At 74.4% G+C, this 226,763-nt stretch carries 221 protein-coding genes (1 of these 221 running past the window's edge); 77 read left to right on the plus strand and 144 right to left on the minus strand.

Annotated features, from left to right (window positions below):
- Positions 1–311: 311 nt before the first annotated feature.
- From KPF22_RS21555 to KPF22_RS21565, 3 genes are read right to left on the minus strand one after another with little or no spacing between them, the layout of a single operon-like run.
- The gene (locus tag KPF22_RS21555; RefSeq protein WP_224403132.1) at positions 312–743 is read right to left on the minus strand and encodes a hypothetical protein; all 432 of its coding nucleotides are present in this window, start codon (positions 741–743) and stop codon (positions 312–314) included.
- Between the two features lie 47 nt (positions 744–790).
- The gene (locus KPF22_RS21560) at positions 791–1,972 is read right to left on the minus strand and encodes an acyl-CoA desaturase (protein WP_224403115.1); all 1,182 of its coding nucleotides are present in this window, start codon (positions 1,970–1,972) and stop codon (positions 791–793) included.
- A 29-nt stretch (positions 1,973–2,001) separates the two neighbouring features.
- Positions 2,002–3,060, minus strand: coding sequence for a ferredoxin reductase (locus KPF22_RS21565; protein WP_224403114.1), 1,059 nt, complete (start codon positions 3,058–3,060; stop codon positions 2,002–2,004).
- Between the two features lie 87 nt (positions 3,061–3,147).
- Between KPF22_RS21565 and KPF22_RS21570 the strand changes: the two genes are divergently transcribed.
- On the plus strand, positions 3,148–3,957 hold the full coding sequence (locus KPF22_RS21570) for a MerR family transcriptional regulator (protein ID WP_208819397.1): 810 nt from the start codon (positions 3,148–3,150) through the stop codon (positions 3,955–3,957).
- A gap of 13 nt (positions 3,958–3,970) precedes the next feature.
- On the opposite strand, the gene KPF22_RS21575 is transcribed toward KPF22_RS21570, so the two are convergent.
- The 10 genes from KPF22_RS21575 to KPF22_RS21620 all read right to left on the minus strand — a co-directional run bounded on the left by KPF22_RS21575 (position 3,971) and on the right by KPF22_RS21620 (position 15,632).
- Positions 3,971–7,186, minus strand: a complete 3,216-nt coding sequence (locus KPF22_RS21575; RefSeq protein WP_224403135.1) for a carboxyl transferase domain-containing protein — start codon at positions 7,184–7,186, stop codon at positions 3,971–3,973.
- Positions 7,183–8,061, minus strand: a complete 879-nt coding sequence (gene dapA, locus KPF22_RS21580; protein ID WP_062401273.1) for a 4-hydroxy-tetrahydrodipicolinate synthase — start codon at positions 8,059–8,061, stop codon at positions 7,183–7,185. Before dapA (KPF22_RS21580) ends, KPF22_RS21575 begins: the two co-directional genes overlap by 4 nt.
- A 90-nt stretch (positions 8,062–8,151) precedes the next feature.
- On the minus strand, positions 8,152–8,928 hold the full coding sequence (locus tag KPF22_RS21585) for a hypothetical protein (protein WP_224403133.1): 777 nt from the start codon (positions 8,926–8,928) through the stop codon (positions 8,152–8,154).
- 77 nt (positions 8,929–9,005) lie between these two features.
- Positions 9,006–9,530 (minus strand): GNAT family N-acetyltransferase, encoded by a 525-nt coding sequence (locus tag KPF22_RS21590; RefSeq protein WP_224403134.1) that lies wholly within the window; start codon positions 9,528–9,530, stop codon positions 9,006–9,008.
- Positions 9,527–9,937, minus strand: coding sequence for a nucleoside-diphosphate kinase (ndk, locus tag KPF22_RS21595; protein WP_062404405.1), 411 nt, complete (start codon positions 9,935–9,937; stop codon positions 9,527–9,529). The genes KPF22_RS21590 and ndk overlap by 4 nt, the downstream gene beginning before the upstream one ends.
- 72 nt (positions 9,938–10,009) lie before the next feature.
- Positions 10,010–10,420, minus strand: a complete 411-nt coding sequence (locus tag KPF22_RS21600; protein WP_307799092.1) for a DUF4233 domain-containing protein — start codon at positions 10,418–10,420, stop codon at positions 10,010–10,012.
- Positions 10,417–12,054, minus strand: coding sequence for a folylpolyglutamate synthase/dihydrofolate synthase family protein (locus tag KPF22_RS21605; protein WP_374107516.1), 1,638 nt, complete (start codon positions 12,052–12,054; stop codon positions 10,417–10,419). The genes KPF22_RS21600 and KPF22_RS21605 overlap by 4 nt, the downstream gene beginning before the upstream one ends.
- Before the next feature lie 7 nt (positions 12,055–12,061).
- Entirely contained in the window at positions 12,062–14,698 is a 2,637-nt protein-coding gene (locus tag KPF22_RS21610; protein ID WP_224403136.1) for a valine--tRNA ligase, read from the minus strand.
- A 55-nt stretch (positions 14,699–14,753) separates the two neighbouring features.
- Positions 14,754–14,903 carry a hypothetical protein gene (locus tag KPF22_RS21615; RefSeq protein ID WP_224403137.1) on the minus strand — a complete coding sequence of 50 codons (150 nt, stop codon included), beginning with the start codon at positions 14,901–14,903 and terminating at the stop codon, positions 14,754–14,756.
- Positions 14,904–15,110: 207 nt separating this feature from the next.
- A complete protein-coding gene (locus tag KPF22_RS21620) occupies positions 15,111–15,632 on the minus strand; it encodes a hypothetical protein (RefSeq protein WP_208819407.1) in 522 nt (173 codons plus the stop codon).
- A 190-nt stretch (positions 15,633–15,822) separates the two neighbouring features.
- On the opposite strand from KPF22_RS21620, the gene KPF22_RS21625 reads away from it, so the two are divergent.
- Together KPF22_RS21625 and KPF22_RS21630 are read left to right on the plus strand one after the other, a co-directional pair.
- The gene (locus KPF22_RS21625; protein WP_224403138.1) at positions 15,823–16,245 is read left to right on the plus strand and encodes a PPOX class F420-dependent oxidoreductase; all 423 of its coding nucleotides are present in this window, start codon (positions 15,823–15,825) and stop codon (positions 16,243–16,245) included.
- Positions 16,246–16,341: 96 nt separating this feature from the next.
- Positions 16,342–17,802 carry an MFS transporter gene (locus KPF22_RS21630; RefSeq protein ID WP_224403139.1) on the plus strand — a complete coding sequence of 487 codons (1,461 nt, stop codon included), beginning with the start codon at positions 16,342–16,344 and terminating at the stop codon, positions 17,800–17,802.
- Positions 17,803–18,035: 233 nt separating this feature from the next.
- Here the strand turns inward: KPF22_RS21630 and KPF22_RS21635 are convergent, their stop codons facing one another.
- The 9 genes from KPF22_RS21635 to KPF22_RS21675 all read right to left on the minus strand — a co-directional run bounded on the left by KPF22_RS21635 (position 18,036) and on the right by KPF22_RS21675 (position 26,566).
- Entirely contained in the window at positions 18,036–19,580 is a 1,545-nt protein-coding gene (locus KPF22_RS21635; RefSeq protein WP_224403140.1) for an alkaline phosphatase, read from the minus strand.
- 66 nt (positions 19,581–19,646) lie between these two features.
- Entirely contained in the window at positions 19,647–19,793 is a 147-nt protein-coding gene (locus KPF22_RS21640; protein ID WP_157818505.1) for a hypothetical protein, read from the minus strand.
- A complete protein-coding gene (locus KPF22_RS21645; RefSeq protein WP_224403141.1) occupies positions 19,790–21,178 on the minus strand; it encodes an OFA family MFS transporter in 1,389 nt (462 codons plus the stop codon). The genes KPF22_RS21640 and KPF22_RS21645 overlap by 4 nt, the downstream gene beginning before the upstream one ends.
- 134 nt (positions 21,179–21,312) lie before the next feature.
- Positions 21,313–22,602 carry an ATP-dependent Clp protease ATP-binding subunit ClpX gene (gene clpX, locus KPF22_RS21650; protein ID WP_020625701.1) on the minus strand — a complete coding sequence of 430 codons (1,290 nt, stop codon included), beginning with the start codon at positions 22,600–22,602 and terminating at the stop codon, positions 21,313–21,315.
- Between the two features lie 170 nt (positions 22,603–22,772).
- On the minus strand, positions 22,773–23,435 hold the full coding sequence (locus KPF22_RS21655; RefSeq protein ID WP_062404399.1) for an ATP-dependent Clp protease proteolytic subunit: 663 nt from the start codon (positions 23,433–23,435) through the stop codon (positions 22,773–22,775).
- A gap of 29 nt (positions 23,436–23,464) precedes the next feature.
- Positions 23,465–24,061 carry an ATP-dependent Clp protease proteolytic subunit gene (locus KPF22_RS21660; RefSeq protein WP_062404398.1) on the minus strand — a complete coding sequence of 199 codons (597 nt, stop codon included), beginning with the start codon at positions 24,059–24,061 and terminating at the stop codon, positions 23,465–23,467.
- Positions 24,062–24,356: 295 nt separating this feature from the next.
- Complete coding sequence (gene tig / locus KPF22_RS21665) at positions 24,357–25,802, minus strand: trigger factor (RefSeq protein ID WP_224403142.1); 1,446 nt, start codon at positions 25,800–25,802, stop codon at positions 24,357–24,359.
- A 211-nt stretch (positions 25,803–26,013) separates the two neighbouring features.
- Positions 26,014–26,319, minus strand: coding sequence for a hypothetical protein (locus KPF22_RS21670; protein WP_224403143.1), 306 nt, complete (start codon positions 26,317–26,319; stop codon positions 26,014–26,016).
- 73 nt (positions 26,320–26,392) lie between these two features.
- Positions 26,393–26,566 carry a CsbD family protein gene (locus KPF22_RS21675; RefSeq protein WP_062401261.1) on the minus strand — a complete coding sequence of 58 codons (174 nt, stop codon included), beginning with the start codon at positions 26,564–26,566 and terminating at the stop codon, positions 26,393–26,395.
- Between the two features lie 118 nt (positions 26,567–26,684).
- Here KPF22_RS21675 and KPF22_RS21680 point away from each other — a divergent pair, with 118 nt between their 5' ends.
- Genes KPF22_RS21680 through KPF22_RS21690 form a run of 3 tightly spaced genes read left to right on the plus strand, consistent with a single transcriptional unit; the run spans position 26,685 to position 28,245 of the window.
- Complete coding sequence (locus tag KPF22_RS21680) at positions 26,685–27,323, plus strand: RNA polymerase sigma factor (RefSeq protein WP_208819421.1); 639 nt, start codon at positions 26,685–26,687, stop codon at positions 27,321–27,323.
- On the plus strand, positions 27,314–27,886 hold the full coding sequence (locus KPF22_RS21685) for an Asp23/Gls24 family envelope stress response protein (RefSeq protein ID WP_208819423.1): 573 nt from the start codon (positions 27,314–27,316) through the stop codon (positions 27,884–27,886). Before KPF22_RS21680 ends, KPF22_RS21685 begins: the two co-directional genes overlap by 10 nt.
- Positions 27,883–28,245 carry an Asp23/Gls24 family envelope stress response protein gene (locus KPF22_RS21690; RefSeq protein WP_062401256.1) on the plus strand — a complete coding sequence of 121 codons (363 nt, stop codon included), beginning with the start codon at positions 27,883–27,885 and terminating at the stop codon, positions 28,243–28,245. Before KPF22_RS21685 ends, KPF22_RS21690 begins: the two co-directional genes overlap by 4 nt.
- 35 nt (positions 28,246–28,280) lie before the next feature.
- On the opposite strand, the gene KPF22_RS21695 is transcribed toward KPF22_RS21690, so the two are convergent.
- Positions 28,281–29,102, minus strand: a complete 822-nt coding sequence (locus tag KPF22_RS21695; protein WP_208819425.1) for a (2Fe-2S)-binding protein — start codon at positions 29,100–29,102, stop codon at positions 28,281–28,283.
- A 587-nt stretch (positions 29,103–29,689) separates the two neighbouring features.
- Between KPF22_RS21695 and gltB the strand changes: the two genes are divergently transcribed.
- Positions 29,690–34,174 (plus strand): glutamate synthase large subunit, encoded by a 4,485-nt coding sequence (gltB, locus tag KPF22_RS21700; protein WP_374107525.1) that lies wholly within the window; start codon positions 29,690–29,692, stop codon positions 34,172–34,174.
- Entirely contained in the window at positions 34,167–35,618 is a 1,452-nt protein-coding gene (locus KPF22_RS21705) for a glutamate synthase subunit beta (protein WP_208819429.1), read from the plus strand. Before gltB ends, KPF22_RS21705 begins: the two co-directional genes overlap by 8 nt.
- A 60-nt stretch (positions 35,619–35,678) precedes the next feature.
- On the opposite strand, the gene KPF22_RS21710 is transcribed toward KPF22_RS21705, so the two are convergent.
- Positions 35,679–35,933, minus strand: coding sequence for a hypothetical protein (locus KPF22_RS21710; protein WP_208819431.1), 255 nt, complete (start codon positions 35,931–35,933; stop codon positions 35,679–35,681).
- 392 nt (positions 35,934–36,325) lie between these two features.
- On the opposite strand from KPF22_RS21710, the gene KPF22_RS21715 reads away from it, so the two are divergent.
- Both KPF22_RS21715 and KPF22_RS21720 read left to right on the plus strand, forming a co-directional pair.
- Positions 36,326–36,724: a DoxX family protein gene (locus tag KPF22_RS21715; RefSeq protein WP_224403145.1), complete on the plus strand. Its 399-nt coding sequence runs from the start codon at positions 36,326–36,328 to the stop codon at positions 36,722–36,724.
- Positions 36,725–36,827: 103 nt separating this feature from the next.
- A complete protein-coding gene (locus KPF22_RS21720) occupies positions 36,828–37,724 on the plus strand; it encodes a DUF2188 domain-containing protein (protein WP_208819436.1) in 897 nt (298 codons plus the stop codon).
- Between the two features lie 64 nt (positions 37,725–37,788).
- Here KPF22_RS21720 and KPF22_RS21725 read toward each other — a convergent pair whose 3' ends face one another.
- Positions 37,789–38,943 carry a PIN domain-containing protein gene (locus tag KPF22_RS21725; RefSeq protein WP_208819438.1) on the minus strand — a complete coding sequence of 385 codons (1,155 nt, stop codon included), beginning with the start codon at positions 38,941–38,943 and terminating at the stop codon, positions 37,789–37,791.
- A 54-nt stretch (positions 38,944–38,997) separates the two neighbouring features.
- On the opposite strand from KPF22_RS21725, the gene KPF22_RS21730 reads away from it, so the two are divergent.
- Positions 38,998–39,570 carry a maleylpyruvate isomerase N-terminal domain-containing protein gene (locus KPF22_RS21730; protein ID WP_208819439.1) on the plus strand — a complete coding sequence of 191 codons (573 nt, stop codon included), beginning with the start codon at positions 38,998–39,000 and terminating at the stop codon, positions 39,568–39,570.
- Between the two features lie 277 nt (positions 39,571–39,847).
- Positions 39,848–40,972 carry an alpha/beta hydrolase family protein gene (locus KPF22_RS21735; RefSeq protein WP_208819440.1) on the plus strand — a complete coding sequence of 375 codons (1,125 nt, stop codon included), beginning with the start codon at positions 39,848–39,850 and terminating at the stop codon, positions 40,970–40,972.
- Positions 40,973–40,979: 7 nt separating this feature from the next.
- Here the strand turns inward: KPF22_RS21735 and modA are convergent, their stop codons facing one another.
- Complete coding sequence (gene modA / locus KPF22_RS21740) at positions 40,980–41,768, minus strand: molybdate ABC transporter substrate-binding protein (RefSeq protein ID WP_224403146.1); 789 nt, start codon at positions 41,766–41,768, stop codon at positions 40,980–40,982.
- 355 nt (positions 41,769–42,123) lie between these two features.
- On the opposite strand from modA, the gene KPF22_RS21745 reads away from it, so the two are divergent.
- On the plus strand, positions 42,124–43,275 hold the full coding sequence (locus KPF22_RS21745; protein ID WP_224403147.1) for a hypothetical protein: 1,152 nt from the start codon (positions 42,124–42,126) through the stop codon (positions 43,273–43,275).
- Between the two features lie 28 nt (positions 43,276–43,303).
- On the opposite strand, the gene KPF22_RS33260 is transcribed toward KPF22_RS21745, so the two are convergent.
- The 3 genes from KPF22_RS33260 to KPF22_RS21760 all read right to left on the minus strand — a co-directional run bounded on the left by KPF22_RS33260 (position 43,304) and on the right by KPF22_RS21760 (position 46,015).
- Positions 43,304–44,506 (minus strand): RecX family transcriptional regulator, encoded by a 1,203-nt coding sequence (locus KPF22_RS33260; RefSeq protein WP_308010449.1) that lies wholly within the window; start codon positions 44,504–44,506, stop codon positions 43,304–43,306.
- A gap of 2 nt (positions 44,507–44,508) precedes the next feature.
- On the minus strand, positions 44,509–45,561 hold the full coding sequence (gene recA, locus KPF22_RS21755; protein WP_062401229.1) for a recombinase RecA: 1,053 nt from the start codon (positions 45,559–45,561) through the stop codon (positions 44,509–44,511).
- A gap of 259 nt (positions 45,562–45,820) precedes the next feature.
- The gene (locus tag KPF22_RS21760; protein ID WP_062401227.1) at positions 45,821–46,015 is read right to left on the minus strand and encodes a DUF3046 domain-containing protein; all 195 of its coding nucleotides are present in this window, start codon (positions 46,013–46,015) and stop codon (positions 45,821–45,823) included.
- 77 nt (positions 46,016–46,092) lie between these two features.
- Here KPF22_RS21760 and KPF22_RS21765 point away from each other — a divergent pair, with 77 nt between their 5' ends.
- Positions 46,093–46,254, plus strand: coding sequence for a hypothetical protein (locus KPF22_RS21765; RefSeq protein ID WP_208819443.1), 162 nt, complete (start codon positions 46,093–46,095; stop codon positions 46,252–46,254).
- Positions 46,255–46,263: 9 nt separating this feature from the next.
- Here the strand turns inward: KPF22_RS21765 and KPF22_RS21770 are convergent, their stop codons facing one another.
- Positions 46,264–47,526 carry an MFS transporter gene (locus KPF22_RS21770; protein ID WP_224403148.1) on the minus strand — a complete coding sequence of 421 codons (1,263 nt, stop codon included), beginning with the start codon at positions 47,524–47,526 and terminating at the stop codon, positions 46,264–46,266.
- A gap of 81 nt (positions 47,527–47,607) precedes the next feature.
- Here KPF22_RS21770 and KPF22_RS21775 point away from each other — a divergent pair, with 81 nt between their 5' ends.
- Together KPF22_RS21775 and KPF22_RS21780 are read left to right on the plus strand one after the other, a co-directional pair.
- Positions 47,608–48,129, plus strand: a complete 522-nt coding sequence (locus KPF22_RS21775) for a hypothetical protein (RefSeq protein ID WP_073578093.1) — start codon at positions 47,608–47,610, stop codon at positions 48,127–48,129.
- 60 nt (positions 48,130–48,189) lie between these two features.
- Positions 48,190–53,256 (plus strand): ATP-dependent helicase, encoded by a 5,067-nt coding sequence (locus tag KPF22_RS21780; RefSeq protein WP_224403149.1) that lies wholly within the window; start codon positions 48,190–48,192, stop codon positions 53,254–53,256.
- 238 nt (positions 53,257–53,494) lie between these two features.
- Here KPF22_RS21780 and KPF22_RS21785 read toward each other — a convergent pair whose 3' ends face one another.
- A complete protein-coding gene (locus tag KPF22_RS21785) occupies positions 53,495–54,286 on the minus strand; it encodes a carbon-nitrogen hydrolase family protein (RefSeq protein ID WP_224403150.1) in 792 nt (263 codons plus the stop codon).
- A 36-nt stretch (positions 54,287–54,322) separates the two neighbouring features.
- On the opposite strand from KPF22_RS21785, the gene KPF22_RS21790 reads away from it, so the two are divergent.
- On the plus strand, positions 54,323–54,964 hold the full coding sequence (locus KPF22_RS21790) for a GntR family transcriptional regulator (protein ID WP_224403151.1): 642 nt from the start codon (positions 54,323–54,325) through the stop codon (positions 54,962–54,964).
- Here the strand turns inward: KPF22_RS21790 and KPF22_RS21795 are convergent.
- Entirely contained in the window at positions 54,954–56,279 is a 1,326-nt protein-coding gene (locus KPF22_RS21795; protein ID WP_224403152.1) for an MFS transporter, read from the minus strand. The genes KPF22_RS21790 and KPF22_RS21795 overlap by 11 nt on opposite strands.
- 121 nt (positions 56,280–56,400) lie before the next feature.
- On the opposite strand from KPF22_RS21795, the gene KPF22_RS21800 reads away from it, so the two are divergent.
- The 4 genes from KPF22_RS21800 to KPF22_RS21815 all read left to right on the plus strand — a co-directional run bounded on the left by KPF22_RS21800 (position 56,401) and on the right by KPF22_RS21815 (position 60,140).
- The gene (locus KPF22_RS21800) at positions 56,401–57,087 is read left to right on the plus strand and encodes a DUF2848 domain-containing protein (RefSeq protein WP_208819447.1); all 687 of its coding nucleotides are present in this window, start codon (positions 56,401–56,403) and stop codon (positions 57,085–57,087) included.
- Positions 57,088–57,225: 138 nt separating this feature from the next.
- Positions 57,226–57,627, plus strand: coding sequence for a MauE/DoxX family redox-associated membrane protein (locus KPF22_RS21805; RefSeq protein WP_208819449.1), 402 nt, complete (start codon positions 57,226–57,228; stop codon positions 57,625–57,627).
- 134 nt (positions 57,628–57,761) lie between these two features.
- A complete protein-coding gene (locus KPF22_RS21810) occupies positions 57,762–59,225 on the plus strand; it encodes a glycosyltransferase family 39 protein (RefSeq protein WP_224403153.1) in 1,464 nt (487 codons plus the stop codon).
- Between the two features lie 39 nt (positions 59,226–59,264).
- Complete coding sequence (locus tag KPF22_RS21815) at positions 59,265–60,140, plus strand: DNA-formamidopyrimidine glycosylase family protein (protein ID WP_208819454.1); 876 nt, start codon at positions 59,265–59,267, stop codon at positions 60,138–60,140.
- Between the two features lie 119 nt (positions 60,141–60,259).
- Here the strand turns inward: KPF22_RS21815 and KPF22_RS21820 are convergent, their stop codons facing one another.
- From KPF22_RS21820 to rimO, 4 genes are all read right to left on the minus strand, one after another.
- Entirely contained in the window at positions 60,260–61,108 is an 849-nt protein-coding gene (locus tag KPF22_RS21820) for a PspA/IM30 family protein (protein WP_208819455.1), read from the minus strand.
- Between the two features lie 189 nt (positions 61,109–61,297).
- On the minus strand, positions 61,298–61,663 hold the full coding sequence (locus tag KPF22_RS21825) for a helix-turn-helix domain-containing protein (RefSeq protein ID WP_208819457.1): 366 nt from the start codon (positions 61,661–61,663) through the stop codon (positions 61,298–61,300).
- Between the two features lie 135 nt (positions 61,664–61,798).
- Positions 61,799–62,416 carry a CDP-diacylglycerol--glycerol-3-phosphate 3-phosphatidyltransferase gene (pgsA, locus tag KPF22_RS21830; protein ID WP_208819459.1) on the minus strand — a complete coding sequence of 206 codons (618 nt, stop codon included), beginning with the start codon at positions 62,414–62,416 and terminating at the stop codon, positions 61,799–61,801.
- Positions 62,413–63,909, minus strand: coding sequence for a 30S ribosomal protein S12 methylthiotransferase RimO (gene rimO / locus KPF22_RS21835; RefSeq protein ID WP_208819461.1), 1,497 nt, complete (start codon positions 63,907–63,909; stop codon positions 62,413–62,415). Before rimO ends, pgsA begins: the two co-directional genes overlap by 4 nt.
- Positions 63,910–63,961: 52 nt before the next feature.
- On the opposite strand from rimO, the gene KPF22_RS21840 reads away from it, so the two are divergent.
- On the plus strand, positions 63,962–64,483 hold the full coding sequence (locus KPF22_RS21840) for an amino-acid N-acetyltransferase (protein WP_208819463.1): 522 nt from the start codon (positions 63,962–63,964) through the stop codon (positions 64,481–64,483).
- Positions 64,484–64,485: 2 nt separating this feature from the next.
- Here KPF22_RS21840 and KPF22_RS21845 read toward each other — a convergent pair whose 3' ends face one another.
- Positions 64,486–64,923, minus strand: a complete 438-nt coding sequence (locus KPF22_RS21845) for a hypothetical protein (protein WP_224403154.1) — start codon at positions 64,921–64,923, stop codon at positions 64,486–64,488.
- 120 nt (positions 64,924–65,043) lie between these two features.
- On the opposite strand from KPF22_RS21845, the gene KPF22_RS21850 reads away from it, so the two are divergent.
- Positions 65,044–65,430, plus strand: coding sequence for a PadR family transcriptional regulator (locus KPF22_RS21850; protein ID WP_224403155.1), 387 nt, complete (start codon positions 65,044–65,046; stop codon positions 65,428–65,430).
- Here KPF22_RS21850 and KPF22_RS21855 read toward each other — a convergent pair.
- The 10 genes from KPF22_RS21855 to KPF22_RS21900 all read right to left on the minus strand — a co-directional run bounded on the left by KPF22_RS21855 (position 65,345) and on the right by KPF22_RS21900 (position 71,977).
- The gene (locus tag KPF22_RS21855) at positions 65,345–65,644 is read right to left on the minus strand and encodes a gas vesicle protein K (protein WP_062401193.1); all 300 of its coding nucleotides are present in this window, start codon (positions 65,642–65,644) and stop codon (positions 65,345–65,347) included. The two genes, KPF22_RS21850 and KPF22_RS21855, sit on opposite strands and share 86 nt — an antisense overlap.
- Positions 65,634–65,843, minus strand: coding sequence for a gas vesicle protein (locus tag KPF22_RS21860; protein WP_062401191.1), 210 nt, complete (start codon positions 65,841–65,843; stop codon positions 65,634–65,636). Before KPF22_RS21860 ends, KPF22_RS21855 begins: the two co-directional genes overlap by 11 nt.
- Positions 65,840–66,583 (minus strand): GvpL/GvpF family gas vesicle protein, encoded by a 744-nt coding sequence (locus KPF22_RS21865; RefSeq protein WP_208819469.1) that lies wholly within the window; start codon positions 66,581–66,583, stop codon positions 65,840–65,842. The genes KPF22_RS21860 and KPF22_RS21865 overlap by 4 nt, the downstream gene beginning before the upstream one ends.
- 3 nt (positions 66,584–66,586) lie before the next feature.
- Positions 66,587–67,207 carry a gas vesicle protein gene (locus KPF22_RS33725; RefSeq protein ID WP_374107517.1) on the minus strand — a complete coding sequence of 207 codons (621 nt, stop codon included), beginning with the start codon at positions 67,205–67,207 and terminating at the stop codon, positions 66,587–66,589.
- Positions 67,208–67,216: 9 nt separating this feature from the next.
- Complete coding sequence (gene gvpO, locus KPF22_RS21875; RefSeq protein WP_224403156.1) at positions 67,217–68,068, minus strand: gas vesicle protein GvpO; 852 nt, start codon at positions 68,066–68,068, stop codon at positions 67,217–67,219.
- 352 nt (positions 68,069–68,420) lie between these two features.
- Complete coding sequence (locus tag KPF22_RS21880) at positions 68,421–68,663, minus strand: gas vesicle protein GvpG (RefSeq protein ID WP_073578106.1); 243 nt, start codon at positions 68,661–68,663, stop codon at positions 68,421–68,423.
- Positions 68,663–69,415, minus strand: a complete 753-nt coding sequence (locus KPF22_RS21885) for a GvpL/GvpF family gas vesicle protein (RefSeq protein ID WP_208819470.1) — start codon at positions 69,413–69,415, stop codon at positions 68,663–68,665. The genes KPF22_RS21880 and KPF22_RS21885 overlap by 1 nt, the downstream gene beginning before the upstream one ends.
- On the minus strand, positions 69,412–69,801 hold the full coding sequence (gvpJ, locus tag KPF22_RS21890; protein ID WP_062401185.1) for a gas vesicle protein GvpJ: 390 nt from the start codon (positions 69,799–69,801) through the stop codon (positions 69,412–69,414). The genes KPF22_RS21885 and gvpJ overlap by 4 nt, the downstream gene beginning before the upstream one ends.
- Positions 69,802–69,837: 36 nt before the next feature.
- The gene (locus KPF22_RS21895; RefSeq protein WP_224403157.1) at positions 69,838–71,085 is read right to left on the minus strand and encodes an SRPBCC family protein; all 1,248 of its coding nucleotides are present in this window, start codon (positions 71,083–71,085) and stop codon (positions 69,838–69,840) included.
- On the minus strand, positions 71,078–71,977 hold the full coding sequence (locus KPF22_RS21900; protein WP_224403158.1) for a hypothetical protein: 900 nt from the start codon (positions 71,975–71,977) through the stop codon (positions 71,078–71,080). The genes KPF22_RS21895 and KPF22_RS21900 overlap by 8 nt, the downstream gene beginning before the upstream one ends.
- A gap of 483 nt (positions 71,978–72,460) precedes the next feature.
- Here KPF22_RS21900 and KPF22_RS21905 point away from each other — a divergent pair, with 483 nt between their 5' ends.
- Genes KPF22_RS21905 through KPF22_RS21915 form a run of 3 tightly spaced genes read left to right on the plus strand, consistent with a single transcriptional unit; the run spans position 72,461 to position 74,169 of the window.
- A complete protein-coding gene (locus tag KPF22_RS21905; RefSeq protein ID WP_224403159.1) occupies positions 72,461–73,321 on the plus strand; it encodes an AraC family transcriptional regulator in 861 nt (286 codons plus the stop codon).
- Entirely contained in the window at positions 73,318–73,704 is a 387-nt protein-coding gene (locus KPF22_RS21910) for a VOC family protein (RefSeq protein ID WP_178376783.1), read from the plus strand. Before KPF22_RS21905 ends, KPF22_RS21910 begins: the two co-directional genes overlap by 4 nt.
- A 3-nt stretch (positions 73,705–73,707) precedes the next feature.
- Positions 73,708–74,169 carry a tRNA (cytidine(34)-2'-O)-methyltransferase gene (locus tag KPF22_RS21915; protein ID WP_208819473.1) on the plus strand — a complete coding sequence of 154 codons (462 nt, stop codon included), beginning with the start codon at positions 73,708–73,710 and terminating at the stop codon, positions 74,167–74,169.
- On the opposite strand, the gene KPF22_RS33265 is transcribed toward KPF22_RS21915, so the two are convergent.
- Positions 74,162–75,022 (minus strand): winged helix-turn-helix domain-containing protein, encoded by an 861-nt coding sequence (locus tag KPF22_RS33265; protein ID WP_208819474.1) that lies wholly within the window; start codon positions 75,020–75,022, stop codon positions 74,162–74,164. The genes KPF22_RS21915 and KPF22_RS33265 overlap by 8 nt on opposite strands.
- 95 nt (positions 75,023–75,117) lie before the next feature.
- Here KPF22_RS33265 and KPF22_RS21925 point away from each other — a divergent pair, with 95 nt between their 5' ends.
- On the plus strand, positions 75,118–76,269 hold the full coding sequence (locus KPF22_RS21925) for an FAD-dependent monooxygenase (protein WP_208819475.1): 1,152 nt from the start codon (positions 75,118–75,120) through the stop codon (positions 76,267–76,269).
- A gap of 10 nt (positions 76,270–76,279) precedes the next feature.
- Here the strand turns inward: KPF22_RS21925 and KPF22_RS21930 are convergent, their stop codons facing one another.
- The 5 genes from KPF22_RS21930 to KPF22_RS21950 form a co-directional block, all read right to left on the minus strand.
- A complete protein-coding gene (locus KPF22_RS21930) occupies positions 76,280–77,155 on the minus strand; it encodes a YceI family protein (protein ID WP_224403160.1) in 876 nt (291 codons plus the stop codon).
- Positions 77,156–77,327: 172 nt separating this feature from the next.
- A complete protein-coding gene (locus KPF22_RS21935; RefSeq protein WP_224403161.1) occupies positions 77,328–79,919 on the minus strand; it encodes a DNA translocase FtsK in 2,592 nt (863 codons plus the stop codon).
- Positions 79,920–79,998: 79 nt separating this feature from the next.
- Positions 79,999–81,687, minus strand: coding sequence for a ribonuclease J (locus tag KPF22_RS21940; RefSeq protein ID WP_224403358.1), 1,689 nt, complete (start codon positions 81,685–81,687; stop codon positions 79,999–80,001).
- Positions 81,688–81,865: 178 nt separating this feature from the next.
- Positions 81,866–82,897: a 4-hydroxy-tetrahydrodipicolinate synthase gene (gene dapA, locus KPF22_RS21945; RefSeq protein WP_208819481.1), complete on the minus strand. Its 1,032-nt coding sequence runs from the start codon at positions 82,895–82,897 to the stop codon at positions 81,866–81,868.
- 40 nt (positions 82,898–82,937) lie between these two features.
- Positions 82,938–83,564 carry a TIGR03085 family metal-binding protein gene (locus KPF22_RS21950; protein WP_208819483.1) on the minus strand — a complete coding sequence of 209 codons (627 nt, stop codon included), beginning with the start codon at positions 83,562–83,564 and terminating at the stop codon, positions 82,938–82,940.
- Between the two features lie 166 nt (positions 83,565–83,730).
- Between KPF22_RS21950 and KPF22_RS21955 the strand changes: the two genes are divergently transcribed.
- Positions 83,731–85,044: an MFS transporter gene (locus tag KPF22_RS21955; RefSeq protein WP_224403162.1), complete on the plus strand. Its 1,314-nt coding sequence runs from the start codon at positions 83,731–83,733 to the stop codon at positions 85,042–85,044.
- A gap of 189 nt (positions 85,045–85,233) precedes the next feature.
- A complete protein-coding gene (locus KPF22_RS21960) occupies positions 85,234–85,977 on the plus strand; it encodes a Crp/Fnr family transcriptional regulator (RefSeq protein WP_224403163.1) in 744 nt (247 codons plus the stop codon).
- Between the two features lie 39 nt (positions 85,978–86,016).
- On the opposite strand, the gene thyX is transcribed toward KPF22_RS21960, so the two are convergent.
- A complete protein-coding gene (gene thyX / locus KPF22_RS21965; RefSeq protein ID WP_208819489.1) occupies positions 86,017–86,781 on the minus strand; it encodes an FAD-dependent thymidylate synthase in 765 nt (254 codons plus the stop codon).
- 151 nt (positions 86,782–86,932) lie between these two features.
- Here thyX and KPF22_RS21970 point away from each other — a divergent pair, with 151 nt between their 5' ends.
- The 3 genes from KPF22_RS21970 (at position 86,933) to KPF22_RS21980 (ending at position 89,232) form a co-directional block, all read left to right on the plus strand.
- On the plus strand, positions 86,933–87,502 hold the full coding sequence (locus tag KPF22_RS21970) for a toxin-antitoxin system HicB family antitoxin (protein ID WP_224403164.1): 570 nt from the start codon (positions 86,933–86,935) through the stop codon (positions 87,500–87,502).
- Positions 87,499–88,722 (plus strand): DUF4097 domain-containing protein, encoded by a 1,224-nt coding sequence (locus KPF22_RS21975; RefSeq protein WP_224403165.1) that lies wholly within the window; start codon positions 87,499–87,501, stop codon positions 88,720–88,722. The genes KPF22_RS21970 and KPF22_RS21975 overlap by 4 nt, the downstream gene beginning before the upstream one ends.
- Positions 88,723–88,788: 66 nt before the next feature.
- Positions 88,789–89,232, plus strand: coding sequence for a nitroreductase family deazaflavin-dependent oxidoreductase (locus KPF22_RS21980; RefSeq protein WP_224403166.1), 444 nt, complete (start codon positions 88,789–88,791; stop codon positions 89,230–89,232).
- Positions 89,233–89,236: 4 nt separating this feature from the next.
- Here the strand turns inward: KPF22_RS21980 and KPF22_RS21985 are convergent, their stop codons facing one another.
- Positions 89,237–90,478 (minus strand): winged helix-turn-helix domain-containing protein, encoded by a 1,242-nt coding sequence (locus KPF22_RS21985; protein ID WP_224403167.1) that lies wholly within the window; start codon positions 90,476–90,478, stop codon positions 89,237–89,239.
- 320 nt (positions 90,479–90,798) lie between these two features.
- Between KPF22_RS21985 and KPF22_RS21990 the strand changes: the two genes are divergently transcribed.
- A complete protein-coding gene (locus tag KPF22_RS21990) occupies positions 90,799–91,329 on the plus strand; it encodes a GNAT family N-acetyltransferase (protein WP_224403168.1) in 531 nt (176 codons plus the stop codon).
- A gap of 4 nt (positions 91,330–91,333) precedes the next feature.
- Here the strand turns inward: KPF22_RS21990 and dapB are convergent, their stop codons facing one another.
- Positions 91,334–92,083, minus strand: coding sequence for a 4-hydroxy-tetrahydrodipicolinate reductase (dapB, locus tag KPF22_RS21995; RefSeq protein WP_083474620.1), 750 nt, complete (start codon positions 92,081–92,083; stop codon positions 91,334–91,336).
- A gap of 146 nt (positions 92,084–92,229) precedes the next feature.
- On the minus strand, positions 92,230–92,709 hold the full coding sequence (locus KPF22_RS22000) for a DUF456 domain-containing protein (protein ID WP_020627871.1): 480 nt from the start codon (positions 92,707–92,709) through the stop codon (positions 92,230–92,232).
- A 232-nt stretch (positions 92,710–92,941) separates the two neighbouring features.
- Here KPF22_RS22000 and KPF22_RS22005 point away from each other — a divergent pair, with 232 nt between their 5' ends.
- Genes KPF22_RS22005 through KPF22_RS22020 form a run of 4 tightly spaced genes read left to right on the plus strand, consistent with a single transcriptional unit; the run spans position 92,942 to position 98,685 of the window.
- A complete protein-coding gene (locus tag KPF22_RS22005; RefSeq protein WP_224403169.1) occupies positions 92,942–93,925 on the plus strand; it encodes an ABC transporter permease in 984 nt (327 codons plus the stop codon).
- A 1-nt stretch (position 93,926) separates the two neighbouring features.
- Positions 93,927–94,883: an ABC transporter permease gene (locus KPF22_RS22010; protein WP_224403170.1), complete on the plus strand. Its 957-nt coding sequence runs from the start codon at positions 93,927–93,929 to the stop codon at positions 94,881–94,883.
- A complete protein-coding gene (locus KPF22_RS22015; RefSeq protein ID WP_224403171.1) occupies positions 94,880–96,952 on the plus strand; it encodes an ABC transporter ATP-binding protein in 2,073 nt (690 codons plus the stop codon). The genes KPF22_RS22010 and KPF22_RS22015 overlap by 4 nt, the downstream gene beginning before the upstream one ends.
- 44 nt (positions 96,953–96,996) lie before the next feature.
- Complete coding sequence (locus tag KPF22_RS22020) at positions 96,997–98,685, plus strand: ABC transporter family substrate-binding protein (protein WP_224403172.1); 1,689 nt, start codon at positions 96,997–96,999, stop codon at positions 98,683–98,685.
- A gap of 151 nt (positions 98,686–98,836) precedes the next feature.
- Here KPF22_RS22020 and KPF22_RS22025 read toward each other — a convergent pair whose 3' ends face one another.
- The 7 genes from KPF22_RS22025 to KPF22_RS22055 all read right to left on the minus strand — a co-directional run bounded on the left by KPF22_RS22025 (position 98,837) and on the right by KPF22_RS22055 (position 106,393).
- The gene (locus tag KPF22_RS22025; RefSeq protein WP_224403359.1) at positions 98,837–100,147 is read right to left on the minus strand and encodes a pitrilysin family protein; all 1,311 of its coding nucleotides are present in this window, start codon (positions 100,145–100,147) and stop codon (positions 98,837–98,839) included.
- A gap of 79 nt (positions 100,148–100,226) precedes the next feature.
- Positions 100,227–102,512, minus strand: coding sequence for a polyribonucleotide nucleotidyltransferase (locus tag KPF22_RS22030; RefSeq protein WP_208826609.1), 2,286 nt, complete (start codon positions 102,510–102,512; stop codon positions 100,227–100,229).
- A gap of 242 nt (positions 102,513–102,754) precedes the next feature.
- Positions 102,755–103,024 (minus strand): 30S ribosomal protein S15, encoded by a 270-nt coding sequence (gene rpsO, locus KPF22_RS22035; RefSeq protein WP_020621572.1) that lies wholly within the window; start codon positions 103,022–103,024, stop codon positions 102,755–102,757.
- 171 nt (positions 103,025–103,195) lie between these two features.
- Positions 103,196–103,735, minus strand: coding sequence for a helix-turn-helix domain-containing protein (locus KPF22_RS22040; RefSeq protein WP_224403173.1), 540 nt, complete (start codon positions 103,733–103,735; stop codon positions 103,196–103,198).
- 65 nt (positions 103,736–103,800) lie between these two features.
- Positions 103,801–104,763: a bifunctional riboflavin kinase/FAD synthetase gene (locus tag KPF22_RS22045; protein WP_208826613.1), complete on the minus strand. Its 963-nt coding sequence runs from the start codon at positions 104,761–104,763 to the stop codon at positions 103,801–103,803.
- A 64-nt stretch (positions 104,764–104,827) separates the two neighbouring features.
- Positions 104,828–105,724, minus strand: a complete 897-nt coding sequence (gene truB / locus KPF22_RS22050) for a tRNA pseudouridine(55) synthase TruB (RefSeq protein WP_208826615.1) — start codon at positions 105,722–105,724, stop codon at positions 104,828–104,830.
- 9 nt (positions 105,725–105,733) lie between these two features.
- Positions 105,734–106,393 carry a response regulator transcription factor gene (locus KPF22_RS22055; protein WP_208826617.1) on the minus strand — a complete coding sequence of 220 codons (660 nt, stop codon included), beginning with the start codon at positions 106,391–106,393 and terminating at the stop codon, positions 105,734–105,736.
- A 116-nt stretch (positions 106,394–106,509) separates the two neighbouring features.
- On the opposite strand from KPF22_RS22055, the gene KPF22_RS22060 reads away from it, so the two are divergent.
- Positions 106,510–107,982 (plus strand): cation:dicarboxylate symporter family transporter, encoded by a 1,473-nt coding sequence (locus tag KPF22_RS22060; RefSeq protein ID WP_208826619.1) that lies wholly within the window; start codon positions 106,510–106,512, stop codon positions 107,980–107,982.
- 125 nt (positions 107,983–108,107) lie between these two features.
- Positions 108,108–109,886 (plus strand): ATP-binding protein, encoded by a 1,779-nt coding sequence (locus tag KPF22_RS22065; protein WP_224403174.1) that lies wholly within the window; start codon positions 108,108–108,110, stop codon positions 109,884–109,886.
- A gap of 159 nt (positions 109,887–110,045) precedes the next feature.
- Here the strand turns inward: KPF22_RS22065 and KPF22_RS22070 are convergent, their stop codons facing one another.
- The 9 genes from KPF22_RS22070 to rimP all read right to left on the minus strand — a co-directional run bounded on the left by KPF22_RS22070 (position 110,046) and on the right by rimP (position 119,418).
- Positions 110,046–111,467, minus strand: coding sequence for an MATE family efflux transporter (locus KPF22_RS22070; RefSeq protein ID WP_224403175.1), 1,422 nt, complete (start codon positions 111,465–111,467; stop codon positions 110,046–110,048).
- Positions 111,464–112,105 carry a class I SAM-dependent methyltransferase gene (locus KPF22_RS22075; RefSeq protein ID WP_374107518.1) on the minus strand — a complete coding sequence of 214 codons (642 nt, stop codon included), beginning with the start codon at positions 112,103–112,105 and terminating at the stop codon, positions 111,464–111,466. The genes KPF22_RS22070 and KPF22_RS22075 overlap by 4 nt, the downstream gene beginning before the upstream one ends.
- A 129-nt stretch (positions 112,106–112,234) precedes the next feature.
- Positions 112,235–113,233, minus strand: coding sequence for a bifunctional oligoribonuclease/PAP phosphatase NrnA (locus KPF22_RS22080; protein WP_208826705.1), 999 nt, complete (start codon positions 113,231–113,233; stop codon positions 112,235–112,237).
- Positions 113,230–113,676, minus strand: coding sequence for a 30S ribosome-binding factor RbfA (gene rbfA / locus KPF22_RS22085; RefSeq protein ID WP_062401126.1), 447 nt, complete (start codon positions 113,674–113,676; stop codon positions 113,230–113,232). Before rbfA ends, KPF22_RS22080 begins: the two co-directional genes overlap by 4 nt.
- A 178-nt stretch (positions 113,677–113,854) precedes the next feature.
- On the minus strand, positions 113,855–114,148 hold the full coding sequence (locus KPF22_RS22090) for a DUF503 domain-containing protein (RefSeq protein WP_062401124.1): 294 nt from the start codon (positions 114,146–114,148) through the stop codon (positions 113,855–113,857).
- A 69-nt stretch (positions 114,149–114,217) separates the two neighbouring features.
- Complete coding sequence (gene infB, locus KPF22_RS22095; protein WP_224403176.1) at positions 114,218–117,238, minus strand: translation initiation factor IF-2; 3,021 nt, start codon at positions 117,236–117,238, stop codon at positions 114,218–114,220.
- Between the two features lie 97 nt (positions 117,239–117,335).
- Complete coding sequence (locus KPF22_RS22100; protein WP_083474617.1) at positions 117,336–117,722, minus strand: YlxR family protein; 387 nt, start codon at positions 117,720–117,722, stop codon at positions 117,336–117,338.
- A gap of 35 nt (positions 117,723–117,757) precedes the next feature.
- Entirely contained in the window at positions 117,758–118,801 is a 1,044-nt protein-coding gene (gene nusA, locus KPF22_RS22105; RefSeq protein ID WP_208826701.1) for a transcription termination factor NusA, read from the minus strand.
- Positions 118,798–119,418 carry a ribosome maturation factor RimP gene (gene rimP, locus KPF22_RS22110; protein WP_208826699.1) on the minus strand — a complete coding sequence of 207 codons (621 nt, stop codon included), beginning with the start codon at positions 119,416–119,418 and terminating at the stop codon, positions 118,798–118,800. The genes nusA and rimP overlap by 4 nt, the downstream gene beginning before the upstream one ends.
- Before the next feature lie 322 nt (positions 119,419–119,740).
- On the opposite strand from rimP, the gene KPF22_RS22115 reads away from it, so the two are divergent.
- Positions 119,741–120,286: a hypothetical protein gene (locus KPF22_RS22115; RefSeq protein WP_224403177.1), complete on the plus strand. Its 546-nt coding sequence runs from the start codon at positions 119,741–119,743 to the stop codon at positions 120,284–120,286.
- Positions 120,283–120,765: a ferritin-like domain-containing protein gene (locus KPF22_RS22120; protein WP_062401114.1), complete on the plus strand. Its 483-nt coding sequence runs from the start codon at positions 120,283–120,285 to the stop codon at positions 120,763–120,765. Before KPF22_RS22115 ends, KPF22_RS22120 begins: the two co-directional genes overlap by 4 nt.
- Positions 120,766–120,778: 13 nt before the next feature.
- Here KPF22_RS22120 and KPF22_RS22125 read toward each other — a convergent pair whose 3' ends face one another.
- The gene (locus KPF22_RS22125; protein WP_224403178.1) at positions 120,779–121,846 is read right to left on the minus strand and encodes an aminotransferase class V-fold PLP-dependent enzyme; all 1,068 of its coding nucleotides are present in this window, start codon (positions 121,844–121,846) and stop codon (positions 120,779–120,781) included.
- Between the two features lie 38 nt (positions 121,847–121,884).
- Between KPF22_RS22125 and KPF22_RS22130 the strand changes: the two genes are divergently transcribed.
- Both KPF22_RS22130 and KPF22_RS22135 read left to right on the plus strand, forming a co-directional pair.
- Complete coding sequence (locus tag KPF22_RS22130) at positions 121,885–122,295, plus strand: secondary thiamine-phosphate synthase enzyme YjbQ (RefSeq protein ID WP_208826695.1); 411 nt, start codon at positions 121,885–121,887, stop codon at positions 122,293–122,295.
- Between the two features lie 95 nt (positions 122,296–122,390).
- Positions 122,391–123,161: a hypothetical protein gene (locus KPF22_RS22135; RefSeq protein WP_224403179.1), complete on the plus strand. Its 771-nt coding sequence runs from the start codon at positions 122,391–122,393 to the stop codon at positions 123,159–123,161.
- Positions 123,162–123,287: 126 nt separating this feature from the next.
- On the opposite strand, the gene KPF22_RS22140 is transcribed toward KPF22_RS22135, so the two are convergent.
- Positions 123,288–125,033 carry a proline--tRNA ligase gene (locus KPF22_RS22140; protein ID WP_224403180.1) on the minus strand — a complete coding sequence of 582 codons (1,746 nt, stop codon included), beginning with the start codon at positions 125,031–125,033 and terminating at the stop codon, positions 123,288–123,290.
- A gap of 66 nt (positions 125,034–125,099) precedes the next feature.
- On the opposite strand from KPF22_RS22140, the gene KPF22_RS22145 reads away from it, so the two are divergent.
- Positions 125,100–125,522, plus strand: coding sequence for a PPOX class F420-dependent oxidoreductase (locus tag KPF22_RS22145; protein WP_224403181.1), 423 nt, complete (start codon positions 125,100–125,102; stop codon positions 125,520–125,522).
- A gap of 53 nt (positions 125,523–125,575) precedes the next feature.
- Here the strand turns inward: KPF22_RS22145 and KPF22_RS22150 are convergent, their stop codons facing one another.
- The 3 genes from KPF22_RS22150 to KPF22_RS22160 all read right to left on the minus strand — a co-directional run bounded on the left by KPF22_RS22150 (position 125,576) and on the right by KPF22_RS22160 (position 128,585).
- Complete coding sequence (locus KPF22_RS22150; protein ID WP_208822488.1) at positions 125,576–127,015, minus strand: MFS transporter; 1,440 nt, start codon at positions 127,013–127,015, stop codon at positions 125,576–125,578.
- 11 nt (positions 127,016–127,026) lie between these two features.
- On the minus strand, positions 127,027–127,566 hold the full coding sequence (locus KPF22_RS22155; RefSeq protein ID WP_062401103.1) for a 2,4'-dihydroxyacetophenone dioxygenase family protein: 540 nt from the start codon (positions 127,564–127,566) through the stop codon (positions 127,027–127,029).
- Positions 127,567–127,640: 74 nt separating this feature from the next.
- Positions 127,641–128,585, minus strand: a complete 945-nt coding sequence (locus KPF22_RS22160; protein WP_208822486.1) for a helix-turn-helix domain-containing protein — start codon at positions 128,583–128,585, stop codon at positions 127,641–127,643.
- A 136-nt stretch (positions 128,586–128,721) separates the two neighbouring features.
- Between KPF22_RS22160 and KPF22_RS22165 the strand changes: the two genes are divergently transcribed.
- Entirely contained in the window at positions 128,722–129,744 is a 1,023-nt protein-coding gene (locus tag KPF22_RS22165; RefSeq protein ID WP_224403182.1) for a zinc-binding dehydrogenase, read from the plus strand.
- 31 nt (positions 129,745–129,775) lie between these two features.
- Positions 129,776–130,585, plus strand: a complete 810-nt coding sequence (locus KPF22_RS22170; protein ID WP_224403183.1) for an SDR family NAD(P)-dependent oxidoreductase — start codon at positions 129,776–129,778, stop codon at positions 130,583–130,585.
- A 7-nt stretch (positions 130,586–130,592) separates the two neighbouring features.
- Here the strand turns inward: KPF22_RS22170 and KPF22_RS22175 are convergent, their stop codons facing one another.
- Positions 130,593–131,729, minus strand: coding sequence for a homoserine O-acetyltransferase (locus tag KPF22_RS22175; RefSeq protein WP_224403360.1), 1,137 nt, complete (start codon positions 131,727–131,729; stop codon positions 130,593–130,595).
- A 25-nt stretch (positions 131,730–131,754) separates the two neighbouring features.
- Positions 131,755–133,065: a bifunctional o-acetylhomoserine/o-acetylserine sulfhydrylase gene (locus KPF22_RS22180; RefSeq protein WP_224403184.1), complete on the minus strand. Its 1,311-nt coding sequence runs from the start codon at positions 133,063–133,065 to the stop codon at positions 131,755–131,757.
- 276 nt (positions 133,066–133,341) lie between these two features.
- Between KPF22_RS22180 and yaaA the strand changes: the two genes are divergently transcribed.
- The 4 genes from yaaA (at position 133,342) to KPF22_RS22200 (ending at position 137,812) form a co-directional block, all read left to right on the plus strand.
- On the plus strand, positions 133,342–134,091 hold the full coding sequence (yaaA, locus tag KPF22_RS22185) for a peroxide stress protein YaaA (protein ID WP_224403185.1): 750 nt from the start codon (positions 133,342–133,344) through the stop codon (positions 134,089–134,091).
- Between the two features lie 38 nt (positions 134,092–134,129).
- Positions 134,130–134,600, plus strand: coding sequence for a hypothetical protein (locus KPF22_RS22190; RefSeq protein ID WP_224403186.1), 471 nt, complete (start codon positions 134,130–134,132; stop codon positions 134,598–134,600).
- Between the two features lie 247 nt (positions 134,601–134,847).
- On the plus strand, positions 134,848–135,774 hold the full coding sequence (locus tag KPF22_RS22195) for an RIO1 family regulatory kinase/ATPase (RefSeq protein ID WP_224403187.1): 927 nt from the start codon (positions 134,848–134,850) through the stop codon (positions 135,772–135,774).
- 247 nt (positions 135,775–136,021) lie between these two features.
- The gene (locus tag KPF22_RS22200) at positions 136,022–137,812 is read left to right on the plus strand and encodes a DEAD/DEAH box helicase (RefSeq protein WP_374107519.1); all 1,791 of its coding nucleotides are present in this window, start codon (positions 136,022–136,024) and stop codon (positions 137,810–137,812) included.
- Between the two features lie 45 nt (positions 137,813–137,857).
- Here KPF22_RS22200 and KPF22_RS22205 read toward each other — a convergent pair whose 3' ends face one another.
- Positions 137,858–138,286 carry a lipopolysaccharide assembly LapA domain-containing protein gene (locus tag KPF22_RS22205; RefSeq protein ID WP_178376818.1) on the minus strand — a complete coding sequence of 143 codons (429 nt, stop codon included), beginning with the start codon at positions 138,284–138,286 and terminating at the stop codon, positions 137,858–137,860.
- A 188-nt stretch (positions 138,287–138,474) separates the two neighbouring features.
- On the opposite strand from KPF22_RS22205, the gene KPF22_RS22210 reads away from it, so the two are divergent.
- Positions 138,475–139,407 (plus strand): hypothetical protein, encoded by a 933-nt coding sequence (locus KPF22_RS22210; RefSeq protein ID WP_224403188.1) that lies wholly within the window; start codon positions 138,475–138,477, stop codon positions 139,405–139,407.
- A gap of 7 nt (positions 139,408–139,414) precedes the next feature.
- Here KPF22_RS22210 and KPF22_RS22215 read toward each other — a convergent pair whose 3' ends face one another.
- A complete protein-coding gene (locus KPF22_RS22215) occupies positions 139,415–139,879 on the minus strand; it encodes a GNAT family N-acetyltransferase (protein ID WP_178376820.1) in 465 nt (154 codons plus the stop codon).
- 54 nt (positions 139,880–139,933) lie between these two features.
- Between KPF22_RS22215 and KPF22_RS22220 the strand changes: the two genes are divergently transcribed.
- Positions 139,934–141,325, plus strand: coding sequence for a mycothione reductase (locus tag KPF22_RS22220; RefSeq protein ID WP_224403189.1), 1,392 nt, complete (start codon positions 139,934–139,936; stop codon positions 141,323–141,325).
- A 3-nt stretch (positions 141,326–141,328) separates the two neighbouring features.
- Here KPF22_RS22220 and KPF22_RS22225 read toward each other — a convergent pair whose 3' ends face one another.
- Positions 141,329–142,138 carry a 1-acyl-sn-glycerol-3-phosphate acyltransferase gene (locus tag KPF22_RS22225; protein WP_208822472.1) on the minus strand — a complete coding sequence of 270 codons (810 nt, stop codon included), beginning with the start codon at positions 142,136–142,138 and terminating at the stop codon, positions 141,329–141,331.
- A 352-nt stretch (positions 142,139–142,490) separates the two neighbouring features.
- Here KPF22_RS22225 and KPF22_RS22230 point away from each other — a divergent pair, with 352 nt between their 5' ends.
- From KPF22_RS22230 to KPF22_RS22260, 7 genes are read left to right on the plus strand one after another with little or no spacing between them, the layout of a single operon-like run.
- A complete protein-coding gene (locus KPF22_RS22230) occupies positions 142,491–143,219 on the plus strand; it encodes an alpha/beta hydrolase (protein WP_224403190.1) in 729 nt (242 codons plus the stop codon).
- Positions 143,216–144,523 carry an NAD(P)/FAD-dependent oxidoreductase gene (locus KPF22_RS22235; protein ID WP_208822471.1) on the plus strand — a complete coding sequence of 436 codons (1,308 nt, stop codon included), beginning with the start codon at positions 143,216–143,218 and terminating at the stop codon, positions 144,521–144,523. Before KPF22_RS22230 ends, KPF22_RS22235 begins: the two co-directional genes overlap by 4 nt.
- Positions 144,520–145,296, plus strand: coding sequence for a DUF1365 domain-containing protein (locus KPF22_RS22240; RefSeq protein WP_208822470.1), 777 nt, complete (start codon positions 144,520–144,522; stop codon positions 145,294–145,296). The genes KPF22_RS22235 and KPF22_RS22240 overlap by 4 nt, the downstream gene beginning before the upstream one ends.
- On the plus strand, positions 145,293–146,600 hold the full coding sequence (locus KPF22_RS22245; RefSeq protein WP_224403191.1) for a cyclopropane-fatty-acyl-phospholipid synthase family protein: 1,308 nt from the start codon (positions 145,293–145,295) through the stop codon (positions 146,598–146,600). Before KPF22_RS22240 ends, KPF22_RS22245 begins: the two co-directional genes overlap by 4 nt.
- Positions 146,601–146,611: 11 nt before the next feature.
- A complete protein-coding gene (locus KPF22_RS22250) occupies positions 146,612–147,976 on the plus strand; it encodes a cyclopropane-fatty-acyl-phospholipid synthase family protein (protein WP_208822468.1) in 1,365 nt (454 codons plus the stop codon).
- Entirely contained in the window at positions 147,973–148,782 is an 810-nt protein-coding gene (locus KPF22_RS22255) for a DUF1295 domain-containing protein (RefSeq protein ID WP_224403192.1), read from the plus strand. The genes KPF22_RS22250 and KPF22_RS22255 overlap by 4 nt, the downstream gene beginning before the upstream one ends.
- A gap of 32 nt (positions 148,783–148,814) precedes the next feature.
- On the plus strand, positions 148,815–149,279 hold the full coding sequence (locus tag KPF22_RS22260; protein ID WP_224403193.1) for a peroxiredoxin: 465 nt from the start codon (positions 148,815–148,817) through the stop codon (positions 149,277–149,279).
- A 24-nt stretch (positions 149,280–149,303) separates the two neighbouring features.
- Here KPF22_RS22260 and map read toward each other — a convergent pair whose 3' ends face one another.
- From map to dxr, 10 genes are read right to left on the minus strand one after another with little or no spacing between them, the layout of a single operon-like run.
- The gene (map, locus tag KPF22_RS22265) at positions 149,304–150,161 is read right to left on the minus strand and encodes a type I methionyl aminopeptidase (RefSeq protein ID WP_208822462.1); all 858 of its coding nucleotides are present in this window, start codon (positions 150,159–150,161) and stop codon (positions 149,304–149,306) included.
- Between the two features lie 25 nt (positions 150,162–150,186).
- Positions 150,187–150,570 carry a DUF3054 domain-containing protein gene (locus KPF22_RS22270; protein WP_224403194.1) on the minus strand — a complete coding sequence of 128 codons (384 nt, stop codon included), beginning with the start codon at positions 150,568–150,570 and terminating at the stop codon, positions 150,187–150,189.
- 57 nt (positions 150,571–150,627) lie between these two features.
- Positions 150,628–152,460 carry a penicillin-binding transpeptidase domain-containing protein gene (locus KPF22_RS22275; protein ID WP_208822460.1) on the minus strand — a complete coding sequence of 611 codons (1,833 nt, stop codon included), beginning with the start codon at positions 152,458–152,460 and terminating at the stop codon, positions 150,628–150,630.
- Positions 152,461–152,512: 52 nt separating this feature from the next.
- Positions 152,513–152,959 (minus strand): MarR family winged helix-turn-helix transcriptional regulator, encoded by a 447-nt coding sequence (locus KPF22_RS22280; RefSeq protein ID WP_208822458.1) that lies wholly within the window; start codon positions 152,957–152,959, stop codon positions 152,513–152,515.
- Between the two features lie 39 nt (positions 152,960–152,998).
- Positions 152,999–153,784, minus strand: coding sequence for a CPBP family intramembrane glutamic endopeptidase (locus KPF22_RS22285; RefSeq protein ID WP_208822456.1), 786 nt, complete (start codon positions 153,782–153,784; stop codon positions 152,999–153,001).
- Between the two features lie 26 nt (positions 153,785–153,810).
- Complete coding sequence (locus KPF22_RS22290; RefSeq protein WP_208822455.1) at positions 153,811–154,644, minus strand: GNAT family N-acetyltransferase; 834 nt, start codon at positions 154,642–154,644, stop codon at positions 153,811–153,813.
- 45 nt (positions 154,645–154,689) lie between these two features.
- On the minus strand, positions 154,690–155,847 hold the full coding sequence (ispG, locus tag KPF22_RS22295; RefSeq protein WP_174565920.1) for a flavodoxin-dependent (E)-4-hydroxy-3-methylbut-2-enyl-diphosphate synthase: 1,158 nt from the start codon (positions 155,845–155,847) through the stop codon (positions 154,690–154,692).
- A gap of 55 nt (positions 155,848–155,902) precedes the next feature.
- Positions 155,903–156,394 (minus strand): hypothetical protein, encoded by a 492-nt coding sequence (locus KPF22_RS22300; protein ID WP_208822453.1) that lies wholly within the window; start codon positions 156,392–156,394, stop codon positions 155,903–155,905.
- The gene (locus KPF22_RS22305; RefSeq protein ID WP_224403195.1) at positions 156,391–157,710 is read right to left on the minus strand and encodes an RIP metalloprotease; all 1,320 of its coding nucleotides are present in this window, start codon (positions 157,708–157,710) and stop codon (positions 156,391–156,393) included. Before KPF22_RS22305 ends, KPF22_RS22300 begins: the two co-directional genes overlap by 4 nt.
- Positions 157,707–158,852: a 1-deoxy-D-xylulose-5-phosphate reductoisomerase gene (gene dxr, locus KPF22_RS22310; protein WP_224403196.1), complete on the minus strand. Its 1,146-nt coding sequence runs from the start codon at positions 158,850–158,852 to the stop codon at positions 157,707–157,709. Before dxr ends, KPF22_RS22305 begins: the two co-directional genes overlap by 4 nt.
- A 73-nt stretch (positions 158,853–158,925) precedes the next feature.
- Between dxr and KPF22_RS22315 the strand changes: the two genes are divergently transcribed.
- Genes KPF22_RS22315 through KPF22_RS22325 form a run of 3 tightly spaced genes read left to right on the plus strand, consistent with a single transcriptional unit; the run spans position 158,926 to position 160,389 of the window.
- A complete protein-coding gene (locus KPF22_RS22315; RefSeq protein WP_168172194.1) occupies positions 158,926–159,213 on the plus strand; it encodes a DUF2631 domain-containing protein in 288 nt (95 codons plus the stop codon).
- Between the two features lie 7 nt (positions 159,214–159,220).
- Positions 159,221–160,201 (plus strand): non-homologous end-joining DNA ligase, encoded by a 981-nt coding sequence (gene ligD / locus KPF22_RS22320; protein ID WP_208822451.1) that lies wholly within the window; start codon positions 159,221–159,223, stop codon positions 160,199–160,201.
- A gap of 11 nt (positions 160,202–160,212) precedes the next feature.
- Positions 160,213–160,389 (plus strand): hypothetical protein, encoded by a 177-nt coding sequence (locus tag KPF22_RS22325; RefSeq protein ID WP_208822450.1) that lies wholly within the window; start codon positions 160,213–160,215, stop codon positions 160,387–160,389.
- Here the strand turns inward: KPF22_RS22325 and mug are convergent.
- The gene (gene mug, locus KPF22_RS22330) at positions 160,386–160,958 is read right to left on the minus strand and encodes a G/U mismatch-specific DNA glycosylase (RefSeq protein WP_208822449.1); all 573 of its coding nucleotides are present in this window, start codon (positions 160,956–160,958) and stop codon (positions 160,386–160,388) included. The two genes, KPF22_RS22325 and mug, sit on opposite strands and share 4 nt — an antisense overlap.
- An 89-nt stretch (positions 160,959–161,047) precedes the next feature.
- Here mug and KPF22_RS22335 point away from each other — a divergent pair, with 89 nt between their 5' ends.
- Both KPF22_RS22335 and KPF22_RS22340 read left to right on the plus strand, forming a co-directional pair.
- Complete coding sequence (locus tag KPF22_RS22335) at positions 161,048–162,112, plus strand: ATP-dependent DNA ligase (protein ID WP_224403197.1); 1,065 nt, start codon at positions 161,048–161,050, stop codon at positions 162,110–162,112.
- Between the two features lie 125 nt (positions 162,113–162,237).
- Positions 162,238–163,101, plus strand: a complete 864-nt coding sequence (locus KPF22_RS22340) for a type IV toxin-antitoxin system AbiEi family antitoxin domain-containing protein (protein ID WP_224403198.1) — start codon at positions 162,238–162,240, stop codon at positions 163,099–163,101.
- Between the two features lie 58 nt (positions 163,102–163,159).
- Here KPF22_RS22340 and KPF22_RS22345 read toward each other — a convergent pair whose 3' ends face one another.
- Positions 163,160–164,152, minus strand: a complete 993-nt coding sequence (locus KPF22_RS22345; RefSeq protein WP_224403199.1) for a LacI family DNA-binding transcriptional regulator — start codon at positions 164,150–164,152, stop codon at positions 163,160–163,162.
- 159 nt (positions 164,153–164,311) lie between these two features.
- On the opposite strand from KPF22_RS22345, the gene KPF22_RS22350 reads away from it, so the two are divergent.
- The 4 genes from KPF22_RS22350 to KPF22_RS22365 are packed head-to-tail and all read left to right on the plus strand — an operon-like array spanning position 164,312 to position 168,662.
- Positions 164,312–165,709, plus strand: coding sequence for a sugar ABC transporter substrate-binding protein (locus KPF22_RS22350; RefSeq protein ID WP_224403200.1), 1,398 nt, complete (start codon positions 164,312–164,314; stop codon positions 165,707–165,709).
- Positions 165,706–166,644, plus strand: coding sequence for a carbohydrate ABC transporter permease (locus tag KPF22_RS22355; RefSeq protein ID WP_374107520.1), 939 nt, complete (start codon positions 165,706–165,708; stop codon positions 166,642–166,644). Before KPF22_RS22350 ends, KPF22_RS22355 begins: the two co-directional genes overlap by 4 nt.
- Positions 166,644–167,507, plus strand: coding sequence for a carbohydrate ABC transporter permease (locus tag KPF22_RS22360; protein WP_224403201.1), 864 nt, complete (start codon positions 166,644–166,646; stop codon positions 167,505–167,507). The genes KPF22_RS22355 and KPF22_RS22360 overlap by 1 nt, the downstream gene beginning before the upstream one ends.
- A gap of 30 nt (positions 167,508–167,537) precedes the next feature.
- Positions 167,538–168,662, plus strand: a complete 1,125-nt coding sequence (locus tag KPF22_RS22365; protein ID WP_224403202.1) for an ABC transporter ATP-binding protein — start codon at positions 167,538–167,540, stop codon at positions 168,660–168,662.
- Positions 168,663–168,749: 87 nt separating this feature from the next.
- Here KPF22_RS22365 and rlmN read toward each other — a convergent pair whose 3' ends face one another.
- Positions 168,750–169,859, minus strand: coding sequence for a 23S rRNA (adenine(2503)-C(2))-methyltransferase RlmN (gene rlmN, locus KPF22_RS22370; RefSeq protein ID WP_161152318.1), 1,110 nt, complete (start codon positions 169,857–169,859; stop codon positions 168,750–168,752).
- Positions 169,860–169,890: 31 nt separating this feature from the next.
- Positions 169,891–170,469, minus strand: a complete 579-nt coding sequence (locus tag KPF22_RS22375; RefSeq protein ID WP_208822437.1) for a hypothetical protein — start codon at positions 170,467–170,469, stop codon at positions 169,891–169,893.
- A gap of 172 nt (positions 170,470–170,641) precedes the next feature.
- On the opposite strand from KPF22_RS22375, the gene KPF22_RS22380 reads away from it, so the two are divergent.
- A complete protein-coding gene (locus KPF22_RS22380; RefSeq protein WP_208822435.1) occupies positions 170,642–171,121 on the plus strand; it encodes a Rieske (2Fe-2S) protein in 480 nt (159 codons plus the stop codon).
- Positions 171,122–171,143: 22 nt separating this feature from the next.
- Here the strand turns inward: KPF22_RS22380 and KPF22_RS22385 are convergent, their stop codons facing one another.
- The 5 genes from KPF22_RS22385 to rpsB all read right to left on the minus strand — a co-directional run bounded on the left by KPF22_RS22385 (position 171,144) and on the right by rpsB (position 175,265).
- Complete coding sequence (locus KPF22_RS22385; RefSeq protein ID WP_208822433.1) at positions 171,144–171,896, minus strand: class I SAM-dependent methyltransferase; 753 nt, start codon at positions 171,894–171,896, stop codon at positions 171,144–171,146.
- Entirely contained in the window at positions 171,893–172,828 is a 936-nt protein-coding gene (locus KPF22_RS22390) for a phosphatidate cytidylyltransferase (RefSeq protein ID WP_208822431.1), read from the minus strand. The genes KPF22_RS22385 and KPF22_RS22390 overlap by 4 nt, the downstream gene beginning before the upstream one ends.
- A 5-nt stretch (positions 172,829–172,833) precedes the next feature.
- Positions 172,834–173,391 (minus strand): ribosome recycling factor, encoded by a 558-nt coding sequence (gene frr, locus KPF22_RS22395; protein WP_208822429.1) that lies wholly within the window; start codon positions 173,389–173,391, stop codon positions 172,834–172,836.
- A 101-nt stretch (positions 173,392–173,492) separates the two neighbouring features.
- Positions 173,493–174,308, minus strand: a complete 816-nt coding sequence (gene tsf / locus KPF22_RS22400) for a translation elongation factor Ts (protein ID WP_208822427.1) — start codon at positions 174,306–174,308, stop codon at positions 173,493–173,495.
- Between the two features lie 93 nt (positions 174,309–174,401).
- Complete coding sequence (gene rpsB / locus KPF22_RS22405; RefSeq protein WP_062401033.1) at positions 174,402–175,265, minus strand: 30S ribosomal protein S2; 864 nt, start codon at positions 175,263–175,265, stop codon at positions 174,402–174,404.
- 803 nt (positions 175,266–176,068) lie between these two features.
- On the opposite strand from rpsB, the gene KPF22_RS22410 reads away from it, so the two are divergent.
- On the plus strand, positions 176,069–176,515 hold the full coding sequence (locus KPF22_RS22410) for a M23 family metallopeptidase (RefSeq protein ID WP_224403203.1): 447 nt from the start codon (positions 176,069–176,071) through the stop codon (positions 176,513–176,515).
- On the opposite strand, the gene KPF22_RS22415 is transcribed toward KPF22_RS22410, so the two are convergent.
- The 10 genes from KPF22_RS22415 to trmD form a co-directional block, all read right to left on the minus strand.
- On the minus strand, positions 176,472–177,515 hold the full coding sequence (locus tag KPF22_RS22415) for a FliA/WhiG family RNA polymerase sigma factor (RefSeq protein ID WP_208822425.1): 1,044 nt from the start codon (positions 177,513–177,515) through the stop codon (positions 176,472–176,474). The genes KPF22_RS22410 and KPF22_RS22415 overlap by 44 nt on opposite strands.
- A complete protein-coding gene (locus KPF22_RS22420) occupies positions 177,490–178,581 on the minus strand; it encodes a tyrosine-type recombinase/integrase (RefSeq protein ID WP_208822423.1) in 1,092 nt (363 codons plus the stop codon). The genes KPF22_RS22415 and KPF22_RS22420 overlap by 26 nt, the downstream gene beginning before the upstream one ends.
- A 31-nt stretch (positions 178,582–178,612) precedes the next feature.
- Positions 178,613–179,794, minus strand: coding sequence for a DNA-processing protein DprA (locus KPF22_RS22425; protein WP_224403204.1), 1,182 nt, complete (start codon positions 179,792–179,794; stop codon positions 178,613–178,615).
- Positions 179,791–181,305, minus strand: coding sequence for a YifB family Mg chelatase-like AAA ATPase (locus KPF22_RS22430; RefSeq protein ID WP_224403205.1), 1,515 nt, complete (start codon positions 181,303–181,305; stop codon positions 179,791–179,793). Before KPF22_RS22430 ends, KPF22_RS22425 begins: the two co-directional genes overlap by 4 nt.
- On the minus strand, positions 181,305–181,667 hold the full coding sequence (locus tag KPF22_RS22435; RefSeq protein WP_208822419.1) for a YraN family protein: 363 nt from the start codon (positions 181,665–181,667) through the stop codon (positions 181,305–181,307). The genes KPF22_RS22430 and KPF22_RS22435 overlap by 1 nt, the downstream gene beginning before the upstream one ends.
- Before the next feature lie 134 nt (positions 181,668–181,801).
- Positions 181,802–182,125 (minus strand): DUF2469 domain-containing protein, encoded by a 324-nt coding sequence (locus tag KPF22_RS22440; protein WP_020627284.1) that lies wholly within the window; start codon positions 182,123–182,125, stop codon positions 181,802–181,804.
- Positions 182,122–182,892, minus strand: coding sequence for a ribonuclease HII (locus KPF22_RS22445; RefSeq protein WP_224403362.1), 771 nt, complete (start codon positions 182,890–182,892; stop codon positions 182,122–182,124). Before KPF22_RS22445 ends, KPF22_RS22440 begins: the two co-directional genes overlap by 4 nt.
- A 92-nt stretch (positions 182,893–182,984) precedes the next feature.
- Positions 182,985–185,261 carry a signal peptidase I gene (gene lepB / locus KPF22_RS33270; protein ID WP_224403206.1) on the minus strand — a complete coding sequence of 759 codons (2,277 nt, stop codon included), beginning with the start codon at positions 185,259–185,261 and terminating at the stop codon, positions 182,985–182,987.
- 42 nt (positions 185,262–185,303) lie between these two features.
- Positions 185,304–185,660 carry a 50S ribosomal protein L19 gene (rplS, locus tag KPF22_RS22455; protein ID WP_060714490.1) on the minus strand — a complete coding sequence of 119 codons (357 nt, stop codon included), beginning with the start codon at positions 185,658–185,660 and terminating at the stop codon, positions 185,304–185,306.
- A gap of 398 nt (positions 185,661–186,058) precedes the next feature.
- Positions 186,059–186,835: a tRNA (guanosine(37)-N1)-methyltransferase TrmD gene (gene trmD, locus KPF22_RS22460; RefSeq protein ID WP_208826799.1), complete on the minus strand. Its 777-nt coding sequence runs from the start codon at positions 186,833–186,835 to the stop codon at positions 186,059–186,061.
- Between the two features lie 51 nt (positions 186,836–186,886).
- Here trmD and KPF22_RS22465 point away from each other — a divergent pair, with 51 nt between their 5' ends.
- On the plus strand, positions 186,887–187,645 hold the full coding sequence (locus tag KPF22_RS22465) for an MgtC/SapB family protein (protein ID WP_208826802.1): 759 nt from the start codon (positions 186,887–186,889) through the stop codon (positions 187,643–187,645).
- 31 nt (positions 187,646–187,676) lie between these two features.
- Here KPF22_RS22465 and KPF22_RS22470 read toward each other — a convergent pair whose 3' ends face one another.
- From KPF22_RS22470 to KPF22_RS22555, 18 genes are all read right to left on the minus strand, one after another.
- Positions 187,677–188,222 (minus strand): Clp protease N-terminal domain-containing protein, encoded by a 546-nt coding sequence (locus tag KPF22_RS22470; protein ID WP_208826804.1) that lies wholly within the window; start codon positions 188,220–188,222, stop codon positions 187,677–187,679.
- 13 nt (positions 188,223–188,235) lie between these two features.
- Positions 188,236–188,451, minus strand: coding sequence for a helix-turn-helix domain-containing protein (locus KPF22_RS22475; RefSeq protein WP_062401017.1), 216 nt, complete (start codon positions 188,449–188,451; stop codon positions 188,236–188,238).
- Between the two features lie 94 nt (positions 188,452–188,545).
- Positions 188,546–189,097, minus strand: a complete 552-nt coding sequence (rimM, locus tag KPF22_RS22480) for a ribosome maturation factor RimM (protein WP_062401014.1) — start codon at positions 189,095–189,097, stop codon at positions 188,546–188,548.
- Positions 189,094–189,324 carry an RNA-binding protein gene (locus tag KPF22_RS22485; RefSeq protein ID WP_149663515.1) on the minus strand — a complete coding sequence of 77 codons (231 nt, stop codon included), beginning with the start codon at positions 189,322–189,324 and terminating at the stop codon, positions 189,094–189,096. The genes rimM and KPF22_RS22485 overlap by 4 nt, the downstream gene beginning before the upstream one ends.
- A 5-nt stretch (positions 189,325–189,329) precedes the next feature.
- Positions 189,330–189,833 carry a 30S ribosomal protein S16 gene (rpsP, locus tag KPF22_RS22490; protein WP_062401012.1) on the minus strand — a complete coding sequence of 168 codons (504 nt, stop codon included), beginning with the start codon at positions 189,831–189,833 and terminating at the stop codon, positions 189,330–189,332.
- A gap of 147 nt (positions 189,834–189,980) precedes the next feature.
- Positions 189,981–190,922 carry a CPBP family intramembrane glutamic endopeptidase gene (locus KPF22_RS22495; RefSeq protein WP_224403207.1) on the minus strand — a complete coding sequence of 314 codons (942 nt, stop codon included), beginning with the start codon at positions 190,920–190,922 and terminating at the stop codon, positions 189,981–189,983.
- Positions 190,919–192,037 carry an amidohydrolase family protein gene (locus tag KPF22_RS22500; RefSeq protein ID WP_208826808.1) on the minus strand — a complete coding sequence of 373 codons (1,119 nt, stop codon included), beginning with the start codon at positions 192,035–192,037 and terminating at the stop codon, positions 190,919–190,921. The genes KPF22_RS22495 and KPF22_RS22500 overlap by 4 nt, the downstream gene beginning before the upstream one ends.
- A gap of 15 nt (positions 192,038–192,052) precedes the next feature.
- A complete protein-coding gene (gene ffh / locus KPF22_RS22505; RefSeq protein ID WP_208826810.1) occupies positions 192,053–193,621 on the minus strand; it encodes a signal recognition particle protein in 1,569 nt (522 codons plus the stop codon).
- Positions 193,622–193,631: 10 nt separating this feature from the next.
- Positions 193,632–194,315, minus strand: coding sequence for an AAA family ATPase (locus KPF22_RS22510; RefSeq protein WP_208826812.1), 684 nt, complete (start codon positions 194,313–194,315; stop codon positions 193,632–193,634).
- 217 nt (positions 194,316–194,532) lie between these two features.
- Entirely contained in the window at positions 194,533–194,871 is a 339-nt protein-coding gene (locus KPF22_RS22515; RefSeq protein WP_208821147.1) for a P-II family nitrogen regulator, read from the minus strand.
- Positions 194,868–196,160: an ammonium transporter gene (locus tag KPF22_RS22520; protein WP_208821145.1), complete on the minus strand. Its 1,293-nt coding sequence runs from the start codon at positions 196,158–196,160 to the stop codon at positions 194,868–194,870. Before KPF22_RS22520 ends, KPF22_RS22515 begins: the two co-directional genes overlap by 4 nt.
- 99 nt (positions 196,161–196,259) lie before the next feature.
- Entirely contained in the window at positions 196,260–198,659 is a 2,400-nt protein-coding gene (locus KPF22_RS22525; RefSeq protein WP_224403208.1) for a [protein-PII] uridylyltransferase, read from the minus strand.
- A gap of 138 nt (positions 198,660–198,797) precedes the next feature.
- Positions 198,798–199,136, minus strand: coding sequence for a P-II family nitrogen regulator (locus KPF22_RS22530; RefSeq protein WP_062401001.1), 339 nt, complete (start codon positions 199,134–199,136; stop codon positions 198,798–198,800).
- A gap of 3 nt (positions 199,137–199,139) precedes the next feature.
- Positions 199,140–200,399 carry an ammonium transporter gene (locus tag KPF22_RS22535; RefSeq protein WP_244326477.1) on the minus strand — a complete coding sequence of 420 codons (1,260 nt, stop codon included), beginning with the start codon at positions 200,397–200,399 and terminating at the stop codon, positions 199,140–199,142.
- Positions 200,400–200,688: 289 nt separating this feature from the next.
- The gene (ftsY, locus tag KPF22_RS22540; protein WP_224403210.1) at positions 200,689–202,392 is read right to left on the minus strand and encodes a signal recognition particle-docking protein FtsY; all 1,704 of its coding nucleotides are present in this window, start codon (positions 202,390–202,392) and stop codon (positions 200,689–200,691) included.
- 56 nt (positions 202,393–202,448) lie between these two features.
- Complete coding sequence (gene smc, locus KPF22_RS22545; RefSeq protein ID WP_224403211.1) at positions 202,449–206,066, minus strand: chromosome segregation protein SMC; 3,618 nt, start codon at positions 206,064–206,066, stop codon at positions 202,449–202,451.
- A 79-nt stretch (positions 206,067–206,145) separates the two neighbouring features.
- Positions 206,146–206,562, minus strand: coding sequence for a VOC family protein (locus KPF22_RS22550; protein ID WP_208821140.1), 417 nt, complete (start codon positions 206,560–206,562; stop codon positions 206,146–206,148).
- A gap of 62 nt (positions 206,563–206,624) precedes the next feature.
- Entirely contained in the window at positions 206,625–206,915 is a 291-nt protein-coding gene (locus KPF22_RS22555) for an acylphosphatase (RefSeq protein WP_208821139.1), read from the minus strand.
- A 22-nt stretch (positions 206,916–206,937) separates the two neighbouring features.
- On the opposite strand from KPF22_RS22555, the gene KPF22_RS22560 reads away from it, so the two are divergent.
- Positions 206,938–207,735, plus strand: a complete 798-nt coding sequence (locus tag KPF22_RS22560) for a CAP domain-containing protein (RefSeq protein WP_224403212.1) — start codon at positions 206,938–206,940, stop codon at positions 207,733–207,735.
- Positions 207,736–207,742: 7 nt separating this feature from the next.
- Here the strand turns inward: KPF22_RS22560 and KPF22_RS22565 are convergent, their stop codons facing one another.
- The 6 genes from KPF22_RS22565 to kdpF all read right to left on the minus strand — a co-directional run bounded on the left by KPF22_RS22565 (position 207,743) and on the right by kdpF (position 215,594).
- Positions 207,743–208,444 carry a response regulator gene (locus KPF22_RS22565; protein WP_307799298.1) on the minus strand — a complete coding sequence of 234 codons (702 nt, stop codon included), beginning with the start codon at positions 208,442–208,444 and terminating at the stop codon, positions 207,743–207,745.
- Positions 208,441–210,942, minus strand: coding sequence for a DUF4118 domain-containing protein (locus KPF22_RS22570; RefSeq protein ID WP_224403213.1), 2,502 nt, complete (start codon positions 210,940–210,942; stop codon positions 208,441–208,443). The genes KPF22_RS22565 and KPF22_RS22570 overlap by 4 nt, the downstream gene beginning before the upstream one ends.
- Before the next feature lie 23 nt (positions 210,943–210,965).
- Positions 210,966–211,574, minus strand: a complete 609-nt coding sequence (locus KPF22_RS22575) for a potassium-transporting ATPase subunit C (protein WP_208821135.1) — start codon at positions 211,572–211,574, stop codon at positions 210,966–210,968.
- Positions 211,574–213,676 (minus strand): potassium-transporting ATPase subunit KdpB, encoded by a 2,103-nt coding sequence (gene kdpB / locus KPF22_RS22580; RefSeq protein ID WP_374107521.1) that lies wholly within the window; start codon positions 213,674–213,676, stop codon positions 211,574–211,576. The genes KPF22_RS22575 and kdpB overlap by 1 nt, the downstream gene beginning before the upstream one ends.
- 149 nt (positions 213,677–213,825) lie before the next feature.
- Positions 213,826–215,508: a potassium-transporting ATPase subunit KdpA gene (kdpA, locus tag KPF22_RS22585; protein ID WP_224403214.1), complete on the minus strand. Its 1,683-nt coding sequence runs from the start codon at positions 215,506–215,508 to the stop codon at positions 213,826–213,828.
- Positions 215,508–215,594 (minus strand): K(+)-transporting ATPase subunit F, encoded by an 87-nt coding sequence (kdpF, locus tag KPF22_RS22590; protein WP_062400985.1) that lies wholly within the window; start codon positions 215,592–215,594, stop codon positions 215,508–215,510. The genes kdpA and kdpF overlap by 1 nt, the downstream gene beginning before the upstream one ends.
- A gap of 346 nt (positions 215,595–215,940) precedes the next feature.
- On the opposite strand from kdpF, the gene KPF22_RS22595 reads away from it, so the two are divergent.
- On the plus strand, positions 215,941–216,333 hold the full coding sequence (locus tag KPF22_RS22595; protein WP_224403215.1) for a hypothetical protein: 393 nt from the start codon (positions 215,941–215,943) through the stop codon (positions 216,331–216,333).
- 44 nt (positions 216,334–216,377) lie between these two features.
- The gene (locus KPF22_RS22600) at positions 216,378–217,424 is read left to right on the plus strand and encodes a magnesium and cobalt transport protein CorA (RefSeq protein ID WP_062400981.1); all 1,047 of its coding nucleotides are present in this window, start codon (positions 216,378–216,380) and stop codon (positions 217,422–217,424) included.
- A gap of 42 nt (positions 217,425–217,466) precedes the next feature.
- Here the strand turns inward: KPF22_RS22600 and KPF22_RS22605 are convergent, their stop codons facing one another.
- On the minus strand, positions 217,467–218,654 hold the full coding sequence (locus tag KPF22_RS22605) for a hypothetical protein (RefSeq protein WP_208821130.1): 1,188 nt from the start codon (positions 218,652–218,654) through the stop codon (positions 217,467–217,469).
- The gene (locus KPF22_RS22610) at positions 218,651–218,968 is read right to left on the minus strand and encodes a PadR family transcriptional regulator (RefSeq protein WP_208821129.1); all 318 of its coding nucleotides are present in this window, start codon (positions 218,966–218,968) and stop codon (positions 218,651–218,653) included. The genes KPF22_RS22605 and KPF22_RS22610 overlap by 4 nt, the downstream gene beginning before the upstream one ends.
- A 203-nt stretch (positions 218,969–219,171) precedes the next feature.
- Between KPF22_RS22610 and lysA the strand changes: the two genes are divergently transcribed.
- Positions 219,172–220,506, plus strand: a complete 1,335-nt coding sequence (lysA, locus tag KPF22_RS22615; protein WP_208821128.1) for a diaminopimelate decarboxylase — start codon at positions 219,172–219,174, stop codon at positions 220,504–220,506.
- 12 nt (positions 220,507–220,518) lie between these two features.
- Here lysA and mutM read toward each other — a convergent pair whose 3' ends face one another.
- From mutM to KPF22_RS22645, 6 genes are all read right to left on the minus strand, one after another.
- Positions 220,519–221,397, minus strand: coding sequence for a bifunctional DNA-formamidopyrimidine glycosylase/DNA-(apurinic or apyrimidinic site) lyase (mutM, locus tag KPF22_RS22620; protein ID WP_208821127.1), 879 nt, complete (start codon positions 221,395–221,397; stop codon positions 220,519–220,521).
- 6 nt (positions 221,398–221,403) lie between these two features.
- Positions 221,404–222,153, minus strand: a complete 750-nt coding sequence (gene rnc / locus KPF22_RS22625; RefSeq protein WP_208821126.1) for a ribonuclease III — start codon at positions 222,151–222,153, stop codon at positions 221,404–221,406.
- A gap of 8 nt (positions 222,154–222,161) precedes the next feature.
- Positions 222,162–222,344, minus strand: coding sequence for a 50S ribosomal protein L32 (rpmF, locus tag KPF22_RS22630; RefSeq protein ID WP_020626225.1), 183 nt, complete (start codon positions 222,342–222,344; stop codon positions 222,162–222,164).
- A 70-nt stretch (positions 222,345–222,414) separates the two neighbouring features.
- Positions 222,415–222,990, minus strand: a complete 576-nt coding sequence (locus KPF22_RS22635) for a DUF177 domain-containing protein (RefSeq protein ID WP_062400972.1) — start codon at positions 222,988–222,990, stop codon at positions 222,415–222,417.
- 26 nt (positions 222,991–223,016) lie between these two features.
- A complete protein-coding gene (locus KPF22_RS22640; protein WP_224403216.1) occupies positions 223,017–224,036 on the minus strand; it encodes a MinD/ParA family protein in 1,020 nt (339 codons plus the stop codon).
- Positions 224,037–224,212: 176 nt separating this feature from the next.
- Positions 224,213–224,980, minus strand: a complete 768-nt coding sequence (locus tag KPF22_RS22645; protein ID WP_208821124.1) for a helix-turn-helix domain-containing protein — start codon at positions 224,978–224,980, stop codon at positions 224,213–224,215.
- A 61-nt stretch (positions 224,981–225,041) separates the two neighbouring features.
- On the opposite strand from KPF22_RS22645, the gene KPF22_RS22650 reads away from it, so the two are divergent.
- Entirely contained in the window at positions 225,042–225,539 is a 498-nt protein-coding gene (locus tag KPF22_RS22650) for a glyoxalase/bleomycin resistance/extradiol dioxygenase family protein (protein ID WP_062400968.1), read from the plus strand.
- A gap of 138 nt (positions 225,540–225,677) precedes the next feature.
- Positions 225,678–226,763: the 5' portion of an MFS transporter gene (locus KPF22_RS22655; protein WP_224403217.1), read on the plus strand. 114 nt of this gene lie beyond the right edge of the window; 1,086 of the gene's 1,200 nt are visible here — the first part of the coding sequence; its start codon is at positions 225,678–225,680; its stop codon lies beyond the right edge, outside the window.

Here is a 226,763-nt window from a genome sequence, read left to right on the forward strand (position 1 = left end):
GGTGAGGGCGGCGCGTGTGGCGTCGTCGGGGCAGGAAGGTCTTCCAGTGCCGGCTCGGCGGGGGTGACGTCGTGCGGTGCGCCGAAGGTCGAGACCACCGAGTGGAACCTCAGCGTGCCGTCGTCGGTGTCGAGGACCAGCGGCGGCAGCACGTCCGAGCCCGGCGGGGTGCAGGCAGACCCGGTGCACGTTCGGCGGCGGCCCGAGCACGGCCGGGTCGAGGCCGCTCAGCAGCGACCGACGGCGACGGCCGGATCGCGCAGGTGCACGGCTTCCTCGACGTCGTCCCCGCCCTGTAACGGCCGGGCCGGTCAGTGGACGACCGGCCCCGACGACGGGCCGTGCGCCCAGGACGGCGGCGGGCCGGGTTCGGCCCGCCGCCGCGGGACGACGAACGCGGCCACGGCCAGCAGCCCGGCCAGGAGCATCCCGTACTGCAGGCCCAGGAGGTAGCCGAGTCCCCGACCCAGCGCGAACGGCGCCTGCGGGTCGACCAGCGTCCACGCCGAGCCGGCCAGGAGCAGTACGGCCCCGGTCAGCGGTGCGCCCGGGGACAGGCGCGCGGCGAGCACCACCGCGCCCAGGAGCAGCCCGCCGACGAGCAGCAGGCCCGAGCCGGCGGGGACCCGGTCGAGGTCCATCCGCATCATCGACTCGTAGGCGGTGCCCATCCCCGCACCGGCGACGACCAGCGCCACCGCCGTCCCGACGAGCCCGACCAGGATCCCCACCAGGTGCCGCACGACCGCCCCCTCCGCCGACCCGGACGGATCGGACGGAACGGAAGCTATCAGCGCTTCCCGTTCGGCAGGGCCAGTCGGTTGATCGTGCCCAGGACCTGCATGTACTGCTTCCACAGCGGCCCGGTCGTGTACTCCAGCCCGTACTCCCGGCACAGCTCCCGCACCTCGGGCGCGATCTCGGCGTAGCGGTTGCTGGGCAGATCGGGGAACAGGTGGTGCTCGATCTGGAAGGACAGCTGGCCGGTCATCAGATGGAAGAACCGGCCGCCCTCGAGGTTGGCCGAGCCCAGCAGCTGACGGACGTACCACTCGCCGCGGCTCTCGTCCTCCAACTGCTCCTCGGTGAACTGCACCGCGCCGGTCGGGAAGTGCCCGCAGAAGATGACCGCGTGCGACCAGACGTTGCGCACCAGGTTCGCGGTGAGGTTGCCCGCGAGCACCGGCAGGAAGAACGGCCCGGCCAGCGCGGGGAACGCGACGTAGTCCTTCAGGATCTGGCGCCCGGTCTTGCGGCCGATCGACTTGACCTGCTGCCACACCCGGCTCAGCGGCTTCTCCCCCGCCACGACCTTCTCGACCTCGAGGTCGTGCAGCGCGACGCCGTACTCGAAGAACAGGCTGAGCAGGAGGTTGTACAGCGGGTTGCCGAGGTAGTACGGCGTCCACCGCTGCTCCTCGGACAGCCGCAGGATCCCGTAGCCCACGTCCCGGTCCTTGCCGACGACGTTGGTGTAGGTGTGGTGCATGTAGTTGTGCGAGTGCTTCCACTCCGCCGAGGACGAGACGTTGTCCCACTCCCAGGTCGACGAGTGGATCTTCGGGTCACGCATCCAGTCCCACTGGCCGTGCATGACGTTGTGCCCGATCTCCATGTTCTCGAGGATCTTGGCGATCGAGAGCATGGCGGTCCCGGCGATCCAGGCCGGGGGCAGGACACCGGCGAACAGCAGCGCGCGGCCGCCGATCTCCAGCGCCCGCTGCTTGCGGATGACGCCGCGGATGTACTCGGCGTCCGAGGCGCCGCGCTCGGCGAGGACCCGGTCACGGATCGCGTCGAGGCGACGGCCGAGCTCCTCGATCTGCTCGGCGGTCAGGTCGGTGGTCGCGGCCACGTCCTCGCGGCGCGACGACGGCACGAGCTCCAGCACCGGGCGCTGCGGGTGCTGCTCGCGGCCGGTCTCCTCGGGGCCGGGCTCGGCGTGCGTGGGGTTCTCCAGGACGGCGGTCATGAGGACCTCCTTCGGTCGGAGCGGGTGTGTCAGGGAAGGTCGATGCGGGCGGGCCCGCACGCGGAGTTGATGCAGGTCTGGATCAGGTCGCCGGGCTCGCCGTGCGCCTCGCCGGTGCGCAGGTCGCGCACCCGGCCCTCGCGCAGCGGCAGCACGCAGCCGAAGCAGATGCCCATCCGGCAGCCGCTGGGCATGAGCTTCCCGGCGGCCTCCCCCGCCTCGAGGAGGCTCTGGCCGGACTCGACGACGACGTCGTCGCCGCCGAGGTCGACGGTGCCGCCGGTGCCCTCGGTGGCGCGGGCCGGCGGGGTGAAGCGCTCGGCGGTGACGCCGTCCCAGGCATCCTCCAGGGCGTCGAGCAGGCCGTCGGGGCCGCAGGCGTACACGGCCCGGTCGGCCCGGTCGGCGACGGCGGCGTCGAGGGTCGCGGGGTCGAGCCGCCCGGAGACGGCGCTGTGGCGCAGCACGACCCGCAGCGACGGGTGCCGCGCGGCGAGGCCGGCCAGCTCGGCGCGGAAGATCGTGTCCTCCGGCGTGCGGGCGCCGTGCACGAGCACGACGTCGGGCATCGTCCCGGCGCGGTCGAGCGTGCGCAGCATGCCCATCACCGGGGTGATGCCGCTGCCCGCGGTGACGAACAGCAGCTTCCCCGGGAGCGGGTCGGGCAGGACGAAACCGCCCGCCGCCTGGTCGAGCTCGACGATCGTGCCGATCGGCAGGTCGCGGACCAGGGTCGGCGACACGGCACCGCCCTCGACCTCCTGCACGGTCACGGTGAGGTGCTCGGCGTCCTCGGGGGAGGTCAGCGAGTAGCTCCGGGTGAGCCGGACGCCGTCGACCTCGACGCCGATGCCGACGTACTGGCCGGCGCGGTGCCCGGCCCAGGCGCGCCCGGGCTCGATGGTCACCGAGACCGCACGGCCGGTCTCGCGGCGACGGGCGACGACCCGGCCGCGCAGCGACGTGGTCGACCAGAGCGGGTCGACCAGCGTCAGGAAGTCCTCGGGCAGCAGCGGGGTCGTGAGGGCGCTCGCGGCGGCCAGCAGGCCCCGGCGGCGCGAGGTCGTGCCAGGAGCGGATCGGAACATGACATCAACTGTGCACGGTCTGATGTCACATAGCAACCGGGGTCTCCTGGATCCTGTGTCACATGTCCGCCTGTTATTCTCCGTGTCATGGTCGAGGACCCGGAGTCGGCGGACTGGCGCACCATCGACGAGCTGGCGCGGTCCAGCGGTGTCACGGTGCGCAACATCCGCGCCTACCAGTCCCGGGGACTGCTGCCCCCGCCGCAGGTCAAGGCCCGGACGGGCTACTACGGCCCCGGTCACGCGGCGCGTCTGGAGCTGATCCAGGACCTGCAGGACGAGGGCGTCAAGCTCGACACGATCAAGAAGCTGCTCGACACCACCGGTGGCTCCACCGAGCAGGTCGTGCAGTTCATCCGGACCGTCCGCGCGCTGTTCGCGCCCGAGGACCGGCAGATCGTGCACCTCGCCGAGCTCGCCGAACGGTACGAGAGCACCGACGTCGGCGTCGCCAAGCGCGGGGTCAAGATGGGCCTGCTGCGCGAGCTGGGCGACGACACCTACGAGGAGATCAGCCCGCGGCTGATGAACGCCGCCGCCGAGCTGACCGGTCTCGGCATCCCGATCACCCGCTCGCTCGACGTCGTGGAGCAGCTGCGCAAGCACGCCGACGCCGTCGCCCGGCTCTACGTCGACCTGTTCCTCGGCGAGATCTGGCAGCCCTTCGACGCCGAGGGCCGTCCCGACGACCAGTGGCCGCGCGTCTACGAGACCATCGAGCGGATGCGCCGCATCTCCGGCGAGGTCATGATCGCCGTGCTGGAGCTGGCCGTGGCCGAGCGGGTCGACGTCACCTTCGGCCGCGACATCGTGCGCAACGTGAAGACCACGAGCGCGGGCCCCACGGTCGCACCCGACGCCGCGGGGCCGTCCGCGGACGGGGCGGAGCCGTCCTGACCACCGGCGCCGGTCAGCGCCCGCGCAGCGCGCGGGAGACGACGGCCCGGGTGTCGGCGGGGTCGATGACGTCGTCGATCTCGAACACGGTCGCCACGCCGAGCGCCTTGCCGCGCTCGTAGTACCCGGCGACGAGTTCGTCGTAGCGGGCCCGCCGCGCGGTCTCGTCGGTGATCGCGGCCAGCTCGTCGCGGAAGCCGAGGCGGACAGCGCCCTCCAGCCCCATCCCGCCGAACTCACCGGTCGGCCAGGCCACGGTCAGCACCGGTGCGTGCAGGTCACCGCCGGCCATCGCCATCGCGCCGAGGCCGTAGCCCTTGCGCAGCACGACCGTCACCAGCGGCACCGTCAGCCGTGCGCCGGCGACGAACATCGTCCCGAACCGGCGGACGGTCGCGGTGCGCTCGGCGTCCGGGCCGACCATGAACCCCGGGGTGTCGCACAGCGACACGACCGGCAACCCGCGGGCCTGGCACAGCGTCAGGAACGCGGTGGCCTTGTCCGCGGCGTCGCCGTCGATCGCGCCACCGAGGTGCTCGGGGTCGTTGGCGATCACGCCGACGGCGCGGCCGTCGAGCCGGGCCAGTGCGGTGACCATCCCCGCGCCGAACCCGCCGCGCAGCTCGACGACGGAGCCGGTGTCGCACAGGGTGTCGACGACGCGGCGGACGTCGTAGGCGCGCAGCCGGTTCTCCGGGACGAGGTGGCGCAGCAGCCGCTGGTCGGCGTGCCCGCCGGCCACCGGGTCCCCGGCGACGTGGCGCAGGTACCGACGGGCCGCGGCGGCCGCGGCCCGGTCATCGGGCACGAGCAGGTCGACCACGCCGTTCGCCCACTGCACCGGCATCGGTCCGACGTCACCGGGTGCGACGACGCCGAGCCCGCCGCCCTCGATCATCGCCGGGCCGCCCATGCCCAGGCTGCTGCCCTCGGTCGCGACGATCAGCTCGCAGGCCCCGGCCAGGGCCGCGTTGCCGGCGAAGCAGTAGCCGGCGACGACCGCGACGGTCGGGACCCGGTCGCGCAGGCGGGCGAACAGCCGGAAGGTCGGCACGTCGAGCTGGGTGACGGCGGAGGTGTCGGTGTCCCCCGGCCTTCCGCCGCCGCCCTCGGCGAACACGACGACCGGCAGCCGGTCGCGCTCGGCGAGCTCGAGGAGCCGGTCGGTCTTGCGGTGGTTGAGCACGCCCTGGGTGCCGGCGAGCACGGTGTAGTCGTAGGCCAGCACGGCGACCGGGCGTCCGCCGACGGTCCCGGTGCCGGTGACGATCCCGTCGGCGGGGGTGCGGGCGACGAGCTCGGCGGTGCTGCGACGGGCCCGCTGCGCCGCCAGGGTCAGCGCGCCGTACTCGACGAGGCTGTCGGGGTCGAGCAGGTCGGCGACGTTCTCCCGGGCGGTGCGCCGCCCCGCGGACCGCCGGCGTGCGATGGCGGCGGGCCGGCCGGCGTCGAGCCCGCCGTGGCGGCGGTCGCGGACCTCGGCCAGGTCGGGCCGGATCCGGTCGGGGTCGAGGTCCTCGGTACGGCCGGGGGCGTCCGCGGCGTCGGCGTCGGCGAGGACGGCGAGCAGCTCCCCCGCCTCGACCGCGTCCCCGACGGCGACGACGACCGTCTCCACCCGGGCCGGCCGCTCCGCGGTGACCGGGTGCTCCATCTTCATCGACTCGAGGACGACGACCTCGCCGCCCGCGGCGACGACCTGCCCGGCCGGGGTGGGCAGCGCCACGACGACGCCGGGCCGGGACGCGCGCACGGCGGTCCGGTCCGCGGGGACCTCGACCGCCGGGCCCGGCGCCGATCCGTTCCCGGCGGCGTCACCGGCCGCAGGCGCACCGGGCGCCGGCGCACCGGGCGCGGGCAGCACGGTCTCGCGGGGCGCCGCGGCCAGCTCGGCCAGGTGCCGGTCGACGAAGGTGGTGTCCAGGGTCCCGTCGACCAGCTCGGGGCGGGCGAGGACGGCCTGCAGCAGCCCCAGGGTGACCGCGACGCCCGCCACGTCGAACCCGGCGAGGGCACGCCGGGTGGCGGCGGCCGCGGCGTCCGGCGTCGCCCCGCGGGCGACGACCTTGGCCAGCAGCGGGTCGTAGCGCGGCCCGACCCGGTACCCGGCGTAGCCGTGGGTGTCGACGCGGACCCCGCGCCCGGCGGGCGGCTGGAAGCGGGTCAGGGTCCCGGCGGCCGGGACGAGGGTCCCGTCCTGTCCGACGGTCTCGGTCGTCACCCGGGCCTGCACCGCGGCCCCGCGCGGCGCGGGCGGGGTGACGAGGCCGAGGTCGGCGAGCCGGGCGCCGTAGGCGACCCGCAGCCCCAGCTCGACGAGGTCGAGGCCGGTGGTCTCCTCGGTGACGGTGTGCTCGACCTGGATCCGCGGGTTGACCTCCAGGAACGCGATGTCCTGCCCGGCGAGCAGGAACTCGACGGTGGCGAGGCCGCGGTAACCGTCGCACAGGCGCAGCGCGGCCTCGTGCAGCCGCGCGCGCACCGGGGCGGGCACGGCGGGGGCGGGCGCGATCTCGACGAGCTTCTGCCGGCGGCGCTGCGCGGAACAGTCCCGGTCCCCCAGCACGACGGCGCCGGTGCCGTCACCGAGGACCTGCACCTCGACGTGCCGGGCGGCCGGCAGGAGGCGTTCGACCTGCACCGCACCGTCGCCGAACGCGGCGAGCGCCTCGGACGAGCAGCGGCGGACGGCGTCGTCGAGGTCGGCCGGGTCGGTGACCGGGCGCATCCCGCGCCCGCCGCCGCCGGAGCGGGCCTTGACCATGACGGCGCCGCCGGGGCCGAGGCGGGACAGCAGCGCGGCGCCGTCGGCGGGTTCGACGGCCTCCAGCACCGGTACGCCGAGCGCGCCCGCGTGGTCGCGGGCGGCGGCCTTGTCCCCGAACAGCTCCAGCGTCCGCGGCGACGGCCCGACGAACACCACCCCGGCGTCCGCGCAGGCCCGGGCCAGCGCCGGGTTCTCGGAAACGAACCCGTAGCCGGGGTGCAGCGCGCCGGCCCCGCCGTCGACGGCGGCCCGCACCAGCGCGTCGACGTCGAGGTAGGCGGCGGCGCCGGTGCCGGGCAGCGCGACGGCGGCGTCGGCGCGGGCGACGTGCGCGCAGGCGGCGTCGTCGGCCGCGTGCACGGCGACCGTGCGCACGCCCAGCGCCGACGCCGTCTCCATGATCCGGACCGCGATCTCGGCGCGGTTGGCGACGAGCAGCGCCCCGGGGAGCGTAGGACTCAGGACAGCAGGCCCGCGGCCCGCAGCGCGGCGCGGACATCCTCGTGGTGCCACTCGTCCAGCGGCACCAGCGGCAGCCGGATCCCGCCGGGCATGAGCCCCAGCTCGGCCAGCGCCCACTTCACCGGGATCGGGTTCGGCTCGGAGAACAGCGCCGCGTGCAGGCCCGCGAGGTCGGCGTCGAGCGCGGAGGCGGTCTCGGCGTCACCGGCGACGGCGGCCTTGCACATCCGGGCCATCGTCTCGGGGGCGACGTTCGCGGTCACCGAGATGTCGCCGTGGAAGCCGGCGAGCATCGACGCGCGGGCGGTGCCGTCGTCACCGGAGTACAGCGCGAAGTCGTCCAGGCCCAGCGCGACGAGCTCGCGGACCCGGTCCAGGTCGCCCTTGGCCTCCTTGAGACCGACGATGTTCGGGATCTCCGCCAGCCGGGCCACCGTCGACGGCAGCATGTCGCAGGCCGTGCGGCCCGGGACGTTGTAGAGGTACTGCGGGATGTCGACGGTCTCGGCGATCCGCTTGAAGTGCTGGTAGAGGCCCTCCTGCGGGGGCTTGTTGTAGTACGGCGTCACGAGCAGCGCGCCGTCGGCACCGGCCGCCCGCGCGGCGCGGGTCAGGTGGATCGCCTCGTCGGTGGAGTTCGCCCCGGTGCCGGCGATGACCGGGACCCGGCCGTTCGCGACCTCGATGGTGCGCCGCATGACCTCGGTGTGCTCGAGCACCGACAGCGTGGACGACTCGCCGGTCGTGCCGACCGAGACGATCGCCGCGGTGCCCGCGTCGACCTGCCGCTCGACGAGCTCGCCGAGGGCCGTGTGGTCGACCTCGCCGCTGTCGTGCATCGGGGTCACGATCGCGACGATGCTTCCGGTGATCATGCCGGGCCTCCCTGGTACCGCTGCTCCTGCCGGTGCGACCGTAGCAAGCGGGACCGACGTCCCGGTGCGGGTTTCCTCTCAGCCGCCGGCTCAGCCCAGGGCCAGCCGGGCGGGCTGGACCGACCGCGTGATCCGGCGCACCGCCTGCACCGCGATCACACCGGCCGCGACCGTCGCGACGAGGGTGACGGCGATCGGCCGGTCGCCCGCCACGATGCCGAGCAGCGCCCAGCACAGCGCTCCGGCGAAGCCCGCGAACCCGGCGGTGGAGCCGACGACCGACAGCACGACCGCGGTGAGGATCACGAGCAGCAGAATGGCCGCGACCTGCGGGAGCACCCCGTCGGACGGCAGCCCGACCGCGACGCCGGCCGCCATCAGACCCAGCACCAGCGCGGCCGAGGACCAGCCGAGGTAGATGGCCAGCGGCAGCCGCATCGCCAGCCGTTCCGCCCAGCCGTCGGCGACGCCGCGGGACAGCCGTCCGTAGACGACACCGAGCGCGACGACGAGCAGGACCAGCAGCACCTCGGCGGTGACCACCCAGCGGTTCGAGAAGGCCGCGATCCACAGCGGGTTGAGCACCGCGGTCGCCGCGACCCACCAGCCGACGCGGCGGTGCACCTCGCGGCCGCGCTGGCCGGGCAGCAGGGCGTAGCCGGCGTAGACCAGCACGCCCAGGTAGATCAGCCCCCAGATCGAGAACGCCCAGCCCGCGGCCAGCAGCGGGGTGTCGTAGTCGCGCGCGACGGCGCCGATCCCCGACCCCCCGAACGCCGACACGAGCACCTGCAGGATCGCCAGGACCGCCACGACGACTCCACGGACCAGGTCCGCGGTCGTCGGGCGCGGGGTGAGCACGGTCATGGCCCACATGGTGGACCGCGGGGACGCCCTCTGCCATCCGGCCGTCGGGGGGAATCGATCTTCCCGCGGGCCGGGGGTCAGCTGAGCGGCAGGAAGAACAGGTGGACGTCGCGCGCGTCCTCCGGGGAGAGCAGCACCCCGCCGGGCAGCCTGCCGTACTCGACGAAGCCGCGGGCGGCGTAGAACGCGGGCAGCGGGGTGCCGCCGCGGGCGCCGAGGGTCAGCATCGCCAGGCCCGTCTCCCGGGCGTGGGCGACGGCGGCGTCGAGCAGGACCGTGCCGAGACCACGTCCCTGCAGGTCCGGGTGCACCATGAGGCGCTGCACGTCGGCGCGGTGCGCGGCGATGCCGGTGCCCGGGACCAGGAAGACCGTGCCCAGCGGGGCGGTGTCCTCCCCCAGCACGAACATCCGGGACGCGCCGGACCGGGCGGCGTCGACGGTCTCGACCGCCAGCGCGCGGACCTCGTCCGGGTCGGCGCCGGGCACGAAGTCCACGGCGCCGCCGGCCTCGGTCACGGCGATCCAGAGGTCGCCGAGCGCGGCGGCGGCGCCGGGGCGGGGGTCGACGACCCGGCGGACGGCCGGGACGCCTGGGGTCACAGGTTCGGGAACCAGAGCTTGATCTCCCGGTCGGCCGACTCCGGGGAGTCCGAGCCGTGCACCAGGTTGGAACCGGTCTCCAGGGCGAGGTCGCCACGGATGCTGCCGGGGGTGGCCTTCTCCACCGGGTCGGTGCCGCCGGCGATCTGCCGCCAGGCGGCGATGGCGCGGGGGCCCTCGACGACCGCGGCCAGGACCGGGCCGGAGGTGATGAACGACAGCAGCTCCTCGAAGAAGGGCTTGCCGTCGTGCTCGGCGTAGTGCTGGGCGGCCAGCTCACGGTCCACCGTGCGCAGGTCGAGGGCCACCAGGCCGAGGCCCTTGCGCTCGATGCGCGAGACGACCTCACCGACGAGCTTGCGCGCGACGCCGTCGGGCTTGACCAGGACGAGAGTGCGTTCAGTCACGCGCGACAGGGTAGCGACGACCCACCGGGGGTCCGGCACCCACCGTCACGAGTGCGCCCGGACCGCCGTGTGTCAGTCCTGCTGCTGCGACGGCAGTGTCCCCGCCGCCATCCGGCGGGCCACCTCGCGCCGCATCCAGACCAGGACCGCCCACACGAGGATGAACACCACCGCGACCACGACCAGCGAGGACAGGAACACCAGCGCCGCGACGAGCAGCGCCCCCTGCAGCACCAGCGCCGCGGTGAGCCCCCACGGCCGCCGCTGCACCCCGGACGCCAGGATCATGGCGACGGCGATGCCCGCCACCACCCCGAAGCCGAGCGCGGTCGACCCGGTGCCGAAGCGCGGGAGCACCAGCAGCGCCAGGAGGACGACGATCGCCTCCAGGATCAGCGTCGCGGCGAACACGCCGCGGGCACCCTTCATGGGGTCGGTGGGCGGCGGCCGCACACCCTCCGGCACACCCGGCACGTCGCTCACTCCGGTTCCTTTCCGAACAGCGCCCGCGCCTCGCCGACGGTGACGACCGACCCGGTGACGACGACGCCGACCCCGGACCCGCCCGCCTCCTCGGCGATCTCACGGGCCTGCTCGACGGCCTCGGCCAGCGACGGCTCGACACTGACCCGCTCGGAGCCGAACACCTCGGCGGCGAGCGCGCCGAGCTCGTCGGGGTCCATCGCGCGGGGCGAGGAGTTGGTGGTGACGACGACCTCGTGCAGCGCCGGCTGCAGCCCCTCCAGGATGCCGCGGGCGTCCTTGCCCTGCAGCACCCCGATCACGCCGACGAGCCGGGTGAAGCGGAACTCCGAGCCCAGCGCGCCCGCGAGCGCGGTGGCGCCGGCCGGGTTGTGCGCGGCGTCGAGCAGCACGGTCGGCCGGTCCGGCCCGCCCTGGACGGGCTCGAGCCGCCCGGGTGAGCGGACCGAGGCGAACGCGGCACGGACCGCGTCGGGGTCGAGGGGCTGCGCGGTGCCGGCGCCGACGAGTGCCTCGGCCGCGGCCAGTGCGACCGCCGCGTTCGACGCCTGGTGCTCGCCGTGCAGCGGCAGGAAGATCTCGTCGTAGCGGCCGGACAGGCCCTGCAGCTCCAGGCGCTGCCCGCCGACGGCGAGCTCCCGCTCCACGACGCCGAACTCGGCGCCCTCCCGGGCGACCTGTGCGCCGACCTCGGCGCAGCGCTCCAGGAGGACCTCGGCGACCCGCTTGTCCTGGGCCGCGAGGACGGCGACCGAGCCCTCCTTGATGATCCCGGCCTTCTCGCGGGCGATGTCGGTGATGTCGTCACCGAGGTACTCGGCGTGGTCGAGCCCGACCGGCAGGACCACCGCCACGTTCCCGTCGGCGACGTTCGTGGCGTCCCAGCGCCCGCCGAGCCCGACCTCGACGACCGCGGCCTCGACCGGGGCGTCGGAGAACGCCGCGAAGGCCATCGCGGTGAGCACCTCGAACTTGCTCAGCGCGGGCGCGTCGCCGCGCGCGGCGTCGACGAGCTCGACCAGCGGCTCGACCTCGCGGTAGGCCGCGACGTAGCGCTCGGGGGTGACCGGGCGGTTGTCCAGGTTGATCCGCTCGGTGGCGCGCTGCAGGTGCGGGCTGGTGTAGCGCCCGGTCCGCAGCCCGATCTCGGTGAGCAGCGCGTCGATCATCCGGGAGGTGGAGGTCTTGCCGTTGGTGCCGGTCAGGTGCACGACCGGGTAGCCGCGCTGCGGGTCGCCCAGCGCGTCGCACAGCGCCTGCATGCGCTCCAGCGACGGCTCCATCACCGACTCCGGCCAGCGCCGGTCCAGCGCCGCGTCGACGGCGAGGAACTCGGCGTAGCCGGTCACCGTGGACTGGGCCGGGACGACGTCGGGGTCTCCCCCGCCGCGGATCTCGTCCAGGACGGCCGCGATCAGGGCCTCCTGGGTGTCCTCCGGTGCCGCGGCGGACGCCTCGGGGTCCTCGGAGCGGTCCTCGCCACCGGGCTCGTCGTCCTGCTGCTGTTCGGCGTCGCCGCCGGCCGGCTCACCGTCGGGCGAGTCGCCGAACCCGCCCTCGGCCCACCGGTCGCCGCCGTAGGTCGGCGAGTCGGCCTCGGTGAAGTCGTCGAACTCGTCGTACTCCTTCGCCACGGCGGGATCAGGCCTCCGGGAGCGCGGCGAGCCGCGCGGTGATGCGGTCGATGTCGGCGACGGCGGTCGCGTGCCGGGCACGGATCCCGTCGACGACCTCGGCCGGTGCCTTCTCGGTGAACTTGGGGTTGGTCAGCTTCTTGTCCGCCTGGTCGCGCTCCTTCTCGGCGGCGGCGAGGTCCTTGCCGAGCCGGGCCCGCTCGGCGGCGACGTCGATCGCCCCCGAGGTGTCCAGCTCGACGGTGACCGGACCGCCGGAGGTGGCGACCTCGAAGCTCGCGGTGGCGGCGAAGTCGTCACCGGCCGGGTCGAGCCGGTTGAGGAAGCGCAGCGCGCGCTCGTGCGCGGCCAGCCCGGCGGCGTCGAGGCCGGTGAGGCGGGCGGCGACGGCCTTGCGGTCGGGCAGCCCCTGCTCGGTGCGGAACCGGCGGACCTCGGTGATGACCTTCTGCGCGTCGGTGACCCGGGCCGTGGCGGCCGCGTCGACCGGCGCACCGGTGCCCTCGGCCGTCGGCCAGGCCGCGGTCACGACGGTCTCGCCGCCGGTCAGCGCGGTCCACAGCGCCTCGGTGACGAACGGCGCGATCGGGTGCAGCATCCGCAGCAGCGCGTCGAGGACGTGCCCGAGGACGGCCCGGGTGCCCGGCTCGGTGGCCGGGTCGTCGAGCTGGGTCTTGCAGAGCTCGACGTACCAGTCGGCCAGCTCGTCCCACGCGAAGTGGTAGAGCCCCTCGGTCGCCTTGGCGAACTGGTAGCCGTCGAGCAGCTCGTCGGTCTGCGCGCGGACCTCCGCGAGCCGGCCCAGGATCCAGCGGTCGGCGTCGGTCCGGTCGGCGTCCGCGGGCAGCGGCAGGCTCGCGTCCGCGCCCTTGGCCAGGGCGAACCGGGTGATGTTCCAGAGCTTCGTGGTGAAGTTCCGGGACCCGGCGACCCACTCCTCCGACAGCGACATGTCGGTGCCGGGGTTGGAGCCGCGGGCGATGGTGAACCGCAGTGCGTCCGCGCCGTAGGAGTCGATCAGCGCCAGCGGGTCGATGACGTTGCCCTTGGACTTCGACATCTTCTTGCCGTGCTCGTCGCGGATGAGCCCGTGCAGGTAGACGTCGCGGAACGGGGCCTTCCCCATCACGTAGGTCCCGAACATCATCATCCGGACGACCCAGAAGAACAGGATGTCGTAGCCGGTGACCAGGACCGAGTTCGGGTAGTAGCGCTCCAGGTCCGGGGTCTCGTCCGGCCAGCCGAGCGTGGAGAACGGCCACAGCCCGGAGGAGAACCAGGTGTCGAGGACGTCGGGGTCCTGGCTCCAGCCCTCGCCCGACGGCGGCTGCTCGTCCGGTCCGACACAGACGACCTCGCCGTCCGGGCCGTACCAGACCGGGATGCGGTGCCCCCACCACAGCTGACGGCTGATGGTCCAGTCGTGCATGTTGTCGACCCAGTCGAAGTACCGCTTGGCCTGCTCCTTCGGGTGCAGGACGGTCTCGCCGGAGCGGACGGCGTCGCCCGCGGACCGGGCGAGCGGCTCGACCTTGACGAACCACTGCAGGCTCAGCCGCGGCTCGATCGGGACGCCGGTGCGCGAGTCGTGCCCGACCGAGTGCAGGTAGGGACGCTTCTCGGCGACGATACGGCCCTGCGCGCGCAGCTCCTCGCGGATCGCGACGCGCGCCTCGAAGCGGTCCATGCCGTCGAAGCGGGTGCCGGTCCCGGCGATGGTGCCGGCCTCGTCCATGATCGTCGGCATCGGCAGGTCGTGGCGGCGGCCCAGCTCGAAGTCGTTCGGGTCGTGCGCCGGGGTGATCTTGACGGCGCCCGAGCCGAACTCGGGGTCGACGTAGTCGTCGGCGACGACCGGGATCCGCCGGCCGGTGATCGGCATCTCGATCTCGGTGCCGACCAGGTGCGCGTAGCGCTCGTCGTCGGGGTGGACGGCGACCGCGGTGTCGCCCAGCATCGTCTCGACCCGGGTGGTCGCGACGACGAGCGAGGCGTCCCCGTCGCCGTAGCACATCGAGACCAGCTCGCCCTCGGTCTCGATGTGGTCGACCTCGATGTCGGAGATCGCCGAGCGCAGCGCCGGGGACCAGTTGACCAGGCGCTCGGCCCGGTAGATCAGTCCGTCGTCGAACATCTTCTTGAAGACGGTGGCGACGGCGCGGGACAGTCCCTCGTCGAGGGTGAAGCGCTCGCGGGACCAGTCGACGCCGTCGCCCAGGCGCTCCATCTGCCCGAGGATCGAGCCGCCGGACTCGGCCTTCCACTCCCAGACCTTCTCCACGAACGCTGCGCGGCCGATCGCGTGCCGGTCGGGCTCGCCCGCGGCGGCCATCCGCCGCTCGACGACCGACTGGGTCGCGATCCCGGCGTGGTCCATGCCGGGCAGCCACAGCGCGTCGCGCCCCTGCATGCGGGCGCGCCGGGTCAGCACGTCGATGAGCGTGTGGTCCATCGCGTGGCCCAGGTGCAGGCTGCCGGTGACGTTCGGCGGCGGGATGACGATGCAGAACGGGTCGGCGTCCGACGACGGGTCGGCCCGGAAGTACCCGGCGTCGACCCAGCGGCGGTACATGTCGCCCTCTACCTCGCCCGGGGTCCACTTGGCGGGCAGGTCGGCGGTACGCGCTGGCAGGGTCTCGGTCACATGTCAAGTCTACGAGTCGACACCGACACGATTCCCGGCCCCCGGACCCGCGCGCTCAGGACCGGAAGTGCGCCTCGGGGATGACCCCGTGCATCCCGACGGTCCGGTCCACCACCCGGGAGACCGCGAAGTCCCCCGCCGCGGAGAGGTGGGCGCAGGCCGTCGCCCCTCGCCAGGTGCGGGTCGCCGGGGATGTCGCCCGCACCGGGCTGCGGCGGACCGTCCGGCACCGCCGCAGCGACGGACCCGGGGGCGGCGGACGTGCCGCAGCCGGCCGGCCCACCGGCCGCGGTGACGGCGGCGGTCGCGCGGAGGAGTCGCGCCGGCCGAGCGCGGCGAGCAGCGGGCGGGGATCCGGGTGAGCCAGGTCCCCACCCTCACCCGCGTCCGTCGTGCCCGGACCACCGCCCGTTCACGCCCGGCCCACGGGCAGCAGCAGGCACCACGGCCGCGGCCACCCCAGCAGCCCGCCGACGGCCGCCGGGTCGCCCCGCCGGAGCAACGCCGGGTCGAACGCCCGCACCCGGCCGCAGCCGGGCTCGTAGACGCGCCACCGGCCGTCGTCGTCGGCGCCCAGGACCAGTACCCAGTGCCGCGGCAGCCACCGGGACCCGACCAGGAGCGGAACCGGGCCGACGGCGGCGGGCACCGCGGCGAGCGCGTCGCGGGTCGCCGGGCGGATCCGGAACGGTCCCGCGGCGGGTGCGTGCCGGCGCAGCCACGCCCGCATCCCCCACGGCGTCGTCCCCAGGGCGCGCGGCCAGAGCCGGTTGGCCTGGCGGTGCGCGGTCCGCTGGGCGGCGGCGAACCGGTCCGCCACCACACCGGGCCACCCCGAGCCGGCCAGCACCGCGGTCACCACCAGCACCGAGGGTCCGCACGTGACGCCGTCGACCTGGCGGCCGAGCAGGGTGCCGGGTGTGAGCTCGTCCATGCCGGACACCCTCCCCCGACGGCGGGCGGCGCGGCACCCCCGGGTGGGTCTGCGGGACCGCTACGCGGCGGCTACGGCTGCCTGCCGGCACGGCCCCGGCGGTGAGCTCGTGTGGTCACGGCCGGTCCGGGCGGGTCCGACCCGGTGTCGCACGGGTGGTCGGGCGGGTTCCCGGCCTAGGCTCGGCGACATGCCCGTTCTCACACCCGAGGTCGTCGAGTTCCTCAACCACGGCACCCGTACCGGAATGCTCGGCTGGACGGCGAAGGACGGGCGCCCGCTCGTCGCGCCGGTCTGGTTCCTCGTCGAGGACGACACGATCGTCTTCGACACCGGGGCGGACACCGCGAAGGGACGCGCGATCGTCCGCGATCCGCGGGTCGTGCTCACCGCCGACCTGCCCGCACCGCCGTACGCCTTCGTGCAGGTGCAGGGCGTCGCCGAGATCAGCACGGACCCCGACGAGCTCCTGCGCACCGCGACCGCGCTCGGAGGCCGCTACATGGGCGCCGACCGGGCCGAGGAGTTCGGCCGGCGCAACGGCGTGCCCGGCGAGCTCGTCGTCCGGATCCGCCCGACGAAGGTGGTCGCCCACCTCGACATGACGGCGTGATCGGTTGACCTGAAGTCCGGTTCATCGTCCACCGTCGCGGCGGGCGATGAGTTCGGCCGTCGGCGTCGGTCCATCATCCCGAGAGGACGGTGGACCATGACGCAGCTCGACCTCCGGCACGGCACGCAACGGGTCTTCGCGCACCTTCTGGTGAGCACCCTGGTGGTGTCGGTCGTGAACTTCACGGTGTGGTTCGCCGTGACGTTCTGGGTGTTCCTGGAGACGGGGTCGGTCGCGGCGACCGGCATCATCGCCGGGATCTTCCTGGTGGCGACGGCGCTGACCGGGATCCCGTTCGGCGGGGTCGTGGACCGGTTCGGCAAGCGCGCGGTCATGCAGGTGTCGGCGGCGGTGTCCGCCGTGGTCTACGCGCTGTGTCTGGCCCTGCTGCTGCTCGCCCCCGACGGGGCGTTCCGCGACCCCACGGGCCCGTTGCTGTGGACGCTGGTCGTCGCGCTGATGCTGGGTGTCATCGCCGGGAACCTGCGCACGATCGCGCTGCCGACGCTGGTCACCCTGCTCGTCCCGGCCGCGGTCCGGGACCGGGCGAACGGGCTGGTCGGGACCGCGACCGGGGTGAGCTTCCTGGTCACCTCGGTCGCGTCCGGGCTGCTCGTCGCGGTGGACGGGATGCGGTCGGTGCTCGTCGCCGCCCTCGTCGTTCTGGTCGTGTCGCTGGTGCACCTGTCACGGGTCCGGATCCCGGCCGTGCCCGCACCGGCCGGCCCGGCCGTTCCCGTGACCGTCGACGAGCGGGGCGGCCTCGACCTGCGCGGCACCGTCCGGCTCGTCGCGGGGGTGCCGGGGCTGCCCGCACTGATCGTGTTCTCCTGTGTGAACAACCTGCTCGGCGGGGCGTTCATGGCGCTGATGGACCCCTACGGCCTGTCGATGATGTCGGTGGCGGCCTGGGGGCTGCTGTGGGGCGTGCTGTCCGCCGGGGTGATCGTCGGCGGGCTCCTCGTCGCCCGGATCGGGCTGGGCAGCCGCCCGGTCCGGTCGTTGCTGCTGGTCAACGCCGTGCTCTGGGCCTCGACGATGCTGTTCCCGCTGCAGGCCTCGATCCTGCTGCTCACGCTCGGCATGGCGGTGTTCATGCTGCTCATGCCGTTCGCCGAGGCCGCCGAGCAGACCGTGCTGCAGCGGGTCGTGCCCTACGGGCGGCAGGGCCGGGTCTTCGGGTTCGCGCAGAGCGTGGAGCAGGCCGCGTCGCCGCTGACCGCGTTCCTGCTGGCCCCGTTCACCGAGCTGGTGGTGGTTCCCTACATGAGCGACGGCGGCGCCGGTGCGGCCGCGATCGGCTCCTGGTTCGGCACCGGCACCGCCCGCGCGATCGCCCTGGTGTTCGTGGTCTGCGGCGCCCTGGGCGTGGTGCTGACCCTCGCCGCCCTGGCGAGCCGCCCCTACCGTCGCCTGTCCGCCGCCTACGCGACCGCGCCCACCGGGCACGTCACCCCCGCCGCGGAGGCCGCCGTGGCCGTGACCACCACCCCCGTCCCCGGGCCGGCCGCCGCCGTCCGGCTCCCCGCGGAGCCGGACACCGCACCCCGGCGCTGACCCGGGCGTGGACACCCGGCCGTCCCCTGGATCCGCACCCCTGGTGGGCTCCCCCGCCCGTCGCGACAGGTGTGGGTGCCCGCCGGAGGGTGTGGGCGCGGCCGGAGGAGTTGTCGCACCCCGGCCGGGGTCGTCGCACCCGCCGCGGAGGGTGCGACGACCCCCGCAGGGGTGCGGCGGGCCACCGGTGACCGCCACGGGGGCTCCGGGCGCGGGGGCCGCGGACGCGGTCGTCAGGTCCGGCGCAGGGTGGTGGTCCAGAGGGAGGCGCCGGCCTGGTCGCGCAGGTGGACCTCCAGGGTCGTCCCGTCGGGGGCGACGTCGAGCTCGCCGAAGTGCTGGAAGCCCTCCAGCGGGCTCGCGCCCTGCCGGGACGGGCCGCGCACGAACTCCGCGCGCGGACCGAACGTCGGGTCGAGCTCGTTCGGACCGAAGGCACCGGCGTGCAGCGGGCCGGACACGAACTCCCAGAACGGGTCGAAGTCGGTGAACGCGGCGCGCTCCGGGGCGTAGTGGTGGGCGGCGGTGTAGTGCACGTCGGCGGTCACCCAGACGACGTTGCGGACCCTCCGTCGGCGAATCCCGGCGAGCACCCCGGCGATCTCGGACTCGCGCCCGCTCGGCGGCCCCGGCACCCCGTTGGCCACGGCCTCCCAGGCGGTGTCGCCGTCGGGCACCAGCACGCCGATCGGCATGTCCGAGGCGACGATCTTCCAGGTCGCCCGCGACGACGCGAGCGCGTCGACGAGCCAGCGGGCCTGGGCCTCCCCCAGGATCCGCTCGCCGCGGCCGGTGTTGGCGGAGTTCGGGCTGCGGTAGGTGCGCATGTCCAGCACGAACACCTCGACGTGCGGGCCGAACGGCACCCGCCGGTACACCCGTCCGTCGACGGCGGTGCGTGGGTCGACCGGCTGCCACTCGTGGAACGCGCGGAACCCGCGGGCCGCGAGCACGTCCACCCGCTTCTCGGTGTAGCGCTCCCCCACCTCACCGGTGAGGATCTCCCCCGGGTACCAGTTGTTGGTGACCTCGTGGTCGTCCCACTGCACGATCTGCCCGACCGAGGCGGCGAACCGGCGCAGGTTGTCGTCGCGCAGGTTGTAGGCGAACTGGCCGCGGAACTCGGTCAGGGTCTCGGCGACCTTCGCCTTCTCGGGCGTCATCTCGTTGCGCCACACCCGGCCGTCGGGGAGCGTGACGGTCTCGGTGAGCGGGCCGTCGGCGTAGACGGTGTCGCCGGAGTGCAGGAACAGGTCGGGGTCGCGGTCGGCCATCGCGGAGAAGATCCGCATGCCGCCGGTGGCGCGGTCGATGCCCCAACCCTGCCCGACGACGTCGCCGGACCACTGGATGCGCACCGGCTCGCCGCGCCCGGGGGCCGCCCGGAAGGAGCCGGTCAGCGGTGCGCTCGCGGGACCGCCGTCGAGCGGCTCGGCGACGACGCGGTAGTGCACCCGCCCCCGCGCCGCCGGGACCCGCAGCGTCCCGGTGAGGTCGGTGTCCGGGGTCAGCACCGGGCCGGGGACCCGCAGCGCCCGCCGGAAGTCCGGCGATTCCGCGACCTCCACGACCATCCGCGACGGCCGGTCGGCGCGTGTCCACACCAGTCCCGACCCCGGCCGGACGTCCCCGGCCTGCACCCCGTGGGTGAGGACGGGCCGCCCCGAGCGGACGAGTGCGGGCGCGGCGAGTGCGGTGCCGGGCAGGGCCAGTGCCGCGGCGCCGGCGAGACCGCCGGCGGCCGCGGTGCGGAACAGGGAGCGTCGGGAGAGAGCCACGTCCGCCGTTCTAACCCGGACGAGTGACCACGAACCGGACCGTACGGGTGAACGGCGGGCGAAGACTCAGCCGAACAGGGCGGGGATCTTCAGGACGAGCTCGTACAGCCCGTACGCGAACGGGACGCCGACCCACACCCAGGCCAGGACGGCCCCGATCCACTGCACCGGCCCCCAGGTCGACGACCCGCCGGTCTCGGCAACGCTGCTCACGCGGTCTCCTTCTGCTGTGTCGAGCCCGGCGCGGCCGCCGCAGCGGTGGGCTCGTGGAACTTCCCGTCGACCGGGCGGATCAGCTCGTTGCAGACGAACGCGATGACCAGCAACACGATCATGATGATGAACGCGGTCGTGTAGCGGGCCGGTCCCTCGACACCGGCGTCGATCCGCGCGTCGGCGATCGCGTTGACGATCAGCGGACCGAGGACGCCCGCGGTGGACCACGCCGTCAGCAGGCGTCCGTGGATCGCGCCGACCTGGTAGGTGCCGAACAGGTCTCGCAGGTACGCCGGGACGGTGGCGAACCCGGCGCCGTAGAACGACAGGATCAGCACCGCGGCGACGATGAACAGCGCCCGTGACTGGTTCGGGATCAGCGTGATCAGCAGGTACAGCAGCGCGCCGACGCCCAGGTAGATGCGGTACATGTTCTTGCGACCCAGCACGTCCGACAGCGACGACCAGGCGATGCGCCCGGCCGAGTTCGCCAGCGACAGGATCGCGACGAACCCGCCCGCCGCCGCGGCGAGGGTGGCCGTGGCCCCGTTCTCCGCGAAGAAGTCCTGGAAGATCGGTGAGGCCCGTTCCAGGATGCCGATGCCCGCGGTGACGTTGAAGCACAGCACGACCCACAGCAGCCAGAACTGGGGCGTGCGGATCGCGTTGTTCGCCGAGACGTTGCCGGTCGAGATCATCCCGCTCTTCTTGGCCGTCGACGGGTCCCAGCCCGGCGGGGTCCAGCCCTCGGCGGGCACCCGGATGAGGATCCAGCCGACCGACATGAAGACGAGGTAGATCAGGCCCATCGTGAGGAACGTGGACCCGATGCCGGCCGAGGTGGCCCCGTCACCGGACCCGCCGAACGCCGACAGCAGCGAGTTCGTGAGGGGGGTCGCGATGAGCGCGCCGCCTCCGAAACCCATGATCGCCAGGCCGGTGGACAGGCCCGGTCGGTCCGGGAACCACTTGATCAGTGTGGAGACCGGCGAGATGTAGCCGATGCCCAGGCCGATGCCGCCGACGAAGCCGTAGCCCAGCACGACCAGCCAGTACTGCTCGGCGTAGAGGCCGAGACCCGAGATCAGGAACCCGGCGACGAAACAGCTCGACGCGACGACCATCGCCCAGCGCGGGCCGTTGCTGTCGACCTTCGTGCCGAACAGCGCCGAGGACAGGCCCAGCATGATGATGCCGAGCGTGAAGGGCAGCGCCGTGGCGACGCCCGACAGGTCGAGCGCGTTCGCCAGCGGGGTCTTGAAGACGCTCCAGGCGTAGACCTGGCCGATCGCCAGGTGGATGGACAGCGCGGCCGGTGGGACGAGCCAACGGCTCCATCCGGGTGGAGCGACGATGCGCTCCCGCGTGAGAAATCCGGACATGTCGCCCTCCGTCGTAGTTGACGGAGCAACGCTAAGTAGTGCGGAAGGGTGCAGCAACCCGAGCGGGTCTCGAAACGACAACGCCGGTCCCACCTGCAGGTGGGACCGGCGTCGGGTCGGATCTCGCGACGGGCTCAGGCCGAGCGGTCGCGCCGCTCCCGGCGCTGCGGCTGGCGCGGGACGATCGTCGGGTTGACGTTGTCCTTCACCGTCTGTGCCGTCACCACGACCTTCGCCACGTCGTCGCGGCTGGGGATGTCGTACATGACCGGGAGGAGCACCTCCTCCATGATCGCCCGCAGGCCACGGGCGCCGGTGCCGCGCAGGATCGCCTGGTCGGCGACGGCGTCGAGGGCGTCCTCGGCGAACTCCAGCTCCACGCCGTCCATCTCGAACAGCTTGCGGTACTGCTTCACCAGGGCGTTCCGCGGCTCGGTCAGGATCTTGACCAGGGCGTCCTTGTCGAGCGAGGTCACCGAGGCGACGATCGGCAGCCGGCCGATGAACTCGGGGATCAGGCCGAACTTGATCAGGTCCTCGGGCAGGGTCTCGGCGAAGCGCTCCGCGGAGTCCAGGTCCTTCTTCGAGCGGATGTCGGCGCCGAATCCGATACCGGACTGGCCGACCCGCTCGCCGATGATCCGCTCCAGCCCGGCGAAGGCGCCGGCCACGATGAACAGGACGTTCGTCGTGTCGATCTGGATGAACTCCTGGTGCGGGTGCTTGCGGCCGCCCTGCGGCGGGACGCTCGCGGTGGTGCCCTCGAGGATCTTCAGCAGCGCCTGCTGCACACCCTCGCCGGACACGTCGCGGGTGATCGACGGGTTCTCCGACTTCCGCGCGATCTTGTCGACCTCGTCGATGTAGATGATGCCGGTCTCGGCGCGCTTCACGTCGTAGTCGGCGGCCTGGATGAGCTTGAGCAGGATGTTCTCGACGTCCTCGCCCACGTAGCCGGCCTCGGTGAGGGCGGTCGCGTCGGCGATGGCGAACGGGACGTTGAGCATCTTGGCCAGCGTCTGCGCCAGGTAGGTCTTGCCGCACCCGGTGGGGCCGAGCATCAGGATGTTCGACTTGGCGATCTCGATGCCGTCGGAGGCGTCGCCGCCCGCGGCACGGCTGCGCTCGCCCGCCTGGATGCGCTTGTAGTGGTTGTAGACCGCCACCGACAGCGTGCGCTTGGTGGTGGCCTGACCGACGACGTACTGGTCGAGGAACTCGTGGATCTCGGTGGGCTTGGGCAGCTCGTCGAGCTTGACCTCACCGGCCTCGGCCAGCTCCTCCTCGATGATCTCGTTGCAGAGATCGATGCACTCGTCGCAGATGTAGACGCCGGGGCCGGCGATGAGCTTCTTGACCTGCTTCTGGCTCTTCCCGCAGAACGAGCACTTGAGCAGGTCCCCGCCGTCGCCGATGCGTGCCATAGGTGTCGATCCCCAGTCCTGGTCCGGCGTTCTCGCGTCGCGCCCGTCGCCCCGTGCGGGTTGACGGTACCTGCCCGCGGCCCGCACGGGGACCGGAAGCGGTGTCCGGTTCCCCGGCGGGTCGCCGGGCGGTCACCGGCGGCCGGAACCGGCCGCCGGTGACCCGGGTGTCACTTGCCGCCGGCGGTACCGGACAGCTTGCGGCTCTGCACGATCTCGTCGACCAGGCCGTACTCCTTGGCCTCCTCGGCCGTCAGGATCTTGTCCCGGTCGATGTCCTCGCGCACCTGGTCCGCGGAACGGTTCGAGTGCCGCGCGATGACCTCCTCCATCCGCTTGCGGATGCGGGAGATCTCCGCCGCCTGGATCTCGAGGTCCGACACCTGGCCGTACACGCCCTGCGTGGCCGGCTGGTGGATCAGGATGCGGGCGTTCTCGACCGCCATGCGGCGGCCCGGGGTGCCCGCGCACAGCAGCACCGCCGCGGCCGACGCCGCCTGCCCGAGGCAGACGGTCTGGATGTCGGGACGGATGAACTGCATGGTGTCGTAGATCGCCATCAGGGACGTGAACGACCCGCCCGGCGAGTTGATGTACAGCGAGATCTCGCGGTCCGGGTCGAGCGACTCGAGCACCAGCAGCTGCGCCATGGTGTCGTTCGCCGAGGTGTCGTTGATCTGCTCACCGAGGAAGATGATGCGCTCCTCGAAGAGCTTGTTGTACGGGTTCGACTCCTTGACCCCGTAGCTGGTGCGCTCCACGTAGGACGGGAGCACGTACCGGGAGCGGGCCGGGTCCGGCGCCCAGCCGCCGGGGCCGCGCAGGTCGGTCATCGACTCCGGGTGGCGAGGGTCGAAGGTGCTCACTTGTCGCTCCCGTTCTGCTCGCCGATCCGCCCGGCGTGCGTCACGACGTGGTCGACGAAGCCGTAGTCCTTGGCCTCCGGCGCGGAGAACCAGCGGTCACGGTCGGAGTCCCGCTCGATGGTCTCCACCGACTGACCGGTGTGCTGGGCGATCAGCTCCGCCATCTCCCGCTTGGTGCGGCGGAACTGCTCGGCCTGGATGGTGATGTCGGCTTCGGTGCCACCGACGCCCGCGGACGGCTGGTGCATCATGATCCGTGCGTGCGGCAGCGCCGAGCGCTTGCCCGGGGTGCCCGCCGACAGCAGGAACTGCCCCATCGACGCGGCCATGCCCATCGCCGTGGTCGCCACGTCGCACGGGATCAGGTTCATCGTGTCGAAGATGGCCATGCCGTCGGTGACCGAGCCACCGGGCGAGTTGATGTAGAGCTCGATGTCCTTGTCCGGGTCCTCGGCCGCGAGCAGCAGCATCTGCGCCGCGATGCGGTTCGAGATCTCCGCGTCCACCTGCTGACCGAGCACGATGATGCGCTGCTGGAGCAGGCGGTCGTACACGGAGTCGGACAGCGACATCGCGCTGATGCCGGACCGCATCTGCGGCCCGGTGCCGCGGCCCGCGGACGGGCCGGTGTCCTGCTGGCTCACTTCACCCTGCTTTCCGAAGTCGGGCCCGCCCCCGTGGCGCGGACGCCGCGGGAGAGGGTCCCGGAGTCTTCCTCTGGATCGCTCTCGGTTCTCCGGTGTCGGGTCTTGCGAACCCGTTCACGGTCCGGTTGGGGACCGGTTCGGAGCCGACCCTACGCGGAGCGGATGCCCCGCGTAGGGAACGACGCCCGATGTTCGCCGACAGCGCACGACGAGTCGTGCGGGACCGCGCGACGACCGCCGATCAGGCCTTCGCGTCGGCCTTGTCGGAGGCCACGTCGGCGGTGGTGTCCGCGGCGTCGTCGGCGGTGTCGTCGGCACCGTCCACGTCGGTCGCGGGGATCTCCTCGACGGTGGTCTCGTCCTCGTCCGGCCCGAGCAGGTCGGACAGGTCGACGGCCTCGCCACCCGGCAGGGTGACGGTGGCGGCGCGCACCGCGGTGATCAGCGCCTTGGACCGGCGGACGTCCTGGTAGATCACGCCGAGCTGGCCGGCCTGCTGGATCTGCTGGACGAACTGCTCCGGGGCCATGCCGTACTGCTGCGCCTGGTAGACGATCCGCTCGGTGAGCTCCTGGTCCCCGACCGAGATCTCCTCGCGGTCGGCCAGGGTGTCGAGGACGAGGCGGTAGCGGACGGCCTTCTCGGCCTCCTCGCGCGTCTCGGTGTCGAACTGCTCGCGGGTCTTGTCCTGCGAGGAGAGGAACTCGCCGAACTTGTCCTCGTCGTGGTCGAAGGCGTGCACCGCGTCGTGGGTGCGGGTCTCGACCTCGGCGGCGACGACCGACTCCGGCAGCGGCACCTCGGTGTCCTCGACGAGCTTGTCCAGGAGGCGGTCACGGGCCTGCGCGGCCTGCTCCATCCGCTTGGACCGGCCCAGACGCTCACGCAGGTTCTCGGTCAGCTCGTCGAGCGTGTCGAACTCCGAGGCCAGCTGGGCGAACTCGTCGTCGGCGTCGGGGAGGTGACGCTCCTTCACGGTGGTCACCTTGACGGTGATCTCCGCGTCGGAGTCGGCGTGCTCACCGGCGACCAGCTTCGAGGTGAAGGTCTTCTCCTCGCCGGCCGACATGCCCTCGAGGGCCTCGTCGATGCCGTCGATGAGACCGCCCTGGCCGACCTCGTAGGAGAAGCCGGTGGTGGTGGCCTCCTCGATCTCCGTGCCGTCGACGGCGGCGGAGAGGTCGATCTGGACGTAGTCACCGGTCTGCGCGGGACGCTCGACACCGGCCAGGGTGCCGAACCGGGCGCGCAGCTGGTCGAGCTGCTCGATGACCTCGTCCTCGGTCACCTCGGTCTCGTCGACCTCGACGGTCAGGCCGTCCAGGTCGGGGAGGGTGATCTCGGGGCGGATGTCGACCTCGGCGGTGAACGCGATGCGCTCGCCGTCGGCGATCTCGGTGACCTCGATGTCGGGCCGGCCGATCGGCTTGACGTCCTCGGACGTCACCACGGCCTCCTGGTACTTCACCGGGATCGCGGCGTTCACGACCTCGTCCAGGACGGGGCCACGGCCGATCCGGGCCTCCAGGATGCGGGCCGGCGCCTTGCCCGGGCGGAAGCCGGGGATGCGGACCTGCTGGGCGATCTTCTTGTACGCGCGGTCGAAGTCGGGCTTGAGCTCGTCGAACGGCACCTCGACGTTGATCCGGACGCGCGTCGGGCTGAGGTGCTCGACGGTGCTCTTCACGGTGGAACTCCTTGGGCGGTACGAGTGCTGCAACGGGCCGCGGCTCGCGCGGCCCCCGGTCGGTGGCCCCGCCCGCCGGCGCCGGACGATCCCGGCTCTGCGCCGGGCGTCCCGTGCCACCGGCCGCCGGGTACGTGGGACGCGCCCGGTGACGGCGGGGCTCGCGCGAGTCTAGGCGAGCCCGGTCACCGTGCGACGGCCCGGGCGCGGGTCAGGGTGCGACGGCCCCGCCCGCACCGACGTCGGCGACGGTCACGTCGACGGCCAGGGTGTCGTCACCGAGGACGGCACGGACCCGGTCGGCGACCTCGTCGGCGACCACGGCGAACGGCCTGCCCAGCCGGAGGACGACGGCGATCTCCACCGGGTCGGCCAGCCGCACACCCTGGACCCGGTGCCCGGGCAGGTACGACGCGATCGAGCCGAACGGGCCGCCGTCGAGACGCAGCACCGACGGGTGGGCGAGCACGGCGTCCGCGACGGCCTGCGGGCCGGGTCCTGCGGCGGGGTCGGTCACGGGTCGGACCCTAGCCACACACGACGGCGGCGGCACCCCGCCGTGGGGTGCCGCCGCCGTCGTCGTGCGCGGGTCAGCTCTTGAAGGTGTCCTTGAGCTTCTCGCCGGCCTGCTTCAGGTTGCCGGTGGCCTGGTCCGCCTTGCCCTCGGCCTGCAGGTCCTTGTCGTCGGTGGCCTTGCCGGTGGCCTCCTTGGCCTTGCCACCCAGCTCCTCGGCCTTGTTGCTGATCTTGTCTCCGAGACCCATGGGGCTCACCTGCTTCCTGATCGCGTGTCCGGCGGGCGGGGGTGCGAGCCGGTCGCTACCGTCGCTGACGGGGTGGACTACCCCCACCCTCCACTTCCCACACCCCGACGGGGCGTCCATGGCGAACGCACAGGTCAGCGGCCCACCGGCCGCCGGTCCACCGGGCCCCGGCGTGCCGTCGGCACGGCCGGTGCGGGTGCCGTCGAGGGCCGCGCTGGACGAGACCACGCTGGTCGTCCGGGCCCAGGACGGCGACGTCGGCGCCTTCGAGGAGCTGGCCCGCCGCCACCAGAACGCCCTGTTCCGGGTCGCGGTCCGGGTGCTCGGCGACGCCACCGACGCCGAGGACGCCCTGCAGGAGGCGCTCATCGACGCCTGGCGGCGGATCGACAGCTTCCGCGGCGAGGCGGCCTTCTCCACGTGGATGTACCGCATCGTCACCCACCGCTGCACCGCGCTGGTCCGGCGGCGGCGACGGACCGACCCGCTCCCGACCGACGACGGGCCGGGCGCCCCGGCCGACGACCGCTCCCCCACCCCGGAGCGGGCGGCCGAGGTCGACGCGGAGATGGCGGCCCTGTCGCGGGCCGTCGCGTCGCTGCCGGAGGACCAGCGCACGGCCTGGGTGCTGCGGGAGCTGGAGGGGCTGGGCTACAGCGAGATCTCGCAGATCACCGGGGCGGGTGAGACCGCCGTCCGCGGCCGGATCCACCGGGCACGCGGGGCACTGGCGGAGAGGATGCGGGCATGGCGGTAGAGAGGAGCGGGGCGGAGCGCGTCGAGCCACTGGCCTGCGGCCGGGACGCCGCCGACGTCTGGGACCACGCGGAGGCGGGTGTGCTCGACGAGCACGAGCTGACCTGTCCGCACTGCGTGCGCGCGCACGCGGACCACGACCGGCTCGGCGGGCTGGTGGCGCGGATGGCGGCCGAGCCGCTGCGGCCGCCGCCGTCGGTGCTGGAGCAGGTGATGGGCGCGGTCGTCGCGGACCTGCGCCCGCACGAGCTGCTCGCCCTAGGGCCGGACGCCTGGCTGGGCAGGCCGACCGCGGAGGCGGCGCTGCGGCACGTCGTGGACACGATGGACGGGCTGCGGGCCCGCCGGTGCCGGATCGAGCAGCTGCGCACCCCGGACGGTTCCGGGGACGGCCCGGCCGCGGTGTGGGTGCGGGTGACCGTCGCGGCCCGGTTCGGGGTCGACCTCGCCTCGGTCACCGCGCGCGTCCGGCAGATGATGATCTCGGCAGGGGACCGCACGCTCGGCGTGCCGATCGCCGGGGTCGACATCCTGGTCGAGGACCTGTGGGAGGAACCGGCATGAGCGGGCGCACGACGGTCACCGTCTCCGACCTGGCCGTCGCACGGGTGGCGGCGCGGCGGGTCCGGCGGGTGCCGGGGGTGGCGGCGCTGATGGGCGACGTCACGCAGACCCTGCTGGGGCTGGCCGCGGACTGGCTGCCCCGCGATCCGGTCCCCGAGGAGCTGCGGGTGCAGGGCCTGGTCGCGTCGGTGCACGGGCACGAGGCCGAGATCCGGGTGACGGTCGGGGTGCGGTTCGGCACGAACTGCGCCGAGCTGGCCGAGCGGGTGCGCCGGGAGGTGACCGAGGAGGTCGCGACGGTGTGCGGCCTCGACGCCCGGGTGCGGGTGACCGTCGCCGACATCGCGCTGCCGGCCTGAGCCGCGGCCCCTTCTCTCCGCGCGCGGAGAGCGGGTCAGGCCCGGCCGGCGAGCACGCAGTCGCCGCAGGTCCCGCCGCCGGGGGCGCGGACGTAGAGGCAGCAGGAGCGGCGCCGGAACGCCCACTCGGTGTCCGGGTCGGTGTCGTCGAGGCGGAGCAGCCGGCCGGTGGCACCCGACGGCAGCGGCCCGCGCAGCACCGGGTGGTCGGCGAGCGCGTCGAGCAGGGCCAGACAGCGGCGCCGGTCCGGGCGTCGCACGGTCTCCATGACCCGTGCCGCCCCGCCGATCGAGGACACGACGTTGCCGCGCAGCACCCGCGGCGACACCACGGCCCGGGCCGCGACGGCGGCGTACAGCGGATCGAGGTGGGTGGCGGCGAGCTCGCGGGCGAGCAGGTCCGCGGCGCCGGCCGGGTCGTCGGCCACGTCCGGGGTGGCGACGCCGGTGGACCCGGCGGGCAGGCTCGGCGCCCACGGGTCGTCGGCGCCGGGGTCGCGGCGCAGCTCCCCGAGCGACGGGAGCACACCGTGCAGGGCCACGGCCGCGAAGGGCATCGACACGATCCGCGCCGCGAGCCCCATCACCGCCACCGAGGCACCGATCCGCCGGTCCCCGCCGAGCGCGGTGGTGACCTCGTCGATCCGCCGGCCGAGCGGGTCCGGGCCGCCGGGGACCGGCGCGGCGTGGAGGTCGTCCCACCGGACGGTCCCGGAGGCGGCGGGGGTCGCCACCGCGAACCAGGGACCGATGGTCGCGACGTCGGCGAGGACCTCCGCCACCCGGCCGTCGGTCACCCGCCCGGGTGAACCAGGCAGCCGCCCGGGTGTGGCGACGCGGATCGGGGGCACGTTCACGGGGGAGCAGTCTGCCCGACCCGGAGACGCGTTGCGTAACGGTCCGGACGCCCCCGGCGATCCCATGCAGTAGAAGGCCGGTCCCGACGGATGGTCACGCCTCGCTCACCGTCCGGACACGGGACGGCAACGTTGACCTGCTCGCATGGTCAGCGATCCACATCACGGGACCGGTGGGCCGCTCTCAGTAGCGCACCCCGGTGGCGACGTGCGACTCTGTGCACTCGCCAGACCGCACTCGCCGGGGTGTGCGGTCGAACCGTGCCGCAGGAATGGCCGGGTACTGGAAGTCAGCGCCCGGCCGCTCGGCGTGCCCGGAGGAAGATTCCGTCCGCCGGTCACCCACCCGGCGGCACGGTGCACCTGAACGGCCCTCGTCGCACGTCCCACTCGGGCTGCGCGCTGTATCCTGAGATCTTTCTTCGGACCGCAGCGAGCTGCCCGGTCCGGGTCGTCCGATGCGGGTGACTCCAGGTGCACCGAGACGACAGGAGGAGCAGTTGGCCGCGATCAGTGACCAGACGCGTCGCCCCTCGCCCGGTGGGCTGTACGCCGCCGATCACGAGCACGACGCCTGCGGTGTGGCCATGTTGGCCGACGTCACCGGCAAGCGCAGCCATGCCATCGTGCAGAAGGCCATCGAGGCCCTGCTGCGACTGGAGCACCGCGGTGCGCGTGGCGCCGAGTACAACACCGGTGACGGTGCCGGGATCCTGATCCAGGTCCCGGACGCGTTCTACCGCGAGGTCACCGACTTCGACCTGCCCGCGGAGGGCGCCTACGCCACCGGCATCGCGATGCTGCCGCGTGACGAGGCCGAGGCCGCCGCGGCGATCGAGCGGATCGGCGAACTCGCCGCCGAGGAGGACCTCACCGTCCTGGGGTGGCGCGAGCTGCCCACCGACCCCGACGCCGCGGACCTGGGCTCGATCGCCCGGGACGCGATGCCCGGGTTCCGCCAGCTGTTCGTCGGCGGCGTGGAGCTGGCCGGGGACTCCCCCGGGACCGCCCCGGCCGGCATCGACCTGGAGCGTCGGGCGTTCTGCTTCCGCAAGCGGGTGGAGCACGACACCGAGACCTACTTCCCGTCGCTCTCGCCGCGCACCGTCATCTACAAGGGCATGCTCGCCGAGCCCCAGGTCGCGGCGTTCTACCCGGACCTGAACGACGAGCGCGTCACCTCGGCGCTCGCGATCGTGCACTCGCGCTTCTCCACGAACACGTTCCCGGCGTGGCCGCTGGCGCACCCGTTCCGCTACGTGGCGCACAACGGTGAGATCAACACGCTGCGCGGCAACCGGAACTGGATGGCGGCCCGCGAGTCGCTGCTGGAGTCCGCGAACCTGCCCGGCGACCTGTCGCGGCTGACCCCGATCGTCACCCCGGACGCGTCGGACTCGGCCACCTTCGACGAGGTCCTGGAGCTGCTGCACCTGTCCGGGCGCAGCCTGCCGCACGCGGTGCTGATGATGATCCCGGAGGCCTGGGAGCACAACACCGAGATGGACCCCGCCCGGCGGGCGTTCTACGAGTACCACTCCACGCTGATGGAGCCGTGGGACGGACCGGCCCTGGTGGCGTTCACCGACGGCACCCGGATCGGCGCGGTGCTGGACCGCAACGGTCTGCGCCCGGCCCGCTACTGGGTCACCGAGGACGGCCTGGTCGTGCTCGCCTCCGAGGTCGGCGTGCTGGACGTCGCGCCCGACAAGGTCGTCCGCAAGGGCCGCCTCGAGCCGGGCCGCATGTTCCTCATCGACACCGAGCGCGGCAAGATCGTCGACGACGACGAGGTCAAGGGCGCGCTGGCCGCCGAGCAGCCGTACGCCGACTGGCTGCACGCCGGACTGATCCGGCTCGACGACCTGCCCGCGCGTACCCGCGAGACCCCGACCCACGAGACGCTCAACCTGCGTCAGCAGGCCCTCGGCTACACCGAGGAGGAGCTCAACGTCCTGCTCCGCCCGATGGCGGTCACCGGGGCCGAGCCGATCGGCTCGATGGGCAACGACGCGCCGATCGCCGCGATCGCGGAGCGCCCGCGCCAGCTCTACGACTACTTCATCCAGTTGTTCGCCCAGGTCACCAACCCGCCGCTGGACGCGATCCGCGAGGAGCTCGTCACCTCGCTGTTCAGCCAGCTCGGGCCGGAGCAGAACCTGCTCGACGCGACGCCGGCGCACTGCCGGACGATCGTCGTGCCGTTCCCGGTGCTGACCAACGACGACCTGGCGAAGATCGTCCACATCAACGACGACGGGGAGTTCCCCGGCTTCGCCTCGCACGTCGTCCGCGGCACGTTCACCGCCCGCGACGGCGGCAAGGGCATGCTCTCGCGGCTGGCCGAGATCAAGCAGGAGGTGTCCCGCGCGATCGAGAACGGGGCCCGCCTGATCGTGCTGTCCCAGCGCGGGGTGGACGCCGAGCACGCGCCGATCCCGTCGCTGCTGCTCACCGGCACCGTGCATCACCACCTCGTCCGGGAGCGCTCGCGCACCCGCGTCGGGCTGGTCGTGGAGTCCGCGGACGCCCGCGAGGTGCACCACATCGCGCTGCTGCTCGGCTACGGCGCCTCCGCGGTGAACCCGTACCTGGCGATGGCCACGGTGGAGGACCTCGCCGAGCGCGGTGACGTCCCGGGCGTCGACGGCCGGACCGCGGCGAAGAACCTGGTCAAGGCGCTCGGCAAGGGCGTCCGCAAGACCATGTCGAAGATGGGTGTCTCGACGGTCGCGTCCTACACCGGCGCGCAGATCTTCGAGGCCGTCGGGCTGGGCTCCGAGGTCATCGACGCGGCCTTTCGGGGCACCGCGTCGCGGATCGGCGGCGTCGGCTTCGACGTCCTCGCCGAGGAGGTCCTGGCCCACCACCGCCGCGCCTACCCCGCCGACGACGTCCGTGCCTCGCACCGGGCGCTGCCGGTCGGCGGCGAGTACCAGTGGCGCCGCGAGGGCGAGCTGCACCTGTTCAACCCGCAGACCGTCTTCAAGCTGCAGCACTCCACGCGGGCCGGGAAGTACGAGGTCTTCAAGGAGTACACGAAGGCCGTCGACGAGCAGGCGAAGCGGCTGATGACGCTGCGCGGCCTGTTCCTGTTCAAGGACGGCCTGCGCGAGCCGGTCTCGATCGACGAGGTCGAGTCCGTCGAGTCGATCATGACCCGGTTCGCGACCGGCGCGATCTCCTACGGCTCCATCTCCCAGGAGATGCACGAGACCCTGGCGATCGCGATGAACCGCATCGGTGGCCGCTCGAACACCGGTGAGGGCGGCGAGGACCCGGACCGCTTCACCCCGGACCCGAACGGGGACTCGCGCCGCAGCGCGGTCAAGCAGGCGGCGTCCGGCCGGTTCGGCGTCACCAGCGAGTACCTGGTCAACGCCGACGACATCCAGATCAAGATCGCCCAGGGTGCCAAGCCGGGCGAGGGTGGTCAGCTGCCCGGCGGCAAGGTCTACCCGTGGATCGCGACCACCCGGTACTCGACGCCGGGGGTCGGCCTCATCTCGCCGCCGCCGCACCACGACATCTATTCGATCGAGGACATCAAGCAGCTCATCCACGACCTGAAGAACGCCAACCCGCGGGCCCGCATCCACGTGAAGCTGGTGTCCCAGGTCGGCGTCGGGACCGTGGCGGCCGGTGTGTCCAAGGCGCACTCCGATGTCGTGCTCATCTCGGGCCACGACGGCGGCACCGGCGCCTCGCCGCTGTCCTCGATCAAGCACGCGGGTGGTCCCTGGGAGCTCGGCCTGGCCGAGACCCAGCAGACGCTGATGGCCAACGGGCTGCGCGACCGGATCACGGTCCAGGCCGACGGCCAGCTCAAGACCGGTCGTGACGTCGTCATCGCGGCGCTGCTCGGCGCCGAGGAGTACGGCTTCGCCACCGCCCCGCTGGTGGTCTCGGGCTGCATCATGATGCGCGTCTGCCACCTGGACACCTGTCCGGTGGGCGTCGCGACGCAGAACCCGGAGCTCCGCAAGAAGTTCAACGGCAAGGCCGAGTACGTCGTGAACTTCATGAGGTTCGTGGCGCAGGAGGTCCGCGAGATCCTCGCCGAGCTGGGCTTCCGCTCGCTCGACGAGGCGATCGGCCGGGCCGACGTGCTCGATGTCGACTCCGCCGCCCAGCACTGGAAGTCCAAGCACCTGGACCTCTCGCCGATCTTCCGGATCGCCGACGTGCCGGACGACGCGCCGCGCAAGCGGACCCGCGAGCAGGACCACGGCCTGGACAAGGCGCTGGACAACACCATGATCCAGCTGGCCGAGGGCGCGCTGCGCAACGGCGACCGGGTCCGCCTGGACCTGCCGGTGCGCAACGTCAACCGCACGGTCGGGACCATGCTCGGGTCCGAGCTGACCCGGGCGCACGGTGGCAAGGGCCTGCCCGACGACACGATCGACATCACGTTCACCGGCGCGGCCGGGCAGAGCTTCGGTGCGTTCGTGCCCAAGGGCATCACGCTGCGGCTGGTCGGCGACACCAACGACTACTTCGGCAAGGGCCTGTCCGGTGGCCGGCTGACCCTGCGGCCGGACCCGTCGTCGCCGTTCGCCGCCGAGGAGAACGTCATCGCCGGCAACGTGATCGGCTACGGCGCGACCTCGGGCGAGATGTTCATCCGCGGTGTCGTCGGCGAGCGGTTCTGCGTCCGGAACTCGGGCGCGGTGGCCGTCGTCGAGGGCGTCGGTGACCACGGTTGCGAGTACATGACCGGTGGCCGGGTCGTCGTCCTCGGGCGGACCGGGCGCAACTTCGCGGCCGGCATGTCCGGTGGCGTCGCCTACCTGCTCGACATCGACAAGAACCGGGTCAACCCGGAGATGGTCGACCTCGACCCGCTGTCGGACGAGGACCGCTCGATCGTGCACGACCTCGTCGAGCGGCACCACGCCGAGACCGGCTCCGCGGTGGCGCACGCGCTGCTCACCGACTGGGACAACGCGGTCGAGCGGTTCGGCAAGGTCATGCCCAAGGACTACAAGCGCGTGCTGCTCGCGACGGAGAACGCCGAGCGCGAGGGCCGCGATGTCAACCAGGCGATCATGGAGGCTGCTCATGGGTGACCCCAAGGGCTTCATGACCACTCCTCGGCAGACGCCCACCCGGCGGCCGGTGGACCTGCGGCTGATGGACTGGCGCGAGGTCTACGAGGACTTCCCGACCACGACCCTGGAGTCCCAGGCCGGGCGCTGCATGAACTGCGGCATCCCGTTCTGCCACCAGGGCTGTCCGCTCGGGAACCTCATCCCCGAGTGGAACGACCTGGTCTACCGCCACGACTGGCGGGAGGCGATCGAGCGGCTGCACGCCACGAACAACTTCCCGGAGTTCACCGGGACGCTGTGCCCCGCCCCGTGCGAGGCGGCGTGCGTGCTGGCCATCAACGACGACGCGGTCACGATCAAGCAGGTCGAGATCGAGATCATCGACAAGGCCTGGGACGAGGGCTGGGTCGGCCCGCAGGTGCCCGAGGTGAAGACCGGCAAGAAGGTCGCCGTCGTCGGGTCGGGTCCGGCCGGGCTGGCCGCCGCCCAGCAGCTGACCCGGGTCGGGCACGACGTCGTCGTGTTCGAGCGGGCCGACCGCATCGGTGGGCTGCTGCGCTACGGCATCCCCGAGTTCAAGATGGAGAAGGCGCGCCTGGACCGGCGCCTGGAGCAGATGGTCGCCGAGGGCACCCACTTCCGGGCCTCGGTCGACGTCGGCACCGACATCACCGTCGAGCAGCTGCGGGCCGACTTCGACGCGGTCGTCCTCGCCGGTGGCGCGACGGCGTGGCGCGACCTGCCCGCCGACGGCCGCGACGCCGAGGGCGTCTACCAGGCGATGGAGTTCCTGCCGTGGGCCAACCACGTGCAGCAGGGCGACATGGACGCGCCGCCCATCTCCGCCGAGGGCAAGGACGTCGTGATCATCGGCGGCGGTGACACCGGCGCCGACTGCCTGGGCACCTCGCACCGTCAGGGCGCGAGGTCGGTGACCCAGCTGGAGATCATGCCGACCCCGCCGGAGCACCGCACCGAGGGCATGCCCTGGCCGACATACCCGATGGTCTACCGCGTCTCCTCGGCCCACGAGGAGGGCGGCGAACGCCTGTTCTCGGTCAACACGACCGAGTTCGTGAAGGACGCCGACGGCAAGCTCGCCGGCATCCGGATCGTCGAGGTCACGCGCGGCGAGAAGGGCTTCGAGCCGGTCGAGGGCACCGAGAAGGAGCTCCCGGCCCAGCTGGTGCTCCTCGCGATGGGCTTCGTCGGCCCGGAGAAGGGCGCCCTGCTGAACGACCTCGAGGTCGACCTCGATGAGCGCGGCAACGTCGCCCGCGACGACCGCTACATGTCCTCGGTCGACGGTGTGTTCGTCGCCGGTGACATCGGCCGCGGCCAGTCGCTGATCGTGTGGGCCATCGCCGAAGGCCGCTCCGCGGCCGCCGGTGTGGACGAGTGGCTCACCGGCCGCTCGGTGCTGCCCCGCCCGATCGACCCGGGCGACCGCCAGATCGCCTGACGTCGTACACACGCACGAGGGGCCCGGCCGCACAGGCCGGGCCCCTCTCGTGTGTCGGGGTCAGTCCACGCGTTCCAGCTCGTACGCGTCGTCGCCGATCCAGATCCGCACGCCCTCGGCGTCGTCGGAGATGTAGCCGTCCTCCTCCTCGCCGAGCTCGCGGATCGCGCCGAGGGCGAGGCGGTCGAACTCCACGACGCCGTCACCCACGTCGACCGGCCGGTACTCCCGGGCCAGCATGGCGGTGCGGCACTGCGTCGCCAGCCACGTCGCGTTCTCCGTACCGACCTCGACCCGCCACCGCTCACCGCGCATGCGACGAGTATGGCCCGGATCTCTCCGTCCGTCGCCGGTCTCCTACCGGCGATCGTGACGGAATGCTCCCCATCGGATGCACACCGCGATCCGCTCCCGCCCGTCGCGGGGGCGGCGCCGCTCACGGTGGCGGGCGAGACACGGGCCACTGCACCCACAACCCGACGGCGGGTCGGGCGTTGAACCCCGTGACCGGCATCTGCAGAACCGGGAGCCCCTGTCGATGCCGGGCACCATCGGGTCATCGGGTACCGCGGCCACGCGCCGCGGGCCCGATGCCCGGTGGTGTATTCCGCCCCGGTCGCCGCGCGAGGCGATGAGTTCTGCGGGGCCCGCCGGTCGTAGGCGGTGAGTGTCCCGGAACCGCCGGGGCCGTGCCCGCGGAGGCCACCATGACCGCCCCCTCCCCCACCCGGCATATGCCGGTCGCCGCACACCGTGCACTGTGGGTGCTGCAGATCCTGCTCGGCCTGTTCTTCGTCCTGGCCTCGGCGCTGCCGAAGTTCTGGGGCGACCCGTTCGCCGTCGCGATCTTCGACGGGATCGGCCTCGGACAGTGGCTGCGCTATGTCGTCGGGTTCCTCGAGCTTGCCGGCGGGATCGGCCTGTGCACCCGGCGCCTCGCCGCCCCGGCCGCCACCGGGCTCGTCCTGCTGATGATCGGTGCGGCGCTCACCCAGGCATTCGTGCTGCACGGCGGGGCCCTGGTCGTCACGCCGCTGGTGCTGGGCGCCCTGGCCGCCGTGATCGCGGTCGCGCGACGGAACGAGACGCTCGCCACGCCTCGCTGACCTGCGTTTACGCAGAGCGATCATCGGGCATCTCCAGGGAGAGAAGACCGATCCGGATACCCCGGTTCGCCCGAGTCAGTCCCGCAAGGGGGAGGAACCCGCCATGGCCGACCGCCACGTCAAGCCGGTCGACGACGGCTGGACCGTCGAGAAGGAAGACGCCCAGCGCCCGAGTGCCCGTACGAGCACCCAGGCCGAGGCCATCACCCGGGCGGTGGAGATCATCGCCAACGACGGCGGCGGCAACCTCGTCGTGTACGGCACCGACGGGTCGGTGCGCGAACGCCGCTCCATCGACTCCGACGCCGACGGCGGCACCGCCACGAAGGCCGTCGCGAGCGCCACCGCCACCGGGGCCGGCGACACCGCGTCGAAGGCCGCCGAGACCACCGGCAAGGCCGCCGACAAGATCGGTGCCGACACCAGGACCACCGCCAAGAAGGTCGCCGGCGAGACCGGTGACAGCGCGGCGAAGGCCGGCGAGACCGTCAAGAAGGGCGCCGACAAGGTCGCCGCCGAGGCCCGCAAGGTGAACGACCAGGGCAAGGACCCGAAGAAGGCCGGCAAGGCCGCCGCCGAGGCCGCGAAGGCCACCGGCGAGCAGCTGGCCGGGAACGCCCAGCGCACCGGCAAGCAGGTCGCCGGCGAGGTGTCGGCGTCCGCGGAGCGGTCCGCCGCCACCGTCAAGGCCGTCGCCGAGCAGGGTGCCGATTCCGCGGTGCGCACCGCGGACCGGGCCGCGCGCGTGAGCGCCCGCGTCGAGGACGACCTCGACGACACCGGGGCCCGCCTGGCCCGCCGGCTCTACGAGAACGGCGAGCGTGCCGCCTCGCAGCTGGACGACTTCGCCCTGCGCGTCTACAAGCCGCTGAACCCGATCCGGTTCACCAGCCGCGTCGCCGCCGGGGCGGTCGCCACCGCGTTCGGGGTGACCGGCGCGGTCACCTCGCGCGCGGGCAAGCTGTTCCAGCGCGGGACCCGCAAGGCCGCAGGCCGCTGAGTCCCCGTCGTACCGCGACCGCGCCCCCGCCGACCCCGTCGGCGGGGGCGCGGTCGTTCTGCGGTCAGGACGTCGGACGCAGCACGTAGTCGCCGGTGTCGTCGCTCCACTCCATCGCGATGAGGTCCCGGGCGCGGGCCGCCTTCGCGAAGGACAGGAAGCTGCCGAAGCCGTAGCGCTTCTCGGAGAAGTCCGGCACCCGCTTGCGGAGCTGGTTCTTCAGCCCGGACAGCTGCGGCGGGTCCCCGGCCGCGGCGATCCCGCGCACCACGTCGACCAGCAGCGCGAACGCGTCGTGGTCGGCGTCCGGGTCGTCGGGCAGCGCCACCTCGGGGTCGCCCTGCGCCGCACCGGTGGTCAGCGTGACCGCACCGCGGTCCTGCAGGTGGCGCAGCAGCTCGCCGAAACCGCGGAAGCCGTGGTCGGCCTCGTCGAACGTGGGGTCCTTGCGCAGGATCGCGCGCTTGAGCCGCGACGCCAGGACCGGACCGTCGGCCTGGCGGGTCAGTCCGACGAGTGTGCTGACGACGAGGCCCGCGACGTCGCGCTCCTCGGCCCCGGTGGTGGCGGTGTCGTCGCGCCCGTCGGAGAACGTGACGTCGAACGGGTCCGGCGGAACGACCGGCTCCGGCTCCGGGATCGCGATCGGGGCGGGGGTCGCGACCGGTCCCGCGGCCGGGGCCGGGGCGGGGCGCGGGCTCCCCCGGCGACGACGCGGCGGTGCGGGCGCCTGGGTCGGCTCGACACCGGGGAGCCGGTCGTAGAACAGGAACTCGTCGCAGGAGGGTGGCAGCAGCGCCGAGGTCGAGGACTGCACCCCGATCCCGATCACGCGTTTGTCCAGCTCGCGCAGCTTGTGCATGAGCGGTGTGAAGTCGGAGTCGCCGGTGCCGATGGCGAAGGTGGTGATGAACTCCCGCTCGTAGGCGAGCTCGATCGCGTCGACGGCGAGCTTGATGTCGGCCGCGTTCTTGCGGGAGCCGCCGATCCGCTGCGGGATCTCGATGAGCTCCACCTGGGCGCGGGCCATCAGGCGGCGGTCCTCGTCGAAGGAGGACCAGTCGGCGTAGGCGCGGCGGACCACGACCCGCCCGCGTTCGGCGAGCGCGTCGGCCACCGGGCCGAAGTCGAAGGGGACGACCCCGAGCCCGTCGCGGGCGCCGATCGCGAGATTCTCGTAGTCGAGCAGCAGTGCGATGCGTTCGTCCTCGTGGGCCACCGCGGAAGCCTAATGCGCCGGCCCGGGCGCCCGCCCGCAGGGCACGGTGCACCGATGCGCGCGGAGGACGTCGAGAACGCGGTGACGATGATCGTCGGAGCCCTGGGGACGGTGCCCGACGACGGCTGGTCCGCCCCGGCCGGACCGCTCGACTGGTCGTGCCGCGACACCGTGGTGCACGTCGCGGACGACCTGTTCGGCTACGCCGCCCAGGTGGCGCTCGCCCCGCCCGACGACTATCCGCCGTTCGAGATCGTGGTGCCCGGCGGCATCGGCACCGCCGGTCTGCTGCAGGTCGTCGCGACCGGCGGGGCGATGCTCGCCGCCGCCGTCCGGACCGCACCCGCGGGGGTGCGCGGCTGGCACCCCTACGGCGACGCCGACGCCGCCGGGTTCGCCGCGATGGGCGTCACCGAGGTCCTGGTGCACACCCACGACATCACCCGGGCCACCGACCCGGCGTGGACGCTGCCGGCGGCGCCGTGCCGGGGCGTGCTCGCCCGGCTGTGGCCGGACGTCGACGCGGGCGACGACCCGGCCGGGGTGCTGCTGCACCACACCGGCCGGGCGTCGTGGCGCGGTGTGCCCGCGCCGGTCCGGTGGCGCTGGCACGGCGCGCCGCGCTGAGGGCGGGGCCGGGGCGTCGGTGGGCGCGGGCGGTCGGCCGCGGTCCGTCTCCCCCTGCGACCCGCTCAGCGGCTGTTCGGCGACCTGACCGGTCCACGCGGCACGCGGCCCGGACCGCCACGACGTGGCGCACCGCGACCACGACGGCGACCACGGCCACGCCAGGACCGGCGTCACCCCTCCGGACAGTGAACTCAGCAGATCCTCACCGGGTTCTCACCCGGGTCTCACGGCGGCAGGCGATGATCTCGCGGGCACGACACGAGGAGAACGGTCCATGGACGCCGGCACCACCGGGATCGACGCGGTCCCGATCACCACGTGGCAGTTCGTGACGGGATTCGTCCTCGCCGGTGTGGCGGTCCTCGTGCTCGTCGTCCTGGGGGTGCGGCGGGCCGGGCGGTCCCGGCACCGGTCGCTGCGGATCCTCGCCCGGCTGGGTGCGACGGGTGTCGTCGCGGTGGTGCTGGCGGCGAACGTCCTGGTGGGGGTGAACGCCGGGCTGGACTACCTGCGGACCGTCGGCGACGTGGCCGGGACCGGGCCGGTGGAGGGGATCGGGGTCGCCCAGCTGCTGCTGAGCCGGAAGGTCCCGGCCACCGGTCAGGTCGTGCAGATCCCGATCCCGGGCACGGCGTCGCACTTCGCGGCCCGGCCCGCGGTCGTGTGGGTGCCGCCCGCCTGGTACGAGCGGCCCCGGCCGCAGCTGCCGGTGATCGTGCTGCTGCACGGGACCCCCGGCCGTCCGGTGGACTGGGTGGACTCCGGGGGCGCCGCCGACGTCGCGAACGCCTGGGCCGCCCAGCACCACGGGGTGGCACCGATCCTGGTGATGCCCGACGTCAACGGGACCTACACCGCGGACTCCGAGTGCGTCGACACCCCGACCGCGAAGGTCGAGACCTACCTGACCCGCGACGTGCCCCGGGTGGTGAGCAGGCTGCTGGGGACGCGGCCGCCGGGGCCGTCGTGGGCGGTGGCGGGGTTGTCCGAGGGCGGCAGCTGCGCGGCGATGCTGGCGCTGCGCCACCCCACGGTGTTCGCCACGTTCGGTGACTACGCCGGACTGCTCGGCCCGCGGGTCGGGGACTCCAACGGCGGGGTCCCGGACACCGTCGCCGGGCTGTTCGGCGGGTCGCAGACCGCGTTCGCCGCACACGACCCGGCGACGCTGCTGGCCGCGAACCGGGTCCCCGGGATCGCCGGCTGGTTCGAGGCGGGTGACGCCGACACCGACCCGGCCGCCGCCGCGCGCACACTCTCGGCGGTGGCGACCCGGGCCGGTGTCGAGAACCGGCTGGTGATCGTGCCCGGGGGCGGGCACGACTTCGACCTGTTCTCCCAGGCGCTGTCGGACTCCTACCCCTGGCTCGTGGGACGGGTGTCGGACCCCGCGCCCTGACCCGGGGTCAGGGGGCGCCGAAGCCGGCCGCCCCGAGGACCTGACGGCCCTCGTCGCCGTTCACGAACTGCACCCACTTCTGCGCCAGCTCGGCGTTCCTCGTGTTCGTCAGGACGACGATCGGGTACTGGTTGACCGCCTCCGACGCCTGCGGGATGTCGACGCCCTGCGCCTGCCCCTTCGACGCGGTGACGTCGGTCCGGTAGACGAGCCCGGCGTCGGCGTTGCCGGTGGTGACCTTCTGCAGCACCGACTTGACGTCCTGCTCCTCGGAGACGGGCGTGATGTCCACGCCGGCGGCCTTCTCCACCTTCTCCGTCGCCGAGCCGCACGGCACCTGCGGGGCGCAGACCACGGTCCGCAGGCCGGGCCTGCCCAGGTCCTGCAGCGACGCGATCTGCTTCGGGTTCTGCGGCGCGACCGCGATCTGCAGGGTGTTGGTGGCGAAGACCTCGGGCTGCCCCTGGGCGTTGCCCGCGTCGGTCACCTTGGTCATGTTGTTCTGGTCGGCCGAGGCGAACACGTCGGCCGGGGCGCCCTGGTTGATCTGCTGGGCCAGGGCCGAGGACCCGGCGAAGTTGAACACCACGTCCGTGCCCGGGTTGGCGGCCTCGAACTTCTTCTCCAGGTCACCGAACGTGCCGGTCAGCGACGCCGCGGCGAACACCGTCAGCGTGCCGCCCTGCGCCTCGCCGCTCGGCTGCGCGGCGGTCCCGGCTCCCCCGCCGCAGCCCGCCAGCGCGAACAGCGCCGTCACCGCCAGCGCGGCGCCGGCCACTCGTCCTCGGATCCTCACGAACACCCTCCCGGGATCGACTCCCCGCGCCGTTCTTCGATCACGAACTGCGGCTCGGCGGGCATCCTATGCACGCAATCACCGCTTACGCACCCTCGATCGACACGCAGGACCGGATCTCCGGTGTGCGGCTCGACTGTGGACTCTCAGTGATCGCTCAGCGTCCTCTGGGCTTGCTCTGCGCAACGACCGGAAGGGTCACCCGCGGCGGCGGATCGTGCCGCCACGACGCAGGAGGACGACGGCGCATGGTGTTGGAGACGCTGGTCCCGCCGGGGGCCCCGACCCCGGGGACGACGGCGGTGGGGGCGACCCGCGGGCGGGACGGGTCCACACCGGGTCCGGCGGTGCGGCGATGAGCGCGGTCGACACCACCGTCGGGATCGCACCGGGACCGGAGCCGTCGCGGCGTCGCCGCCGCAGGCGTCGGGCGGGTGCCGTGCTGGGGGTGCTCGTGGTGCTGCTCGGCGGCGCGGGCGCCGGGGTGGGCGCGGTGACGCCGGCCGCGCCCCCCGGTACCGGGCCGGTCGGGGCGACTGCCGAGTGGGCCCGCGACCACGGGCTGAACTGGCTGGTCACCGGCCTGGAGAAGCTCCAGTACGCCGTGGATGCGCCGTCCGAGGGCGGTACCCCGGCCGGCGGGATCCCGCGGGCGCCGGGTGCGCAGTCCGACCCGGCGACGACGCCGCCGCTCGCCCCGGTCGCGGCGGGAGCCCCGCTGCCAGGGGAGGGCGTGTGGCAGACCGTCGTCGCCGACCACGGGCGGCCCGCGGTGCAGGTGACGACGCTGCGGGTCGACGACACCCACACCTCCTACCTCGCCGGGGTGCTGCGGATGGACCCCGCGCTGGTGCGGGGCACCCTGCACCCGGGCGTCGGCGAGCCCGCCGGGCGCTGGCACGCGTCGACGTCGCTGGCCGGGAGGGCGGGTGACGGCGTGGCGGTGGCGTTCAACGGCGGGTTCAAGCTGTCCGACCCCAGTCACAACGGCTACTACGCCGAGGGCCGCACGGTCGCGCCGCTGCTGCCCGGCAAGGCCAGCCTGGTCCTGCACACCGACGGCCGGGCCGACGTCGGGGCCTGGGGCACCGAGGTCGGGATGGGGCCGGACGTCGCGAGCGTGCGGCAGAACCTGCTCCCGCTCGTCGACGACGGCGCGGTGAACCCGACGTGCGCCACCGGCGGCACCGCGGAGTGGGGCAGCACGGTCGGGCAGAACGCGTTCGTCCACCGGTCCGGGTTCGGCGTGACCGCCGACGGCACCGAGGTGTACGTCGCCGGACCGGCGCTGTCGGTGTGCACGCTGGGCAGGCTGCTCGCCGACGCCGGCGTGGTCCGCGGCATGGAGCTGGACATCAACCCGGCCTGGGTGAGCGGGACCTACTTCCACGACCGGCCCGGGCACACCCCGCAGGGGTTCGCGCTGTTCCCGGCCGAGCAGGTGCCGCCCACCCACTACCTCGCGCCGACGATGCGGGACTGGTTCGCCTGGTACCTGCGGTCGTGACCGGGCGGCGGGTCCGGCCCGGGGCGGGTCAGTCCTCGGGCGGGGCCTCGCCCAGCTCGTCGGCCTCCGCACCGGCGGCGGCGATCTCCTCCTTGACCACCCCGTAGGCGACCCCGGGCCCGTAGCCCTTGCGCGCGAGCATGCCGACCAGCTTGCGGGCGCTGGACTGCCGCTCCTCGCGGCTCCCGACGGGCAGGCTCCGCAGCCGCCGTACGACGAGCTCGCGGGCCCGGTCGCGTTCGGAGTCGTCGTCGATGCCGGTGAGCGCCTCGTCGGCGATCTCGCGGTCGACGCCCTTGCGGTGCAGCTCCATCGCGATCGCCCGCTTGCCGAGGCCGCGGTGGCGGTGGCGGGACCGGACCCACTGCTCGGCGAAGGCCTGGTCGTCGACGAGTCCGACCTCGTCGAACCGGTCGAGGACGCGGTGCGCGACCTCGTCGGGGATCTCCTTGCGACGCAGCGCGTCGCCGAGCTCCTTGACCGTGCGGGCGCGGTCGGTGAGCAGGCGCAGGCAGATGTCGCGGGCGCGGGTCTCCTGCTCCTGCGGTGTCTCGACGCGGGGGGTGGCGTCCTCGCCCCGACGTCTCCCCCGGCCACGGCCCTCTCCGCGGCGCCGGCCACGGGGGGTGGTGCTCTCCTCGACCGGGTCCGGCCCGGTGACCTCGGGCGCGGCGGCCCGGTCGGTCGCGCCTGCCGCGGCGGCCGGACGCCGACGCGCGGTCGCGCCGTCGCGACGGGGTCCGCTGCGGCGAACGCCCCGTCCGGACAGCTCCTCGAAGGAGACCACACGGGGTGAGCCGGGCTCCGCACCGCCGACGCCGCCGTCGGCGCTCTCCCCGGAAGCCGGGTCGAGCCCGGGGCCGTCGAGGGTCAGCCTGCGGACCGGGGCGGGGGCCGCCGTCCCGTCCGTCGCGCCGTCCGTCGCCGGTCCCGTGGACCAGGCAGCCGGCGGGCCGGTCGCCGTCGTGGGGGCCTCGTCGGCGCCGCTCAGCGCGGCGAACGAGACCTGGTGGGGGCTCGTGTCCCAGCCGGGGACCGCCGGGGGCTCGGCGACGGACTCGTCCGGCTCGCCGCCGGTCGGGTCGGCGGTCCGGATCGCGGGCGACTCCTGCTCGTCGGTGACCGACGGGGTCACCCCGAACAGGTCGTCGAGCGGGACGGTGCGGGGCCTGGTCGGCTCCGCACCGTCCCGTCCGGACGTGCCTCCGGACCCGTCGCGCTCGCCGGTCACGCTCAGAAGTCGACCGGGGCCGGGAGGGGCTCGACCGGGCTGGTCTCCTCGGCGTCGACGACGGCGCCGATCCCCAGCTTCTCCTTGATGCGCTTCTCGACCTCGGCGGCGACGTCCGGGTTCTCCTTGAGGAACTTGCGGGCGTTCTCCTTGCCCTGCCCCATCTGGTCGCCCTCGTAGGTGTACCAGGCACCGGACTTGCGGATGATCCCCTGCTCGACGCCCACGTCGATCAGCGAACCCTCCTTGGAGATGCCGACGCCGTAGAGCACGTCGAACTCCGCCTGCTTGAACGGCGGGGCCACCTTGTTCTTCACGACCTTGACCCGGGTCCGGCTGCCGACCATGTCGGTGCCGTCCTTCAGGGTCTCGATGCGGCGGATGTCCATGCGGACCGACGCGTAGAACTTCAGCGCCTTACCACCGGTCGTGGTCTCCGGGGACCCGAACATCACGCCGATCTTCTCGCGCAGCTGGTTGATGAAGATCGCGGTGGTGCCGGAGTTGCTGAGCGCACCGGTGATCTTCCGCAGCGCCTGGCTCATCAGCCGGGCCTGCAGACCGACGTGGCTGTCGCCCATCTCGCCCTCGATCTCGGCGCGCGGCACGAGCGCGGCCACCGAGTCGATGACGATGATGTCGAGCGCGCCGGAGCGGATCAGCATGTCCGCGATCTCCAGCGCCTGCTCACCGGTGTCCGGCTGGGAGACCAGCAGGTCGTCGGTGTCGACACCCAGCGCCTTGGCGTACTCCGGGTCGAGCGCGTGCTCGGCGTCGATGAACGCCGCGACGCCTCCGGCCGCCTGCGCGCTCGCGACGGCGTGCAGCGCGACGGTCGTCTTACCGCTGGACTCCGGGCCGTAGATCTCGACGACGCGGCCGCGCGGGATGCCCCCGACGCCGAGCGCGACGTCGAGCGCGATGGAGCCCGTGGAGATGGCACTGATCGGGACGCGGGCCTGGTCGCCCAGGCGCATCACCGATCCCTTGCCGTGGTTCTTCTCGATCTGGGCGAGGGCGAGTTCGAGCGCCTTGCCGCGGTCCGGAGCGGACATCTCTTGACTCCTCGCTGGTGGTCGACGATCGGGTCCTGCTGGTGTCTTTCGGGGAGGCACACCACAACGGTATGGGGTACCCCTGACAGTTACGGGCCCGGATCGGCGCCTGTGGACAACTCGCCCGCCACCGCGCCGCAGGACCGGTACCGCGAGCCCTGGCGGAACCGTAGACGAACACGCGTTCGATCCGACACCGCGACACGCCGACCGGACACCCACGGGAGCCGAGCGGTCACCACGACCGCCCGGGGCGCCGCTACCGCCGTGCGGGTGGGACCTCGTAGGCCGCGCAGACCGCGCGCCAGACCCGGCGCAGGTCGAGACCCGCCTCGATCGCCTGCTCGACGGTCCGGCCGCCGAGGTCGGCGAAGACGTGGTCGCGGGACAGCGACGCCGCCCGCACCGGCCCGAACTCGCCCTCCATCAGTTCCCGGAAGTGGCTCAGTCGCACGCCCGCGAGGGTAGACGGGTCACCCGCTCCGTGCGGTGTCCGCCCGATGACGGCCCGGAGCCGGTAGCCTGGGTGATATGTCCGAACTGCTCACGACCGTCCCGGTCGACGTCGCCGACGAGGTCCTCGCGACGACCGGCATCGGGTCACCCCTGGCGTGGCAGGTCGTGTCGCTGCTCGCGCTGCTGTCCGCGCTGGTCGTGCTGGTGCGCTGGTGGCTCCACCAGCGCCGTCGCTGAGGGTCCCGCTCAGCCTGCCGCCGGGCGTCCCGTGCGGGCCGGGCGCACGACCACCAGCAGGAACGGCACCGTCGCCACGACCACCAGCGCGCCGAGCAGCGCGTAGGACGACACCGTCACGAGCACCCCGGCCACGATCCCGGCGGCGGCGCCGGCCAGGTTCATCGCCACGTCCACCGAGCCCTGCACCCGCGGCCGGTCGGCCACCGCCAGCGACGACGTGAGCTGCGCCGACCCGCCCACCACCGCTGCCGACCAGCCCAGACCGAGCAGCACCAGGCCCACCGACAGCAGGCCGGTCGCGGTCGGCGCGGCGAGGGCGCAGACCACCCCCGCCAGCGGCAGCAGCACCCCGGCACCGGCCAGCACCCGGGCCGGTCCCAGCCGGTCGGCGAGCCACCCGAACAGCGGGCTGAGCGCGTACATCCCCGCGATGTGCAGGCTGATCACCAGCCCGACGACCGACAGCGCCGCGCCGCCGTGGTCCATGTGCACCGGGGTCATCGACATCAGCCCGACCATCACCGCGTGCCCGAGCACGATGCCGACCGCGCCGAGCAGCGCGGGGCGCGAGGCCCGCAGCACCGCCCACGGCCGCACCGCCGCGGCCCCGGGCGCGGTGGCCGGCGTCCCCGCGTGCTCCCGGGCCCGCAGCAGCGGGTCGGGCCGCAGACCCAGCCACCCGGTCAGGGCCGCCAGGGCGAAGGCGACCGCGCAGAGCAGGTACGGACCGGCGACACCGGGCAGCCCGGCCGACACGGCCACGGCGGCCGGCGGACCGAGCAGGTTCGGCCCGGCGACCGCACCGACCGTCGTCGCCCACACCACCAGCGCGAGCGCACGGCCGGCCCGCGCCGGCGCGGCCAGGTCGGTGGCGGCGTAGCGCGCGGCGAGCCCGACCGCCGTCCCCGAGCCGACCAGCAGCAACGACACCAGCAGCAGCGCCACCGAGCCGGTCGTGGCCGCGACGACCGCACCGACCGCGCCGAGCAGCCCCACCAGGTGGCCCCCGACCAGCGCGGGACGCCGTCCCCGGGCCTGGGCCACGCGTGCGACGACGGCGGCCGCACCCGCCGCGCCCAGCACGCTCGCCGTCGACGCGACGCCACCGACCGCGGGCGAGCCGGACAACCGGGACGCGACCAGCGAGCTCGCGGCGATCGAGGTCGCCACGGCCGTCCCGCCGAGCACCTGCCCGATCGCGAGCACCGCCAGCAGGCGGGGCTGGGCGGGGTCCTGCGGCGGGGAGGTGGCGTCGGGTGCGGCGGTCACGGACGGATGCTGCCGTGCCACGGCCGCCGCGCGCCAGGGCGTTACGCTCCGGCCCGGCCACACGAGCGGAGGACGGTGGACATGGCGGGCACGACCCCGAACACACGCAGGTCGGCGGGCACGGACGACGCGGAGCTGCAGAACGCCTACCGCATGGTCTCCGACGTGCTGGCCGGAGCGGTGCGCGAGACCCTCGCCGCGCCGGGGCCCGACCCGGCCCGGTTCGCCGTGCGCAGGCTGACCGCGGTCGACCGGGACATGCCGCCGGACGCCACCCCGCCCGGCTGGTCGCTGGCCTTCCTGGTGCTGGCCGACTGGTACGACGCCGCCCGCACCGCGCTCGCCGACCACGACGACCGCTCCGAGCGGGCACTGGGCTGGATCGGGAGCAACCTGGGCCCGCGCTACGCGGCCCGGGCCCGCTACACGGTCGCCCCGCTCGTCGACCCGGCCGACGCCCGCGAGACCTCGCACTACGTCGACGCGCTGGGCGTGGACTTCCTGGCGTCGATGGTCTGGACGGTCGCGGCGGTCGTCGCCGAGTTCCCGGCCGAGGACACCGCGGAGGTCTGGCCCCGCACGAGGGCCGACGCCGCCCGCTGACGTCGCAGGTCACGCCCGGTCCGACGGGCGCTCGACGGGTGACTGTCGGACCCCACCCGCATGATGGTCGGCGTGACCGCACTCGAGGGCTTCTCCCCCGCCACCCGCCAGTGGTTCGAGGGGGCCTTCGCGGCGCCCACGGCGGCCCAGGAGGGCGCCTGGTCCGCGGCGCAGGCCGGGCGCAACGCGCTCGTCGTCGCGCCGACCGGGTCGGGCAAGACCCTCGCCGCGTTCCTCTGGGCGCTGGACCGGCTCGCCGCCACCCCGCCGCCCGCCGAGCCGAAGCACCGCTGCCGGGTCCTCTACGTCTCACCGCTCAAGGCCCTCGCCGTCGACGTGCAGCGCAACCTGCGCTCGCCGCTGACGGGCATCCGCCAGGCCGCACAGCGGCTCGACGAGCCGGTCCCCGACATCACCGTCGGGATGCGCACCGGCGACACCCCGGCCGACGAGCGACGCCAGTTCCAGCGCACCCCGCCGGACGTGCTGGTGACCACCCCGGAGTCGCTGTTCCTGCTGCTCACCTCGGCCGCGCGGGAGTCGCTGCGCGGGGTGACGACGGTGATCCTCGACGAGGTGCACGCCGTCGCCGGGACGAAGCGGGGGGCGCACCTGGCGGTGTCGCTGGAACGCCTCGAGGAGATCACCGAGGCCACCCCGCAGCGGATCGGGCTCTCGGCGACCGTGCGCCCGGTGGACGAGGTCTCGACGTTCCTGTCCGGCACCCGCCCGGTCGAGGTCGTGCAGCCCGCGATCCCCAAGACGATCCGGGTCGAGGTGCAGGTCCCGGTGCCCGACCTGGCCGCGCTCGACGAGCGGCCCGCCCCGGGCAGCACCGACGAGGAGGTCGTCGGGTCCGCCGCGGGCACGGCGCGCAAGCCCTCGATCTGGCCCGCGGTGGAGGAGCGGCTGCTCGGCCTGGTGCGCGAGCACCGTTCGACCATCGTGTTCTCCAACTCCCGCCGGCTCGCCGAGCGGCTCACCTCCCGGCTGAACGAACTCGCCGCCGAGCAGGAGGCCGCGGCCCTGGAGGAGGCCGCCGACCTCGACGCCGACGCCCCGGGTGCGTTCCCGGCCGAGGCGGTCGGGCAGTCCGGGGTGGGCGGCGGGGCCGCGCCGACGGTCGCCAAGGCCCACCACGGCTCGATGTCGCGCGACCAGCGGACCCTGGTCGAGGAGGAGCTGAAGTCCGGCGTGCTGCCGTGCGTCGTCGCGACCTCCAGCCTGGAGCTGGGCATCGACATGGGGGCGGTCGACCTGGTCGTGCAGGTCGAGGCGCCGCCGTCGGTCGCGTCCGGGCTGCAGCGGGTCGGGCGCGCCGGGCACCAGGTGGGCGCGGTGTCCGAGGGCGTCGTGTTCCCGAAGTACCGCGGGGACCTCGTGTCCTGCGCCGTCGTCGCCGAACGGATGACGACCGGGTCGATCGAGTCCACGCGCTACCCGCGCAACCCGCTCGACGTGCTGGCCCAGCAGATCGTCGCGATGGTCGCGATGGAGTCGTGGCAGCTGTCCGACCTCGCCGCGACGATCCGCCGGGCGGCCCCGTTCGCGGCGCTGCCGGACTCCGCGCTGCACTCGGTGCTGGACATGCTGGCCGGGCGCTACCCGTCCGAGGAGTTCGGCGAGCTGCGCGCCCGCATCACCTGGGACCGGGTCACCGACGAGCTGCGCGGCCGCCCGGGCGCGCAGCGCCTGGCCGTCACCTCCGGCGGCACCATCCCCGACCGCGGCCTGTTCACCGTGATGACCCCGGGCGGCGCGGACGGCGCCGGGTCGCGGGTCGGCGAGCTCGACGAGGAGATGGTCTACGAGTCCCGCGTCGGGGACACGTTCCTGCTGGGGACCTCGTCGTGGCGGGTCGAGGACATCACCCACGACCGCGTGATCGTCACCCCGGCGCCGGGGGTGCCCGCCCGGATGCCGTTCTGGAAGGGCGAGTCGATCGGGCGGCCGCTGGAGCTGGGCCGGGCCGTCGGCGCGTTCGTGCGCGAGATGTCCGGGCTGGCCGACGCCGACGCCCGCGAGCGCGCCGGCGCGGCCGGGCTCGACGAGTGGGCCTGCGACAACCTGCTGTCCTACCTGCGCGAGCAGCGCGAGGCGACCCGGCACGTGCCGAGCGACCGCACGATCCTCGTCGAGCGGTTCCGCGACGAGCTGGGCGACTGGCGCCTCGTCGTGCACTCGCCGTTCGGGGCGCAGGTGAACGGGCCGTGGGCACTGGCGATCGCCGCCCGGATGCGGGAGCGCCGCGGGGTCGAGGTCAGCGCGTCGGGCGCCGACGACGGGATCGTGCTGCGCCTACCGGACGCCGTCGACGACAACGGCACCGAGGTCGTCCCGAGCGCGGAGGACGTGTTGCTGGAGCCGGGCGAGATCGAGCAGATCGTCGTCGCGGAGCTGGGGAACTCGGCGCTGTACGCGTCGCGGTTCCGGGAGTGCGCCGCGCGGGCGCTGCTGCTGCCCCGGCGCGACCCGCGCCGCCGCAGCCCGCTGTGGCAGCAGCGGCAGAAGTCGGCGCAGCTGCTGAGCGTCGCGGGCAAGTTCGAGCAGTTCCCGATCACCCTGGAGGCGATGCGGGAGTGCGTGCAGGACGTCTACGACCTCCCCGGCCTGCGCGAGCTGATGGGCGACGTCGCCGCGCGGAAGGTGAAGGTCGCCGAGGTCGAGTCGTCGCAGCCGTCGCCGTTCGCGCGCAGCCTGCTGTTCGGCTACGTCGGGATGTTCCTCTACGAGGCCGACGCGCCGCTGGCCGAGCGCCGCGCGGCCGCGCTGTCGCTGGACTCGACGCTGCTGGCGGAACTGCTCGGCTCCGAGGCGATCCGGGAGCTGCTCGATCCGGAGATGCTGGCCGAGATCGAGGGCCAGCTGCAGCGCACCGACCCGGACCGGCACGCCCGCGACATGGAGGGCGCCGCGGACCTGCTCCGCTTCGTCGGCGACCTGTCCGAGGCCGACGGGCGGGCCCGCGGTGTCGACCCGGCGTGGCTGGCGCAGCTGGAGCGCGACCGCCGGGCGCTGCGGGTGCGGATCGCCGGCGAGGAACGCTTCATCGCGATCGAGGACGCCGGCCGGATCCGGGACGCGCTGGGCACGGCGCTGCCGGTCGGGGTGCCGGAGGCGTTCACCGAGCCGGTGCCCGACCCGCTCGGGGATCTCGTGCTGCGCTGGGCGCGCACGCACGGGCCGTTCACCGCCGCCGAGCTCGCCGGCCGCTTCGGGCTGGGCGTGGCCGTGGTCGCCGGGGTGCTGGAGCGGCTCACCGGCACCGGTCGGCTGATGAAGGGCGAGCTGCGCCCGCAGGCGTCGGTGCCCGCCGGTTCCGGCGGCGAGCTGGAGTACTGCGACGCCGAGGTGCTGCGACGGCTGCGGCGCGCGTCGCTGGCGAAGCTGCGGCACGAGGTCGAGCCCGTCGAACAGCGGGCGCTGGGCCGGTTCCTGCCGCAGTGGCAGGGCGTCCAGGTGCGGTCGGGCTCCGAGCGTCGAGGCCGGGTGCGCCGCGCACCGGGTGCCGAGGACGTGCTCGGTGTGGTCGAGCAGCTCGCGGGGGCGCCGCTGCCGGCGAGCGCGGTCGAGTCGCTGGTGCTGCCGGCCCGGCTGCCGGGCTACACCCCCGCGCTGCTCGACGAGCTGACCGCCGCCGGTGAGGTGACCTGGGTCGGGTGCGGCGCACTGTCCGGGCAGGACGGCTGGCTGGCACTGGCCCCGGCCGACGTGGCGGACCTGCTGCTGCCCGCCCCCGACCTGGACACCGCGGGCACTCCGCTGCACACCGCGGTGCTGGCCGCGCTCGGGCTGACCGACCCGGCCGCGCTGACCGACCCGGAGGCCGCACCGGACTCCGGGGGCGGCGCGCTGTTCTTCCGCGAGCTCGCGACCCGGGCCGGGGTGCTGCTGACCGAGCAGGACGAACCGGCCCCCTCCGACGACGACGTCGTCGCCGCGGTCTGGGACCTGGTCTGGGCGGGCGCGCTCACCAACGACACGCTCGGCCCGCTGCGGGCCCGGCTGTCCGGGGGCGGCGGGCGGCGTGGCGCGTCCGGGCGGCAGGGCGGGGCGCACCGTACGGCACGCCGGCCGGCCCGCGGGCGCTACGCGCAGCTGCGTGCGGGGCGGCCGTCGATGCCCAGCCGGACCGGGCCGCCGTCGGTCGGCGGGCGCTGGTCGGTGGCCGTGCCGCGCGAGCCCGACCCGACCCGCCGTGCGCACGCCACCGCGGAGGCGTTCCTGGAACGCCACGGCGTGCTGACCCGGGGCGCGTTGGGCACCGAGCGGGTCACCGGCGGGTTCGCCGCGGTCTACAAGGTGCTCCGGGCGATGGAGGAGTCCGGCCGGTGCCGGCGCGGCTACATCGTCGAGGGGCTCGGCGCGGCGCAGTTCGCGGTACCGGGCGCGATCGACCGGGTCCGTGCCCTCGCCGGGACCGACGGCGGCCCGTCCCCCGCCCCGCCGACCGGTCCGCGCCGCCTCGGTGCCGGGCCGGGCGCGGTCGTCGCCGACCCGACCGACCGCGCCGGTTCCGCCGACCCGGCCGGGGACGGCGAGCCACTGCCCGACGACCTCTCCGGCGAGGCGGCCGGGTCCCCGGGCTCCGACGACCTCCCCGGCGACGTTGCGGGGCTCCCGCGGGGCGACGATCCGTACGCGGGGGTGCCCGACGACCTGCGCGGCGGCCTGGGCGGGCTCGGCGGCGCCGGCCGCCACGGCGAGTTCGACGGCGCCGGTCGCCGCCCGCAGGCGCCGCGGGAGGCGTGGCGCGAGCTGTCCCGGGTGGTGCTCGCCGCCACCGACCCCGCCCAGCCCTACGGCGCGGCCCTGCCCTGGCCGGACACGACCGGCGAGACCCGGCACCGCCCCGGTCGCAAGGCCGGCGCCCTGGTCACCCTCGTCGACGGGGCGCCCGCGCTGTACGTCGAACGGGGCGGGAAGTCGCTGCTGTCGTTCACCGAGGACCGCGACGAGCTGCGCGCCGGCGCCGAGTCGCTCGCCGGGGCGGTGCACGAGGGCTGGCTCGGGTCGCTCGCCGTGGAGCGCGCCGACGGGCAGGACTCGCTGGTCTCGGCGCTGTCCGAGGTGCTCACCGAGGCCGGGTTCCGGGTGACGCCGAAGGGGCTGCGGCTGCGGGCCTGACCGGGCGCCTCCCCGACGGACGCCCGCAGCCGGACCGTGGGGGTGCCGCCGGGACGGGCGCGCGGGCGGCCGGAGTCGGTCAGCCGGGCAGGTCGGCCGCCGGGCCGCCGGACGGGGCCGGGCCGCCGGACTGTCGGACGGGGTCTGGTCGCCGGGCTGCCGGACGGGCTCGGGCCGCCGGACGGGGCCGGGCCGGGCCGCCGGGCCGTCGGACGGGACGACCGGCCGGCCGGGCGGGTCAGTACCGGCGGTTGGCCAGGACCGGGACCGCCCGGCGGGCCGCGGTCACCGCGTCGAGGTCGAGGTCCACGACCAGGGTCCCCGGCGCGGCGTCGAGCGCCGCGACGAGCGAGCCGGTCGGACCGGCGACCGCGCTGATCCCGATCCCGGTCGGGGCGTCACCGGCCACCGGACGCCCCGTCGCCTCCGGGTCCGCCTGGTCGCAGGCCGCCACGAAGGCCGTCGTGTCGAGGGCCCTCGCGCGCACCAGCAGCTCCCACTGCTCGCGCTTGCCCGGCCCCGCGCCCCAGGACGCGGGCACCACGACGACCTGCGCCCCGGCGTCACCGAGGGTCTGGAACAGGCCCGCGAACCGCAGGTCGTAGCAGGTCGCGAGGCCGACCGTCACACCGTCGACGGTGACCGTGACCGGCCGGGCCCCCGGGGCGACCGTGTCGGACTCGGCGAACCCGAACGCGTCGAACAAGTGGATCTTGTCGTAGTGCTCCTCCACACCGGGTCCGGTGGCGAGCAGGGTGTTGCGGACGCGGCCGTCGTCGGCGGGGGTGAACATCCCGGCGACGACGGTGACGCCCGCGTCGGCGGCGAGCTCGCGGACCCGGGACGCCCAGGCGCCGTCGAGGGGCTCGGCGACCGGGCCGAGCGGCACCCCGAACCGGCACTGGGTGGCCTCGGGGAACACGACCAGCCGCGCGCCCCGGGCGGCCGCATCGGCGACGCCGTCGGCGACGAGGTCGAGGTTCTCCGCCGGGTCGGTGGTGGCGGCGATCTGGACGAGGGCGATCCGCATGCGTTCTCCTGGGGTGGTTCGGTGTATACGTGTCGTATGCCGACGTCACGGGAGTCCGGTCGCGAGCGCGCGTTGCACTACCTGCGCGAGACCGTCCTGGTCGATCCGGGGGTGCAGGGCACGTTCCTCAACGAGAACGAGCTCGCCGGCCGGATCGGGGTGTCGCGCACGCCCGTCCGTGAGGCGTTGCTGCTGCTCGTGGCCGACGGCCTGGTCGAGATGCTGCCCGGTCGCGGCGCCTACGTGCCACCGCTGACCGGCCGGCAGATCTCCGAGCTGATGGAGCTGCGCGGGGTCCTGGAGCAGCACGCCGCCCGCGCGGCGATGGACGCCCACGGCGTCCCGTTCGAGGCGATGGACGCGGCCCTGGGCCGGCAGCGTGAGCTCGCCGGCGCCGGCGGGGACCCGGCGGAGTTCATCGAGCTCGACATGGTGTTCCACCAGGCACTCGTCGACGCCACCGGCAACACCCTGCTCTCGCGGACCTACGCCGGACTGCGGGTGCGCCAGCGCCGGGTCGGGGTGACCGCCCTGTTCCGGACCGCGGACCGGCGTCAGGCGGTCTGCGCCGAGCACGGCCGGATCATGGAGGCGCTGGCCGGGGACGATCCGGACGCGGCGGCGAAGGCGATCGACGAGCACCTGCAGCTGACCCTGCGCGTACTGCTCAGGGCGTGACGGACAGGTAGGCCTCGTCCTCGGCGTGGTCGGGGTCGCGCCCCAGGACCAGCCCGGCGACGGTCAGGGCGCAGGCGACGGCCAGGTAGACCGCGACCGGGACCCAGTTGCCCGTCCCGCCGGACAGCGCGGTGAACGCCAGCGGCGCGATCGCCCCGCCGACGACACCGGCGATCGTGTAGGCGAGCGAGCTGCCGGTGTAGCGCAGCCGCGGCGAGAACTGCTCGGTCACGAACGCGGCCTGGGGCCCGTACATGAACGAGTGCAGCGCGAGCCCGACGACCACGCCGAGCACGAGCAGCCCGAACGAGCCACCGGAGATCATCGGGAAGAACACGAACGGCCACACCCCGGCGATCGCGGCGGCGACGCCGTAGACCACGCGCCGGTTGACCCGGTCGGTCAGCGCGCCCGCCAGCGGGATGGCGGGGAGCTGGAGGGCCGAGCCGATGAGGATCGCGCCGAGCACCTCCGAGCGGGAGAACCCGAGCTGGCTGGTGGCGAAGGTGAGCACGAAGACGGTGAACAACGCGTAGCTGACGTCCGGGCCGATCCGGCTGAGGATCCCGGCGAGCAGCGGGCGCCGCTCCGCGGTGAACACCTCGCGCACCGGCGCGGACGGCCGGTCACCGGACTCGGCGATCGCCTTGAAGACCGGGGTGTCCTCCAGCTTCAGCCGGATCCACAGACCGAACGCGACCAGCACCGCCGAGAGCAGGAACGCCAGCCGCCAGCCCCAGTCGAGGAACTGCTGGTCGGTGAGCAGCACGGTGAGCAGCGCGAGCACGCCGTTGGAGAGCAGGTTGCCGGCGGGCGGACCGACCTGGGCGGCCGAGGCCCAGAACCCGCGCCGGCGCGGGTCGCCGAACTCGCTGGAGAGCAGCACCGCACCGCCCCACTCGCCGCCGACGCCGACGCCCTGGGCGAAGCGCAGCAGCACCAGCAGGATCGGCGCCGCGACGCCGATGGTGCCGTAGGACGGCAGCAGGCCGATCAGGAACGTCGCGACGCCGATCAGCACGAGCGTGATGACCAGGACCTGCTTGCGGCCGATGACGTCGCCGAGGCGGCCGAACACCACCCCACCGAGCGGGCGCGAGACGTAGCCGACGGCGTAGGTCGAGAACGCCAGCAGCAGACCGGTCAGCGGGTCCGAGGCCGGGAAGAACAGCACGGGGAACACCAGCGCCGCCGCCGCGGAGTAGACGGCGAAGTCGTACCACTCGAGCGAGGTGCCGGTGAGGCTCGCGACGAACGCCTTGCGCAGGTCACGGCGGTCGACCGGTGGTGACGAGGAGACGGACGGCGAGGTCATCGCGGGCTCCCGGGGTCGGAGGTGGTCGGTGGGACGGGCCTCATACTTGCTGTATACACAGTGTGTGCGCAACCCTCGTGCACATCGGTTACGCGACGTACACATCTGACGGAGGTCCCCCGTGACGCTCGAACTGGCCCTGCCCGACGGCAGCACCCGCTCGGTGGAGGTCCACCGGGTCTTCAACGCCGGGTACGCCGGACGCGCCCAGGAGGAGGTCGCCGCGCACGTCGCCGAGCTGGCCGAGCTGGGCGTGCCGGCCCCGGACACGGTGCCGGCGCTCTACCCGGTCTCGCCGTACCTGGCGTCGCAGACCGACCGGGTCCCCGCCCAGCACGGCCGGACCTCCGGCGAGGCGGAGTGGGCGCTGGTCGTCGGTGACGACGTGACCGACCCGCTGCTGACCGTCGCCTGTGACCACACCGACCGCGCCCTGGAGGTGCACGGCGTGGCGTGGAGCAAGAACGCGGGTCCCGACGTCCTGGGCCGGAAGGCCTGGCGGCTGTCGGAGGTCGCCGACCGGCTCGACGACATCACCCTGCGCGCGTGGGTCCGTCACGGCGGCACCGAGGAGCTCGTGCAGGACGCGACGCTGGCCGCCCTGCTCCCGCCCGGGTACTGGGTCGACCTGCTGCGCGAGCGCGGCTGGCTGGTGCCCGGCACCGTCCTGCTGTCGGGGACCGTCGCGATGAGGTCGGGGGTCGACCAGTTCGCCGACGCCTGGCGGGTGGAGCTGCACGACCCGGCCACCGGCGACACGATCGGCCTGGCCTACGAGGTCGACCGGCTCCCGGAGCCGATCGGCTGACCGGCCGTCCGGGGGGGGACCGGTCAGCAGGTCCGGTGGACGTGGCCGGGATCGCCTGCGGGCACCCGGCGCCGACCGTGACGCCCGCCGCGTCGGCGGGCGCGGCCGCCGCCCGTACCGGGTGGCACCATCGCTGTCATGATCCGTCGCTCCCCCGGCACCCCGTCCCGCGACCGGCGTCTCGCTCTCGGGCTCGCGGGGCTGCTCGGCACCGCCGCCGTCCTGCACGTGGTGCGCCCCGAGCCGTTCGACTCGATCGTGCCGCGCAGCCTGCCCGGGGAGCCCCGGTTCTGGACCTACGCCTCCGGGGCCGCCGAGGGCGCCGTCGCCGCGGCGATCGCGCATCCGCGGACCCGGCGCGCGGGCGGCTGGGCCGCGGCAGCGCTGTTCGCGGCGGTGTTCCCGGCGAACGTGTCGATGGCGCTGCACTGGAACCGCAAGGACCCGCTGTACCGGGTGATCGGCTGGGGACGGCTGCCGCTGCAGGTCCCGCTGGTGCTGTGGGCGGTGCGGATCGCCCGCAGCGCCCCGCGCGGCTGACCGGAGGGTGGACCGCCGGTAGACCGAAGTCGATCGTCCACCGCCCGATGCCCGCTGCACCGGACGGACCCGCCGGGGTCTGATGGCGCCGGACCCGGGACCGCCGGCGTCCACGTCGTCGCTCGGGGGGACACATGACAGCGTCGACCACGGTCCGGGACTCCGCCGCTGCACCCACGGCGGTTCCGCGGCTTGCGCGGCTGCCCGTCGGGATCGTCGCCGGGGTGGTGGCCGTCGTCCACCTCGTCATGGGGTCGCTGGGGCGCGGGTACTGGTTCGACGAGGCGCTGATGCTGGCGATCGGACGGCACCACCTCGACTGGGGGTCGGCCGACCAGCCCCCGGTCGCACCGGCGCTGGCCGGGCTCGCCGACGTCCTCGCACCCGGGGTGAACGGGGTGCTGCGGATCGCGCCGTCGCTGGCGACGGCGGGTGCGGTCGTCGTCGCCGCACTGATCGCCCGTGAGCTGGGCGGCGACCGCCGCGCCCAGGTCCTCACCGCGCTCGCCCAGGCCACCGGGCTGTGGGTGACGCTGTTCGGGCACTTCCTCACGCCGTACTCGCTGGAACCGCTGCAGTGGACGCTGCTGCTGTGGCTGCTGGTGCGCTGGACCCGCGTGCGCGACGACCGGCTGCTCCTCGCCGTCGGCCCGCTCCTCGGCCTGGCCGCGCTGACGAAGTTCCAGGTGATCCTGCTGGGCGCGGTGCTGGTCCTCGCGATCGGCCTGGCCGGGCCGCGGGCGATGCTGCGGCGGCCCGCGTTCTGGTGGGCCGCCCTGCTCGGTGCACTGATCGCGTCACCGACACTGGTGTGGCAGGCCGTGCACGGCTGGCCACAGCTGCGCATGACGTCGGTCGTCGCGCAGGAATCGGTGCTGTTCGGCGGGCCGGGCCCCAACGCGGTGGCGATGCTGCTGCTGGCCGGGCTGCTCGGCACCGTGCTCGTCGTGGTCGGGGCGGTCGCGGCGTTCACGACGCCGCGGCTGCGGCCGTTCCGCTTCGTCGCGGTGACCTTCCTCGTGCTGTGGATCGTGTTCGCGGTGACCGTGGGGCGTGCCTACTACCTGTGCGGTCTGCACGGTGCCGTCGCCGCGCTCGGGGCGGTGTGGTTCCAGGAGCGGCGCGCGACCGGGCGACGGCGGTGGTCCTGGGCGGCGTGGCCGGCCGGGGTGCTGTCGGTCGCCCTCGCCGCGGCGATGCTGTCCGCGAGCGCCGGGGCGGCCGACCCCGCCGTGCCGGAGCGGATCGTCGGCGAGGTCGCCCGCGTCCGCGACGGGCTGCCCCCGGACCAGCGGGACCGCTCCGTCGTGGTGGGCGGCTCGTACATCTTCGCCGCCTACGTCGACACCGCCGACCCCGCGCTCGGCCTGCCGCCCGGGTACAGCGGCAACCGCAGCTACGGCTACTTCGACCCGCCCCCGGACGACCACGACGTCGTGATCTTCCTCGGCAGGGACCCCGGCCTGCTGGCGCCCACCGGGGTGGTACTGCGACCGGTCACCGACCTCGGCGACGGCAACCGCATCTGGCTGGGCGAGGGCATGACGCACCCGTGGTCGCAGGTGTGGCCGCAGCTGCGGACGCTCGTCGTGGACTGAGCCCGGCCGGTCCGGGCCCGCCCGGGTAGCGTCGCGGTCGTGCCCGAGGGAGACACCGTGTACCTGGCCGGCAAGCGGCTGCACACCGCGCTGTCCGGGCACGAGCTGCTGCGCGGCGAGCTGCGCCATCCGCGCCTGGCCGAGCACGACCTGGCCGGGCTGACCGTGACCGGCGTCGTCTCCGTCGGCAAGCACCTGTTCACCCGCTTCGACGACGGCCGCAGCCTGCACAGCCACTTCCGGATGGACGGCTCCTGGCACCTGTACCGGCCCGGCATGCGGTGGCGCCGGGTCGCGCACGAGGCGCGCGCGGTGCTGGAGACCGCCGACCGGGTCGCCGTCGGGTTCGCCCTGCACGACCTGGAGCTGCTCCCCACCGACGACGAGGACACCCTCGTCGGGCATCTCGGGCCCGACCTGCTCGACCCGGGGTGGGGCCCCGGCCACGACGCCGAGGCGCTGCGCCGGATGACCGCCCGGGCCGACCACCCGCTCGGGCTGGTACTGCTCGAACAGCGGGTCATGGCCGGTCTCGGCAACCTCTACCGCAACGACATCTGCTTCCTGCTCGGGCTCACGCCCTGGGTGCCGATCCGCGACGTGCCCGACCTGCCCGGGGTCATCGACCTGTCGCGGCGGCTGCTGTCGTCGAACAAGGACCGCCCGGAGCAGACGACGACCGGCTCGCTGGCCGCCGGCGAGGCGCACTGGGTGTTCGAGCGGCCCGGACGCCCGTGCCGCCGGTGCGGGACCCGCATCCGGACCGCCGACCAGGGCGACGACCACCGGGCCCGGGTCACCTACTGGTGCCCGCGCTGCCAGACGGGACCGTCCCCGCGCCCGGTGCGCCGGGCCACCGGCCCGCGCCGCGGCGCCCCCGGGCGACCGCCACCCGGCGCCGCCCGCACCCGCTGACCCCTGCTGCGACGGGCGCCACCGGCGGCCGGGACCCGCGGAGCCGCCCGGGCCCGGACACACGTCCGCCGCGGTCCCTGGGCGGGGCCGCGGCGGACGGTGCGGAACGGGCGAGCGGCTCAGGCGGTGCCGGGCTGCTGCTGGTTCTGGGTGTTCTGCTGCTGGGCCGGCGCCGGCGAGGACGGCAGCTGCTGCTGCGGCTCCCCCTGGCCCACCTGCGGGGCCTGCTGGCCCCCGGCGATCGGCGCCCCCGACATCGACGCCCGGATCTGCTCCAGCCGCGACATGCCGGCCATGTCGGTGGTCGACTGCTGGACCTCCAGCATCCGGCCCTGCACCGAGTTCTGGGCCAGCTCCGCGGACCCGAGCGCGGTGGCGTACCGCTTCTCGATCTTGTCGCGGACCTCGTCGAGCGAGGGGGCGTTGCGCGGCGCGGACAGCTCGCTCATCTGCTGCAGCGACTTCGCGGCCTGCTCCTGCATCTTGGCCTGCTCGAGCTGGCTGAGCAGCTTGGTGCGCTCGGCGATCTTCTGCTGCAGCATCATCGAGTTCCGCTCGACGGCCTGCTTGGCCTGTGCGGCGGCACCGATCGACTGGTCGTGCAGCGTCTTGAGGTCCTCGACGCCCTGCTCCGCGGTCACCAGCTGGGTCGCGAAGGTCTGCGCCGACTGCTCGTACTGCTGGGCCTTCTGCTCGTCACCCTGGGAGCGGGCCTGGTCGGCCAGCACGAGCGCCTGCCGCGCCGACGACTGCAGCTTCTCGATCTCACCCAGCTGCCGGTTCAGCTTCATCTCCAGCTGGCGCTGGTTGCCGATCACCGCGGCCGCCTGCTGCGACAGCTGCTGGTGCTGGCGCTGGGCGTCCTCGATGGCCTGCTGGATCTGCACCTTCGGGTCGGCGTGCTCGTCGACCTTCGACGAGAACAGGGCCGACAGATAGCTGAAGAACTTGGTGAATCCGTTGGCCATCTCTGCGCGTCCTCCGCCTGCGTTCGCTCGCGACCGTGCCCGCCACCACGGCGGGCGTGCGGACCCCGGACCGACCCCGCGTTCCCCCCGTGGTCGGCACCGGACCTCCGGCCCTGTCCATCCTGGCATCGCTGCCGGTCTGTCCGCACCCTACCGCGCAGGAGCGGTCGGCCGGGGCGGGCCGTGCGATCAGGCGGCCGAGGCCACCGGCCCGCCCGAGGACGCCGGTGCGGCGACCACGGAACCCGGCCGCCCGGCGAGCCGCAGCTCGGCGTGCCGCTGCCCGATCGGGACGAGCACGTCGTCGCGACGGCCCGCGGCCGCGGCGGACGTCGCCATCTCGGCGGCGACGGTGGTCAACAGGTCCGGCACGGAGACCCCGAGCGCCTCGCAGATCGCCGCGAGCAGCTCGCTGGAGGGCTCCTTGCGCCCGCGCTCGACCTCGGAGAGGTACCCGAGGCTCACCCGCGCGGCCCGCGAGATGTCGCGCAGCGTGCGCCGGCGCGCGGTGCGCACCTCACGCAGCCCACTGCCGATCGCTTCCCGCAGCAGCATGTGCCCTCCTCGACTGCTCCCCGGACACCCGGTGATGTCTCACCGTACCGACTTCCCCGGTTCCCACGCGCCGTGACGCTGTCCGCCCACGGCGAACACCTCAACGCCGCGCGGGCCCCGGATCGTCCCCGCAGGTCAGGCGGGCGGGGGGCGGACGGCCTTGCGGACGTAGTCGGCGCCGGTCACCACGGTGAGCACCAGCGCGACGGCCATCACCGCCCACTGGAGGACGAGCACGGCGGTCGCGGCGGCGGTGCCGGGGCCCAGCAGCTCCGGCAGCGGCAGCAGGAACAGCCCGATCGCGACGGTCTGGGCGACGGTCTTGGCCTTGCCACCGCGGCTGGCCGGGATGACCCCGCGACGGCGGATCACGACGAAGCGCAGTGCGGTGATGCCGAGCTCGCGGACGACGATCACGATCGTCACCCACCAGGGCAGCACCCCGAGGATCGACAGCCCGATCAGGGCGGCGCCCATCAGGGCCTTGTCCGCGATCGGGTCGACCAGCGCACCGAACCAGGTGACCAGCCCGCGGCTGCGGGCCAGCTGGCCGTCGAGCCGGTCGGTGGCCGCCGCGATCACGAACACGGCGAACGCGACCAGCCGCCACACCACGTCCTCGCCGCCGTCGACGAACAGCGCGACGACGAACACCGGGACGAGCAGCAGCCGCAGGACGGTCAGCGCGTTCGCGATGTTCAGCAGCGGCGGATCACCGACTCCGGCGGTGCCCCCGGCCGGGTGCGAGCTCATCCGGCTGCGGAGGCCGCCGGGACGGCCGCGGCCGGCACACGCGGGTCGAGCAGTTCCAGGGCCTCCACCAGCAGGTCGACACCCTCGGTGTCCACGACGCGGCAGCGGACCAGGTCACCGGGTCGCAGCGAGTCCGGCTCCGGGCCGTCCTGCGCCGCCCCGACGACGGTGGACTCGCCGTCGGCGTCGGGGCCCTGGTGCGCGGCGCGGCCGGTGCAGTCGTCCTCGTCGCTCTCCCCGGACTCGACGAGCACGACGACCTCGGTGCCGATGCGTTCCTCGGCGCGCTGTTCCATCAGCTCGTCGACCAGCGCGGAGATCCGCGCGACGCGGGCCTGCACCTCGGCCGGGTCGACATGGCCGTCGTAGCCCTCGGCCTCGGTGCCGTCCTCGTCGGAGTAGCCGAACACACCGACGGCGTCGAGCCGGGCGCCGGTGAGGAAGGCCTCCAGCTCGGCGAGGTCCTCCTCGGTCTCGCCGGGGAACCCGACGATGACGTTGGAGCGGATCCCCGCCTCCGGGGCGAGCGCGCGGATGCGCTCGCAGAGGTCGAGGAAGTCGGTGCGCGACCCGAAGCGGCGCATCCGGCGCAGCACCCGCGCCGACGCGTGCTGGAACGACAGGTCGAAGTAGGGCGCGACGCCCGGCGTGGTCGCGATGACCCGGAGCAGGTCGGGCCGCAGCTCGGCCGGCTGCAGGTAGGCGACCCGGATCCGCTCGATCCCGTCGATCCCGGCGAGCTGCGGGAGCAGGTCGACCAGCGCGCGGGTGCCGCCGGGGAGGTCCTTGCCGTAGCTGGTGGAGTTCTCGCTGACCAGCACGATCTCGCGCACGTCCTGCCGGGCGAGCCAGGCGGCCTCGCCGAGCACGTCGGCCGGCGGGCGGGACACGAAGCTGCCGCGGAAGCTCGGGATGGCGCAGAAGGCGCAGCGGCGGTCGCAGCCCGACGCCAGCTTCAGCGACGCGACCGGTCCGCCGGACAGGCGGGTGCGCGCGATGTCGGGCACCCAGTCGTGGCCGGGGACCGAGACGTCCGCCGTCGCGGCCGGGCGCTCGACCGGGGAGATCGGCAGCAGCGTGCGGCGGTCGGTGGGGACGTGCGGGGCCGGGGCGTGCCCGCCCAGGACGTCGCCGAGGCGCTCGGCGAGCTCGGGGTAGGCGTCGAAGCCGAGTACCGCGTCCGCCTCGGGCAGGTCGGCGGCCAGCTCGGCGCCGTAGCGCTCGGCGAGACAGCCCACGGCGACGACCTTCGCCCCCGCCGGGCGGGCCACGTCCGAGGCGGCCAGCACGGTGTCGATCGAGTCCTTCTTCGCCTGCTCGACGAATCCGCAGGTGTTGACGACGATGACGTCGGGGCTGCCGTCCTCGGCGTCGACCAGCTCCCAGCCGGACCCGGCCAGGCGGCCCGCGAGTTCCTCGGAGTCGACCTCGTTGCGCGCGCAGCCCAGCGTCAGCAGGGCGGCGCGGCGGGGTGCGTTCTCGGGGGAAACCACGGGTACCAGGGTAGACGCCGGGTCCGACGGCCCCGGTCTAGGCTCTCCTGCCGTGCCCGAGCCCGTCCCCGCCCCGGTTCCCGACGTGATCGTCCGCCGTGCCCGCACCCGCGACGTCCGCCGGATCCGCGAGCTCGTCGACGAGTACGCGGGCACGGTGCTGCTGGCCAAGGAGACCGTGACCCTCTACGAGGCGGTCCCGGAGTTCCTCGTCGCCGAGGTCGACGGCGCGGTCGTCGGCTGCGGCGCCCTGCACGTGCTCTGGGAGGACCTGGGCGAGATCCGCACGGTCGCGGTGTCGCCGTCGGTGCTGGGCCGCGGGGTCGGGCACCGCATCGTCGCCGCCCTGATCGACGGCGCGCGCGAGCTCGGGCTGGAGCGGCTGTTCGTGCTCACGTTCGAGAAGCAGTTCTTCGCCCGGCACGGCTTCGCCGAGATCGACGGGACGCCGGTGTCGGCCGAGGTGTTCGCGGCGATGCTGCGCAGCTACGACGCCGGCGTCGCCGAGTTCCTCGACCTCGCCCACGTGAAGCCGAACACCCTGGGCAACGTGCGGATGCTGCTCACCCTCTGACCTCAGCCGGTGGCGGCCCTCACCGCCGCGACCACGGCCCACACCAGCGCGGCGACGATCGCGACGACCAGTGCCACCACCAGCAGCACCGGCGCCAGCGCCACGACGACGCCGATCAGCACCTTCGCCGCGGTCCCGAGCGCGGCGAACCCGCCCTTGACCGCGCCCCACACCGGGTTGTCACCGCGGGCGAGGGCCTTGCCCGCCCCGAGCGCGGCGCCGAGACCGGGCCCGCCGTCGGCCGCCATCCGCTCCAGCGAGTCGGCCAGGCGGTCGACCTGGTCGCAGGCGAGCGCGGCGAGCCGGTCGACGAGTGCGGCCAGGAGCCGCTCCCCGGCGTCGCGCAGCTGCGTCGTCGGGGCGGGCGGCGCCGGCGGGGTCGCCGTGCGCGGCTCCCGGGTCTGCCGGACCGCGGGGGCCTCCTGTGTCGCGATGCTCATCGGGTCCTCGCGGGTACGGCCATGACGATCGGTCCTCTCGGTTCCGGGTGTGTGTCGGTTTCCGCCCGCCCGGGCGGGGGAACGCTGCAGTTCGAGCCGACGAGCGGAGGGAGCGCGCCCATGCGGCCACCGGACCGGTCGACGCTGGACCTGCTGCTCCTCGGCGCGATCCACGACGCCCCCGGCGACGGGGCCGCGGTCCGCGACGCCGTGCTCGACCGCTCCGGTGGCGCGCTGGCCCTGTCGGCGGGCCCGGTGTACCGGGCGCTGCACCGGCTCGAACGGAACCGGCTGGTGCGACGCCCGGCCGGCAGCCGCGGGTACCGGCTGACCCCGGGCGGGGAGCGGGTGCTGAGGTCGCGGACCCGCGAGTTCGAGGCGCACGTGCGCGCGGTGCGCGCGGTGCTGCCCGGCGGGGGCGTCACGAGCGGTGCCGGGGCAGCAGCGGACCGAGCGGGCCGAGCTCGAGGTTCAGGTCCGCCGCGGTCAGACCGAACTCCGCGGTGAGCTCGTCCATCGCCTCCTCGAGGTGCATGAGGGCGGTACCGAGGTCCTCGACCTCGTCGTCGGTGAGGTCGCCCTGCTCGACACGGCGCAGCGCCTGGCGCTCCATGAGCTGACGCAGCAGCTCGACGATCGTCAGCACCAGCTTCATGAGGTCGCGGCGGACGGCGTCGCGGTCGATGTCGATCCGGCCGCCGGGACGCGGGTCAGGCGTCATCGGGCGGTTCCTCCCCCGCCTGCCGCCCGGCCGGGGCGATCGACACGATCAGCGCGCGCAGCGAGATGCGGATCAGGTCCACCCCGGCCAGCGAGACGGTGACGTCACCGGCCAGCACGACCCCGCCGGCGAGCAGCCGGTCCAGCAGGTCGACCAGCGCGACCTCGCGGTGGGCGAGGCCGGTCTCCCCCGTGCTCACCGCTCCTCCTCGACGAACGAGTACGGCACCCACGGCCCGGTGACCTCGACGGTGAGCCCGGCGCCGTCCGCGGCCCCCGTGACGGCGGCGCGCCAGGTGTCGCGGTCGGCGTCGTCGACCAGGTAGGCGCCGTTGAGGACCATCGGCTCGGTGCGTCCGGTCAGCGCGGGGGCGTGCAGCCGGTGCCGTCGCGTCGTCACCGCGGCCCGCGCCGCCGCCTCGTGCAGCCGTTGCGCCGCGGCGTGGGCGGCGTCGTCGTCACCCGCGACGCGGTCGAGCTCCCGGCGACGGCGGCGCAGGTACTCGGCCCCGGACGACGCCCGCCCGGCGTCACGGCCCTCCGGCCGCGGCGTGGCGTAGGCCTTCACGCCCCACTCGGTGCGGCCCCGGAGCCGGTCCAGGACCTCGGCGAACGCGGTGTGCCGTTCGGTCAGCACGGCGCGGACCCGGTCGTCGTCGCGGTAGACCGTCGCGAGGGCGAGCGGCGCGACGACGGTGCGCGCACCGAGCGCGTCGACGACGGCGTGGTGCTCCCGCGCGGTGGTCGCCAGCCAGGTCAGGTCCTCCAGCCGAGCGGTCAGGGCGCTCTCGCCGAAGTCGGACTCGGGGACGGTGCCGGTGGCGGCCCAGAGCGCGTCGCCGCCGGTCACCGTGTGCACCGGGCGGCCGCCGATGCCCGTGAGCCCGGCCAGGTCGGGCGGGGCCGCGTCGCCCACGGCGTAGACGTAGGTCAGGTCCACGGCTCAGTCCTCCCCGCGTGCCGGGCGACGGGTGGTGGTCGTGCGGCGCCGCCGGGTGGCGGCGGGGCGGGTGCGACGCGGTGGGGCCTCGGGTCCGTCTTCGTCCCGTTCCGCGCCGGCCCGGTCCCCGTGACCGGCCGCGTCGTCGGCGGCGGTCCCGTCGGTCTCGTCGTCGGTCCCGGCGTCGGCGACGGCCCGGTCGATCGACCTCTCGACGGCGGCGTCGTCGGCCCGGGCCGACGCCCCGTCGGGACCGTCGTGGGTGTCGTCGGACGGCGTGGACCGCTCGTCGGCGGGGAGCAGGCGTTCGAGGCGCTCCACCCGGTCACGCAGCCGTGCGTTCTCCTCCTCCAGCTCGTCGCGGCCGCCCGACAGCGTCGGGTCGCGCTCCCACCAGTCGATGCCCATCTCCTTGGCGCGGTCCACCGAGGCCACGACCAGCCGGATCTTGATGGTCAGCAGCTCGATGTCGAGCAGGTTCACCTGGATGTCGCCGGCGATGACGATGCCCTTGTCCAGGACGCGCTCGAGGATGTCGGCCAGGTCGGTGCCCGACTGCCGGGGTGGTCGCTCGGTGCGGCGCTGCGGCGCACCGGGGCTGCTCCAGCGGACGGCGTCGCTCATGGTCCTCCCTCAGTCGTCGTCGCCGCGGCCGCGCGGGTAGCGCCGGACCCGCTGGTACGACATCAGCTCGGCCTCGTCGTCGAGCTCGGCCTCGTAGACGGCGAGGACGTCGGAGGAGTCGGGGATGCGCTCGGTCTCGACGACCTCGACACCGACCAGCCAGCTGTCGTCCTGCTTGCGGACGAACGTGACCCCCTCCGGTGCGCGGCCGGTCATCTCCACGATCTGCTCGACGGCGGCGCGGGCGGCCGCGCGGGCGCCGATGCGGCGCCGGGGTGGGTCGGGTCGCTCCTCCGGCTCCTCGTCCTCCGGCTCCTCGTCCTCCGGCTCCTCGTCCTCCGGCTCCTCGTCCTCTGTCACCTCGTCGTCCGGTCCCTCGTCCTCGGGGGAGTCGTCCTCGTCGGAGCCGTCGTCCTCGTCGTCGGCACCGAACTCGTCCACGATCGGCTCGGGCTCCCCCGCCTCCTCGGACTCGGGATCGGGCCCGTCGGCGGAGTCGTCGGCGGAGTCGAGGTCGGTCTCCCGGTCGTCCCCGGTGTCGGCCTCGTCCCCGGGCCGGACCTCGTCCCCGGTCCCGTCGCCGGCCCCGGTGTCGTCCAGGGCCTCCTCGTCCTGGTCGCCCACCGGCTCCCGGCCCGGCTCGTCGCGGCCGGCGCGTCCCCGCCGCGGGCCTCCGCCCGCCGGGCGACGCCGCCGCTGCGGGGGCTGCTCCTCCGTGTCGTCACGGCGACGTCGTGGCGTCGCCGAGGCCCGGTCGTCGTCGCGGGGCCGGGTCCGGCGCGCGGGCCGCTCCCGGGTCGCACCGTCGTCGCCGGACCGGCGACGACGGGCGGGCTCGTCCCCGGCGGAGCGACGACGCACCGGCCGCTCGCCGGTGTCGCGACGCCGCTCGGACCCGCCGTCCCGTGCACCGCGTCCGTCCCGCTCCGACGACCGACGGCGCGGCGGGGCGTCGTCGTCCCCGGAACGACGACGCGGCGGGGCGTCGTCCTCCCCGGACCGACGGCGTCGCGGAGCGTCCCGGGACCGGCGGCGCGGCGCGGCGTCGTCGTCCGCCGACCGGCGGCGGGGCGGGTCCTCCCCGTCCCGCGCCCGACGCGGCGGAGCCTCCCCCGCCCGTCGCCGCGCCGGAGCCTCCGATCCGTCCCGCCGACGGGCCGGCTCTCCCGACCCGCGACGACGCGGTCGCTCGTCGGACGGCCGGTCCTCCGGCTCAGCCACGGCCGTCCCCCGGTCGCCCCGTCAGCCGGGCCAGCAGGACCTCCTGACGCGCGTCGCGGTCGGCCTCGGAGATCTCCCCCTGCTCGTAGGCCCGTTCGACCTCGTCGATCTGCCGGCGCACCGCGACCGGGTCGTAGAGCCGGGCGTGGGCCTGATCCTGCAGCTGCTCCCCCACCCAGACGACGCCGCGCAGCGGTGCGAGCGGCAGCCCGAGCAGGCCGCGCAAGAGCCCCATCAGCCCTCGGCCTCCGGTGGTTCGGGCAGGAAGTCGTACGGTGCGACCGGGCCGATCAGGCGCAGCCGCACCCGCTCGTCCCACTCGTCGCCGAGCGCGTCGACGGCCTGCTCGAAGTCGCCGACCCGGTCGCGGTGCACCAGCAGCGCCAGCTCGACGGCGCCGTCCTCGGCGGCGGGTTCCTTCACCGACGTCGCGACGGCGAACGGGCCCAGCCGCTCCACGGCGAGGTCCGCGTCGTCGGACCGGATGCGCTCGACGTGGCCCGCGATCGCCTCACCGAGCCGGATACGCTCGTAGTACGTGGCGTCCGGGTCCTTGCCGCGCACGGCCTCACCGAGCTGCTGGATCTCCGGGTCGGCCTCGACGATGCCCGCCACCAGGCGGTCGGAGTCGTAGCGGCCGGTCAGCACGAACTGCCGGCAGCCGTCGAGCTGCTCCAGCGCCCAGGCGAAGTACTCCTGGTGCGCGGCGAGGAGCTCGTCGACGACGGCGCGGTCGTCGTCGACGACGCCGCCGAACCGCATCGGCAGCACGGTCGTGCTCCCGGCCAGGGTGTTCACGGTGCGCTCGTGGGCCAGGAGGTCCTCGCGGCTGCCCAGCGGGGCGTCGCGCGGGACGTCGCTGACGACTGCGGCGAGCCGCCCGTGGTCGATCACCGCCACCTCCTCACCGCCGCCGACGGGGGTCAGCCCCTCGGGCAGGTCGATGTCGGCGGCGACGACGGCGTAGACGTAGGTCGCGCTGCTCACCCGCTCTTCTCCTTCCGCGAGCGACGCTCACCCCGGAGGTCGTCGAACTTCTCCTTGCCCGCCTCGATCACTCCTTTGGTGGCCCCTTTCGAGACCCCTTTCGAGCCGCCCTCCGAGATGCCGCTGACGACCTCGCCGAGGTCCTTGCCGCCCTTCTGGTGCAGGTCGAGGCGGTTGGTGGCCTCCGCGAACCGCAGGTAGGTGTCCACACTGGCGACGACGATGCGGGCGTCGATCGTGACGAGCTCGATACCGACCAGCGACACCTTCACGAAGATGTCGATGACGAGCCCCTTGTCCAGGATCAGGTCGATGACCTGGGCGAGGTCGCCCTGCGGGGCCCGGTCGACCCGGCCGCCGCCCCCCTGCCGATGGCTGACGGTCACGGTGTCCGTCCCTCCGTTCGCGGGTGCCGGGCCGGGTCAGGCACGGGAGCCCGCCGTGCGACGGCGACGGCTCCCGGCCCGTCGGCCGCCGTCCTCCTCCGGCTCGGGCTCCTCGGCCTCGGCCTCCTCCGGCTCGGCGTCGTCGTACTCGGCGTCGTCGTACTCGGCGTCCTCGTACTCCGGGTCGGGCTCGTCGGCCGGTTCCTCGTCCACGGCCTCGTCGTCGGCGACGTCGTCCTCGTCGAGGTCCTCCTCCGCGTAGTCGTCGTCCTCGACCGCTTCCTCCTCGGCGAGGTCGTCGTCGGCGAGGTCGTCCTCGTCGAGGTCGTCGTCGTACTCGGCGTCCTCGTAGTCGTCGTCGTACCCGGCGTCGTCGTCGTACCCGGCGTCGTCGTACTCGGCCTCGCGCTCCTCCTCGAGCCCCTCCTCGTGGGTCTTGACGACCTCGCTGTCGCGGATCTCCCCGCGCCAGCCCTCCAGCTCCTCGCGATTGAGCAGGGTCTCGACCATCACGTGCCGGCCGTAGTGCTTGAACTCCAGCCGGGCCCGGCGGCCGACGGCGCGCCAGATGTTGCCGGTCTTCTCGAACAGGCCGACCGGGTAGTACTCGAGGATCAGCACGACGCGGGTCAGGTTCGGCGCGAGTTCGTGGAACGACACGCACCCGTTGGCATAACCCTTGGCACCCTGCGAACGCCAGATGATGTGGGTGTCCGGAATCTGCTCGATGATCGTCGCGCTCCAGGTGCGCTTCGACCAGAACACCTGGGCCTTCCAGTTCGTCTTCTCGTCGGACTCCTGGTCGACCGACTGCACCTTCTTCATGAAGGTCGAGAAGTCCGCGAACTGCGTCCACTGGTCGTAGGCGACCCGCACCGGGACACCGACGTCGAGGTGCTCGACGATGTTCATGAACTTGAACTTGCCGCGGCCCCCGCCGGAACCACCGCCGCCGGAGCCGCCCTCGGAGTCCTCGGAGTCGTCGTCGCCGAGCCCGACGGCCCCCATCACCTTGTCCTTGACGGCCGAGAACCCGCCCTTCACCGCGTTCGTCACCGGATTGCCCCCCTCCTCCGAGCCACCCCCGCCGAGGGCCGCGCCCAGACCCGTCCCGCCGTTCTCGGCGACGCCCGTCAGCCGCTCGGTGAGTCCCTCCACCTGGTTCATCGCGGCGCCGACCGCACGGTCGGCGGCCGCCTTCAACAGCAGCTGCCCGGCCTGTTTCAGGCGGTCGGTGGGCAGCTGGTCCAGCACCGAGGTGCTGCCGTCCCGCTCCTCAGCCATCGGCCCGCGCCTCCGACTTCTTCGTCGCACGCCCGCCCGAGCGCGGCGCCCGGCCGTTGCGCGAGCCGCCCTTGCCCGACGACCCCGAGGACGACGAGGACGACGACTCGGAGCTGCGGCCCGAGGAGGACCGCGCGGTCCGCCGGGCCGGGGCCGCGCGGCCCTCGGAGTCGGAGTCGGCACCGTCCGACGACCGGCTCGACGATCCCGCACGTCCCGACGACGATCCCGAGCCCGACGGCCGTCCGGTCCGCCGGCGCGGGGGGTCCTCGGAGTCGGCGTCGGCCGACCGCGGACGGCGCGCCTTCGACGTCGTGCCCGCGACCGCCCGCCCCGTTCCCCGCGTCGCCGACCCGGCCGCGCGGGTGGCGCCCTTCGCGGCCCGGCCGACCACCGGAGCCTCCCCGGCGGCGTCGCCGACGGCGTCGGTCGTGTCCCCGACGGCGTCGGTCGCGCCCTCCGCGGTGTCCCCGGCGGCACCGGCCGCAGCACCGGCGCCCTCGACGGCCGCACCGGCCGTGTCACCGGCCTTCTCCACACCCGCCCCGGCGGCGTCACCGGCGGCGCCGGCGACCTGCTCGACCGGCTTGCCGAGATTCTCGACCCGCTCGACGAGCGAGTTGGTCAGCGCCTCGAGCCGGTTGCCGGCCGCGGACACCGCGGCCTGTTTGCCCGCCTCGAACAACCGGCCGCGCACGGCGTCGGACAGCCGGGTCAGCTCCGGCGACCCCGCCACCACCTTCGACGCCTGCGACACGACTCCGGCAGGCGTCAGATTCAGCTTCCGCCCGGCGAGCGCACCCCCGAGCATGATCGCCAGCTTGGCCTTTTTCGTTCTTCCCAGCACATAGCCGCCGACGACGGCCATTCCGATCTTGGAGGCGTTACTCATGACCCCGTCCCTCTCCATTGAGCGATTACCGGACAGCACTCCGGAACGCCCCGCGTTCCCCACTCCGAATCGGAACCATGACACACCACGAACCGATCTGCCTCCCCCGACGAATACGGACCGGGAGATCTCGCAATTCCGATCTTGCCGGCCCGGTGTCCATTCGATCACCAGGGTGATCGAATGGACGTGGGATCGATTAAGGAAATGTTTCGTCCGAACGGAGCGATTGGGCGACGACCGCCCTAAGATCCATTCTGTGAAGGGCCCTGTCCGCTACGGCGGACGGCCGCGTGCGACAGCCGCTCACTTTCCGGCCCCGCGGCCGTTCTCAGGATCGCCGGGCACCCCCGGTGGACCCCCGTCGACCGTTCGACGAACGACCACGGAACACCTGGCGGCACGGGCGCGTCCGGGCGTCGCCGACGATCGTCCGTTCCGGACTCCCGGCCTCCCCGTCCCGGCGGCGCTACCCTGGCCCGTATGTCCGACGGGGCCCGGCGCTGGCGTCCCTCCGCCCGCCTGCGCCCGCTCGTGTCCGGGATCTGGTGCTGGTCCTCCCCCGCGGGCCCGGCGGGGACGCACCAGGGCGTGTCGAGTGCCCACCTGACCGTCGTGCTCTGCCTGGACGGTGCGGTCGACCTGCTCGCCGCCCCGGATCCGCGACGCGGCCCGGGCCGGTTCACCGCCTCGGCGGCCGGCCTGCACGCCGCACCCGCGGTGCTCGCGACCGGCCCCCGGCAGGCCGGGATGCAGCTGGAGATGACCTGGCGCGGCGCCCGCACGCTGCTCGGACTGCCCGCCGGCGAGCTGGCCGGCGACGTCGTCGACCTCGCACTGCTCCTCCCCGGCCTGGACACCCTGCTGGACCGGCTGCGCGCCGAGCCGGGGTGGGCCGGACGCTGCGCGCTGCTCGACGCCGCACTGTGCGCCGTCGCCGACGCCCGGGACCGTCCGGGCGACGCGCCGCCGGAGGTGGTGCGCGCCTGGGAGCTGCTGGCCCGCAGCGGCGGGACCGCGCGCGTCGCGGACGTCGCGGGGGAGGTCGGCTGGTCGCAGCGCCACCTCGGTGAGCGGCTGCGACGCGAAACCGGGCTCGCGACGAAGGCCGCGGCACGGGTCATCCGGTTCGAGCGGACGTGCACGCTGCTGCGCCGCCCGTCGGCTCCCCCGCTCGCCGAGCTGGCCGCGATCTGCGGCTACGCCGACCAGCAGCACCTGGCCCGCGACTTCCGCGACCTGGCGGGGACCACCGCGCTGACCTGGCGGGCCGAGCGGGTCCGGCCGGCGGCTCCGATTCGTCCACGACCGCGGCGCCCGTCCCCGGCACCCTCGCGCCCATGAGCGACCTGCCCGGCCTCTGGCCCAGCCTGTCCAGCCCCGACCCGCGCGCCCTGGTCACGTTCCTGACCTCGGCACTGGACTTCACCGAGCGCGCCGTCCACACCGGCGACGACGGCACGATCGTCCACGCCGAGCTGGTGCGCACGGGGTCCACCGGTGCCCCCGGCGGCGTGATGCTCGGCCCCGCCCACGACGGGTGCCGCCCACCCGGCGGCGCGGCCGTCCACCTCGTCTGCGACGACCCGGACGCCCTGTTCGCCCGCGCCGTCGCGGCCGGTGCCACCGTCGTGCACGCGCCCTTCGACGCCGACTACGGCAGCCGCCTGTTCGAGGTCGCCGACCCGGACGGCAACCACTGGAGCGGGGGCACCTGGTACGAGTAGCGCGTGGTCCGCCTCGCCCTGCACACCCCGGAGATCCCGCCGAACACCGGCAACGCGATCCGGCTCGCCGCGAACACCGGCGCCGAGCTGCACCTGGTCCGGCCGCTCGGCTTCTCCCTCGACGAGCGCTCGGTGCGCCGGGCCGGGCTCGACTACGCCGACCTCGCCGAGGTCGTCGTGCACGACGACACGGCCGCGTTCGCCGGCTGGGTGCGCGCCGCGGGGGCGCGGGTGTTCGCGTTCGTGCCGGGCGCTCCGGTCCGCTACACCGACGTCGCCTACTCCGACGGGGACGTGCTGCTGTTCGGCCGCGAGTCGACCGGGCTGCCGCCGGAGGTGGCGGGCGCGGACTGGGTGACGGGCACGGTGGCGTTGCCCATGCGGCCGTCGAACCGCTCGCTGAACCTGGCCAACGCCGCCGCCGTCGCCGTCTACGAGGCGTGGCGGCAGCAGGGGTTCAGCTGATCCCGTCGAGGAACCGGGCGATCCCGGTGTCGAGGACCCGCTGCAGGTCGTAGGGGTGGTCCCCGATCCGGCGCAGCGCGGGCCCGCCGTGGCGCCGCAGCGCGGCGCGCAGCCCGGGGTCGTGGTCGGCCCAGGTGTCGGCGTCGACGCCGGTGTCGGCCTGCGCCTCCTGCTCCGCAGCCAGGGTCAGCGCCATCCCCCGCACGAACCCGGTCAGCGCCAGGTGCAGGTCGAACCGCTCCACCGGGTCGGCGACGACCTCCTCCAGCGCGGCGAGCTCGAACTCGGCGAAGCGCAGCAGCGACGGCAGCGCCTGCGGACGGGACAGCGACAGCACCCGCGCGAGCCACGGGTGCCGCCGGTGCACCCGCCACTGTGCGTGCACCGCCCCCTCCAGCCGGGCCCGCCACGGCCCGTCGGCCGGGGGCAGCACCAGCTCGGCGAACACCGTCTCGAGCATCGCGAGCAGCAGCTCGTCGCGGCTGCGGACCAGCCGGTACAGCGACATCGTCGGCACGCCGAACGCACCGGCGAGGCGGCGCATGGACAGTGCGGCCAGGCCCTCGTCGTCGGCGATGCCGATCGCGGTCCGCACCAGCCGGTCCGTGTCCGGCGGCGGCACCGGACCCGGGTGTCCCGCCGGCCCGGCGACGACGGAACCGACCCGGGCCGTCGTGTGCAGCACACCCTCCTCGCGCAGCCGGGTCAGCGCCCGGGCGGCGGTGGACATCGCGACGCCGTGCTCGGCCACCAGCGCGCGCACCGACGGCGCACGGTCCCCGGGGCGCAGGTCGCCCGCCTCGATGCGGGCGCGCACCGCGGCCGCGACCCGGTCCGTCGGCGACCCGTCCACCGCACCTCCCTGTACCACCTGTACCGCTACAGGCCAGGCGTCGTCCCAGCTCGCGGGGTCATGGTCATCTCGTACACCGTACCGAGGGAGGACGCATGACCGACATCCTGATCAGCGGGGCCGGCATCGCCGGGGCGACACTCGCGTGGTGGCTGCGGCGGCACGGGTTCCGGCCCGTCGTCGTCGAGTCCGCGCCGGGACCACGGCCCGGCGGGCAGGCCGTCGACGTCCGGGGGCCCGCGCTGACCGTCGTCGACCGGATGGGGCTCGGGGCCGCGCTGCGGGCCGCACGCACCGCGATGGACGGCATGTCCCTGGTCGACGAGGACGGCACCGAGGTCTTCCGCAGCACCGAGGTCACGCTCACCGGCGGGCCGGTCGCGAGCGACGACGTCGAGATCCTCCGCGACGACCTCGCCGCCCTGCTCACCGGCGCGCTCGACGGCGTCGAGCACCGGTGGGGCGACCGGGTCGTCGCGCTCGACCCGGACCCGGCGGGCGGTACCCGGGTCCGCTTCGCGTCCGGTACCGAGGAGCACTACGACGTCGTGGTGGGCGCCGACGGCCAGCACTCCGGCGTCCGGCGCCTGGCCCTGGGTCCCGACGACGACGGCCGGCTGGTCCCACTCGGCCAGCACGTCGCCGTGTTCACCCTGCCCAACACCTTCGAGCTGAGCCGCTGGCAGGTGTTCCTGCAGCGCCCCGACGCGATGGCCGGGCTCTACACCGCCCGCGACGACGCCGAGGTCCGGGTGATGCTCGGCTTCTCCGACCCGGACGCCACCTACCACCACCGCGACCTCGGGGCGCAGCGCGCCCTGGTGGCGCGGCACTTCGCCGGCGGGGGCTGGTGGCTGCCCGAGCTGCTGGCCGGCATGACCCGCGCCGCGGACCTGTACCTCACCCCGGTCACCCAGGTGCGGCTGCCGGTCTGGTCGCGCGGTCCGGTCGCGCTCGTCGGCGACGCCGCCTGGTGCCCGACGCTGCTGTCCGGCCAGGGCACGACGCTGGCCGTGGTCGGCGCCTACGTGCTGGCCGGCGAGCTCGCGCGCACCGGCGGCGACCCCGGGCCTGCGGCCGCCGCCCACGAGCGGCGGATGCGCGGCTGGGTGGAGGCGAACCAGGAGCTGGCGCTGACCAACGCCGCACGCGTCCGGGAGCTGACCGCCCCGGACGCCGCCGCTCCCGGACTCGCCGAGCACTGGGCCGCGACCGCCGCCACGGCCCTCACGCTCCCGGAGTACTGAGCACCGGAGGTCAGGACTGCCGGATCGCCTGCACGTCGAGCTGGATCTGGATCGTCGACCCGACCACGGGCAGGCCCTTGGCGATGGTCTGCTGCCAGTTGAGCGTGTAGTGCTCGCGGTGCAGCTGGGTGGTGGCGACCGCGCCGACCCGGTCACCGTTCCACTCCGCGGTGCCCAGGAACGTGGTGTCCAGCGAGACGTCGCTGGTGAGGCCGTGCAGCGTGAGGTCGCCGTCCACGGTCCACCGGTTCCCGCCGTGCGCGACGAAGCGCACGCTGGAGAAGCGCAGCTCGGGGAAGCGTTCGACGTCCAGGAAGTCGGCCGAGCGCAGGTGCGTGTCGCGGGCGGCGACGTTGGTGTCGACGCTGGCCGCGTCGATCACGACGTCCACCGAGGACTCCTCGAACGGCTCGGCGATCCGGATCTGCCCCTGGAACCGGTTGAACCGGCCGTACACCTTGGACATGCCGATGTGCCGGGCGACGAAGCGCACCGAGCTGTGGTCGCCGTCGATCACGAAGACGCCGGGGTGCGGCGGGCGCAGCGCCGGGTCCTCGCCGAGGACGATGTGGCCCATGTCGGCGTGCTCGCCCCAGGACACCTCGACGACGTCGGTGACCTGCTGGTAGCCGCCGGCCTCGACACGCACCCGGTACCGGCCGGGCATCAGCGACGCGGCGAACCGGCCGAACGGGTCGGTCTCGACGTGCACCGCGCGCCGGTCGGCGGGGTCCATCACCGACACCTCGGTACCGGCCAGGGCACCGCCCTGCTGGTCGCGGACCTGACCGGACAGCACGCCGCCGGTCAGCGGAATCGGGACGAGCGCGTGCCGGTCGGTGGTGCCCCGCGCCGGGCGACGACGGTCCTTCTTCCTCCAGAACACCAGCCACAACCTCCTCTGCCCGACGACGACGGGCAGCACGACGTGCGGTCGCCGGCCGGCGACCCCTGGTCACTCTGGCACGAACGTGACCGTTCCGTTAACCCGTCGGCCCGAAAAGTCGATCACCGACGGTGTCGGGATCATCACCGCCCCGCGACCGTCACCCGCGTCGTCACTCGTCCTCGTCGGCGATCTCGCCGCCGTCGGCGGTCCCGCCGCCGCGGATCAGGAGGAGAGCACCCTCCAGCTCGTCCGGCTTGACCAGCACGTCGCGGGCCTTCGAGCCCTCCGAGGGGCCGACGATGTTGCGGGTCTCGAGCAGGTCCATCAGCCGGCCCGCCTTCGCGAACCCGACCCGCAGCTTGCGCTGCAGCATCGAGGTCGACCCGAACTGCGAGGTGACGATCAGCTCGGTGGCCTGCAGCAGCAGGTCGAGGTCGTCGCCGATGTCGGCGTCGATCTCCTTCTTCTCGCCGGCCTTCTGCGCGGTGACGCCCTCGGTGTAGCTGGGCTCGGCCTGCTCCTTGGTGAACGCGACGACCTTCGAGATCTCGTCGTCGTCGACGAAGGCGCCCTGCATGCGGACCGGCTTGCCGGCGCCCATCGGCAGGTAGAGCGCGTCGCCCATGCCGATCAGCTTCTCCGCGCCCGGCTGGTCGAGGATGACCCGCGAGTCGGTGAGCGAGGACGTCGCGAACGCCAGGCGGCTGGGCACGTTGGTCTTGATCAGACCGGTGACGACGTCCACCGACGGCCGCTGGGTCGCCAGGATCAGGTGGATCCCGGCCGCACGCGCCTTCTGGGTGATCCGGACGATCGCGTCCTCGACGTCGCGCGGCGCGGTCATCATGAGGTCGGCGAGCTCGTCGACGATGCACATGATGTACGGGTAGGGCCGGTACACCCGCTCGGACCCGGGCGGGGCGGTGATCTCCCCGGTGCGGACCTTGCGGTTGAAGTCGTCGACGTGGCGGACCCGGTTGGCCTGCATGTCCTGGTAGCGCTGCTCCATCTCCTCCACCAGCCAGGACAGCGCCGCGGCGGCCTTCTTCGGCTGGGTGATGATGGGCGTGATCAGGTGCGGGATGCCCTCGTAGGGCGTCAGCTCGACCATCTTCGGGTCGATGAGGATCATCCGGACCTCGTCCGGCGTGGCCCGCGTCAGCAGCGACACCAGCATCGAGTTGACGAAGCTGGACTTACCGGAACCGGTGGAGCCCGCGACCAGCAGGTGCGGCATCTTCGCCAGGTTCGCGACGAGGTAGTGGCCCTCGATGTCCTTGCCCAGGCCGATGCCCATCGGGTGCTGCTCGGCGCGGGCGTTGCCCGAGCGCAGCACGTCGCCGAGGCGGACCATCTCGCGGTCGGTGTTGGGCACCTCGATGCCGACCGCGGACTTGCCGGGGATCGGCGCGAGCAGCCGCACGTTGTCGTTGGCGACGGCGTAGGCGAGGTTCCGCTGCAGCTGGGTGATCTTCTCGACCTTCACCGCCGGGCCGAGCTCGATCTCGTAGCGGGTGACCGTCGGGCCACGGGTGAAGCCGGTGACCTGGGCGTCGACGTTGAACTGGTCGAGGACCCCGGTGATCGCCTCGATCATCGCGTCGTTGGCGGAGCTGCGCGACTTCGGCGGCGGCCCGGACTCCAGGGTGTCCGCCGGCGGCAGGATGTACTCGGTGTCGGACTGCGGCTCGCGGATCGCCATCGAGAGCTGCTCTCCCTCGAGCGGCTCGTCCGCGACCTGCGGCGTCTCGACGACGGGCTTGCGCGGCTTCGTCGCCGGCGGTGCGGCCGCGGCGGGGACGGCGGCGGGCGCCTCCTCGTCCGGGACGCCGGGCAACGACGGGTCCACCGGGGCCAGGGCGTGCTCGCCCTCCTCCATCCGGAACGCGTCGGCCTCCGCGGCCCCCTGCCTGCGCCGCGCCGGGCGCCGCTTCTTCGGGGCCTCCTCGGCGTCCCCGGCCTGCCCGTCCCGCTCGGCGACGGCGTCGGCCACCGTCCGCGGGCGGCCCGCACCGGTGTCCTCTTCCTCGTCCTGCTCGGGCGGCAGCTGTCCCGTGAGCCTGCGGAAGCGGTCCGGCAGCTCCCGCACCGGGATGCCGGTGACCAGCAGGACCGAGTACAGCGTCAGGAGGACGAGGACGGGGACGGCCGTCCACAGGCTGAGCCCGGCCTTCAGCGGGGTCCCCGCGACGTAGCCGACCGCGCCGCCCGCGCCGCGCCAGGCGTCGGGCTCGGCGGGCGCTCCGGCGCCCAGGTGCACCAGCCCGAGCACGCCGAGGGCGAGCAGCAGGCTGCCGGTCACGATCCGCGGCCGGGCCTCCGGGTGCCCCTCGGTGGTGACCAGCACGATGCCGATGCCCAGCAGGATCGCCGGCAGCGCCACGCCGGCCTGGCCCATCACCGCCTGCACGAGGAAGGTGAACCAGTAGCCGACCGAACCGCCCGCCTGCCACCACAGCCCGGCGGCGGCGATGACGGCGAGCACGAGCATGCCGAACCCGATGCCGTCACGGCGGTGCGCGGGGTCGATCTCGCGGGTGCGCCCGACCGCCCGTCCGGAGGCGCGGACGGTCTTCGCCACGCCCCGGCCGACCGCGTCGATCCCGCGGTCGACCAGGTCCGGGCCCTGGCGCCGGGCCGGTGGCCTGCGGCCTGCCGACGGGCGCTTGCGGGCGGTGGACGCGCGCGAGCCCGACCGCCCCGAGCCGCGGCCCGCGGCCGCAGTCGTGGTGGTCCTGCCCGTGCCCGTGCGTCCCGCCATGTCACACACGGTAGCCCGGTTCGGTGATCGAACCGGGGACCGACGCGGGTGTGGAGGGGTCGACGACCCCTCCACACACTCAGACGGCGATGACCGTGGGGACGATCATGGGGCGGCGGCGGTAGGTGTCCGACACCCAGCGGCCGACGACGCGCCGCACGCCCTGGGCGATCCGGTGCGGGTCGGTGACGTTCTCGTTCTCCAGCCGGGACAGCTCGTCCTCGACCAGCGACTGGGCGGCGTCGAGCGCCTTGGGGTCGTCGGAGAACCCGCGTCCGGACAGCGTCGGACGCGACAGCGCACGGCCGGTCTTGTGGTCGATCGCCACGTTGATCGCGATGAAACCGCCCTCGCCGAGCGCGATGCGGTCACCGAGAGTGGTCTCGCCCACGTCACCGACCGACAGCCCGTCGACGTAGACCTGCCCGACCTCGACCCGGCCGGTGATCGCCGCGCGGCCGTCGACGAGGTCCACGACCACGCCGTTCTCCGCGATGACCACCGACTCCTCGGGCACCCCCGTGCGACGCGCGAGCGCGGCGTTGGCCCGCAGGTGGCGCCACTCCCCGTGCACCGGCATGACGTTCGACGGGCGCACCGCGTTGTAGAGGAACAGCAGCTCGCCCGCCGGGGCGTGCCCGGAGACGTGCACCTTGGCGTTGCCCTGGTGCACGACGGTCGCGCCCAGCCGGGTCAGCCCGTTGATCACACCGAACACGGCGGTCTCGTTGCCCGGGATCAGCGAGCTGGCCAGGATGATCGTGTCGTCCGGGCGGATCGTGATACTGCGGTGGTCCCCGCGCGCCATCCGGGACAGCGCGGCGAGCGGCTCGCCCTGCGAACCGGTGGAGACGAGCACCAGCTTCTCGTCGGGCAGGCGCATCGCCTCGTCGATGTCGACGAGCAGCCCGTCGGGGATGTTCAGCAGCGAGTGGTCGTCGGCCAGGCCCATGTTGCGGACCATCGAGCGCCCGGTCAGGCACACCTTGCGGCCGTGCGCGTGCGCGGCGTCGAGCACCTGCTGGACGCGGTGCACGTGGCTGGCGAAGCAGGCCAGGATGATCCGCGACGGCGCCCGGCGGACCAGGTCGGAGATGACCGGCCCGATGTCGGCCTCGGGGGTGACGAAGCCCGGCACCTCGGCGTTGGTGGAGTCGACCAGGAAGAGGTCGACGCCCTCCTCGCCCAGCCGGGAGAACCCGCCCAGGTCGGTGAGCCGCCCGTCGAGCGGGAGCTGGTCGAGCTTGATGTCGCCGGTGTGCAGCAGCAGCCCGGCGGGCGTGCGGACCGCGACGGCGACGGCGTCGGGGATCGAGTGGTTGACCGCGAAGTACTCGCAGTCCCACCCGCCGTGGGACACCCGGTCGCCCTCCTTGATCTCCTGCAGGTGCGGGGTCAGGCGGTGTTCCTTGCACTTGGCTGCGACCAGGGCGAGCGTGAACCGGGACCCGACGACGGGGATGTCCGGGCGCATGCGCAGCAGCCACGGCACGGCACCGATGTGGTCCTCGTGGCCGTGGGTCAGCACGAGCGCGTCGATGTCGTCGAGGCGGTCCTCGATGGTCCGGAAGTCGGGCAGGATCAGGTCGATGCCCGGCTCGGAGTCGGACGGGAACAGCACGCCGCAGTCGACGACGAGCAGCCGGCCCTCGTACTCGAAGACGGTCATGTTGCGACCGACCTCGCCGATGCCGCCGAGCGCGTAGACGCGCAGGCCACCCCGCGCGAGGGCGGGTGGCGGGGCGTCCGGGAGCTCCGGGCGCTCGATGTCCTCCGGCGGTGCGGAGAGCGTCCGGCCGGGCCGGTTGCGTCGGTCGTTGCGCTGGGGACTCACAGGGGTTCGTGCCTCACATGGGTTCGTGTTCTCTGGTTCGTGTTCTCGGGGCCCGCCCGGGTGCGGAGCCGGCTCGTGCTCAGGTGCGGTACGGATGCTCCGTTCGCTCCGCTCACGTTCGGTGGTACGCGACCTCGGCGCCGATGTCGGCTGCGGTGCGTCCGCCCAGGGCACCGTGGCCGGGCTGGTAGGCGGGGACGTTCGGGCGGGCCTGCGGGTCCAGCGCCACCCCGGCGACGGCCAGGTCGCCGGCGATCGCCGCGACCTGGTCCTCGGTGGCGGGCGGCAGCGGCAGCCGGGTGTCGCCGACGTCGATGCCGCGCAGCCGCAGTGCGGTCTTGGCGAACACCGCGCCGCCGACCCGGCCCATCCCGCGGATCACCGGGAGCATCGCGTAGTGCAGCGCACGGGCCCGCTGGTGTTCACCGGCGTGGTATGCGTCGATCATGGCACGCAGCCGGTCGGCGACGACGTGGCCGATCACGCTGACGAAGCCGACCGCCCCGACCGAGAGCCACGGCAGGTTCACCGGGTCGTCGCCGGAGTAGTAGGCGAGCGTGGTGGTGGCCAGCACCTCGGTGCCGACGCGCAGGTCGTTGCGGGCGTCTTTCACCGCGACGATGCGGGGGTTCTGTGCCAGGCGCTGGAAGGTCTCGACGTCGATCCCGATCACACTGCGCGGCGGGATGTCGTAGAGCATCACCGGCAGGTCGCCCGCATCGGCGACGGCGGTGAAGTGCGCGAGCAGGCCCTCCTGCGGCGGCCGCGAGTAGTACGGCGTCACCACGAGCAGCCCGTGCGCACCGGCGCGTTCCGCGCTGCGGGCCAGCTCGATCGAGTGCGCGGTGTCGTAGGTGCCCGCCCCGGCGACGACGGTCGCCCGGTCCCCCACCGCCGACACGACGGCGCGGATCAGCTCGGACTTCTCGGTGTCCGACGTCGTCGGTCCCTCACCGGTCGTGCCGTTGACGACCAGCCCGTCGTTGCCGAGGTCGACCAGGTGGTTCGCCAGCTCCTCGGCCTTCGCCAGGTCCAGCTCGCCATCGGCGTCGAACGGCGTGACCATCGCGGTCAGCACCTCGCCGAACGGTCGGCGCGGCGGGTGCTGCTGCCCGCCGGGGGCGGGATCGGGACCGGTGCTCATGACTGGTGACGGTACCGCCCGGAGGACCGGCGGTTCCCGGTCACATGCCGGACGGGGCACCCCGGTAGGCCTCCACGTCGGCGGGCAGACCGGTCACCTCCACCCGCGCGGCGTCCCGGCCGAAGGCGTGCAGCACGAGCTCGGCGGGCTCACCGGTCACCGTGACCACGCCGAACCCGGTCGCGACGACCTGGGTCGCGCCCTCCGGACGGGCCAGGACCAGGCCGACCGGGCTGCGCCGGAACAGCAGCTTCGCCTGGTTCGCGAGCAGGTTCCACAGCTGCCCGTCACGCTCCGGGTCCGACGGGCGGGGCTCCCAGCCGGGCTCCCCGCGGCGCAGGTCCTCGTGGTGGACGAAGAACTCGGCACCGTTGGCGATCTCGTCGACCTTGCCGACCTTGAACGGCGACCACGCGGGCGGCCCCTTGCGCAGGTCGTCGATCATGTTCGGCCAGGCCGCGGACGCGTAGCCGTCCATCGCCTTGTCGGTCATGCCCGACAACGCGGGCACCACGATCCCCGCGGCGTTCCACGGCTGCCGCTCGCGCACCAGCAGGTGGGTGAGCAGGTCCCGGGCGTTCCACCCCTCGCACAGCGTCGGGCGGTCGGGGCCCGAGCGTTCGAACTCGGCACACAGGGCGGCACGTTCGGCGGTGGCAAGGCTCACCGCCCCCAACCTAGTCCGGCCCGCTCCGGGCCGCACCGCGCGACGAACGGTCGACAAACGGCTGACGGAACGCAGGCCATCTGTAGCCGGTGATACAGATCTCACCCTTCCGTGTCCCGATACTCCGATCCGTCCCACTCCATGCTTCTCGACGGGGAGAACACACGTGACGAAAGCTGTCGCCACGCAGCCGCCGCGGTCGATGCGCAAGATCGCACTCGCGAGCATGACCGGCACGGTCATCGAGTTCTACGACTTCTTCATCTACGGCACCGCCGCGGCCCTGGTGTTCAACAAGGTCTTCTTCCCCGAGCTCGGGGCGGCGGCCGGGACCGCCCTCGCCCTGGCCACCTTCGGCGTCGCGTTCGTCGCACGCCCGTTCGGGTCGATCCTGTTCGGCCACTTCGGCGACCGGCTCGGCCGCAAGGGCACGCTGGTCACCACGCTGCTGCTGATGGGGTTCTCCACGCTGGCCATCGGCCTGCTGCCCACCACCGGCACGATCGGCGTCCTCGCACCGATCCTGCTCGTGGTGCTGCGCATCCTGCAGGGCCTCGCCGTCGGCGGCGAGTGGGCCGGTGCCACGCTGCTGACCGCGGAGAACGCGCCGACCAAGGCGCGGGGCAAGTACGCCCTGTTCCCGCAGCTCGGCCCGTCGGTCGCGTTCGCGCTGGCCTCGGCGACCTTCCTGGTCACCGCGCTCACCATGAGCAACGAGGCGTTCCTCGCCTGGGGCTGGCGCATCCCGTTCATCGGGTCGGTGCTGCTCGTCGCGGTCGGGCTCTACGTCCGCCTCGCGCTGGAGGAGACCGCCACGTTCAAGAACAGCGGCCCGGTCTCGACCAGGCTGCCGGTCACGGAGGTCTTCACGACCCGGACCGCCGCGGTGTTCCTCGGCGCCGGCTCGACGACCGCCGTGTTCGCCTTCTTCTACATCGGCGTCACCTACCTGACCAGCTACGGCACCCAGCAGCTCGAGCTCCCGCGCACCTCGGTGCTGGCCATGGGCATCGTCGGCGGCCTGGTCTTCGCCCTGACGACGATCGCCTCCGCGATCCTGTCCGACCGGGTCGGACGCCGGAAGATGGTCGTGGGCGGCAACATCGCCTCGGTCGCGGCCGGCCTGCTCGCGTTCCCGATCATCGACATCGGCACCGTGTGGTCGTTCGGTCTCGGCCTGTCGCTGGTGCTCGGCGTCGTCGGCATCGCCTACGGCCCGATCGGCGCCCAGCTCCCGGAGCTGTTCCCGACCCGCTTCCGCTACACCGGCGCCGGGATCGCCTACAACCTCGCCGGCGTCTTCGGCGGCGGCGTGGTCCCGCTGTTCGCCGCGGCGCTGGCCGCGTCGACGCTGGGCAGCCTCGGTATCGGCCTGCTGCTCTCGGCGGTCTCGCTGATCAGCCTGCTCTGCACGCTGGCCCTGCCGCAGACCGACGCGGACTCCCTCGCCGAGCAGGACGCACAGCTCGCGGCCGCCTGACCGGCCACCGGCGCGGCCCGTCCGGGCGGGCCGCACCGCACCCCACCCGGTGCCGGCGGCCGCCGGCCGGCACCCCCGGACCCGACGGCCCGGACGCACCCCTCGGCGTCCGGGCCGTCCACCTACCCGCAGGCGCCCGAGCCCGCTACCGTCCGGACGGACCAGCGGCGACGGCCGGGAGGCGGGACCATGAGCAGCGGCGCGGTACGGCGGCCCGACGGCACCGTGCGCGCGCTGCCCGCGCCCGACCCCGACGACCACCCGGTCTCACCGTTCCTGACCGCCCCGTGGACGTCGCTGACCTCGCAGATCGCGCAGCTGGGCAGCCCCCGCCACTACGCCCGCGGCGAGCACGTCTACACCCAGGGCCAGCTGTCGTCGCGGTTCCACCTCGTCGTGTCCGGGCGGGTCCGGATCTACCTGCACCGGCCCGACGGCTCGGAACGCTCCCTGGCCTACGCCGAGCCCGGCGCCAGCCTCGGCGAGGCGGCCTGCGTCGACGGACGGCCGCGCCACCTCGCCTCGGTCTGCACCCGGCCGTCGGAGATCGTCTCGGTGACCCGCGACGCGTTGCTGACCGCCGCCCGCGACGAGCCGGAACTGCTGCTGGAGATCACCCGCCGGATCGCCTACAAGCAGCGGGTCATGCAGCTGCACGTGCTCATCGAGGGGCTGCCCGCCCGCGAGCGGATCATCCTGCTGCTCGGCCACCTGGTGGAGGCCTACGGCGAGATCGCACTCGACGAGGTGGCCCGGCTGTCGATCCGCCCCGCCGTCGACGAGCTGGGGCTGCTCGTGGGGCTCACCCGGGTCACGACCAGCCGAGAGCTGTCCCGGCTGGTCGCGGAGGGCCTGCTGGAGAAGGAGGGACGCGGGTTCGTCGTGCGGGACCTGCCGGACCTGCGACGACGGGTGCACGCCGTCCTGGCCTGAGCCGGTCCCCGGCGCCGATGCCCGCTCGGCGAGCCTCGCTCAGCCCTCGGCCACCAGTGGGCTGGAGGCGATCTCGGTGCCGTCGGCGAGGGTCTGGATCTGGAAGTCCGCGAACACGTTCGGCACCTCGACCTGCAGCTGACGCAGGCACTCGACGGCGAGGTTGCGGATCTCGACGTCGGCGGCCTCGGAGGCGCGCATCGCGATGAAGTGCCGCCACGCCCGGTAGTTCCCGGTGACGACGATCCTGGTCTCGGTGGCGTTCGGCAGCACCGACCGCGCGGCCTGGCGGGCCTGCTTGCGCCGCAGCGTGCCGTTCGGCACGTCGGCGAAGCGCGCCTCCAGACCCTCGAGGAGCTTCTCGTAGGAGGCGAGCGCGTCCGCCGAGGCCTGCAGGAACAGCTCGTGCAGCTCCGGGTCCTGGGCGATGACGTCGGGCTCGACCATCGCGGCGTCACGCTCGGGGACGTAGCGCTGCGAGAGCTGGGAGTAGGAGAAGTGGCGGTGCCGGATCAGCTCGTGGGTCAGGGAGCGCGAGATGCCGGTCAGGTAGAAGCTGACCGAGCCGTGCTCGAGGACCGAGAGGTGCCCGACCTCGAGGATGTGGGCGATGTAGCCGGCGTTGGTCGCGGTGCGCGGGTTCGGCTTGGTCCACGACTGGTAGCAGGCGCGGCCGGCGAACTCGGCCAGCGCCTGGCCGCCGTCGGCGTCGGTGGACCACGGGACGTCCGCGGGCGGGGTGAACTCGGTCTTCGCGACGAGCTGCACGGTCAGCGGGACGGTCTTCGGCGCGGTCTCCGGCATGCCGCGAGGGTAACGACCGGCGTCCCCGGCACCCGCCGGGCCCCGCGCCCGCACCCACGGTGGCGGTCGCGGCACCCCCGGTGCCCTGCGACGTCGCCACCGACGCCACGAACATGTGGCGTGATGTCACCAGTGACGCCATAGTGGTGTCATGGACCTCACGCCGTATGTCGCGCAGCTGCGCGACGACCTCGCCGCCGCGGCGGCCGCGGGTGACGAGCAGACCCGCCGCACGGCGGCCCTGCTCGGCTCCGCGATCGAGCCCGCCGCGCGGCTCGCGATCATGAACGCCCTGTCCGACCTGGCCTCGGAGGCGACCGCCGCGCTCGGCGACCGCTCGGTCGAGGTCCGCCTGCACGGCCGGGAGGTGCGCGTGTCGGTGTCCGGGGTCGACCCGGAGCCCGGGCACTCCCCCACCCCGGACCCGGCCCCGGCGAGCGAGGGGACCGCGCCGTTCGGCGGCTTCCCGTTCGGCGGCGCCTCCGGTGGCCCGGCCTCCGGTGGTTCGCCGTTCTCCGGTGACGCCGGGGACATCAGCCGGGTCACCCTGCGCATCGTCGAGCAGATCAAGGCCCAGGCCGAGCGTGCCGCCCAGTCCCAGGGCGTCTCGCTCAACACCTGGGTGTCCCAGGCGGTGCAGGGGGCACTGGCCGGCGCGGAGGGACGCACCGGCCGTCCGCACCGTGACGGGCGCAACCTGAGGGGATGGGTGCAGGGATGAGCGACGAGCGGACGGGCCCCGGGCCGGACGACGGCAGCGGTGACGCCACGCACGGCGGCGACGCCCACACCGGCTCCGACAGCGGCCCCGGCAGGGAGGGCGGCGGCCCCACCGGGGAGGGCGGCGGCTCCCCCGACGCGAGCGGCGGCTCCCCCGGCGCGAGCGGCGCCGACGGCGGCGGCACCGGCCACGCGCCGACCGGCGACTCCGACAGCGCGGGCGGCGACCACGGCTCCACGGGCGGCACCGGCCCCGCCGGCACCCCCTCCCGCAGCGAGCGGTTCGACTGCGCCGGCGCCGCCGAGATCGAGGTGACGACCGGCGCCGGCCGGGTCCGGATCGACCTGGTCGACGGGGCCGGCGAGGTCCGCGCGGAGGTCACCGCCGACCGCAGCGCCGCGCCGTGGTCCGGCGGCCTCGGCGGGCTGCTCGACTGGATCGGCAGCTCGATGACCGGCGGCTCCGGCGTGCCCCGGGCCGGGGTGGGCTGGTCCGGCCGCGGGTTCGACCCGATCGTCGGCGCCCCCTGGGAGGCCACCGGTGACCCGTCGGCGGACGCCGTCGACGCCGTCACCGTCGAGTGGTCGGCCTCGTCGCGACGCCTGGTGGTCCGCGGGCCGGACGACCCGGCCCTCGGCGCGGTGCCGCTCGTGGTCACCGTCTCCGCCCCCGCCGGGTCGCGGCCCGCGGTACGGACCGGCGCGGCCTCGGTCGAGCTGACCGGCCGGGCGTCCTGGGCCGCGGTGCGGACCGGGTCCGGCGCGGCCCGCGTCGCCCAGGTGCACGGCGACGCCGACGTCACCACCGGGTCGGGGTCGATCGACCTGGGCACGTGCTCGGGCCGGGCGCATCTGCGTGCCGGCTCCGGCAGCGTCGAGGCCGGGTCGCTCGGCGGCGCGTCGCGCATCCGGACCGGCAGCGGCGACGTCCGCGTCGGCGAGCTCACCGCGGACCTCGAGGTGCGCTCGGGGTCGGGGGACGTCGTCGTCGCCGACGCGGTCTCCGGTGACGTCCGGCTCGGCACCGGGTCGGGGTCGGTCCGGGTCGGGGTGCACTTCGGTGTGGCCGCCGAGCTGGACCTGTCGACCGGGTCGGGCCGCGCCCGATCCGAGCTCGACGTCCGCCACGACACCCCGTCCACGGCGCCCGCGGTGCGGCTGTCCGGACGCACCGGCAGCGGCGACGTCCTCGTGACCCGGGCGTCGGCCGCCGCGGTCTGACCCTGCGACCGGTACCTCGCTCATCGAGATGATCGACGAGCGAGGTACCGGCGTAGGCTCGGCGTCGTGGACCGCACCGAGATCGCCGCGACGAACGCCTCCATGACCGCCCGGGTGCTGCAGATGCCCCCCACCCCCGTCCCCGACGGCGGCTACGCCCTGCGCGTGCTGCGTACCCGCGGGCGGCGCAGCGGTGAGCCGCGCGACACCCCGATCGGTGTCGTCGGGCACGGTGGCGCCGGCTACCTGGTCTCCCCCACCGGTGGGCGGGACTGGGTGCGCAACCTGCGGGCGACGCCGGAGTGCGCGATCCGCTCCGGCACGGGCGACGAGCCGCACCGCGCGGTCGAGCCCGGGCGCGCCGAGGCCGCGGCCGTCGTCGTCGGCTACCTGCGGGCACTCGACGTGCCGTGGGCGCTGTCGGCGTTCCCGGTGCCGGCCGACGCCACCGAGGAGCAGGTCGCCGAGCACCTGGACACGATCGCCGTGTTCCGCCTCGATCCCGCCTGACCCCTCAGCGGGCGGCGACCTCGGCACGGAGCTCGGCGGCCAGATCGCCCCGCTCCCCCACGGCGACGCCGTCGAGCCCGAGCCAGCCCGCCATCGTCGCGAGCTCCCCGGCCAGCTCGGCCGCGATCCGCGGGCGCGGGGCGCTGGTCTCGGCGAACGCGCCGGGCACCCGCAGCACCCCGGCCGCCCGGTCGGCCTTGAGGTCGACCCGGCCGACGAGCTCGCCGTCGAGCAGGAACGGGAAGACGTAGTAGCCGTACTCCCGCTTCGGCTCCGGCACGTAGATCTCGATGCGGTAGCGGAACCCGAAGATCCGCTCGGTCCGGTCCCGCTCCCACACCAGCGGGTCGAACGGGCACAGCAGCGCCCGCCCGGTCACGGCGCGCGGAACCCGGGCCGCCGGGTCCCGGTAGGCGGGCCGGTCCCATCCGCGCACGCTCACCGGCTCCAGGGCACCCGCGTCGACCAGCTCGGCGATCGCGGTGCGGGTGCGGTCCGGGCCGAGCCGGTAGTAGTCGCGCAGGTCGGTCTCGGTGCCGATCCCCAGCGCCGACGCGGACTTGGCCACGAGCTCGCGAGCCGCGTCCGCCGGGTCCGGCTCGGGCAGCGCCAGGATCTCCGGCGGCAGGACCCGTGAGGGCAGGTCGTAGCGGCGTTCGAAGTGGACGCGCGTGCCGACCGACAGCTCTCCCGTCGCGAACAGGTACTCGCAGACCCGCTTGACCTCCGAGCGTTCCCACCAGGTCGCGCCGGGCGGGCGCGGGCGCACCTCACCGGCCCGGCCGGCCGGGGCCAGCGCCTTCTCGATCGCCCCGGCGCCCATCGGCCCCGCCTCCGCGACGACGTCGAGGATGTCCCCGGCCAGCCGCGGGTGTTTCTCCAGCAGCGGCCCGTAGTGCTTCCACCACCGCCGCGGCAGCGTCTCGTGGGAGAGCAGCGGCCGGTCGACGACCGGGACGAGGCTCGCCTCGTGCGCCCAGGTCTCCACCAGCAGCCGCGGGCGGCGCGCGTCGGGCGACCAGGCGGCGTCGTCGAGCAGGGCGGCGGGATAGGCACCGAGCCTGCTGAACAGCGGCATGTAGTGCGCGCGCACCGCGATGTTGACCGAGTCGAGCTGCAGCAGCTTCACCCGGTCCAGCACCCGTCCGAGATGACGACGGGTGACCGGCCCGGACGGCCGCGGGTCGGTGAAGCCCTGGGCCGCGAGGAACGTCCGACGGGCGACGTCGGCTGAGATCGTGCGCACGGCCGGGATGCTGCCACGGGGCACCGACAGGATCCGGTACCGCCCGGACCGGCGGCCGGGCCGCACCACACCGGGCGGCGCCGGACCCGCGGCACCGCGCCGGGTGACATCCGGCCGGTCAGCTGCCGGGCGGCGGGCCGCCGGGGCCGCCGGCACCCGGCCCGCCACCGCCCGGGACGGCTCCCGCGGTCGGCTCGCTGGTGGGGTCGACGGCGGCGGTCAGTGCGACCGGGGACGGGGCGCGGATCGCAACGACGTGTGCGACCGCTGTGGACCCGGGCGGTGACGCGGCCCGCGGGGTCGCACGGTAGGCATGACCCATGGCCACCGCGACCGTCCGCCCCGCCACCGACGACGACGTCGGCGCGATCATGGCGATCCAGGACCGCACCTGGCGCACCGCCTACGCCGGGCTGCTGCCCGAGGAGGCGTTCGCCGGGCTCACCTCGGACGCCGCGCGCTCGCACTGGAGCGATGCCGTGCACGCCGGGGACGGCTTCCACCTGTTCGTCGCCGTCGAGGGGGACGAGACCGTCGGGTTCGCCGCCGCCGCCCGTTACGCCGGGGCCGACGGCATGGCGATCGCCGAGGTCAGCACGCTGCTCGTGGAGCCGCGCTGGGGCAGGCGCGGGCACGGCGGACGGCTGCTCGCCGCCGCCGCGGCCGCCCTGCGGGAGTCCGGATCGGACTCGGGGCGCACCTGGGTGGCCGAGGCCGACACCGCCTCACGGAACTTCTACGGCCGCGCCGGCTGGGCACCCGACGGCGCGGTGCGCACGCTGGACACCGGCACGTCGACGCTGCGCGAGGTCCGCCACTCCGGGACGCTCGACCTGCACCTGGTCGACTGAGGGCTCAGCCGAGCCCGAGCAGCGGCTCCAGGCCGATCGTCAGGCCCGGGCGGTCGCGGACGGCGCGCACCGCGAGCAGCACGCCCGGCATGAAGCTGGTCCGGTTCATCGAGTCGTGGCGCAGTGTGAGCACCTCGCCGTCGGTGCCGAGGATGACCTCCTGGTGCGCGATCAGCCCGGGCATCCGGACCGCGTGCACGTGGACGCCCTCGACGACCGCGCCGCGGGCGCCGTGCGGGTCGTCGGTGGTGGCGTCGGGGACCTCGCCGAGCCCGGCCTCGCGTCGTGCCGCGCCGATCACCGACGCGGTCCGCGCGGCGGTACCGGACGGTGCGTCGACCTTGCCGGCGTGGTGCAGCTCGACGACCTCGGCGGAGTCGAAGAAGCGGGCGGCCTGCGCCGCGAAGTGCATCATCAGCACGGCGCCGACCCCGAAGTTCGGGGCGACGAGCACGCTGCCGGAGCCGCGCTCGTCGAGGATCGCGCGGACCTCGTCGAACCTGGCGGCGTCGAAGCCGCTGGTCCCGACGACGGGCGCGACCCCGCGTGCCAGGCACTCGCGGATGTTGGCGATCGCGGCGCCGGGGTGGGTGAAGTCCACGGCGACGTCGGCGCCGTCGAGGGCGGACAGGTCGTCACCCGCGTCCAGCGCGGCGACCAGCTCGGTGTCCCCGGCGGCCTCGACCGCCCGGCACACCTCGGAGCCCATCCGGCCCTTCGCCCCGAGGACCGCCACCTTGATCGTCCCGCTCACCCGTACACCTCGCGCACCTCGACGTCGTGGACCGCCGCGGAGTCTATGCAGCGGCCCGGCGTGATCACGGATCCGGCACCGGACCGATCCCACGCCGGTGCGGACGGAGCCCGGCCCGCGACCGCGGGGCACGGTCGGCCGGGGCCTCAGCCGACGACCAGGCCGCCGATCCACACCGCGACCGTCACCAGCCCGGCCGCGAGCTCGATGAGGATGCTCCAGCCGACGGCGGTGAGCGCCTCGCGTGCCGAGCGCCAGGCGGTGGCGGCGTCGGGCAGGCGGGCCAGCTCGGCCAGCCACACCCCGAGCACGAACCCGAGGAACAGCCCGACGACGGGCACGACGAAGAACCCCACGACCCCCAGCACGAGCCCCGCGAACAGGGTGCGGGTCGGGACCCCGGCGGCCTTGAGCCGGCGTCCCGGGAGCAGGTACTTCGCGACCTGACCGGCGACGGTGACGAGCACCGCGATGCCGAGCACCCACCAGCCGACCGCGTCGCCGCGCGGGACCGCCCAGACCGCCACCCCGCCGACGATCAGCAGCGGCCCGGGCAGCACCGGCAGCACGATCCCGGCCAGGCCGACGAGCATCATCAGGCCGGCGACGACGGCGAGGGCGGTCATGACGCCCAGCCTGCCAGCAGGTCACACGCGCCGATCGGACGAACCCGCGGTGACGGCCGGGTGTCATCATCACGAATGGGTAAACGCTGTGAGCCGGGTCTACCGATTTCTGGTACTGGCGTGCCAGCCTCGATGTCACCCGAAACAGTGACACCCGCTCACCTGCGGTCGTCCCACCACCCGCGCGTGCCGGTCACCACCACCGCACCGCGGACGAACAGAGAAGAGCAGCGTGCTCCGGTGCCTCCTGCGCAGGGGCGCCGGGTGGCTCGCGATGATCGTCGTCGCGACCAACCTGGTCTACTTCCTCGCGAACTCGTTCCTCGACCCCCGGGTCAACTACCTGCAGCTGCGGCCGCCGCGCACCGACGCGGAGATCGCCCGTTCGCTGGGCCAGTACAACCTGGACTCGAACGTCCCGGTCCTGGAGCGGTGGTGGATCTGGGTCACCGGGATCGTGACCCGGTGGGACTGGGGCACCAGCCCGATCGGCGACCCGGTGAACGCGCAGGTGGCGTTCCGCGTCGTGGTGTCCGGGCAGCTGGTGTTCTTCTCGCTGCTGCTGTCGATCGTGATCGGGGTGGCGCTCGGGGTCTACTCGGCCCAGCGCCAGTACCGGCTCGGTGACCGCGCCGCCCAGCTGACCTCGGTGTTCACCCTGAACATCCCGTCGGCGGTCGCGGCGCTGGCGGTCGTGTTCGTCGCCATCGCGATCAACCAGGGTGTCGGCGGGACGCTGTTCTACGTCGCGGGGTCCGAGTCGCCCGGGGTCACCGGGTTCTGGCCGCTGCTCCTCGACCGGGCCCAGCACCTGGTGCTGCCGACGATCTCGCTGCTGGTCATCTCCTACGCGGGCTACCACCTGCTGCAGCGCTCGATGCTGCTCGACGTGGTCAACTCCGACTACGTGCGGACCGCCCGGGCCAAGGGGCTGACCCGCAGGCAGGCCATCCGCCGCCACGGGCTGCGCAGCTCGATGATCCCGGTCGCCACCCAGGTGGCGTTCGCGATCCCGGCGCTGTTCACCGGCGCGGTGATCACCGAGAAGACCTTCGCCTGGCAGGGCATGGGCGACTACTTCATCCGCACCATCTCGACCAACGACATCCACGGCGTCGTCGCCACGGCGGCGTTCGGCGCGGTGACCACGGCGGTCGGCGCCATGCTCGCCGATGTCGCGGTCGTCGCCCTCGACCCGAGGGTGCGGGTGGGCTGACATGAGCCTGAACATGCCCGAGCTCGCCCCCACGGTCGGCGACGGCGCCGACGACGGCCCCGGGGCCACCGCGCCCCGCCGTCGCCGGGGCGCCCGCGCCGCACTGGTCTGGCGCCGCTACCGGCGCAACCGGCCCGCGATGGCCGGCCTGGTCGTCTTCGGCCTGCTGGTGCTGTTCTCCCTGGTCGGTGGATTGCTCTCCCCCTACGACCACACCGACGTCGACTTCGCGGCGCTGACCGCGGCGCCGTCGCTGGACCATCCGCTGGGCACCACCGCCGGCGGCAACGACGTCTACGCCCAGGCCGTGCACGGCCTGCAGCGCTCGCTGACCATCGCCGTCACGGTCTCGCTGCTGACCACCCTGATCGCCGCGGTGGTCGGGGCGGGCGCGGCCTACCTGGGCGGCGGGCGGACCTGGGCGCGGCGCGGCGAGCGCGCCCTGCTCACCGTCGTCCACTTCCTGATGGTGGTGCCGTCGTTCCTGATCCTGGCGCTGGCCTCGCAGTGGGGGTCGGGCGACTACCGGATCCTGATCGTCGCGCTGACCCTGCTGGGCTGGATGACCACCGCCCGCGTGGTCTGGACGGTCGCGACGACGCTGCGCGAGCGCGAGTACGTCTCGGCCGCCCGCTTCATGGGCGTGTCCGGGCCGGGGATCGTGTTCCGCCACCTCATCCCGAACATCGGCTCGCTGCTCATCGTCACCTTCACCCTGAACGTGGCAAGCACCGTGCAGAGCGAGACGGCGCTGTCGTTCATCGGGTTCGGCGTGCAGATCCCCGACGTCTCGCTGGGCACCATGCTCGCCGACGGCGGCTCCTCGATGGCGACCGCGCCGTGGATCTTCATCGTGCCGTCGGTGCTGCTGGTGCTGCTGACGGCGTCGCTCGCGTTCGTCGGCGACGGCCTGCGCGACGCCCTCGACCCGACGTCGCGCGCGGGAGGCAGGGCATGAGCACCCCCGTGCTGTCCGTGCGCGACCTGACCGTCGCGTTCCCCTCCGAGGCCGGCCGGGTGGAGGCCGTCCGCGGTGTCGGCTTCGACCTGCTGCCCGGGCGCACGCTCGGCATCGTCGGCGAGTCCGGGTCCGGCAAGTCGGTGACCTCGCTGGCCGTGATGGGGCTGCTGCCCGAGTCGGCGTCGGTGACGGGCTCGATCACCCTGTCCGGCCGTGAGCTGGTCGGGCTGTCCGACGAGGCGATGTCCGGGATCCGCGGCGACGACATCGGGATGATCTTCCAGGATCCGCTGTCCTCGCTCACCCCGATCTTCACCGTCGGCGACCAGCTCGTCGAGGCGATGCAGATCCACCGCGACATCGGCCGGGCGCAGGCCCGCGAGCGTGCGGTCGAGCTGCTCGACCTGGTCGGCATCCCCGACCCGCGGCGACGCGTGCGCGCCTTCCCCCACGAGTTCTCCGGCGGCATGCGCCAGCGCGTCATGATCGCGATGGCGATCGCGAACGACCCGACCGTGATCATCGCCGACGAGCCGACGACCGCCCTGGACGTCACCGTGCAGGCGCAGATCCTCGACGTGCTGAAGGTGGCGCGCGACGAGACCGGCGCCGCCGTCGTCATGATCACCCACGACCTGGGCGTGGTCGCCGGGGTCGCCGACGACGTGCTCGTCATGTACGCCGGGCGCCCGGTCGAGACCGCCCCGGTGGACGAGCTGTTCGCCGCGCCGCGGATGCCGTACACGATCGGCCTGCTGGGCGCGGTCCCCCGCGTCGACAGCGTCGAGCGACGCCCGCTGGTCCCGGTGCCCGGCAGCCCGCCCGCACCGACCGACCTGCCGCCGGGCTGCCCGTTCGCGCCGCGCTGCCCGGTCGCCGTCGACGCCTGCCGCACCGCGGAGCCCCCGCTGGTGCCGGTCCCGGCCCGCGACGGCCACGCCGCCGCCTGCGTGCGGACCGGCGAGATCGTCGACGGCGCGATCGGTGGCGAGCCGGTGTTCGCCGCCCCCGCCCTGCCCCTCGGCGACGACCGCGGCGGCGACCGCGAGGACCGTCCCGCCGTGCTGTCGGTGAGCCACCTGCGCCGGACGTTCCCGCTGATGAAGGGGTCCCTGGTGCGGCGCCGGGTCGGGACGGTGCACGCCGTCGCCGACGTCGACCTCGACATCCGCCGCGGCGAGACCCTCGGCCTGGTCGGCGAGTCCGGCTGCGGCAAGACGACGACGCTGCTGGAGATCATGAACCTGCTCCCGCCGGAGGGCGGGACGATCGAGGTCGCGGGCACCGACGTCGCGACGCTGCGCGGCCGCGCCGACATCGCCGCGCTGCGCCGGGAGATCCAGATCGTCTTCCAGGACCCGATGGGGGCGCTCGACCCGCGGATGACGGTCGGCGACATCCTCACCGAGCCGCTGCGAGCGGCCGGCTGGACCGACCGGGGTCGGGTCGCCACCCGGGTCGACGAGCTGATGGCGCTGGTCGGCCTGGACCCGGAGCACGTGGACCGGTTCCCGGCGGCGTTCTCCGGCGGGCAGCGCCAGCGCATCGGGATCGCCCGCGCGCTGGCGACGAAGCCGTCGCTGCTGGTGCTCGACGAGCCGGTGTCCGCCCTCGACGTCTCGGTGCAGGCGGGGGTGCTGAACCTGCTCACCGCCTTGCAGCGCGAGCTGGGGCTGAGCTACCTGTTCGTCGCGCACGACCTGTCGGTGGTGCGGCACGTCGCGGACCGGGTCGCGGTCATGTACCTGGGCCGGATCGTGGAGTCCGGCGCGGTCGCCGACGTGTTCGGCAACCCGCAGCACCCCTACACACAGGCGCTGCTGTCGGCGATCCCGGTGCCGGACCCGCAGGTGGAGCGCACCCGGCAGCGGGTGGTGCTCTCCGGGGACCTGCCCAGCCCGACCGACGACGCGCCGGGCTGCGCGTTCCTGGGCCGCTGCCCGCTGGCCCGGACGCTGTCCGAGCACGAGCGGTCCCGCTGCGCCGGTGCGACCCCCGCGCTGACGGTGAAGGACGGCGCCGGCGACGCCGACTCCGACCACCGCAACGCCTGCCACTTCCGCTGAACCACCTCCCGCCCCGACACCGGGGAACCGAACGAAGGAGAGACATGCGCAGACCGATCCGACGCGGGGCGACGACCGCCGCCGTCGCGGCGCTGGCCCTGGTGCTGGCGGGCTGTGGCGGGGGTGGGTCCGGCGGGCCCGCGCAGACGGGCGAGTCGCTGTCCACGACGCCGTCGTACAACGCCCAGCCGTACGAGAACGTCAAGGACGGCGGCCAGGTCACGCTGCCGTTCCGTTCGGACCTGAACCCGCAGTTCAACGTCTTCCAAGGCGACATGACCACGGACACCCGGCTCGCCTGGGGGTTCTACAACCCGATGGTCATCACGTTCACCCCTACCGGGGACCCGATCGTCAACCCGGACTACGTGACCAAGGCCGACGCCGTCGACAGCGGAGGCAAGACCACCGTCACGTACACGATCAACCCGAAGGCCGTGTTCAACGACGGCACGCCCATCGACTGGCGGGCGTTCGAGGCGACGTGGAAGGCCGACAGCGGCAAGGACCCGGCTTTCATCCCGAACTCCACCGACGGCTACGACCGCATCGCGTCGGTGACCCGAGGTACCGACGACAAGCAGGCCGTCGTCGCCTTCAACGGGCCCAACCCCTGGTGGCAGAGCCTGTTCAACCAGCTCGTGCACCCGAAGGCGGCCACGCCGGACGTCTTCAACAAGGGCTACCTGAACAACCCGCACCCGGAGTGGGGCGCCGGTCCGTACACCGTGGCGAACTACGACAAGCAGAACTCCACCATCACCTTCGAGCGCAACCCCAAGTGGTGGGGCAAGAAGGGCAAGCTGGACCGCATCACCCTGGTGCAGATGGAGCAGCAGGCCAAGATCAACGCGTTCCGCAACGGCCAGCTCGACGCGACCGAGGCCGAGTCGGCCGACTTCCTCGCCCAGGCCCGCTCGGTGCCGAACGCCGACATCCGCATCTCCGGGACCCCGGCGAACTACCTGCTGATGCTCAACAGCACCACCCCGATCCTGAAGGACCCGGCCGTCCGCAAGGCCGTGTTCGACACCATCGACCGTGTCCAGCTCGCCAAGATCGCCTTCCAGGGACTGGACTACACCGAGGACCTCGGCGGCTCCCTGACCCTGCAGCCCTACCAGAAGGGCTACCAGGACAACCTCGCGAGCGCTGTCACGTTCGACCCCGAGGCCGCGAAGCAGGGTCTCGACGCCGCGGGCTGGGTCGCCGGCCCGGACGGCGTCCGCACCAAGGACGGTCAGAAGTTGACCTTCACCTACGTGCAGACCGGTGACACCCCGACCAAGCGCGCCTCGTCCGGCGCCATGGTGGCGATGCTGAAGAACATCGGCGTCGACCTGCAGGTCCGCGTCGTCCCGTCGACCGACTTCTCGAAGGTCCTGGCGAACAAGGAGTTCGACATGGTCTTCCTCGGATTCAAGTCCTCCGACCCGTACGGCGTGGCCTACATCTGCCAGCAGTACTGCTCGGACTCGACGCTGAACAGCTCCGGCACCGGCACCCCGGAGCTCGACGCCGAGCTGCGCAAGGTCAACACCCTGCCCACCGCCGACGAGCAGTACGCCGCTGCCGCCGCGGCCGAGAAGAAGGCGCTCGCCACCTACGGCGTGCTCCCGGTCTACTCCGGCCCGTCCATCTGGGCGACCAAGCCCGGGCTCGCGAACTGGGGTTCGGCGCTGTTCGCGTTCCCGCCGCTGCCCGAGACCCTCGGCTGGCAGAACGGCTCCTGATCGACGACCCCGTGACGGGCACAGAGCCCCGGACCGCCAGGTCCGGGGCTCTGCCCGTCTCACACCCACCACCCCGGGTGCCCCGAGAGTCACTCTCGGGGCCGTAGAAGCCACGAGAGTGACCCTCGGAGCAGGTTCGGGGGAGGTCCGGTCAGGCCAGGTCGCGCAGCGCTGCGGGGAGGTCGTCCACGTCGCCGTAGGGGCCCACCACGGCCGCGGTGAGCGGCTGGGCCAGCAGCTCCCCCGCCAGTGCGGCGACCTCGGCCGGGGTGACGGCGTCGATGCGGGCCAGGCTGTCGGCCAGCGACCGCTGCCGCCCGTGGTCCAGCTCGGCGCGGCCGAGCCGGTTCATCCGCGACGCGGTGTCCTCGCAGCCCAGCACCAGTCCCCCGCGCAGGGCGCCCCGTGCGCGGACGACCTCGGCCTCGGTCAGACCGTCGGCCGCGACCTCGGCGAGCACGTCCCGCACGACCGCGACGACCTCGCCCAGCCGTTCCGGGGCGCACCCGGCGTACACCGACAGCGCGCCGGCGTCGGCGTAGCGGACGGTCGAGGAGTAGACCTGGTAGGCCAGTCCGCGCTGCTCGCGGACCTGCTGGAACAGCCGCGACGACAGTCCCCCGCCGAGGGCGGAGTTCAGCACCGCCAGCACCGGCAGGCCGCGCCCGGCGCGGCCCGCGGTGGGCACGCCGAGCATCATGTGCGCCTGCTCGGAGTCGTCGTCGAGCAGGCCGAGGGCTCCCGTGCGCACGGGGCGGGCCCCGGTCGCCGTACGCGGCGGCACCGGGCGCGCGCCGGTGTGGCCCCGCGCCGCACGGTCCAGTGCGGCGGCGACGAGCTCCGCGACGTGGTCGTGGTCCAGGTTCCCGGCCGCGGCGACGACCATCCGCGGCGCCGTGTACTCCCCGCGCCAGAAGCTGTGCAGGGTGTCGCGGCTCATCGCCCGGATCGAGTCCTCGGAGCCGATCACCGGGCGCCCGAGCGGGTGGTCGCCGAACAGGGTCTCGTCGAACAGGTCGCCGAGCAGGTCCTCCGGGTCGTCGTCGCGCATCGAGATCTCCTCGAGCACGACGCCCCGTTCCAGCTCGACGTCGGTGTGGGCCAGCTCGGCGTCGGTGACGACGTCGGCCAGCACGTCCACCGCCAGCGCCACGTCGGTGTCGAGGACGTGGGCGTAGTAGCAGGTGTGTTCCTTGGCGGTGAACGCGTTCAGCTCACCGCCGACGGCGTCCATCTCCTCGGCGATGCCTGCCGCGGTGCGTCGCCGGGTGCCCTTGAAGAGCAGGTGCTCCAGGAAGTGCGCGGCGCCGGCCTGCTCGGGGGTCTCGTCGACCGAGCCGATCCCGATCCAGATGCCCAGCGCGACCGAGCGGACGCCCGGCACCGTCTCGGTGACGAGCCGGACCCCGCCGGGCAGGTCGCTGCGGCGGACCGTGTCGGTGGTGTCGTCGGCGGTGGCCACGGGCGGCGGGGACACGCGGGCGGCGGCCCGGGAGGAGTCCCGGGCCGCCGCCGCGTGGTCGTTCTCAGGTGCCAACAGTTCAGCTCGGGTTGGCGGCCTCGGCCGGGGCCTCGGCGTCGACGGCGCCCTCGGCGGCCGGGGCGTCGGTGACGTCCGCGGAGGCGGACTCCTCGACCACCGGGATCAGCGAGATCTTGCCGCGGTTGTCGATGTCGGTGACCTCGACGCGCAGCTTGTCGCCGACCTTGACGACGTCCTCGACCTTGCTGATCCGCTTCCCGTTGCCGAGCTTCGAGATGTGGACCAGGCCGTCCTTGCCGGGGACGAGCGAGACGAAGGCACCGAACGCGGCGGCCTTGACCACCGTGCCCAGGAACCGCTCGCCGACCTTCGGCAGCTGCGGGTTGGCGATCGCGTTGATCATGCCGATCGCCTCCTCCGCGGAGGGGCCGTCGTTCGCACCGACGTAGATCGTGCCGTCGTCCTCGATCGAGATGTCGGCGCCGGTCTTCTCGGTGATCGAGTTGATCATCTTGCCCTTCGGGCCGATGACCTCGCCGATCTTGTCGACCGGGACCTTCACCGCGGTGACCCGCGGCGCGTACTTGCTCATCTCGTCCGGGCCGTCGATGGCCTCGCCGATCACCTCGAGGATGGTCAGGCGGGCGTCCTTGGCCTGGTTCAGCGCGGCGGCGAGCACCTCGGACGGGATGCCGTCCAGCTTGGTGTCCAGCTGCAGCGCCGTGACGAACTCCTTGGTGCCGGCGACCTTGAAGTCCATGTCGCCGAACGCGTCCTCGGCACCGAGGATGTCGGTCAGCGCGACGTAGCGCGTCTGGCCGTCGACCTCGTCGGACACCAGGCCCATCGCGATGCCCGCGACCGGCGCCTTCAGCGGCACACCGGCGTTGAGCAGCGACATCGTGGACGCGCAGACCGAGCCCATCGAGGTCGAGCCGTTCGAGCCCAGGGCCTCGGAGACCTGGCGGATCGCGTAGGGGAACTCCTCGCGGTTCGGCAGGACCGGGATCAGGGCCCGCTCGGCGAGCGCGCCGTGGCCGATCTCGCGGCGCTTCGGCGAGCCGACCCGGCCGGTCTCACCGGTCGAGTACGGCGGGAAGTTGTAGTGGTGCAGGTAGCGCTTGCGCGTCTCCGGCCCCAGCTGGTCGATCTGCTGCTCCATGCGGAGCATGTTCAGCGTGGTGATGCCCATGATCTGGGTCTCGCCACGCTCGAACAGCGCCGAGCCGTGCGCCCGCGGGACGACCTCGACCTCGGCCGACAGCGGCCGGATGTCGGTCAGGCCGCGGCCGTCGATCCGGACCTGGTCGGTCAGGATGCGGCGGCGGACCAGCTTCTTGTTCAGCGAGCGGAACGCGTTGCCGAGCTCGGACTCGCGGCCGACGAAGCGCTCGCCGAGCTTGTCCAGCACCGACGCCTTGATCTCGTCGGTCCGGGTCTCGCGCTCCTGCTTGCCGGCGATGGTCAGCGCCTGCGCCAGCTCCTGCTCGACGGCCTCGGAGACCGCCTCGAAGGCGTCCGGCTGGTAGGCCGGGAACACCGGGTAGTCGGCGGTCGGCTTGGCCGCGACGTCGGCCAGCTGCTGCTGGGCGACGCACAGGCTGCGGATGAACGGCTTCGCCGCCTCCAGCCCGTCCGCGACGACGCCCTCGGTCGGGGCGGTGGCCCCACCGGCGACGAGGTCGATGGTGTTCTCGGTGGCCTCGGCCTCGACCATCATGATCGCGACGTCGTCACCGACGATGCGGCCCGCGACGACCATGTCGAACGCGGCGCGGTCGAGCTGGTCGTGGGTCGGGAAGGCGACCCACTGGGTGTCGGTGCCCGCCTCGTTCGCGATGAGCGCGACGCGGACGCCGCCGACCGGGCCGGAGAACGGCAGGCCGGCGAGCTGGGTGGACGCCGACGCGGCGTTGATCGCCACGACGTCGTAGGGGTCCTTCGGGTCGAGCGACATGACCGTCACGACGACCTGGATCTCGTTGCGCAGGCCGTCGACGAAGGACGGGCGCAGCGGGCGGTCGATGAGGCGGCAGGTCAGGATCGCGTCGGTGCCCGGGCGGCCCTCGCGGCGGAAGAACGAGCCGGGGATCCGGCCCGCGGCGTACATCCGCTCCTCGACGTCCACCGTGAGCGGGAAGAAGTCGAACTGGTCCTTCGGCCGCTTCGAGGCGGTCGTGGCGGACAGCAGCATGGTCTCGTCGTCGAGGTACGCGACGACGGACCCGGCGGCCTGGCGGGCGAGCCGGCCGGTCTCGAACCGGACGGTGCGGGTGCCGTAGGTGCCGTTGTCGATGACGGCGGTGCTCTCGTGCACGCCGTCCTCGGAGATGACGTCAGTCATACGGGGGTGTTCTCCTCGTCGTTGGGAGTGGTCTTCGTCTACCCCCACCACCGTGGCGCCGGCTCGATCCCCTGCTGGGCCGGTCTTCGATCGAAGCCCCCGGCCGCGCGTCGCGCTCCGGGGGCCACTACCGAGGACCGGCGGATGTCCGGTCGCCCGAGTGGCGGGCTCTGTTCAGTTGTGTCGCTCGGTGTTACGGAACGACCCGGCACCGGGAACCGGTGCCGGGTCGGCCGGGCGGGTCAGCGGCGCAGACCCAGCTTCTCGATCAGCGCGCGGTAGCGGGCGACGTCCACCTCGCGCAGGTACTTGAGCAGCCGGCGACGACGACCGACCAGCAGCAGCAGGCCGCGCCGGCTGTGGTGGTCGTGCTTGTGCTGCTTCAGGTGCTCGGTCAGGCCGACGATGCGCTGCGTCAGCAGCGCGACCTGGGCCTCGGGGGACCCGGTGTCGGTGGCGTGGGTGCCGTACTGCTCGAGCGTGCTCTTCTTCTCGGCGGTGGTCAGTGCCACTGCTCAACTCCTTCATCCTTGAGACGGTCCGTGGGGCCGTGACGTCCGACAAAACCCGGATGAACCGGTGGGACGGCAGGAAGTCGGTCTCGGCCGCCACGGACTGCAGCCTGACCCGGTGTGAAACGGTACCAGCGACGGGTGCGCCGACCGCCGCCGACCCGTGTCACCTCAGCGCCGTCCGGCGGCGGCACGGCGCAGCACCTCCGCGATCTCCGGGAACGCCGGCGCCAGCTCGGCCGCCGCCGCGACGAGCCGGGCCGGTGCGCTCACCCCGCGCAGCGCGTCCTCCGCGGTCGGCTCCGCCGGGGCGCGTCGCGGCCGCGGCACCGCCGGCCCGGTGGCGGGGGTCTGCTCGGCGCAGCGGCAGGCGCCGGTGGGGCCCCACGGCGTCGGCTCCCGGCGGACCCTGGCCAGCAGCACGTCGCGCTCGGCGTCGGGCACCGGGCCGTGCGCGAGCCGCCGGTCGAGCGCGGTCATCCGGCCCAGCACCGCCGGGTCCCCGATCTTGACCCGGCGCCCACCCGCCAGCTGGGACAGCATCGCCGGGCTCAGCCCGATCGCGGCGGCGAGGCGGGCCTGGGTGATGCCGAGACCGGTCGTGAGCCGGCGGATGCGCTCGTCGAGGGGCTCGCCGTAGATCGCGCTCTGGCGGTCGCGGTTGCGCGCGATCTCCTGCGCCACCGGGTCCGCGATGCGGGGGTCGTCCATGCCGGACAGCCTCGGCGACCACGCGGCGCGGGCGTGGACGTTCGGCCCCGGCAGGGGGTTTTCACCTAACCCGGGGCCCCGTCGGGTCCGGTCGCGTCGCCGGCCGCGGTGAGGATCTCGCGACAGGTCGCGACGTCGCGGCCCATCTGCGCGACGAGCGCCTCGATGCCGTCGTAGTGCTCCTGGCCGCGCAGCCGCTCGACGAACTCGACGCCGACCTCGTGGCCGTAGAAGTTCTCGTCGACGTCGAGCACGTAGACCTCGACGGTGCGCACCCGCCCGGAGAACGTGGGGTTGGTCCCCACCGAGACGGCGCCCATCAGGCGGCGGTCGCCGATGCGGAACCAGCCCGCGTAGACGCCGTCGGCGGGGATCGCCGTGTGCGGTGGGCTGGCGACGTTCGCCGTCGGATAGCCCAGGTCACGGCCACGCTTGTGGCCGTGCACGATCACGCCGTCCACCCGGTGCCAGCGGCCCAGCGCGTGCGCGGCGTCGCGGACGGCCCCGGCGTCGATGCAGGACCGGATGTAGGTGGAGGAGAAGGTCACGTCGCGGTCGGAGACCAGGTCGAGGGCCTCGCAGGCGAACCCGAAGCGACGGCCCAGCTCGGCGAGGGTCCCGACGTCGCCCTCGGCCCGGTGGCCGAAGGTGAAGTTGCTGCCCACGACGACGACGGCCGCGTGCAGCCGGTCCACCAGCACCTCGTGCGCGAACCCGGCGGGCGCCATCCGGGACAGCGACTCGGTGAACGGGATGACGCAGAAGACGTCCGCGCCCGCCTCGGCCACGAGCTCCGCCCGCCGGTCGAGTGTGGACAGCCGCGCCGGGTGCGTGCCCGGCCGGATCAGCTCGGCCGGGTGCGGGTCGAACGTCACGACGACGGCGGGCAGGCCGCGTTCGTGCGCCCGTTCCACCGCGCGGGCGATCAGCTGCCGGTGTCCCCGGTGCACCCCGTCGAACACGCCGACGGTGACGACGCACCGGCCCCAGCCGGGCGGAACCGCCTCCAGACCACGCCACCGCTGCACGGCCGCGAGCCTAGGCGAACCGGGTGGGATCCCGCGCAGCGGGCGACCGCGGCCGGTCCGGGGGTCAGCCGGCCGGGGCGAGCACGACGACCGGTCGGGCGGCGGCGCCGCGGTCGGCCATCAGGGCCAGCGCGGCGCCGTCCGGGGCGAACACGCCGTAGGTGCCCTCGATCCCGGCCGCGGGCAGCGACTTGCCGAACCGCACGTCGGTGGCGGCGGAGGCGTCGAGGTCGACGCGGGGGAACGCCGTCGCGACGGCCGCGGCGAGGTCCAGCGACAGGCCCGGGTCGTCGGCGAGCTGCTCGACGGTGCGCGCGTGCTCCAGGGTGAAGGGTCCGACCCGGGTGCGCCGCAGCGCGGTCAGGTGACCGGCGGAGCCCAGCGCGGCGCCGAGGTCGCGGGCGAGCGCGCGGACGTAGGTGCCCGAGGAGCAGTCGACGGCGACGTCCAGGTCGCACCACGGCCCCTCGCGGCGCACCGCGAGCAGCTCGAAGGCGGACACGGTGACCGGGCGGGCCGGGATCTCGACGGTCTCGCCGTCGCGGACCCGCTGGTAGGCGCGTTTCCCGTCGATCTTGACCGCGGAGACCGCGCTGGGCACCTGCATGATCCCGCCCGTCAGCGCGGCCATCGCGGCCCGGAGGGCGGCGTCGTCGGCATCGACCGGGACGGGCTGGCCGACGGGCGTGCCCTCGGCGTCGTCGGTGTCGGTGGCCTGCCCGAGGCGCACGGTCGCGGTGTAGGCCTTGGTGTCCAGCGACAGGTGCCCGAGCAGCTTGGTGGCCCGCTCGATGCCGACGACCAGCACCCCGGTCGCCATCGGGTCCAGCGTCCCGGCGTGGCCGACCTTGCGGGTGCCCATGATCCGGCGGAGCTTCCCGACGACGTCGTGACTGGTCGGGCCCCGGTCCTTGTCGACGATCACGAGTCCGGGCGGCGGGGGCGGGTTGCGTGCGGGCACGCCGGGACGCTAACGCGCCAGCCGGTAGCCGACTCCACGGACCGTCACCACGACGTCGCGGGCGCCCAGCTTCGACCGCAGCGACGCCACGTGCGCCTCCAGCGTGCGTGCCGCGGACGCGTCGGCGATCCCCCACACCTGCTCCAGCAGCTCGGTGCGCGGCAGCACCGCACCCTCGCGGCGGGCGAGCGCGGCGAGCAGGTCGAACTCCTTGCGGGTCAGCGCGACCTCGGCGCCGCCCGCGGTCACCGACCGCCGGTCGAGGTCGACGACGACGTCGCCGACGCTCACCGTCGCGGCCACCGCGGCGCCGGTGGCACGACGCAGGACCGCCTCGATCCGGGCCACGAGCTCCTCGGTCGAGACCGGCTTGACCAGGTAGTCGTCCGCGCCCGAGCGCAGCCCCTGCACCCGCGCCGCGACGTCGCCGCGGCCGGTGATGGCCAGGATCGGCACCCGGGACCGCTCCCGGATCTCCCGGCAGACGCCGATGCCGTCGCGGTCGGGCAGGCCCATGTCGAGCAGCACCACGTCGGGCTCCCGCTCGGCGACGGCCGCGATGGCCGCGGACCCGCTGGTCACGAGGTCGGTCGGGTAGCCCTCGCGGACGAGGCTGCGGCGCAACGCGTCGCCGAGGATCGCGTCGTCCTCGACCAGCAGCACCCGCACGCGCACACCCTAGCCACGTTTCCTCAAAGCTTCCTCAAGCCCGGTGTCCCCGCGGTTGCCCCACGACACGCCCCGGCCCCATCGTTTCCCCACCGCACACGTCGAGGAGGACGGACATGGCCGAGGTCGCCAACGCAGACGGCTCGTCCGGGACGGGGTCCACCACCCCCACCCGGACCAAGAAGAAGGTCTACACCCAGCTCTGGTTCTGGGTGCTGGTCGGCATCGCGTCCGGCATCGCGGTCGGGTTCCTCGCTCCCGACTTCGCCGGTGAGCTGAAGTGGCTCGCCGACACGTTCGTCCAGATGATCAAGGTCATCATCGGCCCGGTCATCTTCTGCACCGTGGTCGTCGGCATCGCCTCGCTGGGCAACCTCGCCCGGGCCGGCGGGCTCGCCGCGCGGGCCATGGGCTACTTCCTGATCATGACGGTGATCGCGCTGGCCCTGGGCCTCATCGCGGGCAACGTCTTCCAGCCGGGTGCCGGCTTCGAGGGCCAGCCGAGCGCGGCGGAGCTGACCCGTGCCGAGGGCCAGTTCGAGACCGGGTCGCAGGAGTCGGGCGTCATCCCGTTCATCCAGGACTCGCTGCTCCCGAAGAGCTTCTTCGGCCCGTTCGTCGACAACTCGGTCCTGCAGGTCCTGGTGCTGGCCATCCTGGCCGCCTGCGCCATCTCCTCGTTGAACCCGGCCCTGCGCAGCCGCCTGGTCGGCGGCATCGAGGGCATCGCCCAGGTCATCTTCGGCATCATCAAGATCATCATGTGGGCCGCGCCGGTCGCCGCGTTCGGCGGCATGGCCTACACCGTCGGCCAGATGGGCGGCGGGTCGCTGATCAACCTGCTCAAGCTGATGCTGGTCTTCTACGGCACCTGCCTGTTCTTCATCGTCGTCGTCCTCGGCGCGGTGTCCTGGATGGCCGGGATCAACATCCTCAAGGTCATCCGCCTCATCAAGGACGAGCTGCTGATCATCGTCGGCACCTCGTCGTCGGAGTCGGTGCTGCCGCGCTTCCTCACCAAGCTGCAGTCCGCCGGTGCCTCGAAGCAGACCGTCGGCATGGTCATCCCGACCGGCTACTCGTTCAACCTCGACGGCACCTGCATCTACCTGACCCTGGGTGCGCTGTTCATCATCCAGGCGGGCAACGAGTACCTGCCGATCGGCGCGCAGATCGCGCTGGCCGTGCTGATGGTCCTGACTTCGAAGGGCGCCGCGGGCGTCACCGGCGCCGGCCTGGTCACCCTGGCCGCGTCGCTGCAGGCCTTCGGCGGGGAGTTCTTCACCCCCGAGGCGATCGTCGTCGGCCTCGCGCTGATCGTCGGCATCGACCGCATGATGTCCGAGGGCCGCGCGCTGACCAACGCCATCGGCAACGTCGTCGCGACCTTCGTCATCGCCCGCTGGAACGGCGAGCTCGACCGCGAGCGCCTCGCCGCGGTGCTGGACGACCCGAAGCTGGTCGAGGCCGACATGGAGGCCGCGCACGGCGGCGCCGCCGCCGACGGCCAGATCGACGAGGCCGCCGAGGGCGCGAAGAAGCCCGAGGCCGACGACAGCTCCCGGGAGAAGGTCGGCGCAGGCTCCTGACCTCCGACCGTCCTCCTCCGATGACCGTCGCACCCCCGCGGAGCGCCCACCGGCCCCGCGGGGGTGTCGACACCCCGGCCGGCGCACCGGTCCCGCTCCCGCCCCACGGGTGGCAGTCTGGACCGGTGCGCCGGCCGCTCCGTTCCTCCCCGCCGCTGCGCCGCTCGCGGCTGGTGCGGCGGCTGTTCCTGCTGCAGGTCGTCACGGTGCTGCTCACCGTCGGCGGGCTCGCCGCGCTCGGCGGGTACGGCGCGATCCGGCTGGAGCACGACGCCGCGGGCCGGCTCACCACCGGGATCGCGCTGGCGCTCGCCTCGGACCCCGAGGTCGTCGCGGCCGTCCGCGACGGCGGCGACGTCGCCACCCTCTCCGCCCGGCTGCAGCCCGTCGCGGAACGGGTCCGGCGGGCCACCAGCACCAGTTTCATCGTCGTGATGTCCCCGCAGGGCATCCGCTACAGCCACTACAACCCCGGCGAGATCGGGCTGCCCTACCAGGGCAACATCGTCCCGGCGCTGGCCGGGCGGACCTCGACCGAGGTCTACACCGGCACCCTCGGGCCCTCGGTCCGCACCGTCACGCCGGTCCTGGTCGACGGCCGGATCGCCGCGGTCATCTCCGTCGGCGTGCTGCAGACCCGGATCAGCGACCTCGCGCTGCGCTCGCTGCCCGGGATCGTCGCGGCCGCCGCGGTGGCGGTGCTCGTCGGCTCGGGGCTGGCGGTGCTGCTGGCCCGGCGGCTGCGCCGCCAGACCCTGGGGCTGGAGCCCGAGGACATCACCGCCGCCTACACCCACCACGAGGCGGTGCTGCACGCCGTCGGCGAGGGGCTGCTGGTCGTCGACGGCGACGGGCGGCTCGTCGTCGTCAACTCCGAGGCCCGGCGGCTGCTCGGCCTGCCCGGCCACGACTCCCCCGACGACCCCGCCGTCCCGGGGCGGCCGCTCGCCGGCCTCGGCATGGACCCCGCCGTCGCCGCCGTGCTCACCAGCGGGCTGCGCTCGGACCTGCGCGACCGGGCCGCCCTGGCCGGGGAGCGGGTGCTGCTGGTCAACAGCAGGCACGCCGGGCCGGCCGCGGGCCCGGGAACGCGGGTGTTCACCCTGCGCGACCGCACCGAGCTGGCCGGGGTGCTGCGCGAGCGCGACGAGGCCCGCGACACCGTCGCCGCGCTGTCCGGCCAGGCCCACGAGTTCGGCAACCGGATGCAGACCGTCCTGACCCTGATCGAGCTCGGCGACACCGCCGACGCCGCGAAGGCCGGGACCGCCGCGCTCGACCGCACCCGCGGCCCCGCCGCGCAGGTCGTCGCCGCGGTCTACGACCCGGTCCTCGCCGCGCTGCTCGGGGACAAGGCGTGGCAGGCCGCCGAGCAGGACGTCACCCTGACCGTCACCGACACCTGCGACCCCGACGTCCTGCCGGAACTGCGGCTGCCGTTCGCCGCGGACGACCTGGTCTCGCTGGCCGGGAACCTCGTCGACAACGCGATCGAGGTGGTCGCCGGGCGCACCGGGGAGCGGTCGGTCGCGGTCGCGCTGAGCACCGCTCCCGACGGCCGCGAGCTGCGGCTGGAGGTCGCCGACAGCGGTCCCGGGGTGCCCGAGGACACCGCCCGCGAACTGTTCACCTTCGGGTTCAGCACCCGGGCCACGCCCGGTGGCCGCCCCCGCGGCATCGGGCTGGCCCTGGTCGACCGGATCGCCCGCCGCCTCGGCGGGTCGGTGACGGTCGGTACCCGCGACGACGGCAGCGGCGCCGTGTTCACCGTGCGGCTGCCGCTCCCGGCCGAGCCCTCCGGGGACGACGGGACCACCGTGCCGCCGGAGGACCCCGGCGCCCCGCTCCACCGGCCGGACGCCGCCGTCCACCGTGCGGAGACCCCGGCCACCGACCGGGTCTGACCCCCGCCGCCACCACCGGGCCCCGGGCGCGCCGCGCGGGACGTCGCCCGGTGCCCCGTCCCGGAACCGCCCGGTGGCACGTCGTGCACCTCCGGACCTCCGCACCGGGTGCCGGGTGTGCCACTCCGCCGCCCGGGCTCCGTCGACGGGCCACGCGCGTCAGGCCCGGACCTCCCCCGGGACCGCCCAGCGCCCCGACCGCGCCCGCAGCCCCACCGCGACCAGGCGCACCACCATGAACGCGGCGAGCCCGGTCCAGATCCCGGCCAGTCCCCACCCGAACAGCAGTGACAGCCAGATCATCGGCAGGAACCCGCCGAGCGCGGCGAGCAGCGTCGTGGTGCGCAGGAAGGCCGCGTCACCGGCGCCGAGCAGCACGCCGTCCAGGGCGAACACCACCCCGGCGATCGGCTGCAGCGCGGTGAAGAACCACCACGCCGCGGGGATCGCCGCGAGGACCGCCGCGTCGCGGGTGAACACCGGCGGCAGGACGGGGTAGAGCGCGGCGAAGAGCACGCCGAACCCGCAGCCGAGCACGAGGCCGTAGCGGGTGACCCGGGCGGCGAGCGACCGCGCCGGTCCGGTGTCCGCACGGTCGCCGTCGGCACCGCGCCCGCCGTCGGCACCGTGTCCGCCGTCCGCACCGTGTCGGCCGTCCGCGCCACCCAGGGCGGCTCCGACCAGCGACTGCGCCGCGATCGCGACCGCGTCGAGCACCAGGGACTGGAACACCCACAGCTGCAGCACGATCTGGTGCGCGGCGACGGACTCGGACCCGAACCGGGCGGCCACCGCCGTCGCGGACAGGAAGCAGGCCTGGAACCCCAGCGACCGCACGATCAGGTCGCGGCCCATCGTCGCCTGCGAACGGAGCACCGCGGCGTCCGGGGCGAAGCGGACCGGGTCACCGGCGGGCGCGCGCCGTCGTTCGACGACCAGCGCCCGCAGGAACAGCGACGCCGCGACGGCCTGCCCCGCGACGTTGGCGACGGCCGAGCCCTCCAGCCCCCAGCCCTCCCAGTCCCCCGCCCCGTGCACCAGCAGCGGGCAGAGCAGCGCGGACAGCAGGTTGCCGCCGATCACGATCCACATCGGGCGACGGGTGTCCTGCACCCCGCGCATCCAGCCGTTGCCGGCCAGCGTGACCAGGACCAGCGGGGCACCGAGCAGCGCGATCCGCAGCCACGACACCGCGCCCTCGGCGATCACCGGGTCCCCGGCGAGCAGCCCCGCCAGCGGTGCCGCGGCGAGCTGTCCGAGCACGACGACCAGCAGCCCGACGCCCAGCGCCAGCCAGGTCGCCTGCACACCCTCCGCCACCGCGGCCGACCGGCGCCCGGCACCGTAGAACCGGGCCGCGCGGGCCGTCGTCCCGTAGGACAGGAACGTCAGCTGGGTCGTGACCTGCGCGAACAGCACCGCCGCGACGGCGAGCGAGGCCAGCGGCAGTCCACCCAGCCGCCCGACGACGGCCGTGTCGACCAGCAGGAACAGCGGCTCGGCCGCCAGCACCGGGAGCGCGGGCAGGGCGAGCCGGAGGATGTCACGGGGCCCGCCCGCGATGGGGGCGGACCGGGTCACCGACGGGGACGACGGCAGAGGAAGCAGAACGCGGGCGGCAGGTTGCGCCACACCGTGCGGGTCGTCACGACCTCGTCGAACGTGTCGTGCAGGGCCGCCTTGAACCGCCGCGCCGAGGGCATCGGCAGGGTGTGGGAGTAGGCGAACGTCGCGAACGCACCGGTCTCCCCCACCGCCCCGACGACCTGGTCGAGGATCTCCTGCTGCATGGTCCGGTCGAACAGCGACCAGGGCAGCCCGGAGATCACCGCGTCGACCGAGGTGATGTCGCGCTCGGCCAGCAGCGACCCCAGCTTGCGGGCGTCACCGTTCACGACCTCGACGCCCGGGTGGCGGTCCTGCAGGAAGCGGGCCATCCGCGGGTCGAGCTCGACGGCCAGATGCCGGCCCTCCGGCGGGAGCCGCCTGGCGACCTGCGTGGTGACGACGCCGGTACCCGGCCCCAGCTCCACGACGACCGGCGCGCCGTGACCCGGCGCGATACGGGCCAGCTTCGCCGACAGCCGCGGCGAGCTCGGCCACACCGCACCCACCTGGGCCGGATTGCGCAGCCAGGCCCGGAGGAACTCCGGCCACCCGCTGGGCTCGTTGCCGTGACTGTCGTCGCCCCCGCGGGCCGCAGCGGGCTCGGATCGCACCGCTCACCTCCTGGTCTCGCGGGACACGCTACGTGCCCCGGTGCTGCGACACCGGACCGCCCCGAGGTCCACGCGATCGTGGTGTCGCGGCCATGTACCCCGGATGAACCCGATCAACCGGGCACGTGCTCAGCGGGCCAGCTCCGCCCGGAGGAGCTCCAGGAGCCCGTCGCGGGTACCGGAGCGCTCGAACCCGGCGGCACCGGTGTGCCCGCCGCCGCCGAGCCTCGTCGCCACCCGGGACAGGTCCGGGGACCCGTTGCCGCGCAGCGACACCGACCACTCCCCCGGTGCCGTCTCGGTCAGCAGCGCCGCCACCCCGCCCCCGGCCGCGGCCTGCAGCGGCCCGACCAGGGCGACCGTGCGGTCCCGGAACCGGGTCGCGGTCGCCACGTCGACGGCGGCCCACACCAGGTCCGCCCCCGCCGCGACGCCCGCCTCCCGGTGGGCCCCGGCCAGCACCGTGGCCTGCGCGGCAAGCCACGCGAACGGCACCGGACCGCCGATGTCCCGCAGCAGCGGGGCGGGCTCGACACCGGCGTCGACGAGCTCGGCGCCCAGCCGGAGCGCCTCCGCACCACCCCGCCGGAAACCACCGGTGTCGGTGTAGAGCCCCGCGAACAGGGACCGGGCGAGGACCGCGTCCAGCGGGGCGCCCAGCTCGGCGAGCACCGCCCGGACGAGCGTCACCGTCGCCGGGGCGCCCGGGTCCACGAGGTACCGGTCCGTGAACGCCACGAACGACGCGTGGTGGTCCACCGCCAGCGACGACCCGGACGTGTCGAGCACCGGCTCCAGGTCGCCCAGCCGGCGGGACGACGAGATGTCGCAGCAGACCAGCAGGTCCGGCGCGCGCGGCGCGTCCACCGAGGCGACGACCAGCCCGTCGGGGTCGAGGGTGTCGACCAGCCCGGCGGGCACCGGGTCCGGTCCGCCGAACGACACGGTGACCGGGGTCCCCGCGCGGTGCAGTGCCGTGGCCAGGGCCAGGGCACTGCCCGCGGCGTCCGCGTCGGGCCGGACGTGCCCGACCACGAGCACGTCACGGGCCCGGCGCAGCACCGCCGCGGCCCCGGCCGGGTCGACCGGACCGGGACCCGGGACGGTCTCGTGCGCGCCGCCGGTCACTCGGCGTCGGTCTCCCGCGGGGCCTTGTACGGGTCCGCGTCCCCCGCCGGCGACGCCGTGGCCGCCAGCCGGGCCACCTCCTCGTCGGAGGCGCGGGTGCGGGCCAGCAGCTCCTCCATCCGGCGGGCCGTGTCCGGCACCGCGTCCAGCACGAACGCGAGGCTCGGCGTGTGCCGCACCCCGGTCTGCTGCCCCACCCGGCTGCGGAGCACCCCGCTCGCGCTCTGCAGCGCGGCGGCGGCCCCCGCGGTGTCCGGCTCCTCCTCCAGCGAGGCACCCATGACCGTGTAGAACACGGTCGCCTCGCGCAGGTCGCCGGTGACACGGGTGTCGGTGATCGTCACCATCGCCAGCCGCGGATCCTTCACCTCGTGCTCGAGGGCCTCCGCGACGATCTGCGAGATCCGCTTCGCGAGCTTGCGCGCGCGGGCCTGGTCGACCATGTCCTGCTCCTTCCAGCGGGTCGTGCGAGCCCGAGTCTAGGCACGGGTCGCGGGGTCACGCCGCGTTCGGTTCTCGGTCCTGCCGGTTCGTCCCCCGACCGCCGGGACGCGGTGCCGCTGCGTCGTCCCCCGACCGCCGGGACTCGGTGCCGCCGCGTCGTCCCCCGACCGCCGGGACTCAGTCGTCGTCGGGGCCGAACAGCCGGGTCCGGGCCGACAGCAGCTCCAGCTCGGGGCGGGCGGCCACCAGCCGCTCGCACCGCTCCAGCAGGGCACGGACGTGCCCCGCGTCGGCGGCGACACAGCTCACCCCGATCAACGCACGGCGGTGCAGATCCAGATGGCCCGCCTCGGCCGCCGCCACCTCGAACCGGCGCAGCTCGGCCAGCAGCGGACGCACCGCCGAGCGCTTCTGCTTCAGCGACCGGACGTCGCCGAGCAGCACGTCACACTCCAGGGAGCCGACGTACACACACACCTCCGCTGACGCCGACGGGGCGGCCGGTGACCGGCCGCCCCGTCGGAGCGCGTTCGTCAGCCGCTAGTCGCGCGGCTTCTCCCGCATCTCGAACGTCTCGATGACGTCGTCGACCTTGATGTCGCCGTAGGTACCGAGCGTCAGACCGCACTCGAAGCCCTCGCGGACCTCGACCACGTCGTCCTTGAACCGGCGCAGCGACGAGATCGGGAGGTTCTCGTGGATCACCTTCGAGTCGCGCAGCAGGCGCGCCCGGGCGTTCCGGCGGATCTCCCCGCTCATCACCAGGCAACCGGCGATCGTGCCGAACTTCGAGGACTTGAAGACCTCGCGGACCTCCGCGCGGCCCAGCTCGACCTCCTCGTACTCCGGCTTGAGCATGCCCTTGAGGGCCGCCTCGATCTCGTCGATCGCCTGGTAGATCACCGAGTAGTAGCGGATCTCGACGCCCTCGCGGTTGGCCAGCTCGGTGGCCTTGCCCTCGGCACGGACGTTGAAGCCCATGACGATGACGTTGTCCGCGATGGCGAGGTTGATGTCGCCCTCGGTGATACCGCCGACGCCGCGGTGGATGACCCGCAGCTCGACCTCCTCACCCACGTCCAGCTTCATCAGGGCTTCCTCGAGCGCCTCGACGGTGCCCGAGTTGTCACCCTTGATGATCAGGTTGAGGGTGTTGGTCTCCTTCAGCGCGGCGTCCAGGTCCTCCAGGCTGACGCGCTTGCGACGGCTCGCCAGCTCGGCGTTCCGCTCGCGGGCACGCCGCCGGTCGGCGATCTGGCGCGCGACCCGGTCCTCGTCCACGACGAGGAACGTGTCGCCCGCACCCGGCACCGACGTCAGACCGATGACCTGCACGGGACGCGACGGGAGCGCCTCGGTGACGTCCTGGCCGTGCTCGTCGACCATGCGCCGGACGCGCCCGGAGGCGTCGCCGGCCACGACCGAGTCGCCGACCCGGAGCGTTCCGCGCTGGACCAGCACCGTGGCCACCGGGCCGCGACCGCGGTCGAGGTGACCCTCGATGGTGACGCCCTGCGCCTCCATCTCGGGGTTGGCCCGCAGGTCGAGCGCCGCGTCGGCGGTCAGCAGGATCGCCTCGAGCAGGGCCTCGATGTTGGTGCCCTGCTTCGCGGAGATGTCGACGAACATGGTGTCGCCGCCGTACTCCTCGGCCACCAGGTTGTACTCGGTGAGCTGCTGGCGGATCTTCTGCGGGTTCGCACCCTCGACGTCGATCTTGTTGACCGCGACGACGATCGGCAGACCGGCCGCCTGCGCGTGGTTGATCGACTCGACGGTCTGCGGCATCACGCCGTCGTCCGCCGCCACCACGATGACCGCGATGTCGGTGGACTTCGCACCACGGGCACGCATGGCGGTGAACGCCTCGTGACCCGGGGTGTCGATGAACGTGATGAGCCGCTCCTCGCCCTCGAGCTCGGCCGCGACCTGGTAGGCGCCGATGTGCTGGGTGATGCCGCCGGCCTCGCCCTCGCGGACGTTCGCCTTGCGGACCGTGTCCAGCAGCCGCGTCTTACCGTGGTCGACGTGACCCATGACGGTCACGACCGGCGGACGCGCCTCGAGCGCGTCCTCGTCGCCCGGGTCACCGAACTCGATGTCGAACGACTCCAGCAGCGCACGGTCCTCCTCCTCGGGGGAGACGACCTGCACGCGGTAGTTCATCTCCTGGCCGAGCAGCTCCAGGATCTCGTCCGAGACCGACGCGGTGGCCGTGACCATCTCACCGAGGTGGAACAACACCTGCACCAGCGAGGCCGGGTTGGCGTTGATCTTCTCGGCGAAGTCGGTCAGCGACGCGCCACGCGGCAGCCGGATCGTCTCGCCGTTGCCCTTGGGCAGGCGGACGCCGCCCACCGAGGGCGCGGCCATGGCGTCGTACTCCTGGCGCTTCTGCCGCTTCGACTTGCGACCCTTGCGGGCCGGACCGCCGGGACGGCCGAACGCACCCGCGGCACCGCCGCGACCACGCGCACCGCCACCACCGGGACGACCACGGAAACCACCGGCCGGGGGCGGACCACCGGGACCGCCGCCACCGGGACGGAAACCGCCGCCACCGCCACCGGGACGACCGCCACCGGGACCACCACGGCCACCGCCGGGGCCACCACGACCGCCGCCGGGGCCACCACGGCCACCGGCACCGGGACGACCCGCAGCCGGACGCGCGGGCATCATGCCCGGGTTCGGCCGCGGAGGCATGTTGCCCGGGTTCGGACGGGGCCCGCCCGATCCCGGAGCGCCGCCCGGACGGGGCGGACGCGGCGGGGCCTCACCGGAACGCGCGGCCGGAGCCTCGGGACGGCCGCCGCCCTGCTGGCCGCCACCGCCCTGCTGGGGCTGCGGCGGGCCGGGACGCGGGCCCGGCTTGGGCGAACCCTGGCCGACCCCGAACGGGTTGTTGCCGACGCGCGGCTGGCGGGGGCCCGGACGGGCGCCACGCTCACCGGGCTGGCCGGCGGGACGCGGGGCGCCACCGCCCTGACCACCCTGTCCCTGGCCCGGACGGGGCGCGGGCTTCGGCGCGGCCGGACCCGGCTTCGGGGCTGCCGGGCCGGGCTTCGGCGCGGCGGAACCGGGCCGCGGCGCGGCCGGGGCCTCGGCGGCCGCGGCGGGGGTCTCGACGGCCGGAGCCGCCGGGCCCGCCGGGGCCTGCGGGCCGGGCTTGGGCGCGGCCGGTCCCGGCTTCGGGACGTCGGTGCGCGCCGCCGGCTGCGCCGGCGACGGGGCACCCGGGGTGGGTGCCGCGGGGGCCGGCGGACCCGGACGCGGGCCGGGCTTGGGGGCCGGACCCGGGGTCGGGCGCGACGGCGACGGGGCGCCGGAGCCACCGGCGCGCGGACGACCGCCACCGGGCGCGCCGGAACCGCGGCGCTGACCGCCGGCGGCGCCCCCACCGGAGGCCATCGCGTCGCGCAGCTTGCGCGCGACCGGGGCCTCCACGGTGGAGGAGGGGGACTTCACGTACTCCCCCAGGTCCTGCAGCTTGCTGAGGACCTGCTTACTGCTGATTCCGAGCTCTTTCGCGAGCTCGTGCACGCGGGCCTTGCCTGCCACTGCTCTCCTCATCCTGACCGGAGGCCGGGCGGCAGCATCCCGCTCGACCTCGAACCTAGTGTCGAAGCACGTTCATGGTGCGATCTTCACTGCTGGCTCATGACTGGTCGACCTTGCTTTCTTCCGATGACGGGTCCGAGAGGTTCCCGGGCCCCAGCGGGTCGCGCGGCTCCTGCAGCCACCGCCTGACGGCGGTGACGTCCGGTGCCGAGCGGACGCGTAACGCCCGGGCGAACGCCGAGCGTCGCTCGGCCCTGTCCAGGCACCCCGTCGAGAGGTGCAACCAGGCACCCCGTCCGGGGAGACGGCGGCGCGGATCCGGAATGCAACGCCCGTTCTCCACGACCACCCGCAACAGTACGTCGGCCCGTTCCCGGGTCCGGCACCCCACACAGGTCCGGATCGGAACCGACCGGGTGTGCGTGGGCGACGGTCCGCGACCGCGGGCCGATGACGAGTGTAGCGCAGGGCGATCGTCGGGCATTCCCTCGCCCGACCCCTGCTGTTGATCTCCGTCGGTCAGGACGGCTCCCCGGCGGGGTCGGCCGGCCCACCGTCGGGGGTGACCGGGTCGCGCGGGTCGGCGTCGCTGCGGATGTCGATCTTCCAGCCGGTGAGCCGGGCGGCGAGACGGGCGTTCTGCCCCTCCTTGCCGATCGCCAGCGACAGCTGGAAGTCCGGCACGACGACGCGGGCGATCCGGGCGCGCTCGTCGAGCACGGTCACCGAGACCACCTTCGACGGCGAGAGCGCGTTGCCGACGAACTCGGCCGGGTCCTCGGACCAGTCGATGATGTCGATCTTCTCGCCGGCCAGCTCGCCCATCACACCGCGCACCCGGGCACCCATCGGGCCGATGCAGGCGCCCTTGGCGTTGAGCCCGGAGCGGGTCGAGCGCACCGCGATCTTGGAACGGAACCCGGCCTCACGGGCCACCGAGACGATCTCGACGGAGCCGTCGACGAGCTCGGGCACCTCGAGGGCGAACAGCTTCCGCACCAGGTTCGGGTGGGTCCGCGAGAGCGTGATCGAGGTGCCCCGCGGGCCGCGGTTCACGCCGATGACGAAGCAGCGGATCCGGTCGCCGTGCCGGTAGACCTCACCCGGCACCTGCTCGGCGGCGGGCAGCACGGCCTCGGTGCCGCCGGAGAGCTCGACCACGACGACGCCGCGGGCGTTGGCGCGCGCGTCGCGCTGCACGATGCCCGCGACGACCTCGCCCTCCTTGGTGGAGAACTCGCCGTAGGTGCGTTCGTGCTCGGCGTCGCGCAGCCGCTGCAGGATGACCTGGCGGGCGGTGGTCGCCGCGATCCGGCCGAAGCCCTCCGGGGTGTCGTCGAACTCCGGGCCGGGGGTGCCGTCCTCGGAGGCGTCGGCCGCGTCGCGGACCATGACCCGCACCACACCGGTCTTGCGGTCGATGTCGACGCGGGCGTCCGCGTGGTGGCCGTCGGTATGCCGGTAGGCGGTGAGCAGCGCCGTCTCGATGGCCGAGAGGACCGTCTCGAACGGGATCTCCTTGTCCCGCTCGATCGCGCGCAGCGCGGGGATGTCGACGTTCACCGGTTCTCCTCGTCGCGGACGGTCTCGGCGGCGCCGCCGTCGTGGTTCGTGGGGGCCCCGTCGGCCCCGTCGGTGCTCCCGGACAGCGCGTCCGGGTCGAGCAGTGCGGTCTCCGCGGGCGGTGCGGGCTTGAACTCGACCTGCACCTGGGCGTGCCGGATCTCGGCCAGCGGGATGTCCCGCCGTTCCGGCGCCTTCCGGCCGGGGACCGCCACGGCGACCGTGTCGCCGTCGAGCCGGCCGACCCGGGCCTCGACGACGGTGCCGTCGGTCAGGGTGATCCGCGCGAGGCGCAGGTAGGCCCGCCGCCAGTGCCGGGGCTCGGTGAGCGGCCGGTCGATCCCGGGCGAGGTCACCTCGAGCGTGTACGAGCCCTCGATGAGGTGCTCGTGCGGGTCCAGCTCGGCGGCCGCGGAGCGGCTGAGCCGGGCGATGACGTCGAGGTCGATGCCGGTCGCGGGCGAGGACTCGGGCAGGTCGACGACGAGCTTGACCGAGTGCCGTCGCCCGGCGGTGCGGACCTCCACGGCGTCGATCTCCAGCCCGGCCCCGTGGACCACCGGCTCGAGCACGCCGCGCAGCTGGTCTGCCAGCTGTGCGGGGTCCGGACTGCGCATCGGGTGACTCTCCTCGTGTCAGGGTGCCCGCCGCGGTGGCGACCGGTCGGCGGGGCTTCGGGTGGGCGTCGATCGTGGTGCCGTGACCGCCGGTGGGCGGGCACGTCGGACGCGTGCGGACGGCATGCGACGTCGGCGCCGCACACCGCGACGCGTCCGGCCGGGACCGGACGGTGCCGGTGACGGTGGGGACGGCCGACGAGCCTAGCGCGTCGGCCCGGCGGGCCGCCGGTCGGTGGCCCGTCGGTGGGCGGTCGTCCGCGGCCCGGGCGGGCACGGTCGGTGCCGGGCGGCCCGGCACGTGCTGGCAGCATGACCCGACGTGAACGACCGCGAGCCATCCGTGTCGCCCCGGGTGTCCCCGGCCGGGCCGCCGCCGTCGGTGGCCCCGTCGCCGGTGACCCGCCGCGGCGGTGTCCGCCCGACGCGGCGCCAGGTGCTGGCCACCGCGGCCGCGGTGGCCGCGACGGTGCCGCTGGCGGGCTGCTCGAGCGCGACGACGCGCACCGAGGACGCCTCCGACGCCCTGCTCGCGCTCGCCGACGCAGCCCGGTCCGACGCCGCGCTGATCGTCGCCGCGGTGACCGGCGACCCGTCGCTCGCGGGCCGGCTGGAGCCGCTGCGCGCGGCCCGCATGGAGCACGCCGCCGCGCTGGACCAGGCGGGCGGGCGCACTCCGGGCCAGATCGCCGCCCCCGCGACACCGCCGTCGGGGGACCTCGCCGCGGTACGCGACGCGGTCGCCGGGTCGGCCCGCAGCGCGGGCGAGGTGGTCCCCCGCGCCTCGGCGCTGCAGGTGGGTCTGGTCGCCGAGGTCGCCGCCTGCTGCGCCACCTACGCGGCGGTCCTGACCGGGGCGCCGGCGTGAGCGCGGGTCCACGGCCGCGGCAGTCCTCCGACGACGAGCCGCAGGTCCCCCAGGTCACCGTCGAGGCGTTGCAGCGGGCACTCGCCTGCGAGCACGCGGCGCTGTGGGCGTACAAGATGGCGCTCGCGTTCATCCCGCCGGAGTGGGCGACCCGGGCCCGCGGCGACATCGAGGCCCACACCACCCTGCGCGGCCAGATCACCCAGACCCTGTCCGACATCGGGCAGCGGCCGGTCTCGGCGCAGCCGGCGTACGCGGCCCCGCAGCCCGTCGTCGACGGGGTGTCGGCCGGGGCGCTGCTGGTGTCGGCCGAGACCGACGCGATCGCCGCCTGGCGGTCGGTGACCGAGCGGTCGTCGTCGGTCCCGCTGCGCGAGGCCGGGCTGAAGGCGATGGTCGAGTGCACCGGCCGGCTCGCGTACTGGCGCGGGGTCACCGAGCGGTCCCCCGTCGTGCCGGTGTTCCCCGGCCGCAGCTGAGGGGTCGCGGCGCTCAACGGAGCGCCGCGGCGGCCGCCTCGACGTCGTCGGGGGTGGTCGACAGGTGGAACGCCAGCCGGGCGGCCCCGTCGCGCACGGCCGCGGTGATCCCGGCCGCGGCCAGCCGGTCGGCCGCCCCCTCGGCACGCACCGACACGATGGCCGACCCGGCGGGCGGCATCCCGAGCCGCTCGCGCAGGGTGTCGGCGAGGCCGACGCAGTGCGCGCGCAGGCCGTCGGCGTCGAGCGAGGCCAGCCAGGGCAGTGTCACCGCGGCGCCGGCGTGGGCGAACCAGACGGGGGCCTCCTCGCCGCCGGCCGGTCCGGGCCGCGCGGGCGGGTCCGGGGTGTAGAGCCCGCCGCCCCAGCGGTCCTGGGTGCCGTACCAGCCCGCGGAGTGCGGGACGGGCTCCGGCCAGCACGCCCCGGCGGGCGGCCCGTCCACCCACGACGGACGCCGGGCCAGCCAGGCGGTGCCGCGCGGCGCGAGCAGCCACTTGTACCCGGCCCCGACGACGGCGTCGGCGTCGTGCAGACGCAGCGGGAGCCACCCGGCGGCCTGGGTGACGTCGAACAGCAGCCGCACTCCGCTGCGGGCGCGGGCGGCGAGCAGCGCGTCGACGTCGGCGATCGCGCCGTCGGCGGACTGCACCACCGACACCGCGACGAGGTCGTGGTCGGCGGCGTGGGCCGCCAGCTCCGGGAGCGGCACCTCGGTCACCCGGACCCCGCGGTGGGCCTGCACCGCGAACGGCCGGGTCACCGAGGAGAACTCGCCGCGGGCGGCGAGCACGCGGGTGCCGTCGGGCACCGACGCGGCGAGCGGACCGATCAGGCCGGAGGTCGTGGCGCCCTGCGCGACGTCGGCGACCGGCACCCCGGTGATCGCGGCGAACCCCGCGCGGGCCGCCTCGACGTCGTCGTCGAAGTCCCTCGGCGAGGCCGCGCCGACCGCCCAGCGCGCCACGACGTCGGCGACCACCGCCGACGCCCGGAGCGGCGGGATGCCGATGCTCGCGGTGTTCAGGTAGCCGGGCCGGTGTGGCAGTTCCCACCCGGCGAAGGTGACCGTGTCGTCCACGCTGCCCGAGCGTAGTGAGGGTCCTAGTGTCTCCGGGTGTGCACAGCGAGCTGATCGAGATCCGGACCGGTTCCGAGGAGACCGTCGTGGACCTGACGCACCGGATCGAACGCTTCCTGTCCGACTGCGGTGCCGGTGACGGCCTGCTCAACGTCTTCGTGCCGCACGCGACGGCAGGCATCGCCGTCATCGAGACCGGCGCGGGCAGCGACTCCGACCTGCTCGAGCATCTGCGCGAGCTGCTCCCCGCCGACGACCGGTGGCGGCACCGGCACGGCAGCTCCGGGCACGGGCGCGACCACGTACTGCCCGCGTTCGTGCCACCGTCGACGACGGTGCCGGTGATCGACGGCCGCCCGGCGCTGGGGACCTGGCAGTCGATCTGCCTGGTCGACACCAACATCGACAACCCGACGCGTTCGGTGCGGCTGACACTGCTGCCGGGCTGAGCCCCGCCGCACGCCCCGGACCGCCGGGCGATCGCGGCCGCCCGCCCGCCGGAACACCGCACCGGGGTCGCGCGACACCGCCGTACGCTGCGCCGGTGACCTCCGGCCGGACGACGACGACCGACCGCCCGGCTCCCGCGACACCGTCGCGCCCGGGCGACCCCTCCCCCGGTTCCGGGCGACGGCTGCGTCCCGCGCTGGCCGCCGCCGTCACCGTGCTGGTCGTGGCCGGTGCGGTGGCCGGGCTCGGCGGCATCCGCCCGGACTCCACCACCGCCACCCCGGCCGGACCGGCCGCCCCCGCACCAGCCCCGGCCGCGGAGCCCGCCGCGTTCGCCGTCACGCCCCCGCCGGGATGGACGGCCCCGACCGCCGGCGCGCCCGCCCTGGACGTGTTCGGGGTGCCGTTCGCCCGGCTCGCCGAGGCGCCCCCGTTCGCCGCGGGCGACTGCCCCGTCGGCGCCGCGCCGCGCGGGGTCGCCGCGGCCGCACTCGTCGCCGTCCCGGCCGGGACGACGGTCGAGCAGGCCGCGCAGGCGTTCGCCCGCGGCGCCGGGGAGTCGGCCTACGCCGGCTCCGCACCGCAGGTGGCGGTCGGGCCGCCCGGACCGCGTCCGGGCAGCGGTGAGCCGGGGACGTGGGTCGAGGCCACGGTCCGCACCGACGGCACCGCGTCGGGGGCCGGCGGGTGCCGCGCCACCGACGGCGCGGTCGGTGTGCTGGCGGTCCCCCGCACCCAGGCCCGGGACGGGTCGGTCGGCGTCGCGATGCTAGTCGTCGCCGCGGACGCGGGCGGCGGTCCGGGCGACGCGGTCCCCCGCTCGGCCCTCACCGACCTCGCCGCCTCGGCGGTCCGCCCCGACTGACCCCCGCCTGGTTCGCACGAACGGGCCCTTCGTACGAACCTTTCGTACGAAGGGCCCGTTCGTGCGGACGCGGGGACGCGGGGGCGCGCGGTGGCGGCGCGGGGTGGCGGCGGCGTGGAGCGGGGGTCAGGCCCCGCGGACGATCCCCGCGACGAGCTCGGCGGCACCGGCGCGGTCGATCTCGCTCCGCTCGCCGGTGGCGCGGTCCTTGAGCTCCAGCTTCCCGTCGGCGAGCCCCCGCCCGACGACGACGATCGTCGGCACCCCGATCAGCTCGGCGTCGGCGAACTTCACGCCGGGGCTGGCCTTGCGGTCGTCGAGGACGACCGACAGGCCGTGGGCCTCCAGCTCGGCGGCGACGGCCTCGCCGCCCTCCAGCAGCTCCGCGGACTTGCCCGCGACGACGACGTGCACGTCGAACGGCGAGACCGAGCGCGGCCACACGAGGCCGGAGCCGTCGTGGGACTGCTCGGCGACCGCGGCGACCAGCCGGGACACGCCGATGCCGTAGGAGCCCATCGTGATCCGGACCGGCTTGGAGTCCGGGCCCAGCGCGTCGAGGGAGAAGGCGTCGGCGTACTTGCGGCCGAGCTGGAAGATGTGCCCGATCTCGATGCCGCGGGCGGCCTCCAGCACGCCGGTGCCGTCCGGGGACGGGTCCCCCGCGCGCACCTCGGCGGCCTCGATCGTGCCGTCCGGGGTGAAGTCGCGGCCCGCGACGAGGTCGACGACGTGGTGGTCGGACTTGTCCGCACCGGTGACCCAGGCGGTGCCGGTGACGATCCGCGGGTCGACGAGGTAGCGGACGCCGTTCGCGGCGAGCGCGCCCGGGCCGATGTAGCCCTTCACCAGGAACGCGTTGCGCGCGAAGTCGGCCTCGTCGAGGAGCTCGACCTGGGCCGGCTCCAGCGCGGCCTCGAGGCGCTTCATGTCGACCTCGCGGTCGCCCGGGACGCCGATCCCCAGCAGCTCCCACTCGGCCGCGCCCGGCTGCCGCGTCTTGACCAGCACGTTCTTCAGCGTGTCGGCCGCGGTGAAGGTCCGCTCGGTGTGCGCGTTGAGGAAGTCGACCAGCGACTCGATGGTCGGGGTGTCCGGGGTGTGGTGCACCTGCGCCGCGGGCAGCCCGTCGAGCGGGATCGCCGGGGGCGCGGGCGTGGTGACGGCCTCGACGTTGGCCGCGTAGCCGCCGGGACCGCGGACGAAGGTGTCCTCACCGGTCTCGGACTCGGCGAGGAACTCCTCCGACGCCGACCCGCCCATCGCACCCGAGGTCGCGGACACGATCACGTAGCGCAGCCCGAGCCGGTCGAAGATCTTCACGTAGGCGTCGCGGTGCTTGCGGTAGGACTCCGACAGGCCCTCGTCGGTGAGGTCGAAGGAGTAGGAGTCCTTCATGAGGAACTCGCGGCCGCGCAGGATGCCCGCGCGGGGGCGTTCCTCGTCGCGGTACTTGTTCTGGATCTGGTACAGGATGACCGGGTAGTCCTTGTACGACGAGTACTCGCCCTTGACCGCGAGGGTGAACAGCTCCTCGTGGGTCGGGCCGAGCAGGTAGTCACCGCCCTTGCGGTCCTTCAGGCGGAACAGGTTCGGGCCGTACTCGGTCCACCGGTTCGTCGCCTCGTAGGGCTCGCGCGGCAGCAGCGCCGGGAACTGGATCTCCTGGCCGCCCATGGCGTCCATCTCCTCGCGCACCACGTTCTCGATGCGGCGGAGCACCCTGAGACCGAGCGGGAGCCAGGAGTACACGCCCGGGGCCACGCGACGGACATAACCGGCGCGGACCAGCAGCTTGTGGCTGGGTACCTCCGCGTCGGCCGGGTCCTCACGCAGGGTGCGCAGGAACAGCGACGACATCCGGGTCAACACCTGCAGAAGGGTAGCGAGGGACCCCGGAGCCGCTCATCCCGGTTCCGGAGCGGGCAGACTCGGGGTATGGGAGACGAACAGCACGAGCTGCTCGCGGGGGCACGCCAGGGCGTCCTCGCGACGATCAAGCGCAGTGGCATGCCCCAGCTGTCGCCGGTGACGCCGTACTACGACCGCGCGGCCGGGACGGTGCAGGTGTCGATGACCGAGGGGCGGGCGAAGACCGCGAACCTGCGGCGGGACCCGCGGGCGGCGCTGTCGGTGGAGAGCACCGACGGCCGCTCCTGGGCGACGGCCGAGGGCCCGGTGGAGCTGCTCGGCCCCGACGACTCCCCCGACGGCCCCGCCGTGCAGGCGCTGGTCGACTGGTACCGCGCCGCCGCCGGGGAGCACCCGGACTGGGACGAGTACCGCGAGGTCATGGTCCGGGACCGGCGGGTGCTGATGACGATGCGGGTGCAGCGCGTCTACGGCGAGAACCTGGGCTGACCGCAGCGGGGCGGGCGGAGCCGTCGGCCTCGCCCGCCCCGTCCCGCGGTGGCTCAGTGCACGAGCGGGGGCTCCCCGGCCGTGACCGGCGAGCCCTCCGCCGCGACGGTCGCGGCGGGCTCCCGCTCCGGGTCCCAGCGCAGCACCGTCGAGGCGACGAACCCGATGGCCGGGGCGATCGCCGTCGCCAGGATCGCGCCCTGCGGCCCGACCGTGGCCAGCAGCAGCGGGAACACGAACAGCCCGATCGCGGCACCGGTGCTGCCCGCGGTGTTGGTGACACCGGACCCCAGTGCCCGCAGGTGGCTGGGGTAGGCCAGCGCGGCCAGGCTCGCGCCGCCCGGTGCCGGGCCCGCCGAGTGCAGCAGCAGGAACGCCGCCGGGATCGCGATGGCCGCCCAGGTGGGCAGCGTGTGGAAGAACAGGCCCAGCAGCACGATCAGCACGGTCACGCCGGCGAAGCCGATCTGCATCGACCGCCGGATCCGCAGGGCGGCGGCGACCCGGGTCGAGCCGAACCCCCCGATGATGCCGAAGACGTTGAACAGGACCGCGCCGAGCGTGGCCGCGACGAAGCCCTCACCGAACAGCTGCAGGGCGATGATCGGCAGGTACCAGCCGATCGCGTAGTACTCCAGGCCCTGCATCATGAAGGTGATCGACGCGAGCAGGGTGCGGCGCCGGTAGCGCCCGCCGAACATCTCGGCCATCCCCTGCATGCCGGTGACCTGCACGACGTCGCGGGCGGGCGGCACGTCCGCGTCGGGCTGCTCGACGTCGACGACGTAGACGGTGCGCAGCGCGCGGGCGGCCTCGCGGACCCGGCCGCGGGCGGCGAGCCAGCGCGGCGACTCGGGCAGTAGGAACCACTGCGCGACACCCAGCAGGGCCGCGATCACGCCGGCGCTGGCGAGCGACCAGCGCCAGATGTCGTCGCCGACGCCGAGGGAGTACACGGCCACGGTGAGCAGCAGGTTCGACGTCGTCGCGACGTACCACATGCCCTGCCAGCGGTTGAGCCGTCCCTGGTGGCGGCGCGGCAGCCACTCCGCGATGTAGGCCATGACGACGGCGAAGTCCAGCGCCCAGGAGGCACCGGCCAGGACCCGGGACACGACCAGCAGCTCGAACGACGGCCAGGCGATCGCCAGCACCGTCGAGACGACGGCGAGCACCTTGGCCAGCAGGATCATCGGCAGCCGGCCCCAGCGGTCGGACAGGCGTCCGGCGACCGGGCAGAGCAGCAGCGCGACGAGCATCGACGTGCTGGTGACGACCGACAGCTCCAGCGGGGTGAGCGCGAGCTGGCGGTTCAGCGCGTCCAGGGCGGAGCCGAGCGCGGCGCTGGAGTAGGCCTCGAAGAAGATGCCGCCCAGGGCGAGCACCCAGACCCAGCGCATCCGGCCGGTGGTGCCGCGGGAGGCCTCGATGGCCTCCACGACGTCGGCCTCGGAGCGGACGGGCAACGGAGTGGCGGGAGAGGTCGTCGTCATCGGGTCCGGCCTCACACGAACAGCGCGTCGTTGACACCGATGCCGTGGGCACGGCAGTACGTCACGTAGTGCTCGATGAACCAGAAGACGTCCATCATCTCGTCGAGGGCGCCGTGGTCGTCGTAGAACTCCAGCGTGCCCTCCATCCAGAAGAGGGTCTTCATGCCGTTCGGGTCGTCGCAGACCAGGGTGTGCTGCACGCCCGGGTTCTCGTGCACGTAGGCGCCGGGGGTGGCGACCCAGTCGTACTCCTCGTAGCGCCACGAGCCCTCCAGGCAGAAGCCGCGCACCGCGCCGGAGTGCCGGTGCACACCGAGCCGGCCGCCGCCCTTGACCCAGAGGATGTTGGAGAACTTGTTGTTGCGGACGTCGAAGGCGAGGTGGCGGATCGCGGCGTTGTCGCCCCACGGGACCCACGGCGAGGCCTCCTCCGACGGCGGCACGTGGATGTCGGGGACCTCGAACTCGCGGGTGATGGCCAGCCGCGACGCCGGGTAGGGGCCTGCCGGGTCGGCGTCGGGTGTGGTGGGCGGGTCGAACAGCTGCGTCATGGTGGCTCCCTGCGTCTCTGCATCGGAGTCCCGCCGAGCGGGACCGGCAGAACGTAGGCGGCCGGTGGCCCGGCTCACATGTGCGTAGGCGCAGGAGCGGTTGCCGATTCGCGCAGCGCGTCGCGCCAGTCCCGCGGCGACGCGCCGTGCCGTGCCTTGAACGAGCGGGAGAACTGCGACGGGTCGCCGAACCCGACGGCGTGCGCGACCTCGGTGACGGTCCGGCCCGCCGGGTCGGCGAGCAGGTCCGCGGCCCGGTCCAGGCGGGCGGCCAGCAGCTCGCGCGCCGGCGACGCCCCGACCTCGGCGAACGCGACCTGCAGCGTCCGCAGCGACACGTGCAGCGCGGCCGCGATCCGCGCCGGGTCGAGCGACGGGTCGCCGAGCCGGTCGCGCAGCACCGCGGTGGCGCGGGCCCGCAGCACCGCCCGGGCGTCGCCCGGGTCCTCCCCGGCCGAGCCGAGCGCGGCGGCGAGCAGCGCGATCGTCGACGCCCGCACCCCGACGTGGTCGTGCATCCGGCCCAGCTCGGCCAGTCGCAGCACGAAGGGCGCGGTGAGCGACCCGACCGGGCTCTCGGCGCCGATGCGGACCGCGGTCGACCAGCTCGGGGGCGCGGCGAAGCCCGCGGTGCGGAACCGCTCCGCGGGCACCTTGAGCACCGTGAGGTCGAACGGTTCGTGGGACTCGATGAGGCAGGCCCGCGACGCGTCGTAGGAGGCCAGGTCGCCCGGGCGCAGCAGCGCGGTGCGCCCGTCCTGCTCGACGTGCAGCACCCCGGACCGGGGCAGCATCACGAAGATCGTGGCGGCGTCGCGGTCCGGCGCCCGGACGACGGCGTGCGGGTCCGCCCGCAGTGTGCTGACCTCCAGGTCGTCGACCCGGTGGACCTCCAGCTCGGCGGCGAACGAGCCGGTGGTGTGCGGCCGGAACTCCAGCGGGACGTAGACGTCGCTGATCACCGACTGCCAGTGCCGGGCCTGCCGGTGCGGCGCGAGCGCGCTGGTGTCGATCCTCATCGTCCGTCGTACCTCCTCGTACCACGGCCGCTCGCCCTGCGCGGATTGCCGGGTGCGCTGCGCTGCGCGCCATGTCGCTCGGCGATCGGTCGACCTACGTTACGGCCCGACACCGCCGTCGGCCCAGAGGAGAACCATGATCGCCGCCGTCACCACCGACGCGCGACGCCTCGTCGTGACCGAGGTCCCCGACCCGGTCCCCGGCCCGGGCGAGGTGCTGCTGCGGCCGCTCGTCGTGGGGGTCTGCGGGTCGGACCTGCACCTGTTCGACGGCGACGCCGGCGCGCTGTCCGGCGCCGAGCGCGGGCTGCCCCGCATCCAGGGCCACGAGATCGCCGCCGAGGTGCTCGACGACCCGTCCGGCCGGTTCGCCGCCGGGACCCGCGTCGCGGTGTGGCCGCTGCTGTCCTGCGGGACCTGCCGACTGTGCACCGCGGGGGCGGTCAACGCCTGCCCGTCGCTGCGCGTCATCGGGGTGCACCTCGACGGCGGCCTGGCCGGGGCGCTGGCCGTGCCCGCGGCGAACGTCGTCCCGGTCGGCGACGTGGCCCCGGCGACCGCCGCGCTGGCCGAGCCGGTGTCGGTCGCGGTGCACGCCGTCGCCCGCGGCCGGGTCCGCCCCGGCGACCGGGCGGTCGTGTTCGGCGGCGGGGCCGTCGGTCAGGGCGTCTGCCTGGTCCTCGCCGACGCCGGCGTCCCGACCCTGCTCGTCGACCCCGCCCCCGCGCGGGTCCGGGCGGGCGCGCTGTGGGGCGCCGCCGGGACCACCACGACGACGCGCGACGGGCTCGCCGCCGAGGTCGAGGCCTGGTCCGGCGGGCAGGCGCCCGACCTGGTGGTCGACGCCACCGGCGTCCCCGCCGTGCTGGACACCGCGCTGCACCTGGTCCGGGCCGGCGGCACCGTCGTCGCGATCGGGCTGACCTCCGCAGCGGGCCCGGTGCACACCGGGCTGCTGGCGGCGAAGGAGGTCGCGGTGCTCGGGTCGAGCTGCTGCACCGGCGCCGAGTTCGCCACCGCCGCCGCGCTGGTGGGCCGCTGGGCCGACGCCGTCGGCGCGCTGCCGGTCCGCCGCATCGGCCTGGCCGACACCGTGTCCGCCCTGTCCGGCCGGGACGCCGACGACGTGGTCAAGACCCTCGTCGACGTCACCGGCTGATCCCACCACCCCCACCACGAGAGGAACCACCGTGTCCCAGCCCGTCCCTGCCGTGTCGCTCTTCGACGTCGCCGGCCGCAGCTACGCCGTCACCGGCGGTGCGTCCGGCATCGGCCTCGCGATCGCGGAGGTGCTCGCCGACTCCGGCGCGCACGTCGCCCTGCTGGACCGCAGCCCCGACCGGGTCGGGGCCGAGACCGCCCGCCTGCGGGACCGCGGCGGGAAGGTCTCCGGGCACGTCGTGGACGTCACCGACGGCGCGGCCGTCGCCGGCGCGCTGTCCGACGCCGACGCCGACGCGGGCCGCCTCGACGGGGTGTTCGCCAACGCCGGGATCTCGATCGGCGCGAGCTGGACCGAGCCGGGCTGGCGGATCGAGGAGTTCCCGATGGACTCCTGGGACACCGTGCGCGCGGTCAACCTCGACGGCGTGCTGCACACCGTGCGCGCCGCCGCCGCGATCCTGCGCCCGCGCGGCCGCGGCCGGATCGTGCTCACCGCGTCCACCGCGGGGCTGCGCACCGACCCGATGGTCGCCTACTCCTACACGAGCACGAAGGCCGCGGTGGTCAGCCTCGGCCGGCAGGCCGCACTGGACCTGGCCGGCTCCGGCGTGACGGTCAACGTGATCGCGCCCGGACCGTTCCGGACGAACATCGGCGAGGGGTTCGACCCGGGCGAGGCGGTGTGGCGCGAGACCGTGCCCCTCGGCCGGATCGGGCACACCGACGAGCTGAAGGGCCTCGCGCTGCTCCTGGCCTCGGACGCGTCGAGCTACATGACCGGCGGGGTGTACCCGATCGACGGGGGTGCGCTGGCGCTCTCGCACACCCCCGCCTGAGCGGGCGTCAGACCGCCTCGTCGAGCAGCTCGGCCAGCAACCGGGCCACCGTCGGCGTCTCCACCAGGAACCCGTCGTGCCCGTACGGCGAGTCGATCACCTTGAGCGGGTCGGCGCCGGGGATGCCGTCGGCCAGCTCCTGCTGCTCGGCGAGCGGGTAGAGCCGGTCGGAGGTGACCCCGGCGACGTAGGTCCTGGCCCGGACCCGCGACAGCGCCGACGCCACCCCGCCCCGGTCGCGGCCCACGTCGTGGTGGTTCATCGCCTGGGTCAGCCGCACGTAGGACGCGGCGTCGAAGCGGTGCACCAGCTTGTGCGCATGATGGTCCAGGTAGGACTCCACGGCGTAGCGGCCGCCGGCGAACGGGTCCTCACCGGACTGCGGGTCACGGCCGAACCGGGTCGCCAGCTCGAAGCCCGACCGGTACGACAGGTGCGCGATCCGCCGCGCGACGCCCAGTCCGCGCCAGGGACCCTCGGGCGTGTCGTGGTAGTCGCCGCCGTGCCAGTGCGGGTCGGAGGTGATGGCCTGGATCTGCGGGTTCGCCCAGCCGATCTGGTCCGCCGACGACGCCGCGGGCCCCGCGAGCAGGAAGAGCCGCCGTACCCGGTCGGGCTCGGTGGCCGCCCACTCCAGGGACCGCATGGACCCCATCGAGCCGCCGATCACGCACGCGAACGCGTCGATGCCGAGCGCGTCGGCCAGGTACTGCTCGGCGGCGACCGTGTCCCGCACGGTGACCGTCGGGAACCGGCTGCCCCAGGTCCGCCCGTCCGGCGCGCGGGACGCCGGACCGGTGCTGCCCTGGCAGCCGCCGACCGCGTTCGGCGCGACGACGAACCAGCGGGCCGGGTCCAGCGGTCCGCCCGGCTCGATCAGTCCGGGCCACCAGCCGGACGTCGGGTGCCCGGGGCCCGCCGGGCCCTCCAGGTGCGCGTCGCCGGTGAGGGCGTGCAGGACGAGGACGGCGTTGGAGCCGTCCGGTGCGAGCTCGCCCCAGGTCTCGTAGGCCAGGCGCACGCCCGGCAGTTCCCCGCCGGCCGCCAGCTTCAGCGGCGCGGGCAGGTCGAGGAAGTGGCGGCGGCCGGGGTCGTCCCCCTCCCGCCAGGCGCCGCTGGCGGGAGGGAGCTCGATGTCGTTCACGGACACCAGGTAATCAGATCCGCTCTCAGGCGCCCTTCGCGGCGCGGAAACCGGCGTCCAGGTCGGCCTTGAGGTCCTCGATGCCCTCGAGCCCCACCGACAGCCGGACCAGGCCCGGGGTCACGCCGGAGGCGAGCTGCTCCTCCGCGGAGAGCTGGCTGTGCGTGGTCGAGGCCGGGTGGATGACCAGGCTGCGGACGTCGCCGATGTTGGCGAGGTGGCTGTGCAGCTCGAGGGCGTTGACGAACTTCTTGCCCGCCTCGATGCCGCCCTGCAGCTCGAACGCCACGATCGCGCCACCGCCCTTGGGCAGGTACTTCTGCTGCAGGGCGTGCCACGGGCTGGACGGGAGACCGGCGTAGTGGACCTTCTCCACCTCGTCGCGGGCCTCGAGCCACTCGGCCAGCGCCTGGGCGTTCTGGTTGTGCCGGTCCATCCGCAGCGACAGCGTCTCGATGCCCTGGATGATCAGGAACGCGTTCTGCGGGGAGATCGCCGGGCCGAGGTCGCGCAGCAGCTGCACACGGGCCTTGATGATGTAGGCGATCGGGCCGACGGCGTCGGTGAACACCGCGCCGTGGTAGCTCGGGTCCGGGCTGGTCAGGCCGGGGAACTTGTCGGAGTTGGCGACCCAGTCGAACTTCCCGGAGTCGACGATGATGCCGCCGACCGAGGTGCCGTGGCCGCCGAGGAACTTGGTCAGGGACTCGACGACGATGTCGGCGCCGTGCTCGATCGGCCGCACCAGGTACGGGGTCGGGACGGTGTTGTCGACGATCAGCGGGACCCCGGCGGCGTGCGCGACACCGGCGACGGCGGCGATGTCGAGGATGTTGCCGCGCGGGTTGCCCAGCGTCTCGCCGTAGAGGGCCTTGGTGTTCGGCCGGATCGCGGCCTTCCACTCCTCCAGGTCGTCGGGGTCCTCCACGAAGGTGACCTCGATACCCATCTTCGGGAAGGTGTAGTGGAACTGGTTGTAGGTGCCGCCGTAGAGCGAGGCGCTGGAGACGATGTGGTCCCCGGCCTCGGCGATGTTCTGGACCGCGAGCGCCTGCGCGGCCTGCCCGGACGCGACGGCCAGGGCCGCGGCCCCGCCCTCCAGCGCGGCGACGCGCTGCTCCAGCACGTCCTGGGTGGGGTTCATGATCCGCGTGTAGATGTTGCCGAACTCGGCGAGCCCGAACAGGTTCGCGGCGTGGTCGGTGTCGCGGAAGACGTAGGACGTCGTCTGGTAGATCGGCGTGGCCCGGGCGTTCGTGGTCGGGTCGGGTGCGGCGCCGGCGTGCACCTGCTTGGTCTCGAACGACCAGTTGGCGGTGGTGTCGGGGTCGGTCACGGTAGGACTCCTCTTCGGGTCGACCGCCGGTGTGAACGTGCCGAGGCGGGCCGGGCCCGGGTCGGTCGATCGCGGCGGCTTCAGGGCTGTGGCGGGGCGGACGCGTACGTGGGCCCTCGGACGAGCGCGGGTCAGCGGCGGGGGCGACAGGCCGCGCTCGTGATCCGCATGCAGTCGACGTGGATGCGCGCCACCAGGCAGGTCACGGGCCCGAACCTAGTGCGGTCCCCCGGCGGGCACAACGGCCGCGCGCGGCGATCACTACTCTGGTGCGCCGTGCTCGTCCTGCTGCCGCCCTCGGAGACCAAGCGTGACGGCGGCGACGGCCCGCCGCTCGACCTCACCGCGCTCTCCCACGACGCCGACCTCGGCCCCGTCCGCACGGACCTCTGCGACGAACTCGTCGCACTGGCCGGCGACCGGCCGGCCGCGCGCGCCGCGCTCGGGGTGTCACAGCGCCAGGACGCCGAGATCGACCGCAACGCCGCGCTGCGCACGAACCCGACGCTGCCCGCGCTGGACCGCTACACCGGGGTCCTCTACGACGCCCTCGACGCCGGCTCCTTCACCCGCGCCACCCGGGACCGGGCCCGATCCCGGCTCGCGGTGTGCTCGGCGCTGTTCGGGCTGCTCGGGGCCGACGACCCGATCCCGCCCTACCGGCTCTCGGCGGGCTCGAAGCTGCCCGGCTCGGGCACCCTGGCGGCGCGCTGGCGCCCGGCGCTCGACCCGCTGCTGGCCCGCATCGCCGACGGCGAGCTCGTCGTCGACCTCCGCTCCGGCGGCTACGCCGCGCTCGGCACGGTCCCCGGGGCGGTGACGGTGAACGTGCTGGCCCGGCGACCGGACGGGAGCCGGTCGGTCGTCAGCCACCACAACAAGTCGCACAAGGGCGGCCTGGCCCGGCTGCTGGCGACCTCCCGGGCCGAGCCCGCCGACGCCGGCGCGGTGGCCCGGATCGCGCGGCGGGCGGGACACGTCGTCGAACGCGACGGCGACCACCTGGATCTCGTCGTCCCGGCCTGAACCCGCGCACCGAGTCGGACATACGGCATGATCCGGGCATGGTGGAGCAGCTGAACCTGTGGGTCGCCGCCGTGGGCCCGGTGTGGCAGTTCCTGTCGGTGTTCGTGATCGGCCTGGTGCCGTTCCTGGAGTCCTACACGGGCACGCTGGTCGGGACGGTCACCGGCATGCCGGTACTCCTCGCCGCCGCCGGGGCGATCGCGGGCAACGTGCTGGCCCTGGTCGTCGCGGTGCGGCTGGGCGACCGGGCCCGGCGGGGACTCGGCCGCCGCGCGTCGCGGCCGCCGTCGGAACGGCGGCAGAAGGTGATCGCCCGGGTGGACCGCTACGGCGTCCCGGTCGCGTCGCTGCTGGCCCCGACCCTGATGGCGATCTCGGTGACCGCGTTCGGGATGGTCGCCGCGGGACTGGACCGGCGCCAGGTCGTGGTCTGGCAGGTCGTGGCCGTCGTGGTGTGGGCGGCGTTGTTCGCCGCGATCGGGCTCGGCGCACTCAGCGCCCTCGGCTGAGCGCAGGGCCGGCGCGGGGCGGAAAACCGGTGGCGGGCCGGGACGGCGTCCGGCAGGGTCGCCACCGGCCGGAGGGACCGGTGGCGCGGCAGGGCCGCGCGGTGCGAGCGGGGAGGTGCGTACCGATGGCCGTCCGTCGTGTCCGGGTGCGCAGCGCGTGCCCGCCAGCACCGTCCCCGTCGCGCGGCACGACCGGTCCCTGAGGACCGGCTCCGCGCGGCACCCCCTGCCGCCTCCGGAGCCGCACGTGTACTCCTCCGACCGTCCCGTCCCCGTCCGCCGTCGCCGCCGTGTCGACGACGACGAGCCCCGCCCCCGTCCCGGCCGCGCCGCCACCGCCGCGCTCGCCCTGGACGGCCGGGCCGGGCACGACCCCGACACCGCCGAGGTCCCCGGCGGTGGTGACCGCTGGTCCACCTGGCCCGGGCTGCCCGCCGGCGCCCGTGGCCCGCACCCCCGCCCCGGCTGGCTGGTGACCGACACCGGCGCCGTCGACCACGAGCGCGGGGTGCTCAAGACCGGCAAGGAGGCCGACGTGCACCTCGTCGAACGCGGACTCCCCGGCCGCGACGGGGTGCTGCTCGCCGCCAAGCGCTACCGCGACCCCGCGCACCGCATGTTCCACCGCGACGCCGGCTACCTGGAGGGGCGCCGCGTCCGGCGCTCCCGGGAGACACGGGCGATGGCGCAGCGCACCGCGCTGGGCCGCGACCTCATCGCCGGGCAGTGGGCGGCGGCCGAGTTCGCCGCGCTCGCCCGGCTGCACTCCGCGGGCGCCCCGGTGCCCTACCCGGTGTCGGTCGACGGGACCGAGGTCCTGCTGGAGTTCCTCGGCACGCCCGACGGGCGCGCCGCACCCCGGCTCGCCGCGCTGCGCCCGGACGCGGGCGAGCTGACCGCGCTGTGGCACGACCTCGTCGACGCCCTCGGCGTGCTCGCCGACCTCGGCTGGGCACACGGCGACCTGTCGGCCTACAACGTGCTCGTCCACCGCGGCCGGGCGGTGCTGATCGACCTGCCACAGGTCGTCGACGTCGTCGGCAACCCGCAGGGACCGGAGTTCCTGGACCGTGACGTCCGACGCATCGGCGAGTGGTTCGTCGCCCGCGGGCACGACCCCGCCGCACCCGGGCGGCTCCTCACCGAGCTGCGGGAACGCACCCTGCTGGGCTGACCCGCCCCGCCGTTCCCCGGGGCGCGACGCGGCGTCACGCGTCGCGTCCCGGCGGCCCGGCACCGGGGAGCACGGGTACGGCGCGTAGTGTGGATCGACGAGCGCCCGGCCGCCAGAGCCGCCGGGCCGAGCCCTTCCATCACGGAGCGCGCACCGCGACGACGCGCCGCCGCGCCCGGGCCCGTCGGCCGAGCACACCTCCCCCGAGGTCTCCGCAGGACGTGCCACGTTCTCGAGGAGACCTGTCTTGACCAGGCCGCAGTTCCGCCCGCCGTCGTCCGACGCCGGCACCACGTCCGACCGTCCCGCCCGCCGGCGGGCCACCCGCCCGTCCGGGCCGTCCGCCGACGGTGGCGCCCACCGCGGGTCGGCCCGGCGCGACGACCGCCGCACCGAGACCCGCGGCGACGACCGCCGCGACCGTCCCTCCCGCGACGACGACCGCCGCGACGCCCCGCGTCCGGCCCGGGGCGCCCGCACCGGCGGCCCCGCCCGCGGCGAGCGCTCCGGCGCCCCCCGTGGGGACCGCTCCGCCCGGGGCGAGCGCTCCGGCGACGGCGGCGGCAACCGCGCCGAGCGTCGCGAGCACCTCCAGGACGGGAGCCGGGTCGATCGCGGCCCCGCCCGGTCCGCGCAGCGCGGCGGTGACCGTCCGGCCGCCCGCCGCGGCCGCCGCGGTGGCGGCGCCGCGGCGTCGCGTCCGGCCCCGGCCCGCGCCGCCGCCGTCGCCGCCCCGAAGGCGGAACCGGAGCCGCAGTGGGTCGAGCCCGAGGACGGTATGCCGTCGTTCGCCGAGCTGGGCCTGCCCGAGCGCCTGACCAAGGCACTGGCCGAGCAGGGCTTCACCGCCCCGTTCCCGGTGCAGGCGGCCACGCTGCCCGACACCCTCGCCGGGCGCGACCTGCTCGGACGCGGCCAGACCGGGTCCGGCAAGACCCTCGCCTTCGGGCTCGCGCTGCTGGCCCGCCTGGCCGGGGAGCGCTCCCGCCCGACCGCCCCGCGTGGCCTGGTGCTGGTCCCGACCCGCGAGCTCGCCACCCAGGTCGTCGAGGTCCTGGCGCCGCTGGCGAAGGCGGTCGACCTGCGGGTGACCGACATCGTCGGCGGGATGTCGATGAACAAACAGGTCGCCGAGCTCCGGCGCGGGGTCGACCTGCTGGTCGCCACCCCGGGCCGGCTGTCCGACCACCTGCAGCAGCGCACCTGCGACCTGTCCGAGGTCACGATCACCGCGCTCGACGAGGCCGACCGCATGGCCGACATGGGCTTCCTGCCCCAGGTCCGCGCGATCCTCGACCGCACCCCCGCCGACGGACAGCGCCTGCTGTTCTCCGCGACCCTCGACGGCGACGTCGACACGCTGGTCCGGCGCCACCTCACCGACCCGGTGACCCGCTCGGTCGCCCCGCCGACCGGCAGCGTCGCGACGATGGAGCACCACGTGCTCGTCGTCGACCGCGACGACCGGTCCCGCGTCGTCGCCGAGATCGCCGCCCGGGAGGGCCGCACGATCCTGTTCGTGCGCACCAAGCACGGCGCCGACCGGATGGTGCGGGTGCTGCGCCGCGAGGGCGTCGCCGCCGGGCCGCTGCACGGTGGCCGCTCGCAGAGCCAGCGCAACCGCGCGCTCGACGACTTCCGCTCCGGCGCGGTGCCGGTGCTCGTCGCGACCGACGTCGCGGCCCGTGGCATCCACATCGACGACGTCGGGCTCGTCGTGCACGTCGACCCGCCCGCCGACCCCAAGGCCTACCTGCACCGTGCCGGGCGTACCGCCCGGGCCGGTGAGGACGGCGTCGTCGTGACGCTGGCGATGCCCGAGCAGCGCGCCGAGGTGGACCTGCTCACCCGCCAGGCCGGGGTCTCCGCCGAGGTCTCGACGGTCCGCCCGGGGCACCCGGACCTGGTCCGCGTGACCGGCTCACGGGAGCCGTCCGGCGAGCCGATCGTCGTCGCCAAGCCGCCGAAGCCGACACCCCGCCGCCGCCCGGCCCCGGGCGGGACCGCGCGCACCGACCGGCCGCGCCGACGGCGCTGACCTCCCTCGGGTCGCGGCCGGCGCCCCGGCCGCGACCCGTGCGGGTCAGCCTCGCCGCGCCTGCCGGCGCAGCTGCAGGATCCGGCCCGTCCCGGGCACGGCGACCAGCAGGATCCCGGCGATCGCGGCGAACAGCAGCGCCACCCCGGTGGGCAGCGTCCCGGTCAGCCACAGGAAGTTGATCGCGACCGGCTCGGTGTTCTGCAGGATGAACACCAGCAGGAAGATCAGCACGACCGCCGAGAGGATCAGCGCGGCCCACAGCCCGCCGGTGCGGGTGTGCGGGATCGCGCGCTTCTCGGTGGTGGCCTCGGAGCCCGGGCCGCCGCCCTCCACCGGCACCGCCACGGTCGGCTGATCGGCCGTGGGGTCGGGTGTGCGCAGCGCCGGATGGGTCGCCGGGTCCGCCGTCGGGTCCTCCGGTCCGACCCGCCCCCAGGCCGGGGAGTCGCCGCCCCGTCGGTCGTCGCTCATCCGTTCCGCCTTCCTCTCCCAGCGTGTCCGCTCGTGCACCCTCCGGTTCCGGGCACGCGCGGGAGTATCGCGCACTCGGCGTCCCGGCGACGGCGACGCGCGGGGCACGCCCGCCGTCCGGTCGTGCGCCACCGGCCGAGGAACTACCGTCGGACCGGCAGCGCCGCCGAACCCCGCGAGGAGCGCACGTGGACCACGCCGAGGCCGTCCGGGTCTTCTTCGCCGCCGCACCGGAGGGGATCGAGGTGCCCGGCGCGGTGACCGGCGGCGCACCGGCCCGCCGGCTGCGCGACGCGCTCGAACCGGTCGCGATGCACGACGTCTGGTCCTCCCGGGTCGGCGACGCCGTCGGCGCCCGCGGCCTGGACTTCTTCACCGCCTACGTCGGCGGGCGCGGCGGACCGTTCGGCGGCCGGGCGCCGGGGGAGCTGGTCGCCGCCGCGTTCGCCGTGTTCGAGCCCGGGTTCGTCGGCTCCACCTGGGAGGACGCGCTGCGCCTCGTCGACGTCGAGGAGCTGCAGCGGCTGCGCGACGCCGAGACCGCCGCGAGCCTGCGCGCGGTCCTCGGCGAGGAGACCGACGCGGGCCGCGTCGCCGAGGTCGCCGGGATCCTGGAGCGCGCCGTCGACGCGGTGTCCGGCGCGGGCAGGCCGCTGTTCTCCGCCCTGCGTGCCCGGCCCCGTCCGCAGGATCCGGCCGGGCGGTTGTGGCGGGCCGCCGACCTGGTGCGCGAGCACCGCGGCGACGGCCACGTGGCCGCCTCCGTCGCGGCCGGGCTGGACCCGGTGCGGATGGGCGTCCTCGCCGAGCTGTGGGTCGGCTACCCGCTCGGCGAGTACTCCGGCACCCGCGCCTGGCCGCAGGACATGGCCGACGCGGGCGCCCGCAGGCTCGCCGAGGAGGGCCTGACCACCTCCGCCGGGCCCGACGCCGCCCTCACCGACGACGGCCGCCGCTTCCGCGACCGGGTCGAGGCCGCCACCGACGCCTCCCAGGACGACCTGGTCGCCGCGCTGGGCGACGACCTCGACGGCGTCACCGCCGACCTGGACCGCTGGTCGCAGGCCTGCATCGACGCCGGGCAGTTCCCGCCGGACCTGCGCAAGCGGGCCGCGGGCTGAGCTCCGCTCAGGAGCGGCGGCGCTCCATCGGGACGTGCGGGATGCCGTCCTCGACGAACCGCTCCCCCGCCGGCACGAATCCGTGCCGGGCGTAGAACGGCTCCTGGACCTCCTGGGCGTCGAGCACGCAGGGGCGGTCGCCGACCTCGGCGAGCACCGAGTCCATCAGCCGGTGCCCCAGCCCGCGTCCGCGCGCGTCGGCGCGGGTGCAGACCCGGCCGATCCGCAGCACCCCGCCGGGGTCGGCCAGCAGCCGCAGGGTCGCGACGACCGTGCCGCCGTCGGCCAGCCAGTGGTGCCGGGTGCGCGGTTCGAGGTCGCGCCCGTCGAGCTCCTGGTAGGGGCACTCCTGCTCGACGACGAAGATCGCGGTGCGCAGCGCGAGCAGCGCGTACAGGGTGGCCGGGTCGAGATCGGCGGCCCAGGCGCGGTGCAGGGTCGGGGTCGCCGCGGCCGGTGTGGGAACGGTCATCCGCAGAGGGGTACCAGAGCGTCGCGGGACCGCGGAAGCGGTTAGCCTCGCGACGTGGCCCACCATGATCTGGTCGTCATCGGCACCGGTTCCGGAAACACCTTCATCGACGAACGCTTCGCCGATCTCGACGTCGCGATCGTCGAGCACGGGGTGTTCGGCGGGACCTGCCTGAACGTCGGCTGCATCCCGACCAAGATGTACGTCTACGCCGCGGACGTCGCCGAGACCATCCGGCACGCGCACACCTACGGCGTCGACGGCACCGTCGACAAGATCCGCTGGACCGACATCCGGGACCGGGTGTTCGGCCGGATCGACCCGATCTCCGACGGTGGACGCTCCTACCGGGTCGACCGCAGCCCCAACGTCACCGTGTACTTCGGGCACGCCCGCTTCACCGGCGAGCGCGAGCTGGGCGTCGAGCGCACCGACGGCTCCGGCACCGACACCGTCACCGGCGACCGGATCGTCATCGCCGCCGGGTCGCGGCCGAGCATCCCGCCGCTGGTCCGCGACGCCGGTGTGCCGTTCGAGACCTCCGACACGGTGATGCGGATCGACGACGTCCCGCGCCGGCTCGCGATCCTCGGCGGCGGCTACATCGCGTCCGAGTTCGCGCACGTGTTCTCCGCGCTCGGCGCCGAGGTCACCGTCATCGCCCGCGGACCGAAGCTGCTGCGCCACCTCGACGACACGCTGTCCGACCGGTTCACCGAGGTCGCCACCGCCCGCTGGGACTGCCGGCTGGGCCGTCAGGTCACCGCGCTGTCCGGCGACGGCAGCGGCGGCCCCGGCGAGGTGGAGATCACCCTCGACGACGGCTCCACCGTCGTCGCCGACACGCTGCTCGTCGCCACCGGCCGGATGCCCAACGGCGACCGGATGGACCTGGACCGGGGCGGCGTGACCGTGCACGCCGACGGCCGGGTCGCCGTCGACGAGTACCAGCGCAGCGTGTCCGCCGCGGGCGTGTGGGCGCTGGGCGACGTGAGCTCCCCGCACCAGCTCAAGCACGTGGCCAACCACGAGGCCAAGATCGTCGGGCACAACCTGGCGCACCCGGACGACCTGCGCGCCACCAACCACGACTTCGTCCCGGCCGCGGTGTTCACCGAGCCGCAGATCGCCTCGGTCGGGATGACCGAGACCGAGGCCCGCGACGCCGGGTTCGACATCGCGGTCAAGGTGCAGAACGTCGGCGACGTCGCCTACGGCTGGGCGATGGAGGACCGCACCGGCATCTGCAAGCTGATCGCGGAGAAGGGCACCGGACGGCTGCTGGGCGCGCACCTGCTCGGGCCGCAGGCGTCGACGCTGGTCCAGCAGCTCATCCAGGCGATGGTGTTCGGCCAGACCGTCTCCGAGATCGCGACCGGGCAGTACTGGATCCACCCGGCGCTGCCCGAGGTCATCGAGAACGCCCTGCTCGGCCTGGAGATCTGAGGGTCAGCCGGCGGCGCGCTCGGCCGGGTCGAGCGGCTCGCCGGGCGCCTCCGGACGCGGCCGCGCCTCCGGGTCGTACGTCGTCGCCGGGCGGGTTTCCCCGCGCAGCTCCTCGAGCAGCCCGGTCACCGCGTCCATGATCTTCGCGGTGGCCGCGTCCAGGGTGGTCTTCGTGAGCGGCTTCCCGGCGAACTCCGAGAGGTCCACCGGCGGGCCGAGCGCGACCGTGACCCGCTTGCGCGGGAACGGCGTCGGCTTCCCGTCGGCGGGCAGGAAGTCCTGGGTGCCCCAGTTCGCCATGGGGATCACCGGGGCGCCGGAGCGCAGCGCGATCCGGGCGACACCGTTCTTCGGCTTCATCGGCCAGTGCCCGGGGTCGCGGGTGTAGGTGCCCTCCGGGTAGATCGCGACGATCTCCCCGCGCGCCAGGGCGTCGATCGAGCCGGTGAACGACTCCGCGGCCCGCTTCGACGACCGGTACACCGGGATGTGCCCGCCGTGCCCGAGCACCCACTTCACCACCGGCACCGACCACAGCTCGCCCTTGGCCAGGAACCGCGGGATCCGGCCGTGCGCGGTGCCGAAGGCGATGTCGAAGATCGGGTCGGAGAACGAGACGTGGTTGCCGACCAGCAGGGCGCCGCCGGTGCGCGGCAGGTGCTCCGCGCCGCGCCAGCCCAGCCGGGTCCCGAAGACGACGAACGGCCAGATCACCGCGATCGCGAGCCCGAACCAGAAGCCCGACCCGCGACGCCGGCGGCGCACCGTCGCCACGACCTTCTGCCACACCGTCAGCTCCGGTGGCACGCCCATCGTCGTCGTCCTCTCCCCGCCCGTCCGTCCGCGGCGCCCGGTCCCGGGCACGCGACCATCTTCGCCCCTCACCACGACCGGATGCGTCCGTGGTCCTACCCACCCCGGCCGTGACCACCGGAGGTGATCCACACCTCACCCGTTCGAGCGATCCCCACGCGTCGAGATGTCTCGACGAGCGAGGTACTGCGCACCCGATCTAGGGTCGACGGGTACGCACCGGTCGCGGACCGTGTCCGGGCCGACCCGATGTGAGGACGGTCCCACCGACCGGCCACCACCGGGCCGCCGGACGAACACGCGCCGAGACCGTCCCGGTGCCCCGCGCACCCCGTCCCCTGCGAGGTGCCCCGTGCCCGATCCGAGTCCGTGGCTGGAGAACGCCGGCGACCGACACCCCGAACCGGCCGGTGTCGTGCTCGTCGCCCACGGCGGGAAGTCGCACTCCACGGCGCCCGCCCGGCGCGGGCTGGCACTGCTGCGCATGCTGCCGTTCGCGCACTCCCTGGAGCGCGGCGGGCGCGCCCACCGGACCGGGACGGGCTCGGGCGTCGCGGTGCACCTGCTGCGCTACCGGGTGCGGGGCTGGAACGGCCCGGCCATGGACGCCTACCGCGACGCCGAGTGGGCCGTCCACGAGCTCGTGCGCCGCTACCCGGGCCGCCCGGTCGTGCTCGTCGGGCACTCGATGGGTGCCCGCGCGGTGCTGCGGGCGGCGGGCGCACCCGGCGTCGTCGCGGTGTGCGGGCTCGCCCCCTGGCTGGAGGGCTCCGACCCGGTCGACCAGCTCGCCGGGCGGTCGGTGCTGATCGCGCACGGCGACCGGGAGCGGATGACCGACCCCGCGGCGTCCTACGCCTACGCCCTGCGCGCCCGGTCGGTGACCGACCGGGTCGCCCGCTTCGACGTGCTCGGCGACGGCCACGCCATGCTCCGCCGCGCCGGTGACTGGACCTCCCTGGTGCGACGTTTCGCACTCGGCGAGCTCGGGGCCGAACCCCGTGACCCGGTCATCTCGAACGCCATGGCGGAACCCGCCCCGGCCGGGCTGCGGGTCGCCCTCGAAGGAGCTGACAGGTGAGTGCACCGCAGGCGCGTCCGACCGTCGCCGTGGTCGGCAGCGGGGTGTCCGGTCTGACGGCCGCCCACCTGCTGTCCCGCAGCCACGACGTGACGCTGTACGAGGCCGACGCCCGCCCGGGCGGGCACGCCCACACCCACGAGCTGGCGTCCTCGGACGGCGGGACCACCCACGTCGACTCCGGGTTCATCGTCCACAACGACCGCACCTACCCGAACCTGCTGCGCCTGTTCGGCGAGCTGGGGGTGTCCACCCAGGACTCCGACATGTCGATGTCGGTGCGCTGCGACGGCTGCGGGCTGGAGTACGCCGGTGCCCGCAAGCTGGGTGGTCTGTTCCCGCAGGCCTCCAACGTGGCCCGGCCGGCCTACCTGCGGATGCTCGGCGAGGTCGTGCGGTTCCACCGGCACGCACGCCGGGTCCTGGCCGAGGAGTCCGCCGGCGATGTGACGCTCGGGGCGTTCCTCGCGATCGGCGGCTACTCCCGCTACTTCGTGCAGCACTTCATGATCCCGGTGGTGTCCTGCGTGTGGTCGGCGGGCGCGGCGCTCTCGCTGGACTACCCGGCGCGCTACCTGTTCACCTTCCTCGACCACCACGGCATGCTCGGGATCGGCGGCTCCCCGCAGTGGCGGACCGTCACCGGCGGGTCCCGCTCCTACGTGGACCGTGTCGTCAAGCAGCTCCCGGCGGTGCGCACCGCGACGCCGGTCCGCTCGGTCCTGCGCTCGACCGCGGGCGTCGAGGTCCGCGACGACGCCGACACCGTCGCCGCGTTCGACCACGTCGTGCTCGCGACCCACCCCGACCAGGCGCTGGCGGTCCTCGGCGACGGCGCCACCGCCGACGAGCGGGCCGTGCTGGGGGCGTTCACCTACTCCCGCAACGAGACCTGGCTGCACCACGACACCTCGCTGCTGCCGCGCCGGTCCGGCGCCCGGGCGTCCTGGAACTACCTCAAGCCCGCCTGTGCGGACGCCACGGGCGGGCCGGGCGGATCCGACGGCACCGCGGCCCCGGTCCTGGTCAGCTACGACATGAACCGGCTGATGCGCCTCACCGACCCCGACGACTGGGTGGTCACGCTGAACGGCGCCGGGCGGATCGACCCGGACGCCGTCGTCGCGCGGATGACCTACGAGCACCCGGTGTACACGCCGGACTCGGTGGCCGCCCAGCGCCGCCTGCCGGAGCTGAACACCCCGGTCACCGCCTACGCCGGTGCCTACCACGGCTGGGGCTTCCACGAGGACGGCTGCGCCTCGGGCGTGCGCGCCGCCCGCGCGCTCGGGGTGAGCTGGTGAGCACCCCGGCGCTCTACGACGCCGAGGTCCGTCACGCCCGCCGGCGCGACCTGGAGACGGCGTTCTCGCATTCGATCTACTACTGGCTCGTCGACCTGGACGCGCTGCCGCGGCTGCCGTTCTGGCTGCGCCCGTTCGCCCGCTTCGACGCCCGCGACCACCTCGGGGACCCGGAGCGCGGGATCCGGGAGAACGTCGACACCTACCTGGCCGCGCACGGCATCGACCTGGCCGGGGGCCGGGTCCTGATGCTCGCCCACGCCCGGGTGCTCGGCTACGTGTTCAACCCGATCTCGGTGTTCTGGTGCCACCGCGCCGACGGCACGCTCGCCTGCGTGGTCGCGGAGGTGCACAACACCTACGGCGAGCGGCACTGCTACCTGCTGCACCCCGACCCGTCGGGGCGGGCGGGCGTGGACAAGGAGTTCTACGTCTCGCCGTTCCTCACGGTCGACGGCCACTACACGATGCGCCTGCCCGAGCCCGACGACCGCCTCGGCATCGCGATCACGCTGCACCAGGACGGTGCGCCCGCGTTCGTCGCCACCCTGGCCGGGATCCGCAGGCCCGCGACCACCCGGCAGGTGGCGCGCACGGTGCTGCGCCGCCCGCTGGTCACCCAGCGGACCGCGGCGCTGATCCGGCGCCACGGCATCGCGCTGTGGACGAAGCTGCCGGTCGTGCCGAAACCGGCCCGGCCACCACAGAACCGCGCGGGCCTCCCCGACGAACACTCCACACAGGATCAGCACCAGGAAGGGGTCACGCGATGACCATGCAGCACGACGGGATCGCCGTGCCCACCTCCGCCGGCGCGCGCGGCACCCGGCCCCGCACGCACGCCGTGCCCCGCCCCAACGAGGGTGTGTGGCCCGGTCTGGCGACACCGCCCGTGGCCCCGGCCAAGGCCCGGATCGCGGAGTCGCTGTTCCGCAACGCGGTCCGGTCGCTGCCGGTGCGGGTGGTGTTCCCCGGCGGGGAGCGGCTCGGTGCGGGCGGCCCGACCTCGCCGGTCATGCGCATCGAGCGCCCGTCGGCGTTCTTCCACCGGCTCGGCGCGAACTCCAAGATCGGGTTCGGCGAGTCGTACATGGTCGGCGACTGGACGACCACCGACCTGCCCGGGCTGCTCACCCCGTTCGCCGCCCGGCTGTCGACGCTGGTGCCGCCCGCCCTGCAGCGGCTGGGCCGCCGGTTCGCCGAGGCCCGCCGGCCCACCGCCGAGGTCAACTCGGTCGAGGGGTCGCGGGAGAACATCCACCGCCACTACGACCTGTCCAACGAGCTGTTCTCGCTGTTCCTCGACGACACCATGTCCTACTCCGCCGGCTGGTTCGCCGACGGTTCCGACGACCTCGTCCTCGCCCAGGAACGCAAGATCGACGGCATCCTGGACATGGCGGGCGTCGAGGCCGGGATGCACGTGCTGGAGATCGGCACCGGCTGGGGCGGGCTCGCGACGCGGGCCGCGCAGCGCGGCGCCCGGGTCACCACGCTGACGATCTCGCAGGAGCAGAAGACCCTCGCCGAGGCGCGGCTCGCCGAGGCGGGTGTGGCCGACCGGGTGCAGGTGCTGCTGCGCGACTACCGCGAGGCCCAGGGCTCCTACGACGCCGTCGTGTCGGTCGAGATGATCGAGGCCGTCGGCGTCGAGTACTGGCCGACGTACTTCGCCGCGCTGGACCGGCTGCTCAAGCCGGGCGGGCGGGTCGGCCTGCAGTCGATCACCATGCCGCACGACCGGATGATGGTCGCCCGCAACGACTACACCTGGATCCACAAGTACGTCTTCCCCGGCGGGATCATCCCGTCGGTCGAGGCCATCGAGGACAACCTCGCCCGGCACACCGGCGGGCTGCGCGTCGCCGAGCGCCGGAGCCTGGGCTACGACTACGCCCGCACCCTGGGCCACTGGCGCACCCGCTTCCTCACGCGGTGGGACGAGGTCGAGGCACTCGGCTTCGACGAGACGTTCCGGCGGATGTGGGAGTTCTACCTCGGCTACTGCGAGGCCGGGTTCCGCGTCGGCTACCTCGACGTCGTCCAGTTCTCGCTGCAGCGCCGCCCGTCCTTCTGAGAGGTGCCCTCATGACCACCACCCCCGCGGAGCGCCTCACCTCGCTCCTGGAGGACGTCCTCGGCGCCCCGCTCCCGGTGCGGCTGCGCGCCTGGGACGGCAGCGAGGCAGGCCGCACCGGCACCCCCGACGACCCGAACCCACCGACGGTGATCGTGAACCGCCGCCGCGCCCTGCGCCGGCTGCTGTGGGCGCCGGGCGAGCTCGGCCTGGCCCGCGCGTTCGTCTCCGGCGACCTGTCCGTCGACGGTGACATCGCCGACGGGCTGTCCCGGTTCTGGGCGCTCGCGAAGCCGGGGACCGGTTCGGCGACGCTCGACCTGCGTCAGAAGCTGGGTGCGCTGGGCACCGCGGCCCGGCTCGGCGCCGTCGGCCCCCCGCCGCGGCCGCCGGCGTCGGAGGCCCGGCTGGGCGGGCGGCGGCACAGCCGTCGCCGCGACCGCGACGCGATCAGCCACCACTACGACCTGTCGAACGAGTTCTACGCCTTCCTGCTCGATCCGCAGATGGCCTACTCGTGCGGCTACTGGACCCGCGACGAGGGGCCCGGCTACACCCTGGTCGACGCCCAGCGCGACAAGCTGGACCTGATCTGCCGCAAGCTCGGCCTGGCGCCGGGGATGCGGCTGCTCGACGTCGGCTGCGGGTGGGCCTCGCTGCTCGTGCACGCGGCCGAGCACTACGGCGTGCACGCCACCGGCGTGACCCTCTCCGCCCAGCAGCGCGACTACGGCGTCGAGCGCGTCCGCCGGGCGGGGCTGTCCGAGCGGGTGGAGATCCGGCTGCAGGACTACCGCGAGATCTCGGACCAGCCCTTCGACGCCGTGTCCTCCATCGAGATGGGCGAGCACGTCGGGCAGGAGAACTACGGCGTCTACGCCGCACAGCTGCACCGCATGCTGCGCCCGCACGGACGCCTGCTGCTGCAGCAGATGTCGCGCGGGTCGGTCGGGGCGAACACCGCACCGGGCGGCGGCGCGTTCATGGAGGCCTACGTCGCGCCGGACATGTACATGCGCCCGCTCGGTGAGACCCTCGGGTTCCTGGAGCGGGCCGGGCACGAGATCGTCGACGTGCACTCGCTGCGCGAGCACTACGTGTGGACGGTCCGGCCCTGGCTGGAGACGCTGCAGGCGCACCGCGACACCGCGGTCCGGATGATCGGCGAGGAGCAGTGGCGGATCTGGCTGCTGTACCTGGCCGGTGCCGCGCTGGCGTTCGAGGAGAACCGGATGGGCGTGCACCAGATCCTCACCGTCCGCCCCGGTGCCGACGGCACCTCCGGGCTCCCGCGCAGCCGCACCGGGATCCTGGGGCTCGACCCGGCCGTCGGGTCCGCCCCGGCGGGCGCGCCGTCGCCGGCCGCGACAGCATGACCGGGGTGAACCCGTTCCCCTGGGCGGCGTGGGCCGTCAACCTCGGCGTCACCGCCGTCGCCGTCGCCGTGCTCATGGCCCTCGCGTACGCGATCGGCGTGCGGCGCGGCCGGCACGACGGCGTCGACGTCGTCTGGGGGCTCGGGTTCGTGTGGGTCGCGTTCGTCACCGCGGTGACCGCGACGGCCCTCGACCCGACCGGCGACGGCTGGCGGCGCGCCCTGGTGGTCGTGCTCGTCGCGGTGTGGGGCGGGCGGCTGGCCCGCCACATCGCGCGGCGCAACCACGGGAGGCCCGAGGACCGGCGCTACGTCGACCTGCGCGAGCGCGGCTCGATCGGCCGGCGCGTCTACCTCACCCAGGGCGCGGTGATGTGGGTCGTCTCGCTCCCCGTGCAGGTCGCCCAGTACGGCACCGCGGCCGCCGGATGGCTGGTCGCCGTCACCGTGCTCGGCGTGCTCGTCTGGGCGGTCGGGTTCACCTTCGAGTCCGTCGGCGACGCCCAGCTCGCCCGGTTCACCGCCGACCCCGCGAACCGCGGCGAGGTGATGGACCGCGGTCTGTGGCGGTTCACCCGCCACCCCAACTACTTCGGCGACGCCTGCGTCTGGTGGGGCCTGGGCATCCTCGCCCTGCACCACCCGGCCGGGCTGATCGGCCTCGTCGGGGTCGCCGTGATCACGGCGAACCTGATGAAGGGCACCGGCGCGGCGCTGCTGGAACGCGACATCGCCGACCGGCGCCCCGGCTACGCCGACTACGTCCGCCGCACCAGCGGGTTCCTCCCGCTGCCCCCACGTTCCTGACCCACCCCGCACCCGCGACCCGAGGAGACACCATGGCCGTCGGCGACACCGCCACCGACTTCGAGCTGCCCGACGAGGCCGGCGCACCGCGCCGGCTGTCCGACCTGCTGGCGGCCGGGCCCGTCGTCCTGTTCTTCTACCCGGCCGCGATGACCGGTGGCTGCACGGCCGAGGCCTGCCACTTCCGGGACCTCGCGGCCGAGTTCGCCGAGCTCGGCGCGCAGCCGGTCGGGATCTCCTCGGACCGGCCGGACAAGCAGAACATGTTCGCCGCCGCGAACGGCTTCGGGTTCCCGCTGCTGTCCGACTCCGACCACGCCGTCGCGAAGTCCTTCGGTGCCTACCGCGCCTGGCTCCCGGGGAACTTCCACACCCGCCGCAAGACGTTCGTGATCGGCCCGGACCGCGCGGTCCTCGCCGAGATCGGGTCCGAGACCGACATGAACAAGCACGCCGACGAGGCGCTGGCCCTGCTGCGCGAGCGCGCCGCCGCCTGACCGCGCACGCCGGGCGGCCCCGCCTCAGGGCAGGGTCAGGATCTCCGCGCCGTCGTCGGTCACCACGATGGTGTGCTCGAACTGCGCGACCCACGACTTGTCCTTGGTGACGACCGTCCAGTCGTCGTCCCAGGTGTCGTAGTCGATGCCGCCGAGGGTGATCATCGGCTCGATCGTGAAGGTCATCCCCGGCTCGAGGACGGTGTGCACGTCGGGCTGGTCGTAGTGCAGCACGACCAGCCCGGAGTGGAACTCGTGGGCGATGCCGTGGCCGGTGAAGTCGCGGACCACGCCGTAGCCGAAGCGCTTGGCGTAGGACTCGATGACCCGGCCGACGACGTTCAGCTCACGCCCGGGGCGGACGGCCTTGATGGCGCGCATCGTGGCCTCGCGGGTGCGCTCGACGAGCAGCCGCGCCTCCTCCGACACGTCACCGGCGAGGAAGGTCGCGTTGGTGTCGCCGTGCACCCCGCCGACGAACGCGGTGACGTCGACGTTGAGCACGTCGCCGTCGTCGATGACGGTCGTGTCCGGGATGCCGTGGCAGATGACCTCGTTGAGGCTGGTGCAGCAGGACTTGGGGAAGCCCCGGTAGCCCAGCGTCGAGGGGTACGCATCGTGGTCGACGAGGAACTCGTGGACCACGCGGTCGATCTCGTCGGTGGTGATGCCGGGGCGGACGGTCTCGCCCGCGAGCTGCAGCGCCTGGGCCGCGACCTTCCCGGCGTGGCGCATCAGCTCGATCGTCTCGGGCGTCTGGATGTCACCGCGGCGGCTGCGTGCCGGGGCCGGCTTGCCGACGTACTCCGGACGCGGGATGTGCGACGGCACCTCGCGGATCGGGGTCGGGGTGCCGGGGACGAGCAGCGTGCGGGTCGACATGACCCCCATCGTACGTCCGGGGCCCTCAGCGGGTCGGGGTGCGCGGGGCCCGCATCCGCGCGACGGCGGCGGAGATCCCCCGCCAGCCCAGCAGCAGCACCGCCAGCGAGATCGTCGCGACGACCGCGAACGACAGCGGCAGCCGCCCCAGGAACCCCAGCCGCAGCACGAGCCCGACGACCACGGCCCCGGCGAGCACGACCGCCCCGGCGCGCAGCGACGCCGGCGCCGACCGCACCCACGGCGTCGCCCAGGCCGCCGCGACCCCCAGCGCGAACGGCAGCGCGGTGCCGAGCAGGCCGAGCACGCTGTCGGCCTCGGCGTGGCTCAGCCTCCCGATGGCGGCGAACACCACGACGGCGACGAGGTCGGCCACGAACGCCAGGGCGGGGATCCGGCTGGGGTGCACGACGCCCAGGGTAGGGCGCCCGGCACGACGCCGTCCCGCCGCCGCCCGGCCGGTCGCTCAGCGCGGGACGCCCGCCAGGAAGCGCGCCGTCATCTGCACCGCGGGCCCGGACGACCCGCCGTCGACGATGAGGGTGGCGAAGGCGAGGTCACCGCGGTAGCCGGTGAACCAGCCGTGCGAGCGGTTGCCGCCGTCGGGGCCCGCGTACTCGGCGGTGCCGGTCTTGCCGTACACCTCGCCCTGCCCGGCGGCGGCCCGCGCCGTCCCGGAGGTGACGACGGCCCGCATCATCGGGCGCAGCTGGTCGAGCACCGCGCGGTCCGGGGTGCCCGGCGCGACGGCGGCCTCGGTCGTCGCCCCGCGGATCAGCGACGGCGTGACGGGCGCGCCGTGCTGGACCGTCGCCGACACCAGCGCCATGCCGAACGGGGAGGCGAGGACGTCGCCCTGGCCGAAGCCGTCGCTGGCCCGCTGCAGGTCGTCGGTCGCGGGCGAGACGGTGCCGGTGATCGTCGTCATCCCGGGGATCTTCCAGTCCGCGCCGAAGCCGAGCGCCTTCCCGGCGTCCGGGAGGCCGCCGGCGGGCAGGCCGAGGGCGAGCCGGGAGAACGTCGTGTTGCAGGACTGCGCGAACGCCTCGGTCAGCGGCACGGTGCCCAGCACGAAGGAGTCCTCGTTGGGGATGGTGCGCCCGTCGATCACGGTGGTGCCGGGGCACTCGACCGGGGACTGCGGGGTGAGGTTCTCCGCCGGCATCGCCCCGTACGCGGTGACGATCTTGAACGTGGAGCCGGGCGGGTAGCGGCCGGTCAGGGCCAGCGCGCCGTCGCGGTCGGCGGCCGCGTTCTGCGCCACCGCGAGCACCGCCCCGGTGGACGGCCGGATCGCGACGATCATGGCCTGCCTGGAGTCGGCGTCGACGGCGGCCTGCGCCGCGTCCTGCACGGTGCGGTCCAGCTCCAGGGTGACCGGCTTCCCCGGCCCGGCGGGCTGCCCGGCCACCGAGCGGACGGTCTCGCCGCGGGCGCCGACGACGTCGACCGACCAGCCGGGCGTCCCGCCGGCGGCCTTCTCGATGTCGGCGCGGGCGCCCTGCATCAGCTGCCCCGCGAAGCCCTGGTCGGGCGGCAGCAGCCGCGTGGAGGACACGAACCGGACGCCGGGCAGGTCGTAGATCCGGTCGCGGACCCGCTGGTAGTCGGGCTCCCGCAGCACGACGACGGTGTAGGCCTGTCCGTCCGGCACGGCGTTCGCGCCCGCGGTGATGCTCGACGCCGTGATCGCGGGGTCGATCGTGCCCAGTGCGGAGCCGAGCCCACCCGCGGCCTGCCCGACCTGCGCCTTGTCCAGGGTGACGGTGACGACCGGGGTGGGCGCGAGCAGCGTGGCCCCGCCGGCGTCGAGGACGGGCGCCGGGGCGGCGGTCACGGTGCGGGTCACCGGGCGCTGGCCGTCGGTGAGCCCCGGCGCGAACGCGGCGGGCGACCACTCGACCGCCCAGCCGGTGTCGTTGCCCGCGGCGTCGTCGGCGGCGACGAGCGGCAGGTCCAGGGTGTAGTTCCAGGCCCGGCCCTGCCCCAGGTCCCAGGCGACCTCCACCGTCGACGTCGCGCGGTCGCCGTCGGTGCGGGTTCCGGTCACCCGGGCGGTCATGCCGGCCGGGGCGAGGTCGTCGCGGGACTTCTGCAGGTAGGCGCCCGCCGTCTCCGCGTCCGTGGTGTAGACGGCCGCACCCGGCGCGTCCCCCGCGGCCCAGGCCGTGACGTACCGCTCGGCGGTCGTCCCGGCACCTCCCCAGGGGCGCAGCAGCGCCACCACGACACCCACCGCGACGAGCACGACGATCGCGGCGGCCAGGACCAGGGGGCGCTTCCGCAGGGTGGCGATCACGATCAGCGAGTATGCCGCGCCCGGTGTGAGGCCCGGGTGTCCGGGCGCCCCGTCAGTCCTCCGCCGCGGCCAGGGTCTCGCGCACGGTCCGCAGCATCGCGGTCAGCTCGGCGGTCCGGTCCCGGTCGAGCCCGATCGCCTCCGGCGCGGTGAACTCCTGCACCAGCGGCCGGGCACGCTGCAGCGCGGCGCGGCCGTCGTCGGTGAGCTCCAGACCGGCGCGGCGTCCACGGCCGCCCGGCCCGTCGCGGCGGACGAGGCCACGGGCGACGAGGTCGGTGACCAGCTCCCCCACGCTCTGCGGGCGCAGCAGCACGATCCGGGCGAGCTCGGCCTGCGACGGCGGCGGCCCGCCCGTCCGTTCGCGGTCGGCGAGCTCGGCGAGCACGCCGAAGCCGGTCGCGGTCAGGCCCGCCCGGGCGAACACCCGGTGGAACCCCCGGGCGACGACGTGGGCCGTCCGGATGAGCTCCCAGAGCGGCACGTCCTCGTCGGGCACGGACCGGACGCTATCAGGCGCCTGGTAGCTGCCCGTCGCTCACAGCACCCCGGCGAACGCCAGCGCGACGACCTGGGCCATGGCGTTGTGCACCAGGTGCGTGACCACCCCCGGCCACACCGAGCCGCTGCGTCGTCGCAGCTCACCCGCGACCAGCCCGACGACCAGCGCCGTCAGGAACACCACGTTCAGCCCGTGCGCCAGCGCGAACACCACGGCGCTGCCCAGCACACCGACGACGGCGCCGTAGCGCAGCAGCGCCGAGGTGACCACCCCGCGGAACAGCAGCTCCTCCCCCAGCGGTGTCAGCACCGCGAGGAACAGCAGCGACAGCGCCACCGACCAGGCCCCGCCGCTGCCCGCGTCGGCGTAGGCGCCCTGGATGTTCTCCGGCTCGATCCCGAGCGCGACCATCCCGACCACCAGCAGCCGGCTGACGACGAACGCCAGGACCGCCCCGGCGGCGCCGAGAAGCAGCCAGCGCGCGGTCGTCGCCCGCACGCCGAACTCCGGCAGCGGGCGACGCCGGACCGCGACGGCCGCGGCGAACCCGGCGACGCCCGCGATCCCCGACAGCGCCGCGAGGAACAGGCCCCCGGCGAGCGGACCGGGGTCGAGGGTCCGCAGCACCAGCGGTCCGCCCCCGTAGGCGACGGCGGCCAGCACGACCAGGCCGACGACGACCTCCACCCACCCCGGGCGCGGACCGGTCCCGGTGACGACCGGCGACGCGGAGCTGGAACGGGACACGACGACCTCCCTGCTCGTGGTGGCGCGGCGGATGTCCGCGGCCACGGCCGAGTCGACACCGTGCCGTTGCGGCACGGTCAAGCACCGCGACCCGATCGTGCTCAGAACAGGACGGTGGCGAACCGCGCGACCTGCACGAACCCGACCCGCTGGTACGCGGCCCGGGCCGGTGCGTTGAAGGCGTTGACGTACAGGCTGGCGCGGCGGCCCATCCCGGCGAGCGCGACCGCGACCGCCGACGTCCCGGCCGTACCGAGCCCGTGCCCGCGCCAGGCCGGGTCCACCCAGACCCCCTGGATCTGGCCGACGGTGCGCGACAGGGCGCCGATCTCGGCCTTGAACACGACCTCACCGTCGTGGAACCGGGCGAACGCCCGCCCGGACGTGATCAGCTCGGCGACCCGGGCCCGGTAGCCCGCCCCGCCGTCGCCCTCGCGGGGGTCGACGCCGACCTCCTCGGTGAACATCGCGACGGCGGCCGGCAGGTAGCGGTCGAGCTCGGAGATCCGGACCGGACGCACCCGGGTGTCGGGCGCGATCATCGGCGGCCGTTCGAGGGTCATCAGCGGCTGGTCGGACCGGATCTCGCGGGCCGGGCCCCAGCCCGGTGCGAGCTCCTCCCACAGCGGCAGGACGAGCTCGGCCCGCCCCACCAGCGACGAGCACACCCGTCCGGCCCGGCGGGCCCGGTCGGCGAAGGCACGCAGCGCCGCCCGGTCACCGCGCAGCGGAACCAGGTTCGCCCCGGAGAAGCACAGACCGTCCGCCGGGGCCCCGTGGGACCACAGCTCACCGCCCAGCCGCCACGGGTCGAGGCCGACCGCCTCGATACGGGAGGCGACCATGCACGCGGCGACCGGGTCGGCGTCGAGCACGTCGTGCACCCCGGAGCGGTGACGATCGTCGAGAAGCCGTGCTCCGGCCACCCTCAGCACGGGTTCATGATGCCACGCCGACGCCCGTCCGGTACCGGCACTCGCTCAGCCGACGGTCACCTGCGGTTCACCCGTCACACCGTCCACGCTCTCGCCCATCTCCTCGGCGAGCCGCATGGCCTCCTCGATCAGCGTCTCCACGATCTTGTGCTCGGGGACGGTCTTGATGACCTCGCCCTTGACGAAGATCTGGCCCTTGCCGTTGCCGGAGGCGACGCCCAGATCGGCCTCGCGCGCCTCACCGGGGCCGTTGACGACGCAGCCCATGACGGCCACGCGCAGCGGGACCTCCATGCCGGTCAGACCGGCGGTGACCTCGTCGGCGAGGGTGTAGACGTCGACCTGGGCGCGACCGCAGGACGGGCAGGAGACGATCTCGAGCTTGCGCGGGCGCAGGTTCAGCGACTCCAGGATCTGCTGGCCGACCTTGATCTCCTCGACCGGCGGCGCGGACAGCGAGACCCGGATGGTGTCGCCGATGCCCTGGCGCAGCAGCGCCCCGAACGCGACGGCCGACTTGATCGTGCCCTGGAACGCGGGCCCGGCCTCGGTGACGCCCAGGTGCAGCGGGTAGTCGCACTGCTCGGCGAGCAGCTCGTAGGCCCGCACCATGACGACCGGGTCGTTGTGCTTGACCGAGATCTTGATGTCGTGGAAGTCGTGCTCGGCGAACAGGCCCGCCTCCCACATGGCCGACTCGGCGAGCGCCTCGGGCGTCGCCTTGCCGTACTTCTCCATCAGGCGCTTGTCGAGCGAGCCCGCGTTGACCCCGATCCGGATCGGCGTGCCGTGGTCCTTCGCGGCCTGCGCGATCTCCTTGACCTGGTCGTCGAACTTGCGGATGTTGCCCGGGTTCACCCGCACCGCGGCACAGCCGGCCTCGATCGCGGCGAACACGTACTTGGGCTGGAAGTGGATGTCGGCGATCACCGGGATCTGCGACTTCTGCGCGATCGCGGGCAGTGCCTCGGCGTCGTCGGCGGACGGGCAGGCGACGCGCACGATGTCGCAGCCTGCCGCGGTCAGCTCGGCGATCTGCTGGAGGGTCGCGTTGACGTCGGAGGTCAGGGTGGTCGTCATGGACTGGACGGAGATCGGGTGGTCGGATCCGACACCGACCGGGCCGACCTGCAGCTGCCGCGTCCTCCGGCGCGGGGCCAGGGTCGGCGCGGGCGCGGACGGCATACCCAGGGAGACGCTCACGACCTCCACTATCCCACCGCGCCGCGGGACCCGCCGTACCCGGTGAGCAGGGGCACTACGTGCGGCCCTGGTTCTCCTGCGCGTCCTGCAGCGTCGAGCTGTGCGGCAGCCAGGTCGCGAGCTCGACCGGCCACCCGTCGGCCTCCAGCACCCGGACGACGGCGGGGTCGTCGTCGAGGATCATCGCGATCTCGCGCTCGCGGGCGAGCAGCCGCAGGACCTCGCGCTTGACGTAGCGGGCGGGGCGGTGGTCGTCGTCGGGGCGCATGAACAGCGGCCCGGTGGGCAGGCCGAAGCCCCTCAGCCAGGTCTCGGTCAGCCTGCGGTTCCGCTCGGGGCGGCCGGTCAGGTAGACGACGTCGTAGGAGTCCTGGGCCGCGCGCAGCCGGTCCGCGCCCTCGTCGAGCAGCGGGTCGGCGTGCGCGGCGGCGAAGAACTTCTCCCACCGGTGCACGTCGAGGTAGTGCAGCCGGTGCGAGACGTCGGCGAGGACGCCGTCGATGTCGAAGACCGCCAGCGGGCGTGCGCCCTCGGGTGCTGCGCTCACCCGAACAGCCGCACCGGGTTGACGATGTCGGCGATCGCGACCATGACCGAGAACCCCAGGAAGACGATCACGAAGACGTAGGCGACGGGCAGGAGCTTGGCCGCGTCGACCGGCCCGGGGTCGGGTCGTCCGAGCAGCTTCGCGGTGTTGCGCTTGATCGCCTCCCAGATCGCCGGGACGATCTGGCCGCCGTCCAGCGGCGGGACCGGGAGCAGGTTGAGCAGGAACAGCGACAGGTTCACCGCGGCGAGCATGTTCAGGAACAACGCCACGTCCTGCTGCCAGGGCACGTCCTGCTGGGCGAGGATCTCGCCGCCGATCCGGGAGACGCCGACGACGCCCATCGGGCTGTCCTGGCCGCGCTCCTCGCCGAGGAACGCGGCGCCGAACAGCGCCGGGATACGCGCCGGGATCGCGACGACGGCCTCCGCGGTGCGGGCCACCCCGTCGCCGATCTGCGCGACGGTCTCCCCCGCCGTCAACGGCTGGTAGCTGGTGTTGAGCAGGACCCCCAGGTAGCCCGCGGTCACGGTGGCCTGCGGGTCCGAGGAGTTCCGGTCCGGCAGGGTGTTGGGGATGACGTCCACGGTCAGCGGGATCCGCCGGTCGCCGCGCTCCACGACGATCGGGGTCGGCCCCGACGACGCGCGGATCGCGTCCTGCACCGCCATGCCGTCGTCCGGCCCGAACTGCTGCCCGCCGACCTCGACGATGCGGTCGTCGGGCTGGACACCCGCGGCCAGCGCGGGCGCCAGCGGCGCCCCGGCCGGGCACGTCTCCGGGGCCTGGCCCTGCACCGCCACCGCCGGGAGCACGCACTCCTCGAGCGCGGCGATCTGGGTGGTCGGCGCGACCATGCCGACGCCCATGAACGTCACGAAGAACAGCGCGACCGCCAGGACCAGGTTCATGAAGGGCCCGGCGAACATGACGACGATCCGCTTCCACGGCGACCGCGTCCAGAACTGCCGGTCCGCGTCCTGGGGGAGCACGTCGGCCTGCGACTGGCGCCGCGCGTCGTCCATCAGCCCCTGGAAGGGACCGGTGCGACGGTTGCGGCCCAGCGTCCCGCCCTTCGCGGGGGGCAGCATCCCGATCATCCGGACGTAGCCGCCCAGCGGGATCATCTTGATGCCGTACTCGGTCTCTCCGCGGCGCACCGACCAGAGGGTGCGACCGAAGCCGACCATGAACTCCGGGACCTTGATCCCGAACCAGCGGGCCGTGGTGAAGTGCCCGAGCTCGTGCCAGGCGATCGACAGCAGCAGCCCGAAGAAGAAGATCGCGATACCGACGACCGTCCAGACGATGGTCACGTTCCCGCCTTCTCGCGCGCGTGGGCGCGGGCCCAGGTCTCGGCAGCCAGCACGTCGTCCACGGTAGCCGGGTCACCCGTCCAGGCGTCGGCCGCCTCCAGCACCCCGCCGAGGAGGTCGGTGACGTCGGTGTAGCCGATCGCCCCGGCGACGAACGCCTCGACGAGCTCCTCGTTGGCCGCGTTGAGCACCGCGGGCAGGCAGCCGCCCGTGGTCCCGGCGGCGCGGGCGAGCCGCACACCGGGGAACGCGTCGTCGTCGAGGGGCTCGAAGGTCCAGCTCTGCGCGGTGTCCCAGCGGCACGGCGCCGAGGCGCCGGCGATGCGGTCCGGCCAGCCGAGCGCCAGCGCGATCGGCAGCCGCATGTCCGGCGGCGACGCCTGCGCGATCGTCGAGCCGTCGGTGAAGGTGACCATCGAGTGCACGATCGACTGCGGGTGCACGGTGACGTCGATGCGGTCATAGGGCACCCCGAACAGCAGATGCGCCTCGATCACCTCGAGGCCCTTGTTCACCAGCGTCGCCGAGTTGATGGTGATGACCGGGCCCATGTCCCAGGTCGGGTGCTTCAGGGCCTGCTCGACGGTCACGTCCCGCAGCGACGCGCGCGACCGGCCGCGGAACGGGCCGCCCGAGGCGGTGAGGACCAGCCGGTCGACCTCGGACTCCCGCCCGCCGCGCAGGCACTGCGCGAGCGCGGAGTGCTCGGAGTCGACCGGCACGATCTGCCCCGGCGCGGCCGCCGCCGACACCAGCGGGCCACCCGCGACCAGCGACTCCTTGTTCGCCAGTGCGAGCCGGGCACCGGTGGCGAGCGCGGCCAGGGTCGGGCCGAGGCCGCGGGAGCCGGTGATGCCGTTCAGGACGATGTCGGCGCCGCACGCGGTGACCAGCTCGGTCGCGGCGTCCGGGCCGTCGAGCACCTCGACGCCGGGCAGCTCCTCCCGCACCCGGACCGCCGCAGCGGCGGACGCGACCGCGACCCGCCCGACGCGGTGCGTGCGGACCTGGGACACCAGCAGGTCCACGTCCGATCCGCCCGCGGCCAGCCCGGACACCGTGAACCCGCCGGCGCGGGTGATCACGTCCAGGGCCTGGGTGCCGATCGACCCGGTGCTGCCCAACACGACGAGTGACTTCATCACCGCACATCATCCTCGGCCCGCGAGCTGTGCGACGATGACCCCGCACGGAGCCGGAGCAGGAGGACACACGGTGGCCAGCAAGGCAGTGGCGCACAGCGCAACGACCAGCAAGACCCGCGAGATCGCGGTCGCGTCCGGGGTCGACCCGGCCGACGAGCCGTCGGTCGACTGGGGCTGGCACCAGAACTTCCCCAAGGGTCTGCCGATCGCGGCCGCGGTCACCGGCATCGTGCTGCTGCTGTTCACCATCGGGCACCCGGTGAGCTGGACCGAGTTCCTGTTCTCGGCCGTGCCCGCCGCCGTCTGCCTGATCGGCGCGGTCGCGTACCCGGTCTACCGGCGGCGTCGCCGGCTCTGAGCCACGGGTGGCCGCGCGCGGGGCGGGTGAGCCGGTCGAGCTGACGATCGGCGACCGCGTGGTGCGGCTGTCCAGCCCCGACCGCGTCTACTTCCCGGAGCGGGGCGAGACCAAGCGGGACCTCGCCGACTACTACACCGCCGTCGGCGACGGCGTCGTCCGCGCGCTGCGCGACCGGCCGTGCATGCTGCACCGCTTCCCCACCGGCGTCACCGGGGAGAAGGTGCACCAGAAGCGGCTGCCGCGCGGCGCCCCCGACTGGGTCCGCACCGTCCGCGTAACCTTCCCGCGGTACAACCGCACCGCCGACGAGCTGTGCGTCGCCCACCCGGCCGACGTGGTCTGGGCGGTGCAGATGTCGACCGTCGAGTTCCACCCCTGGAACTCCCGCGCCGCCGACGTCGAGTCCCCCGACGAGTGGCGCATCGACCTGGACCCGATGCCCGACGCGTCCTGGGCCGACGTCCGCCGCGTCGCCGGTGTGGTGCACGAGGTGCTCGACGAGCTGGGCGCGACCGGGTTCCCGAAGACCTCCGGCGGCTCCGGACTGCACGTCTACGTGCGCATCCCGCCCGACCACGGGTTCGCCGACGTCCGCCGTGCCGCGCACGCGTTCGCCCGTGAGGTGGAGCGTCGCTGCGACCGCGTCGACCTGTCCTGGTGGCGCAAGGACCGCGACCCGTCGACGGTCTTCGTCGACTACAACCAGAACGCCCGCGACCACACGATCGCCTGCGCCTACTCGGTGCGCGGCACCCCCGACGCGCGGGTGTCGGCCCCGGTGGCCTGGCACGAGATCGACGACTGCGAGCCCCGGGACTTCACGATCGCGACCGTCCCGGCCCGCTACGCCGAGCTGGGCGACCTGCACGCCGGCATCGACGAGGCCGTGTTCGGCATCGAGCCGTTGCTGGAGTGGGCCGACCGCGACGAGCGCGACGGTGCGGAGACGCCCGATCTGCCCGATCTCGACGGAGGCGGCCGCTAGGCTCGGGGCCCATGGACGACGGGCCACGCAAGGACAGGTTGAACCGCCTCGGGTACGGGATCGGCGGTGGTCTCGCCGTCGGGTCCGCCGTGTGGGTGCTGTCCGGCACGTGGTGGTGGCTGCTGGTCTTCCTCGCCGTCGGCCTGGCGCTCGGGCTGTTCCTGCGCTCGACGACCCCGGGGGCCTAGCCCGGCCCCTGCTCCCGGGCGCGGGCCCGCAGCCGGGCGAACTCGGCGACCATCGCCGCGCGCGACCAGTGCGCGTTGAGACCCGAGGGGTTGGGCAGCACCCAGATCCCGGTCGGCCCCAGCCGGTCGGTCTGCTCCCCCACCGCCGCGTCGCGCCGCCCGAACGCGGTCCGGTAGGCCCCGATCCCGACGACGGCCAGCCACCCCGGCTCCCGCGCCGCGACGAGCGCGCGCAGCCGCTCCCCACCGGCGACGACCTCGTCGTCGGACAGCTCGTCGGCCCGCGCGGTGGCCCGGGGCGCCATGTTCGTGATGCCGAGCCCGAGCCGCGCCAGCTCGCCCTGCTCGGCCGGTGCCAGCAGGCGCGGGGTGAACCCGGATCCGTGCAGCACCGGCCAGAACCGGTTGCCGGGGCGGGCGAAGTGGTGCCCGGTCGCCGCCGACACCAGGCCGGGGTTGATGCCGCAGAACAGCACCCGCAGCGGCGGGTCGCCGGGCCCGGGCAGGACGTCGTCGATCGTCGCGTCCCGCGCCCGCTCCAGCGCCTCCCGGTCGGGCAGTCGTCCCACACCGATCAGTCTGGCGCACCCGGCCGGTCCCCCCTCGGACGGGCGAGCCGGGATGCTCGCGCCGACGATCGAGAGGAGACTCGTCCGCCGTGGACCTGCCCGTGATGCCCCCGGTGAAGCCGATGCTGGCCAAGCCCGCCCCGTCGATCCCCGAGGGCAGGCTCTACGAGCCCAAGTGGGACGGCTTCCGCTCGATCGTCTTCCGCGACGGCGACGAGGTCGAGATCGGCTCCCGCAACGAGAAGCCGATGACCCGCTACTTCCCCGAGGTCGTCGAGGCGGTGAAGGCGCACTTCCCGCCGCGTGCGGTCGTCGACGGGGAGATCGTCGTCGCCTCCGGGAACGCACTGGACTTCGAGGCGCTCCAGCAGCGCATCCACCCCGCGGCCAGCCGGGTGACGCTGCTCTCGACCGAGACGCCGGCGTCCTTCGTGGCCTTCGACCTGCTGGCGCTCGGCGACGACGACCTCACCGCGCGCCCGTTCGCCGAGCGCCGCGCGCTGCTGGAGGAGGCGTTCGCCGGCGTCGCCCCGCCGGTGCACCTCACCCCGGTCACCGACGACACCGCCACCGCGCGCCGCTGGTTCGAGAAGTTCGAGGGCGCCGGGCTCGACGGGCTCATCGCGAAGGACCCGGCCGGGACCTACCAGCCCGACAAGCGCGTCATGACCAAGGTGAAGCACGAGCGGACCGCGGACTGCGTCGTCGCCGGGTACCGGGTGCACAAGTCCGGCCCGGACGCCGTCGGGTCGCTGCTGCTGGGCCTGCACGACGCCCGCGGGGTGCTGGTGTCGGTCGGGGTCGTCGGGGCGTTCCCGATGGCGCGCCGCCGCGAGCTCATGACCGAGCTGCAGCCGCTGGTCACCGACTTCGACAACCACCCGTGGGCCTGGGCGAAGCAGCTGGAGGGCGAGCGGACACCGCGCAAGTCCGAGACGAGCCGGTGGAACGCCGGCAAGGACCTGTCCTTCGTCCCGCTGCGCCCGGAGCGGGTGGTCGAGGTCCGCTACGACTACATGGAGGGCGAGCGTTTCCGCCACACCACCCAGTTCGTGCGGTGGCGGCCGGACCGCGAGCCCGCCTCGTGCACCTACGAGCAGCTGGAGCGCCCGGTGAACTTCGACCTCGCGGAGGTGCTCGCCGGGCGCGGGTGATCCTTCTCCGCGGAACCCGCGCCGCCCTGCGGGGGACCCTGGACTCCGCGGAGAAGGATCACGACTGCGAACGGCTCCCCCGAGTTCGCCCGTGGCGCGCGCAGTTCCCGGCCAGGGTGCCCCGCATGGACCTGGACACGGTGCTGCGCGGCCAGGACGGCGTGTTCTCCCGAGCACAGGCGACGGCGTGCGGGATCTCGGCGAAGGCACTGCGCAGCCGGGTCGCCCGCGGCGACGTCGTGGTCGTCGCACCGGGGGTGTACCGGGCGGCGTCGCACCGGCCCACCGCATGGGGACGGGTGGTGGCCGCCGCGTTGTGGGCCGGGCCGGGCGCCGTCGTCGACGGGCCCGCGGCGGCGTTCCTGCACCGGATGTCGGTACCCAGCACCGCGTTCCCGGTCGTGGGGGTGACCGTCCCCGCGCACGCGCGGCGCACACCACCGGACCGGATCCGGGTCCGCCGGCGCACCCTGGACCCGGCGGACCGGACGGAACGGCGCGGGGTCGCCGTCACGGCGCCGGCCCTGACCGCGCTGGAGACGGCCGTCGCCCTCACCGACGGCACCACCTTCCTCGACCGTGTGTTGCAGCGGGGACTGCCCTTCCCCGAGCTGCTCGCCGCTTTCCAGCGCGGGGTCGGGACCCACGGGTGGGCTCGGGCCCGCGAGCTCGTCGTCGAGGCCGCCGACCGCGGCGACTCGCGGGCCGAACGTCGCCTCGTCGCGCACCTGCGACGGGCGGGGCTCACCGGGTTCGTCCTCGGATGGCCCTTCGGTCCGTGGCGGGTGGACGTCGCGTTCGTGCCGGAGCGGCTCGCGGTGGAGCTCGACGGCTGGGCGTTCCACTCGGACCCGACCCGCTTCCGGGCCGACCGGCGCAAGCAGAACGCCCTGGTCGCCGCCGGGTGGACGGTGCTGCGGTTCACCTGGCAGGACGTCCGGGACCGGCCGGGCGACACGGTGGGCCGGATCCGGTCGGCACTGCGGTGATCCTTCTCCGCGGAGCCCGGCGCACCCTGCGGGGCATCGCACGCTCCGCAGAGAAGGATCATGGTCGGCAGCCGCAGGACTCCCGGTGCACGAAGGTCGTCGGCAGCCGCAGCGAGCGCCGCTGCGCCTCGGGCTCGGCCATGCGGCGCAGCAGCAGCCGGACCGCCTCGCGCCCGATGTCCGCGAACGGCTGCGCGACGACGGTGAGGCGCGGGCTGAACGCGTCGGCCCACGGGAAGTCGTCGAACGCGGCCAGGGCCAGGTCCCCGGGGATGCGCAGGCCCAGGTCGTGGGCGGCCTGGACGGCGCCGATCGTCATCGCGTTGTTTCCGGTGACCAGCGCGGCGGGCCGCTCGGGCGAAGCCAGCAGCTCGCGCACGACGGCGCGGGCGGGCTCGCTGTCCGAGCGCCCCTCCACCACCGGCCCGGGCGGGAGGCCGGCCCGGCGCATCCCGAGGCGGTAGCCCGCGAGGCGCTCGACGGTCGTCGCGAGTCCGGCCAGGCCGGCGACGAAGCCGATGCTCCCGTGCCCGGCCTCGGCCAGGTGGGTGACCAGCCCGGCTACGGGCTCGACGTTCTCCGAGCCGACCTCGTCCAGCTCGCCGTCGAGCATCCGGTCGACCAGCACCGTCGGCACGCCCTGTGCGGCGAGCGCCTCGAGGGTCGCGGTGGAGTCGCCCGAGGGGGCGAACAGCACGCCGTCGACGCGGCTGCGGAGCTGCGCGACGGCCGTCGCCTCGTAGCCCGGGTCGTCGTGCGGGTCGGCGAGCAGCAGGGTGTGCCCGGCCGCGGCGGACTCGTCCTCGATCGCGTGCAGCAGCTCGCCCAGGTACGGGTTGGAGATCGCCGACAGCGCGAGCCCGACGGTCCGGGTGCGCGCGGTCGCGAGCGAGCGTGCGGCGGCGTTGGGTGTGTAGTGCACCTGCGCCATCGCGGCCAGCACCTGCTCGCGGGTGGTCTCCCGGACGGGCCGGGTGCCGTTCAGGACGTGGGACACGGTCGCGGTGGAGACCCCGGCGAGCCGGGCGACCTCGGCCATGGTCGCGATCACGCACCTCCGAGGCGGGTCACGGGTTGGCGACAGCGTACAGGCAACCGGTTGCGCAAGCGGTTACTCCACGCATACCGTGCACCGGTCATACCGGACGGACGTGTCCCGGACCACACCGTTGCACACCCGTCGGAGCCCTCGACGACGAGGAGAGTGCCCGTGCGCCCGAGAACCAGGTCGCGTCCCGCCGTCCTCACCGCGCTGCTGGCGGTCATCGGTCTCGCCCTCACCGGCTGCGCCGGGGCCGGAACGTTCGGCCTGCCTCAGGGCACCCGGATCGTGACGATCGCGATCGTGTCCAACCCGCAGATGGAGGACGCGATCGAGCTCAGCCCGCGGTTCGAGGCCGAGAATCCCGGCATCACCGTGCGCTTCGTGAGCCTGTCGGAGAACGAGGCCCGCGCGAAGATCACCGCGTCGGTCGCCACCGGCGGCGACGAGTTCGACGCCGTGATGATCTCGAACTACGAGACCCCCCAGTGGGCCCGCAACGGCTGGCTGGTCGACCTCGACCCGCTGATGGACGCCACCCCCGGCTACGACCGGGACGACTTCACACCGACCATCCGCGGCGCCCTGTCCGGCCCCGACGGACACATGTACTCGGTGCCGTTCTACGGCGAGTCCGCGTTCCTGATGTACCGCAAGGACCTGTTCGAGCAGGCCGGGCTGACGATGCCCGCGAAGCCGACCTGGGACCAGGTCGCGCAGTTCGCCGACCGCCTCACCGACCGCGAGCAGGGCCGCGGTGGCATCTGCCTGCGCGGCAAGCCCGGCTGGGGCGAGGTCATGGCCCCGGTCGACGCGATGATCAACTCCTACGGCGGCCGCTGGTTCGACGACCGGTGGAACGCCCAGCTGACCTCCCCCGAGGTGCGCAAGGCGGTCAACTTCTACGTCGACCTCGTCCGCCGCGACGGCCAGGCCGGCGCCGCCGGCTCCGGGTTCTCCGAGTGCGGCAACCAGTTCAGCCAGGGCAACACCGCGATGTGGTTCGACGCCACCGTCGCCGCGGGTCTGCTGGAGGACCCGGCCCAGTCCAACGTCGCCGGGAAGGTCGGCTACGCGCCGGCGCCGACCGGCGTCGACGGCCTGTCCTCGGGCTGGCTGTACTCGTGGGCGCTGGCCATCCCCCGCACCACCGCGGAGAAGGGCCCCGAGCAGGTCGACGCGACCTGGAAGTTCCTGTCCTGGATGACGTCCAAGCCGTACCAGAAGATGGTCGGCGACGAGCTCGGCTGGACCTCGGTCCCGCCCGGCGCCCGCCAGTCGACCTACCGGATCCCCGAGTACGTCGCGGCGTCGAAGGCCTACGCGCCGCAGACCATCGCCGCGATCAACGCCGCCGACCAGGACCGGCCGACCCGCGACCCCGTCCCGTACACCGGGCTGCAGTTCGTCGGGATCCCCGAGTTCCAGGACCTGGGGACCCGGGTCAGCCAGCAGATCTCCGCGGCCATCGCCGGGCAGCAGACCGCTGACGAGGCCCTCGACCAGGCCCAGCAGTACGCCGAGACCGTGGGCGAGTCCTACCAGCAGAGCGGGGGCGACCGGTGACGGCCACAGAGGCACCACCGCAGGCGGCACCGGAACGGCAGACCTCACCGGCCGCGGAGCGCCGCGACGGCTGGATCCGCCGGGCACCGCTGCTGCCCGCGCTGATCTTCACGATCATCGTCACGCAGCTGCCGTTCCTGGTGACGATCTGGTACTCGCTGCAGTCCTGGAACCTGGTGCGCCCCGGCAGCCAGCGCTTCGTCGGGCTGGAGAACTACGCGACGGTGTTCACCGACTCGCAGTTCCGCGGCGTCGCGCTGAACTCGATCCTGCTCACCCTGGGCGCGGTCGCGATCGCGATGGTGCTCGGGCTGCTGATCGCGCTGCTGCTCAACCGCGCGTTCCTCGGCCGCGGCATCGTCCGGACGCTGATCATCACGCCGTTCCTGATCACCCCGGTCGCCGGTGCGCTGCTGTGGAAGTCGGTGCTGTTCGACCCCACCTACGGCCTGGTGAACTTCCTGCTCTCGCCGTTCGGCGCCGGGCAGACCGACTGGGTGTCCACCTTCCCGCGGGCCGCTGTGATCATCGCGCTGGTGTGGCAGTGGACGCCGTTCATGATGCTGCTGATCCTCGCCGGGCTCGGCTCCCAGCCGCAGGAGGTCCTCGAGGCCGCCCGGATGGACGGGGCGACCGGGTTCGCGGTGTTCCGCGAGGTGACGCTGCCGCACCTGCAGCGGTTCATCGAGCTCGGTGTCGTGCTCGGCGCGATCTACCTGGTCAACACGTTCGACACGATCTACATGATGACCCAGGGCGGTCCGGGTACGGCGTCGGCGAACCTGCCGTTCTACATCTACCAGCGGGCGTTCCTGGGCTTCGACATCGGCGAGTCCGCCGCGATGGGCGTCGTCACCGTGGTGGCGACGATCATCGTCGCCACCCTGGCGCTGCGCCTGATCTTCCGCAGCTTCTCCGCCGCCGAGGAGGCGTGATGACCGCAGTCGCCGAACGGACCTCCACCCCCGCGACGACGCCGCGGAAGGCCCCGCGCGGGGCCGGGCCGCTGCTGAGCGTGCTGGCCTGGATCGTCGGGCTCGGGTTCTTCTTCCCCGTGCTGTGGATGGTGATGACCGCCTTCAAGACCGAGGCGCAGGCCGTCACGATCCCGCCGACGGTGTTCTTCGTCCCCACGTTCGACAACTTCGCCGAGGTGTTCGGCGGCGGGGTCGGGCCCTACCTGCTCAACTCGCTGTTCGCGACGGTCGCCTCGACGGTCCTGGTGCTCCTGCTGGGCACCCCGGCCGCGTTCGCGCTGTCGCTGCGGCCGGTGCGCAAGACCCAGGACGTGCTGTTCTTCTTCATCTCGACCAAGATGCTGCCGGTCGTCGCGGCGATCGTGCCGATCTACGTCGTCGTGAACTACCTGGGTGCCCTGGACAACATCTGGACGCTCGTCGTGCTCTACACGGCGATGAACCTGCCGATCGCGGTGTGGATGATGCGGTCGTTCTTCCTGGAGGTCCCCAAGGAGCTCCTGGAGGCCGCGAGCATGGACGGGGCGTCGCTGTGGCGCTCGCTGCGCGAGGTCGTGCTGCCGATCATCTCGCCCGGCATGGCCGCCACCGCGCTGATCTGCATGATCTTCGCCTGGAACGAGTTCTTCTTCGCGGTGAACCTGACTGCCTCGCGGGCCGCGACCGTGCCCGTGTACCTCGTCGGGTTCATCACCTCCGAGGGCCTGTACTTCGCCAGTCTCTGCGCGGCGGCCACCGTGGCCGCGCTGCCGGTCGTCATCGCCGGCTGGATCGCCCAGAACAAGCTGGTCCAGGGCCTGTCCTTCGGGGCCGTCAAGTGATCGTGTTCGTGACCAGGATGGGAGCCCGCCGTGGCTGACGTGGTGTTCGACCAGGCATCTCGGATCTACACCCCCGGAGCCAAGCCGGCCGTCGACCGGCTGGACCTGACGATCGAGGACGGCGAGTTCGTCGTGCTCGTCGGGCCGTCCGGATCGGGCAAGTCGACGGCGCTGCGGATGCTCGCGGGCCTCGAGGAGATCGACGGCGGCTCGATCCGGATCGACGGCGAGAACATGGTCGGGGTCGCCTCCCGGGACCGGGACATCGCCATGGTGTTCCAGAACTACGCGCTCTACCCGAACAAGACCGTCGGGGAGAACATGGCGTTCCCGCTGAAGATGGCCGGGATCGACAAGGCCGAGCGCGCGGTCAAGGTCAAGGAGGCCGCCGAGATCCTCGGCCTGACCGACTACCTCGACCGCAAGCCGCGCGCCCTGTCCGGCGGCCAGCGTCAGCGTGTCGCGATGGGCCGGGCGATCGTGCGCGAGCCGCGGGTCTTCCTGATGGACGAGCCGCTGTCGAACCTCGACGCGAAGATGCGGGTGCAGACCCGCACCGAGATCGCGGCGCTGCAGCGACGTCTGGGCGTCACCACCGTCTACGTCACCCACGACCAGGTCGAGGCCATGACGATGGGTGACCGCGTCGCGCTGCTCGCCGACGGGAAGCTGCAGCAGTTCGCCAGCCCGGCCGACCTGTACGACCGGCCGCAGAACGCGTTCGTCGCCGGGTTCATCGGTTCGCCGGCGATGAACCTGTTCACCGCGAAGGTGACCGAGCGCGGGGTGACCCTCGCCGGGCGGGAGGTCGCGCTGCCCCAGGACGTCCGGTCGACGATCGGGGCGCACCAGCTCACCGAGGTGACCCTGGGCATCCGCCCCGAGCAGTGGACGGTCTCCCCCGACGGCGGCGAGGGCATCCCGGCCCGGGTCGACGTCGTCGAGGAGCTCGGGTCCGACGCCTACCTCTACGGCACCCTGGCCGAGTCCTCCGGCGACCTGTCGGCGACGGCGTCGCTGACCGCCTCCCGCGACGACGCCGTCGTCGTGCGGACCGCGGGGCGCACCGGGGCGCGGCGCGGGGACCGGGTCGCACTGACGCCGTCGACCGAGGGGTTGCACCTGTTCCACCCGGAGAGCGGCGACCGCCTCTGAGCGGGTCCGCCCGGCGACACGAGGGGGTCGCCGGGCGGGTCGGCCCGAACGCGGCGCGGCGAGCTTCCGAGGGGGTCGCCGGGCGGGTCAGCCAGGATGCGACGCGGCGAGCTGTCCGCAGGCCGCGTCGATCTCCTGGCCGCGGGTGTCGCGGACGGTGCAGGCGACGCCGGCCGCGCGCACCCGGCGCACGAACTCGTCCTCGACGGGCTTCGGCGAGGCGTCCCACTCGCTGCCCGGCGTCGGGTTCAGCGGGATGAGGTTGACGTGCACCCGGGACGTGCCGATGTGCTGCCGCAGGACCTTCGCCAGCATGTCGGCGCGCCACGGCTGGTCGTTCACGTCGCGGATCAGCGCGTACTCGATGGAGACGCGGCGGCCGGTCGTGGTGGCGTAGCGCCGGCCCGCGTCGAGGACCTCGGCCACCTTCCACCGGTTGTTGACCGGGACGAGGGTGTCGCGCAGCTCGTCGTCCGGGCAGTGCAGCGAGATGGCCAGGGTGACCGGGATCCCCTCCTCGCGGAGCCGGTCGATCGCCGGGACGAGCCCGACGGTGGACACGGTGACCCCGCGCGCGGAGATGCCCAGCCCGTCCGGGGCCGGCTCGGTGATCCGGCGGACGGCGGCGACGACCCGCTTGTAGTTGGCGAGCGGCTCGCCCATCCCCATGAACACGACGTTCGACAGCCGGGTCGGCTCGTCCAGCACGCCGTCGCGGGCCTGGGCGGCGGCGCGGCGGACCTGGTCGACGATCTCGGCGGTCGACAGGTTGCGCTGCAGGCCGCCCTGGCCGGTGGCGCAGAACGGGCACGCCATCCCGCAGCCGGCCTGGCTGGAGATGCAGACCGTGGCCCGGTCGGGGTAGCGCATCAGCACGCTCTCGGCGAGCACGCCGTCGTGGCCGCGCCACAGCGTCTTGCGGGTGGCGCCGCCGTCGCAGGCCTTCTCGGTCAGCGGCGTGACCAGCGGCGGGAGCAGCGGGCGCAGCTTCTCCCGGACGTCACCGCCGAGGTCGCTCATGGTGTCGAGGTCGTCGGTGAGACGACCGAACCAGTGGCGGGCCAACTGGTCGAGGCGGAACCGCGGTACACCGAGTTCCTGCGCGACGGCGGCACGGTCGGCCGGGTCGACGTCGGCGAGGTGGCGGGGCGGAGTACCGCGGCGGGGTGCGTCGAAGACGAGCGGGAGGCTGGACATGGCACCTCCAGTGTGCCAGCCCGGCCGCGGGTCAGCGGATCCCGGGGATCCGCACGTTGTAGCGTCGGGACAGGTCCTCCAGGATCCCGAGCCTGCGCGCGGCCGCGAGCCACAGCACGATCCCGGCGCAGAGCCCGGTGACCGGCACCGCGGACCCGGTCCCCTGCCCCTGGTAGGTCAGGGCCAGGAAGGCGCCGAACGCGGCGATGAGCAGCACCAGGCCGCCGGTCGCGACGAGGCTGCGCTCCTCCAGCACGGTGGAGGCCTGGATCAGCAGCACCCCGACGAGGGCGGCGGACAGGGCGGTGGCCAGCTCGCCGTAGTCGACCAGGGACAGCAGCGACGGCAGCAGCACGACCCCGGCGACGCCGATCACGATCAGCCGCTGCATCCGCCGCTTCCGCTCGGGGTGCAGGGTCACCGCCATCGCCGCGTTGCGCCGGCGCACGATCCACAGGTACGCGGTCAGGAAGATCCCGAGCGCGACGAGGACGGTGGCGAACCCGTTCCCGAGACCGCCCGCACCGACCACCCAGGCCAGCAGGCCCAGGACGATCTCCAGGCTCGGCACGGGAACGCCCAGCGACGGCTGGCGCATCGTGTACGGCATGCACCCACGGTAGCGAGAGCGGCCCAGGACACGGCGTAGGTGTGGCGGAACGACACACCCGCCCCACCTCGAACCGGACATCATGGGAGGCTCGTCACGTGCCCGGGTCCCCGAACCCCGGGCCGCCACCACCACACCGCCGGGCCCCCGCCCGGCCTCCCCCAGGAGAGCCATGACCCTCCCCACGACGTCCTCCACCGCGCCCGATCCCGCCCCGCGCGCCGGAGGGCCCGCACTCGGCCGCCGCGCGATGATCGCCGGTGCCGGCGTGGCCGCGATCGGCGCGGTCGCCGCCTGCGGTGGCGGCGGTTCCACCACCGCAGGCGGCGGGCAGGCCCAGACCGGGGACGCCCCGCAGGGCTCCCCCGGCACCGTCCTCGGCCCGGCGTCCGCGGTGCCGGTCGGCGGCGGCGCGATCTACGCCGACGCGCAGGTCGTCGTCACCCAGCCGCAGCAGGGGTCGTTCACCGGCCTGTCCGCGATCTGCCCGCACCAGGGCTGCACCGTCAGCCAGGTCACCGACGGCCAGATCGTGTGCCCGTGCCACAACAGCCGCTTCTCCCTCGACGGCGCCGTCGTCGACGGGCCGGCCCAGCGGCCGCTCGACCCGCGGCAGGTCACCGTCGCGGACGGGTCGATCACCCTGGCCTGAGGCCGCTCCCGGCGCCGCGGGCTCAGGACGGCAGGACGAGGCCGTCGGCGCGGCGCCGGGTGTGGAGCCGGTAGCCCACGCGCACGGTGCGGTCGGCGACGTCGTCGATCGCCCGGCGCGCGGTCCGTGCGGAGAACTCGATGCGCAGGACCTCCTCCAGGTCCGCGCGGGTGTCGAACCGCCAGGTCGAGACGACCCGGCGCAGCGCGAAGCCGTGGGCGGCGAAGAACCGGTCGACCGCGGGTGGGTCGTAGCGGGGCAGGTCGGCACGCAGCCACGTCCCGTACGGCCGCACCGTGAAGTCCAGGTCGACGACGGCGAGCACCCCGCCCGGGCGCAGTACCCGCTCGGCCTCGGCGAGCCCCGGTTCACAGCCCGGCCCGAAGAAGTACGCGGTGCGGGCATGGACCAGGTCCGCGCAGGCATCGGGCAGCGGGAGCCGCTCGGCGCCCGCGGCGTGCAGGGTGATGCGGTCGTCTCCGGCGACGCGCCGTCGTGCCCGTTCGACCAGCGGCGGGTGCGGCTCGACACCGGTGACGGTGGCGGCCTGCTCGGCGAAGCGCGGCAGGTGGAAGCCGTCCCCGCAGCCGACGTCGACGACGTCGGCCCCCGCCCAGCCGCCGGTCTCGGCCCATAGCGCGGCCCAGAGCTCGCCGTCGGCGTCCTGGGCGCGGTTCTCGGTCTCGTAGACCTCGGGCCAGTTCCAGATGTTCGGGCTGGGGATGGCCGGGCCGGGCTTCGGCTGACCGCCGAACCCCTGGTAGGTGCGCTTCACGCGACCGGGACGACGATCCCGAGGATCGCCCAGGCGACGAACGCGGTCGGCAGCAACGAGTCCAGACGGTCCATCAGACCGCCGTGACCGGGCAGCAGGTTGCCCATGTCCTTGACGCCGATGTCGCGCTTCACCAGCGACTCGACCAGGTCGCCCAGGGTGGCCGTCGCGACGAGCAGCGCACCGACGAGCGGCCCCCAGTACCAGGGCGCGTCCAGCATCAGCCCGATGCAGAGCGAGCCCGCGGCCATCCCGGCGACCAGCGAACCGGCGAAGCCCTCCCAGGACTTCTTCGGGCTGATCGTGGGGGCCATCGGGTGCCGGCCCGCGACGACGCCCGCCGCGTATCCGCCGACGTCGGAGGCGACCACGCAGAGCAGGAAGGTCAGGACCCGACCCACGCCGTCCGGGGCGACGGTCAGCTGCACGGCGAAGGCCACGAGCAGCGGGACGTAGACCGCGACGAACAGCGAGGCGCTGATGTCGCGCACGAAGTGCGCGGCGCCGGTCCGCATCCGCCACAGCAGGCAGCCCAGCACCGTCGCGGCGAGAGCGACCGCGGCCCCGTGGAGGCCGAACGGCCAGGACAGCCAGACGACGGCCTGGCCGCCGACCAGCAGCACCGGCAGCGAGACCCGGATGTCTGCACCCCGGCGCAGCGCGCCCGCGAGCTCCCAGGTGCCCACCGCGGTGACGCAGGCGAGCACCAGGACGAAGCCCTGACGCTGGATCAGCAGGCTCAGCAGGATGATGACGCCGAGCCCGACGCCGACTGCGATCGCCGCGACGAGGTTGCGGCCCAGCCGGGACCGCTTGTACCCCTTCTGCCCCCGGACGGGCTTCGGCCCGTCCGGGTTCGCCGACACACCGGCCGGCCCGTCACCGGGGAGGTCGGAGGTCACGGGGACGGCGGCGTCGGAGGAGGAGGGCACCGGGCTCAGACCTCGAGGAGCTCGGATTCCTTGTTCTTGACCAGCTCGTCGATCTGCGCGACGTAGCGGTCCGTGACGCTCTGCAGCTCCTTCTCGGCGCGGGCGACCTCGTCCTCGCCGGCCTCACCGTCACGCTGGATGCGGTGCAGCTCGTCCATCGCCTTGCGGCGCAGGCCGCGGAGCACGACGCGCGCGTCCTCGCCCTTGCCGCGGGCGACCTTGACCATGTCCCGGCGCCGCTCCTCGGAGAGCTGCGGGATGATCACGCGGATGATCTGCCCGTCGTTGGACGGGTTGACCCCGAGGTCCGAGTCGGCGATGGCCTTCTCGAGCTGCTTGAGCTGGCTGGCGTCGTAGGGCTTGATGACCGCCATACGCGCCTCGGGGATCGACACCGAGGCGAGCTGGTTCAGCGGGGTCCACGCGCCGTAGTAGTCCACGACGATCCGGGAGAACATGTTCGGAGTGGCCCGGCCGGTACGCACCGACGCCAGATCGTCACGGGCGACCGTGACGGCCTTCTCCATCTTCTCCTCGACGTCGAAGAGGGTTTCCTCGATCACGGTTGCATCCCCCGGCCTGGTCGTACTCGCTGGCGGTCACGATCCTCTCACCCTCCGCCCGGGCGGTGCGCGGAGCACCACCCGGGCGGGGGCGGGAAGGATCAGTTCTGGCCGACCTCGAAGCGCACGAAGTCGGTGATGGTCAGACCCGCCTCGTCGGCGACGGCCTTGACCGACTTCTTCGGGTCGACGACGGAGGCCTGCTCCAGGAGCACGACGTCCTTGTAGTAGCCGTTGACCCGGCCCTCGACGATGCGGGGCAGGACCTGCTCGGGCTTGCCCTCCTCGCGGGCGGTCGCCTCCGCGATCTTCTTCTCGTTCTCGACGATCTCGGCGGGGACCTGCTCACGGGTCAGGTACTCCGGCCGGGCCGCCGCGACCTGCATCGCGAGACCGCGGGCGGCCTCGGCGTCGTCGCCGGAGTAGGCGAGCAGGACGCCGATCTGCGGGGGCAGGTCGGTGGCGCGCTTGTGCAGGTAGACGGCCGACTGGCCGGCGACCTGGGCGTAGCGCTTCAGCTCGAACTTCTCGCCGATGCGGGCCGACAGCTCCTGCACGGCCTCGCCGACGGTGGTGCCCTCGAGCTTGGCCTCACGGAGGGCCTCGAGGTCGGCCGGCTTCTGCTCGACGGCGGCGGCGAGGATCCTCTCGGCCAGCGCGATGAAGTCGTCGGACTTGGCGACGAAGTCGGTCTCGCAGTCCAGCTCGACCAGGGTGCCGCCCTCGGCGACGACCAGGCCGTTGGCGGTGGCGCGCTCGGCGCGCTTGCCCACGTCCTTCGCGCCCTTGATGCGGAGGAGCTCGACGGCCTTGTCGAAGTCGCCCTCGGACTCCTCGAGCGCCTTCTTGCAGTCCATCATCCCGGAGCCGGTGAGCTCACGGAGCCGCTTGACGTCGGCGGCGGTGTAGTTCGCCATCGGGTGTCTCTCGTCCTCTGGGTCGTGACGGGAATGGATCACCGGGTCGCGTCCGGCGGGCCCACGGTGCGCGGGCCCGCCGGACGCGCGCACTCAGTTCTGGGTGCCGTTGCTGGTGGAGGCGGGGGCGGCCGCGGCCGCCGCACCGTCGCCACCGGCGGCGGAGAGGCTGGCACCGTCGGAGCCGACCTCGTTGCCCGCCAGGACGTCCTGCTCCCACTCGGCGAGCGGCTGCTCGGCGGCGGCCTCGCCACCCTCGCCCCGGCGCTGGCCACGGGAGACCAGACCGTCGGCGGCGGCCTTGGCGATGACCTTGGTCAGCAGCGCGGCCGAGCGGATCGCGTCGTCGTTGCCCGGGATCGGGAAGTCGACCTCGTCCGGGTCGCAGTTCGTGTCCAGGATGGAGACGACCGGGATCTTGAGCTTCCGGGCCTCGCCGACGGCGATGTGCTCCTTCTTGGTGTCCACGATCCAGACGGCGGACGGGACCTTGGACATGTCGCGAATACCGCCGAGGGTCTTCTCGAGCTTGTCCTTCTCACGGGTCAGCGTGAGGATCTCGCGCTTCGAGCGGCCCTCGAAGCCACCGTTCTGCTCCATCGCCTCGAGCTCCTTGAGGCGCTGCAGGCGACGGTGGACGGTCTGGAAGTTGGTGAGCATGCCGCCCAGCCAGCGCTGGTTGACGTACGGCATGTTGACCCGGGCCGCCTCCTCGGCGATGACCTCCTGGGCCTGCTTCTTGGTGCCGACGAACATGATCGTCCCGCCGTGCGCGACGGTCTCGCGCACGAACTCGTAGGCGCGGTCGATGTACGACAGCGTCTGCTGGAGGTCGATGATGTAGATGCCGTTGCGCTCGGTGAGGATGTAGCGCTTCATCTTCGGGTTCCAGCGACGGGTCTGGTGCCCGAAGTGCACGCCGCTGTCGAGCAGCTGCTTCATGGTGACGACGGCCATGGCCTGCGATCACCTCTCGGTCGGGCGCGGCGGATGCCGCGCAGGCGGTTCGTGGGCCCACCGGTCGGTGGACCACCCTGGCGCCCGCGGCGGAGCCGGACCCGCTCCCCCTGGCCACACGTGAGCGTGACGTCGGGATCGCAGGACCGCCCGGCCTCCGCTCCCGACGCCGTACCCTGGGGGAACGGCGCGACGGGCGAGCGGGCGCGCGAAGTCACCACGACGGACGTGGTGCGGGCTCCAGTGTACGCCGGGGCCTCCGGGCCGATCGCGGCGGAGCCCGGTTCCGGCGGCGCCTGTCCACAACCGGCCGGTACGTCCCCAGGACGACGGTCCACCCCGGCGACGAGCGGTCGTCGTCGCAGGCTGGACGGGTGCTTCTCCCCTCGCCGTCCGCTCCCCCGCCCCGGGACCCGCGTCACGCGTCCCTCCCCGGATGGCGGACCGGGCTACGGGCGGGGGCGGTGCTGCTCGCCGTGGTCGTGACGGGAGCGGCGCTCGTGCCGCCGGGGGCGGCGGTCGCCGCGCCGGCGGTCCCTTCACCGGTGGTCGCGGTATCGGCGGGCGCAGCACCGGCGGTCGCAGCACCGGCGGTCGCGAGGCCGGAGACCGCCGCCCCGACTCCGGAGCCAGATCCCGGGGCCGACGGCCTCCCGCCTCCGCCCGGCGCCGCCCCCGCTCCGGGCGGGCCCCCGGACGGGGCAGGCCCGGCGCCCGCGCCGCCGCGGCCGCCCGGAGCGGGCATCCCGGCCCCGGGGGCGGACTACGCGTGGCCGCTGCTCCCGCCCCCGGCGGTCACCGCGGTGTTCCGCAAGCCCGCGTTCCGTTACGGCCGCGGGCACCGCGGCGCCGACCTCGGCGGCTCCCCCGGGCAGGCGGTGCTCGTCGCACGGGAGGGGGTGGTGGTGTTCGCCGGGCGGATCGCCGGGCGCGGCGTCGTCTCCGTCGACCACCCCGACGGGCTGCGGAGCACCTACGAGCCGGTGACCGCCGTCGTCGTCGCCGGGGCGCGGCTCGCCGGGGGCGACCCGGTGGGGACGCTGGAACCCGGGCACATCGGGTGCCCGGTCGCGGCCTGCCTGCACTGGGGCGTGCGCCGGGAGCGGCTCGACCACCTGGACCCATTGGTGCTGCTGCGGCCTCCCCGGGTGCGGCTGCTCCCCTGGGAGGGGGCGCCGGAACCCGCGGAGGACGCTCCGGGCCGGGTCAGCCCGCCAGCGCCGGCCGCATCGACGCCCGCAGCCGGGTGATCACCCGGGCGTGCAGCTGGCAGACCCGGGACTCGGTGACCCCGAGGACCCCGCCGATCTCGGCCAGCGTCCGGTTCTCGACGTAGTAGAGACGCAGGACCAGCTTGTCCCGCTCCCCCAGCAGCCCGATCGCGGCACGCAGCTCCGCCCCGGTCTCCCTCCGGACCGCCGCGGTCACCGGGTCCACCGAGTCGTCGGCCGGGAGCGTCGACAGCGGCGAGCCCGCCGGGCCGCCCGCGCCGAGGTCCTCGGCGCTGACCAGGTACATCGGCCGCCGGGCCTGACGGAGGTCGCGCACCGCGACGCCCAGCTCCGCGGCCAGCTCGCCGTCGGTCGCGGGGCGCCCGGCGCGGAACTGCACCGCCTCACGGGCCCGTTCGACCTCGCGGCTGCGCGCCCGCACGGTGCGGGGCACCCAGTCCTGGGCACGCAGCTCGTCGAGCATGGCGCCCCGGACCCGCTGGGCCGCGTAGGCCTCGAAGCGGATCCCGCGTGCGGGGTCGAACCGGTCGACGGCCTCCATCAGGCCGAACGTCCCGGACTGCAGCAGGTCGGCGAGCTCGATCGACGACGGCAGCCGCACCGCCAGCTTCGTCCCCACGCCGCGCACGAGCGGGGCGTGGTGCTCGACCAGGCGTCGTCGCGCGGCGGGGGCTCGGGTGGCGAGGAACTCGCGCCACAGCGGCACGACGGCCGGCTCGACGGTCTCGTTCAGGTGATCCGGTGCGCCGTCGGGCGTGTCGCGGGGCGCCCGGCCCGTCGCCGGGACGAGGGCGATGCACGCGGGGGCCGCGCCCGCCGGCGGTCGTCCGGTGGTGGCGTCGAGGGGGCCGCGGCGCGGGTGCCCGGGTGGGTCGGGGACCGGTCCGAGGACGGCCGCGCGGGGCATGTCGGCCCCCGCGGCCCTCCGGTCGAGGGCCGTGGCCAGGGCGGCGGGGAACGCGTCGGGACGGCGGGGCGTCGTGGGGGACGCCTCAGGCCCGAGGGTGCGCCTGGTCATGAACCACCTTCAACCGGTCGACGGTCACATGCGTGTAGAGCTGTGTCGTCGACAGCGTAGCGTGACCGAGCAACTCCTGTACGTAACGAAGGTCGGCTCCGCCCTCGAGCAGATGGGTCGCCGCGGCGTGCCGCAGACCGTGCGGTCCGACGTCGGGGACGCCCGGTACCGCCCGGATCGCGCGGTGCACGACGGTCCGGGCGACGCGCGGGTCCAGCCGTCCGCCCCGCACGCCCAGCAGCAGCGCCGGCGGCGACGACGGGGTCGCCAGCACCGGTCGGCCGTGGTCGAGCCAGCGGCGCAGGGCGCGCGCGGCGGGGACCCCGAACACGACGGTCCGTTCCCGGTCGCCCTTGCCCCGGACCCGCAGCGTACGGGCGGACTCGTCGACCGCCCCGACGTCCAGCCCGCACAGCTCGGCGACCCGGATCCCGGTCGCGTAGAGCAGTTCGAGGACCAGCAGGTCGCGCAGCGCCTCCGGGGCGTCCTCGGCCGCGCCGGAGGTCACGGCGGCCAGCACCGCCGCGGTCTCCGCCGCGGCAGGCACCTCCGGCAGGACGGTGCCCGCGCGCGGCGACCCGAGCCGGGCGGCCGGGTCGTGGTCGAGCCGCCCGGTGCGCACCGCCCAGGCGCAGAACGTGCGGGCCGCGGCGGTGCGCCGGGCGACGGTGGCCCGCCCGGCGCCTGCGGCGTGCGTCGCGCCGAGCCGCCGACGCAGGTGGTCCAGGTCGAGCGCACCGAGGCCGGGGAGCCCGCGGAGCAGGTCGGTGAGGTCCGAGCGGTAGCCGCGGACGGTGTGCGGCGAACGGTTCCGCTCGTGACTCAGGTGCCCGGTGAACTCCTCGAGGGCGGTGGCGACGTCCGGCGCGAGCCCGTCACCCGCGGCGGCCCCGTCGCTCCCCGCCGACCCGGGGCTCCCTGCCGACCCGGGGCTCCCTGCGGACCCGGCGCCCGCGGCACGGGCGCCCGCCGGGCCCACGGCCGGCCCGTCGACCGCGCCGGGGACCGGCTCGGTGGCCGCGGGACCGGACGACCCCGCGGGACCGGAGGACTCTGTGCGCGCCATGCCCGGACGGTCCGCCGCCGCGGGGCCCCGGTCAAGGACCCGCGCGGCGTGCCGGACGCTGCCACAGACCCTGGTGGTACTCGGCGAGCCCGCGGTCCTCCAGCTCGGTCAGCGCCGCGCGCAGCTCGTCGGGTCCGACGCCCGCTGCCTCCCCGATCCGTCCCGGCGGCCACGCGGCCCGGGCGGGCAGCGCGTCGTGGACAGCCAGCACCCGCGGGTCGAGCCCGTCGGTCGGGCGGGACTCCCCCTGCGGCGGCAGGGCGAGGTCCGCACCCAGCCGGCCGACGACCTCCAGGACGTCCTCGGGCCGCCCGACGAGGCCCGCCTGGTGGGAGCGGACCAGCTCGTGGCAGCCGACCGACATCCCCGAGGTCACCGGGCCCGGCACCGCCATCAGCGGGCGTCCGAGCGCGGTCGCGTCGGCGGCGGTGCGCTTCGTCCCGCTGCGCGCCCCGGCCTCGACGACCAGGGTCCCGACACCGAGTGCGGCCAGCAGCCGGTTGCGGACGAGGAACCGCAGCCGCCCGGGGATCGTGCCGGGCGGGTACTCGGTGAGTACCAGTCCGGTCGCGGCGATCCGTTCCAGGAGACCGGTGTGTGCGGCCGGGTAGACCCGGTCCGGGCCGCAGGCCAGCACCGCGACCGTCGCGCCGTCGACGGCCAGCGCTCCGCGGTGCGCGGCGGCGTCGATCCCGAACGCGGCGCCGGAGAGGACCGCGACGCCGCGCCGGGCCAGCGTCGCGGAGAAGTCCGCGGCCACGTTCAGCCCGTACGGGGTCGCGGCACGCGACCCGACGACGGTGACCGACCGGTCGGCGAGCGTCGCGACATCCCCCGGCCCCCGGGCCCACAGCGCGATCGGGGGCGCGAGGTCGGCCCGCGGGGCCTCGGCGAACGACCGGAACGGCCACGACGGCCAGCCCCGGTCTTCCGGCACGAGCAGCCGGGCCCCGGCGGCCGCGGCCGCCTCCAGGTCGGCCTCGGAGCGGTCGGTACCCCGCCGGGCCGCCGCGGCGCGCAGCAGCTCGTCGGGGACGGCACCGCGACGCAGCCGGTCGGCCGCCTCGACCGGCCCGTACCGGTCGACCAGGGCGACGAGGTGCCGGTTCGGGGGTTCGACGCAGCGCAGCAGGTAGGCGCGGGCGCGCAGGACCTCCTCGGGCACCGTGCCGGCGTCGGTGCCCGGGCGGACGGCCGGGACCGGGGCGCTCACGCGGCACCCCGCTCGCGGAAGTACAGCGCGGCGTCGACCAGGCCGCGGTCGGGCCGTTCGGCCCCGGCGAGGTCGCTGAGCGTCCACGCGACCCGCAGCGCGCGGTCCGCGCCGCGGGCACTGAGGTCCCCGGCCCGCAGCCGGGCCTCCAGCGGTGCGATCACCCGGGCGGGCAGCGGGAAGCGGGTCCGCAGGGCGGGGCCCGGCACCTCGGCGTTGCACCGCCACCCGTGCTCCGACCAGCGCGCGACGGCGGCGGCGCGGGCGTCGAGCACCCGGCGGCGGACGGTCGCGGTGTCCTCGCCCCGCTTCTCGGTCACCCGCAGCGCGGTCACCGGCTCCATCGTCACCCGCAGGTCGACCCGGTCGAGCAGCGGGCCGGACAGCCGGGACATGTAGCGGCGGCGGACGTCGGGGCGGCAGGTGCAGTCGCGGTCGATCGGCGGTGCGCACGGGCACGGGTTCGCCGCGAGGACGAGCTGGAACCGGGCCGGGTAGCGCACGGTGCCGTCGGCGCGGGACAGCCGGACCTCGCCCTCCTCCAGCGGGGTGCGCAGCCCGTCGAGGACCGAGGCCGGCCAGTGCGGGCACTCGTCGAGGAAGAGCACCCCGCGGTGGGCCAGCGACACCGCACCGGGCCGGGCGACGCCGCTGCCCCCGCCGAGCAGCGCCGCGGTCGACGCCGAGTGGTGCGGCGCCACGAACGGCGCGCACGTACTGAGCGCCCCGCTGTCGCCGAGCCGGCCGGCCACCGAACGGATCGCGGCGAGCTGCAGCGCCTCGGCGCGATCGAGCTCGGGCAGCAGCCCCACCACGCGCTGGGCCAGCATCGTCTTGCCGGTGCCGGGTGGGCCGACCATCAGCAGGTGGTGCCCGCCGGCGGCGGCGATCTCCAGGGCGCGCCGGGCGTCGTGCTGGCCGAGCACGTCGGCCAGCTCGGGTGCCTCGACGGCCGGGGCCTCCTCCTGCCCGCCGTCGTGCCGGTGCAGCAGCCGGTTGCCCGACGCCCAGTCCAGGACGTCGCCGAGGCTGTCGGCACCGAACGCCTCGATCCCGTCGACCAGCGCGGCCTCGGCGAGCGCGGCACGGGGCACGACGGCGCGGACCATCCCGGCGTCGCGCGCGGCCAGCAGACAGGGCAGCACACCGAGCACCGGCCGCAGCCTGCCGTCGAGGGCGAGCTCGCCGAGCAGCGCGGTGCCGCGCAGCCGGTCGGGCGGCACCGCGTCCGCGGCGACGAGGACACCCAGGGCCAGGGCGAGGTCGAACCGGCTGCCGGTCTTGCGCAGGGTCGCCGGGGAGAGGGCGAGCACGATCCGCTCGTTGGGCCAGGTGCGGCCGGAGTGCACGATCGCGGACCGGACCCGGTCCTTGGACTCGTTGAGGGCGGCGTCGGGCAGGCCCACGAGGTGCACGCCGGGCATCCCGCCGCCGATGACCGCCTCGATCTCGACGGGGACGCCGTCGACGCCGTGCAGCGCCACCGACCAGGTGCGTGCCGGGGGCCGCATCAGAACGCCGCCGGGTAGTGGGTGAGCGTGACCGGCCGGCCGGGCCGGATCAGGACCGCCACGACGTCGAACCTGATCTCGACCCAGCTCACCCGGTGGGCGGCCATGAACGCCTTCGCCAGCAACCGGATCCGGCGTGTCTTGCGGCGGGTCACCGCCTCGGCGGGCTCGCCGTAGCGGAGCCCGGAACGGGTCTTGACCTCGCAGAACACCAGCCGTCGCTGCGGGTCGACCGCGACGATGTCGATCTCGCCGTGCGTGCACCGCCAGTTGCGGCTGAGCACGACCATCCCGTGTGCCCGCTCGAGGTACTCGGCGGCGGTGTCCTCACCGCGGCGGCCGAGCTCGTCCTTCGCTGCCATGGGTCCACGATCGGCCCGGACGGGCCCGTCGCGGGGGTGGATCGGCAGGCTGTGGACGGATCCGCCGGTTGGGGACGGGCACCGCCGGCCGCGCCGCCGGAGCGGCGGAACCGTCGGTGGGGTCTGCTACACGCTCAGCCCGGGAACTGGTCGTCGTCGGGGAGCCGCAGGTCAGGGGTGTCGAGCTCCTCGATGTTGACGTCCTTGAACGTCACCACCCGCACGTTCTTGACGAACCGCGCCGGGCGGTACATGTCCCACACCCACGCGTCGGACATGCGGACCTCGAAGTAGACCTCGCCGTCGGCGTTGCGCGGGGCGACGTCGACGGAGTTGGCCAGGTAGAACCGACGCTCCGTCTCCACGACGTAGGAGAACTGGGCGACGATGTCGCGGTACTCCTTGTAGAGCGTGAGCTCCATCTCGGTCTCGTACTTCTCGAGATCCTCGGCGCTCACCGGCCCGCTCCTCCTGTGACGATCTCCAACGGCTCCCACGCCCCGACCGTGTCCTCCGGGTCTCCGGGGTCGGGTTCCTGCTCGGGGAGCGCCCCATTGTGGACCAGCCCCGCCGGGACCTCGCGCCCGGCCACCGCGGCGACGTTCGCGAAGGAGAACCGGTGCTCCGGGCAGGGCCCGTGTGCGTGCAGCGCGGCCTCGTGGTCCGGGGTGCTGTAGCCCTTGTGCACGGCGAAGCCGTAGCGGCCGTGCTCGGCGTCGAGCGCGGTCATGATGCGGTCCCGGGTGACCTTGGCCAGCACCGACGCCGCCGCGATGCAGGCCGCCACCCGGTCCCCCTTCGGCACGGCGAGGGCGGGGCGGCCGAAGCCGCGGACCGGGAAGCCGTCGGTCAGGACGTAGCCGGGCGGGACCGCGCTCAGCGCGGCCACCGCGCGACGCATGCCCTCGATGTTGGCCACGTGCACCCCGCGGCGGTCGACCTCGGCCGCCGGGATCACGACGACGGCGTGGTCCAGCGCCCGGGCGCGGATGCGGTCGTACCAGTGGTCGCGGGCGGCCGGGGTCAGCAGCTTGGAGTCGGTCAACCCGTCGAGGGCCTTCGCGTCCGCGGGCCGCAGCACCGCCGCGGCGACGACCAGCGGTCCGGCGCTCGCACCGCGACCGGCCTCGTCGACGCCGGCGACCGGGCCGAGCCCGTGGCGCTGCAGGACCGTCTGCAGGGTCCAGGTGCCGCCGTCGCGGACGACGGCGCGCGGCGGACGCAGCCCGTCGGGCAGGACCCGTACGGGCCGTCGGCGGGCACGCGGCCGTCCGGTGGGACGGGCGCGGCTGGGCGGAACCGGCACGGTGCTCCCGGTCAGGCTCTCCGGCGCCACCCGTGCGGGGGGCGCGTCGCGGGCAGGAACCGCTCGGTCTCGGCACGGGCGAGCAGAGCGCGTCGCCGGCCGGCCGCGAGCGGCAGGGTCCCCAGGATCCCCAGCGCCAGCGGCAGCCCGCCGGGCAGCCCCGGGAGGCCGGCCGCCTCGGCGGTGGTCTGCGGGTCGACCGCGCTGACCCAGCCGAACCGATCGAAGGGCAGCACGATCAGCCGGACCTTGCCGATGATGTTGGCCTCGGGGATGGGTCCGTGCCCGGCCGCCCGGGAGTCCGCGGAGTTGTTCCGCGAGTCACCCATCATCCAGTACTGGCCCTCGGGGACCGTGATCGGGCCGAACGGGATCTGCCGGGCCGGACCCGCCTCGGGCAGGTAGTAGATGTAGGGCTCCTCCAGCGGCTGCCCGTCGACGACGACCTGGTTCAGCGCATCGCAGCAGGAGACGGTCTGGCCGCCGACGGCGATCACCCGCTTGACGAAGTCCTTCTCGTCGGGCGGGGCGATGCCGACCAGCGAGCCGAGCGACTGCAGGCCCTTGAGCAGCGGGTTCTCGCTGCCCTCGCCGCTGTAGGTCTCGCTGGCCCAGCCGTCGGTGCCGCGGAACACGACGATGTCACCCGGGGTGATGTCGGTGAAGTTGTAGGTGACCTTGTCGACGAGCACGCGGTCGTTGTTGCAGCCGGTGCAGCCGTGCAGCGTCGTCTCCATCGAGCCCGACGGGATGACGTAGACCTTCGCGAGGAAGGTCTGGATGAGGACCGTCAGCAGGATGGCGACCCCGGCCAGGAGCAGGATCTCCTTCCAGAACGCCGTCTTGGGCTTCTCCTCGCCCGCCGCGGCCGCGGCGGAGCCGCGCCCGGTCAGGGCGGCGATCCGGCCGCCGACGCCGACGGGGCCGCTGCGGCGCGCGGCGCGGCCACCGGTGGCGCGCTCCGGCTCGTCCGTCGCGTCCTGCGGGTCGGCGGGGATGTCGTCGGGGTCCTCTGCATGTTCCGCCGGGGCGGCTGCCGGGCGACGGCGGCGCGGGGGCCGCGCCGGCGCGTCGGCGCCGGGATACGGGACGGCGACGGTCCCGGGGTCGGCGTCGACGTCGTCGCCGACCGGGGCGGCGGCCGCGCGGGCACGCCGCGGGTCGGCCTCCGGAGGCACCCGGCGACGCGTGGTCGCGGCGGCGTCGGGATCCGGCGGGGCCGGGCGACGGGTGGTCGGGGCCCCGTCGGCGTCCGGTGGGACGGGACGGCGGGTCGTCGGTGCGGCACCGTCGACGGGCGGGCCGACGGGCCGGCGACCGGGGACACCACCGTCGGGGCGTGACTCCGGGCGGGCGCCGTCGGAGTACTCGGCGGCCGGGCCGCGGACGGGCGGACGGCCGGAGGCGCGACCGCGCGGGCCGGGGCGGCCGTAGCCCTCGGTCGCGTACCCGTCGGGCCCGCGGCCCTCGGGCGCACGACCGTCCGCCGGGTAGCCGTCGACACCGTGGCCGCGGGGGGTGTGGCCGTCGGGGGCGCCGGGCGCGGGACCGGAGGGGCCGAAGCCGGGGGCGGCGGGGGGCCGGCCGTTGCGCCGGGGCGCGTCGGGGCCACGGAGGGAGGGTGCGGCGGACGGGTCGAACCCCGAGGCCCGGCGACCGGCCCTGCCGTCGGGGACGAGCTGGTCGGGGGCGGGCTGGTCGGGGCCCGGGCGGACGCCGTGACGTCCGGTGCCCTCGGGGCGCCCGGCCGACGGCGCCGGACGACGGGGGTCCGGGGCCTGCTCCGGACGGCTGCCGGACGGCGGCCACGGCCTGCCGTTCGGTGCGGCGCCGGGTTCGGAGCCGTCGGGCCGGTTCAGCCGGGCCGCGTAGCGGGCCCGCAGCGTGTCCGGGCCCTCGGTGGCCGGGGCGGGCCGCTCCTCGGGGAGCGGGCCGCCCGCGTCGACGCCGTGCCGCCCGGAACGTCCGGCGGCGAGTTCGTCGAAACCGTTGCGGTAGCGACGCCCGCGGGGACGGGCCTCGTCGGCGCCGTCCCCCGGGCCCGCGTGCCGGGTACGGACCCCGCGCGGTGCGCCCTCGGGCTCACCGTCCGCGGAGCCGTCCCGGGCCGGCACCCCGTGCTGCAGCGCGGTGCCGAGCAGCCACTGCTGCTCGTCACCGCCCGGTTCACCACCGGCGGGCGGCGGGTCCTCGGGGGCCCGCCGCCGACCGGGGCGCTCGGGAACATCGCTGCCGCGATACCGCCGGGGGCGGGCCCGGCGGTCGTCGGGGAGCTCGGGGAAGGCCACGCGTCGAGATTACGTCACCGGTCCGTCACGACAGGGTGACGGTCAGGACGCGGTGGTCTCCCGGCGCTCCTTGATCTTCGCGGCCTTGCCGCGGAGGTCGCGGAGGTAGTACAGCTTCGCCCGGCGGACGTCACCGCGGGTGGCGACCTCGATCTTCTCGATGTTCGGCGTGTGCACCGGGAAGGTGCGCTCGACGCCGACGCCGAACGAGATCTTGCGGACGGTGAAGGTCTCGCGGGCACCCGAGCCGTGGCGGCGGATGACGACGCCCTGGAAGATCTGAGTACGGGTGCGGTTGCCCTCGATGACCTTCACGTGCACCTTGAGGGTGTCCCCGGGCCGGAAGTTCGGGATGTCGGAGCGCAGGGTCTCCGCGTCCAGTGCGTCCAGGGTGTTCATGTCGACGGTCCGTCCTCGTGTGTCGTTCGTGCGGGTCGTGCGGTGCCGGTCCCGGGTCGATCCGGGATCGCGCCCGGGCCACGGGGCGGTCGTGCCGTACGGCGACGACGCTCCTCACGTGGCGGGCTCGGTACGGCCGGCGCCACCGGCGGGACCGGGGGCACACGTGACCGTCACCGGGCACCACACGCGGCGCTGGCAACCCGTCCATAGTGCCAGACGGGCAGATCGCTCCGGACACCCGGTGGCGCGAGGGCCTCCGGAGCGGCTCCGCGGGCCCGGTCGTACCGGACGGACCGGGCACCGCCGGTCGCCGGTGGGGGCCCGCCGGGCGACGGCGGAACGGTCCCCCGCGCCGGCCCCGGAGCCGGGCCGGGGACGCCCACCGGCGGGAACGCTCAGGCGGTGGGGGCGTCGGCGTCGTCGTCGGGGCGCCGGGCGGCGAGCACGGCGCGGTCGGCGGCGTCCAGGGCGTCCGGCCCGAGCGCGTCGAGCAGGTCGGGGCGCCGGTCCCGGGTCCGCTCCAGGGCCCGGTCGCGCCGCCAGCGGGCGATCGCGGCGTGGTTGCCGCCGCGGAGCACGTCCGGCACGGCCAGGTCCCGCCACACCTCGGGACGGGTGTAGGACGGGCCCTCCAGCAGCCCGTCGGAGAAGGAGTCCTCGGCGGCCGAGCGCGGGTTGCCCAGCACCCCGGGCAGCAGCCGGGCGACGGCCTCGACCATCACGAGCACGGCGACCTCCCCGCCGACGAGCACGTAGTCGCCGATCGACACCTCGTCGACGGTGATGCCGCGGGCCCGGGCGTCGAGCAGCACGCGCTCGTCGATGCCCTCGTAGCGGCCGCAGGCGAACACCAGCCGCTCCTCGGCCGCCCAGGCGTGTGCGGTGGCCTGGGTGAACGGCCGTCCGGCCGGGGTCGGGACGACCAGCCGGGCGGACGGGTCGGGGGTGGCCAGCACGTCGTCGAGGGCCTCGCCCCACACCTGGGGGCGCATCACCATGCCCGGGCCGCCGCCGTACGGGGAGTCGTCCACGGCCTGGTGCACGTCGTGGGTCCAGTCCCGCAGGTCGTGCACGGCGACCTCGAGCAGCCCACGGTCGATCGCCCGCCCCAGCAGTGCCTCGCGCAACGGCTGCAGGTAGGACGGGAAGATGGTGACGACGTCGATCCGCACGGCGCGGATCGTCGCAGGCGCCCGTCCCCCCGTGCAGAAGGAGGTCAGGCGATGTCGGAATCCTGGGCCGAGCCACTCTGGTCGACGGCGGCGCAGTGGAGCCTGCTGCCGCCGGTGCTGCTCGCCCTGCTCCTGACGACGGCGATCGGCCTGGAGCGCGAGGCCGGCGCGAAGAGCGCCGGTCTGCGCACGCACGTGCTGGTCGGCGTCGGCGCGGCGGTGTTCATGGTCATCTCGAAGTACGGCTTCGCCGACCTGCTCGCGACCGAGCACGTCGCACTGGACCCGTCCCGGATCGCGGCCCAGATCGTGTCGGGGATCGGGTTCATCGGTGCCGGGCTGATCTTCGTCAGGCAGGACGTCGTGCGCGGGCTCACCACCGCGGCCACGATCTGGCTGGCCGCCGCGGTCGGGACGGCGTGCGGTGCGGGCCTGGCCCCGCTGGCCGTCCTGGCGACGGCGGCGCACTTCCTGGTGACCCGGGGCCTGCAGCCGGTCGCGCGGGTGGTGCGGCGGCACCGTCGCCGCCCGCCGGTGCTGCGGATCCGCTACGACGACGGCTACGGCGTCCTGCGCGGGGTCCTGGAGCGCTGCACCGCGGCCGGGTTCTCGGTGGCGGGGGTGGCCGTGCACCGCGGCTCGGTGGCCGCCGACGGCGTCCGGGTCGCGGCGCTGACCCTGCGTCTCGACGGCCGGGGCGACCTGCCCGGCCTGGCCGCCGCGCTGTCGGAGACCGACGGGGTGCGCTCGGCGGAGACCCGGGTGGACCCGACCGAGGACCCGGACGACCCGGACCGCTCCGATGACTGAACCGACGAGCGGGCCGCCGACCGGGCCCGGCTCAGCCCGCCCGGCGGGGCCGCCGTCGCTCGACGGCGCGCCGGGTCCCGTACAGCGTCATCCCGTGCCGGTCGAGCACCTGCGAGGCCGCGGTGTCCGGGTGCAGCAGCCCGAGCAGGACGTGCTCGGTCCCGATCGACCGGTCGCCGAGCCGGATCGCCTCGCGCAGCGCCAGCTCGAGGGCCTTCTTCGAGGACCGCTCGAACGGGATGTGCCCGGCCCGCCACCGTCCGCGCCGCGGACGGTCGAGCGCGCCGGGCCCGAAGCCCGCCTCCACCGCGCTCCGGACGGCGTCGAGGTCGATGCCCAGGGTGGCGAGGGCGTCGGCGTCGCGATCGGGGACGCCGTCCGCCCGGTCGAGCTCCTCGATGACGGCGCGGGCGTCGATCCCGGCCGCGGCGAGGAGCTCCTCCCCCGGCGTGCCGGGGCTGCGCAGGACCCCGAGCAGCAGGTGCTCCGGCCCGATCCGCCCCGCGTGCCTCGTCCGTGCGATCTCCTGGGCCAGGACGACGACCCTGCGGGCCTCGCCGGTGAACCGTGCGAACACGTGCGTCTCCCCTCTACAGGCCGAGCCGGCGGTACTTCTTGTGCACCGCCTGCCGGCTGATCCGCAGTGCGTCGGCGATCTGCTGCCAGGACCAGCCCTGGTTGCGAGCGCTGGTGACCTGCAGCTCCTCCAGGGACTCCTGCAGCTCGCGCAGGGCCACCACCGCCCGTAGCCCCACGGCCGGATCCGTGCTGGACGCCGCCGCGGCCACCGCCGTCGCATCACTCATGACTGTCAACATAGGTTGACACCCCGACGATGTCAACTCTGATTGACACTGCGACCACGAGAACGGCCCGGCACCACGGGGTGCCGGGCCGGGATCAGTCCTCCGGGTCGAGCAGACCGTCGGGCGGGTCGAGGACCACGCGCCCACCCGCCACATCGACGGTGGGCACGATCGCCCCGACGAACGGGACGAGTGCCTCGTGCCCGGCCGGCCGCCGGACGACCAGCAGGGACCCGCCGGGGCCGTGGACGACGTCGGTGACGGTGCCCGCCTCGGTCCCGTCGACCAGCTCGGCCCGCAGACCGGTCAGCTGGTGGACGTGGAACTCCTCCGGGTCCTCCGGCTCGGCGAGCGCGGAGGTCGGCAGCCGGAGCTGGACCCCGCGCAGGGCCTCGGCGGCGTCGCGGTCGGCGACGCCCTCGAAGAGCACGAGCCAGCGGCCCGAGTGGGCGCGCGCACCGGTGACGGTGAGCGGCCCGGGGCCCGCGGCGCGGGGCCGGTGGCCCTGCAGGACGGCACCGGGCGCGAACCGCTCCGCCGGTGCGTCGGTGCGGGGCTCGACGACGACCTCGCCGCGCAGACCGTGCACACGTACGACGACGCCGACCAGGACCTGGCCGGCGTCGTCGGGTGCGGAGCTCGTCACCGGTCGGTGTCGACGACGTCGACGCGCACGCCGCGACCGCCCACACCACCGATGACGTTGCGCAGGGCGGTGGCGGTGCGGCCACCCCGGCCGATCACCTTGCCGAGGTCGTCGGGGTGCACCCGGACCTCGAGGATCCGACCGCGACGCCCGGTGACCAGGTCCACCCGGACGTCGTCGGGGTGGTCGACGATGCCGCGCACGAGGTGCTCGAGCGCGTCCGCCATGAGAGTCACGACTGGGTCGACTCGGTGGCCGGCTCGGCCGCGTCCTTGGTCGCGTCGGCGACGTCGTCGCTCTTCGTCGCGGCCTCGGCCGGGGCGGCGTCAGCGGTCTTGCCGACGCGGTCGCCACCCTTCTTCTTCGGGGTGGTGGCCGCGGTGGTCGGCTCCTCGTTCGCCGCCGCCAGCGCCTCGTTGAAGCGGGCCAGCTTGTCGACCTTCTCGACCTGCGGCTTCAGGGTGCCCTCGGTGCCCGGCAGACCCTTGAACTTCTGCCAGTCGCCGGTGATCTCGAGCAGGTTCTGCACCGACTCGGTCGGCTGCGCGCCGACACCCAGCCAGTACTGCGCACGGTCCGAGTCGATCTCGATCAGGCTCGGCTCGTTCTTCGGGTGGTACTTGCCGATCGTCTCGATGGCCCGGCCGTTGCGGCGCGTACGGGAGTCCGCGACGACGACGCGGTAGTACGGCTGACGGATCTTGCCCAGACGCATCAGCTTGATCTTGACGGCCACGCTGTGGTGCTCCTCGCGAATGTCGATTCGTGCTGCGATGAGTCAGCCGGCCTCGCGTGGGGTTACGGGCTCGCTCACTCGTAGGTGTCGGCCGTGGCAGGTAGAGGGCCGGCCACGGACCCGATCGGCCATTCTGCCAGACGTCGTTCAGACCGCGGGAAAGGCCCCGACCAGCATGAGGGCCAGGGCCAGCCCGGGCAGGAAGTTGTTGACCGCGTGCGCCACGATCCCGGCCGTGACGCGGCCGGTCAGCAGCCGTGCGACCCCCAGCGGCAGGGCGACGACGAACAGCAGCGGCGCGCGCAGGAACTCCAGGTGGGCCAGCGCGAACACCGCCGTGGTCAGCACGAACACGACCCAGCGGTTGCCGACCCAGTGCGCGATGGCGTTCCACAGCAGGCCGCGGTAGACGATCTCCTCGCAGACCGGGGCGACCACCACGACGCCGACCATCACGGCCAGCGCGACCGGCCACGTCGTGCGGATGCCCTCGAAGGCGACGCCGACCGAGGTCGTCAGGTCCGGGCCGACCAGGTAGAGGTAGGCCAGCGCGGCCGGGATCGTCACGAACAGCCCGGCGACACCGATCAGCAGCCCGATGCCGACGTCCTCCCAGCGGAACCGCAGGCCCAGGTCGGCCACGGGCCCGCTGCCGAACACCCGGGTCCAGACGACGCAGGTGAGCGCGGCCAGGATCGTCGGGACGACGATCGCGAGCAGGACCTCCTGCGCGGAGTCGACCTCCCCCAGGCCCAGCGCCAGCAGGAACGACGAGCCGAGGAACACGATCTCGACGACCAGGAAGGCGAGCAGTCCGCGGAACGGTCGCGGCGGGGGCGGCGACGGCTCGATCCCGAACAGCCCGCGCCGCGGCGGCGGACCGTACGGCGCGCCAGGACCGTGGGTCGCCGGACCACCCGGGCCGTACTGCCCGGGCCCGGCAGGGCCGTACTGCGCCGGCCCGCCCGGCCACCCCGCGGGCGGCCACCCGGCGGGCGGCGGACCGGCGGCGTCGGACGGGGTGGAGCCGGCCGGGTCGTCGGCGGAGGCTCCGGGCGGTCCCGGCGGCGAACCGGGCGAACTGCTCATGCCCCCGTTGATACCCGACGTCCGCGGATCAGGACCACCGACGGGGCCCGCAGCACGCCGAGATCCCCCCGCGGATCGCGGTCGTACACGACCAGGTCGGCCGGCGCACCGGGCAGCGGACCCGCCGGACGGCCCAGCCAGGACCGCGCGGCCCAGCTCGCGGCGCCGATCGGGTCCGGGTGCCCGGCGCGGGCCAGCTCGGCGATCTCGTCGGCGATGCGGCCGTGCCGGATGCCGCCGCCGGCGTCGGTGCCCGCGTAGACCGGGACCCCGGCCTCGATCGCGCGCCCGACGGTCTCCCAGGCGTGGGCGTGCAGGTCGCGCATGTGGGCGGCGTAGCGGGGGTAGCGCGTCGCCTTCTCGGCGATCCCGGGGAAGGTCTCGACGTTGATCAGGGTCGGCACCAGGGCGGTGCCGCGGGCGGCCATCTCCTCGATGAGCTCGTCGGAGAGCCCGGTGCCGTGCTCGATGCAGTCGATCCCGGACCGGATCAGCCCGGGCAGCGCCTCGGTGCCGAAGACGTGCGCGGTGACGCGGGCGCCGGCCTGGTGCGCCGCGTCGACGGCCTCGGCGAGCACCTCGTCCGGCCAGAGCGGGGCGAGGTCGGCGTCGTCGGGGCCCGCCGCGCGGTCGATCCAGTCCCCCACGAGCTTCACCCAGCCGTCGCCGCGGGCCGCCTGGGCCCGGACCTCGTCGACGAGCAGGCGCGGGTCGTCGAGCTCGGCTGCGAGCCCGGGGATGTAGCGCTTCGGGCGGGCGACGTGCCGCCCGGCCCGGATGATCTCGGGCAGGTCCTCGCGGGCCTGCAGCGGCGAGGTGTCGACCGGGGACCCGCAGTCGCGCAGCAGCAGGGTGCCCGCGTCGCGGTCGGTGCGGGCCTGCGCCGCGCACTCCTCCAGGTCGGTGACCGGGCCATCCGGGCCGAGCCCGACGTGGCAGTGCGCGTCGACCAGGCCGGGGACGATCCAGCCGTCGGCGACCAGGTCCTCCGCTCCGGGCAGCGGCTCCGGGCTGACCCGCCCGGAGCCGTCGACGTACAGGTCGGCGCCCGCGGCACCGTCGGGGCCCAGCAGCGTTCCGCGGAGCCGCCACCCCGCGGCCGGAAGATCGGTCATGGGTGGCGACCCTAGCTACTTCTTCTTCCCGAAGTTCAGCTTCGACGGGTCGAACCCGGGCGGCAGCTGGTCGAGGTTGCCCAGTCCGGGCGGGAGCTGCTGCAGGCTCGGCGGCAGGTTCGACAGGTCCGGCGCACCGGCCGCGGCACGGTTCGCGGGGTTGCCGCTGCGCCGGCCCTTCTTGGCCTGCCGGGCCTTGCGCGGGTTCTTCGGGACCTTCTTGGTCGCGCTGCGCCCGCCGCCGCCGAAGCCGAACTGGCCGGCCATCTGCTTCATCATCTTGCGGGCCTCGAAGAAGCGGTTGACCAGGTCGTTCACGTCGGAGACCGACACACCGGACCCGGTCGCGATGCGCTGGCGGCGCGACGCGTTGATGATCTTCGGGTCCTCCCGCTCGGCGGGGGTCATACCGCGGATGATGGCCTGCAGGCGGTCGATCTGACGGTCGTCGACCTGCTCGAGCGCGGCCTTCGCCTGCCCGGAGTTCATCCCCGGGAGCATGTTCAGGATGTTGCCGATCGGCCCCATCTTGCGCAGCTGCAGCATCTGCTGGAGGAAGTCCTCCAGGGACAGCTCACCGGAGCTGATCTTCGCGGCGGCGGCCGCGGACTGCTCGGCGTCGAAGACCTGCTCGGCCTGCTCGATGAGGGTGAGCAGGTCGCCCATCCCGAGGATGCGCGAGGACATCCGGTCGGGGTGGAAGACGTCGAAGTCCTCGAGCTTCTCGCCGTTGGAGGCGAAGAGGATCGGCTGGCCGGTGACCTCGCGGACGCTCAGCGCGGCACCGCCGCGGGCGTCGCCGTCGAGCTTGGTGAGCACGACACCGGTGAAGCCGACGCCGTCGCGGAACGCCTCGGCCGTGGCCACGGCGTCCTGACCGATCATCGCGTCGACGACGAACAGGACCTCGTCGGGCTGCACCGCGTCCCGGATGTCGGACGCCTGGCGCATCAGCTCCTCGTCGACGCCGAGGCGTCCCGCGGTGTCGACGACGACCACGTCGTACTGCTTGTCGCGGGCGTGCGCGATGCCGTCGCGGGCGACGCCGACCGGGTCGCCGGGGCCCTCGGGGAGCTCACCGGAGCCGGTGGCGCCGGGGTGCGGCGCGTAGGTCGGGACACCGGCGCGCTCACCGACGATCTGCAGCTGGTTGACCGCGTTGGGACGCTGCAGGTCACAGGCCACGAGAAGCGGGGTGTGCCCCTGCCCCCGGAGCCAGCGCGCGAGCTTGCCGGCCAGGGTCGTCTTACCGGCACCCTGCAGACCCGCCAGCATGATGACCGTCGGCGGTTCCTTGGCCAGGTGCAGCCGCCGCGTCTCGCCGCCGAGGATCGCGACGAGCTCCTCGTTGACGATCTTGACGACCTGCTGGGCCGGGTTCAGGGCCTGGGAGACCTCCGCCCCCTTGGCCCGGTCCTTGATACGCGTGATGAACCCGCGCACCACCGGCAGGGCGACGTCCGCCTCCAGCAGCGCGATCCGGATCTCGCGCGCGGTGGCGTCGATGTCGGCGTCGGAGAGCCGGCCCTTGCCGCGCAGGTCGCGCAGCGTGGATCCGAGCCGCTCGGAGAGGGAGTCGAACACCCTTACCAGCCTACTTGGCCAGCGCCAGTCCCCCACGGGCACCGGAGCGATCCGTGCGACGGACCGAGGCCCAGCCGGTCTCGGTGCCCGCCCGCAGGGCGTCGGCGGTGTCCCGGGCACGCCGCGCGTGCACCGCGAACGGTCGCGACCGGACCACCCGTCCGCGAGCGTGCTGGCCGTCGAGTGCCTGGTCGGGGGCGGTGTCGAGCCACAGCAGGTGCGGTGCGCGGCCGCCGAGCCGGGCCAGCGTGCGGACCGCGGCACGCACCCGGGGCGCGGTCGCCGGCAGGTGGACCACGACGGTGTCCGCGGGGCCGAGGGCCGCGGTGACCACCGACGCCCGGTGGGTCAGGTGGGTCAGCCACCGGTAGGCCGGATACGGCGTCGCGGCCGGGAGCAGCCGTGCGAGCACGGCCCGGGTGGCCCCGGAGTCGAGGACCCGGGTGCCCGCCGGGGCGTCGAGCCCGGCGAGCAGCGTGGTCTTGCCCGCCCCCGGCAGGCCCGCGACCAGCAGCAGCGACCGTCCCGGCAGGACGACGACCAGTGGCGCCGCCGGGCCGTCGTCGGACGGCGGGCCGGGGCGAACGGGCACGCCGGCGCCGTCGGGATCGGTGGGGCGGTGCTCGGTGGGGCGGTGCTCGGTGTCGCGGGTCGGCGGGACGGCGCCGGTCGGCACGGCACGGGCGGTGGTCATGTGTGGTGAAACGGTCCGGTCGCCCGGATCGTTCCGATCACCCGGTGTGTCCGGCCCGCCGCGGACCGTCCCCGGCCCGGTCCGCCAGGCCGCGAGTCGCACGTTCCCGCCCTCCGCGGGGCGCGAACGCGCTGATCAACGCCCCGGTGCGGGTGGGGCGGGCGCCGGGTGGGCCGGGGCGGCGGGGCCGGCGATGATCACCCGGTCGGCCGCAGGGCTACAGGGCGTCGGTGCCGCGCTCCCCGGTCCGGACGCGGACGACGTTCTCCACCGGGACGACCCAGACCTTGCCGTCGCCGATCCGGCCGGTGTGCGCGGCGTCGACGACCGCCTGCACGACCCGGTCGGCCTGATCGTCGTCGACGACGACCTCGACCTTGACCTTCGGGACGAAGTCGACCGAGTACTCCGCGCCCCGGTAGACCTCGGTGTGACCCTTCTGGCGGCCGAAGCCCTGGACCTCCGAGGTCGTCAGGCCCAGCACCCCGAGCCCCTCGAGCGCGTCCTTGACGTCGCCCAGGACGAACGGCTTGACGATCGCGGTCACCAGCTTCATCGGTCCCCCTCCTCGGTGATCCGCCCGGCCGGCCCGCGGCCCGCCGTGCGCATCGTGCTGAACTCGTACGCGGTCTCGGCGTGCTCGGCCTCGTCGATGCCGCCGTGCTCGTCGTCGGGGGCGGCGCGGAAGCCGATCGTCCGCGACACCACCCAGGCGATCAGCGCCGTCATCCCGAACGCCCAGACCGCCGCGACCAGCACCGACAGCGCCTGTCTGCCCAGCTGGGCGGGGCCGCCGCCGTAGAACAGGCCGTCGGCGCCCGCCGGGTTGACCGCGTCGGTCGCGACGAGACCCAGCATCAGCATGCCGATGACTCCGCCGATCCCGTGGATCGCGACGACGTCGAGCGAGTCGTCGTAACCGAACCGGTACTTCAGCCGGATCGCGAGCTGGCACAGCAGTCCCGCGAGCACGCCGATCGCCAGCGCACCCCAGGTGTCGACGTAGCCGCAGGCCGGGGTGATCGCGACCAGCCCGGCGACGGCGGCCGAGGCGGCCCCCAGGCTGGTCGGACGGCCGTCGAGCCGGTCCTCCAGGATCAGCCACGCGACGACGGCGGCGGACGCGGCGGTCATCGTGGTGACGAAGGCGTTGGCCGCGGTGGCCCCGGCGGCGAGCGCGGACCCGGCGTTGAACCCGAACCAGCCGAACCACAGCAGGCCCGCCCCGAGCAGCACCAGCGGCAGGTTGTGCGGGCGCATCGGCTCGCGCGGCCAGCCACGGCGGGCGCCGAGGACCAGCGCGAGCGCGAGCGCCGAGGCGCCGGAGTTCACCTCGACCGCGGCGCCGCCCGCGAAGTCGAGGGCGCCGACGGTGTTGACCAGCCAGCCGCCACGCTGCGACACCGCTCCGTCGACGGCGAAGGTCCAGTGCGCCAGCGGGATGTAGACCACGACCACCCAGACCGCGACGAACAGCGTCCACGCCCGGAAGCGGGCCCGGTCGGCGACGGCGCCGGACACCAGGGCCCCGGTGATCACGGCGAACATCAGCTGGAACATCGCGAACGCCTGCACCGGCACGTCGCCGACCAGCGCGTTCGGGTCGGTGATCCCGGCCAGCCCGAACCCGCCGATCACCCCGCCGTGCGAGTCACCGAAGGCCAGCGAGAACCCGAACACGACCCAGACGAGCCCGATCACGCCGAGGCAGACGATGCTCATCATCATCATGTTGAGCACGCTCTTGGCGCGGACCATGCCGCCGTAGAACAGCGCCAGCCCCGGGGTCATGAGCATGACCAGGGCGGCACTGCCGAGCAGGTAGGCGGTGTTCCCGGTGTCCACGTCGACACTCCTCGTCGCACGCTGCACCGGGCGGGCCCGCACCGGCGACGAGCATGATCGTCGCCGGGCCGCCGCTGTTGCAAGGCGACACGACCTGCGTCACGTCGTCGGTCGGGCCTCCCCGCGCCCGGCGGCCACCGTGAGGACCGCCTTCTCGATCTCGCTGCGGGCCGACAGGTCCGGGGACCCACCGATGCCGAAGGAGTCGACGACCGAGGCGCCGAGGGTCTCGACCCGGGCCCAGACGAGGTCGACCCCGGTCCGTTCGAGGGCGGCGGTGACGTGGTGGAGCAGCCCGATGCGGTCGGTGCCGCGCAGCTCCAGCACGACCGCGCCGGTAGCCTCGTCGTCGAACCACAGCACCCGCGGCGGGGCGGTCCGTTCCACCTCCGGCGTCGACGGCGCGTAGTCGCGTTCCTTGCGGGCGAGCGCCTGCACCAGGTCCAGCGACCCGGCGCGCACCCGCACCAGGTCGGAGCGGACCAGCGCCGGGTCGGGCAGGCCGCCGAACCGCGGGGTCACCGCGAACGTCTCGACCGCGACCCCGTCGGACACGTTCACGTCGGCGGTGTGCACCTGCAGCGAGTGCAGGGCGAGCACCCCGGCGACGGCCGACAGCACCCCGCGCCCGTCCGGCAGCGCGACGGTGACCGACGCGACGTCGCCGTCGCCCGCGAAGCGGACCTGCGGCTCCCCCGCCACCGTGACGGCGTCGACCATCTCCCGGTGGGCCGGGTCCGGCGGGCCGGGCTCGACGAACGGACGGCCGTCGAGCGCGGACAGGCAGCGCCCGGCCAGCCCCTGGATCAGGGTGCGCCGCCACGGGCTCCAGACGCCGGGCCCGGTGCCGAGCGAGTCGGCCTCGGCCAGCGCGCCGAGCAGCTCGAGGAGCAGCGCCACGTCGGCGTCGCCCCGGCCGGTCGGTGCGACCGCCTCGCGCAGCGTCTCGAGCACCCGCGACACCGTCGCCGGGTCCTCCGGGTCGCGACGGGTCGCGGTGTGCGGCAGCAGCAGGTGGTGACGCACCATCGCCGCGAGCAGCACGAGGTCGCCCTCGCGCAGCCCGAGCCGCTCGCCGATCTGGCGGACCAGCGACTCCCCCACCACCGAGTGGTCACCGCCGCGGCCCTTGCCGATGTCGTGCAGCAGCGCGCCGACCAGCAGCAGGTCCGGGCGCGCGACCCGGGTGGTGAGCCGGGCGGCCTCGGCACAGACCTCGACGAGGTGGCGGTCGACGGTCCAGACGTGCGTGCGGTCCCGGGGCGGCAGGTCGCGGACGGCGCCCCACTCGGGGAACAGCCGCCCCCACAGCCCGGTGCGGTCCAGCGACTCGATCACCGCGACGGCGGCCTTGCCGGTCCCGAGCAGGGCGAGCAGCTCGGCCAGCGCGGTCCGCGGCCACGGTGCGCGCAGCTCCGGGGCGGTGTCGGCGAGCCGGGACAGAGTGCCCGCGGAGATCGGCAGCCCGGTGCGGGCGGCGGTGGCGGCGACCCGCAGGACCAGGGCCGGATCCTTCGCCGCGGACGCGTCGCGGGCGAGCCCGACCTCCCCCGCGTGCTCGACGACGCCGGAGTCCAGCGGCCTGCGCACCGGCGGGCGGCGGAGCGCGGCGAGCCCCCGGCGGGGCAGCGCGTTGCGGGCCTGGCGCAGCCCTACCTCGGCCGCGAAGGCGACCGCGCGGGCCGCACCCGACAGGGCGCGGGCCAGGTCGAAACGGTCCCCGACGTCGAGGATCGTGGCGATGTCGTCGGCCTCCTGGGCGCGCAGGACGTCGCGGGCCCGGCCGGAGAGCCGGTGCAGCTCGGTGCGCACGTCCAGCAGCAGCGCACGGGCGGCGACGACGTCGGGTCCCGGCCGGTCGACGAGCTGGGCGGTGGCCAGGGCGTCGAGCAGCTGCACGTCCCGCAGGCCGCCGTGGCCGCTCTTCAGGTCCGGCTCGATGCGGTGGGCGACGTCGCCGTTGCGCCGCCAGCGTTCGGTGGTGGTGTCGACGATCTCGTCGAAGCGGCTGCGCATCCCGGCCCGCCAGGCCGCGCGGACGGCGTCGCGGACCTTGGCGGTGAGCGTCGCGTCCCCGGCGACGTGCCGCAGCTCCAGCAGCCCGAGGGCAGCCCGCAGGTCGGTCGCCGCGATCTGCACGGCCTGTCCGGGGGTGCGCACCGAGTGGTCGAGCCCGATCCCGGCGTCCCAGAGCGGGTACCAGAGCTTCTCCGCGAGCGCGTCGACGTCGGTCCGGCCGTCGTGCAGGAGCACGAGGTCGAGGTCGGACCAGGGGCACAGCTCGCGCCGGCCGAGCGCACCGACGGCCGCCAGCGCCGTCCCGCTGCCCTCACCGCCGACCCCGAGTGCCGCGCACCGGGAGGAGAGCCAGAAGTCGTGCAGGTCGACCAGCGCGGCCCGCAACGCCTCCGGACCGTGGTGGTGCCGGCCGTTGGATTCCAGGAGGACCGATTTCGCCTTGACCAGGTCCGCCGCTTCGCCCGACCCGAGGACCGTCATCGCCCCGCGCCACCCGCTTCCTGTTCGTTCGAGTAGTCGACCGCATACATGCCGTGATGTCCGATTCGAGTCCGGACGGCGGACGGCCCGCCGCACTCCGGGAGGGGAGCACGACGGGCCGTCGCGAGGGACCGTCGGTCAGATGGCGTCGGCGCCGCGTTCTCCGGTGCGGACGCGGACCACGGTCTCGACCGGGGTCACCCAGACCTTGCCGTCACCGATCTTGCCGGTGCGGGCGGCCTCGACGACCGCGTCGACGACCTTGTCCTGCAGCGCGTCGTCGACCACGACCTCGACGCGGACCTTCGGCACGAAGTCGACCGAGTACTCCGCGCCCCGGTAGACCTCGGTGTGGCCCTTCTGGCGGCCGTAGCCCTGGACCTCGCTGATGGTCAGACCGAGCACGCCGATCTGCTCCAGGGCGCCCTTGACGTCCTCCAGGACGAACGGCTTGACGATGGCGGTCACGAGCTTCACGGGTCAGACCTCCTGCTTCGCGACGGGGGTGGCCTTCGCCTCGGTGGCCGGCTTCGGCGAGGAGCCGAGACCGCTGCCGCCGCGCAGGCCGGAGAACTCGTAGCCGGTCTCGGCGTGCTCCGCCTCGTCGATGCCGGCCTGCTCGGCCTCGTCCTCGACGCGCAGGCCCAGGGTGGCCTTGACGATGAAGGCGATGATCGCGGTCACGATGCCGCAGTACACCAGCGTGGCGAGCGCGGCCACGGCCTGGCGCCAGAGCTGGTCGACGCCGCCGCCGTAGAACAGACCGTTGGTCTCGTCGGGGGCGATGTCGGTGGCGAAGAACCCGATGGCCAGGGTGCCCCAGAGGCCGGCGACGAGGTGGACGCCGACGACGTCGAACGAGTCGTCGTAGCCGAGCTTGTACTTCCAGCCGACCGCGTAGGCCGACAGCGCACCGGCGAGGACACCGATGGCGAGCGCGCCCAGCGGGGAGACCGAGGCGCAGGCCGGGGTGATCGCGACCAGACCCGCGACGATGCCGGAGGCGGCGCCGAGCGAGGTGGCCTTGCCGTAGCGGATCTTCTCGATCAGCAGCCAGCCGAGGATGGCGGCGGCGGTGGCGGCGATGGTGTTGGTGAAGGCGTAGGCGGCGGCCCAGTCGGCGGCACCGGAGGACCCGGCGTTGAAGCCGAACCAGCCGAACCAGAGGAGGCCGGCGCCGAGCATGACCATGGTCAGGTTGTGCGGGCGCATGGCCTCACGCGGCCAGCCGCGGCGCTTGCCCAGGATGATGCAGAGGACCAGGGCGGCCATACCGGCGTTGATGTGGACCGCGGTGCCACCGGCGAAGTCGAGCGCGCCCAGCGAGGTGGCGATCCAGCCCTGCTCCAGGTCGAAGACCCAGTGCGCGACCGGGAAGTAGACCAGGACGGCCCACAGGCCGGAGAAGAGCATCCACGCGCCGAACTTCATGCGGTCGGCGGCGGCACCGGCGATCAGCGCGACCGTCAGGATCGCGAACATCGCCTGGAAGCTGACGAAGGCCAGCTGCGGCAGCGTCTCGGCGGCCTGGTCGTTCGCCAGGATCGCGGTGAGGCCGAAGTAGGCGAACGGGTCGCCCAGCAGGCCGCCGCCGAGGTCCGGGCCGAAGGTCATCGAGTAGCCGAACAGGATCCAGAGGACACCGACGAGGCCCAGCGAGCTGAAGCACATCATCATCATGTTCAGCACGCTCTTGGACCGGGCCTGGCCGCCGTAGAACAGCGCGACCCCCGGTGTCATGAGCAGCACGAGCGCGGCGCTCGCCAGGATCCAGGCGGTGTCTCCGCCGTTGAGGGCCTCTGCAGGCACTGTTCCTCCCATGTCCGTCCATCTGGCTGACTGGGGAGGAAGAATGGTGATCGCGTGTTTCGCATTCGGCGCCTGTCCGTTTCGTAACGGTTAACAGGCGGCCGCGCCGGATGACGGTTGGGTTACCCAACCGGATCCGGAGGACCGAAGGTCATCCGAATGGTCCGGTTCGTGACGTGGCGCACGGTGCGGGCCGTCCGCGACGGCCCGCACCGTGACCTCAGTCGAGCAGTGCCTCGACGAACGCGGTGGGCTCGAACGGGGCCAGGTCGTCGGGACCCTCACCGAGCCCGACGAGCTTGACCGGCACCCCCAGCTCGCGCTGCACGCGGAACACGATGCCGCCCTTGGCGGTGCCGTCGAGCTTGGTGAGCACCACCCCGGTGACGTCCACGACCTCACCGAACACCCGCGCCTGGGTCAGCCCGTTCTGGCCGGTGGTGGCGTCGAGGACGAGCAGGACCTCGTCGACCCGGGCCTGCTTCTCGACGACGCGCTTGACCTTGCCCAGCTCGTCCATCAGGCCGGTCTTGGTGTGCAGCCGGCCCGCGGTGTCGAGCAGGACGGCGTCCACCCCGTCGTCGGTGCCGCGCTTGACGGCGTCGAAGGCGACCGAGGCCGGGTCGGCGCCCTCGGGCCCGCGGACGACACCCGCACCGGAGCGCTCGCCCCAGGTGACGAGCTGCTCGGCGGCGGCGGCCCGGAAGGTGTCGGCCGCGCCGAGGGTCACCCGGTGCCCGCCCGCGACCAGCACCCGGGCGAGCTTGCCGGTGGTGGTGGTCTTGCCGGTGCCGTTGACGCCGACGACCAGCAGCACCGCGGGCCGCCCGTCGTGCGGCAGCGCGTGCACCGAGCGGTCCTGGCCGGTGCCGAGGGCCTCGACGAGCACGTCACGCAGGGCGGCACGGGCCGCCTCGGCGGTGCGGACACCGCGGGTCGCGATCTGTTCGCGCAGCTTCCCGACGATCTCCGCGGTCGTCTCGGGGCCCAGATCGGCCTGCAGCAGGGTGGCCTCGACGTCCTCCCACGACTCCTCGTCGAGGTCGCCGGCGCCGAGCAGGCCCAGCAGGCTCTGGCCGAGCCCGGAGCGCGAGCGGGACAGCCGCCCGCGCAACCGGCCGATCCGGCCCTCGGCCGGTGCGATCTCCTCGGTGGGCGCGCCCGGGGCGACCGGCGCCTGCGGGTCCGCCGCCCCCGGACGCGCGACCGGCTCGGTCGGGGCGCTCGGTGCGACCTCCGGGCGTGCGACCGGTTCGGTCGGGGCGCTCGCGGTGGGTGCGGCGGGCGGGGCCGGGATCTGCTCGGTGGTGCCGCCGTCGGGCGGCGCCACGGTCCCGGCGGCCCCGGAGGGGCCCTCGGGGCGGCGGAGCTGGCGGGTGGCCGGGTCCTTGCTGGCCTCGGCCGTGTCGATGACGCGGGCGTCCGGGGTGCCGGTGACGGTCCCGGTCTGCTCGGTGGGGACGGTCGGGCTGCTGGGCGGCGCGGTCGACGGGACCGGCGGGGCGGTGCTGACCGGGATGCCCCCGGGCGGGGTGCGGGCCTCGGTCGCCCCGTCGACGACGGGTGTGCCGCCGGGCGGGGTCCGGACCTCGTCGGCGGTCGGCGCGTCGGCGGCCTCGGCGGGCGGCGCCGGCGCGGCCGGGGTGGCGGGGGTCGGTGTGGCGGCGGTCGGGGCGTCGTCGCCGGGGGCGCGCGGCCGCTCGGGCGCGGTGGCCGTCCCGGAGGAGAACGCGAACCCGCCCCCGGCCTGGTAGCCGCCGCCGGTGCGCGGTGGCTCGTCGGTACCGGTCCCGAGCTCGCGCTGCTGCTCGTCGGACCGCAGGCTGATGCGCCGTCGGCGGGCGATCACCAGCCCGGCGACGACGGCGATCAGCAACACCGCCACGACGATCGCGACGACGATCCAGAGGGTCTGCGTGGTCACGACGCCACCCTGCCACGCCCGGCCGGCCCGCCGTGCAGGACGGGCCGGTCAGCCGGTCAGGAGGCGGGGCGCAGGCGCTGGGAGATGACCTGGGTGATGCCGTCGCCGCGCATCGAGACACCGTAGAGGGCGTCGGCGACCTCCATCGTCGGCTTCTGGTGGGTGATGACGATGAGCTGGCTGGTGGTGCGCAGCTCCTCCATCAGCGAGATGAGCCGGCGCAGGTTGACGTCGTCGAGGGCGGCCTCGATCTCGTCGAGCACGTAGAACGGCGAGGGCCGGGCCCGGAAGATCGCGACGAGCAGCGCCATCGCGGTCAGTGAGCGCTCCCCGCCGGACAGCAGCGACAGCCGCTTGACCTTCTTGCCCGGCGGGCGGGCCTCGACCTCGATGCCGGTGGTGAGCATGTCGTCGGGGTCGGTGAGCACGAGCCTGCCGTCGCCGCCGGGGAACAGCGTCGCGAACACGGTCTCGAACTCGGCGGCGACGTCGTGGTAGGCGGTGGTGAAGACCTCGAGGATCTTGTCGTCGACCTCGCGGACGACGGTGAGCAGGTCGCGCCGGGTGTTCTTCAGGTCCTCGAGCTGGGTGGACAGGAACCTGTAGCGCTCCTCCAGCGCCGCGAACTCCTCCAGCGCGAGCGGGTTGACCTTGCCGAGCAGCGACAGGTCCTTCTCGGCGCGCTTGAGACGGCGCTCCTGGGTGGGCCGGTCGAACGGGACCGGCGGCGGCGCGGAGACCTGCTCGCCGCGCTCGCGTGCGGCCTCGTACTCGGCGGTCTCGGCGGCCGACGGCGGCACCGGGACCTCGGGCCCGTACTCGGCGACGAGGTCGTCGACGCCGATGCCGTGGTCACCCAGGATCTTCTCGGTCAGCTGCTCCAGGCGCATCCGGGTCTGCTGGCGCACCATCTCGTCGCGGTGGACGGCGTCGGTGAGCTTCTCCAGCAGCGCGGTGAGCTTCGTCGTGGTGTCGCGGGCCTCGGTGTGGGCCCGCTCCCGTTCGGCGCGGGCGGCCTGGATCTCGTCGCGCTCGGCGGCGGCGGCGGCCAGGGAGCGTTCGATGCGCTCGGCGGCGACGTGTCCGGCGTCGACGACGAGCCGGGCGACCTCGGAGGCCCGCTCCCGTTCGGCGGCGGCGGCGGCGGCCCGGGACCGGGCGAGGCGCTCAGCGTGCGCCTGGCGGCGCAGGGTCTCGGCGCGCCCGGCGATGGCGCGGGCCCGCTCCTCGGCGGTGCGCAGCGCGAGGCGGCACTCGACCTCCTCGGAGCGGACCTGTTCGACCCGCTCGGCGGCCTCGTCGCGCAGCTCGGTGTCGGGCTCGTCGTCGACCGGGGCGTCGGAGGCCAGCGACAGCTGGCGCTCGGCGGCCTCCAGCTCGATCAGCGAGTCCGACCGCCGCCGTTCGACGGTGTCGCGGCGGTCGCGCAGCCGCTGGGCCTCGGCGCGGGCGGAGGTGACGACCTGTTCGAGCCGCCCGAGCTGGGCGGCGGCGGCCGAGCGGCGCCGGTCGGCGTCCGCGACGGCGGCGCGGGCCGCGGTCAGGTCGGCCCCGCGGGCGGTCTCCTCGGCGCGGGCGCCCTCGCAGGTGGGGCGCAGCGACTCCAGCTCGGCGTCGACGGCGTCGCGGGCGGTGACCGCGTCGTCGACGGCGGCCTGCAGCTGCAGCGCGCCCTCCCCTGCGCCGGTGCCGCCGCGGGCGGCGTGCGCGGTGAGCAGGTCCCCCTCGGTCGTGACCGCGGTCAGCCCCGGCCGGGCCCCGACGGCGGTGGCCGCGGCGTCCAGGCCGTCGACGACGACCACCCCGGCCAGCAGCTCCCCCAGCGCCGGGGCGAGCGCGGGCGGGGCGGTGACGAGCGCGGCCGCCCAGCGCCCGGCGGGCGGGGCGCCCTCGGGGACCGGGACCGGCACCCGCCCGGCGGAGCGGTCGGCTCCCGCGGCCCCGGCGCCGACGAGCAGCGCGGCCCGGCCCGCGTCACCACGGCGCAGGGACCGCAGCGCCTCGGCCGCGGACACCACGGAGGCGACGGCGACGCCCTCGGCGAGCTCGCCCAGCGCCGCGGCGACCGCGGCCCGCCCGGACGGCTCGACCTCGACGAGCTCGGCGACGGCGCCGAGCACCCCGTCGTCGCCGGAGTCGAGCAGGGCGCCGGTGCCGTCGCGGCGGACCAGGCCGACCTGCAGGGCGTCGACCCGGGCGCGCCAGTGCGCGCGGCGCTGCTCGGCGTCGCGTTCGGCGGCGACCAGCTCGGCGACCCGCTCGGCCGCGCTGCGGTGCGCGGCCTCGGCCTGCTCGACCCGGGCGGCGAGCGCGTCGGTGTCCGCGTCGGTGTCCGCGTCGTCCCCGGACACGCCGAGGGACTCCCGCGCGGTCTCCAGCTCGGCCTCGGCCTCGGCGGTGCGGGCGACCGCCTCGGCGAGCGCCTCGGACAGCCGCTCGATCTCCTCCGCGGTCGCGGCGACGCCGGAGCGCAGCGCGTCGGCCTTCCCGGCGAGGGTGGCGATCCCGGCGCGGCGGTCGGCGATGGCACGCACGGCGGCCAGGTGCTCGCGTTCGGCGGCGGCGAGGGTCCGCTCGCGCTCGGCCTTCTCGGTGACGACCTCGTCGAGCAGGCGCCGGGCGTCGGCGACGGCGGCGACCAGCTCGTCCTCCTGCTCGGCGACCGCGTCGGCCTCGGCCTCGGTCTCGTCCGGATCGCGGCCGGGGGTGCGCCCCGCCTCGGCCGAGGAGGTGAGGTGGCGGACGCGTTCCTCGGCGAGGCGCACGGTGCCGCGCAGCCGCTCGGCCAGTGCGGAGAGCTGGTACCAGGTGTCCTGGGCGACCTGCAGCCGCGGCGCGTCCGCGGCGAGCGCGGTCTCCAGCTCGTCCTGTCGCCCGCGGGCGACGTCGAGCTGCTCCTCGACCTCGGCGCGGCGGCGCCGGGCCTGCTCCTGGGACGCCTCCTCCCGCAGGGTCTCCTCGGACAGGGTCACGTAGTCGTCGGCGGCCAGGCGGAGCCGCGCGTCGCGCAGCTCGGTCTGCACGGCCTGGGCGCGGCGGGCGATCTCGGCCTGGCGGCCCAGCGGCTTGAGCTGGCGGCGCAGCTCGGCGGTGAGGTCGGTGAGCCGGGTGAGGTTGGCCTGCATCGCGTCGAGCTTGCGGAGGGCCTTCTCCTTGCGCTTGCGGTGCTTGAGGACCCCGGCGGCCTCCTCGATGTAGGAGCGGCGGTCCTCCGGCTTGGACTGCAGCACCCCGTCGAGCTGGCCCTGCCCGACGATGACGTGCATCTCCCGGCCGATGCCCGAGTCGCTGAGCAGCTCCTGCACGTCGAGCAGCCGGGCGCGGGAGCCGTTGATCTCGTACTCGCCGGCGCCGTCGCGGAACATCCGGCGGGTCACCGAGACCTCGGAGTAGTCGATCGGCAGGGCGCCGTCGGAGTTGTCGATGGTGAGGGTGACCTCGGCGCGACCCAGCGCCGCCCGGCCGGACGTGCCGGCGAAGATCACGTCCTCCATCTTGCCGCCGCGCAGCGCCTTCGCGCCCTGCTCGCCGAGCACCCAGCTGATCGCGTCGACGACATTGGACTTGCCCGAGCCGTTCGGCCCGACGACGCAGGTGATCCCGGGCTCCAGGCGCAGCGTGGTGGCCGAGGCGAAGGACTTGAAGCCCTTCATCGTCAGCGTCTTGAGGTGCACGGGCGGGGATCTCCAGGTGCGCGGGGGCGACCAGGGTAGCCGGGCGGGCCGCCGTGCCCGACGGCCCGCCCGCGCACCCTCAGGTGGTGGGGGCGGAGGCGTTGACCAGCCAGCGGACGCCGAAGCGGTCGGTGAGCTGGCCGAACTCGTCGCCCCACATCTGCTTCTCCATCGGGACGTCGACGACGCCGCCCTCGGCGAGCCCGGCGAAGAAGCCACGCAGCTTGTCCGGGTCGTCGCCGGACAGGCTGACCGAGATGCCCGACGGCGGCCCCACCGGGCGCTGCGGGTCACCGTCGGAGGCCATCAGGGCGAAGCCGTCGGGGGTGCCGAGATAGGCGTGCATGACGCCGTCCGGCGGGGGGACGGGGCCCTCGGCGCCCATGTCGCCGAAGGTCATGACCTGCAGCTGGCCGCCGAGCACGGAGCGGTAGAACTCCATCGCCTCCCGCGCCCGGTTCTCGAAGTGCAGGTACGGGTTCATCTGGACGGGCATCGCGACCTCCCGGTGTCGGTGTGGGCACAGGTGTAGACCCCCGCACCGACAGAACTGAGCGGTCAGGCCTCGACGAACCCGGAGAATGCGCCGGACGGCTCAGCCCACTGCTCCGACACCGACGTCACCCGCCCCGGGGTGTCCCCGCCGCGCAGCAGCTCCAGCAGACGGTCACAGGCGGCGCGATCACCCTCCGCGGTCACCGCGACCCGGCCGTCGGACAGGTTGCGGGCCTGGCCGACGAGGCCGAGCTCGAGCGCCCGCGACCGCGTCCACCAGCGGAAACCGACGCCCTGCACCTCCCCCTGGACCCATGCGATCAGCCGAACGGTCGAATCCGTGTTGCCACTCACAGTGCTGGTACGTTACGCGTCCGTGACCCGACGACGCACACCCCGCGCCGCGAGCGCCGTGCTCGGCGGGGTGGGGGCCGGCGCCGTGCTGGCCATGGCCGCCCCGCTCGCCGCACCGGCGCTCACGGCAGTGGGCTCGCCCGAGGCCGAACGGCCCGGTGGACCGGTCTCCGACACCCGGCCGCTCCGGGCGGTCGGTGCCGCCTACGCGACGACGGCCCCGGCCCCGGCCGGTGACGGCGCCCCGGTCGACGGCGCCGCGCTCGTCCGCGGTGCGCTCGCCGCCGCCCCGGCCGACCCGGGCTCCTCCGCCCGGACCGCGCTCGACGCGCTCTCCGCGCACGAGGCGGCCACCGCCGCGGCCGCCACCGCCGAGCCCGGCACCGGCCGCGCCTCCGGGCCGGCCCCCGCGGCCCGTCCGGCGGTCCCGTCGGCGAGGGGCGCCGTGACCGGGCTGTCCGGCGAGCTCGCCCGGGTCGTGGAGCTGACCAACGCCGAGCGGGCCGCCGCGGGCTGCGGTGCGCTGCGGGCCGACCCGCGGATCAGCGCGGCCGCCCAGGGCCACAGCGAGGACATGGCCGCCCAGGGCTACTTCGCCCACGACAGCCGCGACGGCCGGGACTTCGCCGACCGCATCACCGCGGCGGGCTACGGCTCCCCCGGTGCGGAGAACATCGCGATGGGCCAGCCGGACGCGGCGACCGTCGTGCAGGACTGGATGGAGTCCCCCGGGCACCGGAAGAACATCCTGGACTGCTCGCTGACCACGATCGGCGTCGGCCTGGCCGACGGGTACTGGACCCAGGACTTCGGCCGCTGAGGCCGGCTCAGCCGTCGAACCGGTACCCCATCCCCGCCTCGGTGATCAGGTACTTCGGCCGCGACGGCACCGGCTCCAGCTTGCGGCGCAGCTGGGCGAGGTAGACCCGCAGGTAGTGGGTCTCGGTGCCGTACTGCGGGCCCCAGACCTCGCGCAGCAGCCGCTTCTGCTCGACGAGCTTGCCGCGGTGGCGCACCAGCAGCTCCAGGATCCCCCACTCGGTCGGGGTCAGGTGCACCTCGGCGCCGTCGGTGCGTGCGACCGTCTTGGCGGCCAGGTCGACGGTGAAGTCCGCGGTGGCCACGACGGCCTCGCCGTCGACGGTCGACACGGCGGCGCGGCGCACCGCGGCCCGGAGCCGGGCCAGCAGCTCGGACATCCCGAACGGCTTGGTGACGTAGTCGTCGGCGCCGGCGTCGAGCGCCCGGACCTTGTCGGTGGAGTCGGTGCGCGCGGACAGCACGATCACCGGCACCGTGCTCCAGCCGCGCAGCCCCTCGACGACCTCGGTGCCGTCGAGGTCGGGCAGCCCCAGGTCGAGGACGACGACGTCCGGATGCCCGTCCGCGGCCGCCCGCAGCGCGGCCGAGCCGTCGGCGGCGACGAGCACCGTGTAGCCGTGCGCGGTGAGGTTGATCCGCAGCGCCCGCAGGATCTGCGGGTCGTCGTCAACGACCAGCACCCGCACGCCGTGCCCGCCCCCGCTCACCGGGCCACCCCCACCGGTGCGGCGGGCAGCGAGACGACGACGGTGAGACCGCCGCCCGGGGTGTCCTCCGCGGTCAGCTCGCCGCCCATCACCACGGTCAGCCCCTGCGCCACCGACAGGCCCAGGCCGAGCCCGGACGTCGCGTCGCGGTCGCCGAGACGCTGGAACGCGGCGAACAGCGCGTCACGCTCGCGCGGTGCGACACCACGCCCCCGGTCGACGACGCGCAGCTCGACCCGGTCGGAGTAGGCGCTGGCGCGCAGGACCACCTCGGTCCCGCCGTGCCGCAGCGCGTTGTCCACGACGTTGGCGAGCACCCGGTCGAGCAGGCCCGCGTCGGCGAGGACGTCGGGCAGGTCCTCGTCGATCTCGACACGGACCCGGGCGGCGCCCTCCAGGCCGAGGAGCGCGGTGGCGGCGACCTCGTCGTAACCGACCGGGGCCAGCAGCGGGGTCACCGCGCCCGCGGCGAGCCGGGAGGAGTCGAGCAGGTTGTCGACCAGGCCGGTGAGCCGGTCCGCGGACTCCTCGACGGTCGCCAGCAGCTCGGCGCGGTCGTCCGGTCCGAGCGGCAGGTGCTCGTCGCGCAGGCTGGTCGCGGCCGCTTTGATCGAGGTCAGCGGGCTGCGCAGGTCGTGCCCGACGGCCGAGAGCAGCGCGCCGCGGGTCTCGTTGGCGGCCGCGCGGCGCTCGGCGTCGGCGGCCCCGGCCTCGGCGCGCTGCCCGCGCAGCGCCAGCAGCGCCTGCCCGCCGACGACCTCCAGCAGCCTGCGGTCGGCCGCGGGCAGGGCGCGGCCGCTCCCGACCAGGTGCAACCCCTCGTCGACGACGACGTCCACGTCGGCCTTCTCCGGCCGGTCGCACGCCCCGGCGTCGCCGGTGCAGGCGACCCGGCGCCACACCCGGTCCTCGCCCTGCTCGAGCAGCGCCACCGACTGCAGCGCCCAGGTCTCCCGGACCCGGTCCAGCAGCCGCGGAAGCGGGTCGGACCGGGTCAGGACGGTCCGCGCGAACGACGCCAGCAGCGCGGCCTCCGCCCGGGCCCGCGCCGCCTGCTCCGCCCGCCGGGCCGCCCGGTCGACGACGAGCGCCACCAGCACGCCCACCAGCAGCATCGTCGCCACGGTGATGACGTTGCCGGGGTTGGCGATCGCGAAGGAGTACAGCGGCGGGGACAGGAAGAAGTTCAGCAGCAGCCCGCCGAGCAGCGCCGCGAGCAGCGCCGGGCCGAGCCCGCCGGCCAGCGCGGCGAGCACGGTCGCGAGGAAGTAGAGGACGACGTCGGTGGACAGGTCCACCCAGTCGGTCAGCGCGATCCCGACCAGGGTCGCCGCCGCCGGCGCGAGCACGGCGGTCGCCCAGCCGGCGGCCTGACGGCCCGCGGGCAGGCCGCTGCGCAGCCTCGGCAGCCGCAGGGCCCGCCCGGCGGCCGAGTGGGTGACCATGTGCACGTCGATCGGTCCGGACTCCTGCACCACCCGCGCCCCGATGCCGGGGTCGAACACCCGGGCCAGCCGGGAGCGCCGGGAGGTGCCCAGCACCAGCTGGGTGGCGTTGGCCCCGCGGGCGAAGTCGAGCAGGGCGTCGTCGACGGACTCGCCGACGACGGTGTGGAAGCTCGCGCCGACCCCCTCGGCCATCCGCCGGACCCGGTCCGCGGCCCCGACACCGGTGGCGGCGAGGCCGTCGCCGCGCAGCACGTGCACCGCCATCAGGTCGGCGCCGCCGGAGCGCTTCGCGATCCGCGCTGCGCGGCGCAGCACGGTCTCGGACTCCCGGCCACCGGTCAGCGCGACGACCACCCGCTCGCGGGTCTCCCACACGTCGGACACCTGCTGCTCGGTGCGGTAGCGGCGCAGCACCACGTCCACCTCGTCGGCGATCCACAGCAGCGCGAGCTCCCGCAGGGCGACGAGGTTGGGCACCCGGAAGTAGTGCGCCAGCGCGGCGTCGACGCGTTCGGGCGGGTAGACGTTGCCGTGCGCGAGCCTGCGGCGCAGCGCCTCCGGGGTGATGTCGACGATCTCGATCTGCTCGGCGCGGCGGACCACGTCGTCGGGCACGGTCTCCTGCTGGCGGGCCCCGGTGATGGTCTCGACGACGTCGCCGAGGGACTCCAGGTGCTGCACGTTGACCGTGGAGATGACGTCGATGCCGGCGTCGAGCAGCTCCTCCACGTCCTGCCAGCGCTTGGCGTGGCGCGAGCCGGGCGCGTTGGTGTGGGCGAGCTCGTCGACCAGGGCGACCTGGGGGCGGCGGACCAGCACCGCGTCGACGTCCATCTCGTGCAGCTCGGTGCCGCCGTGCGCGACGGTCCGCCGCGGCACCACCTCCAGTCCCTCGAGCAGCCCCGCGGTGCGCTCGCGGCCGTGGGTCTCGACGACGCCGACGACCACGTCGGCACCGCGGCCGACCCGCCGGTGGGCCTCGCCGAGCATGGCGAAGGTCTTCCCGACCCCGGGTGCGGCACCGAGATGGATGCGCAGTTCTCCCCTCACCCGGCCATTGTGGTCCCGCCCCACTACCGCGCGTCCCGCACGGACAGGTTGAGTTCGGTGACGTCCACCCGGGGCTCGCCGAGGAAGCCGAGGGTGCGTCCGCTGGTCGCGTCGGCCACCAGCTGCTCCACCCGGTCGAGCGACAGCCCGGTGACCCGGGCGACGCGCGGTGCCTGGAGCGCGGCGTAGGCCGGGCTGATGTCGGGGTCGAGCCCGGAGCCGGACGCGGTGACGGCGTCGGTGGGGACGGCGGCGGGGTCGACGCCCTCCCGGGCGGCGATCACCGCGCGGCGCTGCTGCACCGCCTCCAGCAGCCCGGTGTCGAAGCCGCCCTTGTTGGACCCGCCGGAGGTCGTCGTGTCGGCCGGGCCGAGCCCGGCGTCGGCCTCCGCGGTCGCCGAGGGCCGGGTGTGGAAGTACGGGTCGGCGGCCGGGTCGGCGGCGACCGGGTCGATCCCGATCAGCGACGAGCCGGTGCCGCCGGGCAGCACCGAGCCCTCGGCCTGCGCGGAGAGCCCGGGGATCCGGGAGACGCCCCAGATCGCGAGCGGGTACACGATGCCGCACAGGACGGTCATGACGAGGAGCACGCGCAGGCCGGTCGCGGTCTGGCGGCGCAGGGTGGTGAGCATCAGATCCCCGGGACGAAGCGGACGAGCAGGTCGATGAGGAAGATCCCGACGAACGGGGTGACGACCCCGCCGAGGCCGTAGATCAGCAGGTTGCGCCGCAGCAGCGACGCCGCCGACGACGGCCGGTACCGCACCCCGCGCAGGGCGAGCGGGATCAGCGCGACGATCACCAGCGCGTTGAAGACGACCGCGGAGAGGATCGCGGACTCCGGCGTGGCCAGGCCCATCACGTTGAGCAGCCCCAGCGACGGGTACAGCGCGACGAACATCGCGGGCAGGATCGCGAAGTACTTCGCGAGGTCGTTGGCGACGGAGAACGTCGTCAGCGCGCCGCGCGTGATCAGCAGCTGCTTGCCGATCTCGACGATCTCGATGAGCTTGGTCGGGTCGGAGTCCAGGTCCACCATGTTCCCGGCCTCCTTGGCGGCGGAGGTGCCGGTGTTCATGGCGACGCCGACGTCGGCCTGGGCGAGCGCGGGCGCGTCGTTGGTGCCGTCGCCGGTCATCGCGACCAGCCGGCCCCCCTCCTGCTCGCGGCGGATGTAGGCGAGCTTGTCCTCGGGGGTCGCCTCGGCGATGTGGTCGTCGACGCCGGCCTGGGCGGCGATCGCGGCCGCGGTGCGCGGGTTGTCGCCGGTGACCATCACGGTGCGGATGCCCATCGCACGCAGCTCGGCGAACCGCTCCGCCATGCCGGGCTTGACGACGTCGGACAGCTCGATGACGCCGAGCACCCGCCCGTCGGTGCCTGCCGGCCCGGAGGCCCTGGCCACGACCAGCGGGGTGCCGCCGGCGTCGGAGACGGTCTCCACCAGCCGGTCCACCTCGGCGCGGTCGCCCGCGTGGGCCCAGTCGAGGACCGCGGCCGCGGCACCCTTGCGGACGACGCCACCGGGGAGGTCGATACCGGACATCCGGGTCTGGGCGGTGAAGGGCACGAACTCGGCGACGGCCTCGGTCGCGTCGGCCTCCGGCGGGAGGCCGTGCTCGGCCGCGCAGAGCTCGACGATGCTGCGGCCCTCGGGGGTCTGGTCGGCGAGGCTGGACAGCCGCGCGGCGCGGGCCAGCTCCTCGACCCCGGTGCCGCCGACGGGGTGCAGCGCGGTGGCGCGCCGGTTGCCGAAGGTGATGGTGCCGGTCTTGTCGAGCAGCAGGGTGTCGACGTCGCCGGCGGCCTCGACGGCACGCCCGGACGTGGCGAGCACGTTGCGCTGCACGAGCCGGTCCATCCCGGCGATCCCGATCGCCGACAGCAGCGCCCCGATGGTCGTCGGGATGAGGCAGACCAGCAGCGCGGTGAGCACCAGCAGCGGCACCTGGGTGCCGGCGTAGGCGCTCATCGGGGCGATCGCGACCACGGCGAGCAGGAAGATGATCGTCAGCGCCGACAGCAGGATGGTCAGGGCGATCTCGTTCGGCGTCTTCTGCCGGGCGGCGCCCTCGACGAGCGCGATCATCCGGTCGACGAAGGACTCCCCCGGCTTCGTCGTGATCCGCACGACGATCCGGTCCGAGAGCACGGTGGTGCCGCCGGTGACGGCGCAGCGGTCGCCGCCCGCCTCCCGGATGACCGGCGCGGACTCGCCGGTGATGGCGGACTCGTCGACCGAGGCGATGCCGTGGACGACGTCGCCGTCGCCGGGGATCGTCTCCCCCGCCTCGACGACGACGAGGTCGCCGAGGCGCAGCTGGGCGCCGGGGACCTGCTCCTCGGCGGCGTCGCGGTCGGCGGGCGAGTCGGTGACCAGCCTGCGGGCGACGGTGTCGCGCTGGGTGGCGCGCAGCGAGGCGGCCTGGGCCTTGCCGCGCCCCTCGGCGACGGCCTCGGCGAGGTTGGCGAACAGCACGGTGAACCACAGCCACACCGCGACGAGCACCGCGAACACGCTCGGGTCCGCGACGGCGAGCACCGTGACCAGCACGGACCCGACCCAGACGACGAACATGACCGGGTTGCGGGCCTGCACCCGCGGGTCGAGCTTGCGCAGGGCCTCGGGCAGCGCCGCCAGCAGCTGGCGTGGGGCGAAGGCCCCGCCGGCGACGGGCGCGGGCGCCGGGCCGGACGTCTGCGGCCCGGTGGGCCGCTCGGTGGACACGGACACGGTCTCCTCCGGTCGAGGGGTCCCCCCACCGCCGTCCGCTCCGAGGGTCACTTTCGTAGCGCTGTAAGCCACGAAGGTTCCCCTGGGGGCACCGCCGGAGGCGGACGACGGGGTCGGGGTGGGGGCGGGGGGAGGGGTGGGGCGCCGGCTCACGAGAGGGCCTCGGCGATCGGGCCGAGCGCGAGCGCCGGGAAGAAGGTCAGCGCGGACACGAGCAGGACGGTGCCGCCGACCAGGCCGGCGAACAGCGGGCCGTCGGTCGGGAGCGTCCCGGCGCCGGCCGGGACGCGGCGCTGGCGGGCCAGCGAGCCGGCGAGCGCCAGCACCGCCAGCATCGGCACGAACCGGCCGAACAGCATGGCCAGCCCCAGCCCGGCCTGGAAGAAGTCGTTCGTCACGGTGAGCCCGCCGAACGCGGAGCCGTTGTTGTTGGCCGCCGAGGCCCAGGCGTAGAGGACCTCGGAGAAGCCGTGTGCGCCGTCGTTGCCCAGCGCGTCGGCGGTGCCCGGCAGCGCGATGGCCAGGCCCGCGCCGATCAGGACGAACGCGGGCATGACCAGGATCGACACGGCGGCGTAGGTGATCTCGCGCAGGCCGAGCTTCTTGCCCAGGTACTCCGGGGTGCGCCCGACCATCAGCCCGGCCAGGAACACCGCGACGACCGCGAGCACCAGGAGGCCGTAGAGCCCGGAGCCGACGCCGCCGGGGGCGACCTCGCCGAGCAGCATGTTCAGCAGCGCGACGCCGCCGCCCGCACCGGTCAGGCTGTCATGGGTGGCGTTGACCGCGCCGGTGGACGTGCCCGTGGTGGACACGACGAACAGGGCGGAGCCGGGGATGCCGAAGCGCACCTCCTTGCCCTCCATCGCCCCGCCCGCGGCGAGCGCCGCCGGGCCGTTGGGGTGCAGCTCGGCGAGCCAGGTCGCGGCGAGGAACAGCGCCCACAGCCCGCCCATGACCGACAGCAGCACGACGCCCTGGCGGACCCGCCCGACCAGCACACCGAACGTGCGCGTCAGCGCGACCGGGACGACGAGCAGCAGGAAGATCTCGAGCAGGTTCGACAGCGGGTTCGGGTTCTCGAACGGGTGCGCGGAGTTGGCGTTGAGGATGCCGCCGCCGTTGGTGCCGAGCTCCTTGACCGCCTCCTGCGAGGCGGCCGGGGCGAGCGGCAGGGTGTGGACGCTGCCGTCGACGGTCGTCACGTCGACACCGGACCGCAGCGACTGCACCACGCCGGTGGCGACGAGCACGATCGCGGCGACGGCGGCGATCGGCAGCAGGATCCGGACGACGCCGCGGGTCAGGTCGACCCAGAAGTTCCCGATCCGGCCCCCCTCGTCGTCGCCGGTCGCACCGTGGGAGACGAAGCCGCGGACCAGCGCGACCGCGACCGCCATGCCGACGGCGGCGGACACGACGTTCTGCACGGTCAGGCCGGCCATCTGCACGGTGTGGCCGAGCACCTGCTCGGGCACGTAGGACTGCCAGTTCGTGTTGGTCACGAACGACACCGCCGTGTTGAACGCCATCGCGGGCGACACCGAGGTGGCGCCGTCGGTGCCGCGGCCGAACCCGAGCGGGAGGAAGGCCTGCAGCCGCTGCATCAGGTAGAGCAGCGCGATCGAGACGAACGAGAAGCCCAGCACACCCGCGGCGTAGGTCGTCCAGCGCTGCGGGGACGCGGCGTCGATCCGGCAGATCCGGTAGACGAACCGCTCGATCCGCCAGTGCCGGGTGTCGGTGTAGACCCGCGCCATCCAGTCGCCCAGCGGCTTCCAGGTCACGGCGAGCAGCGCCACCAGCGCCGCCGCCTGCGCGAGCCCCGCCATCAGAACCGCTCCGGGCGGAGCAGCGCGATCACCAGGTAGACCAGCAGGGCCAGGGCGAGCACACCCCCGGCGATGTTCGCGATCACAGCTTCTCCATCCCGCGCAGGGCGAGCGCGAGGACGGCGAAGGACGCCACCAGCAACGCGGTGTAGGCCAGGTCGGCCACGGGACTCTCCTCGGTCGTGCCCACCCGCCGGCATGTCCGGCGGGCTGCGGGGATCGTGCGCCGCACCGGGGGTCGTGCCCGCGGCGATGACGGCGGATTGACGCCCACCGGGCCGCGCGTTGACGCGTTCTTGACGCCCGGTGGTGGCCATCACGTCCCCCGGACGGGCGGTCGGTCTCAGGAACCCGTCAACACACGCGCGTGACGACGCCAACACCGCGTCAGGGGCCGGGCCGGGCCGCCGCCGGGGGCGCACGCTCCCGCGCATGCTGCAGCGCCGCCCCGCCCGTCCGGTCCCGCCGCCCCTGCCCGGGGGCGCCGGGTTCGTCGCCGCGATCGCCACCGGCGTCGCCGCGGGGCTCGCCGCCGGTGCCGCGGGGGCCGCCGGTGCCGGGCCCGGCCTCGTCGCCGCGGTCGCGGTCGCCGTCGCGGTGGTGGGGACGGCGGCGCTCGCCGTCGCGACGACGGCGGCCGGTGCGCTGGCCGCCGCGGCGGTCTGCTGGGGGTTCGCCGACGGCTTCGGGCTGCACCGCCTCGCCGAGCTGCACACCGGCGAGCGGGACCTGGAGCTCCTGGCCGGGCTGCTGGCGACCGCGCTGGTGGCCCACCTCCTCGTCCCGGCGGTTGCGCGGCACAGCGCTGGTTACCCTGCTCGGTGACGGCCCGGGCACCCGCCCGGCCGGCCGGGCGGGGAGGTCTGTGCATGTCGGTGATCGACAACGCGGTCTACGTCGACGGCAAGCGGGCGGCGGCGCCCGACTCCGTCGACAGCGCGGTCGAGGCGCTGCAGGGCTGCCGAGCCGACCACGGCGGCGAGGCACCCGCGTTCTGCTGGATCGGCATGCTGCGGCCGGGCGTCGACGAGATCCACCAGGTCGCGGCGGAGTTCGGGCTGCACGCGCTGGCGATCGAGGACACCGTCAACGCCCACCAGCGCCCCAAGCTGGAGCGCTACGGCAGCACCGAGTTCGTGGTGCTGCGCCCGGCCCGCTACGTCGACTCCGACGAGGTCGTCGAGATCGGCGAGGTGCACCTGTTCCTCGGCCCGGACTTCGTCATCACCGTCCGGCACGCCGCCGAGCCGCAGCTCGGTGAGGTCCGCGACCGGCTGGAGAGCGACCCGGACCTGCTCTCGCACGGCCCGATGGCGGTGCTCTACGCGGTGCTGGACCGGGTCGTCGACGACTACTTCCCCGTCCTCGACGGCCTGCAGGACGACATCGACGAAATCGAGGTGCAGGTCTTCCGCGGCGACCCGAACGTGTCGCGGCGCATCTACCAGCTGACCCGGCAGGTCATCGCGTTCCAGCGGGCCGTCGAGCCGCTGCAGGAGATCTTCGTCGAGCTGCGGGCCCGGTTCGCCAAGTCCGGCGACGCCCCGGACCTGGAGCTGCGCCGGGCGATGCGCGACGTGATCGACCACGCCACCCGGGTGCGGGAGCGCGTCGAGGGGTTCCGCGACCTGCTCGGCAACATCCTGACGGTCAACTCGACCCTGGTCGCGCAGCGGCAGAACGAGGAGATGACCCGGCTCACCGAGGCGGGCTTCGCGCAGAACGAGCAGATGAAGCGGGTGTCGTCGTGGGCGGCGATCCTGTTCGCGCCGACCCTGATCGCCGGTATCTACGGCATGAACTTCGACGAGATGCCGGAGCTGCACTGGGCGCTGGGCTACCCGATGGCCATCGGGCTGATGCTGCTGCTCGGACTGGGGCTGTACCTGGCGTTCAAGCACAACGACTGGCTCTGAGGGCCGGGCGGCCACCCCCCCCCGTGGACGCCCGGCCCCGGCTCAGCCGCCGGCTCCGGGCGTGGCCGGTGCCGGGGTCGCCTGCGGCGCGGTCGGCGGCGCCTGCGTACCCGGACGGGCCGCCGTGGTCTGCGGGATCGTCACGACCAGCGGCGGCGGGGGCACGGTCACGCACTCCCCCGACGACGGGTCGGTCGTGCGCACACCCTGCGGGTACGGCCCGGGTGCCGGGGCGGTCGAGGTGACCGCGGAGCCGTCGGTGGAGCAGTGACCGTCGTCGACGGCGAGCGGGCGGCCGTTCTCGTCGAACAGGTAGACCCCGGTCAGCGGCCTGCCGTTCGCGTCGAAGGGCCGCACGTCGGACACCGTGTTCCCGTCGAGGGTCAGCCCCGGCGGCGGCGAGTACGACGACACGTCGGTGGTGCGGTCCTGTCCCTGGGCCGGTACCCCGGCCACCAGCAGGCCCGCGGCCAGTGCGTTCAGCGGCACCACGGCCCACAGCAGCCGGCGGTCGGCCGCGCTGCGGCGGCCGAGCAGCACCGACAGCGGCACCGCGGCGACGGCCAGGACGACGGTGATCAGCAGCCCGGCGGACCCGCCCCCGCCGAACACCCATCCGACGAGCCCGGCCGCGACCAGCCCGCGCAGCACCCACCAGCCGGGCTGGAGGGTCAGGACGAACCCGCCGACCCCGCCGTCGCCCCGGGTCCGGGCGATCCGCTCCCGCAGCGCCACCACCGACGGCAGCGCCGCGACCGACGGCTGCCCCGGCCCGTCGGACCACACGGCGAGCACCCCGGCCCCGGCGGCCAGGGCCGCGAGGAACATCGGGAACGACGCCGACGGCCCGACCTGCCACACGGCGGGACCCGCGAGGACCATCAGACCGGTGGCGCAGAGGAGCGCGGCCACCGCGAACCACGCCCCGCCCGTGCGGGGACGTCCGGCGGGCGCCTGCGGGGCCGGATAGCCCGCGGCCGCGCGCAGCTCCGCCGCGTAGGCCTCCGGCGTGCCGAGGCGCTCGCGGACCGCGGCCCGGTCGAAGCCGGGGCCCAGCTCGTCGGAGAGGTCGGCGAGGTGGCCCCGCGCGTCCTCGACGATCTCCTCGACCTCCGCCGGGGGCAGGTCGGACAGCGCCTCCCGCAACCCGAGCAGGTACTCGGTGCCGACCGGGTCGCCGATCCGGGTCGTGGCGGCGCCGTCGGGGCCGCCGGTGCCGTCGGTGCTCACGTGCCCACCAGGCCTTCCATCGTGGTGGCGAACGCGCGCCACCGGTCGGTCGTCTCCTGCAGCCGGGCCCGGCCCGGCTCGTTGATCGCGTAGTACTTGCGGTGCGGTCCCTCCTCGCTGGGGACGACGTAGGAGGTCAGCAGGCCCGCACCGTAGAGCCGGCGGAGCGTGCCGTAGACCGACGCGTCCCCCACCTCGCTGAGCCCGGCCGCGCGCAGCGCACGGACGACCTCGTAGCCGTACCCGTCCCCGCGGTCGAGCACGGCGAGCACCGCGAGGTCGAGCACTCCCTTGAGCAGCTGACTGGTGTCCATCGCACCTCCTTGCGCACCGGAGAGTACTACGCAGTGCGCAGTAGTGCGCGCACCACTGCACCCCGTGCGTGTCAAGGTGCCGCCAGTGGTGGCACCGGCCCCGTCAGGACGGCGTAGCGGGAGCGGGCACAAAGGCGCCCGCGGGGTGACAACGGAGGGGCACGGCGCCCGCACCGGGCGCCCGCCACCAAGGAGTCATCCCGGTGACCCTCGCCGACCTGCTCCCCTCCCTCCGCCCGACGCTGGCCGCCCGCCTCGAGCCGGGCCTGTGGCCGGTCACGACCCGCGCCACCTCCGACGGCGCCCTGCAGATCGGCGGGGTCGACCTCGCCGGGCTCGCCGCCCGCTTCGGCACCCCGGTGCAGGTGCTCGACACCGCCGACGTCCGCGCCCGCTGCCGCGCCTACCGGGCCGCGCTGCCCGACGCCGAGATCGTCTACGCCGGCAAGGCGTTCCTCTGCCGCGGGATGGCCCGCCTGGTCGCCGACGAGGGCTGTTCGGTCGACGCCTGCTCCGGCGGTGAGGTCGCGGTGGCCGCGGCCGCGGGGCTGCCCGGCGACCGGATCGTGCTGCACGGCACCGTCAAGACCGACGAGGACCTCAAGGCGGCGTTCGCCGCGGGCGTCGGGCGGATCGTGCTGGACTCGGCGGCGGAGGTCGACCGGATCGCCGCGCTCGCGCCGCACCGGCAGAAGGTGCTGCTCCGGATCAGCCCGGACGTCGACGCCGGCACCCACCCGGGGCTCACGACCGGCACCGCGTCGTCGTGGTTCGGGATGCCGCCCGCCGAGGCGTGCGAGGTCGCCGGACGCGTGCTGGCCCGCCCCGAGCTGGAGCTGGCCGGGCTGCACTGCCACCTCGGCTCGCAGGTGCCGTCGGTGTCGCGCTACGAGCGCGCCGCGGTCCGGATGGTGGGCGTGATCGCGGCGCTGCGCGCGCGGTACGGGATCACCGTCGCCGAGCTGGACCTGGGCGGCGGCCACGCGGTCGGCTACGCCGAGGGCGAGCCCTGCCTGGACCCGGCGACCTTCGGCCGGGCCGTGCGGGGCACCCTGGCCCGGACCTGCGCGGCGCACGGGGTCGACGAGCCGCGGCTGCTGGTCGAGCCGGGACGCGCGGTCGTCGCCCGGGCCGGGGTGACGCTCTACCGGGTCGGCGCCGTGCAGCGCTGCGGCGACGGCCGCACCACCGTGCTGGTCGACGGCGGCATGAGCGACGACCCGCGCCCCGCCCTCTACGGCGCCCGCTACCCGGTCCGGCTCGTCGGGCGCGCCACCCGGGCGCCGCTGGAGACGGTCCGCGTGGCGGGGCGGCACTGCGAGTCCTCCGACGTGATCGCCGACGGCGTCCGGCTGCCCGCCGACGTCGCGCCCGGGGACCTGCTGGCGGTGCCGGTGTCCGGCGCGTACCACGCGTCGATGGCCTCGACCTACAACCAGGTCCCGCGCCCGCCGGTGGTCGCCGTCGCCGCGGGGGCGTCGCTGCCGCTGCTGCGCCGCGACACCCCGGAGGACCTGCTGCGCCGCGACTGCTCCTGACCCCCGCGCCGCTCAGCGACGCGGCCGCGGCGCCGGCTGGCACCGCGGGCAGGTGAACGACGAGCGGTTCATGAACGCGTCCCGGCGGATCGGGGTGCCGCAGCGACGGCACGCCCGGTCCGCCCGGCCGTAGACGTTCAGGGAGCGGTCGAAGTAGCCCGAGGCGCCGTTGACGTTGACGTACAGCGCGTCGAAGGAGGTCCCGCCCTGGGCGAGCGCCTCGTGCATGACGGTCGTCGCGGCGTCGAGGACGGCGTGACCCTGGGCCCGGGTGAGCTTCCCGGTGGGCCGGGTGCCGTGCAGCCGGGCCCGCCAGAGCGCCTCGTCGGCGTAGATGTTGCCGATCCCGGAGACGACGGTCTGGTCGAGCAGCGCCCGCTTGACCTCGGTGCGACGGCGACGCAGCGCCGCGACGGCGTCGTCGGCCGAGAACGCCGGGTCCATCGGGTCGCGCGCGATGTGCGCGACCGGCTCGGGCACCAGGCCGCCGCCCGCGGCCGCGGCGAGCGGGTGCACCGACAGCCCGCCGAAGGTGCGCTGGTCGACGAAGCGGAGCTCGGGGCCGTCGTCGTCGAACCGGACGCGGACCCGCAGGTGCTTCTCGTCGGGCGCGTCCGGGGGCTCCACGAGCATCTGCCCGGACATCCCCAGGTGCGCGAGCAGTGCGTCGTCACCGGGGCCCGCGGTGTCCAGCTCCAGCCAGAGGTACTTGCCGCGCCGCGCGGCCGCGGACAGCGTGCGCCCGGTCAGCCGGCCGGTGAAGTCGTCCGCGCCGGTCGGATGCCGGCGCACCGCGCGCGGATGCAGCACCTCGACGCGGGCGATCCGCCGGTCCAGCACGTGGTCGGCGAGGCCGCGGCGGACGACCTCGACCTCGGGCAGTTCCGGCATCGACGGCTACCGCCCGGAGCCGGCACTCTCGTCGGACAGCGCGTGCCAGGCGATCTCGGCCGCCTTCTGCTCGGCCTCCTTCTTGGTGCGCCCCGCACCGCTGCCGAGGTCACGACCCCCGACGACGGCCGTCGCGGTGAACACCTTCAGGTGGTCCGGGCCCTCCTCGTCGATCCGGTACTCGGGCACGCCGTGCCCGCCGGCGGCGGTGAGCTCCTGCAGGCTGGTCTTCCAGTCCAGGCCCGCGCCGAGCAGCGGGGCACTGTGCAGCAGGTCCGCGAACAGCCGGTGGATCAGCTCGCGGGACGGCTCGAGGCCGTGCGCGAGGTACACCGCGCCGAGCAGCGCCTCGGTGGCGTCGGCCAGGATGCTGGCCTTCGACCGGCCACCGGTCAGCTCCTCACCGCGCCCCAGGTACAGGTACGCGCCGAGGCCGTGCGGCCCGTCGTCCGGCGTCGGCAGCGCCACCGCGACGGTGGCGAGCGCGTGCATGTTGACCACGCTCGCGCGCAGCTTCGCCAGCTGCCCCTCGGGCAGGTCCGGGTGGTCCCGGTAGAGCCGCTCGGTGATCACGATCGACAGCACCGAGTCGCCCAGGAACTCCAGGCGCTCGTTGGTCGGCAGACCGCCGTGCTCGTAGGCGTAGGACCGGTGGGTGAGCGCCAGCGTGAGCAGCGCCTCGTCCAGGTCCACACCGAGTGCGGACAGCAGAGGTGACCGGTCCGTCACCGGACCGGTCACGCTCTTGTCGCCCACTGCTGCGATCAGGCCGGGCTGGTGACCTGACGGCCGTCGTACTGCCCACAGGTCGGGCAGGCGATGTGCTGCAGCTTCGGCTCACGGCAGGCGCGGTTCGAGCAGGCGACCAGGGTCGGCGCAGTGGCCTTCCACTGCGACCGGCGCGCACGCGTGTTCGACCGCGACATCCGGCGCTTGGGAACGGCCATGATGACACTCCTCGGTACTTCGAACGATCAGGTCTGCCCACCGGGGAGCGGGCTCACGTGGAGCCGCCGCTCAGTCGGTGGAGGGCAGGCGCTCACGGAGCGCCGCCCAACGAGGATCCAGTGTCTCATGCCCGTGATCCGACGGGAGATCGGCCCACCTCTCGCCGCACTCGACGCACAGACCGGGGCAGTCCTCGCGGCACAGGGGCGCCATCGGGAGCTCGGTGACGATCGCGTCGCGCACGGTCTGGGTGAGGTCGATGCGCTCGTCGACCAGGCGCGGGATCTCGTCGGCGTCGGTGGTCTCCTCGGTGACCGAGTCCGGGTAGGCGAACAGCTCGCCGATCCGGACCTGCACGTCCTCACCGATCGGCTCCAGGCAGCGCGAGCACTCCCCCGCCAGCCGGGCATCGGCCGTGCCGGAGACGTAGACGCCCTCGGTCACCGACTCCAGGGACACGTCGAGCTCGACGTCGGACCCGCCGGGGACGGTGATCACCCCGGTCAGGCCGATCTCGGCGTCGCCCGACGGCGCGGGGACCGTACGGGCCACGGTGCGCTGGTTACCGGGGCGGCGGGCCAGCTCACGGGTGGAGAGGACCCAGGGGTTGTCGTCGGGACGGTTCTGGCTGCGCGCGGTGTTCATCTCGCGGACCAGCGTACGCGGCGCGTTCAGTCGCGTCGTCGCACGTCGAACGCGTCGGCGACCAGGGCGCCCAGCTCCAGGAACGCGTCCGCGGTCGCCGGGCGGAGCCGGGCCGGGTCGACCCGGCCGCCGGTGGCCAGGTGCGGGTCGTGCGGGACCTCGACGACGCCGCGCACCCGCTGGGCGAAGTGCTCGCGGATCCGGGCGGCGTCGACCTCTGCGCTGCGCCGGTCGCAGGACAGCACGACCACCGCGTCGCGGACGAGGTCGCCGTGGCCGTGCGCGACCAGCCAGTCCAGCGTCTTGCTGGCCCGGCCCGCGCCGTCGACGGTCGGGGCCCCGACCACGACGACCGAGTCGGCGCGCGCGAGGGTGCCCTGCATCGTGGAGTGCACCATCCCGGTCCCGGAGTCGGTGATGATGATGTTGAAGAAGCGGCCCAGGAGGTCGACCACGCGCTCGTACTCGTCGCGGGAGAACGCCTCACCCGAGGCGGGGTCCTGCTCCGAGGCCAGGACCTGCAGGCGCCCGGCGAGGCTCGTGTAGCGGGACACGTCGGTCCAGGTGCCGACCGAGTCCAGATCGTTCAGCAGCTCGCGGACGGTGATCCGGGAGTCGCCGGTGAGGCGGTCGGCGAGCGTGCCGGCGTCGGGATTGGCGTCGAGGACGACGGCCCGGTCCCCGCGGTGCTCGGCCAGTGCCTGTCCGAGGCAGGCCGCGACCGTGGTCTTTCCGACGCCGCCCTTCACCGACATGACCGCCACCCGGTGCGCCCCGGCCAGCGGCGCGCGGACCCGGTTCAGCAGCCCGGAGCGGAGCTCCTCGGCGTCGCTCGGGCCGGGGTTCACACGGCCGCCGGTGACGTCGTAGAGGGCGCGCCGCCATCCGGTGCGCGGCCGGTCGGGCCGCGCGCGCAGCATGGCGTCCTCACGCAGGTCCGCCGCGGCCGCCCCGGGGTTCCCGCGCGGGGCCTCGGAGCGTGGGAGCTCGGGCCGCGGGGCGTCGGGAGCCGGGACCTCGGCCGGGGGCTGCGCCGGGTTCGTCACAGGGGGTCCTTCCAGCCGGTGCCCGTAGCGTGCCCACCAGGTCGTCGGGTCGGGTTCGGGCCGGCGTGCCATGCGCGGGAGAGTAGTACGGCGGGTGACCTGGATTCCTGCGTCCGGCGTATCCGACCACAGCAACTGCGCGTGGTGAAGCACCTGTGTCGCAGCAGTACCCGTGATCACCCGGCCGCGCGGGCCGCCTGCCGGGTCGCGCCGGGCGTCTCACCGAGCACCGCCCGGTAGCGACGGGTGAAGTGGGCCTGGTCGGCGTAGCCGAGATCGGCGGCCAGCCCGGCCAGTGCGGTGCCCGGGTCGGTCCGGAGCACCGCGGCGGCGTGCTGCAGGCGACGGCACTCGATCAGCCACAACGGGGTCAGTCCGACGTGGCCGCGGACCAGGCGTTCCAGGGTCCGCGGTGCGACGCCGACGAGCTCGGCGAGCTGGTCGGCGCGCAGGACGTCGGCGCGGGACTCGGCCAACGCGCAGGCCCGGTTGACCAGGCGTCCGGCGTCGGTGACCCGGTCCGCCAGCGGGGCGAGCCAGTCCCGCACCGTCGCGGCCGGGTCGCCGCCCGCCACGGCCGCGGCGAGCTCCGCCACCGGCGCGCCGCGGACCTCCTCGGCGGTCCCGCGCAGCGCGGCGGGTGCGGTGGTCGTGAACAGCGGGGTCGCGCCGGGCCGCAGCAGGACGCCGACGACCCACGACCGCCCGGCCAGCTCCCGGACGTCGACGCCGGTGCGCGGCCCGTGCAGCGTCGCGGTGACCGGGTCGGTGACGAGGTTGAACGCCGGGTACTGCAGCACCCGCTGGCGCACCGTGCGCCCCGGCGGGACGTCCCAGCGGGCGGTCCACACCCACCGGACGAGGTCGTCGAGCCCGATGGGCGCCCGGTCGAGCGCGACCTCGGGGGCACCCGGGTTCAGGTGTCCGCGCGACTCGACGGTCATCGACCAACCCCCTGTCGGCAATGTTCAATCCGCGCCGTCGCGGGGCGGGGAGACTCGTCGTATGGAGCTCACGAGCAGTGTCACCGGCGCCCACACCACCGACGGCCGTCCGCACGGGGTCACCTCACTCACCCCGCACCTGGTGGCATCGCCCGCCCGCGCGGCGATCGAACTCTACTGCGCCGCCTTCGGGGCCCGGGTGCTCTCGGTCACCGAGATGGGCGGGATGGTCGGGCACGCCGAGCTGGAGCTGGCGGCCGGCCGGTTCACCGTCTCCGACGCGATGCCCGACTACGGCCTCGTCGCCGCCCCGGCGGGTGACCACCCGGTGTCGCTGTCGCTCGCGGTCTACGTACCCGACGTGGACGCGGCCGTCGCGACGCTGGTCGAGGCCGGGTCGACGGTGCGCGAGCCGGTCTCGACGTTCGTGTCCGGGGACCGGTTCGGCTCGGTCGTCGACCCGTACGGGGTGCGGTGGGCGGTGATGACCCGGGTGGAGGACCTGTCGCCGGAGGAGAGCGGGCGCCGGGTCGAGGAGTGGGCGGCGCAGCAGGGCTGAGGGCACGGCGGCCCGGTCGGCCCCGGCGCCGGACGGTGCGCCGCGGGCCCTCCGGTCCCGGACGCCGATCCGGAACGCCTAGTCTCGGACGGTGATCCTCGCTGCTCCGCCGTCCGTCGTCCCGGCGACCTGAGACCGGTGCTCCGGCCCCGATCGCTCCCGCTGGCCTTCGCCACGGCATCGGTGTCCTTCGTGGTGGTCTGCGCCGCGGCCGGGGTGCCGGCACCGCTCTACGTCGTCTACCAGCGGTCCTACGGCATCTCGACGGTCGCGCTCACCGGGGCGTTCGCCGTCTACGTCGTGCCGCTGCTGGTGGCCCTGCTGTGCTGCGGCAGCCTGTCCGACCACGTGGGACGGCGCCGGGTGGCGGTGCCCGCGCTGATCGTCGGCGCGGTGGCGTGCCTGGTCCTCGCCACCGTCGACTCGTCCGCACCGTTGATCATCGGACGGGCGGTCCAGGGGGTGTCGGTGGGGCTCGCGCTGGCCGCGCTCGGCGGCTACGTCGTCGACCTGGCGCCTCCGGCGCGTCCCGGGCTGGCCGGGGCGATCACGAGCGGCGCGCCGCCGGGCGGCATCGCGCTCGGCGCGCTCGCCTCCGGAGCCGCGGTGCAGCTCGCGCCGGACGGCGCACCCGTCCGGTCCTTCGTCGTCGCAGCGGGACTGCTCGTCGTGGCCGCCGCGGCGCTCGCCCTGCTGCCGGAGACCGCGGTCCGGCGGCCCGGGGCGCTGCGGTCGCTGCGGCCGGAGGTCCGGGTGCCCCGCGCCGCGCGCCGGCTGTTCCCGATGGTGTGTGTCGTCGTCGCGGCGACCTACGTCCTCGGCGGGTTCACCCAGGCGCTGGCCCCGTCGCTCGCGGCCTCCGTCCTGGGCCGCGACGACCTGTTCAGCGGCGCCCTGGCCGTCGCCGTCTACCACCTCGCGGGACCGGCGGCGGGGCTCGCGGCCGCCCGGCTGCCCGCCGCACGCGCGCTGACCGGCGGGGCCGTCGTGCTGGCGGCCGGCACCGCCGGGTTCGTCGTCGCGATCGCCCTCGGGAGCTTCGCCGCCTACCTCGCCGCCGCGGTCGCGGCCGGGGCCGGGTTCGGTGTCGCGTTCGCCGGCGCGATCCGGGTCCTGCTCGACCGGAGCCCGGAGGGCACGCGCGCCGGCACCCTCGCCGCGGTCTACCTGTACTGCTACCTCGCGGCCGCCGTGGCGAGCCTGCTCGCGGGGGCCGCGGTCGAC

The organism is Pseudonocardia sp. ICBG1034, from assembly GCF_020131375.1.
Classification (GTDB): domain Bacteria; phylum Actinomycetota; class Actinomycetes; order Mycobacteriales; family Pseudonocardiaceae; genus Pseudonocardia; species Pseudonocardia alni.

Excerpts from the sequence above, each read along its gene's own strand:
- KPF22_RS21560 (WP_224403115.1), bottom strand. The coding sequence starts at position 1,972 with ATGACCGCCGTCCTGGAGAACCCCACGCACGCCGAGCCCGGCCCCGAG.
- KPF22_RS21565 (WP_224403114.1), bottom strand. The coding sequence starts at position 3,060 with ATGTTCCGATCCGCTCCTGGCACGACCTCGCGCCGCCGGGGCCTGCTG.
- KPF22_RS21570 (WP_208819397.1), top strand. The coding sequence starts at position 3,148 with ATGGTCGAGGACCCGGAGTCGGCGGACTGGCGCACCATCGACGAGCTG.
- dapA (WP_062401273.1), bottom strand. The coding sequence starts at position 8,061 with ATGATCACCGGAAGCATCGTCGCGATCGTGACCCCGATGCACGACAGC.
- KPF22_RS21585 (WP_224403133.1), bottom strand. The coding sequence starts at position 8,928 with ATGACCGTGCTCACCCCGCGCCCGACGACCGCGGACCTGGTCCGTGGA.
- KPF22_RS21620 (WP_208819407.1), bottom strand. The coding sequence starts at position 15,632 with ATGGACGAGCTCACACCCGGCACCCTGCTCGGCCGCCAGGTCGACGGC.
- KPF22_RS21625 (WP_224403138.1), top strand. The coding sequence starts at position 15,823 with ATGCCCGTTCTCACACCCGAGGTCGTCGAGTTCCTCAACCACGGCACC.
- KPF22_RS21630 (WP_224403139.1), top strand. The coding sequence starts at position 16,342 with ATGACGCAGCTCGACCTCCGGCACGGCACGCAACGGGTCTTCGCGCAC.
- KPF22_RS21645 (WP_224403141.1), bottom strand. The coding sequence starts at position 21,178 with ATGTCCGGATTTCTCACGCGGGAGCGCATCGTCGCTCCACCCGGATGG.
- clpX (WP_020625701.1), bottom strand. The coding sequence starts at position 22,602 with ATGGCACGCATCGGCGACGGCGGGGACCTGCTCAAGTGCTCGTTCTGC.
- KPF22_RS21655 (WP_062404399.1), bottom strand. The coding sequence starts at position 23,435 with ATGACCGACCTGCGCGGCCCCGGCGGCTGGGCGCCGGACCCGGCCCGC.
- KPF22_RS21660 (WP_062404398.1), bottom strand. The coding sequence starts at position 24,061 with ATGCGGTCCGGCATCAGCGCGATGTCGCTGTCCGACTCCGTGTACGAC.
- KPF22_RS21675 (WP_062401261.1), bottom strand. The coding sequence starts at position 26,566 with ATGGGTCTCGGAGACAAGATCAGCAACAAGGCCGAGGAGCTGGGTGGC.
- KPF22_RS21680 (WP_208819421.1), top strand. The coding sequence starts at position 26,685 with ATGGCGAACGCACAGGTCAGCGGCCCACCGGCCGCCGGTCCACCGGGC.
- KPF22_RS21685 (WP_208819423.1), top strand. The coding sequence starts at position 27,314 with ATGGCGGTAGAGAGGAGCGGGGCGGAGCGCGTCGAGCCACTGGCCTGC.
- KPF22_RS21690 (WP_062401256.1), top strand. The coding sequence starts at position 27,883 with ATGAGCGGGCGCACGACGGTCACCGTCTCCGACCTGGCCGTCGCACGG.
- gltB (WP_374107525.1), top strand. The coding sequence starts at position 29,690 with ATGTTGGCCGACGTCACCGGCAAGCGCAGCCATGCCATCGTGCAGAAG.
- KPF22_RS21705 (WP_208819429.1), top strand. The coding sequence starts at position 34,167 with ATGGGTGACCCCAAGGGCTTCATGACCACTCCTCGGCAGACGCCCACC.
- KPF22_RS21710 (WP_208819431.1), bottom strand. The coding sequence starts at position 35,933 with ATGCGCGGTGAGCGGTGGCGGGTCGAGGTCGGTACGGAGAACGCGACG.
- KPF22_RS21715 (WP_224403145.1), top strand. The coding sequence starts at position 36,326 with ATGACCGCCCCCTCCCCCACCCGGCATATGCCGGTCGCCGCACACCGT.
- KPF22_RS21720 (WP_208819436.1), top strand. The coding sequence starts at position 36,828 with ATGGCCGACCGCCACGTCAAGCCGGTCGACGACGGCTGGACCGTCGAG.
- KPF22_RS21730 (WP_208819439.1), top strand. The coding sequence starts at position 38,998 with ATGCGCGCGGAGGACGTCGAGAACGCGGTGACGATGATCGTCGGAGCC.
- KPF22_RS21735 (WP_208819440.1), top strand. The coding sequence starts at position 39,848 with ATGGACGCCGGCACCACCGGGATCGACGCGGTCCCGATCACCACGTGG.
- KPF22_RS21745 (WP_224403147.1), top strand. The coding sequence starts at position 42,124 with ATGAGCGCGGTCGACACCACCGTCGGGATCGCACCGGGACCGGAGCCG.
- recA (WP_062401229.1), bottom strand. The coding sequence starts at position 45,561 with ATGTCCGCTCCGGACCGCGGCAAGGCGCTCGAACTCGCCCTCGCCCAG.
- KPF22_RS21765 (WP_208819443.1), top strand. The coding sequence starts at position 46,093 with ATGTCCGAACTGCTCACGACCGTCCCGGTCGACGTCGCCGACGAGGTC.
- KPF22_RS21775 (WP_073578093.1), top strand. The coding sequence starts at position 47,608 with ATGGCGGGCACGACCCCGAACACACGCAGGTCGGCGGGCACGGACGAC.
- KPF22_RS21780 (WP_224403149.1), top strand. The coding sequence starts at position 48,190 with ATGATGGTCGGCGTGACCGCACTCGAGGGCTTCTCCCCCGCCACCCGC.
- KPF22_RS21785 (WP_224403150.1), bottom strand. The coding sequence starts at position 54,286 with ATGCGGATCGCCCTCGTCCAGATCGCCGCCACCACCGACCCGGCGGAG.
- KPF22_RS21790 (WP_224403151.1), top strand. The coding sequence starts at position 54,323 with ATGCCGACGTCACGGGAGTCCGGTCGCGAGCGCGCGTTGCACTACCTG.
- KPF22_RS21795 (WP_224403152.1), bottom strand. The coding sequence starts at position 56,279 with ATGACCTCGCCGTCCGTCTCCTCGTCACCACCGGTCGACCGCCGTGAC.
- KPF22_RS21805 (WP_208819449.1), top strand. The coding sequence starts at position 57,226 with ATGATCCGTCGCTCCCCCGGCACCCCGTCCCGCGACCGGCGTCTCGCT.
- KPF22_RS21810 (WP_224403153.1), top strand. The coding sequence starts at position 57,762 with ATGACAGCGTCGACCACGGTCCGGGACTCCGCCGCTGCACCCACGGCG.
- KPF22_RS21820 (WP_208819455.1), bottom strand. The coding sequence starts at position 61,108 with ATGGCCAACGGATTCACCAAGTTCTTCAGCTATCTGTCGGCCCTGTTC.
- KPF22_RS21825 (WP_208819457.1), bottom strand. The coding sequence starts at position 61,663 with ATGCTGCTGCGGGAAGCGATCGGCAGTGGGCTGCGTGAGGTGCGCACC.
- pgsA (WP_208819459.1), bottom strand. The coding sequence starts at position 62,416 with ATGAGCTCGCACCCGGCCGGGGGCACCGCCGGAGTCGGTGATCCGCCG.
- KPF22_RS21845 (WP_224403154.1), bottom strand. The coding sequence starts at position 64,923 with ATGAGCATCGCGACACAGGAGGCCCCCGCGGTCCGGCAGACCCGGGAG.
- KPF22_RS21850 (WP_224403155.1), top strand. The coding sequence starts at position 65,044 with ATGCGGCCACCGGACCGGTCGACGCTGGACCTGCTGCTCCTCGGCGCG.
- KPF22_RS21855 (WP_062401193.1), bottom strand. The coding sequence starts at position 65,644 with ATGACGCCTGACCCGCGTCCCGGCGGCCGGATCGACATCGACCGCGAC.
- KPF22_RS33725 (WP_374107517.1), bottom strand. The coding sequence starts at position 67,207 with ATGAGCGACGCCGTCCGCTGGAGCAGCCCCGGTGCGCCGCAGCGCCGC.
- KPF22_RS21880 (WP_073578106.1), bottom strand. The coding sequence starts at position 68,663 with ATGGGGCTCTTGCGCGGCCTGCTCGGGCTGCCGCTCGCACCGCTGCGC.
- KPF22_RS21895 (WP_224403157.1), bottom strand. The coding sequence starts at position 71,085 with ATGGCTGAGGAGCGGGACGGCAGCACCTCGGTGCTGGACCAGCTGCCC.
- KPF22_RS21900 (WP_224403158.1), bottom strand. The coding sequence starts at position 71,977 with ATGAGTAACGCCTCCAAGATCGGAATGGCCGTCGTCGGCGGCTATGTG.
- KPF22_RS21905 (WP_224403159.1), top strand. The coding sequence starts at position 72,461 with ATGTCCGACGGGGCCCGGCGCTGGCGTCCCTCCGCCCGCCTGCGCCCG.
- KPF22_RS21910 (WP_178376783.1), top strand. The coding sequence starts at position 73,318 with ATGAGCGACCTGCCCGGCCTCTGGCCCAGCCTGTCCAGCCCCGACCCG.
- KPF22_RS21925 (WP_208819475.1), top strand. The coding sequence starts at position 75,118 with ATGACCGACATCCTGATCAGCGGGGCCGGCATCGCCGGGGCGACACTC.
- KPF22_RS21935 (WP_224403161.1), bottom strand. The coding sequence starts at position 79,919 with ATGGCGGGACGCACGGGCACGGGCAGGACCACCACGACTGCGGCCGCG.
- dapA (WP_208819481.1), bottom strand. The coding sequence starts at position 82,897 with ATGAGCACCGGTCCCGATCCCGCCCCCGGCGGGCAGCAGCACCCGCCG.
- KPF22_RS21960 (WP_224403163.1), top strand. The coding sequence starts at position 85,234 with ATGAGCAGCGGCGCGGTACGGCGGCCCGACGGCACCGTGCGCGCGCTG.
- thyX (WP_208819489.1), bottom strand. The coding sequence starts at position 86,781 with ATGCCGGAGACCGCGCCGAAGACCGTCCCGCTGACCGTGCAGCTCGTC.
- KPF22_RS21970 (WP_224403164.1), top strand. The coding sequence starts at position 86,933 with ATGGACCTCACGCCGTATGTCGCGCAGCTGCGCGACGACCTCGCCGCC.
- KPF22_RS21975 (WP_224403165.1), top strand. The coding sequence starts at position 87,499 with ATGAGCGACGAGCGGACGGGCCCCGGGCCGGACGACGGCAGCGGTGAC.
- KPF22_RS21990 (WP_224403168.1), top strand. The coding sequence starts at position 90,799 with ATGGCCACCGCGACCGTCCGCCCCGCCACCGACGACGACGTCGGCGCG.
- KPF22_RS22000 (WP_020627871.1), bottom strand. The coding sequence starts at position 92,709 with ATGACCGCCCTCGCCGTCGTCGCCGGCCTGATGATGCTCGTCGGCCTG.
- KPF22_RS22010 (WP_224403170.1), top strand. The coding sequence starts at position 93,927 with ATGAGCCTGAACATGCCCGAGCTCGCCCCCACGGTCGGCGACGGCGCC.
- KPF22_RS22015 (WP_224403171.1), top strand. The coding sequence starts at position 94,880 with ATGAGCACCCCCGTGCTGTCCGTGCGCGACCTGACCGTCGCGTTCCCC.
- KPF22_RS22020 (WP_224403172.1), top strand. The coding sequence starts at position 96,997 with ATGCGCAGACCGATCCGACGCGGGGCGACGACCGCCGCCGTCGCGGCG.
- KPF22_RS22030 (WP_208826609.1), bottom strand. The coding sequence starts at position 102,512 with ATGACTGACGTCATCTCCGAGGACGGCGTGCACGAGAGCACCGCCGTC.
- KPF22_RS22040 (WP_224403173.1), bottom strand. The coding sequence starts at position 103,735 with ATGGACGACCCCCGCATCGCGGACCCGGTGGCGCAGGAGATCGCGCGC.
- KPF22_RS22060 (WP_208826619.1), top strand. The coding sequence starts at position 106,510 with ATGGCCGAGGTCGCCAACGCAGACGGCTCGTCCGGGACGGGGTCCACC.
- rbfA (WP_062401126.1), bottom strand. The coding sequence starts at position 113,676 with ATGGTCGACCAGGCCCGCGCGCGCAAGCTCGCGAAGCGGATCTCGCAG.
- KPF22_RS22100 (WP_083474617.1), bottom strand. The coding sequence starts at position 117,722 with ATGCCCGACGATCGCCCTGCGCTACACTCGTCATCGGCCCGCGGTCGC.
- rimP (WP_208826699.1), bottom strand. The coding sequence starts at position 119,418 with ATGCGCAGTCCGGACCCCGCACAGCTGGCAGACCAGCTGCGCGGCGTG.
- KPF22_RS22145 (WP_224403181.1), top strand. The coding sequence starts at position 125,100 with ATGGGAGACGAACAGCACGAGCTGCTCGCGGGGGCACGCCAGGGCGTC.
- KPF22_RS22150 (WP_208822488.1), bottom strand. The coding sequence starts at position 127,015 with ATGACGACGACCTCTCCCGCCACTCCGTTGCCCGTCCGCTCCGAGGCC.
- KPF22_RS22155 (WP_062401103.1), bottom strand. The coding sequence starts at position 127,566 with ATGACGCAGCTGTTCGACCCGCCCACCACACCCGACGCCGACCCGGCA.
- KPF22_RS22160 (WP_208822486.1), bottom strand. The coding sequence starts at position 128,585 with ATGAGGATCGACACCAGCGCGCTCGCGCCGCACCGGCAGGCCCGGCAC.
- KPF22_RS22165 (WP_224403182.1), top strand. The coding sequence starts at position 128,722 with ATGATCGCCGCCGTCACCACCGACGCGCGACGCCTCGTCGTGACCGAG.
- KPF22_RS22190 (WP_224403186.1), top strand. The coding sequence starts at position 134,130 with ATGGTGGAGCAGCTGAACCTGTGGGTCGCCGCCGTGGGCCCGGTGTGG.
- KPF22_RS22205 (WP_178376818.1), bottom strand. The coding sequence starts at position 138,286 with ATGAGCGACGACCGACGGGGCGGCGACTCCCCGGCCTGGGGGCGGGTC.
- KPF22_RS22215 (WP_178376820.1), bottom strand. The coding sequence starts at position 139,879 with ATGACCGTTCCCACACCGGCCGCGGCGACCCCGACCCTGCACCGCGCC.
- KPF22_RS22225 (WP_208822472.1), bottom strand. The coding sequence starts at position 142,138 with ATGGGCGTGCCACCGGAGCTGACGGTGTGGCAGAAGGTCGTGGCGACG.
- KPF22_RS22245 (WP_224403191.1), top strand. The coding sequence starts at position 145,293 with ATGACCATGCAGCACGACGGGATCGCCGTGCCCACCTCCGCCGGCGCG.
- KPF22_RS22250 (WP_208822468.1), top strand. The coding sequence starts at position 146,612 with ATGACCACCACCCCCGCGGAGCGCCTCACCTCGCTCCTGGAGGACGTC.
- KPF22_RS22255 (WP_224403192.1), top strand. The coding sequence starts at position 147,973 with ATGACCGGGGTGAACCCGTTCCCCTGGGCGGCGTGGGCCGTCAACCTC.
- KPF22_RS22260 (WP_224403193.1), top strand. The coding sequence starts at position 148,815 with ATGGCCGTCGGCGACACCGCCACCGACTTCGAGCTGCCCGACGAGGCC.
- map (WP_208822462.1), bottom strand. The coding sequence starts at position 150,161 with ATGTCGACCCGCACGCTGCTCGTCCCCGGCACCCCGACCCCGATCCGC.
- dxr (WP_224403196.1), bottom strand. The coding sequence starts at position 158,852 with ATGAAGTCACTCGTCGTGTTGGGCAGCACCGGGTCGATCGGCACCCAG.
- KPF22_RS22325 (WP_208822450.1), top strand. The coding sequence starts at position 160,213 with ATGGACGACGGGCCACGCAAGGACAGGTTGAACCGCCTCGGGTACGGG.
- KPF22_RS22340 (WP_224403198.1), top strand. The coding sequence starts at position 162,238 with ATGGACCTGGACACGGTGCTGCGCGGCCAGGACGGCGTGTTCTCCCGA.
- KPF22_RS22360 (WP_224403201.1), top strand. The coding sequence starts at position 166,644 with ATGACCGCAGTCGCCGAACGGACCTCCACCCCCGCGACGACGCCGCGG.
- rlmN (WP_161152318.1), bottom strand. The coding sequence starts at position 169,859 with ATGTCCAGCCTCCCGCTCGTCTTCGACGCACCCCGCCGCGGTACTCCG.
- KPF22_RS22375 (WP_208822437.1), bottom strand. The coding sequence starts at position 170,469 with ATGCCGTACACGATGCGCCAGCCGTCGCTGGGCGTTCCCGTGCCGAGC.
- KPF22_RS22380 (WP_208822435.1), top strand. The coding sequence starts at position 170,642 with ATGACCCTCCCCACGACGTCCTCCACCGCGCCCGATCCCGCCCCGCGC.
- tsf (WP_208822427.1), bottom strand. The coding sequence starts at position 174,308 with ATGGCGAACTACACCGCCGCCGACGTCAAGCGGCTCCGTGAGCTCACC.
- rpsB (WP_062401033.1), bottom strand. The coding sequence starts at position 175,265 with ATGGCCGTCGTCACCATGAAGCAGCTGCTCGACAGCGGCGTGCACTTC.
- KPF22_RS22415 (WP_208822425.1), bottom strand. The coding sequence starts at position 177,515 with ATGACCAGGCGCACCCTCGGGCCTGAGGCGTCCCCCACGACGCCCCGC.
- KPF22_RS22420 (WP_208822423.1), bottom strand. The coding sequence starts at position 178,581 with ATGGCGCGCACAGAGTCCTCCGGTCCCGCGGGGTCGTCCGGTCCCGCG.
- KPF22_RS22430 (WP_224403205.1), bottom strand. The coding sequence starts at position 181,305 with ATGCGGCCCCCGGCACGCACCTGGTCGGTGGCGCTGCACGGCGTCGAC.
- KPF22_RS22435 (WP_208822419.1), bottom strand. The coding sequence starts at position 181,667 with ATGGCAGCGAAGGACGAGCTCGGCCGCCGCGGTGAGGACACCGCCGCC.
- rplS (WP_060714490.1), bottom strand. The coding sequence starts at position 185,660 with ATGAACACCCTGGACGCACTGGACGCGGAGACCCTGCGCTCCGACATC.
- KPF22_RS22465 (WP_208826802.1), top strand. The coding sequence starts at position 186,887 with ATGTCGGAATCCTGGGCCGAGCCACTCTGGTCGACGGCGGCGCAGTGG.
- KPF22_RS22475 (WP_062401017.1), bottom strand. The coding sequence starts at position 188,451 with ATGAGTGATGCGACGGCGGTGGCCGCGGCGGCGTCCAGCACGGATCCG.
- KPF22_RS22485 (WP_149663515.1), bottom strand. The coding sequence starts at position 189,324 with ATGGCGGACGCGCTCGAGCACCTCGTGCGCGGCATCGTCGACCACCCC.
- KPF22_RS22495 (WP_224403207.1), bottom strand. The coding sequence starts at position 190,922 with ATGAGCAGTTCGCCCGGTTCGCCGCCGGGACCGCCCGGAGCCTCCGCC.
- KPF22_RS22500 (WP_208826808.1), bottom strand. The coding sequence starts at position 192,037 with ATGACCGATCTTCCGGCCGCGGGGTGGCGGCTCCGCGGAACGCTGCTG.
- KPF22_RS22510 (WP_208826812.1), bottom strand. The coding sequence starts at position 194,315 with ATGACCACCGCCCGTGCCGTGCCGACCGGCGCCGTCCCGCCGACCCGC.
- KPF22_RS22515 (WP_208821147.1), bottom strand. The coding sequence starts at position 194,871 with ATGAAGCTGGTGACCGCGATCGTCAAGCCGTTCGTCCTGGGCGACGTC.
- KPF22_RS22525 (WP_224403208.1), bottom strand. The coding sequence starts at position 198,659 with ATGACGGTCCTCGGGTCGGGCGAAGCGGCGGACCTGGTCAAGGCGAAA.
- KPF22_RS22535 (WP_244326477.1), bottom strand. The coding sequence starts at position 200,399 with ATGACACCGGGGGTCGCGCTGTTCTACGGCGGCCAGGCCCGGTCCAAG.
- KPF22_RS22550 (WP_208821140.1), bottom strand. The coding sequence starts at position 206,562 with ATGCCCGTCCAGATGAACCCGTACCTGCACTTCGAGAACCGGGCGCGG.
- KPF22_RS22575 (WP_208821135.1), bottom strand. The coding sequence starts at position 211,574 with ATGCTCACCACCCTGCGCCGCCAGACCGCGACCGGCCTGCGCGTGCTC.
- kdpA (WP_224403214.1), bottom strand. The coding sequence starts at position 215,508 with ATGGCGGGGCTCGCGCAGGCGGCGGCGCTGGTGGCGCTGCTCGCCGTG.
- KPF22_RS22595 (WP_224403215.1), top strand. The coding sequence starts at position 215,941 with ATGCTGCAGCGCCGCCCCGCCCGTCCGGTCCCGCCGCCCCTGCCCGGG.
- KPF22_RS22600 (WP_062400981.1), top strand. The coding sequence starts at position 216,378 with ATGTCGGTGATCGACAACGCGGTCTACGTCGACGGCAAGCGGGCGGCG.
- KPF22_RS22610 (WP_208821129.1), bottom strand. The coding sequence starts at position 218,968 with ATGGACACCAGTCAGCTGCTCAAGGGAGTGCTCGACCTCGCGGTGCTC.
- mutM (WP_208821127.1), bottom strand. The coding sequence starts at position 221,397 with ATGCCGGAACTGCCCGAGGTCGAGGTCGTCCGCCGCGGCCTCGCCGAC.
- rpmF (WP_020626225.1), bottom strand. The coding sequence starts at position 222,344 with ATGGCCGTTCCCAAGCGCCGGATGTCGCGGTCGAACACGCGTGCGCGC.
- KPF22_RS22635 (WP_062400972.1), bottom strand. The coding sequence starts at position 222,990 with ATGAACACCGCGCGCAGCCAGAACCGTCCCGACGACAACCCCTGGGTC.
- KPF22_RS22645 (WP_208821124.1), bottom strand. The coding sequence starts at position 224,980 with ATGACCGTCGAGTCGCGCGGACACCTGAACCCGGGTGCCCCCGAGGTC.
- KPF22_RS22650 (WP_062400968.1), top strand. The coding sequence starts at position 225,042 with ATGGAGCTCACGAGCAGTGTCACCGGCGCCCACACCACCGACGGCCGT.